Source organism: Methylibium sp., assembly GCF_965279545.1.
Lineage (GTDB): Bacteria > Pseudomonadota > Gammaproteobacteria > Burkholderiales > Burkholderiaceae_C > Methylibium.
The window spans coordinates 1,857,376-2,082,455 of the sequence record NZ_OZ257250.1 but is presented as its reverse complement, the minus strand read 5'-3'; the positions used below and the strand labels follow the sequence as shown (position 1 = coordinate 2,082,455).

At 68.8% G+C, this 225,080-nt stretch carries 200 protein-coding genes, 4 tRNA genes, 2 other RNA genes, 1 pseudogene and 1 riboswitch (2 of these 208 only partly in view); of the genes and pseudogenes, 129 read left to right on the top strand and 78 right to left on the bottom strand.

Annotated features, from left to right (window positions below; translation table 11 throughout):
- Together rho and trxA are read right to left on the bottom strand one after the other, a co-directional pair.
- Nucleotides 1-1,084 carry the 5' portion of a transcription termination factor Rho gene (gene rho, locus ACQY9S_RS09660; protein ID WP_428425215.1) on the bottom strand. It extends 179 nt beyond the left edge of the window, so only the first 1,084 of its 1,263 coding nucleotides appear in the window; its start codon is at nt 1,082-1,084; its stop codon lies beyond the left edge, outside the window.
- Nucleotides 1,085-1,325: 241 nt separating this feature from the next.
- Nucleotides 1,326-1,655 carry a thioredoxin TrxA gene (gene trxA / locus ACQY9S_RS09655; protein ID WP_428425213.1) on the bottom strand — a complete coding sequence of 110 codons (330 nt, stop codon included), beginning with the start codon at nt 1,653-1,655 and terminating at the stop codon, nt 1,326-1,328.
- Nucleotides 1,656-1,851: 196 nt separating this feature from the next.
- Here trxA and ACQY9S_RS09650 point away from each other — a divergent pair, with 196 nt between their 5' ends.
- Nucleotides 1,852-4,440 (top strand): PD-(D/E)XK nuclease family protein, encoded by a 2,589-nt coding sequence (locus ACQY9S_RS09650; protein WP_428425211.1) that lies wholly within the window; start codon nt 1,852-1,854, stop codon nt 4,438-4,440.
- Entirely contained in the window at nt 4,437-7,697 is a 3,261-nt protein-coding gene (locus ACQY9S_RS09645) for a UvrD-helicase domain-containing protein (RefSeq protein WP_428425209.1), read from the top strand. Before ACQY9S_RS09650 ends, ACQY9S_RS09645 begins: the two co-directional genes overlap by 4 nt.
- Here the strand turns inward: ACQY9S_RS09645 and hpnE are convergent.
- The 3 genes from hpnE to hpnC form a co-directional block, all read right to left on the bottom strand.
- Nucleotides 7,694-9,025 (bottom strand): hydroxysqualene dehydroxylase HpnE, encoded by a 1,332-nt coding sequence (gene hpnE / locus ACQY9S_RS09640; RefSeq protein WP_428425207.1) that lies wholly within the window; start codon nt 9,023-9,025, stop codon nt 7,694-7,696. The genes ACQY9S_RS09645 and hpnE overlap by 4 nt on opposite strands.
- The gene (hpnD, locus tag ACQY9S_RS09635) at nt 9,015-9,878 is read right to left on the bottom strand and encodes a presqualene diphosphate synthase HpnD (RefSeq protein WP_428425205.1); all 864 of its coding nucleotides are present in this window, start codon (nt 9,876-9,878) and stop codon (nt 9,015-9,017) included. The genes hpnE and hpnD overlap by 11 nt, the downstream gene beginning before the upstream one ends.
- A 192-nt stretch (nt 9,879-10,070) precedes the next feature.
- Complete coding sequence (hpnC, locus tag ACQY9S_RS09630; RefSeq protein ID WP_428425203.1) at nt 10,071-10,901, bottom strand: squalene synthase HpnC; 831 nt, start codon at nt 10,899-10,901, stop codon at nt 10,071-10,073.
- Nucleotides 10,902-11,121: 220 nt separating this feature from the next.
- Between hpnC and ACQY9S_RS09625 the strand changes: the two genes are divergently transcribed.
- The 9 genes from ACQY9S_RS09625 (at nt 11,122) to ACQY9S_RS09585 (ending at nt 22,039) form a co-directional block, all read left to right on the top strand.
- Complete coding sequence (locus ACQY9S_RS09625; protein WP_428425201.1) at nt 11,122-12,252, top strand: efflux RND transporter periplasmic adaptor subunit; 1,131 nt, start codon at nt 11,122-11,124, stop codon at nt 12,250-12,252.
- A gap of 15 nt (nt 12,253-12,267) precedes the next feature.
- Nucleotides 12,268-15,420, top strand: coding sequence for an efflux RND transporter permease subunit (locus tag ACQY9S_RS09620; protein WP_428425199.1), 3,153 nt, complete (start codon nt 12,268-12,270; stop codon nt 15,418-15,420).
- Nucleotides 15,421-15,553: 133 nt separating this feature from the next.
- Nucleotides 15,554-15,640: transfer RNA gene (locus ACQY9S_RS09615), tRNA-Leu, on the top strand.
- Between the two features lie 35 nt (nt 15,641-15,675).
- Nucleotides 15,676-16,980, top strand: coding sequence for a trigger factor (tig, locus tag ACQY9S_RS09610; RefSeq protein ID WP_428425197.1), 1,305 nt, complete (start codon nt 15,676-15,678; stop codon nt 16,978-16,980).
- Between the two features lie 219 nt (nt 16,981-17,199).
- Nucleotides 17,200-17,808 (top strand): ATP-dependent Clp endopeptidase proteolytic subunit ClpP, encoded by a 609-nt coding sequence (clpP, locus tag ACQY9S_RS09605; RefSeq protein ID WP_428425195.1) that lies wholly within the window; start codon nt 17,200-17,202, stop codon nt 17,806-17,808.
- A 99-nt stretch (nt 17,809-17,907) separates the two neighbouring features.
- The gene (clpX, locus tag ACQY9S_RS09600; RefSeq protein WP_428425193.1) at nt 17,908-19,179 is read left to right on the top strand and encodes an ATP-dependent Clp protease ATP-binding subunit ClpX; all 1,272 of its coding nucleotides are present in this window, start codon (nt 17,908-17,910) and stop codon (nt 19,177-19,179) included.
- Nucleotides 19,180-19,302: 123 nt separating this feature from the next.
- Nucleotides 19,303-21,720 carry an endopeptidase La gene (lon, locus tag ACQY9S_RS09595; protein ID WP_428425191.1) on the top strand — a complete coding sequence of 806 codons (2,418 nt, stop codon included), beginning with the start codon at nt 19,303-19,305 and terminating at the stop codon, nt 21,718-21,720.
- Nucleotides 21,721-21,819: 99 nt separating this feature from the next.
- A tRNA-Gly gene (locus ACQY9S_RS09590) sits at nt 21,820-21,895 on the top strand.
- 70 nt (nt 21,896-21,965) lie between these two features.
- Nucleotides 21,966-22,039 (top strand) — tRNA-Cys (locus tag ACQY9S_RS09585).
- 528 nt (nt 22,040-22,567) lie between these two features.
- Here ACQY9S_RS09585 and murI read toward each other — a convergent pair.
- Nucleotides 22,568-23,389, bottom strand: coding sequence for a glutamate racemase (murI, locus tag ACQY9S_RS09580; protein ID WP_428425189.1), 822 nt, complete (start codon nt 23,387-23,389; stop codon nt 22,568-22,570).
- Nucleotides 23,390-23,595: 206 nt separating this feature from the next.
- On the opposite strand from murI, the gene ACQY9S_RS09575 reads away from it, so the two are divergent.
- From ACQY9S_RS09575 to ACQY9S_RS09565, 3 genes are all read left to right on the top strand, one after another.
- The gene (locus ACQY9S_RS09575; RefSeq protein WP_428425187.1) at nt 23,596-24,357 is read left to right on the top strand and encodes an electron transfer flavoprotein subunit beta/FixA family protein; all 762 of its coding nucleotides are present in this window, start codon (nt 23,596-23,598) and stop codon (nt 24,355-24,357) included.
- Between the two features lie 11 nt (nt 24,358-24,368).
- Nucleotides 24,369-25,313: an electron transfer flavoprotein subunit alpha/FixB family protein gene (locus tag ACQY9S_RS09570; RefSeq protein WP_428425185.1), complete on the top strand. Its 945-nt coding sequence runs from the start codon at nt 24,369-24,371 to the stop codon at nt 25,311-25,313.
- 96 nt (nt 25,314-25,409) lie between these two features.
- Nucleotides 25,410-27,200: an acyl-CoA dehydrogenase gene (locus ACQY9S_RS09565; protein WP_428425183.1), complete on the top strand. Its 1,791-nt coding sequence runs from the start codon at nt 25,410-25,412 to the stop codon at nt 27,198-27,200.
- A 118-nt stretch (nt 27,201-27,318) separates the two neighbouring features.
- On the opposite strand, the gene ACQY9S_RS09560 is transcribed toward ACQY9S_RS09565, so the two are convergent.
- The 5 genes from ACQY9S_RS09560 to ACQY9S_RS09540 are packed head-to-tail and all read right to left on the bottom strand — an operon-like array spanning nt 27,319 to nt 33,619.
- Nucleotides 27,319-28,425 carry a mechanosensitive ion channel family protein gene (locus tag ACQY9S_RS09560; RefSeq protein WP_428425181.1) on the bottom strand — a complete coding sequence of 369 codons (1,107 nt, stop codon included), beginning with the start codon at nt 28,423-28,425 and terminating at the stop codon, nt 27,319-27,321.
- A gap of 46 nt (nt 28,426-28,471) precedes the next feature.
- Entirely contained in the window at nt 28,472-29,566 is a 1,095-nt protein-coding gene (gene mltB / locus ACQY9S_RS09555; RefSeq protein ID WP_428425179.1) for a lytic murein transglycosylase B, read from the bottom strand.
- Nucleotides 29,563-31,674: a transglutaminaseTgpA domain-containing protein gene (locus ACQY9S_RS09550; protein WP_428425177.1), complete on the bottom strand. Its 2,112-nt coding sequence runs from the start codon at nt 31,672-31,674 to the stop codon at nt 29,563-29,565. Before ACQY9S_RS09550 ends, mltB begins: the two co-directional genes overlap by 4 nt.
- Nucleotides 31,671-32,681, bottom strand: a complete 1,011-nt coding sequence (locus ACQY9S_RS09545) for a DUF58 domain-containing protein (protein WP_428425175.1) — start codon at nt 32,679-32,681, stop codon at nt 31,671-31,673. The genes ACQY9S_RS09550 and ACQY9S_RS09545 overlap by 4 nt, the downstream gene beginning before the upstream one ends.
- A 17-nt stretch (nt 32,682-32,698) precedes the next feature.
- A complete protein-coding gene (locus tag ACQY9S_RS09540) occupies nt 32,699-33,619 on the bottom strand; it encodes an AAA family ATPase (RefSeq protein WP_428425173.1) in 921 nt (306 codons plus the stop codon).
- A gap of 55 nt (nt 33,620-33,674) precedes the next feature.
- Between ACQY9S_RS09540 and ACQY9S_RS09535 the strand changes: the two genes are divergently transcribed.
- Nucleotides 33,675-34,616 carry a histone deacetylase family protein gene (locus tag ACQY9S_RS09535; protein ID WP_428425171.1) on the top strand — a complete coding sequence of 314 codons (942 nt, stop codon included), beginning with the start codon at nt 33,675-33,677 and terminating at the stop codon, nt 34,614-34,616.
- Between the two features lie 34 nt (nt 34,617-34,650).
- Entirely contained in the window at nt 34,651-35,955 is a 1,305-nt protein-coding gene (locus ACQY9S_RS09530; protein WP_428425169.1) for a mechanosensitive ion channel family protein, read from the top strand.
- Nucleotides 35,956-36,086: 131 nt separating this feature from the next.
- On the opposite strand, the gene ACQY9S_RS09525 is transcribed toward ACQY9S_RS09530, so the two are convergent.
- From ACQY9S_RS09525 to phnD, 3 genes are read right to left on the bottom strand one after another with little or no spacing between them, the layout of a single operon-like run.
- Nucleotides 36,087-38,393, bottom strand: coding sequence for a sensor histidine kinase (locus ACQY9S_RS09525; RefSeq protein ID WP_428425167.1), 2,307 nt, complete (start codon nt 38,391-38,393; stop codon nt 36,087-36,089).
- A gap of 35 nt (nt 38,394-38,428) precedes the next feature.
- Nucleotides 38,429-39,166: a LuxR C-terminal-related transcriptional regulator gene (locus ACQY9S_RS09520; protein ID WP_428425165.1), complete on the bottom strand. Its 738-nt coding sequence runs from the start codon at nt 39,164-39,166 to the stop codon at nt 38,429-38,431.
- A 45-nt stretch (nt 39,167-39,211) separates the two neighbouring features.
- The gene (gene phnD, locus ACQY9S_RS09515; RefSeq protein ID WP_428425164.1) at nt 39,212-40,201 is read right to left on the bottom strand and encodes a phosphate/phosphite/phosphonate ABC transporter substrate-binding protein; all 990 of its coding nucleotides are present in this window, start codon (nt 40,199-40,201) and stop codon (nt 39,212-39,214) included.
- A gap of 292 nt (nt 40,202-40,493) precedes the next feature.
- Between phnD and surE the strand changes: the two genes are divergently transcribed.
- From surE to ypfJ, 7 genes are all read left to right on the top strand, one after another.
- Nucleotides 40,494-41,258, top strand: coding sequence for a 5'/3'-nucleotidase SurE (gene surE, locus ACQY9S_RS09510; RefSeq protein WP_428425163.1), 765 nt, complete (start codon nt 40,494-40,496; stop codon nt 41,256-41,258).
- Complete coding sequence (locus tag ACQY9S_RS09505; RefSeq protein WP_428425161.1) at nt 41,255-42,067, top strand: protein-L-isoaspartate(D-aspartate) O-methyltransferase; 813 nt, start codon at nt 41,255-41,257, stop codon at nt 42,065-42,067. The genes surE and ACQY9S_RS09505 overlap by 4 nt, the downstream gene beginning before the upstream one ends.
- Nucleotides 42,068-42,086: 19 nt before the next feature.
- Nucleotides 42,087-43,010, top strand: a complete 924-nt coding sequence (locus tag ACQY9S_RS09500) for a peptidoglycan DD-metalloendopeptidase family protein (RefSeq protein WP_428425159.1) — start codon at nt 42,087-42,089, stop codon at nt 43,008-43,010.
- A 15-nt stretch (nt 43,011-43,025) separates the two neighbouring features.
- Nucleotides 43,026-44,057, top strand: a complete 1,032-nt coding sequence (rpoS, locus tag ACQY9S_RS09495; protein ID WP_428425157.1) for an RNA polymerase sigma factor RpoS — start codon at nt 43,026-43,028, stop codon at nt 44,055-44,057.
- Nucleotides 44,058-44,128: 71 nt separating this feature from the next.
- The gene (gene dcd / locus ACQY9S_RS09490; protein WP_428425155.1) at nt 44,129-44,698 is read left to right on the top strand and encodes a dCTP deaminase; all 570 of its coding nucleotides are present in this window, start codon (nt 44,129-44,131) and stop codon (nt 44,696-44,698) included.
- A gap of 368 nt (nt 44,699-45,066) precedes the next feature.
- Nucleotides 45,067-45,417, top strand: coding sequence for a hypothetical protein (locus ACQY9S_RS09485; RefSeq protein WP_428425153.1), 351 nt, complete (start codon nt 45,067-45,069; stop codon nt 45,415-45,417).
- A gap of 105 nt (nt 45,418-45,522) precedes the next feature.
- On the top strand, nt 45,523-46,401 hold the full coding sequence (gene ypfJ, locus ACQY9S_RS09480; protein WP_428425151.1) for a KPN_02809 family neutral zinc metallopeptidase: 879 nt from the start codon (nt 45,523-45,525) through the stop codon (nt 46,399-46,401).
- A gap of 48 nt (nt 46,402-46,449) precedes the next feature.
- Here the strand turns inward: ypfJ and ACQY9S_RS09475 are convergent, their stop codons facing one another.
- From ACQY9S_RS09475 to ccmA, 9 genes are read right to left on the bottom strand one after another with little or no spacing between them, the layout of a single operon-like run.
- A complete protein-coding gene (locus tag ACQY9S_RS09475) occupies nt 46,450-47,577 on the bottom strand; it encodes a tetratricopeptide repeat protein (protein WP_428425149.1) in 1,128 nt (375 codons plus the stop codon).
- Nucleotides 47,574-48,023, bottom strand: a complete 450-nt coding sequence (locus tag ACQY9S_RS09470; RefSeq protein ID WP_428425147.1) for a cytochrome c-type biogenesis protein — start codon at nt 48,021-48,023, stop codon at nt 47,574-47,576. Before ACQY9S_RS09470 ends, ACQY9S_RS09475 begins: the two co-directional genes overlap by 4 nt.
- Nucleotides 48,016-48,549, bottom strand: coding sequence for a DsbE family thiol:disulfide interchange protein (locus tag ACQY9S_RS09465; RefSeq protein ID WP_428425145.1), 534 nt, complete (start codon nt 48,547-48,549; stop codon nt 48,016-48,018). Before ACQY9S_RS09465 ends, ACQY9S_RS09470 begins: the two co-directional genes overlap by 8 nt.
- Complete coding sequence (locus ACQY9S_RS09460; protein WP_428425143.1) at nt 48,546-50,522, bottom strand: heme lyase CcmF/NrfE family subunit; 1,977 nt, start codon at nt 50,520-50,522, stop codon at nt 48,546-48,548. The genes ACQY9S_RS09465 and ACQY9S_RS09460 overlap by 4 nt, the downstream gene beginning before the upstream one ends.
- Nucleotides 50,519-50,983, bottom strand: coding sequence for a cytochrome c maturation protein CcmE (ccmE, locus tag ACQY9S_RS09455; RefSeq protein WP_428425141.1), 465 nt, complete (start codon nt 50,981-50,983; stop codon nt 50,519-50,521). Before ccmE ends, ACQY9S_RS09460 begins: the two co-directional genes overlap by 4 nt.
- Nucleotides 50,980-51,156 carry a heme exporter protein CcmD gene (gene ccmD, locus ACQY9S_RS09450; protein WP_428425139.1) on the bottom strand — a complete coding sequence of 59 codons (177 nt, stop codon included), beginning with the start codon at nt 51,154-51,156 and terminating at the stop codon, nt 50,980-50,982. Before ccmD ends, ccmE begins: the two co-directional genes overlap by 4 nt.
- 2 nt (nt 51,157-51,158) lie before the next feature.
- Nucleotides 51,159-51,920: a heme ABC transporter permease CcmC gene (ccmC, locus tag ACQY9S_RS09445; RefSeq protein WP_428425137.1), complete on the bottom strand. Its 762-nt coding sequence runs from the start codon at nt 51,918-51,920 to the stop codon at nt 51,159-51,161.
- Nucleotides 51,921-51,926: 6 nt separating this feature from the next.
- Nucleotides 51,927-52,595 carry a heme exporter protein CcmB gene (gene ccmB, locus ACQY9S_RS09440; RefSeq protein WP_428425135.1) on the bottom strand — a complete coding sequence of 223 codons (669 nt, stop codon included), beginning with the start codon at nt 52,593-52,595 and terminating at the stop codon, nt 51,927-51,929.
- A gap of 1 nt (nt 52,596) precedes the next feature.
- Nucleotides 52,597-53,397, bottom strand: coding sequence for a cytochrome c biogenesis heme-transporting ATPase CcmA (gene ccmA, locus ACQY9S_RS09435; protein WP_428425133.1), 801 nt, complete (start codon nt 53,395-53,397; stop codon nt 52,597-52,599).
- 223 nt (nt 53,398-53,620) lie between these two features.
- On the opposite strand from ccmA, the gene ACQY9S_RS09430 reads away from it, so the two are divergent.
- The 17 genes from ACQY9S_RS09430 to ACQY9S_RS09350 are packed head-to-tail and all read left to right on the top strand — an operon-like array spanning nt 53,621 to nt 70,738.
- A complete protein-coding gene (locus ACQY9S_RS09430) occupies nt 53,621-54,631 on the top strand; it encodes an FAD:protein FMN transferase (protein WP_428425131.1) in 1,011 nt (336 codons plus the stop codon).
- A 54-nt stretch (nt 54,632-54,685) separates the two neighbouring features.
- Nucleotides 54,686-57,673, top strand: a complete 2,988-nt coding sequence (locus ACQY9S_RS09425) for a hypothetical protein (RefSeq protein ID WP_428425129.1) — start codon at nt 54,686-54,688, stop codon at nt 57,671-57,673.
- The gene (locus ACQY9S_RS09420) at nt 57,670-58,308 is read left to right on the top strand and encodes a hypothetical protein (protein WP_428425127.1); all 639 of its coding nucleotides are present in this window, start codon (nt 57,670-57,672) and stop codon (nt 58,306-58,308) included. The genes ACQY9S_RS09425 and ACQY9S_RS09420 overlap by 4 nt, the downstream gene beginning before the upstream one ends.
- Nucleotides 58,305-59,120, top strand: a complete 816-nt coding sequence (locus ACQY9S_RS09415; protein ID WP_428425125.1) for an SH3 domain-containing protein — start codon at nt 58,305-58,307, stop codon at nt 59,118-59,120. The genes ACQY9S_RS09420 and ACQY9S_RS09415 overlap by 4 nt, the downstream gene beginning before the upstream one ends.
- A gap of 10 nt (nt 59,121-59,130) precedes the next feature.
- Nucleotides 59,131-59,799 (top strand): outer membrane beta-barrel domain-containing protein, encoded by a 669-nt coding sequence (locus tag ACQY9S_RS09410; protein WP_428425123.1) that lies wholly within the window; start codon nt 59,131-59,133, stop codon nt 59,797-59,799.
- Between the two features lie 9 nt (nt 59,800-59,808).
- The gene (locus tag ACQY9S_RS09405) at nt 59,809-60,330 is read left to right on the top strand and encodes a peroxiredoxin family protein (RefSeq protein ID WP_428425121.1); all 522 of its coding nucleotides are present in this window, start codon (nt 59,809-59,811) and stop codon (nt 60,328-60,330) included.
- Nucleotides 60,327-60,569: a DUF4266 domain-containing protein gene (locus ACQY9S_RS09400; protein ID WP_428425119.1), complete on the top strand. Its 243-nt coding sequence runs from the start codon at nt 60,327-60,329 to the stop codon at nt 60,567-60,569. The genes ACQY9S_RS09405 and ACQY9S_RS09400 overlap by 4 nt, the downstream gene beginning before the upstream one ends.
- Nucleotides 60,556-61,671: a DUF3570 domain-containing protein gene (locus ACQY9S_RS09395; RefSeq protein WP_428425117.1), complete on the top strand. Its 1,116-nt coding sequence runs from the start codon at nt 60,556-60,558 to the stop codon at nt 61,669-61,671. Before ACQY9S_RS09400 ends, ACQY9S_RS09395 begins: the two co-directional genes overlap by 14 nt.
- A 13-nt stretch (nt 61,672-61,684) precedes the next feature.
- A complete protein-coding gene (locus ACQY9S_RS09390) occupies nt 61,685-62,245 on the top strand; it encodes an AraC family transcriptional regulator (protein WP_428425115.1) in 561 nt (186 codons plus the stop codon).
- Between the two features lie 5 nt (nt 62,246-62,250).
- The gene (locus tag ACQY9S_RS09385; protein ID WP_428425113.1) at nt 62,251-64,155 is read left to right on the top strand and encodes a tetratricopeptide repeat protein; all 1,905 of its coding nucleotides are present in this window, start codon (nt 62,251-62,253) and stop codon (nt 64,153-64,155) included.
- Nucleotides 64,139-66,955 (top strand): tetratricopeptide repeat protein, encoded by a 2,817-nt coding sequence (locus tag ACQY9S_RS09380; protein WP_428425111.1) that lies wholly within the window; start codon nt 64,139-64,141, stop codon nt 66,953-66,955. The genes ACQY9S_RS09385 and ACQY9S_RS09380 overlap by 17 nt, the downstream gene beginning before the upstream one ends.
- Nucleotides 66,942-67,655, top strand: coding sequence for a tetratricopeptide repeat protein (locus tag ACQY9S_RS09375; RefSeq protein WP_428425109.1), 714 nt, complete (start codon nt 66,942-66,944; stop codon nt 67,653-67,655). Before ACQY9S_RS09380 ends, ACQY9S_RS09375 begins: the two co-directional genes overlap by 14 nt.
- Nucleotides 67,652-67,948: a hypothetical protein gene (locus ACQY9S_RS09370; protein ID WP_428425107.1), complete on the top strand. Its 297-nt coding sequence runs from the start codon at nt 67,652-67,654 to the stop codon at nt 67,946-67,948. The genes ACQY9S_RS09375 and ACQY9S_RS09370 overlap by 4 nt, the downstream gene beginning before the upstream one ends.
- A gap of 38 nt (nt 67,949-67,986) precedes the next feature.
- Complete coding sequence (locus ACQY9S_RS09365; RefSeq protein WP_428425105.1) at nt 67,987-68,640, top strand: MotA/TolQ/ExbB proton channel family protein; 654 nt, start codon at nt 67,987-67,989, stop codon at nt 68,638-68,640.
- 6 nt (nt 68,641-68,646) lie between these two features.
- Nucleotides 68,647-69,156 carry a biopolymer transporter ExbD gene (locus ACQY9S_RS09360; RefSeq protein WP_428425103.1) on the top strand — a complete coding sequence of 170 codons (510 nt, stop codon included), beginning with the start codon at nt 68,647-68,649 and terminating at the stop codon, nt 69,154-69,156.
- On the top strand, nt 69,156-69,650 hold the full coding sequence (locus ACQY9S_RS09355; RefSeq protein WP_428425101.1) for an ExbD/TolR family protein: 495 nt from the start codon (nt 69,156-69,158) through the stop codon (nt 69,648-69,650). Before ACQY9S_RS09360 ends, ACQY9S_RS09355 begins: the two co-directional genes overlap by 1 nt.
- Nucleotides 69,647-70,738: an AgmX/PglI C-terminal domain-containing protein gene (locus ACQY9S_RS09350; protein ID WP_428425099.1), complete on the top strand. Its 1,092-nt coding sequence runs from the start codon at nt 69,647-69,649 to the stop codon at nt 70,736-70,738. The genes ACQY9S_RS09355 and ACQY9S_RS09350 overlap by 4 nt, the downstream gene beginning before the upstream one ends.
- A 57-nt stretch (nt 70,739-70,795) precedes the next feature.
- On the opposite strand, the gene dinB is transcribed toward ACQY9S_RS09350, so the two are convergent.
- The 11 genes from dinB to nirB all read right to left on the bottom strand — a co-directional run bounded on the left by dinB (nt 70,796) and on the right by nirB (nt 83,187).
- Entirely contained in the window at nt 70,796-71,986 is a 1,191-nt protein-coding gene (gene dinB, locus ACQY9S_RS09345) for a DNA polymerase IV (RefSeq protein ID WP_428425097.1), read from the bottom strand.
- Between the two features lie 44 nt (nt 71,987-72,030).
- Nucleotides 72,031-72,378 (bottom strand): TIGR01244 family sulfur transferase, encoded by a 348-nt coding sequence (locus tag ACQY9S_RS09340; RefSeq protein WP_428425095.1) that lies wholly within the window; start codon nt 72,376-72,378, stop codon nt 72,031-72,033.
- 32 nt (nt 72,379-72,410) lie between these two features.
- Complete coding sequence (locus ACQY9S_RS09335) at nt 72,411-72,857, bottom strand: GatB/YqeY domain-containing protein (protein WP_428425093.1); 447 nt, start codon at nt 72,855-72,857, stop codon at nt 72,411-72,413.
- Nucleotides 72,858-72,939: 82 nt separating this feature from the next.
- A complete protein-coding gene (gene rpsU / locus ACQY9S_RS09330; protein ID WP_428425091.1) occupies nt 72,940-73,152 on the bottom strand; it encodes a 30S ribosomal protein S21 in 213 nt (70 codons plus the stop codon).
- A gap of 135 nt (nt 73,153-73,287) precedes the next feature.
- Nucleotides 73,288-74,550: an NAD(P)/FAD-dependent oxidoreductase gene (locus ACQY9S_RS09325; protein WP_428425089.1), complete on the bottom strand. Its 1,263-nt coding sequence runs from the start codon at nt 74,548-74,550 to the stop codon at nt 73,288-73,290.
- Nucleotides 74,551-74,895: 345 nt separating this feature from the next.
- Nucleotides 74,896-75,675 (bottom strand): uroporphyrinogen-III C-methyltransferase, encoded by a 780-nt coding sequence (gene cobA, locus ACQY9S_RS09320; protein ID WP_428425087.1) that lies wholly within the window; start codon nt 75,673-75,675, stop codon nt 74,896-74,898.
- Nucleotides 75,659-76,615, bottom strand: coding sequence for a DNA-binding protein YbiB (ybiB, locus tag ACQY9S_RS09315; RefSeq protein ID WP_428425085.1), 957 nt, complete (start codon nt 76,613-76,615; stop codon nt 75,659-75,661). The genes cobA and ybiB overlap by 17 nt, the downstream gene beginning before the upstream one ends.
- A gap of 117 nt (nt 76,616-76,732) precedes the next feature.
- Entirely contained in the window at nt 76,733-79,522 is a 2,790-nt protein-coding gene (locus tag ACQY9S_RS09310) for a molybdopterin-dependent oxidoreductase (RefSeq protein ID WP_428425083.1), read from the bottom strand.
- A gap of 25 nt (nt 79,523-79,547) precedes the next feature.
- The gene (gene nirD, locus ACQY9S_RS09305; RefSeq protein ID WP_428425081.1) at nt 79,548-79,928 is read right to left on the bottom strand and encodes a nitrite reductase small subunit NirD; all 381 of its coding nucleotides are present in this window, start codon (nt 79,926-79,928) and stop codon (nt 79,548-79,550) included.
- Nucleotides 79,929-79,933: 5 nt separating this feature from the next.
- Nucleotides 79,934-80,728, bottom strand: a complete 795-nt coding sequence (locus tag ACQY9S_RS09300) for a type IV pili methyl-accepting chemotaxis transducer N-terminal domain-containing protein (protein WP_428425079.1) — start codon at nt 80,726-80,728, stop codon at nt 79,934-79,936.
- On the bottom strand, nt 80,725-83,187 hold the full coding sequence (gene nirB, locus ACQY9S_RS09295; RefSeq protein ID WP_428425077.1) for a nitrite reductase large subunit NirB: 2,463 nt from the start codon (nt 83,185-83,187) through the stop codon (nt 80,725-80,727). The genes ACQY9S_RS09300 and nirB overlap by 4 nt, the downstream gene beginning before the upstream one ends.
- A gap of 140 nt (nt 83,188-83,327) precedes the next feature.
- On the opposite strand from nirB, the gene ACQY9S_RS09290 reads away from it, so the two are divergent.
- Nucleotides 83,328-85,037 carry a protein kinase domain-containing protein gene (locus tag ACQY9S_RS09290; protein ID WP_428425075.1) on the top strand — a complete coding sequence of 570 codons (1,710 nt, stop codon included), beginning with the start codon at nt 83,328-83,330 and terminating at the stop codon, nt 85,035-85,037.
- 55 nt (nt 85,038-85,092) lie between these two features.
- On the opposite strand, the gene ACQY9S_RS09285 is transcribed toward ACQY9S_RS09290, so the two are convergent.
- Entirely contained in the window at nt 85,093-86,364 is a 1,272-nt protein-coding gene (locus ACQY9S_RS09285) for an MFS transporter (RefSeq protein ID WP_428425073.1), read from the bottom strand.
- 332 nt (nt 86,365-86,696) lie between these two features.
- Between ACQY9S_RS09285 and ACQY9S_RS09280 the strand changes: the two genes are divergently transcribed.
- Together ACQY9S_RS09280 and ACQY9S_RS09275 are read left to right on the top strand one after the other, a co-directional pair.
- Nucleotides 86,697-87,977, top strand: coding sequence for a type IV pili methyl-accepting chemotaxis transducer N-terminal domain-containing protein (locus tag ACQY9S_RS09280; protein WP_428425071.1), 1,281 nt, complete (start codon nt 86,697-86,699; stop codon nt 87,975-87,977).
- A 96-nt stretch (nt 87,978-88,073) separates the two neighbouring features.
- Nucleotides 88,074-89,045 carry a GGDEF domain-containing protein gene (locus ACQY9S_RS09275; protein ID WP_428425069.1) on the top strand — a complete coding sequence of 324 codons (972 nt, stop codon included), beginning with the start codon at nt 88,074-88,076 and terminating at the stop codon, nt 89,043-89,045.
- Nucleotides 89,046-89,059: 14 nt separating this feature from the next.
- Here ACQY9S_RS09275 and ACQY9S_RS09270 read toward each other — a convergent pair whose 3' ends face one another.
- The 5 genes from ACQY9S_RS09270 to ACQY9S_RS09250 form a co-directional block, all read right to left on the bottom strand.
- The gene (locus ACQY9S_RS09270) at nt 89,060-89,869 is read right to left on the bottom strand and encodes a sulfite exporter TauE/SafE family protein (protein WP_428425067.1); all 810 of its coding nucleotides are present in this window, start codon (nt 89,867-89,869) and stop codon (nt 89,060-89,062) included.
- Nucleotides 89,869-90,333, bottom strand: coding sequence for an EVE domain-containing protein (locus ACQY9S_RS09265; protein WP_428425065.1), 465 nt, complete (start codon nt 90,331-90,333; stop codon nt 89,869-89,871). Before ACQY9S_RS09265 ends, ACQY9S_RS09270 begins: the two co-directional genes overlap by 1 nt.
- An 18-nt stretch (nt 90,334-90,351) precedes the next feature.
- A non-coding RNA gene (gene ssrS, locus ACQY9S_RS09260) (6S RNA) lies at nt 90,352-90,536 on the bottom strand.
- A gap of 35 nt (nt 90,537-90,571) precedes the next feature.
- A complete protein-coding gene (locus tag ACQY9S_RS09255; RefSeq protein ID WP_428425063.1) occupies nt 90,572-90,880 on the bottom strand; it encodes a cell division protein ZapA in 309 nt (102 codons plus the stop codon).
- The gene (locus tag ACQY9S_RS09250) at nt 90,877-91,125 is read right to left on the bottom strand and encodes a DUF904 domain-containing protein (RefSeq protein WP_428425061.1); all 249 of its coding nucleotides are present in this window, start codon (nt 91,123-91,125) and stop codon (nt 90,877-90,879) included. The genes ACQY9S_RS09255 and ACQY9S_RS09250 overlap by 4 nt, the downstream gene beginning before the upstream one ends.
- A gap of 48 nt (nt 91,126-91,173) precedes the next feature.
- A riboswitch (cobalamin riboswitch) is annotated at nt 91,174-91,418 on the top strand.
- 147 nt (nt 91,419-91,565) lie between these two features.
- Here ACQY9S_RS09250 and ACQY9S_RS09245 point away from each other — a divergent pair.
- The 10 genes and pseudogenes from ACQY9S_RS09245 (at nt 91,566) to ACQY9S_RS09200 (ending at nt 101,850) form a co-directional block, all read left to right on the top strand.
- Nucleotides 91,566-93,491 (top strand): TonB-dependent receptor, encoded by a 1,926-nt coding sequence (locus ACQY9S_RS09245; protein WP_428425059.1) that lies wholly within the window; start codon nt 91,566-91,568, stop codon nt 93,489-93,491.
- 13 nt (nt 93,492-93,504) lie between these two features.
- Nucleotides 93,505-94,098, top strand: coding sequence for a bifunctional adenosylcobinamide kinase/adenosylcobinamide-phosphate guanylyltransferase (locus ACQY9S_RS09240; RefSeq protein WP_428425057.1), 594 nt, complete (start codon nt 93,505-93,507; stop codon nt 94,096-94,098).
- A gap of 14 nt (nt 94,099-94,112) precedes the next feature.
- Nucleotides 94,113-95,009: an ABC transporter substrate-binding protein gene (locus ACQY9S_RS09235; RefSeq protein WP_428425055.1), complete on the top strand. Its 897-nt coding sequence runs from the start codon at nt 94,113-94,115 to the stop codon at nt 95,007-95,009.
- Entirely contained in the window at nt 95,009-96,019 is a 1,011-nt protein-coding gene (locus ACQY9S_RS09230; protein WP_428425054.1) for a FecCD family ABC transporter permease, read from the top strand. Before ACQY9S_RS09235 ends, ACQY9S_RS09230 begins: the two co-directional genes overlap by 1 nt.
- Before the next feature lie 119 nt (nt 96,020-96,138).
- Nucleotides 96,139-96,864: pseudogene (locus ACQY9S_RS09225) on the top strand (ABC transporter ATP-binding protein); the annotation flags it as partial.
- Nucleotide 96,865: 1 nt separating this feature from the next.
- Nucleotides 96,866-98,398, top strand: a complete 1,533-nt coding sequence (locus ACQY9S_RS09220; protein ID WP_428425052.1) for a cobyric acid synthase — start codon at nt 96,866-96,868, stop codon at nt 98,396-98,398.
- A 1-nt stretch (nt 98,399) separates the two neighbouring features.
- Nucleotides 98,400-99,506: a nicotinate-nucleotide--dimethylbenzimidazole phosphoribosyltransferase gene (gene cobT / locus ACQY9S_RS09215; protein ID WP_428425050.1), complete on the top strand. Its 1,107-nt coding sequence runs from the start codon at nt 98,400-98,402 to the stop codon at nt 99,504-99,506.
- A gap of 40 nt (nt 99,507-99,546) precedes the next feature.
- Nucleotides 99,547-100,368 (top strand): adenosylcobinamide-GDP ribazoletransferase, encoded by an 822-nt coding sequence (cobS, locus tag ACQY9S_RS09210; protein ID WP_428425048.1) that lies wholly within the window; start codon nt 99,547-99,549, stop codon nt 100,366-100,368.
- Nucleotides 100,365-100,955: a histidine phosphatase family protein gene (locus tag ACQY9S_RS09205; protein WP_428425046.1), complete on the top strand. Its 591-nt coding sequence runs from the start codon at nt 100,365-100,367 to the stop codon at nt 100,953-100,955. Before cobS ends, ACQY9S_RS09205 begins: the two co-directional genes overlap by 4 nt.
- An 88-nt stretch (nt 100,956-101,043) precedes the next feature.
- A complete protein-coding gene (locus tag ACQY9S_RS09200) occupies nt 101,044-101,850 on the top strand; it encodes a class I SAM-dependent methyltransferase (protein WP_428425044.1) in 807 nt (268 codons plus the stop codon).
- 161 nt (nt 101,851-102,011) lie between these two features.
- Here the strand turns inward: ACQY9S_RS09200 and ACQY9S_RS09195 are convergent, their stop codons facing one another.
- The 5 genes from ACQY9S_RS09195 to ACQY9S_RS09175 form a co-directional block, all read right to left on the bottom strand.
- Complete coding sequence (locus ACQY9S_RS09195; RefSeq protein ID WP_428425670.1) at nt 102,012-102,917, bottom strand: DUF2145 domain-containing protein; 906 nt, start codon at nt 102,915-102,917, stop codon at nt 102,012-102,014.
- The gene (locus ACQY9S_RS09190) at nt 102,914-103,378 is read right to left on the bottom strand and encodes a hypothetical protein (RefSeq protein ID WP_428425042.1); all 465 of its coding nucleotides are present in this window, start codon (nt 103,376-103,378) and stop codon (nt 102,914-102,916) included. The genes ACQY9S_RS09195 and ACQY9S_RS09190 overlap by 4 nt, the downstream gene beginning before the upstream one ends.
- Before the next feature lie 236 nt (nt 103,379-103,614).
- Nucleotides 103,615-104,511 carry a transglutaminase family protein gene (locus tag ACQY9S_RS09185; protein WP_428425040.1) on the bottom strand — a complete coding sequence of 299 codons (897 nt, stop codon included), beginning with the start codon at nt 104,509-104,511 and terminating at the stop codon, nt 103,615-103,617.
- A 697-nt stretch (nt 104,512-105,208) separates the two neighbouring features.
- Nucleotides 105,209-105,847, bottom strand: coding sequence for an endonuclease III (nth, locus tag ACQY9S_RS09180; protein WP_428425038.1), 639 nt, complete (start codon nt 105,845-105,847; stop codon nt 105,209-105,211).
- 136 nt (nt 105,848-105,983) lie between these two features.
- Nucleotides 105,984-107,714: a sigma 54-interacting transcriptional regulator gene (locus ACQY9S_RS09175; protein ID WP_428425036.1), complete on the bottom strand. Its 1,731-nt coding sequence runs from the start codon at nt 107,712-107,714 to the stop codon at nt 105,984-105,986.
- Nucleotides 107,715-108,013: 299 nt separating this feature from the next.
- Here ACQY9S_RS09175 and ACQY9S_RS09170 point away from each other — a divergent pair, with 299 nt between their 5' ends.
- Nucleotides 108,014-109,078: a Rieske 2Fe-2S domain-containing protein gene (locus tag ACQY9S_RS09170; RefSeq protein WP_428425034.1), complete on the top strand. Its 1,065-nt coding sequence runs from the start codon at nt 108,014-108,016 to the stop codon at nt 109,076-109,078.
- Nucleotides 109,079-109,156: 78 nt separating this feature from the next.
- Here ACQY9S_RS09170 and rsxB read toward each other — a convergent pair whose 3' ends face one another.
- The 4 genes from rsxB to ACQY9S_RS09150 form a co-directional block, all read right to left on the bottom strand.
- On the bottom strand, nt 109,157-109,843 hold the full coding sequence (rsxB, locus tag ACQY9S_RS09165) for an electron transport complex subunit RsxB (RefSeq protein WP_428425032.1): 687 nt from the start codon (nt 109,841-109,843) through the stop codon (nt 109,157-109,159).
- Nucleotides 109,840-111,081, bottom strand: a complete 1,242-nt coding sequence (locus ACQY9S_RS09160; protein ID WP_428425030.1) for a polyhydroxyalkanoate depolymerase — start codon at nt 111,079-111,081, stop codon at nt 109,840-109,842. Before ACQY9S_RS09160 ends, rsxB begins: the two co-directional genes overlap by 4 nt.
- A gap of 266 nt (nt 111,082-111,347) precedes the next feature.
- Nucleotides 111,348-113,522 carry a DUF6600 domain-containing protein gene (locus ACQY9S_RS09155; protein WP_428425028.1) on the bottom strand — a complete coding sequence of 725 codons (2,175 nt, stop codon included), beginning with the start codon at nt 113,520-113,522 and terminating at the stop codon, nt 111,348-111,350.
- Between the two features lie 211 nt (nt 113,523-113,733).
- The gene (locus ACQY9S_RS09150; protein WP_428425026.1) at nt 113,734-114,924 is read right to left on the bottom strand and encodes an aromatic amino acid transaminase; all 1,191 of its coding nucleotides are present in this window, start codon (nt 114,922-114,924) and stop codon (nt 113,734-113,736) included.
- Nucleotides 114,925-115,127: 203 nt separating this feature from the next.
- On the opposite strand from ACQY9S_RS09150, the gene uvrB reads away from it, so the two are divergent.
- The 8 genes from uvrB to ACQY9S_RS09110 all read left to right on the top strand — a co-directional run bounded on the left by uvrB (nt 115,128) and on the right by ACQY9S_RS09110 (nt 124,205).
- Nucleotides 115,128-117,251 carry an excinuclease ABC subunit UvrB gene (uvrB, locus tag ACQY9S_RS09145; protein WP_428425024.1) on the top strand — a complete coding sequence of 708 codons (2,124 nt, stop codon included), beginning with the start codon at nt 115,128-115,130 and terminating at the stop codon, nt 117,249-117,251.
- 97 nt (nt 117,252-117,348) lie between these two features.
- Nucleotides 117,349-119,001 (top strand): sigma 54-interacting transcriptional regulator, encoded by a 1,653-nt coding sequence (locus ACQY9S_RS09140; RefSeq protein ID WP_428425022.1) that lies wholly within the window; start codon nt 117,349-117,351, stop codon nt 118,999-119,001.
- 401 nt (nt 119,002-119,402) lie between these two features.
- Nucleotides 119,403-119,690 (top strand): phenol hydroxylase subunit, encoded by a 288-nt coding sequence (locus tag ACQY9S_RS09135; protein ID WP_428425020.1) that lies wholly within the window; start codon nt 119,403-119,405, stop codon nt 119,688-119,690.
- Nucleotides 119,691-119,720: 30 nt separating this feature from the next.
- Complete coding sequence (locus tag ACQY9S_RS09130; RefSeq protein WP_428425018.1) at nt 119,721-120,719, top strand: aromatic/alkene monooxygenase hydroxylase subunit beta; 999 nt, start codon at nt 119,721-119,723, stop codon at nt 120,717-120,719.
- A 20-nt stretch (nt 120,720-120,739) separates the two neighbouring features.
- Nucleotides 120,740-121,045, top strand: a complete 306-nt coding sequence (locus tag ACQY9S_RS09125) for an MmoB/DmpM family protein (protein ID WP_428425016.1) — start codon at nt 120,740-120,742, stop codon at nt 121,043-121,045.
- A gap of 51 nt (nt 121,046-121,096) precedes the next feature.
- Complete coding sequence (locus ACQY9S_RS09120; protein ID WP_428425014.1) at nt 121,097-122,674, top strand: aromatic/alkene/methane monooxygenase hydroxylase/oxygenase subunit alpha; 1,578 nt, start codon at nt 121,097-121,099, stop codon at nt 122,672-122,674.
- Nucleotides 122,675-122,758: 84 nt separating this feature from the next.
- A complete protein-coding gene (locus ACQY9S_RS09115; protein WP_428425012.1) occupies nt 122,759-123,121 on the top strand; it encodes a phenol hydroxylase subunit P4 in 363 nt (120 codons plus the stop codon).
- A gap of 25 nt (nt 123,122-123,146) precedes the next feature.
- Nucleotides 123,147-124,205 (top strand): NADH:ubiquinone reductase (Na(+)-transporting) subunit F, encoded by a 1,059-nt coding sequence (locus tag ACQY9S_RS09110; RefSeq protein ID WP_428425010.1) that lies wholly within the window; start codon nt 123,147-123,149, stop codon nt 124,203-124,205.
- 19 nt (nt 124,206-124,224) lie between these two features.
- Here ACQY9S_RS09110 and ACQY9S_RS09105 read toward each other — a convergent pair whose 3' ends face one another.
- A complete protein-coding gene (locus ACQY9S_RS09105) occupies nt 124,225-125,124 on the bottom strand; it encodes a LysR substrate-binding domain-containing protein (protein ID WP_428425008.1) in 900 nt (299 codons plus the stop codon).
- A gap of 203 nt (nt 125,125-125,327) precedes the next feature.
- Here ACQY9S_RS09105 and ACQY9S_RS09100 point away from each other — a divergent pair, with 203 nt between their 5' ends.
- From ACQY9S_RS09100 to ACQY9S_RS09035, 14 genes are all read left to right on the top strand, one after another.
- Nucleotides 125,328-125,687 carry a 2Fe-2S iron-sulfur cluster-binding protein gene (locus ACQY9S_RS09100; protein WP_428425006.1) on the top strand — a complete coding sequence of 120 codons (360 nt, stop codon included), beginning with the start codon at nt 125,328-125,330 and terminating at the stop codon, nt 125,685-125,687.
- Between the two features lie 34 nt (nt 125,688-125,721).
- A complete protein-coding gene (locus ACQY9S_RS09095) occupies nt 125,722-126,654 on the top strand; it encodes a catechol 2,3-dioxygenase (protein WP_428425004.1) in 933 nt (310 codons plus the stop codon).
- Nucleotides 126,655-126,802: 148 nt separating this feature from the next.
- On the top strand, nt 126,803-127,243 hold the full coding sequence (locus ACQY9S_RS09090; protein ID WP_428425002.1) for a GlcG/HbpS family heme-binding protein: 441 nt from the start codon (nt 126,803-126,805) through the stop codon (nt 127,241-127,243).
- Nucleotides 127,244-127,267: 24 nt separating this feature from the next.
- A complete protein-coding gene (locus ACQY9S_RS09085; protein ID WP_428425000.1) occupies nt 127,268-128,722 on the top strand; it encodes a 2-hydroxymuconic semialdehyde dehydrogenase in 1,455 nt (484 codons plus the stop codon).
- 10 nt (nt 128,723-128,732) lie between these two features.
- Nucleotides 128,733-129,599 (top strand): alpha/beta fold hydrolase, encoded by an 867-nt coding sequence (locus tag ACQY9S_RS09080; protein WP_428424999.1) that lies wholly within the window; start codon nt 128,733-128,735, stop codon nt 129,597-129,599.
- Between the two features lie 24 nt (nt 129,600-129,623).
- On the top strand, nt 129,624-130,409 hold the full coding sequence (dmpE, locus tag ACQY9S_RS09075) for a 2-oxopent-4-enoate hydratase (RefSeq protein ID WP_428424997.1): 786 nt from the start codon (nt 129,624-129,626) through the stop codon (nt 130,407-130,409).
- Between the two features lie 14 nt (nt 130,410-130,423).
- A complete protein-coding gene (dmpH, locus tag ACQY9S_RS09070; RefSeq protein ID WP_428424995.1) occupies nt 130,424-131,212 on the top strand; it encodes a 2-oxo-3-hexenedioate decarboxylase in 789 nt (262 codons plus the stop codon).
- Nucleotides 131,213-131,239: 27 nt separating this feature from the next.
- A complete protein-coding gene (locus ACQY9S_RS09065) occupies nt 131,240-132,286 on the top strand; it encodes a YCF48-related protein (protein ID WP_428424993.1) in 1,047 nt (348 codons plus the stop codon).
- 14 nt (nt 132,287-132,300) lie between these two features.
- Entirely contained in the window at nt 132,301-134,688 is a 2,388-nt protein-coding gene (locus ACQY9S_RS09060) for an efflux RND transporter permease subunit (RefSeq protein WP_428424991.1), read from the top strand.
- Between the two features lie 127 nt (nt 134,689-134,815).
- Nucleotides 134,816-136,843 (top strand): DUF1302 family protein, encoded by a 2,028-nt coding sequence (locus tag ACQY9S_RS09055; RefSeq protein ID WP_428424989.1) that lies wholly within the window; start codon nt 134,816-134,818, stop codon nt 136,841-136,843.
- A 26-nt stretch (nt 136,844-136,869) separates the two neighbouring features.
- Nucleotides 136,870-138,180, top strand: coding sequence for a DUF1329 domain-containing protein (locus ACQY9S_RS09050; protein WP_428424987.1), 1,311 nt, complete (start codon nt 136,870-136,872; stop codon nt 138,178-138,180).
- 62 nt (nt 138,181-138,242) lie between these two features.
- A complete protein-coding gene (locus ACQY9S_RS09045) occupies nt 138,243-139,154 on the top strand; it encodes an acetaldehyde dehydrogenase (acetylating) (protein ID WP_428424985.1) in 912 nt (303 codons plus the stop codon).
- A gap of 34 nt (nt 139,155-139,188) precedes the next feature.
- Nucleotides 139,189-140,235, top strand: coding sequence for a 4-hydroxy-2-oxovalerate aldolase (dmpG, locus tag ACQY9S_RS09040; RefSeq protein ID WP_428425668.1), 1,047 nt, complete (start codon nt 139,189-139,191; stop codon nt 140,233-140,235).
- A 30-nt stretch (nt 140,236-140,265) separates the two neighbouring features.
- Entirely contained in the window at nt 140,266-140,457 is a 192-nt protein-coding gene (locus tag ACQY9S_RS09035; protein WP_428424983.1) for a 2-hydroxymuconate tautomerase, read from the top strand.
- Nucleotides 140,458-140,718: 261 nt separating this feature from the next.
- Here the strand turns inward: ACQY9S_RS09035 and ACQY9S_RS09030 are convergent, their stop codons facing one another.
- From ACQY9S_RS09030 to ACQY9S_RS09020, 3 genes are all read right to left on the bottom strand, one after another.
- Nucleotides 140,719-142,035 (bottom strand): DUF1329 domain-containing protein, encoded by a 1,317-nt coding sequence (locus ACQY9S_RS09030; protein ID WP_428424981.1) that lies wholly within the window; start codon nt 142,033-142,035, stop codon nt 140,719-140,721.
- 366 nt (nt 142,036-142,401) lie between these two features.
- On the bottom strand, nt 142,402-145,170 hold the full coding sequence (locus ACQY9S_RS09025) for a LuxR C-terminal-related transcriptional regulator (RefSeq protein ID WP_428424979.1): 2,769 nt from the start codon (nt 145,168-145,170) through the stop codon (nt 142,402-142,404).
- 155 nt (nt 145,171-145,325) lie between these two features.
- On the bottom strand, nt 145,326-146,339 hold the full coding sequence (locus ACQY9S_RS09020; protein ID WP_428424977.1) for an FAD-binding oxidoreductase: 1,014 nt from the start codon (nt 146,337-146,339) through the stop codon (nt 145,326-145,328).
- 266 nt (nt 146,340-146,605) lie between these two features.
- Between ACQY9S_RS09020 and ACQY9S_RS09015 the strand changes: the two genes are divergently transcribed.
- From ACQY9S_RS09015 to ACQY9S_RS08950, 14 genes are all read left to right on the top strand, one after another.
- Nucleotides 146,606-147,679 (top strand): Rieske 2Fe-2S domain-containing protein, encoded by a 1,074-nt coding sequence (locus tag ACQY9S_RS09015; RefSeq protein WP_428424975.1) that lies wholly within the window; start codon nt 146,606-146,608, stop codon nt 147,677-147,679.
- A 15-nt stretch (nt 147,680-147,694) separates the two neighbouring features.
- A complete protein-coding gene (locus tag ACQY9S_RS09010) occupies nt 147,695-148,666 on the top strand; it encodes a PDR/VanB family oxidoreductase (RefSeq protein ID WP_428424973.1) in 972 nt (323 codons plus the stop codon).
- 169 nt (nt 148,667-148,835) lie between these two features.
- A complete protein-coding gene (locus tag ACQY9S_RS09005) occupies nt 148,836-149,306 on the top strand; it encodes a low molecular weight protein-tyrosine-phosphatase (RefSeq protein WP_428425666.1) in 471 nt (156 codons plus the stop codon).
- A gap of 142 nt (nt 149,307-149,448) precedes the next feature.
- A complete protein-coding gene (gene iscR, locus ACQY9S_RS09000) occupies nt 149,449-149,982 on the top strand; it encodes a Fe-S cluster assembly transcriptional regulator IscR (protein ID WP_428424971.1) in 534 nt (177 codons plus the stop codon).
- A gap of 48 nt (nt 149,983-150,030) precedes the next feature.
- Nucleotides 150,031-151,251 carry an IscS subfamily cysteine desulfurase gene (locus tag ACQY9S_RS08995; RefSeq protein WP_428424969.1) on the top strand — a complete coding sequence of 407 codons (1,221 nt, stop codon included), beginning with the start codon at nt 150,031-150,033 and terminating at the stop codon, nt 151,249-151,251.
- 50 nt (nt 151,252-151,301) lie between these two features.
- The gene (iscU, locus tag ACQY9S_RS08990; RefSeq protein ID WP_428424967.1) at nt 151,302-151,709 is read left to right on the top strand and encodes a Fe-S cluster assembly scaffold IscU; all 408 of its coding nucleotides are present in this window, start codon (nt 151,302-151,304) and stop codon (nt 151,707-151,709) included.
- 5 nt (nt 151,710-151,714) lie between these two features.
- Nucleotides 151,715-152,038 carry an iron-sulfur cluster assembly protein IscA gene (gene iscA / locus ACQY9S_RS08985; protein ID WP_428424965.1) on the top strand — a complete coding sequence of 108 codons (324 nt, stop codon included), beginning with the start codon at nt 151,715-151,717 and terminating at the stop codon, nt 152,036-152,038.
- A gap of 58 nt (nt 152,039-152,096) precedes the next feature.
- On the top strand, nt 152,097-152,615 hold the full coding sequence (hscB, locus tag ACQY9S_RS08980) for a Fe-S protein assembly co-chaperone HscB (protein ID WP_428424963.1): 519 nt from the start codon (nt 152,097-152,099) through the stop codon (nt 152,613-152,615).
- Between the two features lie 4 nt (nt 152,616-152,619).
- Nucleotides 152,620-154,476 carry a Fe-S protein assembly chaperone HscA gene (gene hscA, locus ACQY9S_RS08975; RefSeq protein ID WP_428424961.1) on the top strand — a complete coding sequence of 619 codons (1,857 nt, stop codon included), beginning with the start codon at nt 152,620-152,622 and terminating at the stop codon, nt 154,474-154,476.
- A 20-nt stretch (nt 154,477-154,496) separates the two neighbouring features.
- Nucleotides 154,497-154,835, top strand: coding sequence for an ISC system 2Fe-2S type ferredoxin (gene fdx, locus ACQY9S_RS08970; RefSeq protein WP_428424960.1), 339 nt, complete (start codon nt 154,497-154,499; stop codon nt 154,833-154,835).
- 28 nt (nt 154,836-154,863) lie between these two features.
- Nucleotides 154,864-155,568, top strand: coding sequence for a DNA polymerase III subunit epsilon (gene dnaQ / locus ACQY9S_RS08965; RefSeq protein WP_428424958.1), 705 nt, complete (start codon nt 154,864-154,866; stop codon nt 155,566-155,568).
- A gap of 38 nt (nt 155,569-155,606) precedes the next feature.
- A tRNA-Val gene (locus ACQY9S_RS08960) sits at nt 155,607-155,681 on the top strand.
- A gap of 97 nt (nt 155,682-155,778) precedes the next feature.
- Nucleotides 155,779-156,633 carry a class I SAM-dependent methyltransferase gene (locus ACQY9S_RS08955; RefSeq protein ID WP_428424956.1) on the top strand — a complete coding sequence of 285 codons (855 nt, stop codon included), beginning with the start codon at nt 155,779-155,781 and terminating at the stop codon, nt 156,631-156,633.
- 178 nt (nt 156,634-156,811) lie between these two features.
- On the top strand, nt 156,812-157,231 hold the full coding sequence (locus ACQY9S_RS08950) for an HU family DNA-binding protein (protein ID WP_428424954.1): 420 nt from the start codon (nt 156,812-156,814) through the stop codon (nt 157,229-157,231).
- A gap of 144 nt (nt 157,232-157,375) precedes the next feature.
- Here the strand turns inward: ACQY9S_RS08950 and ACQY9S_RS08945 are convergent, their stop codons facing one another.
- Nucleotides 157,376-157,699 carry a DUF190 domain-containing protein gene (locus ACQY9S_RS08945; RefSeq protein ID WP_428424952.1) on the bottom strand — a complete coding sequence of 108 codons (324 nt, stop codon included), beginning with the start codon at nt 157,697-157,699 and terminating at the stop codon, nt 157,376-157,378.
- A 222-nt stretch (nt 157,700-157,921) separates the two neighbouring features.
- Here ACQY9S_RS08945 and ACQY9S_RS08940 point away from each other — a divergent pair, with 222 nt between their 5' ends.
- From ACQY9S_RS08940 to ACQY9S_RS08920, 5 genes are all read left to right on the top strand, one after another.
- Nucleotides 157,922-158,380 carry a hypothetical protein gene (locus ACQY9S_RS08940; protein WP_428424950.1) on the top strand — a complete coding sequence of 153 codons (459 nt, stop codon included), beginning with the start codon at nt 157,922-157,924 and terminating at the stop codon, nt 158,378-158,380.
- A 238-nt stretch (nt 158,381-158,618) separates the two neighbouring features.
- Nucleotides 158,619-162,146, top strand: a complete 3,528-nt coding sequence (dnaE, locus tag ACQY9S_RS08935; RefSeq protein WP_428424948.1) for a DNA polymerase III subunit alpha — start codon at nt 158,619-158,621, stop codon at nt 162,144-162,146.
- A gap of 131 nt (nt 162,147-162,277) precedes the next feature.
- Complete coding sequence (locus ACQY9S_RS08930) at nt 162,278-162,751, top strand: hypothetical protein (RefSeq protein WP_428424946.1); 474 nt, start codon at nt 162,278-162,280, stop codon at nt 162,749-162,751.
- Between the two features lie 82 nt (nt 162,752-162,833).
- On the top strand, nt 162,834-164,015 hold the full coding sequence (locus ACQY9S_RS08925; RefSeq protein WP_428424944.1) for a patatin-like phospholipase family protein: 1,182 nt from the start codon (nt 162,834-162,836) through the stop codon (nt 164,013-164,015).
- A 187-nt stretch (nt 164,016-164,202) separates the two neighbouring features.
- Nucleotides 164,203-165,070 (top strand): IS5 family transposase gene (locus ACQY9S_RS08920; RefSeq protein ID WP_428424942.1). Its coding sequence is split into 2 segments (ribosomal slippage): nt 164,203-164,624 and nt 164,623-165,070, totalling 870 coding nucleotides; the frame shifts between segments, so codons are not numbered across the junction.
- Between the two features lie 54 nt (nt 165,071-165,124).
- Here ACQY9S_RS08920 and ACQY9S_RS08915 read toward each other — a convergent pair.
- The 13 genes from ACQY9S_RS08915 to gyrA form a co-directional block, all read right to left on the bottom strand.
- Nucleotides 165,125-165,469: a ComEA family DNA-binding protein gene (locus tag ACQY9S_RS08915; RefSeq protein ID WP_428424940.1), complete on the bottom strand. Its 345-nt coding sequence runs from the start codon at nt 165,467-165,469 to the stop codon at nt 165,125-165,127.
- A gap of 118 nt (nt 165,470-165,587) precedes the next feature.
- The gene (gene rfaD / locus ACQY9S_RS08910) at nt 165,588-166,580 is read right to left on the bottom strand and encodes an ADP-glyceromanno-heptose 6-epimerase (RefSeq protein ID WP_428424938.1); all 993 of its coding nucleotides are present in this window, start codon (nt 166,578-166,580) and stop codon (nt 165,588-165,590) included.
- A complete protein-coding gene (gene rfaE1 / locus ACQY9S_RS08905; RefSeq protein ID WP_428425664.1) occupies nt 166,577-167,449 on the bottom strand; it encodes a D-glycero-beta-D-manno-heptose-7-phosphate kinase in 873 nt (290 codons plus the stop codon). Before rfaE1 ends, rfaD begins: the two co-directional genes overlap by 4 nt.
- 59 nt (nt 167,450-167,508) lie before the next feature.
- Nucleotides 167,509-168,678, bottom strand: coding sequence for a lipopolysaccharide assembly protein LapB (gene lapB, locus ACQY9S_RS08900; RefSeq protein WP_428424936.1), 1,170 nt, complete (start codon nt 168,676-168,678; stop codon nt 167,509-167,511).
- Complete coding sequence (locus ACQY9S_RS08895; protein ID WP_428424934.1) at nt 168,668-168,988, bottom strand: lipopolysaccharide assembly protein LapA domain-containing protein; 321 nt, start codon at nt 168,986-168,988, stop codon at nt 168,668-168,670. The genes lapB and ACQY9S_RS08895 overlap by 11 nt, the downstream gene beginning before the upstream one ends.
- Before the next feature lie 50 nt (nt 168,989-169,038).
- Nucleotides 169,039-169,371: an integration host factor subunit beta gene (locus ACQY9S_RS08890; protein ID WP_428424932.1), complete on the bottom strand. Its 333-nt coding sequence runs from the start codon at nt 169,369-169,371 to the stop codon at nt 169,039-169,041.
- A gap of 121 nt (nt 169,372-169,492) precedes the next feature.
- Nucleotides 169,493-171,208 (bottom strand): 30S ribosomal protein S1, encoded by a 1,716-nt coding sequence (gene rpsA, locus ACQY9S_RS08885; protein ID WP_428424930.1) that lies wholly within the window; start codon nt 171,206-171,208, stop codon nt 169,493-169,495.
- Between the two features lie 118 nt (nt 171,209-171,326).
- Nucleotides 171,327-173,351 (bottom strand): bifunctional 3-phosphoshikimate 1-carboxyvinyltransferase/cytidylate kinase, encoded by a 2,025-nt coding sequence (locus tag ACQY9S_RS08880; protein WP_428424928.1) that lies wholly within the window; start codon nt 173,349-173,351, stop codon nt 171,327-171,329.
- 2 nt (nt 173,352-173,353) lie between these two features.
- The gene (locus tag ACQY9S_RS08875) at nt 173,354-174,238 is read right to left on the bottom strand and encodes a prephenate dehydrogenase (RefSeq protein WP_428424926.1); all 885 of its coding nucleotides are present in this window, start codon (nt 174,236-174,238) and stop codon (nt 173,354-173,356) included.
- 14 nt (nt 174,239-174,252) lie between these two features.
- Nucleotides 174,253-175,365, bottom strand: a complete 1,113-nt coding sequence (gene pheA, locus ACQY9S_RS08870) for a prephenate dehydratase (RefSeq protein ID WP_428424924.1) — start codon at nt 175,363-175,365, stop codon at nt 174,253-174,255.
- Nucleotides 175,358-176,458, bottom strand: coding sequence for a 3-phosphoserine/phosphohydroxythreonine transaminase (gene serC / locus ACQY9S_RS08865; RefSeq protein ID WP_428424922.1), 1,101 nt, complete (start codon nt 176,456-176,458; stop codon nt 175,358-175,360). The genes pheA and serC overlap by 8 nt, the downstream gene beginning before the upstream one ends.
- Before the next feature lie 6 nt (nt 176,459-176,464).
- Nucleotides 176,465-176,995 carry a DUF2059 domain-containing protein gene (locus tag ACQY9S_RS08860; RefSeq protein ID WP_428424920.1) on the bottom strand — a complete coding sequence of 177 codons (531 nt, stop codon included), beginning with the start codon at nt 176,993-176,995 and terminating at the stop codon, nt 176,465-176,467.
- Nucleotides 176,996-177,141: 146 nt separating this feature from the next.
- Entirely contained in the window at nt 177,142-179,763 is a 2,622-nt protein-coding gene (gene gyrA / locus ACQY9S_RS08855; protein ID WP_428424918.1) for a DNA gyrase subunit A, read from the bottom strand.
- A 294-nt stretch (nt 179,764-180,057) separates the two neighbouring features.
- Here gyrA and ompA point away from each other — a divergent pair, with 294 nt between their 5' ends.
- The 5 genes from ompA (at nt 180,058) to ssrA (ending at nt 186,470) form a co-directional block, all read left to right on the top strand.
- Nucleotides 180,058-180,714 carry an outer membrane protein OmpA gene (gene ompA / locus ACQY9S_RS08850; protein ID WP_428424916.1) on the top strand — a complete coding sequence of 219 codons (657 nt, stop codon included), beginning with the start codon at nt 180,058-180,060 and terminating at the stop codon, nt 180,712-180,714.
- A 77-nt stretch (nt 180,715-180,791) separates the two neighbouring features.
- Nucleotides 180,792-181,514 carry a bifunctional 2-polyprenyl-6-hydroxyphenol methylase/3-demethylubiquinol 3-O-methyltransferase UbiG gene (ubiG, locus tag ACQY9S_RS08845; protein WP_428424914.1) on the top strand — a complete coding sequence of 241 codons (723 nt, stop codon included), beginning with the start codon at nt 180,792-180,794 and terminating at the stop codon, nt 181,512-181,514.
- Nucleotides 181,511-182,182, top strand: a complete 672-nt coding sequence (gph, locus tag ACQY9S_RS08840; RefSeq protein WP_428424912.1) for a phosphoglycolate phosphatase — start codon at nt 181,511-181,513, stop codon at nt 182,180-182,182. Before ubiG ends, gph begins: the two co-directional genes overlap by 4 nt.
- A gap of 118 nt (nt 182,183-182,300) precedes the next feature.
- Nucleotides 182,301-186,032 carry a DUF748 domain-containing protein gene (locus ACQY9S_RS08835; protein ID WP_428424910.1) on the top strand — a complete coding sequence of 1,244 codons (3,732 nt, stop codon included), beginning with the start codon at nt 182,301-182,303 and terminating at the stop codon, nt 186,030-186,032.
- A gap of 66 nt (nt 186,033-186,098) precedes the next feature.
- Nucleotides 186,099-186,470, top strand: a transfer-messenger RNA (tmRNA) gene (ssrA, locus tag ACQY9S_RS08830).
- 239 nt (nt 186,471-186,709) lie between these two features.
- Here ssrA and ACQY9S_RS08825 read toward each other — a convergent pair.
- The 5 genes from ACQY9S_RS08825 to ACQY9S_RS08805 all read right to left on the bottom strand — a co-directional run bounded on the left by ACQY9S_RS08825 (nt 186,710) and on the right by ACQY9S_RS08805 (nt 191,244).
- Nucleotides 186,710-187,501, bottom strand: coding sequence for a pentapeptide repeat-containing protein (locus ACQY9S_RS08825; protein ID WP_428424908.1), 792 nt, complete (start codon nt 187,499-187,501; stop codon nt 186,710-186,712).
- 30 nt (nt 187,502-187,531) lie between these two features.
- On the bottom strand, nt 187,532-188,353 hold the full coding sequence (locus tag ACQY9S_RS08820) for a sulfite exporter TauE/SafE family protein (protein WP_428424906.1): 822 nt from the start codon (nt 188,351-188,353) through the stop codon (nt 187,532-187,534).
- 13 nt (nt 188,354-188,366) lie between these two features.
- The gene (locus ACQY9S_RS08815; protein ID WP_428424904.1) at nt 188,367-190,034 is read right to left on the bottom strand and encodes a TIGR01244 family sulfur transferase; all 1,668 of its coding nucleotides are present in this window, start codon (nt 190,032-190,034) and stop codon (nt 188,367-188,369) included.
- Between the two features lie 65 nt (nt 190,035-190,099).
- Entirely contained in the window at nt 190,100-190,996 is an 897-nt protein-coding gene (locus ACQY9S_RS08810; protein ID WP_428424902.1) for an MBL fold metallo-hydrolase, read from the bottom strand.
- Nucleotides 190,997-191,049: 53 nt separating this feature from the next.
- Nucleotides 191,050-191,244 carry a YgaP family membrane protein gene (locus ACQY9S_RS08805; protein WP_428424900.1) on the bottom strand — a complete coding sequence of 65 codons (195 nt, stop codon included), beginning with the start codon at nt 191,242-191,244 and terminating at the stop codon, nt 191,050-191,052.
- Nucleotides 191,245-191,632: 388 nt separating this feature from the next.
- On the opposite strand from ACQY9S_RS08805, the gene ACQY9S_RS08800 reads away from it, so the two are divergent.
- Nucleotides 191,633-192,895, top strand: coding sequence for a sigma-54 interaction domain-containing protein (locus ACQY9S_RS08800; protein ID WP_428425662.1), 1,263 nt, complete (start codon nt 191,633-191,635; stop codon nt 192,893-192,895).
- Between the two features lie 324 nt (nt 192,896-193,219).
- Complete coding sequence (gene petA, locus ACQY9S_RS08795; RefSeq protein ID WP_428425660.1) at nt 193,220-193,837, top strand: ubiquinol-cytochrome c reductase iron-sulfur subunit; 618 nt, start codon at nt 193,220-193,222, stop codon at nt 193,835-193,837.
- Nucleotides 193,838-193,859: 22 nt separating this feature from the next.
- Here the strand turns inward: petA and ACQY9S_RS08790 are convergent, their stop codons facing one another.
- Both ACQY9S_RS08790 and ACQY9S_RS08785 read right to left on the bottom strand, forming a co-directional pair.
- Nucleotides 193,860-194,012 (bottom strand): DUF3149 domain-containing protein, encoded by a 153-nt coding sequence (locus ACQY9S_RS08790; protein WP_428424898.1) that lies wholly within the window; start codon nt 194,010-194,012, stop codon nt 193,860-193,862.
- Nucleotides 194,013-194,147: 135 nt separating this feature from the next.
- Nucleotides 194,148-195,269, bottom strand: a complete 1,122-nt coding sequence (locus ACQY9S_RS08785; RefSeq protein ID WP_428424896.1) for a YeeE/YedE family protein — start codon at nt 195,267-195,269, stop codon at nt 194,148-194,150.
- Nucleotides 195,270-195,522: 253 nt separating this feature from the next.
- On the opposite strand from ACQY9S_RS08785, the gene soxC reads away from it, so the two are divergent.
- The 15 genes from soxC to ACQY9S_RS08710 all read left to right on the top strand — a co-directional run bounded on the left by soxC (nt 195,523) and on the right by ACQY9S_RS08710 (nt 209,452).
- Nucleotides 195,523-196,899, top strand: a complete 1,377-nt coding sequence (gene soxC, locus ACQY9S_RS08780) for a sulfite dehydrogenase (RefSeq protein ID WP_428424894.1) — start codon at nt 195,523-195,525, stop codon at nt 196,897-196,899.
- Nucleotides 196,883-198,064 carry a c-type cytochrome gene (locus tag ACQY9S_RS08775; RefSeq protein ID WP_428424892.1) on the top strand — a complete coding sequence of 394 codons (1,182 nt, stop codon included), beginning with the start codon at nt 196,883-196,885 and terminating at the stop codon, nt 198,062-198,064. The genes soxC and ACQY9S_RS08775 overlap by 17 nt, the downstream gene beginning before the upstream one ends.
- Nucleotides 198,065-198,147: 83 nt before the next feature.
- Entirely contained in the window at nt 198,148-198,615 is a 468-nt protein-coding gene (gene soxY, locus ACQY9S_RS08770; RefSeq protein ID WP_428424890.1) for a thiosulfate oxidation carrier protein SoxY, read from the top strand.
- A gap of 45 nt (nt 198,616-198,660) precedes the next feature.
- Nucleotides 198,661-198,972, top strand: coding sequence for a thiosulfate oxidation carrier complex protein SoxZ (gene soxZ / locus ACQY9S_RS08765; protein ID WP_428424888.1), 312 nt, complete (start codon nt 198,661-198,663; stop codon nt 198,970-198,972).
- Nucleotides 198,973-199,006: 34 nt separating this feature from the next.
- Nucleotides 199,007-199,804, top strand: coding sequence for a sulfur oxidation c-type cytochrome SoxA (gene soxA / locus ACQY9S_RS08760; protein WP_428424886.1), 798 nt, complete (start codon nt 199,007-199,009; stop codon nt 199,802-199,804).
- 11 nt (nt 199,805-199,815) lie between these two features.
- Nucleotides 199,816-200,472 (top strand): sulfur oxidation c-type cytochrome SoxX, encoded by a 657-nt coding sequence (soxX, locus tag ACQY9S_RS08755; RefSeq protein ID WP_428424884.1) that lies wholly within the window; start codon nt 199,816-199,818, stop codon nt 200,470-200,472.
- Between the two features lie 3 nt (nt 200,473-200,475).
- Nucleotides 200,476-202,218 carry a thiosulfohydrolase SoxB gene (soxB, locus tag ACQY9S_RS08750; protein WP_428424883.1) on the top strand — a complete coding sequence of 581 codons (1,743 nt, stop codon included), beginning with the start codon at nt 200,476-200,478 and terminating at the stop codon, nt 202,216-202,218.
- A 6-nt stretch (nt 202,219-202,224) separates the two neighbouring features.
- Entirely contained in the window at nt 202,225-202,734 is a 510-nt protein-coding gene (locus ACQY9S_RS08745) for a GlcG/HbpS family heme-binding protein (RefSeq protein ID WP_428424881.1), read from the top strand.
- Nucleotides 202,735-202,812: 78 nt separating this feature from the next.
- Nucleotides 202,813-203,226 carry a DsrE family protein gene (locus ACQY9S_RS08740; protein ID WP_428424879.1) on the top strand — a complete coding sequence of 138 codons (414 nt, stop codon included), beginning with the start codon at nt 202,813-202,815 and terminating at the stop codon, nt 203,224-203,226.
- 84 nt (nt 203,227-203,310) lie between these two features.
- Nucleotides 203,311-204,426, top strand: coding sequence for a YeeE/YedE family protein (locus ACQY9S_RS08735; RefSeq protein ID WP_428424877.1), 1,116 nt, complete (start codon nt 203,311-203,313; stop codon nt 204,424-204,426).
- Nucleotides 204,427-204,478: 52 nt separating this feature from the next.
- Nucleotides 204,479-205,099: a class I SAM-dependent methyltransferase gene (locus tag ACQY9S_RS08730; protein WP_428424875.1), complete on the top strand. Its 621-nt coding sequence runs from the start codon at nt 204,479-204,481 to the stop codon at nt 205,097-205,099.
- A 49-nt stretch (nt 205,100-205,148) separates the two neighbouring features.
- Nucleotides 205,149-206,078 (top strand): MBL fold metallo-hydrolase, encoded by a 930-nt coding sequence (locus ACQY9S_RS08725; RefSeq protein ID WP_428425658.1) that lies wholly within the window; start codon nt 205,149-205,151, stop codon nt 206,076-206,078.
- Between the two features lie 75 nt (nt 206,079-206,153).
- Nucleotides 206,154-206,510: an ArsR/SmtB family transcription factor gene (locus tag ACQY9S_RS08720; RefSeq protein WP_428424873.1), complete on the top strand. Its 357-nt coding sequence runs from the start codon at nt 206,154-206,156 to the stop codon at nt 206,508-206,510.
- Between the two features lie 117 nt (nt 206,511-206,627).
- On the top strand, nt 206,628-207,716 hold the full coding sequence (locus tag ACQY9S_RS08715) for a rhodanese-like domain-containing protein (protein ID WP_428424871.1): 1,089 nt from the start codon (nt 206,628-206,630) through the stop codon (nt 207,714-207,716).
- 200 nt (nt 207,717-207,916) lie between these two features.
- A complete protein-coding gene (locus ACQY9S_RS08710; protein WP_428424869.1) occupies nt 207,917-209,452 on the top strand; it encodes a serine/threonine protein kinase in 1,536 nt (511 codons plus the stop codon).
- Nucleotides 209,453-209,567: 115 nt separating this feature from the next.
- Here the strand turns inward: ACQY9S_RS08710 and ACQY9S_RS08705 are convergent, their stop codons facing one another.
- Complete coding sequence (locus tag ACQY9S_RS08705; RefSeq protein WP_428424867.1) at nt 209,568-210,005, bottom strand: DUF995 domain-containing protein; 438 nt, start codon at nt 210,003-210,005, stop codon at nt 209,568-209,570.
- Nucleotides 210,006-210,408: 403 nt separating this feature from the next.
- Between ACQY9S_RS08705 and ACQY9S_RS08700 the strand changes: the two genes are divergently transcribed.
- The 7 genes from ACQY9S_RS08700 to ACQY9S_RS08670 all read left to right on the top strand — a co-directional run bounded on the left by ACQY9S_RS08700 (nt 210,409) and on the right by ACQY9S_RS08670 (nt 218,295).
- Nucleotides 210,409-210,870 carry a tetratricopeptide repeat protein gene (locus ACQY9S_RS08700; protein ID WP_428424865.1) on the top strand — a complete coding sequence of 154 codons (462 nt, stop codon included), beginning with the start codon at nt 210,409-210,411 and terminating at the stop codon, nt 210,868-210,870.
- 417 nt (nt 210,871-211,287) lie between these two features.
- Nucleotides 211,288-212,811 carry an acyl--CoA ligase gene (locus tag ACQY9S_RS08695; RefSeq protein WP_428424863.1) on the top strand — a complete coding sequence of 508 codons (1,524 nt, stop codon included), beginning with the start codon at nt 211,288-211,290 and terminating at the stop codon, nt 212,809-212,811.
- Between the two features lie 146 nt (nt 212,812-212,957).
- On the top strand, nt 212,958-213,932 hold the full coding sequence (locus tag ACQY9S_RS08690) for a Bug family tripartite tricarboxylate transporter substrate binding protein (protein ID WP_428425656.1): 975 nt from the start codon (nt 212,958-212,960) through the stop codon (nt 213,930-213,932).
- Between the two features lie 133 nt (nt 213,933-214,065).
- Nucleotides 214,066-214,569 (top strand): tripartite tricarboxylate transporter TctB family protein, encoded by a 504-nt coding sequence (locus tag ACQY9S_RS08685; protein ID WP_428424861.1) that lies wholly within the window; start codon nt 214,066-214,068, stop codon nt 214,567-214,569.
- A gap of 33 nt (nt 214,570-214,602) precedes the next feature.
- Complete coding sequence (locus tag ACQY9S_RS08680; RefSeq protein ID WP_428424859.1) at nt 214,603-216,117, top strand: tripartite tricarboxylate transporter permease; 1,515 nt, start codon at nt 214,603-214,605, stop codon at nt 216,115-216,117.
- Nucleotides 216,114-217,124 (top strand): 2-dehydropantoate 2-reductase, encoded by a 1,011-nt coding sequence (locus ACQY9S_RS08675; RefSeq protein ID WP_428424857.1) that lies wholly within the window; start codon nt 216,114-216,116, stop codon nt 217,122-217,124. The genes ACQY9S_RS08680 and ACQY9S_RS08675 overlap by 4 nt, the downstream gene beginning before the upstream one ends.
- A 607-nt stretch (nt 217,125-217,731) precedes the next feature.
- The gene (locus tag ACQY9S_RS08670) at nt 217,732-218,295 is read left to right on the top strand and encodes a hypothetical protein (RefSeq protein WP_428424855.1); all 564 of its coding nucleotides are present in this window, start codon (nt 217,732-217,734) and stop codon (nt 218,293-218,295) included.
- Nucleotides 218,296-218,343: 48 nt separating this feature from the next.
- Here the strand turns inward: ACQY9S_RS08670 and ACQY9S_RS08665 are convergent, their stop codons facing one another.
- Nucleotides 218,344-219,108 (bottom strand): fumarylacetoacetate hydrolase family protein, encoded by a 765-nt coding sequence (locus ACQY9S_RS08665; protein ID WP_428424853.1) that lies wholly within the window; start codon nt 219,106-219,108, stop codon nt 218,344-218,346.
- A gap of 46 nt (nt 219,109-219,154) precedes the next feature.
- Nucleotides 219,155-220,279, bottom strand: coding sequence for a substrate-binding domain-containing protein (locus ACQY9S_RS08660; RefSeq protein ID WP_428424851.1), 1,125 nt, complete (start codon nt 220,277-220,279; stop codon nt 219,155-219,157).
- Nucleotides 220,280-220,374: 95 nt separating this feature from the next.
- Here ACQY9S_RS08660 and ACQY9S_RS08655 point away from each other — a divergent pair, with 95 nt between their 5' ends.
- Genes ACQY9S_RS08655 through ACQY9S_RS08640 form a run of 4 tightly spaced genes read left to right on the top strand, consistent with a single transcriptional unit; the run spans nt 220,375 to nt 223,502 of the window.
- Nucleotides 220,375-221,133: an ABC transporter permease gene (locus tag ACQY9S_RS08655; RefSeq protein ID WP_428424849.1), complete on the top strand. Its 759-nt coding sequence runs from the start codon at nt 220,375-220,377 to the stop codon at nt 221,131-221,133.
- Nucleotides 221,126-221,839 carry a phosphate ABC transporter ATP-binding protein gene (locus tag ACQY9S_RS08650; protein WP_428424847.1) on the top strand — a complete coding sequence of 238 codons (714 nt, stop codon included), beginning with the start codon at nt 221,126-221,128 and terminating at the stop codon, nt 221,837-221,839. Before ACQY9S_RS08655 ends, ACQY9S_RS08650 begins: the two co-directional genes overlap by 8 nt.
- A gap of 41 nt (nt 221,840-221,880) precedes the next feature.
- Entirely contained in the window at nt 221,881-222,681 is an 801-nt protein-coding gene (locus ACQY9S_RS08645) for an extracellular solute-binding protein (RefSeq protein WP_428425654.1), read from the top strand.
- A gap of 53 nt (nt 222,682-222,734) precedes the next feature.
- The gene (locus ACQY9S_RS08640; RefSeq protein WP_428424845.1) at nt 222,735-223,502 is read left to right on the top strand and encodes a molybdate ABC transporter substrate-binding protein; all 768 of its coding nucleotides are present in this window, start codon (nt 222,735-222,737) and stop codon (nt 223,500-223,502) included.
- A 22-nt stretch (nt 223,503-223,524) separates the two neighbouring features.
- Here ACQY9S_RS08640 and ACQY9S_RS08635 read toward each other — a convergent pair whose 3' ends face one another.
- Nucleotides 223,525-224,757, bottom strand: a complete 1,233-nt coding sequence (locus ACQY9S_RS08635; protein ID WP_428424843.1) for a GGDEF domain-containing protein — start codon at nt 224,755-224,757, stop codon at nt 223,525-223,527.
- Nucleotides 224,758-224,947: 190 nt separating this feature from the next.
- Between ACQY9S_RS08635 and ACQY9S_RS08630 the strand changes: the two genes are divergently transcribed.
- Nucleotides 224,948-225,080, top strand: partial view of a TIGR00266 family protein gene (locus tag ACQY9S_RS08630; RefSeq protein ID WP_428424841.1) — the 5' portion only. The gene runs 680 nt beyond the window's last position; the window shows 133 of its 813 coding nt (coding positions 1-133); it begins with the start codon at nt 224,948-224,950; the stop codon falls past the right edge of the window.

Here is a 225,080-nt window from a genome sequence, read left to right as displayed (position 1 = left end):
TGTTCAGCAGGATCGACGGGTAGACACGCTTCTCGGCCATGCGGCGATCCAGGTGGATCTCGCAGTTGCCGGTGCCCTTGAATTCCTCGTAGATCACCTCGTCCATGCGGCTGCCGGTGTCCACGAGCGCGGTGCCGATGATCGTCAGCGAGCCGCCTTCCTCGATGTTGCGCGCGGCGCCGAAGAAGCGCTTCGGGCGCTGCAGCGCATTGGCATCGACGCCGCCGGTCAGCACCTTGCCCGACGAGGGCAGCACGTTGTTGTAGGCGCGCGCCAGCCGGGTGATCGAGTCGAGCAGGATCACCACGTCCTTCTTCAGTTCGACCAGGCGTTTGGCGCGCTCGATCACCATCTCGGCGACCTGCACGTGGCGCGCAGCAGGCTCGTCGAAGGTCGAACTGATGACCTCGCCGCGGATCGTGCGCTGCATCTCGGTCACTTCTTCGGGCCGCTCGTCGACCAGCAGCACGATCAGGTGCACGTCGGGGTAGTTGGCGGTGAGCGCATGCGCCAGGTTCTGCATCATCACCGTCTTGCCGCTCTTCGGCGCCGAGACCAGCAGCGCGCGCTGGCCTTTGCCGAGCGGCGCGATCAGGTCGATGATGCGGCTGGTGATGTTCTCCTCGGCCTTGATGTCGCGTTCGAGTTTGAACTGCTCCTTGGGGAACAAGGGCGTCAGGTTCTCGAACATGATCTTCTGCTTGTTCTCCTCGGGCGTGATGCCATTCACGATGTCGACCTTGACCAGCGCGAAGTAGCGCTCGCCGTCCTTCGGCACGCGCACCTCGCCTTCGATCATGTCGCCGGTGTGCAGGTTGAAGCGGCGGATCTGGCTCGGGCTGAGGTAGATGTCGTCCGTGCTGGCCAGGTAGCTTGCCTCGGGCGAGCGAAGGAAGCCGAAGCCGTCGGGCAGCACTTCGAGCACGCCATCGCCGAAGACCTGCTCGCCCTGCTTGGCGCGCTTCTTCATGATCGCGAACATCAACTCCTGCTTGCGCATGCGGGCGCTGTTCTCGATCTCCAGCGTTTCGGCCGCTTTGATCAGTTCGGAGATGTGCTGGGCTTTGAGTTCGGATAGATGCATGGCGCGCACCTCGGGTGCAAGCGTGACCACCCGGACAACGGGTGCCACTGGAGTGGAGAGGACGCGGGCACTTCGGCAGGGCCCGGACCGCTCGCGGCCGGTGTCGGTCGCTTTCGCGATCGACGGGAAGAAACGTGTTCTGGGAGGGGGTGCCGGCTCCACGCGCCGGGATGCAGCGTGGCGGCAATCTCACTGGTGCTCGGAGCAGGCGGGTGGCCTCGCTCCGGCACGGTTGAGACGATTATAGGTTGCCGTCGAGGAACGCGGTCAACTGCGATTTGTTCAAGGCACCGACCTTGGTGGCGGCCAGTTGCCCGTTCTTGAACAGCATCAGTGTCGGAATGCCGCGGATGCCGAACTTGGCCGGCACGTCGCGGTTCTCGTCGACGTTCATCTTCGCGATCTGCAGCTTGCTGCCGTAGTCCTTGGCCACCTCGTCGAGGATGGGCGCAATCATCTTGCACGGACCGCACCACTCGGCCCAATAGTCGACCAGCACCGGGGTGCCGGACTTGAGCACGTCGTCGTCGAACGACGCGTCGGAGACGTGTTTGATCAGTTCGCTGGCCATCATGGGTCCTTCGGCTGGGGCCTGTCGTGCGCAGTCCGCACGAACTCCAAGGCACAATGATTTTGACACAAGGCCCCCTGGTGCGCGCCGCGGCGCAAGCCCTGTCCGCTATGGGGGCGATAGAAGGACACCGCCCCTGAATCCGACATCCGCCCCCGACGCCACAGCTCCAACGCTCGAGGCCGGCCTGGATGTCATGGGGTGCTGGCTGCGCCTCGTGCGCGAGATCGCGGCATTCGCACAGCGCGAGGCGCTCGCGTCGCGCGACCTGATCGTGCTGCTGCCCTTTGCCCAACACCTGCCACTGGCACGTGCGGCCTGGCTCGCTCTGGACCCGGCGCCCTGGATGCCGCGTTTCGAGACGACGCAGACGCTGGCGCGCTCGCTCGGGCCGCCGCCGGCACCGGCGCCGGGTGAGGTCGCGTTCGATCCGGTGGCCGACCCGCTGCAGGCGGCGCAGTTGCTGCGGGAGCGCGCGCCCGACTGGCCGCGGCGCGATCCGCGCGGCTTCGCGCTGGCCGTTGCCCGCGTCGATGAAACAGCACAGGCGCTGGCCCGTGTGCGACTCGCACTGCCGCCTTCGCAGCGCGCGGCCTGGCTGGACCGGGCCCGTGCCGCGCTGGCCGTGCCGGCCGGCCCCGGTATCCAGGAGCGCGCGCTGGCGCGGCTCGCACTCGAATGGTCGAACACGGCCGGCACGGCGTCGGCCGACGCGATGCATGCGCTGGCACCGGCCGGATGGGTGGCCTTGCGCGCCGGATCGGCCGATCCCGTCGTCGAGTCCTTGCTGGCCCAGGCTGCCGCGCCGCTGCCGGTGCCCGTGTTGTGGCTGGATGCGGACCTGCCGCTGTCCGCCGCCGTCGTGTCGTCCGCCGCCGTGCAGGTGGCCGAATGCGCCGATCTCGAGGACGAGGCGCAGCGCACGGCGGCCCAGGTGCTCACCCACCTGGCGCGGGGCGAACAGCCGGTGGCGTTGATTGCACTCGACCGCGTGCTGTTGCGTCGCGTGCGCGCCTTGCTGGAGCGCCAGCAGGTGCCGCTGAGCGACGAGACCGGCTGGAAGCTCTCGACCACCCGCGCGGGCGCTGGCGTGGTGGGCCTGCTGCGCGCCGTGCATGCGCGCGCCGCGACCGACGAGCTGCTCGACTGGCTGGCCTCGACGCCGCGCCACTGGGATGGCCGCGCCGCGCTCGATACCGCATGGCGCCGCGACGGCGTCACCGTGCTGCGCCAGGTCGATCCGGCACGGCTGGGTGCCGATGCGCTCGCGCTGTGGCAGCAGTGGCTCACGCTCAGCGAACCCTTGCGCGTCGGTCGTCGGCTGGCCCTGGGCGAATGGCTGCAGCGCCTGCGTGAAGCCCTGGCGCGCGCGCAGTTGTGGGATGCGCTGCTGCTCGACGCCGCCGGTGCGCAGGTGGTCGATGCCCTGCGCTGCCGCAACGAGCCGGGGGCCGGCAGCGCCTGGGCGCAGCAGTCGGCCCGCGCGCTGTTCGATGCGGGCGATTTTCGCGACTGGGTCGATGGCGTGCTGGAGGCGGTGTCGTTCGAGCCGCCGCTCGCTCGTGCCGAGGGCGCCGCGCCGGTGGTGATCACGCCGTTGGCGCGCGCGATGCTGCGGCCGTTCGCCGCAGTCGTCTGCCCCGGCGCCGACGCGGCCCACCTCGGCGCGCAGCCCGCGCCGCAGCCCCTGCTCGGCGAAGCGCTGGCCGGCGAGTTCGGGCTGCCGTCCAGCGCACAGCGTCGCGAAGGCGAGCGCCGTGCGTTCACGCAGCTGCTGCGTGCACCCAGGCTCACGCTGCTGCATCGCCAGCGCGATGGTGCCGAGCCGCTGCAGGCCAGTCCGCTGCTGCTGCAATTGCAGTTCATCGGCGGGCACGCGGTGGCCGCGGCGCCCGAGCCGCGCGTGCCGCAGCCGGTCGAGGCGCGCCCGCTGGCGCGGCCGTTGCCGGTGGCCCCGCAATTGTTGCCCGATTCGCTCAATGCCACCGCCTACGAGGCGCTGCGCGCCTGTCCCTACCGCTACTTCGCGCAGCGGCTGCTGGGCCTGGCCGAGGCCGAGGAACTCGACGACGCGCTCGACAAGCGCGATTACGGCACCTGGCTGCACGCGGTGCTGCAGGACTTCCACCGCCAGCGCCGGCCCGACACGCCGGCGGCGGACGCAGCACTGCTGCTCAGCGCCGCTCGGCAGCGGCAAGCGCTGCTGGCGCGCGACGATGCCGACTTCCTGCCGTTCGCTGCCTGGTTCGAGCACCTGGTGCCGCGCTATCTCGCCTGGCTGCATGCCGAAGAAGCGCAGGGCCTGAGCGTGATCGACACCGAGCTGGAACTGCGCGCGCAACCGCAGGCGCTCGTCGCGACCGGCCTGCGCCTGCGCGGCACGCTCGACCGCGTCGACGCGCTGCCGGGCGAGGGCGGCCGCAGCGCGCAGCGCATCGTCGACTACAAGACCACCGGCGTCGGTCTGCTGCGCGAACGCCTGCGCCAGCCGTCCGAGGACACCCAGCTGCCTTTCTATGCCGCGCTGCTGGGCGCGGTGCGCGGCGCTCCGCCGGGCGGTGTGCAGGCGGCCTACCTGTCGCTCGACGGGCGCGAGGGCGTGAGCCTGCTGCCGCATGCGAACGTGGCCGACAGCGCCGTGACGCTGCTCGAAGGCATCGCCGCCGACTTCACGCGCCTGCGCGCCGGTGCTCCGCTGCCCGCGCTCGGCGAGGGCAGCGCCTGCGAGTACTGCAGCGCACGCGGCCTGTGCCGGCGCGACCATTGGGGCGAGGGCAGGCGGTGAGCGCCGCAGCGCTCGCCTACCGCATCGACGGCGCGCTGGTCGCGCCGTCGGTCTTCTACCGCGTCGCCTGCGACCCGCGCCGCAGCGTCGTGGTCGAGGCCTGCGCCGGTGCCGGCAAGACGTGGATGCTCGTGTCGCGCATCCTGCGTGCCTTGCTCGATGGCGCCGAGCCGCAGGAAATCCTCGCGATCACCTTCACCCGCAAGGCGGCCGGCGAGATGCGCGAGCGCCTGCAGGACTGGCTGCATGAATTTGCGCGGGCCGACGCGATCGCCCGTGAGCGCGCGCTCGTCGAGCGCGGCTGCACGCTGCAGGAAGCGGCCCTGCTCGCGCCCCGGTTGGCCACCCTCTACGAACGGCTGCTGGACGGCGGCCGCGCGGTCGAGATCCGCACCTTCCACGGCTGGTTCAGCCAGCTGCTGCGTGCCGCACCGCTGGCACTGCTGGAGCCGCTGGGCCTGCAGTCCGAGGTCGACCTGCTCGAGGAGCGCAGCGACCTGCAGCCGCAGTACTGGCGGCGTTTCCTGTCGGCAGTGGCGGCCGATGCCGCCTTGCGCGAGGATTTCACCGCCCTGGTGAGCGAACGCGGCCGCCACACGGCGCAGCAGTGGCTCGAAGCCGCGCTCGATCAGCGCGTCGAGATCGAGCGCGCCGATGCGGCGGGGGTGCTCGACGAAAGCGTTGCGTCGGCCGCGGCGCTGTGGCCGCAGTTCCACGGCCTGGCCCGGCCGGCGCACTGGCTCGCCCAGCCGGCGCTGCGCGCGGATCTCGTCTCGCTGGCGGGGGCGCTCGGCGCTGCCGGCGGGAAGAAGGCGCGCGATGCCGGTGCCGCGCTCGAACAGGCGCTGGTGCAACTCGATGCCGACCCGCAGGCCGGTTTCGACGCCGCCTGGCAGGCGCTCTTCACGAAATCCGGCGAGCTGCGCAAGCAGATCGATGCGCCGGGTTTGAACGAAGCGGCCGATGTCCTGCAGCGCATCGCCGAAGCCGGCGCGCAACAGGACGCGCATGAAACGCACGCGCGCCTGGTGCGACTGGCGCGCGTGCTGCTCGCCTGCTACCGCGAGCTCAAGCGCGAACGCGGGCTGGCCGACATGGCCGATCTGGAAGCCTGTGCCGAGCACCTGCTGGCCGATGCCGAGCTGGCCGGCTGGGTGCAGCAGCGGCTCGACGCCCGCGTGCGCCACCTGCTGATCGACGAGTTCCAGGACACCAGCCCGCTGCAGTGGCGCACGCTCGATGCCTGGCTCAGCGGCTATGCCGGCGCCGGCGGCGGCGCCAGCGGCCGGCAGCCGCTGTCGGTCTTCATCGTCGGCGATCCGAAGCAGAGCATCTACCGCTTTCGCCGTGCCGACCCGCGCGTGTTCGCGCAGGCGCGCGACTTCGTGGCCGAAGCGCTGGGGGGCGTTCACCTCGCCTGCGACCACACGCGCCGCAACGCGCCGCAGGTGCTGGCCGTGCTCAATGCCGTGTTCGAGCGCGCGCAGGCCGACGGCGAGTTCACCGACTTCCGGGCCCACACCACCGACGTGGGCGAACCGCGCGGCGAGGTGGCGCTGCTGCCGGTGCTGCCGCGGCCGGCGAAAGGCGGCCAGGACGCCGCAGCGGGCTGGCGCGACAGCCTCGCCACGCCGCGCATCGAACCCGAGGAGGCCTTGCGGCTCGTCGAGGCGCGCCAGGTCGCGGCGCAGATCGCGCAGCTGCTGCAGCATCAGGGCTTTGCGCCTGGCGACATCCAGGTGCTGTGCCGCAAGCGCGCGCCGCTGGCCCTGGTGGCGCAGGCCTTGCGCGAGCACGGCCTTCCCCATGCCACGCCCGAACAGCGCGAGCTGGTGAGTTCGCCCGAGGTGCGTGACCTGGTGGCGCTGCTCGACGCGCTCGCCTCGCCCTCGCACGACCTGTCGCTTGCCCAGGCCTTGAAGAGCCCGCTGTTCGGTGCAAGCGATGACGACCTGATCGCGCTGGCGCTGGCGGCGCGGGCGGTGAACAGCGCCTGGAGCGAGGCCCTGCTTCGGGGGGCGGGCGCCGGCAGCGCCGCCCTGGACCGGGCCCGCGCCTTGTGGCCGGGCTGGGCACAGGCCGCTGCGAGCCTGCCGCCGCACGACCTGCTCGACCGCATCGTCGCCGAGGGCGAGGTGCGCGAGCGCTACGCCGCGGTCGTGCCGCCGGCGGGGCGAGCGCTCGTGCTGGCGGCGATCGACGCCTTGCTGGCGCAGTCGCTGCTGCTCGATGGCGCGCGCCACGCCACGCCCTACAACTTCGTGCGCGCGCTCAAGCGCCGGCGCGTGCTGCTGCCGCCGCAGAGCGCGGCCGACGCCGTGCAGTTGCTGACGATCCACGGCGCCAAGGGCCTGGAGGCGCGCGCGGTGTTCGTGATCGACACGACCCCCGAACCGACCAGGTCGGAGACCGCGACGCTGCTGATCGACTGGCCGGCCGACGCCGCCCACCCGAGCTGCTGTGCCTTCGTCGCCAGCGAGTCGCGCTGCCCGCCCTCGCTGCGCGGGTTGATGGCGGCGGAGCAGGCCGGCCGCGCGCGCGAAGAACTCAATGCGCTCTACGTTGCGATGACGCGGGCACGCGAGCAGTTGGTCTTGAGCGCGACCGCGCCGTTTCGTGCACCGGGAGGGCGCAGCGCCTGGCAGCGTCTGGCCGACGCGGGCGCGGCCTCGCGGACTCCTGTTGTGGCAGCCGACGCCGATGCGGCCACCGGCGCCGCGTCGACCGGCACTGGCGTCACGCTGCTCGGCCTGCCGCGCGTGAGCGGGTGGGAGCCGATCACGGCAGACACCCCGGAGAACGACAGCAGCGAGGCCGCACGGCTCGGCCGCGCCGTGCACCGCGTGCTCGAGTGGCTGCCCGAGGCCGCCGCGCTCGATGCCGCCGCCGCGGCCGCGGCCCTGGAGTTCGCACTGCCTGCCGGTGCGGCGGCGCGCGTGGCAGCGCTCGCGGCGGTGGTGCTGGGCAGCCCGGCCTGCGCGCGCTTCTTCGACCGCAGCGCATTGCAGTGGTCGGGCAACGAAGTGGCGATCGCATGGCGCGGTGCCGCGCTGCGCATCGACCGCCTGGTGGCCTTGCGCACGCCCGGTGGCCCCGAGTGGTGGGTGCTGGACTACAAGCTGCAGCATGCGCCGCAGGCGATCGAGGCCTATCGCGAACAGCTCGCGGGCTACCGCGACGCCGTGCAGGCATTGCAGCCGGGCGAGGCCGTGCGCGCCGCCTTCATCACCGGCGCCGGGGCGGTGATCGAACTCTAGAGGGCTCGCGCGGCCGCCAGCCCGGAGCGCACCGCGCCCTCGAGCGTGGCCGGGTAGGGCCCGTCGATGTAGTCGCCCGCCGCGAGCAGCCCGGGCGCCGGTGCCCCCCCCGGACGTTGCAGGCCCGGCGTGCAGAGAAAGGTGGCGCGCTTCTCGCAAAGGACGCGCAGCAGCTGCGGCGCCTGCGGCAGCAGCGTGCCGAGCTGCGTGACGGCCTGCACGCGGACCGCCTCGGCCGTCGCGTCGAGCCCGCGTGCGATGCAGTCGGCTGCACCGCTGATCACGAAGGCCAGCGTGCCGGCGGCGGCGGGCTCGCGCACCGTGTCGCGCAGCTGGCCGAGGTCGAACACGTACTGCGCCGGCGTTGCATCGCTCGCGTCGAGGGCCAGCATCGGTGCCGGCAGGCGGATGCCGGGCGCGCGCAGCAGCACGGTGACGATGGGCTCGTAGCGCAGGTCGCCGGCGCATGCGGCCCACGCCGCGTTGTGCGGGCCGACCAGTCGTGTCGCTTCGATTGCGCTGCAGGCCAGCACCACGCGATCGACGGTCTCGCCGTCGACCCGCCAGGCGCCGCCGTCGCGCTCCAGCGCGCCCACGCGGCGTCCCGCATGCAGCCGAGCGCCGTGAGCGCGCAGCCAGGTTGCCGCGGCATCCGGCCACAGTGCACCGAGGTCCACGCGCGGCAGCAGCAGGTCCGACGCGCCCGGGCCGGCGAACAGCGCGTCGCGCAGCACGCGCAGGAAGACCCGTGCGCTCGCCTGGCTCGCCGGCGTGTTCAGCGCGGCCACGCACAGCGGCTCGATCAGCGCGCGGCGCACCGCGGCCGGCAGCGGGGCGGTGAGTGCGGCCACCGTCAGGCGCGGATCGCAACGGAAGCCGCGCAGCAACCAGCCGCTCGCCGCGCGCAGCAAGGCAAGGCGTTCGCGCAGCGACCAGCCGCGTGCCGCGAGCACGCCACGCACGAAGGCGGGCAAAGCGGGTCCGGGCGGCAGCGACAGGCCGCGGCCCGACACGTCGGTCAGCGACAGCGGCAGGCGCCGCAGCACCTGCCGTTCGTCGACGCCCACGGTTTTCAGCAGCGCCAGCGTGGCGCGGTACGCACCGATCAGGATGTGCTGGCCGTTGTCGAGGGCCAGGCCGTCCGCCTGGAGCGGCAGCCGCCTGGCTCGCCCGCCGAGCGTCGGTGCCATTTCCGTCAGCGTGACCTGGTGGCCGAGCGAGGCGGCCTCCACGGCCGCGCTCAGGCCGGCCCAGCCGCCGCCCACGACCGCCACGCGCAGCGGCCGGGTCGCTGGCGCGGCGAGCGGGCGCGCCGCGCTAGCGCTCACGCCAGTTCGTCTTCCACGCCAGCCACAGCTTGCGCAGCGGCGTCAGCGCCACGCGCTGGTGCAGCACCTGGAAGCCGTCGGCCTCGATCTCGCGCAGCAGCGTGCGGTAGATCTCGGCCATCATCAGCCCGGGCCGCTGCGCGCGGCGTTCGCCGGCCGGCAGCAGTGCGAAGGCCTCGTCGTAGAGCCGGTGAGCGCGCTCGGCCTGGAATTTCATCAGGGCCGTGAAGCGCTCGCTGTAGCCCCAGGGCGCCTCGCGCCGGAGCAGCTCGTGCGCCTTGACGTCGAAGCGCTGCAGCTCGCTGACCGGCAGGTAGATGCGTCCACGCCGGGCGTCGTCGCCGACGTCGCGGATGATGTTGGTGAGCTGGAAGGCCCGGCCCAGCGTGTGCGCGTAGCGGCGCGTGCCGTCGCCCAGCGGGCGGCCCGGCTCGCAGCCGAAGATGCTGGCCGCGACCTCGCCGACCACGCCAGCCACCAGGTGGCAGTAGCGCTGCAGCGCCACGTCGTCGAGGTAGCGCGTTTGCGTCAGGTCCATCTCGCAGCCGTCGATGACCGCGCCCAGGTGCTCGGCGCGGATGCCGTAGTCGGCCACGTGCGGCATCAGCGCCTTCAGAACCGGGTGGTGCGGCTGGCCCGCGAAGGCCTCGGCCACCTCCTTGCGCCACCACGCCAGCTTGGTCGCGGCGACGCCAGGGTCAGACACCTCGTCGACCACGTCGTCGACCTCGCGGCAGAACGCATAGAACGCCGTGATCGCGGCGCGGCGCGGTGGCGGCAGGAACAGGAAGGCGTAGTAGAAGCTCGAGCCGCTCGCGGCGGCCTTGTCCTGCACGTACTGTTGCGGCGTCATGGCTTGGTGGCGATCGTGCGGGGCAAGGCCGACGACCGCGTGGCCCTTGCGGCCTTGTCCTGCACGTACTGTTGCGGCGTCATGGCTCGGTGAGGGGTGTGCAGGGCAGGGCGGCGGTCCGCAAGATTGTCACATCGGGAACTCGGTCCGGCCGTGTCGCACCCGACCGAGTTGGCGCGGCGTCTCGAGAACTCACCGGCGCACCTGCATGCGACAGGCGCGCCAGACGATGGGCGCCATGTCGGCCACGCCGAGCCGCGGCCGCTGGCGCAGCGTGGCGAACTGCAGTGCGGCGATCTTGTCGAGGATGCGCAGCCCTCCCTGCACCACGCCGCGCAGTTCCCAGCCGGCGCGGCCGGGCACACGGTGCACCAGCGGTGCACCGCTCAGCATCAGCGCGCGCGCCCAATCGCACTGCGCCTGCACCAGCGCCCGGGTCGCGCCGCTGTCGTGCCGCGCGAACAGGGTCGTGTCGGCGAGACCGTGGGCCGCACACTGGTCGAGCGGGATGTAGAGCCGTCCGCGCGGCAGGTCGATGCTCAGGTCCTGCCAGAAGTTGATGAGCTGCAGCGCGGTGCAGATCGCGTCGGATTGCTGCAGGCTCTCGGCCTCCCGCACGCCGTACAGGTGCAGCAGCAGCCGGCCCACCGGATTGGCCGAGCGGCGGCAGTAGTCGAGCAGCTCGGCGCGGTGGGCGTAGCGCGTTTTCGTCACGTCCTGCTCGAAGGCGCTGAGCAGGTCCTCGAGGAGCTGCAGCGGCAGCTGGAAGCTGGCGATCGCGGCAGCCAGCGGCTCGAACACCGCGGCCCATCGCGGCGTCGGAGCACCGCCCTGCGCGACGCGGCGCAGCTCGGTGCGGTAGGCGCTCAGGTCGGCGAGCCGCTCGGTCGGGCCGGCGATGCCTTCATCGGCGATGTCGTCCGCGGTGCGCGCGTAGTGGTAGATCGCGGTCACGGCCGGGCGCAGCGCGCTCGGGCAGAGGAAGGACGCGACGGGGAAGTTCTCGTAGTGGTCGACGCTCATCGGCCGGAGGTACACGGGGCGGCAACGCGCTCTGCCAAGCTCCGGATTGTCCACGCTGGCGCCGTCCGTCTTCAGGGCGCCCCACCCGGTGTGCGATTGACAGCCTCCGAGGGGTCGCCTTACATTACTGACCAATCAGTCATTAATTAAGTCGAAGGCCTTTCCCGAGGCCCTTGCACTGGCTGCCCCGCCTTGCCCACCTGCCGTCCAAGGGTTCGACATGAGCTTGCCGTTGTCTCGCCCCGCGTTCGCTGCCGTTGTCTCGCTGTGCGCCTTGGCGCTGCTCGCCTGCGCCAGGCCGGAGCCGGCACCTGCGCCGGTGCGGGCGGTCCGCACGCTGACGGTCACCGGCGGCGTCGCTGGCAGCCGCCACGAGTTCGCCGCCGAAGTGAAGGCGCGGGTCGAGTCGCGGCTCGGCTTTCGCGTCGGGGGCAAGATCGTCAAACGCCCCGTCGATCTGGGCGACAGTGTCAAGGCCGGTCAGGTGCTGGCCCAGCTCGATCCGGGCGACCTCCGACTCGGGGAGGACAGCGCGCGGGCCGCCCTGTCCTCGGCGCAGGCCAGCTTCGAGCTGGCCGCGGCCGACTTCAAGCGCTACCAGGAGCTCTTGGCGCAGGGCTTCATCAGTGCTGCCGAGCTCGAGCGCCGGGACGCGACGCTCAAGGCGGCCCAGGCCACGCTCGATCAGGCCCGGGCGCAATCGGCGGTGCAGGGCAATCAGGCCGGGTATGCGTCGCTGCGGGCCGACGCAGGCGGCGTCATCACGGCGGTGGAGGCCGAGCCGGGGCAGGTCGTGGCCGCCGGCGCCTCGGTGGTGAGGCTGGCCCACGATGGCCCGCGCGACGCGGTGTTCTCGGTGCCCGAGGACAAGCTCGCACTGGTGCGGGCACTGGAGGGTCGGGCCGGCGCGGTGAAGGTGCAGCCCTGGGGTTCGAACGAGCTGTTGCCGGCGACGGTGCGCGAAATCGCTGCCGCCACCGATGTCGCCACGCGCACCTTTCTGGTCAAGGCCGATGTGGGCAGTGCGGCGGTCAAGCTCGGCCAGACGGCGGCGGTGATCGTCGAGACGCCCAAGCTCGGCAGCGTGATCAAGCTGCCGCTCGGTGCCCTGGTGGAACTGGGCGGGAAGACCTCGGTGTGGCTGCTCGATACGGCGACGATGACCGTCAAGGCCCAGTCGGTCGAGGCCAGTGGCGCCGAGGGCAACGTGGTGATCGTGACGGCCGGTCTGGTGCCGGGTCAGGAGGTGGTGACCGCCGGGGTGCATGTGCTGACGCCGGGGCAGAAGGTGAAGCGTTTCGTCGAGGCGGTGCCGCCCGTCCCGCCCGCCGCGTCGGCGGTGACGCACTGAGCGCACGGGGTCGGCATGGCTGCACAAGGGTCCGGTGACCGATTCAACGTCTCGCACTGGGCGATCGAGCATGCGGCGCTGACGCGCTACCTGATGGTGGTGCTGATGGTGCTCGGCTTCGTCGCGTACTTCCAGCTCGGTCAGGACGAGGATCCGCCCTTCACCTTTCGCGTCATGGTGGTGCAGGCGTTCTGGCCGGGGGCGACCGCGCAGCAGATGGCCGAGCAGGTGACGGACAAGATCGAGCGCACCCTGCAGGAGGTGCCCTATGCCGACAAGATCCGCAGCTACACCAAGCCGGGCGAATCGCTGACGATGCTGCAGATCCAGGACTCGTCGCCGGGCAAGGAAGTGCCCAACGTCTGGTACCAGGTGCGCAAGAAGATCGGCGACATGCGCGGCCAGTTGCCCGCCGGCGTGCAGGGGCCGTTCTTCAACGACGAGTTCGGCGACGTCTTCGGTTCGATCTACGCGCTGTCGGCCGACGGCTTCAGCGACGAGGAGCTGCGCCAGCACGCCGAGACGCTGCGCTCGCGGCTGCTGCGCGTGCCCGATGTCGCGAAGGTCGAGCTGTTCGGCGTGCAGGCCGAGAAGGTCTTCATCGAGATCCCGCAGAAGCGGCTGGTGCAGCTGGGCCTCGATCTGAATGCGGTGCTGGTGCAGCTGGGGGCGCAGAACGCGGTCGAGGGCGCGGGAGCGCTCAATGTCGTCGGGCAGACCGTGCAGGTGCGCATCGGCGGCCAGTTCAACTCGGTCGAGGAACTGCGGGCCTTCCCGATCCGTGCGGTCAATGCCGCCACCGGCGTGGCGAGCAGCCTGAGGCTGGGTGACATCGCGAACATCGAGCGGGCCTATGTCGACCCGCCGAGCGTCAAGGTGCGGCACCAGGGCCGGCCGGTCATTGCGCTGGGCATCTCGATGGCGCGCGGCGGCGACATCATCGCGCTCGGCAAGAACCTCCAGGCGGCGACGGCCGGCATCCAGGCGGACCTGCCGGTGGGCGTGGAGCTGGCGCAGATCCAGGACCAGCCGAAGGCGGTGTCGCGCTCGGTCGGCGAGTTCGTGAGGGTGCTGATCGAGGCGGTGGCCGTGGTGCTGGCGGTGAGCTTCGTCGCCCTCGGGCTGCACACGAAGCCCTTGCGCATCGACGTGCGGCCCGGCCTGGTGGTGGCGATCACGATCCCGCTGGTGCTGGCGATCACGTTCGTGACGATGTTCTACTGGGGTGTCGGCCTGCACAAGATCTCGCTCGGCGCGCTGATCATCGCGCTGGGGCTGCTGGTCGACGACGCGATCATTGCCGTCGAGATGATGGTGCGCAAGCTCGAGGAGGGCTACGACAAGGTCCGGGCCGCGACCTTCGCCTACGAGCTGACGGCGATGCCGATGCTGACCGGCACGCTGATCACCGCCGCCGGCTTCCTGCCGATCGGGCTGGCGAAGTCGGTCACGGGCGAGTACACCTTCGCGATCTTCGCGGTGACGACGGCCGCGCTGCTCGTCTCCTGGGCGGTGTCGGTGTACTTCGTGCCCTACCTCGGCATGCTGCTGCTCGAGGTCAGGCCGCATGCCGCGGGCGAGCCCGCACACGAACTGTTCGACACGCCGTTCTACACGCGCTTTCGCGCGCTGCTGAACTGGTGCGTGGCCCACCGCTGGCTGACCATCGGCGCGACGCTGCTGGTGTTTGCACTGGGCCTCGTCGGCATGGGGCGGGTGCAGCAGCAGTTCTTCCCGGATTCGAGCCGCCCAGAGATCCTGGTCGACCTGTGGCTGCCCGAGGGTTCGTCGTACGAGGCCAGCGAGGCGGTGGCCAAGCGCTTCGAGGCCCGGCTCATGCGCGAGCCGGGCGTCGAGACCATCACCACTTGGGTCGGCTCGGGCGTGCCGCGCTTCTACCTGCCACTGGACTTCGTGTTTGCGCAGCTCAACGTGTCGCAGTCGATCATCCTGCCCAAGGACCTGGCGGTGCGCGAGTCGCTGCGCCAGAAGCTGCCGGCGCTGCTGGCCGAAGAGTTCCCCGAGGTTCGCGGGCGCGTCAAGCTGCTGCCCAACGGTCCGCCGGTGCCTTACCCCGTGCAGTTCAGGGTGGTCGGCGTGGATGCGCGGGACGTGCGGCACTGGGCCGACGAAGCGAAGGCCATCTTGCGCGCCAACCCGAGCATGCGCGGCGTCAACGACAACTGGAACGAGTCGATCAAGGTGCTGCGGCTCGAGGTCGACCAGGACAAGGCGCGCGCGCTCGGCGTGACCAGCCAGGCTATCGCCCAGGCGTCGCGCACCGTGTTGTCGGGCAACACCATCGGCCAGTACCGCGAGGGCGATCGCCTGATCGATATCGTGCTGCGCCAGCCGGCCGAGGAGCGCCATGAGCTCACCGACCTGGGCAATGGCTACGTGCCCACGGCCAGCGGGCGCTCGATCCCGCTGACGCAGATCGCCCGGATCGGTTTCACCTGGGAGCCGGGCGTGCTGTGGCGCGAAGGGCGTCACTACGCCGTCACGGTGCAGGGCGACGTGGTCGAAGGCGTGCAGGGTGCCACCGTGACGGCCCAGGTGTGGCCGCAGTTGCAGCAGCTGAGCCGGCGCATGCCGGCCGGGTATTCGATCGAGGTCGCGGGCGCCGTCGAAGAAAGCAGCAAGGGGCAGGGTTCGATCGCCGCCGGTGCGCCGCTGATGCTGTTCATCATGTTCACGCTGCTGATGCTGCAGTTGCACAGCTTCAGCCGTGCCGTCCTCGTGTTCCTCACCGGACCGCTGGGAATCGCGGGCGTGGCGGCTGCCCTGCTCCTGCTGGGGCGGCCGTTCGGCTTCGTGGCCTTGCTGGGCGTGATTGCGCTCAGCGGCATGATCATGCGCAACTCGGTGATCCTGATCGACCAGATCGAGCAGGACCGCGCCCGCGGCGTGCCGGCGTGGACGGCCATCGTCGAATCGGCGGTGCGGCGCTTTCGGCCGATCGTGCTGACGGCCGCCGCCGCGGTGCTGGCGATGATCCCGCTGACGCGCAGCGTGTTCTGGGGGCCGATGGCGGTGGCGATCATGGGGGGCCTGATCGTCGCCACGGTGCTCACCCTGCTGGCTTTGCCGGCCATGTATGCCGCATGGTTTCGGGTGCGCAGGCCGGAGCAGGAAGGCACCGCCGCGACAGCCGGCCAAAGCGCTTGAGCTTCAGCGCAAGCCCATATCGCTTGGCGATGTGGGCTGAAGCTAAAATCGCCGGTCTACCGGGTCGGGCGCAGCGAGAAATCGCTGCACCGAAGTCGATCAAGGGAGCCGGCGGGCTCCCGCTCAATCTTCAGCGCGGGTGGCGAAATTGGTAGACGCACCAGGTTTAGGTCCTGACGCCCGCAAGGGTGTGCGGGTTCGAGTCCCGCCCCGCGCACCACACGCATCCTTCAGTTCAGCGAGAGAGTACAGATCATGGCTGTCACCGTCGAAACCCTCGAGAAGCTCGAGCGCCGCATCACCCTCACCCTGTCGGCCACTACGATCAAGAACGAGGTCGAATCGCGCCTGAAGCGCCTGGCCAAGACGGTCAAGGCCGACGGCTTCCGTCCCGGCAAGGTGCCGATGAGCGTGGTCACCCAGCGCTACGGCTACTCGGTGCAGTACGAGGTCATGAACGACAAGGTCGGCGAGGCCTTCAGCAAGGCTGCCAACGAAGCGCAGTTGCGCGTCGCCGGCGCACCGCGCATTGCCGAGAAGGATGGCGCGCCCGAGGGCGAGCTGGCTTTCGACGCGACCTTCGAGGTCTACCCCGAAGTGAGGATCGGTGACCTGTCGTCCACCGAGATCGACCGGGTGAGCACCGAAGTGACCGAGGCCGCGATCGACAAGACGCTGGAGATCCTGCGCAAGCAGCGCCGCACGTTCGCACAGCGCCCGGTGGGGGAAGCTGCCGTGGACGACGACCGCGTGACCATCGACTTCGAAGGCAAGATCGACGGCGTGCCGTTCGACGGCGGCGCGGCAGCGGGCTTCCAGTTCATCCTCGGTGAGGGCCGCATGCTCGAGGCCTTCGAGAAGGCGGTGCGTGGCATGAAGACCGGCGAATCGAAGACCTTCCCGCTGCAGTTCCCCGAGGACTACCAGGGCAAGGAAGTGGCCGGCAAGGAAGCCGACTTCCTGGTGACGCTGAAGAAGGTCGAGGCGCAGCACCTGCCGGAGGTCGACGAGGCCTTCGCCAAGTCGCTGGGCATCAAGGAGCCGACCCTCGAGGGTTTGCGTGCCGACATCAAGAAGAACCTCGAGCGCGAGGTCAGGTCGCGCGTCACGGCCCGCAACAAGTCCGCGGTGATGGACGCGCTGATCAAGGCGGCCGAGCTCGATCTGCCGAAGGCCCTGGTGCAGAACGAAACCGATCGCATGATCGGCGACGCCCGCGCCGACCTGAAGCAGCGCGGCATCAAGGACGCCGACAAGGCACCGATCCCGGCCGAGATCTTCCAGGAGCAGGCCGAGCGTCGCGTGCGCCTGGGTCTGGTGGTCGCGGAACTGGTTCGCTCGAACCAGTTGCAGGCCAAGGGCGAGCAGATCAGCGCGCACATCGAGGAGATGGCGCAAAGCTACGAGAAGCCCGAGGAGGTGCGGCGCTGGTACTTCGGCGACCGGCAGCGCCTGGCCGAGGTCGAAGCCGTCGTGGTCGAGAACAACGTGACCGAGTTCGTCCTGGGCAAGGCGAAGGTCAGCGACAAGCAGGTCGCGTTCGACGAACTGATGGTCTGATTGAGCGAGGCCCCGCCTGTGGTGGTGCGCCATAGTCGCCCTGCAGGCGTCGCGGCGGGCTTGGGCCGGCTCGGCCCTCGGCCCGGGGGCCGGCCTTCTTCTGGCCTCGGAGGCCGCCGTGTTGCGAGTCCGGCGCATTCTTGCACTCCCAGGCGGCCCTCTCTTGACGCGACATAATCCAGCCGCATCTAGCAAAGTCAGTCGAATTCAAGGAGTGCCATGAGCGCGCTGGAAACACAGGGTCTGGGCATGGTGCCCATCGTCATCGAACAGTCGGGTCGCGGCGAGCGTGCCTACGACATCTACAGCCGGCTGCTGCGTGAGCGCGTGATCTTCCTGGTCGGGCCGGTGAACGACCAGACGGCCAACCTGGTGGTGGCCCAGTTGCTGTTCCTGGAGAGCGAGAACCCCGACAAGGACATCTCGCTTTACATCAACTCGCCGGGCGGCTCGGTCAGCGCCGGCCTGTCGATCTTCGACACCATGCAGTTCATCAAGCCCGACGTGTCCACGCTGTGCATGGGCATCGCGGCGAGCATGGGCGCCTTCCTGCTGGCGGCGGGCGCCAAGGGCAAGCGCTTCGCGCTGCCGAATTCCCGCGTGATGATCCACCAGCCTTCGGGCGGCGCCCAGGGCCAGGCGACCGACATCGAGATCCAGGCGCGCGAGATCCTGAAGCTGCGCGAGAGCCTGAACGCCATCCTGGCCGAACGCACCGGCCAGCCGCTGGAGAAGATCCGCGCCGACTCGGAGCGGGACTACTTCATGTCGGCCGAAGAGGCCACGAACTACGGCCTGATCGACAAGGTGATCTCCAAGCGCGCCTGATTCAGCCGGTAACTGGGAGGACAACGGGGCCTTTTTCGACGCCAAGGCCCCGTTTTCTTTTCCCTTATCATCCTTGTCACTCCCCTGACGGCTCGTCCCATGCCAGAGAAAAAAGGCTCCTCCAGCGAAAAAGTGCTGTACTGCTCGTTCTGCGGGAAGAGTCAGCATGAGGTGAAGAAACTCATCGCCGGCCCGTCGGTGTTCATCTGCGACGAGTGCATCGAGCTGTGCAACGACATCATCCGTGATGAAGTGCCGGCCGACAGCGCCGAGGCCAAGGCGGCCAAGAGCGACCTGCCGGTGCCCGGCGAGATCAAGGCCAGCCTCGATCAGTACGTGATCGGCCAGGAGCCGGCCAAGCGCACGCTGGCGGTGGCCGTCTACAACCACTACAAGCGCCTCAAGCACATGCAGGGCGTGGGCAAGAAGGAGGAAGTCGAGCTCGCGAAGAGCAACATCCTGCTGATCGGCCCCACCGGTTCGGGCAAGACCCTGCTGGCGCAGACGCTGGCGCGGCTGCTCAACGTGCCGTTCGTGATCGCCGACGCCACCACGCTGACCGAGGCCGGCTACGTGGGCGAGGACGTCGAGAACATCATCCAGAAGCTGCTGCAGAACTGCAACTACGAGGTCGAGCGGGCGCAGCGCGGCATCGTCTACATCGACGAAATCGACAAGATCTCGCGCAAGGCCGACAACCCGTCGATCACGCGCGACGTGTCGGGCGAAGGCGTACAGCAGGCCTTGCTCAAGCTGGTCGAAGGCACGATGGCCAGCGTGCCGCCGCAGGGCGGGCGCAAGCACCCGAACCAGGACTTCCTGCAGATCGACACGACCAACATCCTGTTCATCTGCGGCGGCGCGTTCGACGGCCTCGAGAAGGTGATCCAGAACCGCTCCGAGAAATCGGGCATCGGCTTCGGTGCCAGCGTGAAGAGCAAGACCGAACGCAAGGTCAGTGACGTGTTTCGCGAGGTCGAGCCCGAAGACCTGATCAAGTTCGGCCTGATCCCGGAGCTGGTGGGCCGCCTGCCGGTGGTCGCCACGCTGGGCGAACTCACCGAAGACGCCATGGTGCAGATCCTCACCGAGCCCAAGAACGCACTGGTCAAGCAGTACCAGAAGCTGTTCGCGATGGACGGTGTCGAACTCGAGATCCGGCCGTCGGCGCTGACCGCCATCGCCCAGAAGGCGCTGGCCCGCAAGACCGGCGCCCGCGGCCTGCGCTCGATCATGGAGCAGTCGCTGATGGACACGATGTTCGAGCTGCCGACGATGGACGGCGTCCAGAAGGTCGTGCTTGACGAGCACACGATCGAAGAACACACCAAGCCGCTGCTGGTCTACCGCGAGCACAAGGCCAGCGCCTGAGGCCGCTTTTTGCGTCCGGTGCCGGCCCAACACTCAGCAGCCTGCCGCCACCGCAGCAGTCCAGGCCCCCTTCTTGCAATCTGCTGCTCGGGCTCCATTTGGGCCTGAGAAAGAGAGGTTTCCATGTCCGGACATCCCGTTCTTCCCGCCGACCCGATCACGCTGCCGCTGTTGCCGCTGCGCGATGTGGTCGTGTTCCCCCACATGGTGATCCCGCTGTTCGTCGGACGGCCCAAGTCGATCAAGGCGCTCGAGGCGGCGATGGAAGCCGGCCGCCAGATCATGCTGGTGGCCCAGAAGGCCGCCGGCAAGGACGAGCCCAAGGCCGACGACATGTTCGACATCGGCTGCGTTTCGAGCATCCTGCAGATGCTCAAGCTGCCCGACGGTACGGTCAAGGTGCTGGTCGAGGGCATGCAGCGCGCGAACACCGTGCGCATCGACGACAGCGGTGAGTACTTCACCGCCGAGGTGGTGCCGATGCCGCCCGAGGCGGGTGCCTCACCGGAGGTCGAGGCTCTGCGCCGCGCCGTGACGCAGCAGTTCGACCAGTACGTCAAGCTCAACAAGAAGATCCCCCCCGAGATCCTGACCTCGATCGCCGGCATCGACGACGCCGGTCGGCTGGCCGACACGATCGCCGCGCACCTGCCGCTCAAGCTCGAGAACAAGCAGGCCATCCTCGACCTGGACTCGGTCAATGCGCGGCTCGAGAACCTGCTCGAGCAGCTCGAGCACGAAGTCGACATCCTGCAGGTCGAGAAGCGCATCCGCGGGCGCGTGAAGCGCCAGATGGAGAAGAGCCAGCGCGAGTACTACCTGAACGAGCAGGTCAAGGCGATCCAGAAGGAGCTCGGCGAGGGCGAAGAGGGCGCCGACCTCGAGGAGCTCGAGAAGAAGATCATCGCCGCCAAGATGCCCAAGGAGGCGCGCAAGAAGGCCGATGCCGAGCTCAAGAAGCTCAAGCTCATGTCGCCAATGTCGGCCGAGGCGACGGTGGTGCGCAACTACATCGACACCCTGGTCAACCTGCCCTGGGCGAAGAAGACCAAGATCAAGCATGACCTCGTCAATGCCGAGGACGTGTTGAACGAGGACCACTATGGCCTCGACAAGGTCAAGGACCGTATCCTCGAGTACCTCGCGGTGCAGGCGCGCGTGGACAAGGTCAAGGCGCCGATCCTGTGCCTGGTGGGCCCTCCGGGGGTCGGCAAGACCTCGCTCGGCCAGAGCGTGGCGCGCGCGACCGGCCGCAAGTTCGTGCGCATGGCGCTCGGCGGCGTGCGGGACGAGGCCGAGATCCGCGGCCACCGCCGCACCTACATCGGCTCGATGCCTGGCAAGGTGCTGCAGAGCCTGGCGAAGGTGGGCACGCGCAATCCGCTGTTCCTGCTCGACGAGATCGACAAGCTCGGTATGGACTTCCGCGGCGACCCGTCGTCGGCCTTGCTGGAAGTGCTCGACCCCGAGCAGAACCACACCTTCAGCGACCACTACATCGAACTCGACTTCGACCTCAGCGATGTGATGTTCATCGCCACCTCGAACTCGATGAACATCCCGCCGGCGCTGCTGGACCGGATGGAAGTGATCCGCCTGTCGGGCTACACCGAGGACGAGAAGCTCAACATCGCGCAGAAGTACCTGCTGCCCAAGCAGTGCAAGAACAACGGTGTCAAGGACGAAGAGCTCGACATCACCGAGAGCGCGCTGCGCGGCATCATCCGCTACTACACGCGCGAGGCCGGCGTGCGCTCGCTCGAACGCGAGATCAGCAAGATCTGCCGCAAGGTGGTGAAGGGCCTGTCGCTGAAGAAGTACGAGGGTCAGGTCGTCGTCACCGACGAGAACCTGAACGATTTCCTCGGTGTGCGCAAGTACGACTACGGCCGCGCCGAGAAGCAAGACCAGGTCGGTCAGGTTGTCGGTCTCGCGTGGACGGAGGTCGGCGGCGATCTGCTGACGATCGAGGCGGCGGTGATGCCCGGCAAGGGCAACATCATCCGCACCGGCTTGCTCGGCGACGTGATGAAGGAGTCGGTCGAGGCGGCCCGCTCGGTGGTGCGCGCGCGCGCGCGTCGCCTGGGCATCAAGGACGAGATGTTCGAGAAGCGCGACATCCACATCCACGTGCCCGACGGCGCGACGCCGAAGGACGGCCCGAGCGCGGGCGCCGCGATGACGACCGCCTTCGTGTCGGCGCTGACCGGGATTCCGGTGCGTTCCGATGTGGCGATGACCGGCGAGATCACGCTGCGTGGCGAGGTCACGGCGATTGGCGGCCTGAAGGAAAAGCTGCTGGCTGCCCATCGCGGCGGCATCAAGACCGTGATGATCCCGGAAGAGAACGTCAAGGACTTGCAGGACATTCCGGAGAACGTCAAGAACCACCTCGAGATCGTGCCGGTCCGGTGGATCGACAAGGTGCTGGAGGTGGCGCTGACGTCCATGCCGCAGCCGCTTGCCGACGACGAGCCCAAGGCCGACGCGCCCAAACCGGAGGCCCCGCCGGCCGCCGGCGGGGAAGTGATCAAGCATTGAATGGCGCGCGGGTGACTTGCGAGACCCTGGTGGATTCGGCTATAGTCCAGGGCTCGCAACAAGGCGACTTGTTGCGAGCGGTCAGTCCGTGAAAAGTGTGCGGGAATAGCTCAGTTGGTAGAGCGCAACCTTGCCAAGGTTGAGGTCGCGAGTTCGAGTCTCGTTTCCCGCTCCAGACTTGCGAAAGGGAAGCTCATGCTTCCCTTTTTTGTCAGAATCGTCGACGGTCTCGCGAGGGGCTCCAGGGCGCGGTAGCAAAGCGGTTATGCAGCGGATTGCAAATCCGTCCAGGCCAGTTCGACTCTGGCCCGCGCCTCCACTCTCCGATCGATGTCGAACGTTCCAACGCCTCGCTCCGCGAGGCGTTCTTGTTTGTGCAGGGTGGTTTGGGCAGGGTGGCGTGGCGCTACCATGCGAGCGGGCCTCGATGGCGAAATTGGCAGACGCAGCGGACTTGAAAGCAATTTGAGCGCTCGCGCGGAAACGCGCGGGATGAATCCCGTCAAATTCGGAGAACCCCCTGCGGCGCATGCGCCGCGAGGCAACGCCGAGCCAAGCCGCTGCCGACCCCGGGGCGGAAGGTGTAGAGAGCGGACGGCGGGCACCTAAGGCGCAAGCGATGGTGAAGGCGCGCTCCAGACCCCGAACGCGCGCAGCGAAGGTAGCGTGCGGCGGCGAAAGCCGTAGTGGGTAAGAAAATCCGCCGGACCCTCATCGGTCCATCCCGGTTCGATCCCGGGTCGAGGCACCACCGACAGGATCAGTACGCCGTTGCCAATGGGCATTGGCGCGACCATCGACGGCAGCAGAGTTCCCCATCGGAGCGAACCCGCGGCCACGAGTTTCGTCAGTTCGCTGGCAGCGCGAGGGTCTCGGTCTCGAAATCCAGCCACTTGCGCGCGACCAGTTGCAGCGTCGACAGCGCGCCGGTCGTCCACAGCCGCGCTGGCTCGAATACGGCGTCGCCGGCGGGCTGCAAGGTCGCGGCGATCTGCTGCGCGCGCCGCGCCACCGCATCGGCCGTATCGACCAGTCGGACTTCGGCTCCCAGGGCGGCCTGGATGTGTTGCGCGACGAAGGGGTAGTGCGTGCAGCCGAGCACCACGGTGTCGACGTGCGCCGCACGCAGCGGCGCGGTGTGCTGCGCGACCAGCCTGCGCACCTCGGCGCTGTCGGCGTCTCCCGCCTCGATCGCGTGAGCGAGGCCGGCGCAGGCCTGCAGGTGGAGCTGCGCGCCCTGCGCGTGCGAGGCGACCAGTTGGCGGAACTTGTCGCTGGCCAGCGTGCCGCGCGTGGCCATCACGCCGATGCGGCCGTTGCGCGTCAGCGCGATCGCCGGTTTGATGCCCGGCTCGACGCCGACGAAATGCACGTCCGGATGTTCGTCGCGCAGGGCGCGGACGGCGGCCGCGGTCGCTGTGTTGCAGGCCACCACGATGAGCTGCGCGCCCTCGCGCAGCAGGTGGGCGGTCAGCACGCGCGAGCGTTCGACGACATAGGCCTCGTCGCGCTCTCCGTAAGGCGCGTGACCCGAATCCGCGACATACAGCAGCCGTGAGCGCGGCAGATGGCGGTGCAGGGCCCGCAGCACCGACAGACCGCCGACACCAGAATCGAACACACCGATGCAGGCGGTGGGGTTCGGCTCCGAAGGTGCAGGGGCATTCATGGGCGCGCGAGTCTAGCAAGTGGCCGGATCGCGCGCAGGATGCCCTGTCGGTGACGCAATCGGACATGTCCGGCAGGTCTGCCCGCAGGTATCATTCCCGGGAATCGAACGATCGTGCTTTTCTGTGTTGACCCTATCGGGAATCCGCACGGGGGCTCCATAGAATCGCAGTGCAGGTTTTGCATCAATCTCCCGGAGAAGATCGAATGAAAGCTCTCATCGCCGTCAAGCGCGTGGTGGACTACAACGTGAAGGTGCGGGTCAAGAGCGACGGCAGCGGCGTGGACATCGCCAACGTCAAGATGAGCATGAACCCGTTCGACGAGATTGCCGTCGAAGAGGCCGTGAGGCTCAAGGAAAAGGGCCTCCTCACCGAAGTGATCGCCGTCTCCTGCGGGCCGACCCAGTGCCAGGAGACCCTGCGCACCGCGATGGCCATCGGTGCCGACCGCGCCATCCTGGTCGAGACCACCGACGAACTCCAGCCGCTGGCCGTTGCCAAGCTTCTGAAGGCCCTGCTCGACAAGGAGCAGCCCCAGCTCGTCATCCTCGGCAAGCAGGCCATCGACGACGACTGCAACCAGACCGGCCAGATGCTCGCCGCGCTCGCCGGCTGGCCGCAGGCCACCTTCGCCAGCAAGGTCGAGATCGTCGATGACAACGGACAAAAGCGCGCCCAGGTCACCCGCGAAGTCGACGGTGGCCTCGAGACCGTCTCCATCACCCTGCCGGCCGTCATCACCACCGACCTGCGCCTGAACGAGCCGCGCTACGTCACGCTGCCCAACATCATGAAGGCCAAGAAGAAGACCCTCGAGGTCTTCAAGCCGGCCGACCTGGGCGTCGACACCACCCCGCGCATCAAGACCCTCAAGGTCAGCGAGCCGCCCAAGCGCTCCGCCGGCGTCATGGTGCCCGACGTTGCCACGCTGGTGGCCAAGCTCAAGAACGAAGCCAAGGTGATCTGAGGACCCCCACCATGACCGCCATCCTTGTCATCGCCGAACACGAACACGCCCAGCTCAAGGGCGCCACCCTCAACACCGTCAGCGCCGCCGCCGCCATCGCCAGGTTCACCGGCGGTGAAGTCCACCTGCTGGTGGCCGGCCACCAGGCCGGCGACGCCGCGAAGCACGCCGCGCAGATCCGGGGCGTCACCAAGGTCCTGCATGCCGACGCCCCGCAGCTCGAGGAGCAACTGGCCGAGAACGTCGCCGCCCAGGTGCTCGCCATCGCCGCCGGCTACGGCCACATCCTGTTCCCCGCCACCGCGCACGGCAAGAACGTTGCGCCGCGCGTGGCCGCGCTGCTCGACGTCGCCCAGCTCTCCGACGTCACCCAGATCGACGGCGCCGACACCTTCGAGCGCCCGATCTACGCCGGCAACGCCATCGCCATCCAGCAGAGCCTGGACAAGGTCAAGGTGCTCACCGTGCGCACCACCGGCTTCGATGCGGCCCCCCAGGGCGGCAGCGCCGCCATCGAGCTCCTGAGCGCGGTGGCCGACAGCGGCCAGAGCCGCTTCGTCGGCCGCGAGGTCACCAAGAGCGACCGGCCCGAGCTCACCGCGGCCAAGATCATCGTCAGCGGCGGCCGGGCGCTGGGCAGCAGCGACAAGTTCAACGAGGTGCTCACGCCGCTGGCCGACAAGCTCGGCGCGGCGCTGGGCGCCAGCCGCGCGGCGGTGGACGCCGGCTACGCGCCCAACGACTGGCAGGTCGGGCAGACCGGCAAGATCGTGGCACCCAGCCTGTACATCGCCGCGGGCATCTCCGGGGCCATCCAGCACCTCGCGGGCATGAAGGATTCCAAGGTGATCGTGGCGATCAACAAGGACCCCGAGGCGCCGATCTTCAGCGTCGCCGACTACGGCCTCGAGGCCGATCTGTTCGAGGCCGTGCCGGAGCTGGTCAAGCAGCTCTGAGCGTCCTCCTCGTCCCATCACAGGCGCCTCGACGTTCTCGCGTCCGAGCGCTTTTTTCGAGCCGACCGACGCTCGATCCCTCAGGAGAGACAGCCCATGAGTTACCAGGCCCCCGTCAAGGACATGCTGTTCTGCATGCAGGAGCTCGCCGCGCTCGAGGACGTGGCCAAACTGCCCGGCTTCGAGGATGCCGGCATCGACACTGCGCAGGCCGTGCTCGAGGAATGCGCCAGGTTCAACGAAGGTGTGGTCGCGCCGCTGAACCGGGCGGGTGACCAGCACCCCTCGTCGTGGAAGGACGGCCGCGTGACCACGACGCCCGGCTTCAAGGAGGCCTTCCGGCAGTTTGTCGACGGCGGCTGGCAGGGCCTGCAACACGCCGCCGACTTCGGCGGCCAGGGCCTGCCCAAGACCATCGGCGCGGCCTGCGGCGAGATGCTCAACAGTGCCAACCTCAGCTTCGCGCTGTGTCCGCTGCTGACCGACGGTTGCATCGAGGCCCTGCTGACCGCCGGTACGCCCGAGCAGCAGCAGATCTACATCCCGAAGTTGATCTCCGGCGAGTGGACCGGCACGATGAACCTGACCGAGCCGCAGGCCGGCTCCGACCTGGCGATGGTGCGCACCCGCGCCGAGCCGCAGCCCGACGGCAGCTACAAGCTCTTCGGTACCAAGATCTTCATCACCTACGGTGAGCACGACATGGCCGAGAACATCGTCCATCTGGTGCTGGCCCGCGTCAGCGGCGCGCCCGAGGGCGTGAAGGGCATCTCGCTGTTCATCGTGCCCAAGTTCGTCGTGAAGCCCGACGGCTCGTTCGGCGAGCGCAACGACGTGCACTGCGTCAGCATCGAGCACAAGCTCGGCATCAAGGCCAGCCCGACCGCCGTGCTGCAGTACGGCGATCATGGAGGGGCCGTGGGCCACCTCATCGGCCAGGAGAACCGTGGCCTCGAGTACATGTTCATCATGATGAACGCGGCCCGCTACGCGGTCGGCGTGCAGGGCATCGCGATCGCCGAGCGCGCCTACCAGAAAGCCGTGGCCTATGCGAAGGACCGGGTGCAGAGCCGCCCGGTCGACGGCTCGGTGCGGGGCAGCGCCGCCATCATCCACCACCCCGACGTGCGGCGCATGCTGATGACGATGCGCGCCCACACCGAGGGCTGCCGTGCGATGGCAATCGTGGCCGCCGCGGCCTACGACGCCGCCCACGCCCACCCCGACGCGCAGGTGTGCGCGCAGAACCAGGCCTTCTACGAGTTCATGGTGCCGCTGATCAAGGGCTACAGCACCGAGATGAGCGTGGAGGTCGCGAGCCTGGGGGTGCAGGTGCACGGCGGCATGGGCTACATCGAGGAGACCGGCGCGGCCCAGTACTACCGCGACGCCAGGATCCTCACCATCTACGAAGGCACGACGGCGATCCAGGCCAACGACCTGGTGGGCCGCAAGACGGTGCGCGACGGTGGCATGACGGCGAAGGCGATCGCCGGCCAGATCGCGCGGACGGAAGCAGCGCTGGTTGCGCGCGACAGCGTGGCGGCGCACGCCGTGCTGCTGCGCCTGAAGGCCGCGCGCGTCGCCTTCGAGCAGGTGGTGGATTTCGTGGCCGGACACAGCAAGGCCAGCCCGAACGCGGTGTTCGCCGGCAGCGTGCCGTATCTGATGCTCGCGGGCAGCCTGATGGCTGGCTGGCAACTCGCGCGGGCGCTGCTCGTGGCCGAAGCGCGCGCCGCCGCAGGCGACGACGTGAACTTCATGAACGCCAAGGTCGCGACGGCGCGCTTCTACGCCGAGCACCTGCTGAACAAGCTGCCGGGTCTGCGCGACAGCATCATCGAGGGCGGCGACTCGGTCACCGCGTTGGCACTCGACGCGTTCTGAACGCCGGACACGCCACGCCTTGGCCTGCCGTCCTGCAGTAACTGCCGCTCAAGGCACCGAAGACCGCAACGAGCCGAAGGTCGCCGGTTGACCCGATACGGGTGAGCGCGACCCGGTCTCAGCTCGCGGCGGGCGGCGTTCCGCCCACCACGCCGTCGGTGGGCGGCGGGTCGGCCAGCCGCGTGTCCGCGCGCAGCCGCGGCAGGTACTGCGGGTACTCGCGCTGGATGAAGTCGACCAGGCACTCGCGCACATGGCAGCGCAGGTCCCAGCCGGCCGGCGCCGACGCCGACGTCACCAGGCAACGCAACTGCATCGCCTGTTCACCGGCCTCGGTCACCTGCAGCAGCGCGAAGCGGCCGTCCCAGTGCTCGGTCGACTCGCAGGCGCGCTGCAGCGCCGCGCGCAGCGGTGCCAGCGGCATGCGGTAGTCGACCCACAGGAACACGGTGCCGATCAGCTCGGAGGTCGTGCGCGTCCAGTTCTGGAACGGCTTCTCGATCCAGTACTGCAGCGGCACCACCAGGCGCCGCTGGTCCCAGATGCGCACGACGACATAGGTGCCGGTGATCTCCTCGATCACGCCCCATTCGCCTTCGACGATCACCACGTCGTCGATGCGGATCGGCTGGCTCAGGCCGATCTGCAGCCCGGCGATCAGGTTGCCGAGCACCGGCCGGGCCGCGAAGCCGGCAACGATGCCGACCACGCCGGCCGAAGCCAGCAGGCTGGTGCCGATCTGGCGCACCTCGGGAAACGTCATCAGCATCATCGAGACGCCGATCAGCACGATCATCCCGGCCACGGTCCGCGACAGCACCCGTGTCTGCGTGTGGATGCGACGGGCCTGCAGGTTGTCGGCCACCGTCACCGGATGCGCGGCGATGACGGCCTTCGCGAGGCCGTTGATCGCGCGCACCAGCAGCCACGTCAGCGCCGCGATCAGCAGCAGGCCCGTGAGGCGCTGCACCGAGGCGAGGCCGCGAAGCTCGTCCGGCGCTTCGTGCCACACCAGGTTCAGCGCCAGCAGCGGGAGTGCCCAGCGCGTCGGGCTGCGCACCGCCTGCGCCACCGCCGAAGCCAGCGGCGTGCTGCGCGTGGCGCGCAGCACCACGCGCTCGCCGACGTGGAAGATCAGCTCGGCGAGCCCCATCGCGGCGGCGGCGATGCCGAGCGCGGGCAGCCACGCTGCAAGGACCGCAGGGAGCCAGTTCGGCAGGTTCATCTTTTACCTGGGCGTGGCAGGGTGCGCGGGTTCCGGCCTGTGCGCTTCACCGCGTGGCCTCGATCACCGTCGCGACCGCCCGGCCCAGCTCGACCACGGCCAGCGCGTAGTAGCTCGACCAGTTGTAGCGCGTGATCGCATAGAAGTTCTGCGTACCGGCCACGTAGCTCGGCGCCGCGTTGCCATTCTGCAGCTCGACCAGCGCCAGCGGACCTTCGTGCTCGCGGCCCGCGGCCTCCAGCGCCGCGCCGTGCTCGGCGAACTGCGCCGCGCTGAAGCTCGGCAGGACGTCGGGTGCCAGCAGCAGCGCGCGCTCGGCCGCATCGACCGGCACGGCCACCGCGTAGTGCGTCGGCTGCCCGCGCTGCCAGCCGAACTCGGCGAGGTAGTGCGCGACCGAGCCGATCACGTCGGCGGCACTCGCATGCAGGTCGATGCGGCCGTCGCCGTCGAAGTCGACCGCGTACTTCAGCCACGAACTCGGCATGAACTGCGGCATGCCGATCGCGCCGGCATAGCTGCCCTTCAGCATGAGCGGATCGTCGCCTTGCTGCCGGCACAGCAGGAGATAGCTCTCCAACTCGTCGCGGAAGAAGGCGCTGCGGTCGCGCCGCGCGTCGCGGGGGAAATCGAAGCTCAGCGTCGCCAGCGCGTCGAGCACGCGGAAGTTGCCCATCTGCTGCGCGTAGATCGTCTCGACGCCGACGATGCCGACGACGATCGCCGCCGGCACGCCGTAGCGTGCCTCGGCCTCGCGCAGCCAGCGTTCGTTGTCGTGCCAGAACGCGACGCCGGCGCGGATGCGCAGCGGCTCGACGAAGCGGGCCCGGTAGGCGGCCCAGTTCTTGGCCGTGCCGGCCGGCGGTGGCTGGATCAAGCGCACCACGCCCGGAATGAAGCGCGCCTGCGCCAGCGTGTCCTCGACCCAGGCGCGGTCGAGCCCGCGCCGCTCGGCGATGCCGGCGGCCAGCGCGACCACGTCGTCTCGGCGGCCGTAGGTCACGGCCTCGGGCGCGTTGTCGTCCTGCACGGCGACCGGCTTCTTCTTCGCGCGGCCGGCTTCGGCATCGGGGGCGGGCAATGCGGCGGCCAGCAGCAGCAGCGCGGCGGTCAGGGTGTGGGGGAGGGAGCGGTTCATCATCGGGGGGCAGAGGCCACCGCGGGGAGCGGCGAAGCAGGGCGTTTCAAGGGGCGCAGCGCGGCCACCGCCGCCGCTGCGAGCCGGCGGGCCTGCGCGGCGGTGCGGCGAGCCGACAGCGGCGTGTCGTGGCGCGCGTAGCGCAGGCGGTCGAGCGCCTGCAGCGCCCGCAGTGTGGGTTCGGCCGCGGCGCCGTGGCGTGCGCGCAATGCCGCGGCCAGCGTGCGCGGCGGCACGCCGTCGTGCGCGTCCAGGCCCAGGGCCGCTGTGGCCCGGCGCACGCGCGCATAGGCGCGCAGCCAGGGGTCGGTGCGCCGGTGTTCCCACCAGGCCCAGCCGGCCGCGGCGAGGCTCAGGCTGGTGGCGACACCGATCAGCAGCAGCGCCAGGTCTTCCCAGTCCGGCGACCGGTAGCCGAGGTGCTGCAGCAGGTCGAACTGCGTGCCGCGCGAGTAGTTCAGCACCCACTGGTTCCAGGCGTTGTCGGTGGCCTCCCACAGCGCGCGCAACTGCAGCAGCGCGCCGGGCGCGACGCCGCCGAACGCCGTGGCGACGAAGCCGGGTGCCGGCGCGAGCGGTCGGCTGCGGTCGATGCGCTCCGGCGCGACGGCGCCCGTCGGGTCGGCGCGCACCCAGCCCTGGCCCGCCTGCCAGTACTCGGCCCAGGCGTGCGCGAAGCTCTGGCGGACCACCAGCGTGCCGTCGACCGGGTTGCGCTCGGCGCCCTGGTAGCCGGTGACCACGCGCGCCGGCACGTCGAGCACGCGCATGATCACGACGAAGGCGGTTGCGAAGTGCTCGCAGAAGCCGGCCTTGCGGTCGAACCAGAACTCGTCGATGGCGGTGCCGCGGCGCTCCTCGTCGTAGAGCCCCGGCGCCAGCGTGTAGCTGTAGCCCTCGGTGCGGATGCGCTGCATCAGCAGCGTGGCCAGTGTGGTGGCGTCGGCCTGCGCGTAGCGCGGCTCGCGCCGCAGCGCCGCGGCCCATTCGAGGGTGCGCGGATTGAAGCCGGCGGGCAGGTCGAGGTCGTCCTGCAACCCGACGCTCGGCTCGGTCGGCCCCTGCGTGAAGCGGGGCCAGGCCCGCGCGGTGTAGCGCACGCGCTCGGTCAGCGGCCGGTTGGCCGTCCAGTGCAGGTCGTCGCGCAGCCGGGTGCGGATGCCGTCGATCGGCGGCAGCTCGGGCGTGGCCTCCAGGGCCGGGATCGTGGCGAGCCGCGAGGGCTCCAGCGTGACCTCCAGCTCCACCGCCTCGCCGAAGGTCCGCAGGTTCTGCGCGGGCGGCGCGGACGACGACGGGAAGCCCGAGCGGCCGATGTGCCAGGTCTCGCCGTCGAAGCGGCTCAGCACCGGGCCGCGGAAATAGAGGGCTTGCGGCGCAGGCGGCGTGCCCGAGAGCACACGCACGCGCATCGCGACGCTGTCGTCCGCCGCCAGCTCGGCGATCATGCCCATGCGCAGTTCGCCCGACAGGCCGGTCTTGGCGCCGGCGTCGTTCGGCACGCCCCACAGCGGGCCGATGCGCGGAAACAGCAGGAACAGCAGCAGCATCACCGGCGCGCCCAGCAGCGCGAAGCGGCCCGCCAGCCCGCCGGCCTGGCGCAGGCTGGGCTGGCCGACCGGCATGTGGGCCAGCACCAGGGCCGTCAGCAACCCCCACACCGAGACCAGCATCGCCGCGGCGATGGCCATCGACTGCGAGTGCAGGAAGTGCGTCAGCACCAGGAAGAAGCCGAGAAAGAACACCGCGAAGGCATCGCGCCGCGCGCGCAGCTCCAGCGTCTTCAGCGCCACCAGCACCACCAGCAGCGTGATGCCCGACTCCTTGCCGAGCAGCGTGCGATGCGTCATGAAGGTCAGGGCCAGCGCCAGCAGCAGCACGCCGGCCAGCACCCAGCGGTTCGGCAGCGCCGCGCTGCGCACCGCCAGCGCGCCGCGCCACAGCAGCACCGCAGCGCTCAGCAGCGTGCACCACGGCGGCAGCTGGCCGACGTGCGGCAGCACCGTCCAGGCGATCACCGCGAGCAGGAACAGCGTGTCGCGCGCTTCGCGCGGCAGGTGGCTCCAGCCCGGCCAATGCCAGCGATTCGAGGCCGCGGTGGAGGGGCTCATGACCACAGCGCCAGCGCCTCCAGTGCGGCGCGCCGCTGGGCTTCGCCGATCGCCGGGGGCAGCCCGTGGCCCGGCAGGCGCAGGCCCCAGGCGGCGCCACTGCGTTCGCCGGCGAGCACCCAGGCGGCCAGGCGCGACAGCCGGGCTTCGGGGGCCAGCCCTGCGGTCGCGGCCCAGTCCAGCCAGAGCTCGTGGTGGGCCGAGCTGCTGGTGTCGCGGCTGACCAGCTCGCCGCCGGTGTCGAGGGCGCGGGCGGCCTTCTTCCAGACCACCAGTTTCAGCGGATCACCGCGCCGGTAGCCGCGCACGCCTTCGAGCTCGCCGCCGTCGCTGCTGCGTGTGGTGGTTGCGTCGCCAGCCGCCGCGCGCGGCAGTGGCAGCGGCGGTGCCGGCTGCTCCGGCTTCGGATAGGCGAGCACGGTCGACAAGGGGCGCCATTCGCTCCAGGCGTGGAACAGTCCGAGCGGGAAGCGCGTCTCCAGCACGACGTCGGGCAGCGGCAGGCGTCCACGCTGCGGTGCGACGAAGCTCAGCCGCACCGCGGACTGGGCGCCGCCCGGCACGTCGGTCCAACTCCAGCGCGGCGGGCGCTCCAGGCCGGCCAGGCGCAGGCCGATGCCGTGGCGGGTGCGGGGCGCCTCGGAGGCCAGCACGCACTCGACCACCGCCGCGTCGCCGGCAAACACCGGCTGGGGTGGGCGCAGGTGCAGGCTCAGGCCGCGCAGCGTGGCGTGCGTGACGTGCATCGACACCACGCCGCTGCCGGCCAGCAGGAAGGTCAGCAGGTAACCCAGGCTCAGCTGGTAGTTGATCGAGGCGACCAGCAGCACCCCCAGCGTCAGCGCGAACACCCAGCCCGCCCGCGTCGGCAGGATGTAGACATTGCGCTGCGTGAGCAGCAGCGCGTCGGTGCGCGGATGGCGGGCATTCCACCAGGTGCGCCAGCGCGCGCGCAGCGGCGCGAGCAGGCCGCTGCCACGCGCCGGGGGGTCGAGCACTGCGCTCACGAGGGGCTCCGCAGCGTTCAGGGCAGCGCGATCGCGTCGACCATCGCCCGCACCTGTTCGCGCCGTCCGCGGCCGGCACCGGCGACCGGCAGCAGCCGGTGCGCCACCGTCTGGGGCAGCACGGCCTGCAGGTCGTCGGGGGCGACGTAGTCGCGCGCGTCGAGCAGGGCGTGGGCCTTGGCGGCGCGCAGCAGCGAGATGCCGGCGCGCGGCGACAAGCCCTCGACGAACCAGCGGCCGTCGCGCGTGGCGGCGATCAGCGCCTGCAGGTAGTCGAGCAAGGGTTCGCTGGCGTGTACCGCCAGCACCGCCTGCTGCGCGGCCTGCAGGTCGGTGGGCTGCATGACCGGGCGCAGCTCGTGGATCGCCTCGCGGCGGTCTCGCCCGGCCAGCAGCGCGCGCTCGCTGGCGCGGTCCGGGTAGCCGAGCGTGATGCACATCAGGAAGCGGTCGAGCTGGCTCTCCGGCAGCGGATAGGTGCCGAGCTGGTCGCTCGGGTTCTGCGTGGCGATCACGAAGAAGGGCGCGGGCAGGGCGCGGGTCTCGCCCTCGACGCTGACCTGGTGCTCCTCCATCGCTTCGAGCAGCGCGCTCTGGGTCTTGGGGCCGGCGCGGTTGATCTCGTCGGCCAGCAGCACCTGCGCGAACACCGGCCCGGGGTGGAACACGAAGCTCTCCTTGCCGCGCTCGTAGACGCTGACGCCCACCAGATCGGAGGGCATCAGGTCGGCGGTGAACTGCACGCGCGAGAAGCGCAGCCCGAGCGACACGGCCAGCGCATGCGCCAGCGTGGTCTTGCCGACGCCGGGCACGTCCTCGATCAGCAAATGCCCGCCAGCCAGCAGGCAGGCCAGGCTGTCTTCGATCTGTGGTCGCTTGCCGACGATAATGGTCGAGATCTGATCCACGAGCTGGTGAAGCCGGGTGTGCAAGGTCATGGCGCACACCTTAGCCGAAAGCCGCCGCGCCCGAGACCCTGCACCGCAAAGACGGATGGCCACCGCTTACTACACCCACCCCGCGTGCCGTGCCCATGACATGGGCGCCGGCCATCCCGAGTGCCCGCAGCGGCTCGACGCCATTGCCGACCACCTCATCGCCACCGGCCTGGACATCGCGCTCGAACATCGTGAAGCCCCGCAGGCCGCCGAGAGCGACCTGGCGCTGGCCCATGAGTCGCTGTACGTGGCGAACCTGCGCGGCTTCATGCAGCAGGTCGAGGAGACGGGCCAGCGGCGCGCGCTCGATCCGGACACCGTTGCCGGTCCGGGCACCTGGACCGCGGCGCTGCATGCGGCCGGCGCCGCGGTGGCGGCCACCGACGCGGTGCTGGGCGGCGAGGTGGAGAACGCCTTCTGCGCCATCCGCCCGCCGGGGCACCACGCGACGCGACGCGAGGCCATGGGCTTCTGTTTCTTCAACAACGTCGCGGTGGCGGCGCGCCACGCGCTCGACGTGCGCGGCCTGGAGCGCGTGGCGATCGTCGACTTCGACGTTCATCACGGCAACGGCACGGAGGACATCATCGCGGGCGATGACCGGGTGCTGATGGTGAGCTTCTTCCAGCATCCGCTGTATCCCAATTCGGGCACCCAGCCGCTGGGCGACAACATGGTCAACCTGCCGGTGCCGCCGTACACCAAGGGCGCGGAGATCCGCGATCTGATCGAGCAGCACTGGCTGCCGCGGCTCGAAGCCTTCCGGCCGCAGATGGTCTTCATCTCGGCCGGTTTCGATGCTCACCGCGAAGACGATCTCGGACAGCTCGGTCTGGTCGAGGCCGACTACGCGTGGATCACGCGGCGCGTCAAGGAGGTCGCGCAGCGGCATGCCGACGGACGCATCGTCTCCTGCCTCGAGGGCGGCTACGCACTGAGCGCCCTGGCGCGCAGCGTGGCCAGCCATTTGCGGGTGCTGGCCGGCGTGGCCGGCTGAGCACCCATTCTTCTGCTGCGGACCAGGACGCCCGATGGCCCGACCGATGACCCCCGAAGAGCTGAGCGCGCTGGGTCGCTCGCTGCTGAGCACCAACGCCGTGCTCGAACTGGCCGTGCTCGCGGCCTGCCTGGCGCTGGCCTGGGCCGTGACGCGTGCGCTGCGCGGGCGCACGCATGACGCCAATTCGGTGCTGTTCGGCCGGCGGCTCATAGACGGCGCGCTGTTTCCGCTGCTGTCGCTGGGCTTGGCACTGCTGGCTCAGCACGTGCTGCTGGCCGCGCTGCAGCTGCCGCCGGCGGTGCTGCGCATCGCGGTGGCCTTGCTGTTCTCGCTGGCCGTCATCCGGGTGTTCGTGCGGGTGCTGCGCGCGGCCTTCCCGGATTCGGAGCTGGTGCGCATCGTCGAGCGCTGGCTGTCATGGGCCGTCTGGATCGGCATGATCCTGTGGGTCACCGGCGTGCTGCCGATGCTGCTCGAAGAAATGGACGCGATCACCTGGAAGCTCGGCAGCAGCCACGTCTCGCTGCGCGCGCTGCTCGAAGGCGCGTTCAACGCGGTGGTGGTGCTGGTGCTCGCCTTGTGGCTCAGCGCGGCGATCGAGGCGCGGCTGCTGAAAGGCCACCTGACCGACCTGTCGGTTCGCAAGATCGCCGCCAACGCCACCCGGGCCCTGCTGCTGTTCGTCGGCCTGCTGGTGGCGCTGTCGGCCGCCGGCATCGACCTCACGGCGCTCAGCGTGTTCGGCGGCGCCATCGGCGTCGGCCTGGGCCTCGGTCTGCAGAAGCTCGCCTCCAACTACGTCAGCGGCTTCGTGGTGCTGGCCGAGCGCTCGCTGCGCATCGGCGACCTGGTGAAGGTCGACAACTTCGAGGGGCGCATCACCGACATCAACACGCGCGCGACGATCATCCGCGCCGCCAACGGCCGCGAGTCGATCGTGCCCAACGAACTGCTGATCACGCAGCGCGTCGAGAACGCCTCGCTGACCGAGACCTGCGTCATGACCTCGACGGTGGTCCAGGTCGCCTACGGCACCGATGTCCTGAAGCTGCGTTCCAAGCTGCTCGCGGCGCTGGGCAACATCGAGCGCGTGATGAAGGATGCCGATCACTCGGCGGCGGTTCACTTGACCAACTTCGCGGCCGACGGCCTGGAGCTGACCATCTGGTACTGGGTGCCCGATCCGCTCAATGGCCAGTCCAACCTGCGCTCGGAGGTGAACCTCGCGATCCTCGCGGTGCTCGATGCCGAGGGCATCGAGATCCCGTTCCCGCAGCGCGTGCTGCGGCGCGCGCCGGCGTCCGCCAAGCCGCTGCCGGCCGCGCCGGGACCCTGATACGGCGTCGCATTCAGACGCATCCGACGGCAGCTTGGGTCGGGGCTCGTTGCGGTGTCCGGTGTCCTTGTCCGGAACGCTTGGCGAGGACGCCGGGTGATTCGACAGGTTCGGATGCGGGTCGGCAGGGGTCAGGCCGACGCGCTCTGCGACCAGCGCGCGAAGCGGACGCGGCACTCGATGCCGGCCGGCGACAGTTCGCGCCACTCGACCTCGCCGCCGAGCTGCTTGACGCGCTTGCGGATGCCGCCGAGACCCAGGCCGTGGGCCCAGGCCTGCGGATTGCGGCCGCGCCCGTCGTCGTGCACGCTGAGTTCGAGCCTGTCGTCGGCCAGCTGCAGCGAGATCGCGACCCGCGTCGCATGCGAGTGGGCGATGGTGTTGCTGACCAGCTCGCGCAGCACCCGCGTCAGTGCCGACCACTGCACCACGTTCAGCTCCGCATCGCGGTCGAAGTGGGTGTGCCAGTCGAGCGTGACGTGGGCGATCTGCAGGCGTTGCTGCACGTCGGCCTTCCATTCGGCCGCGGCATGCGTCAGGCGATGGCTGTTCACCGCGAGTCCGCGGGTGAGCGTCTTCAGGTCCTGCAGCGTGTGGCGGATGTAGTCCTCCTGCTCCGGGCTGTGGGCCTGGTACATCAGCGTCAGCAGTCGCGCGCCGATGTCGTCGTGCAGGTCCTGGGCCAGGCGGCTGCGCTCCTCGCTGCGGCCGCGTTCGACGGCCTGGTCGAAGGCGACCGCCCGCTTGAGCTGCTCGACGATGCGGTCGGCCAGGCGCGCGTCCTCCGTCGTGAACAGGCGACGACCGCTCTGCGAGAACCGCAGCACGAGCGTTTCGTCGGCGCGGCCGCTGGCGCGGCTCAGGTCGGGCACCGGCACGGTGAGCGCCGAGCCGTCGCCGCTGGCGTGCGCGTGCGTGGTCGACTTCGGTGCGATCGCCGCCTCCAGCGGCTCGAACAGTTCGCGCAGCAGGCTCAGCAGAGAGGCCGACGCCCGCTCCGGGTGGGCCTCGACCTCGCGTGCCATGCGGTACAGGCGCTCGAACAGGCGCTCCATCGTGACCATGCCGGTGCCGCGCAGGTGGTTCAGGACCCACTGTCTCACGCTCACGTAGAGACCGATCGACAGGAAGACCGACAGCGTGATCGACGTGAACTGGCCGAAGGAGAAGGCCGTGACGAACAGCAGGTCGAGCGAGGTGGCCACCGTGCTGATGCCGGCCAGCAGCGAGAACTCGCGCAGCATCTGCTGCGACTTGGCGAGGAACGGCACCAGCAGCATCAGCGAGGCGAGGAAGACCACCCAGATCATCGAGCCGACCATCGCGATGCCCTGTTGCGCGCCCGGTGTCTGGCTGACTGCCGCGATCGCCGCCGTCAGCAGGATCCAGGTTCCGGCCGTCACGATGCCGAAGCGACGCTGCACGAGCGCATAGGGATGCGGTTCGATGTGGTACGACCAGCTCAGCAGGCCGACCGCCGAAAGGCCGAGCACGGCGCCGGCGGCCTGTGTCCACCACCAGGCTTGCGTCAGTGCGGACTGCGTATCGAGCAGCAGCAGCGTGCCGACGGTCGTCCATGCCAGCGCGGCGATCAGCTGGCCGTAGGGCAGGCGGCGCGGGTGCAGGCAGGCGGCGTGGACGATGGCGGCCGCGGTGACCAGATCGAAGGCCATGCGCGCGTGCATCTCGAGGTGCGTGTAGCCACCAGGCAGCGTCAGCTCCGACACCGTCGCCGCGGCGATGAACAGCAGGTTGCCGCATTGGCTCAGCGCCATCAATGCAAACAGGGCGTTGGCGAGCATCGGTCGCACCAGCAGCACGACCATCGCGATCAGGTAGAGCACCAGCGCCAGGCCACCCAGCAGCCAGTACAGCGTGCCAAGGCGCAGGCTGCCGCGCGGCGGGAGCTCGAGCTCGGCCGTGCCGCCATCGGCGAAGTACAGCCGGACATGGCCCTGCGCCAGCGCACGGGCCAGCTGTTCGTGCATTTCGTGGTGGTGGGCGCGCTCGGCATCGCCGGGCAGCCAGCGGGGTGAGCGCTGCAGTGCCAGCGCATCGAGGACGGCCACCTGGCTGTCGCCCCCGATCACCCCGAGCAGCGCGCGCCCGACGAAGGGCGCGAGCGCCGGCTCGCCGCTGGCAAGCAGCTCCAACTGGCCTTGCTCGTTGCCGCGCCAGTTGGCGTCGAGCCGCGGTTGATGGGCCAGGCTGCGCGTCAGCAGGAACAGCGCCACGCAACCCAGCAACGCCAGCACGACCAGGGCGCGCAGCCGCCAGCCGAGCCAGCGCGAGTTGCGCAGCCGGGGCGGCAGCCATTGCTCGAGGATCGTGGTGTCGATGCCCGAGTCGGTGTCGTCCAGCCTCGAGTTGGGCGGGCCGGAGGCCCGGGTTTCTCGCCCCGGGAGCCGCGGCGGGTGGCGCTCGGCCGCTGTGCGCATCACGCAGCCGCGAGTTCAGCAGGCGACGCTCGGGCTCATACCAAGCCTTGCTTGCTGGCCAGCACGGCCGCCTCGGCGCGGCTGGAGACGTTGAGTTTGCGGTAGATCGCCTTGATGTGGTCGTTGACGGTGAACCACTTGATGCCCATCAGGCCGGCGATCTCCTTGATCGTGAAGCCCTTGCTGAGGTAGGTCAGGACCTCGGTCTCGCGCGGCGTCAGGCGTTCGTGGTCGGGCTCGGCATAGACCGGCGGCGGGGACGGCCGTGCGGTCTGGAAGTCGCCCGGCGCGTGCGCGCTGTCCAGCGCCATCGAGCCCGAGTCGCCGAGCCGGAAATGCGACAGCAGCCGCCGCGCGATCGCCGGCGACAGCGGCGGCTGGCCGCGTACGATCTTCTGCAGCTCCTCGACCAGCACCTCGAAGCGGTCTTCCTTCAGCAGGTAGCCATCGGCGCCGCACTGCAGCGCGGGGAAGAGGTGGTCGTCGTCGGAGTACAGCGTGGTGACGATCTTCGTGGCGCCGTGCCCGGCGAGTTCGGTCAGCAGTTCGAGGCCGTTGCCGTCGGGCAGCTCCAGGTCGACCAGCACCAGCTTGAACGGCTCGCTGCCCGACGCCACCGGCGGCGCGCCCCCGACGCCGAGCTGGCGCCGTGCGGACTCGAGGTCACCGGCCTCGGCAATGCCCGTCACGTCGGAAAAACTCTCGCGCACCACGCGCGCCAGGAAGTGGCGTGCCACTGGGTTGTCTTCGACGATCAGCACCTTGACGGCCATCGGATTCTCCTGAAAGGGGGGCAGCGGCGTGGACGTTGCGCGGCGTCATCGCGGCATGTCGGCGTCGGCCTGGACGGCGCGCGACAGGCGCGCATAGCGTTCGCGCAGATCGGCGAGGCGTTCATTCTTGAGGGCTTCGCCCAGTTTCGCGTCGAGCAGCACTTCGGAGCGTTGCTTGAAGTCGTCGATGTCGAGCACGAACTTGAGCTGCTGATTGCTGGAGCGCTTGAAACCGGCGAGGTCGAACATGCGCTTGAGCATCAGCTTCTCATCGAGGGTCTTGCCGACGCCGAAGATGTAGTCCGCGATGCGTTTGCGCACCGACAGCGGCAGGTCACGACGCCACAGCAGCGGGTCCTTGGGGATCAGCGCCGACTCCCACAGGATCCTGAGCTGCTGCGCCTGCGACGGCGCGTGCTCGCGCAGGCGCAGCAGCTCCTCGGTGTTGTAGGCGCCGGCATGCACCTGGCCTCCCAGCACCGCTGCCAGCGTCTGGGCGTGGGTGCCGCGCCGCAGCGAAAGAAAGTGTTCCTCGGGCTTGATGCTGCGCGGCACGAACAGCGCGTACTGCAGCATCACGGAACCCGAGGTCGAACTCGGTTCGCCCATCGCGAAGCGCCAGGTGCGCGGGCGATTGAGCAACTGGTCGATCGACGTGAGCCCGGAGTCGCGGCGCGTGACGATGATCGAGCGGTAGCCCGGCGAGCCGGCTGAATCCACCAGCTGCGCGAACACCTCGACGTTGGTGCGCTCGATGCAGTCGAGCGCGGCCTTGTTCGAAACCCACGCGAGCTGTACCAGGTTGCTCACGACCGCGTCGACCGCTTCCTCGTAGGTCGCGTGGTAGACGCCTCGCACATCGAGCCCGGTGCTCTGGCGCATGGCGGCGAAGAAAGGCTCCCAGGCGGCTTGCGTCTCGGCAACCGTGGTCGTCGTGATCACGCCGAAGGCCAGCGAAGCTGCCTCGGCCGTGGCCACCTTGCCGGCGAGGCCGGCAAGGGCGAGTAAAGGCAGCTTCAGTAGCGAGCGTCGCACGGTGGGATTGTCGCGGTGGGAGGGCAGCGCGAATTTAGCACCGGGGCCGCATGTGCCCGTGACGATCAAGAGGGCCCCCCGACGGGGGACCGAAGAACGCGCGCGAGTGCGAGCCGGGCGGTGGTCGTCAGCCCGTGGTCAGCGCCAGCTTGCCGCGCACCTCCCGTGCAGCCATCAACCACGAGCTAGCGCCCGCGCCAGGCCCGTGCCCGGTCGCCGCGGTTCATGATAGGCAGCGGCATGCAGGGTTTGCGTCTCCGAAGTGACGCGTGCGCTCCCTACAATCGCTTCGATGCGCATCCTGGTTGCCAATGACGATGGTTATCTCGCCCCCGGCCTGGCGGCGCTCGTCGAGGCCTGCCATGGACTGGGCGAGATCGACGTGGTCGCCCCCGAGCAGAACTCGAGCGGGACGTCGAATGCACTGACGCTGCAGCGCCCGCTCTCGGTCTGGACGGCGGCCAACGGCTACCGCTACTTGAACGGCACGCCGTCGGACTGCGTGCACGTGGCACTCACCGGTTTGCTGCCGCAACGCCCCGACCTCGTGGTCTCGGGCATCAACAACGGCGCCAACATGGGCGACGACACGCTGTATTCGGGCACGGTCGCCGCCGCGATGGAGGGTTACCTGTTCGGCGTCCCGGCGATCGCATTCTCGCTGGCCGAGAAGGGCTGGAAACACCTCGACAGCGCGGCGCGCGTGGCGCGTCGGCTGATCGAGCAGGTGATCGAGCTGCCGCCGCTGCCCGGAGCCTGGCTGCTCAATGTGAACATCCCGGCCCGACCTTTCGACGAATTGCGCGGCCTGTGCACCACGCGGCTCGGCCGGCGCCATGCGAGCGAGCCGGTGATTTGCCAGAGCAACCCGCGCGGCGAGCCGATCTACTGGATCGGCGCGGCCGGCGACGCCCGCGAGGCCGGCGAGGGCACCGACTTCCACGCCGTGGCGCAAGGCCACGTGTCGGTCACGCCCTTGCAGGTGGACCTGACCGACCACGCCTGCCTGCCGGCCTGGGGCGCCTGGCTGGGTCGCGCCGCCGAGGGGCCGCGATGAGCGCCGGCCCACGGGCGGCGCCGAAGTTCCCGCTGCGGCTCGATCAGGTCAAGCCGGCGGCGCGTGCCGAAGCGACGCCGCTGCTGCGTCCGCAGCGCCCGCTGCAGCAGGCCGCGGTCGAACAGCGCGGCCGGGCTGCGACACCAGCGGGCCTGGGGCTCGATTCGCACCACGTGCGCGAGCGCATGCTGGCGCGCCTGCAGGCCGAAGGCGTGCGCGACGCGCGCGTGCTCGCAGCGATGCGCGCGGTGCCGCGCCACGCGTTCGTCGACACCGCACTCGCGAACCAGGCCTACGAAGACACGAGCCTGCCGATCGGCCTCGGCCAGACCATCTCGAAGCCCTCGGTGGTCGCGCGCATGGTCGAGCTGATGCTGGCCGCGCAGCCCGTCGGTGCGCGGCCGAGCTTGCTCGAGATCGGCAGCGGTTGCGGCTACCAGGCGGCCGTGCTGGCGCAGCTGGCGCGCCAAGTGATATCGATCGAGCGGCTCAGGCCGCTGTACGACAAGGCGCGCTCGAACCTCGCCGCGCTGCATGTGACGAACCTGCGGCTGGTTTATGGCGATGGCCGCATCGGCCACGCGCCGAACGCGCCTTACGACGGCATCATCGCGGCCGCCGGCGGCGAGGACATCCCGGCGCCCTGGCTCGATCAGCTCGCCCCGGGCGGCCGGCTGGTCGCACCGATGCTCGATGCGCGCAGTGGCGGCCAGGTGCTCGTCGTGATCGACCGCCACGCGGACGGCAGCCTGCAGCGTTCGCTGCACGAGGCGGTCCGCTTCGTCCCCCTAAAATCCGGCATCGACTGAACGAATGCGACGCACTTTCATGTTTTTTCCTGCTCACGGCGGTTCACTGTCGCGCGGTCTGACGATCGCATTGCTGGTGTCGCTGCTGACGGCGTGCGCGCAGGGCCCGCGCCGCGCGCCGCCGGTCGAGGACCGCAGCACGCGCAGCCCTGCCGCGGCGGCAAATGCAGCGGCCGGCGCCCCTGGTGCGGCGTCGGCCAGCGCGCCCGAGGCGCCGAAGCCGCTGCCCGGCGCCGAGAACGCCGGCAAGCCGGGCTACTACACCGTCAAGCCCGGTGACACGATGATCCGCATCGGGCTCGAGAGCGGTCAGAACTGGCGCGACATCGCGCGCTGGAACGACATGGAGAACGTCAACATCATCGAAGTGGGCCAGGTGCTGCGCGTGGTGCCACCGGCGGTCGATCCGACGGTCGTCGCTGCCAAGCCGGTGGCCAGCACGCGGGTCGAGGCACGGCCTCTCGATGCGAAGCCCGGGACCGCCGCATCGGCGCCGGCGGCCGGCGCCTCGGGCAGTGCCGCGGCCGCGCCCGCCAGCGCAACTCCTGCGCCGGCAGCCGCCGGCAAGGACGACGACGAACTGAACTGGGCCTGGCCGGCGGGCGGCCCGGTGCTCGCGAACTACGACGAGGCGCGCAACAAGGGCGTCGCGATCGGCGGCAAGGCCGGCGACCCGGTGATGGCGGCGGCCGACGGCCGTGTCGTGTACGCTGGCTCGGGACTGCGGGGTTATGGCAACCTCGTGATCGTGAAGCACAACGCCACCTACCTGACCGCCTATGCGCACAACCAGACCCTGCTGGTCAAGGAAGAGCAGCCCGTGAAGCGCGGCCAGAAGATCGCCGAGATGGGTGCGACCGACGCAGAGCGGGTGCAACTGCACTTCGAGATCCGCAAGCTGGGCAAGCCGGTCGATCCGGTGAAGCTGTTGCCTCCCCGTTAGCGACCCCTGCCGAACATGAGCACCAGGAAGCCTCCCTTGCCCAGCAACGGACACGCGCTTCCTGATGCGGGGCGCGCGCCCGCCGGCGATTGGCGGGAGCCGCCTGCCTTGGGTGCCGCAGACCTGCCGAACGGCCTCGACGAGGCCCAGGAACCGGTGCCGGACAGCCTGCCGCTGGTTGCCGGCGAGGGCGAGGTCGGCAACACGCTGCAGACCTACCTGAGAGAGATCCGCCGCGCGCCGCTGTTCACGCCGGGTGAGGAGTTCGCGATGGCCACCCGCGCGCGCGCGGGTGATTTCGCGGCGCGCCAGCAGATGATCGAACGCAATCTGCGTCTCGTCGTCAGCATCGCGAAGAGCTACCTCAGCCGCGGCCTGCCGATGACCGATCTGATCGAGGAAGGCAACCTCGGCCTGATGCACGCGATCGGCAAGTTCGAGCCGGAGCGGGGCTTTCGTTTCTCGACCTACGCGTCGTGGTGGATTCGCCAGAGCATCGAGCGCGCGATCATGCACCAGGCCCGGCTGGTTCGGCTGCCGGTGCACGTGGTGCGCGAACTCAACCAGGTGCTGAGGGCGCGGCGGGCGCTCGAAGGCGAGGCGGCGGCCGGCGCCGACGGCCGTGCGGTGCGCGTCGACGAGATCGCCGCGGCACTGGGCCGCCCGGTGGCCGAGGTGGCCGAACTGCTTCGTTTTGCCGAGCAGCCCACCTCGCTGGATGCACCGCTCGAGCGCCAGGCGGGCAACGGTGCCGAGACGCTGGGCGACATGGTGGCCGATGACCAGGCCACCGACCCGCTCGGCCACACCCTGAGCCACGAGCTCGACGTGTTGCTGCAGCACGGACTCGGCGAGCTCAGCGAGCGCGAGCGCGAGGTGCTGGCCGGCCGCTACGGCCTGCACGATCGCGAACCCGAGACGCTGGAAGTGCTGGCCGAGCGCCTGGGTCTCACGCGTGAGCGCATCCGCCAGATCCAGCAGGAGGCCTTGCTCAAGCTCAAGCGCCGGATGGCCCGCGACGGCGTGAACCGCGATTCGATCTTCTGAACGGCCGCAGCGGCCGAACCGGGGACGGGCGGGCCCAGAACCTAGAATCCGGGCAGATTCCAGGAAGCCCGATGAGCATCAAGAGCGACAAGTGGATCCGGCGCATGGCCGAGCAGCACGGCATGATCGAGCCCTTCGAGCCGGGCCAGGTGCGCAACGCCCCCGACGGCCACAAGATCGTCAGCTACGGCACCAGCAGCTACGGCTACGACATCCGCTGTGCGCCCGAATTCAAGGTCTTCACGAACATCTACAGCACGGTGGTCGATCCGAAGAACTTCGACGAGCGCAGCTTCGTCGACATCGAGGCCGACGTGTGCGTGATCCCGCCGAACAGCTTCGCACTGGCGCGCACTGTCGAGTACTTCCGCATCCCGCGCAACGTGCTGACCATCTGCCTGGGCAAGAGCACCTACGCGCGCTGCGGCATCATCGTCAACGTCACGCCCTTCGAGCCCGAGTGGGAAGGCTATGTGACGCTGGAGTTCAGCAACACCACGCCGCTGCCGGCCAAGATCTACGCGGGCGAGGGCTGCGCCCAGGTGTTGTTCTTCGAGAGCGACGAGGTCTGCGAGACCTCGTACAAGGACCGCGGTGGCAAGTACCAGGGGCAGCGGGGCGTGACCTTGCCCAAGACCTAGCGTTGGTGGCGCCGCTGCGTTGTGGCGGTGTGGAGCGGGCGCCGCGCCGGTCCGCTGTGTTGCGTTCATGTCCCCCGAGCCCGCCCTCCGGCCGGGCTCTCCTCCTCTACTTCACTTCACATAGCGGCCCGTCACGGCGCTTCGATGCATCGCGGTGTGCTGGGGTTTGAAGACCTTCGCACGTCACGATGGTGCGCCCTGGTCAGCAGCGCTCCGCCTGTAGGAAGTTGCCTGACACCGCACTTCCGCTCCACGCAGCAAGCGCTCAACTGCCGAGGCTTCGGCGGTGTTTTCGGTGCATCGCGGTCCGGTGACTTTCCTAAGCTGGCGATATCGAAATGCCATGTTCCGTGGCATTGGAGCCGACCATGAACCCGCGCGACCTGCCTGCCGATTACCACGACCTGCCGACGATGCCGGCCGAACTGCTGACCGAGTTCGACGACACCGGCTTCGCATCGATCGACGATGTCGCCTGCACCCGCCTGGGCGTGAAGGCTTCGCAGACACCGCTGTCGGTCGACGTGTGGAGCCTGTCTCGCTTTCGGGCCCTGATGGCGCAGGAGGGCTGGCCCGTGCACACGGGCCGCATGCTGTTCGACCGCGTCTATGCGCACGAGCGCCTGGCCTTCGCCCACAGCAGTGCGAACGAAACGCTGCGCGGGCTGGCGCTGGACCTGTTCCGCCGCATGCACGCCGAAGACGGCCTGTCGCACTGACGCCCGCCGCGCCGCGGCCCCCCAAAAGCCCTCAGACGCCGCACCGCGAAGGTGGTGCGGCCGGCAGTACCATGCGCCGCATCGAAGCGGGCTTCGGAGGGCGGCATGAAATGGGACGGCCAGGAACAGAGCGACAACGTCGAGGACCGCCGCGACTCGGGCGGCCGGGGCGGGTTGCCGATCGGCGGGCGCGGCATCGGGGTCGGCACGATCGTCGTCGCGCTGGTGGCCGGCTGGATCTTCGGCATCAACCCGCTGACCGTCCTCGGCATCCTGAGTGGCGGGGGCGGGGCGCCGTCGGCACAGGTGGCCGACGGGCCGCCACAGGCGCCGCCGGCCAATGACGAACAGGCGCGCTTCGTCTCGGTGGTGCTGCGCAGCACCGAGCAGGTCTGGACCGAGGTGTTCCAGAGCGGGCAGGCCAGCTACGTCCGGCCGAAACTGGTGCTGTTCCGCGGCGCTACGGCCACGGCCTGCGGCACCGGTCAGAGCGCGATGGGGCCGTTCTACTGCCCCGGCGACCAGCAGGTCTACCTCGACCTCGGGTTCTTCGACACCCTGAAACAGCGCCTCGGCGCGCCGGGCGATTTCGCGCAGGCCTATGTGATCGCGCACGAGGTCGGCCACCACGTGCAGCAATTGCTCGGCATCAGTGAAAAGGTCGAGGCCGCGCGGCGCGGCGGCAGCGAAGCCCAGGCCAATGCGATGAGCGTGCGCCTGGAACTGCAGGCCGACTGCTTCGCGGGCGTGTGGGCCAACCGCTCGCAGCAGGCCAAGCAGTGGCTGGAGCAGGGCGATGTCGAAGAGGCGCTGAACGCGGCGTCGCAGATCGGCGACGACACGCTGCAAAAGCGCAGCCAGGGCCAGATCGTGCCGGAGAGCTTCACCCACGGCAGCAGCGCGCAGCGCGTGAGCTGGTTCAAGCGCGGCATGCAGACGGGCCGCATCGCCGACTGCAACACCTTCGAGGCCGGCCGAGTCTGAACCCGGCACCGCGGCGCGCTCGCCGCATCGGACGGTCAGGTGAGGGCGCTATTTCGAGACGGGCTCGCCGATCTCGACCTGCAATCCGCTCGCGCCCACCGTGACCGGTGCCGAGAGCCCTTGCAGGTCGCCGGCCTGAGGCAGGGCATTGCCGCTGCGCGACAGCCGCGCGCCGACGATGACGCGCGTCGCGCCCGACAGTTTCGCGGCCGGCGACATCGACAGGCTGTCGTCGAGCGTGAACTGCAGCGGCAGATCCTTGGCGCGCTTGCGCAGGATGGCCAGCGGCATGCGCGGACCGTCGACCGCGCGTGCGAACACGAACAGCGTGTCATCGGGCGCGACACGGTCCTTCAGCGACGGTGCGAGCCGGACGGTGCCGCTCACCCGGGCTCCCGTCGCACCGGAAGCCGCAGCGTCGACGGCAGGCGCCGTCGCTGCAGCAGGCGGCAGGCCGGCAAGCTGGCGCGCCTGCGCGATGCTGGCCTGGATCTGCGCGGCGAACGGGCTGTCGGCCGGCTCGACGCGGGCCAGCGCTTCCCAGTACCGGGCCGCCGCGGCGTACTCCTTGCGATCGAAGGCCAGCATGCCGGCGAAGGCCAGCGCCTTCGGATTTGCGGCGTCGAGCTCGAGGGCCCGCTTCACGAGTTGCGCCGGCTCGCCCTGGATCGCCTGCCGGTCTGTCGCGACCAGCGAGGCCGCGAAGTCGACGAGCAGCGCGGCATCGTCGGGCTGCAGCGGCACCGCCTTCCTGAACGCCCCGACCGCTTCGGCATGGCGGCCCAGCGCCGCGTAGGAGCGCGCGAGCATCTGCCAGCCGGTCGCGTCGTCGGGCCGCGACTTCATGCGCTCGGCCAACTGGTCGACCATCGCGGCCACCTGTGCCAGGGCCTGTTCGTTCGGCGTGCCGCTCGCGCCGTCTTGCGCCGGGGCGGCGGCCGACCTCGCGCCGGGGCCTTCGGTCGCACGCTCGGGCGCGCCGAGCCAGCCATAGCCGGGGCCGACGATGACGAGCACGAACACCGCCAGCGCCGCGGCGAGGCCGAACGATCGCCGCGGCGGTGCACTCGCCGCCTTGTCGTCGGTCGTCGCGGCGGCCCGCCACAGCGGCCGGGTCAGCCAGATGATCGCGGCGGCGCTCAGCGCGGCCGTCAGCAGCAGGAATGCAGGGGTCATGGGGACACGCCGTCCTCGGCGGCATCGGCTTCGTCGGGCTCGAACTGGTCGTCGCTCAGGCGCGCGCGCCGGCGCAGCACCAGCACCAGCGCCGCGAAGCCGCTCACCAGCAGCACCGCTGGGCCGAACCACAGCAGCCAGGTGATCGCCTTGACGGGCGGGCGGTAGAGCACGAAGTCACCGTAGCGGTCGGTCATGTACTGCAGGATCTGGGCGTCGCTGCGGCCTTCGCGCAGCATCACGCGCACCTGCTGCCGCAGGTCGACCGCGAGATCGGCGTTGGAATCGGCGATGGTCTGGTTCTGGCACACGAGGCAGCGCAACTCCGCCGCGATGCGCAGCATCCGCGCTTCGGTTGCGGGATCGGCGGCGGCCGGGGCCGCATCCTTCGCGACGGCGGCCCACGAACCCAGGCACAGCAAGAGGGCGACGACCCACCTAACCATTGAGTTCCTTCAACAGCGGCTGGATCCGGGTCTGGATGACCTCGGGTGTCAGCGGCCCGATGTGCTTGAGGCGCACCAGGCCCTGCTTGTCGATCACGAAGGTCTCGGGCACGCCGTAGACGCCGAAGTCGATGCCGACGCGCCCCTCGGCGTCGAAGGCCGACGCTTCGTACGGATTGCCGAAGCGGCCCAGCCAGTCCAGGCCCGCGGGCCGGGTGTCCTTGTAGTTCAGGCCGATCACCGGCACGAGCCTGGCTTGCGAGAACGCCATCAGGGTGGGGTGCTCCTCGCGACAGGCGACGCACCACGAGGCCCACACATTGAGCATCCATACCCGGCCCAGCATGTCGTCGCGGCGGATCGTCTGGTTCGCGTCGTCCAGCCGCGCGAGTGCGAAGCCCGGTGCCGGCTTGCCGATCAGCGGCGAGGGCAGCTCGTGTGGCGCCAGGCCGAGCCCGCGCCACAGGAAGAAGACGAGCACGGCGAAGAGTCCCAGCGGGACGATGAAGCGCAGGCTCTTCATCATGCCAAGGCGCTGCCGGGCTGCAGCTGGGCCTGCCGCTGTTTCGCGCGGTAGCGTCGGTCGCTCGCGGCCAGCGCGCCGCCGAGCGCCATCAGCAGGCAGCCGCCCCAGATCCAGTTGACGAAGGGCTTGAAGTAGACGCGCACGATCCAGCTGCCCCCGGCGACCGGCTCGCCCAGCGACACGTAGAGATCGCGCGTGAAGCCGCGGTCGATCGCGGCTTCGGTCATCGGATTGCGCTGCACGCGGTAGATCCGTTTTTCCGGCTGCATCAGGGCCACCGGGCGGCCGCCGCGCGTCACCTCGATCAGGCCCTGCACGCCGTCGTAGTTGGGTCCCTGCACCTGCTTCAGGCCGCGAAAGGCGAACACGTAGCCGGCCGCCTCGGTGGTGTCGCCGACGGCCATCTTCACGTCGCGTTCGAGCTGGTAGGTCGTGACCATGCTGACCCCGAACGCGAACACGGCCACACCGAGGTGCGCCAGCATCATGCCCAGCGTCGCGCGCGGTAGCAGGCGCGCGCGCGCGAGCAGCTTCATCGGCAGGCCACCGGCCGGCCGCAGGCGCTCCCACAGGTCGATGGCAATGGCGCCGACGATCCAGAAGCTCATCAGGAAACCGAGCGTCGCGCCCAGCGCGATGCGGCCGGCGAGCCAGCCGGTGGCCAGCGCCGCGACGACCGCGACGGCGGCGGCCCAGCGCAGCCGGCGGGCCAACCCGGGCAGTTCGGCCTGCTTCCAGCGCGCCAGCGGCCCCACACCGAGCAGGAAGGCCACCGGCGCCATCAGCGGCACGAAGACCGTGTCGAAGTAGGGCGGTCCGACCGAGATCTTGCCCAGGCCCAGCGCATCGAGCAGCAAGGGATAGAGCGTGCCCAGCAGCACCGACAGCATGGCCACCACGAACAGCACGTTGTTGGCGAGCAGCATCGATTCCCGCGAGACCGGGCCGAAGCGCGCCCCGAGCCCGACCTTGGGCGCGCGCCAAGCGTACAGCGCGAGCGAGCCGCCGATCACGACGACGAGGAAGACGAGGATGAACAGGCCGCGCTGCGGGTCGGTGGCGAAGGCATGGACCGAGGACAGCACACCCGAGCGCACGAGGAAGGTGCCGAGCAGCGACAGCGAGAAGGCAACGATCGCGAGCAGCACCGTCCACGACTTGAAGGCGCCGCGCTTCTCCGTGACCGCCAGCGAATGGATCAGCGCCGTGCCGGCCAGCCAGGGCATGAAGGAGGCGTTCTCCACCGGGTCCCAGAACCACCAGCCGCCCCAGCCGAGCACGTAATAGGCCCAGGTGCTGCCGAGCATGATGCCGACCGTCAGGAAGGCCCAGGCGGCCGTCGTCCACGGCCTCGTCCAGCGCGCCCAGGTGGCATCGAGCGTGCCGCCCAGCAGCGCCGCCACGGCGAACGAGAAGGCCACCGAGAAGCCCACGTAGCCCATGTAGAGCATCGGCGGGTGGATGATCATGCCGGGGTCCTGCAGCAGCGGGTTCAGGTCGTTGCCGTCGGGCGGCACCGGGAACAGGCGCTCGAAGGGGTTGGACGTGACGAGCATGAACAGCAGGAAGCCCGCGCTGATCAGCCCCATCACCGCGAGGAGGCGCGCCACCACCGGCGTGGGCAGGTGGCGGCTGCGCTGCGCCACGGCGAGCATCCAGGTGCACAGCATCAGCAGCCACAGCAGCAGCGAGCCTTCATGGCCGCCCCAGGTGGCTGCGACGCGGTAGAACAGCGGCAGCGCGCTGTTGGAATTGCTCGCCACGTAGAGCACCGAGAAGTCGTTGCGCACGAACGCGCTCACCAGGCACGCGAAGGCCAGCGCGACGAGCATGAACTGCGTCTGCGCCGCCGGCCGCGCCAGCGCCATCCAGTCGGCACGGCCGCGCGCCGCACCGGCCAGCGGCAGCGTGCCCTGGATCAGCGCCACCGCCAGCGCCAGCAGCAGTGCGACCTGGCCGAGTTCGGGAATCATCGCGATGTCTCCTTGACGACCGTTGCGCTGATCTTCTCGTTGCGTGCGCCGGCCTGCTTCAGCGCGGCGGCGGCCTCGGGCGGCATGTAGTTCTCGTCGTGCTTGGCGAGCACTTCGCGCGCCACGAACACGCCGTCCGCACCCAGCTGGCCCTGGGCGACGACGCCCTTGCCTTCCTTGAACAGGTCCGGGAGGATGCCCTGGTAGCGCACCGGGATGCTCTGCACGGTGTCGGTCACGACGAAGCGCACCACCAGGCCGTCGCGCTGCACGCTGCCGCTGTCGACCAGGCCGCCCAGGCGGAAGGTGCGGCCCAGCGGCGCTTCCTTCGCCGCCACCTGGGCCGGCGAGTAGAAGAACACTAGATTGCTCTGGAAGGCGTCGAGCACCAGCGCCGCCGCCACGCCGACGGCCGCGACGATGCCGACGATGAGGGCGAGGCGCTTGTGGCGGGGCTTCATGCTGGCAGGTCCGAGTCCGGCGCTTCGCAGGCCCGCTCCAGCGCTTGGCGCTGTCGCCGTGCGGCCAGCCAGGGCTCCGCCGCCATCAGCAGCGCGGTGACGGCATACGAGCCCCACACGTAGAGGCCGTAGCCGCCCATGTCGAAGAACGCCGATGCGCTGTGCCATTCCATGCCTACTGCTCCCCCGCTGCTCTCTCGGCCGTCGCCAGCGCGCGCACCCAGTCCGCATGCGCTTCGCGTTCCAGCACGATGGCACGGGCGCGCATGAACACCACCGCAAAAGCGTACGCCCAGAACGCGAAAGTCATCAACAGCATTGCCGTCAGCATGGTGGCTGCCATCTTGGGCGCGGCGGTCATCGTGACCGTGGCGCCCTGGTGGAGCGTATTCCACCAGCGCACCGAGAAGTAGATGATGGGGACATTCACCGCGCCGACGATCGCCAGCAGGGCGCCGGCACGGTTGCCGCGTCGCACGTCGTCGATCGCTTCGACCAGCGCGATGTAGCCGAGGTAGAGGAACAGCAGGATCAACTCCGAGGTCAGGCGTGCGTCCCACACCCACCATGCGCCCCAGGCCGGCTTGCCCCAGAAGGCCCCGGTCCACAGCGCGATGAAGGTGAACAGGGCGCCGGTCGGTGCGAGCGCATGCGCCAGCATGAAGGCCATGCGGGCATTGAACATCCAGCCGACGGCGGCCCAGAACGCCATCGCGAGGTAGATCACCATCGACATCCAGGCCGCCGGCACGTGGATGAAGATGATGCGGTAGGACTCGCCCTGCTGCGCATCGGTGGGCGCGACGAAGAAGCCGACGTAGAGCCCGGCCACGGCCAGCGGCACGGCCGCGGCCCACAGCCAGGGCACGAGCCGGCCGGCCAGCGCGTGAAAACGCGACGGCGCGGCGAAGGTGAACCAGCGGATGCGCTCTGCCACGCCTGGTTACTCCAATGAAATGCGCAAGGCCGCGGCGGCGGCGGGCGGCGCCGTCAGCGCCGTGAGGATCAGCAACGCTGCGAGGATGGAGAAGTGTCCGCCGGGCGACTGGCCGGCGTCGACCGCGGCGACCGCCCCGGTGCCGAAGATCAAGGCCGGAATGGTGAGCGGCAGCACCAGCAGCAGCAGCAGCACGCCGGCGCTGCGCAGTCCCAGCGTCAGCGCCGCGCCGACCGAGCCCAGCAGGCTCAGCACCGGCGTGCCCAGCAGCAGCGAGACGACCAGCGTGCCGAGCGCGGCCCGGCTCATGTCGAACAGCAGGCCCAGCAGCGGCGCCGCGGCGATCAGCGGCAGGCCGCTCAAGGTCCAGTGCGCGGCCGACTTGGCCGCGGCGATCACGACCGCGCTGTGGCCCGACAGCAGCATCTGCTCGAGCGAGCCGTCGGCGAAATCGCCGGCATACAGCTGAGAGACCGACAGCATCGCCGCCAGCAGCGCGCAGACCCAGGCGAGCGCGGGGGCCAGCAGGCGCAGGGTCTGCGGCTCCGGTCCCACCCCCAGGGGGAAGAGGCTGGCCGTGACGACGAAGAACGCGACCGGCATCAGCGTCTCGACGCGCCGGCGCATGGCGAGGCGCAGGTCGCGCATGTACAGCGCCATGAACAGGTCCCGCATGTCAGGCAAAGCCGTCCAGGTCGACTTCGCGGGGCCGCAGCCTGGCCGTGTCCAGGGGCAGGTGGCTGGTCAGCAGCACGCCGCCGCCGCGCTTCACGTGCGCGACCAGCAGGTCGTTCAGGCGCTCCACGCCATCGACGTCGAGCGCATCGAACGGTTCGTCGAGCAGCCACAACGGCGCTTCGTCCTGGTCCTCGACCGCGAGTCGTGCCAGCGCGACACGCCGCCGCTGACCTTGTGACAAGGTGCGAACCATCGCGTGGCGACGACCGTGCAGCCCCATGTGCTCGAGCGCAGCGTGCACCGCCTGCGGCCCGCAGGCGCGGCCGTGCAGGCGCAGCAGGAACTGTAGGGACTCGCCGACCGTCAGGTCGTCCTTCAGCGCGTTCGCGTGGCCGATGAACACGAAGCGCCGGCCGGGTTGCGACGCGGGCAGGCCGTCCCGCAGGATCGAGCCCTCTTCAGGCGTGGCAAGCCCGGTGGCCAGGCGCAGCAGGCTGGTCTTGCCGCGCCCGTTGCGTCCGCGCAGCCAGACGATCTCTCCATTCGACACCTCGAAAGCGAGCCCCTTGAACAGCAGTCGGCTGCCTCGCCGGCAGGCCAGGCCCGTGGCGGACAGGCGCGGTGCATCGGCAGACGGCGAGGCTGGTTGCGGCAACACGGAATGCTGGAGGTCGCGAGGGGTCGGTGGATGGCGCGGCGCCCGGGGCGGCGCGCGAAGCGTGCCGACTGTACTGCGGCGGCGGTCCGGCGAAGACGGTGTCGCCGCCGGATTGCAGGCGATCCGGTTGCTCTTGCTCACATCTGAATCGTCTCCACGCAGACAAGCACAAATACGCCGGCAAATCATCTGCGACAGCGTGTAAGCGCCAGACGAAATGCCAACTATTGACGCGTTTTGGAGCGCTCGACGCGAGAGTATTCGTCCGCCCTGAACAGCAGGCGGTCGCTGCGGCGGGGAATCGATAAATGGGCCCACGAGGAGTCGGTGGGCGTCAACAGAAAAGACCAGGGGAGAGCGCGTCATGTCCATGTTCGGCTTGTCGAAGGTCGGCCACCGTGCCGCGGGTTGCGTCCGCGTTCCGGCCGGCCTCCCGGCCCATGGCGGCTGGATGCGGCGCGAGGAGGCCATCATGGGCACCGCGGTGAGCGTCGATCTGTGGGGCGACGATCGCGCCGCCGCCGAAGCCGCGATCGACGCGGTGATGGGCGAGATGCACCGCATCGACCGCTGCATGAGTCCGTTCAAGCCGGACTCCGAGCTGTCGCGCATCAACCGCGAGGCGGCGGCGCATCCGGTGCCGGTCGGCGAGGAGATGTTCGGCCTGCTGGCCCGGTCCCTCGAGTTCTCGCGCTGCTCCGATGGGGCATTCGACATCACCTACGCCGGCGCCGGCCACCTGTACGACTACCGCCAGCGCGTGCGTCCGACCGACGAGGCGCTGGTGCAGGCCTGCGCGGCCGTCGGCTACCGGCATCTGGAACTCGATGCCGGAGCGCGCACGGTGCGCTTCGCTCGCGAAGGCCTGCGCATTGACCTGGGCGGCTTCGCGAAGGGGCATGCCGTCGACAACGCGGCGGCGATCCTTGCACGCCGCGGCATCCGCCATGCCTTCGTCAGCGCGGGCGGCGACAGCCGCGTCATCGGCGATCGGCGCGGGCGCCCCTGGACGATCGGCGTGCGCGATCCGCGGCGGCCGGGCGAGATCGTGGCACTGCTGCCGCTCGAGGACGTGGCGGTCTCCACCTCGGGGGACTACGAGCGCTATTTCGATGCGGCCGACGGCGTGCGCTGCCACCACATCCTCGACCCGAAGACCGGCAAGTCGCCGGACGGCGTGCGCAGCGTGACCATCATCGCTCCGGACGGACTCACCAGCGAAGGCCTGTCGAAGTGCCTGTTCGTGATGGGCGTCGAGCGGGGCATGCGGCTCGTCGATTCGCATGCCGGCGTCGACGCGGTGGTGGTCGACGCGGCCGGTGCGCTGCACTACTCGTGCGGGCTGCTCGCCGATGGCGCGCAGCCGCGGCAGTGAGACAAGAACTTGAAATACCTCTCGCTCGTTGATTGCATCGATCAGGAGACCAGGATGAACAAGCCGGGAAGAGAACAAGCGCTGGCCTGTGCCGCCGTCACGCTGGGCGTGCTGCTCGCCGCCTGCGGCAGCGGCGGCGGCAGCGATTCGGCGACCGTCACGGTCCAGGGCGACGTGCCGATCGCCTACGTGATGCGGGCCAACACGATGCGCATGAACCCGACCAACGGCGCGCCGACCGCACCGGGGGGCGACCTGATGATCCGCGAGAAGTCCTCGCCCAGCGCACCGGAGCACAACATCACCGCGCAGTTCACGCAGGGGCAGGGCGACGCGTCCGACCCCGAGGTCTCGTACGACGGCAAGAAGATCGTGTTCGCGATGCGCTGCCCGACGACGAACACCGCGACGATCGGCGGCCAGCCGGCCTGCACCGGCCGCTGGAACATCTGGGAATACGACATGACCACCGGGGGCTACACCGGCGGCAGCTTCAAGCGCCTGACGAGCTCGACGCAGGACGACGACGTCGACCCCGCCTACCTGCCGGCCGGCCGCGGCTTCGTGTTCTCGTCGAACCGCCAGACCAAGTCGAAGACGACGCAGGCGCTGGGGCAGACCTACTACGCGCTCGACGAGTACGAGCGCGAGCGCGTCTTCAACCTGCACACGATGACCGCCAACGGCGTGAACATCCAGCAGATCTCGTTCAACCAGAGCCACGACCGCAACCCGGTGGTGCGCCCGAACGGCGACATCCTGTTCTCGCGCTGGGAGCACGTGGGTGACCGCAACCGCTTCGCGATCTTCCGCACCAAGCCGGACGGCACCGACATGTTCGTGCTCTACGGCGCGCACAGCCCGGGCAACAGCTTCCTGCACCCGCGCGACATGGACCCGGCCGGTCCCTACAAGGGCTTCCTGACCTCGTCGCTGATGTCGCTGTCGGGCACCAACGAAGGCGGCGCGCTGATGCTGGTCGATGCCGCGAACTATTCCGAACAGGACACGCCGGCGAACCGGACCGTGCAGCCCCAGGGCGGCCAGGCGCAAATCACCGCGCAGGCGCTCAATGACGGGCGCGGCCTGTCGCGCTACGGCCGCGTCACCACGCCCTTCCCGTTGTGGGACGGCACGAACCGCGTCCTGGTGGGCTACCGGCCCTGCGAAGTGACCCGCAACGGCAACGTGGTGTCCTGCGCGACGCTGACGACGGCCGAGCTGGCCCGGCTCGACGACGAGAACCGCACCGAGGCGCAGATTGCCGCCGATCCGGTGCAGGACAACGTGCCGCCGTCCTATGCGGTCTACATGTACGACCCGGCGAAGCAGACCTGGCTGAACGTCGCCGCGCCACCGGCGGGATTCATGTACACCGACCCGGTCGCGCTGCAGCAGCGTGCCGAGCCGAACGCCGCCGACCCGACCAACGTCGACGCGACGCTCGCGGCGCAGAACATGGCCTTGATCGAGGTGCGCAGCGTCTATGACACCGACGGCCTCGACCGCATGGGCACCTCGATGCTGGCCGCCGCCGACCTGCCGGCCGGCTGCACCACCGCGATCGCCAAGACCGCGCCGACCGACACGCTGGACACGCGTGCCCAGGTGGCCGACCTGCTGCGCATCAAGGACCCGGCCGACCCGGCCTACGGCTGCGCGCCGGCGCGCTTCGTGCGCGCGGTGCGCGCGGTGGCGCCGCAGTCCAACATGATGGGCATGCGCGAAGCGATCGGCGAGACCGATTTCGAGCCGCAGCAGATCCTCGGCTACGCGCCGGTCGAGCCTGACGGCTCCTTCAAGCTGAAGGTGCCGGCCGACACGCCGCTGGCGCTGGCGATCGTCGACGCCAAGGGCCGTGGCATCCAGACCCACCTGAACTGGATCCAGGTCCGCCCCGGCGAACGCCGCACCTGCGACGGCTGCCACAGCCCGCGGCGCGGCGCGGCGCTGAACGCCAACGCCATCGTCAACACGCTGGCGAGCGCGCTGCTGCCGTCGATGTCCAGTGCCCACCAGTCCGGCGAGACCATGGCCTCGCTGCGCACGCGGCTCGACCCGACCGCGCTGAGCCTGGGCGCCGACATGGTCTACACCGACATCTGGGCCGACACCGGTCACGGTGGCGTCGCTCGGGCCCCGATCACGGTGCGCTACACCGGCAACGCCAATCCGGCGGACGACCTGCAGACGCCGGCGCCGGTCAACGGCATCATCAACTACGCCGAGCACATCCAGCCGCTGTGGGCACGCAACCGCGGTGCGGCCACCTGCACGGGCTGCCACAGCGACCCGGCCAAGCTCTCGCTGCAGGGCACGACCAGCGGCACCGGGCGCCTGCTCTCCTACGACGAGCTGCTGATCGGCGACCCGGTGATCGACACCGCCACCGGCTTGCCGGTGACCCGCATCGAGGACGGCGTGCCGGTGATCGTGCGCGGCGCCGCGGTGGTCGAGACCATGACCGGCAACGCCGGCGGCCTGGCGCGCAAGAGCCGGCTGACCGAGATCCTGTTCGGCGAGGAGCTGATGGCCGGCGCCGCGGCGCGCACCGCGCATCCCAGCCCGCCGGGCACGGCGCCCAACCACGCGACGCTGCTCAACGCCGCCGAGAAGCGCCTCGTGACGGAGTGGATGGACCTCGGGGGCCAGTACTACAACGACCTGACCAGCAGCCCGAGCGTCGTCAACGTCGCCGCCGCGCTGAATCAGGCTTCGTTCGAGGCCCAGGTGCAGCCGGTGCTGCGCGCGAGCTGCTCGGCCGGCTGCCACCAGCCGGGCGGCAATGCCGGTGCGGCGCAGACCACGCCGTCCTATGCGCGCAACCGCTTCATCCTCACCGGCGATCCGGCAGGCGACTTCAACGTCACGCTGACGATGATCTCCGACACCTGCAACGCGGCCTCGAACTACCTGCTGAGCCGGCCGTCGACCGTGCCGCATCCGGCCGGCGCGGCCGGGCAGAGCGCCGCGGTGCTGCCGGTCGGCAGCGCCGGCTACACGGCGATCGCGAACTGGATCTCAAGCGGATGCACACCATGACGAGAACGATGCCCGGGCCGCGGCATGTCGGGCGGCGCCCGGCGCGCCGCGCCATCGTGCCGCTGGCCGCCCTGCTGCTGGCCGGCTGCGGTGGCGGCGGCAACCCGCTCGGCAATCCGCCGGACGTGAACAACAGCGGTGGCGTGACCGGCCAGAAGCTGTCGTTCATCTACTTCCAGAAGTGCATCAACCCGATCTTCCAGGCGCAGCTGCAGATCAACATCAACGGCGTGATCTCGACCAACAGCTGCGCCGGCTCGGGCTGCCACGACAACGCCAACGGCACCGGCGGCGCGTTCCGCGTGCTGCCCTCGGCCACGCAGGTCGACCTCGCGAATGCCGCCAACACGCCCGACGTGGTCCGGGCCAGCGACATGTACAAGAACTTCTACTCGGCGCAGGGCGAGGTCATCCCCGGCTCGCCCGCCACCAGCCGGCTGGTGAACAAGCCGCAGGTGCTGGGCGTGCTGCACGGCGGCGGCCTGATCTTCGCGAACGACCAGGACCCGAACGTCAAGCTGCTGCAGTACTGGATCAGCCACCCGTCGCCGCAGGGGCAGGACGAGTTCAGCGTCGCCGGCAACAGCATGTTCACGCCGGCCGATCCGGCCACCGGCAGTTGCAACACCCAATGAATCGTCAGAACCCACCCCTTTGCGGCTGGCGCAGCGCGTTCGCACGCACCGGCCTGGCGCTGTTCCTGGTCGCCGCCGCGGCGGCCCACTCGCCGGCGGTTCGCGCCGCCGACGCGAACGCCGACACCGACGCGGACGCCGACGTCGAGCGCGTGCAGGTGGCCGACCCCTACATCGAGCTGCACACCGGCCCCGGCCGCGGCTACCCGGTCCACTTCGTCGCTGCGCGCGAGGAGTGGATCGCGATCACGCTGCGCCATACCGACTGGTACAAGGTGCGCACCGCCGGCGGCAAGGTCGGCTGGGTGCACCGCCGGCAGCTCGAGACCACGCTGACCGAGGCGGGCGGCAAGAAGACCTTCCGCGACATCGCGATCGACGACTACCTCGGCCGTCGCGTCCAGCTCGGCGCGGCCTGGGGACGCTTCAAGTCGGAGCCGATGCTCAAGTTCTGGGCCAGCTACAAGCTGTCGGAGACGCTGAGCGTCGAGGGCACGCTGGGCCAGGTGCAGGGCCTCTACTCCGGCACCGACTTCTGGCACGTGAACGTGCTCGCCGAGCCCTGGTCGGACCAGCGGCTGTCGCCGTTCTTCGGCATCGGCCTGGGCAAGTTCAAGAACTTCCCGAACCAGAGCCTGGTCGGCGCGTCGGTCACCGACGCCAAGCTCGGGAATGCCGGCATCGGTGCGCTCTACCACGTGTCCGAGCGCCTCGTGCTGCGCGTCGATTACACGATCTACACCGCCTTCATCGCCGACACCCGCACCGGTGAATACCGCGCGGTCACCGCCGGCCTTTCCTTCTTCTTCTAACGAGAACACCATGACCGGAAGAACCCACGCCCTGCCGCTGCTGACGACGGCGTTCGCTGCCGCCCTGACGAGCCTGCTCGCCGCAGCGCCCGCGACGGTGGCGGCCCAGAGCCAGCCAGCGAACAACGAGCAGGTCATCGTGCCCGAGGTCGACCGGCGCGAGGTCAAGCTGCCGCGCTTCCCGTCGAACGACTTCGAACTCGGTGTGTTCACCGGCACCTACGCGACCGAGAACTTCGGCTCCAGCATCGTCGGTGGCGTGCGCCTCGGGTACCACATCACCGAGGACTTCTTCGTCCAGGGCGTCTACGCGCAGACCAAGGTCAGCGACGAGGCGTTCCGGCAGGTGCTGCCCGGCGGCGTGTTCACCGACGAGGAGGAGAAGCTCAGCTACTACAACCTGTCGGTCGGCTACAACGTGCTGCCCGGCGAGGTCTTCCTTGGCAGGAAGCGGGCCAAGGCCACCGCCGTCTACGTGATCGGCGGCATCGGCAGCACCAAGTTCAACGACCAGCGGCGCCAGACCTTCAACTTCGGCCTCGGCATGCGCCTGATGCTCGCCGACTGGGCCGCGGTGCAGGTCGACATGCGCGACCACCTCTTCTCGCTCGACATCCTGGGCAAGCGGCAGAGCACGCAGAACCTCGAGCTGACCGCCGGCCTCAGCTTCTTCTTCTGAAAGCGGCCCATGACCACGATCTTGCCCCCCGGACTGCAGCGCATCGCACGGCTGCTCGTCGGTGCGACGCTGGCCGCCTATGCCGGCCTGTGCGCTCCGGCGATCGCGCCGGCCTCGACGGCGCCCGACTTCACGCTGCGCAGCATGAACGGCCCGAACCTGCGCCTGCAGGAGCAGCGCGGCCGGGTCGTGATGGTGAACTTCTGGGCCACCTGGTGCGGACCGTGCCGCCAGGAGATGCCCCACCTCAACCGCCTGTACGAGAAGTACCGCGCCTCGGGCTTCGTGCTGATCGGCGTCAATGTCGACGACGACGCGCGCAAGGCCGCAGACGTGGCCGCCAAGCTGGGCGTGAGCTTTCCGGTGCTGCTGGACACCGACAAGAAGGTGAGCCGCCAGTACGACCTGAGCACGATGCCGTCGACCGTGTTGATCGACCGCGACGGGCGCGTGAAGTACGTCCATCTTGGCTACAAGACCGGCTACGAGGACACCTACGACAAGCAGGTCCGGGAGTTGCTCAAACAATGAAGCCGCTTCGAGTTCTTTCGACCGCGGCCGTGGTCGCCACGCTGCTGGGCGCATCGCTGCTCTCGGGCTGCTCGATCCAGCCGTGGGTCAAGCCGTACGAGCGCGAGCGGCTGGCCGATCCGATCATGCAGTTCTCGCAGGACCCGCTGGTGGACAAGCACCGCGAGCACGTGCGCAGCGTGCGCGAGGGCGCGCGCGGCGCCACCGGCGTGCAGGGGGGTGGCTGTGGCTGCAACTAGTCTGCGGCGTTTGCGCAAGCGGCACTGGTCGCGGCTGGCCGGCCTGCTCGGCAGCGTGCTGGCTGCCGGCGCGGCGCGCGGCGTCGACCTGCCCGAAGACCAGGCGGAGGCGATGGCCCACGTCTACAACGGCGGCGGTGTGACCGCCAGCGGCCCGGCCCTGCTGGTGCGCAAGAGCCTGGCCGACAAGGTGTCGCTGTCGGCGTCCTACTACGTCGATGCGGTGAGCAACGCGTCGATCGACGTCGTCACCACCGCGAGTCCCTACCGCGAGACCCGCACCGAGTACGGCTTCGGTGCCGACTACGTCTATCGCGACGCCAAGCTCACGCTGGCCTTCACGGGCAGCAAGGAGCCCGACTACACGGCCGACACCGCGAGCCTCGACGTGAGCCAGGAAGTCTTCGGCGGCATGACGACCGTGAACCTGGGCTTCACGCGCGGCTCCGACAAGGTCGGCAAGAAGGGCTCGCCCGAGTTCTCCGACCTCGCCAAGCACTGGCAGTACCGCCTGGGCGCGACGCAGATCCTGACCCCGCGCTGGCTGATGAGTGCGAACCTCGAGGTGCTGTCGGACGATGGCTTCCTCGGCAGCCCCTACCGCGTCGCGCGCGTGTTCGGTGCCGCCGTGCCCGAGCGCAACCCGCGCACGCGCTCGGCGCGGGCCGTGAAGTTCCGCGTGGTCGGCGATCTCGGTTCGCGTGACGCGATCCGTGCCGAGTACCGCTATTTCTGGGACACCTGGGCCATCAAGGCGCACACGGTGGAGGTCGGCTACAGCCGCTACTTCGGCGAGCTGTGGCTGGGCGACGCCTTCGTGCGGGCGCACACCCAGGACCACGCGCTGTTCTACAGCGACAACGCGACCGTCGAGACGACCTACATCTCGCGCAACCGCCAGCTGAGCAGCTTCAACGACATCAGCCTGGGCGCCAAGCTGTCCTACACCGTCAAGCAGGTCCCGGGGCAGTACGAGCTCAAGGCCGGCGGCGCCTACGAACTGGTGCGCTACAAGTTCCGCGACTTCACCGACATCCGCAGCGGCGGCCTGTACGGCTTCACCGCCAGCGTCCTGCAGCTCTATGTGTCTGCCACCTTTTGAGAGAGTCCGGCGTATGTTGAGTCGATGCTGCGGCGTGCTCGCCGCGTGGTTCGTGATCGGCGTGGCCGCGGTGCCCTCCGCCTGGGGCGCCGATGCGCCGCCGCCCGCCCCGAGCGCGAGCGAGCCGGCCGGCGGGCTGGACAGCCGCATCCAGGACGTCAAGGGCGACGTGATCCGCCTCAACCGCGACCTGCTGGTGCTGGAGGAGGAACTGCTGTTCCCGGCCGGCACCCAGGTGGCCTTGTTCGTGTCGATGGACGTGGGCAGGCTGTTCGAGCTCGACTCGGTGCAGGTCAAGCTCGACGACAAGGTGGTGGCCAACTACCTCTACACGCCGCTCGAGGTGCAGGCACTGCACCGCGGCGGTGTGCAGCGCGTCTACCTCGGCAACCTGCGCACCGGCGAGCACGAGCTGGTGGCCTTCTTCACCGGCAAGGGCCCGCACGAGCGCGACTACAAGCGCGGCGCGACCGTGAAGTTCGAGAAGGGCACGGACCCGAAGTACATCGAGCTGCGCATCAACGACTCCCCCGGCAAGCTGCAGCCGGAGTTCGACGTCAAAGTCTGGCAGTGAGCCGCATGCGTTCGAAGGCCTTCCTGATCCGTGCGACGCGGCGGCTCGTTGCCGCGGCCGCGCTGGCGGCGCTGCTGCCGGCCAGCGGCGCGCTGGCGGCCGAGCCGGTGCTGCAGCACGTGGTGAAGGACCCGCACTACGGCGACACGCTGTTCCACTTCTACCAGGACCACTACTTCACGTCGATCACGACGCTGATGACCTCGCAGCATTTCGACCGGGTCTCCCACCATGCGGACGAGGCCGAGGTGCTGCGCGGCGGGCTGCTGCTGTCCTACGGCCTGCACCGCGAGGCCGGCGAGATCTTCGCGCAGCTGATCGAGAAGGGCGCGTCGCCGAAGGTGCGCGACCGCGCGTGGTACTACCTGGCCAAGATCCGCTACCAGCGCGGCTTCCTCGCCGATGCGGAGCAGGCCATCGACCGGGTCGAGAACCACCTGCCGCCGGAGCTCGAGGACGACCGCGGCCTGCTCAAGGCCAACCTGCTGATGGCGCGCGGCGACTACGCCGGCGCAGCCGCGCTGCTGAACGGCATGACCCAGCGCGTCGGCGCCGGCCAGTACGCGCGCTTCAATCTGGGCGTGGCCCTGGTGCGCAGCGGCGACGCCGCCGCGGGCAGCGCGCTGCTCGACGAGATCGGCCGCGCGCCCGCGGCCGACGAGGAGTTCCGGACCCTGCGCGACAAGGCCAACGTGGCGCTCGGCTTCGCCGCGCTGCAGGACGACCGGGCCGAAGCGGCGCGCGGCTACCTCGAGCGCGTGCGCCTGGACAGCCTGCATGCGAACAAGGCGCTGCTCGGCTTCGGCTGGGCGGCCGCGGCGCTCAAGCAGCCGGCCAAGGCCTTGGTGCCGTGGACCGAGCTGGCGCAGCGCGACGACAGCGACTCGGCGGTGCTCGAAGGCCGCATCGCCTTGCCCTATGCCTATGCCGAACTGGGCGCCCTGGGCCAGTCGCTGGAGCGCTACAACGAGGCGATCGCCGCCTACGACCGCGAGGGCGTGCACCTGAACGAGTCCATCGCGGCCATCCGTGCCGGCAAGCTGGTCGACGGCCTGATCGAGCGCAACCCCGGCGACGAGATGGGCTGGTTCTGGACCCTGCGCGAGCTCCCCGAGCTGCCGCATGCCGGGCATCTGGCGCAGGTGCTGGCGCAGCACGAGTTCCAGGAGGCGTTCAAGAACTACCGCGACCTGCGCTTCCTCTCCAGCAACCTGCAGCAATGGGCCGACAGCCTGGGCGTGTTCGGCGACATGCTGGCCAACCGGCGCCAGGCGTTCGCGCAGCGGCTGCCGGAGGTGCGGGCGGGCGCGAAGGCCAACGAAAGCGGCCTCGACGCGGTGCAGCGGCGTCGCGACGCCCTCGCGGGCGATCTGGAGCGTGCCGAGGCACAGGCCGACGGCGTGGCCTTTGCCGATGCGCGGCAGCGCGAGCTGCTGGCCCGCATCGACGGCGTGCGCGCCGCACTGAAGAACCAGGGCAGCGATCCGCAGTTCGCCGCGGCGCCCGATCGGGTGCGGCTCGCCACCGGCGCGTTGAGCTGGCAGCTGGCTCAGGATTACCCGGCGCGCGTCTGGGAGGCGAAGAAGGCGCTGCAGACGATCGATGCCGAGCTGGCCGAGGCGCGCCGCCGCGACACCGCGCTGGCCCAGGCGCAGCGCGACGAGCCGGCGCGGTTCGGGGCCTTCGACGGCCGCATTGCCGAACTCGACCGGCGCATCCGGGCGCTGATCCCGCGCGTCGCCGCACTGAGCCGCGAGCAGCAGCAGGTGGTGCAGGACATCGCGGTCGCGGCGCTGACGCGCCAGCAGGAGCGCCTGGCGGTCTACGTGACCCAGGCCCGCTTCGCGGTCGCGCAACTGCACGACCGCGCCAGCGTCGCGAAGGAGGCCGATCGTGCGCCCGCGCAGTAGCCTGCTGTTGCTGCTGATCGCCTGCGGGCTCGGCGCCTGCGCCGGCAAGCGCAGCGACACGCCCGACGACGAGCCGACGCTGAGGAGCCTGGCCGGCCGCGAGATCAGCGTGCAGAAGGACGCCGGCATCGCGGCCAGCGAGGAGCAGGCGATCGCCGCCTACCGCAAGTTCCTCGAGGTCGCGCCGCGCGCGCCGCAGCGCGCCGAAGCGATGCGCCGCCTCGGCGACCTGGAGATGGAGAGCGCCGACAAGCGCAGCGTCGAGGGCGCGGCCGCCAACGGGCCGGACTACCGGGCCGCGATCGCCAGCTACCAGGGCTTCCTGAAGAACTACCCCCAGGACCCCGGCAACGACCGCGTGCTCTACCAGCTCGCGCGGGCCTACGAGCAGGGCGGTGAGCTGGAGACCGCGCTGAAGACGCTCGACCGGCTGGTGATCGAGTACCCGCAGACCGCCTACCGCGACGAAGCCCATTTCCGCCGCGGCGAGCTGCTGTTCACGGTGCGCGACTATGCCAAGGCGGAGAAGGCCTACGGCACCGTCCTGGAGGGCGCCGCGGACAACCCTTACCAGGGGCGGGCGCTGTACATGCAGGGCTGGTCGCGCTTCAAGCAGGGGCGGCTCGAGGAGGCACTGAGCCCGTTCTTCGGCGTGCTAGACCTGACGCTGGGCCCGCTCGAGGGCGAGGAAGACCTGGACAGCCTGGCCGAGCTGAGCCGCGCGGACCGCGAACTCGTCGAGGACACCTTCCGCGTCGCCAGCCTGTGCCTGCAGAACCTGCAGGGCGCGGAGTCGATCCCGGCCTACATCACCACCGACACGCGACGCGGCTACGAATTCCGCGTCTACCAGCAGCTCGGCGAGCTCTACATCAAGCAGGAGCGCACCAAGGACGCCGCCGACACCTTCAGCGCCTTCGCGCGACGCCAGCCGCTGCACGCCCAGGCACCGGTGCTGCAGGCCCGCGTGATCGAGATCTACCAGCAGGCTGGTTTTGCCAACCTGGCGCTGGACGCGAAGAAGGAATACGTCGCGCGCTACGGAACGGCCAGCGAGTTCCGCCGCGCCAACCCGCAGGGTTGGGAGCGTGCGCAACCGCTGGTCAAGACCCATCTGGCCGAGCTGGCGCGCCACTATCACGCCAGCGCACAGAAGAGCAAGAGCACGGCCGACTACCAGGAGGCGGTGCACTGGTACCGCAGTTGGCTCGAGTCCTTCCCGGCGGATGCCGACGCGGCGCCGAACAATTTCCTGCTGGCCGAGCTGTTGTACGAGGACACTCGCTACACCGAAGCCATCACCGAATACGAGAAGACCGCCTACCAGTACCCGCGCCACGCGAAGAGCGCCGATGCCGGCTATGCGGCCCTGCTGGCCCATGCGCAGCTCGACAAGCGCGCTGCGACCGCGGAGCGGCCGGCACTGCAACGGGCCGCCGTCGCCAGTGCCCTGCAGTTCGCGAAGGAGTTCGATGGCGATCCGCGCGTCGGGCCGGTGCTGAGCAATGCGGCCGAAAAGCTCTACGCGCTGGGCGATGCCGAACAGGCGGCCACGGTCGCGCAGCAGGTGCTGGACCTGAAGCCGCCGACTGCCGCCGAGCAGCGCCGCGTCGCCTGGACCGTGCTTGCGCACACCGCCTTCGAGCGCGGTGCCTTCGACCGCGCCGAGCGCGGCTACGGCGAAGTGATCGCGCTGACGCCGGAGAAGGACACCGGCCGCGGGGATCTGGTCGAGCGCCAGGCGGCATCGATCTACAAGCAGGGCGAGCAGGCCCGTGCCGCCGGGCAGTCGCGCGAGGCGGTGGGGCACTTCACGCGCGTGGCCACGGTCGCGCCGCAGTCGACGGTGCGCGCGACCGCGCAGTACGACGCAGCGGCCGCGCTGATCGAACTGAAGGACTGGGACGGCGCGTCGCGCGCGCTCGAAGACTTCCGCCAGCGCTTTCCCAGGCATCCGCTGCAGGACGAGGTGAGCGGCAAGCTGGCTGTCGTCTACGTCGAGCAGGGCCGCTGGGCGCAGGCGGCCGGCGAGTACGAGCGCCTGGCGGTCTCGGCCAAGTCGCCGGCCCTGGCGCGTGCCGCGCAGTGGCAGGCCGCCGAGCTGCACGAGAAGGCGGCCGAGAAGGGCGGCTCGCGCGCGGCGGCCGCGAAGGCCTACGAGGCCTACCTGAAGCAGCATCCCGAGCCGCTGGAGCCGGCGATGGAGGCGCGCTTTCGCCTGGCCCGCCTTGCCAAGGCGGACGGCAACGCGACGCGCGAGCTCGCGCTGATGCAGGAGAACCTGCAGGCCGACCAGCGCGGCGGCACGGCGCGCACCGACCGCACCCGCTACCTCGGCGCGACCGCGGCGCTGGCACTGGCCGAGCCGAGCCTGGACGCCTACCGCAAGGTCGCGCTGGTCGAGCCTCTGGCCAAGCAGCTCAAGCTGAAGAAGACGAAGATGGAAGAAGTGCTGAAGGCCTACGGCGTGGCCGCCAACTACGGCGTGGCCGACGTCACGACGGCGGCGACCTACCACACCGCTGCGCTCTACCAGGACTTCGGCAAGGCCCTGCTCGCGTCGCAGCGCCCGAAGAAGCTGTCGAAGGCCGAACTCGAGCAATACAACGTGATGCTGGAGGAGCAGGCCTTCCCGTTCGAGGAGAAATCGGTCGAGCTGCACGAGGTGAACGCGCGCCGCGCGGCCGCCGGGTTGTACGACCCCTGGGTCCAGCGCAGCTTCGCGGCACTGCGCGAGCTGCAGCCGGTGCGCTACGGCAAGGCCGAGCGCAGCGAGGGGGTGATCGATGCGATCCGCTGACGCGCGCAGCCTGCCCGCCGGCCTGGCCGGACTCGCCGTGCTGATCGGCGTGGTGCTGAGCGGTTGCGCCGCGCTGCAGCAGCCCTTGAAGGCGCTGCAGCAGGTGGTTGCGCCGGCGGCATCCGAACCAGCGGCCTCCGTCGTCCCCGCTGCGCCAGTGGCCGCGGCGGTGCATGCCGAAGCCGAGATGCCGGTGAGCCCTGGCGCGCAGCGCGCCTACGACGATGCCCGCAAGGCGCTGCGTGCCGGACGCACGGCGGACGCCGAACGCGGTTTTCGCGCGATCGTGAAATCGAACCCCGAGCTCGGCGGGCCGCACGCCAACCTGGGGCTGCTGCTGCGCCAGGCCGGCAAGCTGCCCGAGGCGGTGGCCGAACTCGAGGCGGCGGTGCAGGCCAACCCGCAGCAGCCGGTCTACCTCAACCAGCTCGGCATCGCTTACCGGCAACAGGGCCAGTTCGCGAAGGCACGCGAGGCCTACGAGAAGGCGATCGATCTCGATCCCGCCTACGCCTCGCCAGTGTTGAACCTGGGCATCCTGCACGACCTCTACTTCGGTGATGCCAAGCGCGCGCTGGAACTCTACGACCGCTACCTGGCCTTGTCGCCGGGTGGCGATGCACAGGTCGCCAAGTGGGTCGCCGACCTGAAGAACCGCAAGCCGCCGCCCGTCGCGGTGAGCCGCAAGGAGCAGCCATGAGACCGTCCGTTCGCGGCACGCTCGCCGTTGCCGCCCTGGTCGCCGCACCGGCGTTCGCGCAGGATCGCGCCGACATCGACCGCACGCAGATCATCGGCAACCGCGAGCTGCCGAAGGTGCTGTACATCGTGCCGTGGAAGAAGCCGCTGCCCGGCGACCTGTCGGGGCGGCCCGCGGTGAGCGTGCTCGACGAGGCGCTGGCGCCGGTCGATCGCGACGTGTTCCGCCGCCAGCTCCAGTACGACGCGCAGTTGCAGCCCCGGAGTGCCGGGACCGCGCCCGCCCGTCCCTGAACCAAAAGCCATTACCCAGTTCGTCACAGGAGAAGCCCATGAGCGTCCTCGAGTTTGCCGTCAAGTTCTTTCAGGACAGCGGCGTTGCCATCTACTTCAGCATCGCGATCATGGCCGTCGGCCTGTCGATCGCGATCGAGCGCTACATCTTCCTGAACCGCGCACGCACCCAGAACCGCAAGCTGTGGGCGCAGGTGCTGCCGCTGCTGCAGAGCGGCAAGTTCAAGGAAGTGCACAGCGTCACCGAGAAGTCCGACGCCGCGATCGGCAAGATCGTCGCCAACGGCCTGCAGCGCATGCAGAGCCCGGGCCGCCGCGAGGACATCGATGCGGCGATGGAGGAGGGCATGATGGAGATCGTGCCGCGGCTGGAGAAGCGCACGCACTACATCGCGACCTTCGCCAACGTGATCACGCTGGTGGGCCTGCTGGGCACCATCATCGGCCTGATCAAGGGCTTCACCGCGGTGGCCGCGGTCAACCCGGCGGAGAAGGCCGAGCTGCTGTCGGCTTCCATCTCGATCGCGATGAACAACACCGCGTTCGCACTGGCGGTGGCCATTCCCTTCCTGCTGATCCATGCCTTCCTGCAGGCCCGCACCAGCGAGATCGTCGACGGCCTCGAAGCCGCCAAGATCAGCTTCCTGAACCTGGTGCAGCGTATCAAGGCCGAATCGGCCCCGGCGAGGTAATCCACCATGCGTGTCCGACGCCTGCGCAAGAACGTGGCCCAGTTGGAAGTCACGGCGTTCATCAACCTGGTGGTCGTGCTGGTGCCCTTCCTGCTGTCGACGGCAGTCTTCACGCGCCTGTCGGTGCTCGAGCTCACGCTGCCGGCACAGAACTCCGGCGTCGAGCAGCTCAAGGTCGACGACCTGAAGCTCGAGATCGTGCTGCGCCCCGACGCCATCGAGGTCGGCGACCGCATCGGCGGGCTGATCCAGCGCATCGGCAACAACGACAAGGGCTACGACCTGGCCACGCTGTCCGCGCTGATGCAGCAGATCAAGGCCAGGTTCCCCGACACCAAGGGTGCCACGGTGCTGGCGCAACCCGACACGTCCTACGAAGCGCTGGTGCAGGTGATGGACGCCGTGCGTGAAGCAACGAGCCCGGCCGCCGCCGGTGCGAAGGCGGCCCACGTCGACCTGTTCCCCGACATCTCGATCGGCGACGCGCCGGTCAGCGTTGCCAAGAAGGGGGGATGATGGCTGCTCTGACTCCGCTGCAAAAACGCGCCGAACGCAAGGCGCGCAACCACACGGGTCTGGACATGAACCTCGTGTCCCTGATCGACATCTTCACGATCCTGATCTTCTTCCTGATGTCCAGCACCGGCGTGGAGGTGCTGAGCACCGCCCGCGCCGTCAAGCTGCCCGAGTCCACGTCCGACAAGACCCCGCACGAGACCGTCATCGTGACGGTCAGCGGCGCCGACATCCTGGTCGGAGGCCGCAAGGTCGCGACGGTGGCCGAGGCGCTGGGCGTCGAGGGCGATCTGATCGCGCCGCTGAAGGCCGAGCTCGACCTGCAGGCGGGCAAGGAGGTGCTTCGCAAGGAGAACGAGGCGCAGAGCAAGACCGTCACGATCATGGGCGACAAGGACATCCCCTACCGCCTGCTGCGCAAGGTGATGTACACCGCGGCGCGTGCGAACTTCAGCGACGTGTCGTTCGCGGTGACGCAAAAGGTGAAAGCGTGAGCGCCGCGGCGATCTCCTTTCGCGCGCCTATCTTGCCGTGGGCGCTGTCGCCCGAGGACGAGGCGCGCTTTCGCCGCATCCTGCGCGTCGTGCTGGTCGCCTGCGTGGTGGCGTGCGTGGTGTTGCTGCTGATGCCCCGGCCGGTCGAGGACCGTGCGGCCCCGCCGGAGCTGCCGCCGCGGCTGGCGAAGCTGCTGATCGAGAAGGACGCCCCGCCGCTCCCGACGCCAGTGGTCAGGCAGGAGCGTGCGAAAGACCACAAGCCGGAGCCGAACACCAACAAGCCCGACCCGGCCCGCCCCGAGCCGCCGAAGGCGGCCGTGGCACCCGAGGCTCGCCGGCCCCAGCTCAACAAGCCGCCCGGCGAGGTGACGGCCGACAACGCGCGCCGCAAGGCGGCCGGTGTGGGCCTGCTGGCGATGAAGGAGCAACTGGCCGAACTGCGCGGCGCACCGGTGGCGGTGCAGATGCAGCCGGACATCAAGCAAGGGCCCGGCGTCGGCACGGGCGCCGGCGTGGGCGTCGGTGCTGGCACCGATCCGGGCGTGCCGACACGGGCGCTGATCACGTCCAATGCCACCGGCGGCAGCGGCGGCATCAACACGGCGGGCTACAGCCGCAACACCGGGGGCGGCGGCCTCGCCGGCCGCGCGACCACGCTGGTCGAAGGCGTGGCCGGTGGCGGTGGGGGTGGTGGCGCCGGCGGTGGCGGCGTGCGCGGTGGCAAGGGCGACGGCAATGGGACCGGCGGCGGTGGCGGACCCGGTGGCGCGGTCCAGCGCGGCGGCAGCGGCAAGGCGGCCCGTTCGCTGGAGGACATCAAGCTGGTGTTCGAGCGCAACAAGGGCGCGATCTATGCGATCTACAACCGGGCGCTGCGCGAGGAGCCGTCGCTGCAGGGCAAGGTCGTGGTCGAGCTGAAGATCGCACCGTCCGGCGGTGTGGTGGACTGCCGGGTGGTGTCGAGCGAACTGCACGCCTCCGAACTGGAAGGCAAGCTGCTCGCCCGGATCCGCCAGTTCGACTTCGGCGCGAAGGACGTGGACCAGATGATCGTGACCTGGCCGGTGGACTTCCTGCCGTCCTGACGCTGCGTGCCCTTGCAGGCAGGCACCATTGCCGCCGGCTGACTTGGATCAGTCGTATCAGTCGTCGAACAGGCTGCCGGTGGAGGGCGGCTTGCTCGGGCCTGGCGTCGCCGGCGTGACCACGTCCGCAGTGCGCGACAGCGAGCCGACCCGCACGCCCAGCAGGCGCAGGCGTCGCTCCAGCGGTACGCGCTTGAGGCACTCGCCGGCCGCGCGCCGGATCGACGCGATGTCGTCGACTGCCAACGGAAGCGTGAGGTCGCGCGTCACGGTCTTGAAGTCGTCGTAGCGCAGCTTCAGCCCGATGGTCTTGCCGACGTAGCCCTTGCGCTGCAGGTCGCCCGCCACCTGCTCGCACAGCTGCGTGAAGATGGCCGACAGTGCAGCCCGGTCGCCGCGCGGGTGCAGGTCGCGGTCGAAGGTGGTCTCCCGGCTCAGGCTGACCGGTTCGCTGTGCGTCACCACGGGCCGCTCGTCGCGACCGTGGGCCGCGGCATGCAGCCAGGCGCCGTAGCGTCGGCCGAACTGTTCAAGCAGCCAGGCCGGATCGGCGGCGGCCAGCTCGCCGATCGTGCGGATGCCCAGGGCTTCGAGCCGCGCGGAGGATTTCGGCCCGATGCCGTTGATGCGCCGCGCCGGCAACGGCCAGATGCGGGTTTCGATGTCGGCTTCGCGCAGCAGGGTCAGTCCATCGGGCTTGTCGAGCTCGGAGGCGAGCTTGCTGAGCAGCTTGTTCGGCGTCACGCCGATCGAGCAGCTGAGGCCGGTGCGCTCGAACACGCGAGCCTTGATCGCGCGGGCCAGCGCCGCGCCGCGGTCCGCTTCGACCTGCGGTTGAGACGAGAGGTCGATGTAGATCTCGTCGATGCCGCGGTCCTCGATCACCGGCGGCGTGTCCCCGACGACCTCCGCCACGGCTGCCTTGAACAGCTTCGAGTAGCGCCGGTATTCGTCGAAATCGACCGGCAGCAGCACCGTGTCGGGCGCCAGTGCGGCCGCCTTCATCAGGCCCATGCCGGAGTGCACGCCGTAGGCGCGTGCCGCGTAGGTGGCGGTCGTCACGACGCCGCGGCCGGCGTAGTGGCGCAGCGTCGCGAAGCGGTGGCTGCCATCGGCCAGCGGCTCGGGCTGGTGCCGCCGGCCGCCGCCGATGACCACCGGCCGGCCTTTCAGCTCGGGGTAGCGCAGCAACTCGACCGACGCATAGAACGCGTCCATGTCGAGGTGGGCGATGTAGCGGTGAGGCATGCGCCGGGCCGCCTGCGAGAGCGGCGCTGGCTCTTGGGGCGCGGTCAGCGCCTGTGTTCGAGCGACAACGCGTACAGCCGGCCGCTGCGGGTGCCGCTGCGGCAGAACGCGAGCACGGGTTTGGGCAGTCGCTCCATCAGCCCGGCCATCGCCTGCGCCTGCTCGGGCGTCTGGAAGTTGCCGGCCACCGGCAGGTGCACGTACTCGAGGCCGGCGGCGCGCGCGGCCGCCTCGATCGAGGCGCTGGTCGGCTGCTCGGGTCCGGCCTCGAAGTCGGGGCGGTTGTTGATCACGCTGCGAAAGCCCGCGGCCGCGGCTGCGGCCATGGCGTCGGGTGTCAGCTGGGGCGCCGTCGAGATTTCGGCGTTCAGGCGGGTGGTGGGCAGATCCATGGACGACTCCTCGACGGTACGACAGACCGAGCTTACTTCGCCAGCGCCTGTTTCACGGCGGCCGACACCAGCCCCATGTCGGCCACGCCGGCCAGCCGGGTCTTGACCGCGCCCATCACCTTGCCCATGTCCCCGGGGCCGGTGGCGCCGAGTTCGGCGACGATCTTCGCCACCTCGGCAGCGATCTGCTCGGCGCTCAGTCGCGCGGGCAGGTAGGCCTCTAGCACGGCGAGCTCGGCGGTTTCCTTGTCGGCCAGGTCGGTGCGGCCGGCGGCGCTGAACTGGCTGATCGAGTCCTTGCGCTGTTTGATCAGCTTGTCGACGATCGCGATCACCATCGCGTCATCGAGGACGATGCGCTCGTCGACTTCCTTCTGCTTCAACGCGGCCAGCAGCAGGCGGATCGTGCCCAGGCGGGCCGCGTCCCTGGCACGCATCGCGGCCTTCATGTCTTCGGTGATGCGGTCTTTCAGGCTCATGAGAATCTCCGGTCTCCAGAAACGATCAAGCCCGCTTGGGCGTCCCCGCGCGGGCTTGATCGGGAGCTGACTGATGGGGCGATCAGTACATCTTCTTGGGCAACTGCATGCTGCGAACGCGCTTGAAGTGGCGCTTCACGGCCGCGGCCTTCTTGCGCTTGCGCTCGGCGGTGGGCTTTTCGTAGAACTCGCGGGCCCGCAGGTCCGTCAACAGGCCGATCTTTTCGATCGTGCGCTTGAAACGACGCAGAGCCACATCGAAGGGCTCGTTTTCTTTGACGCGAACGGTGGTCATGAAACGGTGGATCCTTGAATTTGCGCGCCGGATTCCGGGGAAGTCTTTCCGGATGACTCGCTCCGGTTTCGGCACGCGGTTTGCCAGCAAAGAAGTCGATTATAGACCGCCGACAGAGGCAGGCGCAATGCGCCGTCACAGGGCCTGCGGGTGCGCTGCCGGCACCACGGCCACGTCCGGCATCGTCGCGGCCTTGGCGCAGGCCTGCGCGCAAGCGTGGGCGCTGGCCCAGGCCCACTGGAAGTTGTAGCCGCCGAGCCAGCCGGTCACGTCGACCACCTCGCCGATGAAGTGCAGCCCGGGTACGCGCCGGCTCTCCATCGTCTGCGAGCTCAGTTCGCGCGTGTCGACGCCGCCGGCGGTGACCTCGGCCTTGCGGAAGCCTTCGGTACCGGCCGGCTCCAGCGTCCAGTGTTGCAACGAGGCGGCGAGGGTGGTCAGGTCCTTGTCCCTGACCTCCGGCATGGCCCGCGTGGTCAGGTCACCGAGCGGTGCGCACCAGGCCTCGGCCAGGCGGGCCGGCAGCCGGGTCGCCAGTTCATTGCCGAGCTGGCGCCTGGAGTGCATCTTGGCCTCGAGCAGGCTTGCCGCCAGGTTCTGGCCGGGTGCCAGGTCCAGCTCGATCGGCGTGCCCGCTTGCCAATAGCTCGAGATCTGCAGCACCGCCGGGCCGCTCAGGCCCCGGTGCGTGAACAGCAAGTCCTCGACGAAGCGGCCGGCGCCCTTGCCGCGGCCCGTGCTCACCGTCACTTCGAGCGACAGGCCGGCGAGCGCCGCGAACGGTGCCCAGGCCGCCGCGTCGAAGCTCAGCGGCACCAGCGCAGGGCGCGGTTCGACCACGCGGTGACCGAACTGTCGTGCCAGCCGGTAGCCGAAATCGCTGGCGCCGATCTTCGGGATCGACAGCCCGCCGGTGGCGACCACCACGCGGCCCGCGCGGACCGCGCCGCGATCGGTGTCGAGCTCGAAGCCGCGGCCGGCCTGTTGCACCGCTTCGACGCGGCAGGGCTGCCAGCGCGTCACCGCGCCCGCTTCGCACTCGCGCAGCAGCAGCGCGATGATGTCCTCGCTGGACTCGTCGCAGAACAGCTGGCCCTTGTGCTTCTCGTGCCATGCGATGCGGTGGTGCTGCACCAGCGCGATGAAGTCGCGCGGCGTGTAGCGTGCCAGCGCCGAGCGGCAGAACGCGGGGTTCTCGGAGAGGAAATGGGCCGGCCCGGTCTCGCGGTTGGTGAAGTTGCAGCGCCCGCCGCCGGAGATGCGGATCTTCTCGGCGACCTTCTCCGCATGGTCGATCAGCAGCACGCGCAGGCCGCGCTGGCCAGCGATGCCGGCGCAGAAGAGGCCGGCCGCGCCCGCGCCGATCACCACGACATCGAAGGAGGAGGCGCTCTGCATCCGCGCGATTATCGTGGTGCCCGCCAGGCGTCCATGCGCCGCCGCAGCAGCTCGGCGAGCGCTCGACCCTCATCATCTGGAGCTTCAATCCGCTTGACAGACAACGGTGTCTCCACTTCACTTCACACAGCGGCCCGTCACGGCGCTTCGATGCACCGCGGTGTGCTGGGGTTTGAAGACCTTCGCACGTCACGATGGTGCGTGCTGACCCGGGCGCCGGGTGAATGGCGAAGTGAGGTAGAGGAGGAGGGGTCGGCCGAGAGGCCGACGCCGGGGGACACGAACGGAGCCGTTCACCCGACGCCCTGCTCAGCGGCGCGCGGTACGCGAACAAGCCGCGTGTGCTCAGGCCGCCTGCGCGACCACCGGCGAAGCGATCTGCTCCAACCCGCGCAGCACATCGCCGACGATCAGCACGGCCGGGCTGCCGAGCTCCTCGCGCGCCAGCGTGTCCAGCAGGCCGCCCAGCGTGGTGAGTGCGCTGCGCTGTCGTGCGGTGCTCGCGTGCTGCACGATGGCGAGCGGCGTATCGGCCGGCAGGGCTTCGAGCAGGCCCGACTGCAACCGGGCTGCCTGGCTCACGCCCATGTAGATCACCAGCGTGAGGCCCTGCGCGGCTGCGGCACCGAGCACGCGCCAGTCGAGCGTGGCGGCCTCGTCCTTGGCATGGCCGGTGACGAGCATCACGCCGTGGGCGTGGTCGCGGTGCGTCAGTGGCGCACCGAGTGAGGTCGCCGCGGCGAGGCCGGCGGTGATGCCGTTGACGACCTCGACCCGCAGGCCGTGGGCGCGCAGCGAGGCCGCTTCCTCGCCGCCGCGGCCGAAGATGAACGGATCGCCGCCCTTGAGCCGCACCACGCGTTCGCCGGCCAGCGCCTCGCGCAGCATCAGCTGCTCGATGAAGGCCTGCGGCGTGCTGCGGCAGCCACCGCGCTTGCCGACGTGGACGATGCGCGCCGAGCGGCGCGCGTAGCGCAGCACCGCGTCGCCGACCAGGTCGTCGACCAGCAGCACGCTGGCGGCGCGGATCGCACGCACCGCCTTCACGGTCAGCAGCTCCGGGTCGCCGGGGCCGGCGCCGACGAGCCAGACCGTCGGCACGGGAAGTTCAGGCCGAGCGCTCATGGTTTCTTTCCTCGTGTTGTCGCATCGCCGCGTGCGAGCGGACCAGCACCTCGACCTGCTCGACGATGGGGCCCGGGACCGGCTTCTCGCCGCTGACGACTGCCTGGATGTAGACCGCGGTGGTCGCTGCGTCGCTGGTGCGCGGCAGCAGCGGCAGCTCGGCCAGCACGCCCTCGACTGCGGCGCGACCGAGTTCTGGCCGTGGCGTGCCGGCGATGAAGACGTCGAGCTTCGGCAAGCGGCGCGCGTCGGCCACCGGTTCGCCCTCCGTGCCGCGCATCAGCAAGGCATGCGCACCGGTGTGCTGCAGGAAGCGCGTGTGCGCGGCCGCGTACTCGGGGTGGGTGTAGTTGACGATGCGCAGACAGGAGTTGCCGCGCGGCGTCAGCAGCTTGGCCATGGTGTGTGCCGGGTTGCGCAGCCCGAGCACCCAGCGCAGTTCGAGCAGCGGCACCAGCGCCGGGCACAGCACCGCGGTGGGCACGAACACCGGCTCATGGCGCGCCCAGGCATCATGCACTCCGGCGGCGTCACGGGCGATCGGCAGGCCCAGGGTCTCGAACAGCTCGTAGGTCGTGACGCGCGCCGGATCGCGCAGCGGCCCGTGCACCATGACCGGCACCCCCTCCTGCGCCAGCAGCAGCGCGAGCAGCGGGGTGAGGTTGGGCAGCTTGCGCGCACCGTTGTACGAAGGCAGCAGCACCGGCGCCGCACCGGGCTCGAGCACGAGGCTGCGTTCGGCGGCAGCGGCCATGAAGCCGGCCAGCTCCTCGGTGCTCTCGCCCTTGATGCGCATCGCGATCGCGAACGCGCCGCGCTCGGCCTCGCTGACCTCGCGGTCGAGCACCTGGTTCATCAGGTCGTAGGCCTGGGCCTCGGTCAGCGAACGTGCGCCTTCCTTGCCGCGGCCGATTTCTTTGAGGTAGTGCGCAATGCCCATCGTGATCCATGTTCCGCAAGACTCAGGCCAAGCCGGCCGTCCGTGCCGTCGCAGGTGCAACGGTATGCAAACGAAGGCTAGTCCACGCTCGTCGAATGCGCACTCCCCTGGAGTGCTTCAGGCCGCCTGCACCGAACTGCGAACCAGGGTCCGCAAGGCCGGGATGCAGGAGCCGCAGTTCGTGCCGCACTTCAGCGTGCCTTGCAGTTGATCGAGCCGTGCCTCCGGGGTTCCGCTGCAGTGCGTCAGGGCGTCCAGGATCTCGGGCTCGGTGACGTTGAAGCACGAGCACACCTGCTTGCCGCGCGCCACCACCGCCACCGGCGGCTGGGCGCCCGGCCGCAACAGCGCGCGGCCGTAGGCCTGCGCCGGCAGTTCGTCGGTCAGCAGCGCCTTGACCCAGGCCTCGGCGCGGATGTCGCCGCCGAGCACGAAGGCGTCGAGCCGCGCGTTGCCGCCGTCGCCGGCCACCAGCCGCATCGCGCGGCGCTGGCCGCGCTTGGGGTCGGCATAGCGCAGCGCTTGCGGGCCGGCCACGCCGAGCAGGCTTTCTATCTGCGTCATCAGCTCGTCAGTCGCCGGCTCCTCGGCCGCGGCGCGGAACAGCACGCCGACCACGCCGCGCGCATGCGGCTCGCGCCCGAAGGGCACGCAGTGCGCGTAGGCGAACGAGGGCATCAGTTCGCGCAGCCGCTGCTGCGCCAGCAGGGCCTGGTCCTCGGGCAGCCAGGCGGCGGCCAGCAGTTGCCAGGGCATCTCGGCCTTCAGCAGCTTGACCGCCGCGTGCTTGAGTTCGGGTTGCTTCGACTGCGGGCAGTAGGCGCTGGGCATCAGCGTGTTGATGCCGGCCAGCCGCACGCCGGAGGCCGACAGGCCGGAGACGAATTCCTCGCCCCAGTGCATCGCCACGAAGGCCTGCGCCGGTGCGACCGATTCGCTGGCGCGCACCGGCAGCATCATCGAGCCGCGACGCGAGGTCACGTGCACCAGCGCGCCTTCTTCCCAGCCGCGGCGCGCCAGCTCCTGTGGGTGGATCTCGACGCCGGGTTCCGCGACATGGCCGAACAGCCGGCCCAGCGTGCCGGTGCGGCTCATGCCGTGCCAGTGGTCGCGCAGCCGGCCGGTGGTCAGCGAGACCGGGTAGCGTGCGTCGCGCGGCTCGGCCACCGGGCGGTAGGCCATCGCGGCGAAGCGCGCGCGGCCGTCGTCGGTGGCGAACACGCCGTCCTCGTAGAGCCGGGCGCGGCCTTCGGCCTGGCCTTGCGGGCAGGGCCACAGCTGCGGGCCCTGGTCGAGGCGGGCGTAGCTCAGGCCGGTGATGTCGAGGTCGCGTCCGCGCGTGCTCTCGCGGTGCTCGTTCCACACCGACTCGGGGCTCGCATATGGGAACAGCGTGCCGCCGTTCGCCGAGCGACGCGGCAGCTTCGTTTCGAGCCGGCGCGCGAAGTCGACCGCCGCAGCCCAGTCGTGGCGCGTCTCGCCGGGCGCCGCGACGGCCGGGCGCACGCGGCTGATGCGGCGTTCGCTGTTGGTGACGGTGCCGTCCTTCTCGCCCCAGGTCGTGGCCGGCAGCAGCAGGTCGGCATAGGCCGCGGTGGCGGTGGTGGCGAAGGCCTCCTGCAGCACGACGAACTCGCAGCGTTCGAGGGCGCGGCGCACCGTCGTCTGGTCGGGCATCGACTGCGCGGGGTTGGTGCAGCTGATCCACAGCGCCTTGATCTCGCCGTCGGCGGCGGCCTGGAACATCTCCACCGCGCTCTTGCCCGGCACGGCGGGCACGTCCGGCACGCCCCACAGCGCGGCGACCTCGGCGCGGTGCTGCGGATTGGCGAGGTCGCGGTGCGCCGACAGCAGGTTCGCCAGGCCGCCGACCTCGCGGCCGCCCATCGCATTGGGCTGGCCGGTCAGCGAGAACGGGCCCGCGCCGGGCTTGCCGATCTGTCCGGTGGCGAGGTGCAGGTTGATCAGCGCGGCGTTCTTGTCGGTGCCGCTGCTGCTTTGGTTGAGGCCCTGGCAGTACAGACTCAGCGTGGGCGTGTTCTGGCCGAACCAGCGTGCCGCCTGCACGATGGCCGCCTCGTCGAGCCCGCAGACCTGCGCCACGTGCTTGGGCGTGAACTCGCGCACCCGGTCGCGCAGCGCCTCGAAGCCGCTGGTGTGGGCGGCGATGTAGGCGGTGTCGGTCAGGCCCTCCCACATCAGCAGGTGCAGCAGGCCGTGGAACAGCGCCACGTCGGTGCCGGGCAGCAGCGGCAGGTGCAGGTCGGCGACCTCGGCGGTCTCAGTGCGGCGCGGGTCGGCGACGATCACCTTCATCGAAGGGTTGGCGGCGCGCGCGTCCTCGAGCCGGCGGAACAGGATGGGGTGGGCCCAGGCAGTGTTGCTGCCAGCGATGAAGATCGTGTTCGCGTGCGCGAGGTCGTCGTAGCAGGCCGGTGGTGCGTCGGCCCCCAGCGTGGTCTTGTAGCCGGCCACCGCGCTGCTCATGCACAGGCGCGAATTGGTGTCGACGTTGTTGGTGCCGATCAGGCCCTTGGCGATCTTGTTGAAGACGTAGTAGTCCTCGGTCAGCAACTGGCCCGACAGGTAGAAGCCCACCGCGTGCGGCCCGTGCTGCGCGATCACCGCCGCGATGCGCTCGGCGGCCTCGTCGAGCGCCGCCTCCCAGCCTACCGGCTGGGCGGTCTGGCCACGCGCCGCGCGCCGCAGCGGCTGCAGCAGCCGCGTCTGCCGCGTGATCGCCGCCGACGCGGTGAGGTGCAAGGTGCTGCCCTTGGTGCACAGGCGACCGAAGTTCGCCGGGTGCTCCGGATCGCCGCGCACGCCGGTGATCTGCGCGCCCTGCGACTCGATGATCACGCCGCAGCCGACACCACAGTAAGGGCAGGTGGAGCGGGTTTCGCGCATGGGTCAGGCCTGCCGTCTTCCGTCTTCAGGCCGCGGCCTTGGCGCACGGCCCCGCCACCGGCGCGACGGCGTCGAGCGCCTTGCTCGCCAGTTCGGCGGCATCGAGGAACACCTGCCCACCTTCGACCTTGCAGGTGAAGGGGGTCGTGCAGCCCTCGTCGGGCGCCTTCGCGCAGCCGTCGGCGAGACCGATCGTCCAGTTGTGCAGCGGGCAGGCGACGTTCTCGCCGAACACGATGCCCTGGCTCAACGGGCCGCCCTTGTGCGGGCAGCGGTCGAGCAGCGCGAAGACCTTGTCCTCGGCATTGCGGAACACCGCCACGGCGATGGCGTTGGGCCGCAGCACGCGGCGTGCGCCCAGCACCGGGATGTCTTCGACTTTGCAGATTTCTTTCCAGTTGCTCATGGCGTTCAGCTCAGTTTGGAGTACATGCCGGTCACGCCGTCCATCACCTGCAGGATGCGTTCGCTGGTGGTGAAGACGTTCGTCATCTGGCCCGTGTCGGGGGCGCCCGGGCGCAGCGTGCGCAAGGCGTCGTCGAAGAAGCTGAACTGAATCTCGGCGAGCTCGAGTTCGGCCTTGATCGCCGGCGTGGCTTCGGGCGCCTTCTTCAGCACATCATGCGCGGCGACGAACTCGTCGCGTGCCTTTTTCATCTCGGTGGTCGAGGTTGCCGCCTGAACGCCCCAGCTGGTGCTGAGGTAGAACGCGGCCATGCGTTGGCTCAGCATGCGCTGGCGGCCCGAGACGTTGACGAGGTGACCGACGGGTTTGCCCGATACCTTCTCGAGCTGAACCGTGCCCTGGTGGGCGAGCGCGAGCACCTTGCCCGCCAGCTCGAGCACGGTCTCGGCCTGCGCCTTGGCGGGCTTGCTTCCGACCAGCGCGGCCTTGTAGTCGCTCCACACACCCTCGAGCTTGCCGTAGGTCGACTTGATCTCGGGCAGCGGGGCGAACACCTTGAGTTCGACCAGTTGCCGATCGAACAGCGCCATCGAGCCGGCCAGCGTGCGCTGGGCCAGTTCGGGCGCCACGCCTTCGCCTTCGGCAAGGTAGCTCTTGGCCATGCGCTGGCTGAGCATGCGCTGGCGGCCCGCCTTGTTGATGGCGTCGTTGAGATCGGTGACCTGCGCCTGCGATGCGGCGGGCAGCAGCGCCGCGGCGCTGCCCAGCGCCGCGATCGCGGTGAAGTGGCGTCGCTTCATGCTGCGGCGACGGGGCTGAACTGGCGCGTGTCGACCTCGGCCTTCTCGAACTCGAACCACGGGTCGGGTTCGCCGTCGAGCGCGAACTGCAGCCGCTCCCACAGCGCCTTGCGGCCCTCGGCGTCGTCGAGGATCTTCTTCTTCACGTGGTCGAGCCCCACGCGGCTCACGTAGTGCACCGTGCGCTCGAGGTACCAGCCTTCCTCGCGGTAGAGCTGGCAGAAGGCGCCGGTGTACTCCAGCACCTCCTCGGGCGTCTTGAGCTTGACGAAGAAGTGCGCCACCTCGGTTTTGATGCCGCCGTTGCCGGCCACGTACATCTCCCAGCCGGAGTCGACGCCGATGATGCCGACGTCCTTGATGCCGGCCTCGGCGCAGTTGCGGGGGCAGCCCGACACCGCGAACTTCACCTTGTGCGGCGCGTACATGCGCCACATCGCACGCTCCAGGTCCTTGCCCATCTGCGTGCTGTCCTGGGTGCCGAAGCGGCACCACTCGCTGCCCACGCAGGTCTTCACCGTGCGCAGCGCCTTCGCGTAGGCATGGCCGCTGGGCATGCCGATGTCCTTCCACACCGCGGGCAGGTCTTCCTTCTTCACGCCCAGCAGGTCGATGCGCTGGCCGCCGGTGACCTTGACGGTCGGGATCTTGTACTTGTCCACGGCATCCGCGAGGCGGCGCAGCTCGGAGGCCGTGGTCTCGCCGCCCCACATGCGCGGGATCACCGAGTAGGTGCCGTCCTTCTGGATGTTGGCGTGGCTGCGCTCGTTGATGAAGCGCGACTGCGGATCGTCCTTGGCCTCCTTCGGCCAGGTGCTGATCAGGTAGTAGTTGACGGCCGGGCGGCAGCTCGAGCAGCCGTTCGGGGTGCGCCAGTTCAAGGCGCGGTAGACGCCGTCGACCGTCAGCAGCTTGCTGCCGTCGGACGGCACGGTGCGGATGGTCTCGCGCACTTCGGCGTGGCTGTAGTCGGTGCAGCCGCACATCGCCTTCTTGGTAGGGGCGGCCGAATAGTCACCGCCGGCGGTGAACATCAGCAACTGCTCGACCAGGCCGGTGCAGGAACCGCAGCTCGCGCTGGCTTTGGTGTGCTTGCGCACCTCGTCCAGCGTGAACAGGCCCTTCTCCTTGATGGCCTTGCAGATCGTGCCCTTGTTGACGCCGTTGCAACCGCAGACCTCGTCGCTGTCGGCCATCGCGGCGGCCTTGCTGTGGCCCTCGTGGCCGGTGTCGCCGATGTTGGACTCGCCGAACATCAGCTTGTCGCGGATGTCGGCGACGCTGCGGCCCTCGCGCAGCAGCTTGAAGTACCAGGAGCCGTCGACGGTGTCGCCGTACAGGCAGGCGCCGACCAGCTTGTCGTCCTTGATGACGAGCTTCTTGTAGACGCCGCCGAAGGGGTCGCTCATCACGATCTCCTCGGTGTCGGTGCCGCCCATGAACTCGCCGGCCGAGAACAGGTCGATGCCGGTGACCTTGAGCTTGGTGCTGGTCAGGCTGCCGGTGTAGCGGCCGATGCCGAACTGCGCCAGGTGCGTCGCGCACACCTTGCCCTGCTCGAACAGCGGCGCCACCAGGCCGTAGGCGATGCCGCGGTGCGCGGCGCATTCACCGACCGAGTAGATGCGCGGGTCGGTCACCGTCTGCATGGTGTCGGTGACGACGATGCCGCCCCTGCCGTCATTGAAGCAGTGGAGGCCGCTCTTCAGGGCCAGTTCGGTGTTCGGGCGGATGCCGGCGGCCATGACCACGAGGTCGGCGGGGATCTCCTTGCCGTCCTTGAAGCGGACCGCCATCACCCGGCCGTCCTTGTCGCTGATCAGTTGCTCGGTCTGCGCGCCGATCAGGAATTTCAGGCCACGGTCCTCCAGCGACTTCTGCAGCAGCTTGCCCGCCACGTCGTCGAGCTGGCGCTCCATCAGCCACGGCATGATGTGCACCACGGTGACCTGCATGCCGCGCAGCATCAGGCCGTTGGCGGCCTCCAGGCCCAGCAGGCCGCCGCCGATCACGACGGCGTGCCGGTACTTGGTGGCCGTCTCGATCATCGTGTTGGTGTCGGCGATGTCGCGGTAGGCGATCACGCCCTGCAGGTCCTTGCCCGGCACCGGCAGGATGAAGGGGTTGGACCCGGTCGCGACCAGCAGGCGGTCGTACTCGGCCTCGGTGCCGTCGGAGGCACGCACGACGCGCTTCACGCGGTCGATCTCGGTGACCTTCTTGCCAAGGTGCAGCGTGATGCCGTGCTCGGCGTACCAGTCGAGCGGATTGAGAATGATCTCGTCGACCGTCTGCTCGCCCGCCAGCACCGGGCTCAGCAGGATGCGGTTGTAGTTCGGGTGCGGCTCGGCGCCGAACACGGTGATGTCGTAGAGATCGGGCGCGATCTTCAGCAGCTCTTCCAGGGTGCGGACGCCGGCCATGCCGTTGCCCACCATCACGAGTTTCATCTTCTTCATGCGCGGATCTCCTTCGAGCACAGCTGAGGTTTAGCAATCGGGGTGCCAGCGGCGTGGCGCACGCGGCGTTCGGCGGCAGAATCGGCGCGCCCCGGCCGCAGCGGACCGCAGCGCGGCGGGAATCCGGAACCCTGCCCTCCATGAGCTTCGACGTCGACATCGGCCACGCCAGCCACAAGGGGCCGCGCCCCCAGAACGAGGACTTCGCGGCGGCGCTGCGGCCTGCAGCCCACGAGGCCGGTCGTGGCCTGATCGCCGCGATCGCCGACGGTGTGTCGGCTGGCGGGCATGGCCGCGTTGCAGCGCAGACCGCGGTGATGTCGCTGGTCAACGACTTCCATGCGGTGCCGGCGACCTGGGAGACCACCGTCGCGCTCGACCGCCTGATCGGGGCCCACAACGCCTGGCTGGTCGACCACAACCGCCGTCGCAGCGGCGATGCGTCCGGGCTGAGCACGCTGACCGCGCTGGCGCTGCGCGGCCACACCTGGACCGTGGCGCACGTCGGCGACACGCGGGCCTGGCTGCTGCGCGGCGGCGAGTGCACCCAGCTCACCCATGACCATGCCTTCGACCACCCCGATCTGCGCAGCCAGCTCACGCGCGCGATCGGTCTCGACGACAGCCTGCGCATCGACTTCCACCAGGGCGAGCTGCAGGTCGGCGACACGCTGCTGCTGAGCAGCGACGGCGTGCACCAGGTGCTCAAGCGTGCCGCGATGCGCGAGGTGCTCGCCGGCAGTGCGACGGCCCAGGAAGCGAGCGAGCGCCTGGTCGAGGCCGCGCTCGCGGCCGGCGGCCACGACAACGCCACCGCGCTGGTCATCCGCGTGCGCGGCCTCGACGCCGGCAGCCTGGACGACGCTCTGCTGCAAGGCCGCCAGCTGCCGATGCCGCCGCGCCTGAAGGTGGGCGACACGCTCGATGGCTACGTCGTCACCGCGCTGGTGGCCAACACCGGTGTGCACCGGCTGGTGCAGGCACGCGACAGCGCGACCCGCGCGCTGGTGGCGATCAAGATGCTGCACGAGTCGCGCGCCGGCGACCCCGAGGAGCGCGCGATGCTCGCGCACGAAGCGTGGCTGGGACGCACCGTGACCGAGCGTGACGGCCAGGGTTTCGTGCGCGTGCGCGAGCCGCGCGACCCCAGCGCCTTCTATGCGGTGTTCGACTGGCACGGTGGCAGCACGCTCGAACAGTTGCTTGCCGCCGGCCAGCGCTTCACGGTCGACGAGGTGGTGCAGGGCACGCTCGCCGCGGCGCGCGCGCTCGGCCGCCTGCACCGCCAGCGCGTGGTGCACCGCGACGTCAAGCCGGCCAACCTGCACTTCGGCGACGATGGCCAGTGGCGTCTGCTCGACCTCGGCGTCGCCGTGTCCGGCCGCGAGCCGGCCTCGGTGCGCAGCCTGCATGCGGGAACGCCCAGCTACATGAACCCCGAGCAGTGGGAAGAAGGCCACGGCGGCGCCGATGCGGCGAGCGATCTGTACGCGCTCGGCGTCACGCTCTACCGCTGGCTCACCGGCCGGCTGCCCTATGGCGAGATCGAGCCGTTCCAGATCGCGCGCTACCGTCGCGACCCGGTCGCGCCGTCGCGCCTGCGCCCCGAACTGCCGATCTGGCTGGACCACGTCGTGCTGAAGGCCGTGGCACGCGGCCGCCAGCAGCGCTTCGAGACGGCCGAGGAGTTCGTGCTCGCGCTGGAGCGCGGTGCCTCCCGTCCGCTCGGCGCGCCGCCCGCGACGCCGTTGGTGACACGCGACCCGAGCGCGCTGTGGAAGATCGCCTGCGCGATCTCGCTGCTGTTCAACGTGCTGCTGGTGATCTGGCTGCTGTTCCTGCCAAGGTGAGGCGAGGGGCTCGGCGAGAGGACTGCTGTGTGAGTTCACGGTGCCGCCTTCCGGTCTACGGCCGTCCGCTGCGCGGGCTCAACTTCGCCGGTGCGAAGTCGGCCCCCGACGACGGGGAGGACACGCGGGCGCGTCCTCCCTTTTCCGCCCAGGTGCGCGTCCAGCGGATCTGCACCCGGCGCAGCATCACGAGCATCAGCAATGCCAGCACCGCGAAGGCGACGAAGCCCCACAGGTAGGTGCCGGCCAGTTGCTTGGACTGCCCCATCGCATTGGGAATGAAGCCGCCGCCCAGCGCGCCGATCTCGCCGATCATCGAGCCGGCGACCGCAGTGGTCAGCGGCCAGCGCAGCGGCACCAGCTGGAACAGCGCGCCATTGCCGGCCCCCAGCGCCGCGAAGCACAGCATGAAGAGCAGGGTCGTGACCGCCACCGAACTGCCGGCGAAGCCGCACAGCAGCAGCGTGGCGATCACCAGGATCAGCACGCCGCTGAGCGTGTTGATGCCGCCGACGCGGTCGGAGATGTAGCCGCCGAGCACGCGCACGGCCGAGCCCATCAGCGTGGCGAGCATCGTCAGCTGGCCGGCCTCGATCTTGGTGACGTGGAACTGGTCGTAGAAGTAGGTCGGCAGGAAGCTCGCCAGGCCGATGAAGCCGCCGAATGTGATCACGTAGATCAGGCTGAAGGCCCAGCCGTCCTTCTCGAACAGGCAGGCGACGTGTTCCCGCAGGGTCTGGTGCTCGCGGTCTGGCGGCTCTTTCGCAGCCAGCCACATCACCGCCAAAGGCAGCAACATCGTGCAGGCGGCCAGGCCATACACCGTCGACCAACCGTAGGCGGTGGCCAGCGGCGGCGCAAACAGCACTGCGAGCACCGTGCCCGAGTTGCCGGCACCGGCGATGCCCATCGCCAGCCCCTTGTGCTGCGGCGGGAACCAGCCCGAGCCCAGCGACAGCGCGACCCCGAAGCTCGCGCCCGCGATGCCCAGCAGCACACCCATTGCCAGCACGCCGTCATAGCTGTCGACGTAGCCATAGCCAAAGGCGAGCGCGGCGACGATGAGCCCCATCTCCACCATGGCCGCGTTCTTGCGGCCGATGTACTGCGACAGCACGCCCAGCGGAAAGCGCATCAGCGCGCCGGCCAGGATCGGCACCGACACCATGAAGCCCTTCTGGGCCGCGGTGAGCTGGAAGCTCTCGCTGATGAACGGCGCCATCGCGCCGTTGAGGACCCAGATGGCGAAGCAGAAATCGAAGTAGAGAAAGGAGGCGAGCAGCGTGGGCCAGTGGCCCGAACGCATGAAGGTTTTGAAGTCGGCCATGGCGGGACTCGGCGGCGCTCAGGCGCGTCGGCAGATCGGGTGGGGGGTGCATGCCGCAAAGGCGGCACACGGCGACAGCGAGCTCATGGTGTTTCTCCTGGGAGAACAATCGCTCGACCTCGAAAGGCGAGCAATGAAGGCGCATGGCTGGGCACGTCGCTGTGCACAGGACCGGGCTTGCGGGCCACCGATCCGGGCGCGTCGCTGCGCCCGCGTTGTGCAGAGCAGCAATCGTGCCAGGTCGGGTCGACGGACGGCACGCGGGCTGCTCCATACTCTCGTCCCTGCAGGTCGCAAAGCGCGTCCTCTCCTCTGAAAACTCTCTGCGCCGCGTGATCTCCGCCCTCGTTGTTCTCGATCCCGATCGCAGCGCGCCGGCGCTGGAAGCCGACCTCGCGGCGGCCGGCATTCACGTGCTTGGTGCCTGCGCGTGCGACAAGCTGGTGCAGGAGGCACTGCGGCAGGGACCGGACGTGCTGGTCTGCTGGGTCTCTCATCCGGGCGAATCGCTGTTTCGGGCGCTGGACACCTTGCGCACGACGCAGGCCATGCCGGTGCTCGTGTTCAGCGGCGATGCCGGCGTCGAAGCCATGGAGCGAGCGCTGAGATGCGGCGTGCATGCCTGGGTGGTGCAGGGCTACGCCCCCACGCGCCTGCGGCCCTTGCTGCAGTTGGCCCAGGCGCGTTTCCACCATGACCAGGGGCTGCGCGATGCGCTCGAAGACCTCGGCCACCGCTACGAGGAGCGCAAGCTGGTCGATCGTGCCAAGGGCATCCTGATGCTGGCGCGCCAGGTACCGGAGGACGAGGCCTTCCGGCTGTTGCGCCAAAGCGCGATGCAGCAGCAGCTGCGCGTCGGCCAGGCGGCCCAGCAACTGATCGATGCGGCGCAGGATGCCGCTGGCGTCAATCGCTCCGGCCAGTTGCGCATGCTGTCGCAGCGGCTCGTCAAACTCTACGCGCTGCAGGTGGGCAGCGGCGAGGCCGATGCCGGCGCCGCGCGGGCCTTGCAGTCGCAGTCGGCCGAGCGCTTGCAGTCCAACCTCGAGCAGCTGGGCCGTCTGCTGTCGAAACCGACCTTCGGCGACCTGCTCGATGGCGTGCTGGCGGCCTGGAAGCCGCTGGCCGCGATGCTCGCGGAGCCGCCGCAGGGTGCGCGCCTGCTGAAGCTCGACGCCCAGGCCGAGGCGCTGCTGCGCGCCGCGGAGACGCTCACCTGCGCGCTCGAACAGGCGAGCGGCATGCCGCGCCTGCACGTGATCAACCTCGCCGGCCGCCAGCGCATGCTCAGCCAGCGGCTCGCGAAGGAAGCGCTGCTGGCCACGCTGCTGCCCGGACCGACCGCCGCGCTGGCGCGCGAAGCCGCCGTGCGGACCGCGCAGGAGGCCGAGCAGGCGCTGGCTGCGCTGCAGGCCGCACCCTTGTCGACGCCCGACATCCGCGCGACGCTGGCCGCCGCCGCCAACGATTGGCCGCGGATGCGTGCCGGCGCCGATGCGGCCGGCACGCCGGTCGGCCGGCGCCAACTGGCCGAGGCCAGCGAAGCGCTGCTCGAACGTTTCGAGCAGCTGACGGACCAGATCGAACGCAGCATGCAGACGCTGATCGGTTGAGCCGGGGCCGCCGCTGCATGGGGTGCCTAGGGGGGCGAACACCCTCAAGCTGGGGGGGCGTGGCGGTGGTGCGGGGCTATCATCAATTCGAGCACCATGAGCGATTCATTCGAGCATCCCGTCACCGTATCGGCACTGACCGACGCGCTCGAAAGGCTCGGTCTGCCGGTTTACACCAAGGCCGCTTCCGGGCGCTACACGCAGCTCAACGTGGCTGCCATGGCGGCGCTCGGCCTGACGCGGGAGGCCTGCGGTCACACCGATGCCGAGTTGATGACGGCCCCGACCGCCGGTGCGCTGCGGGCTGCCGACCAGGCTGCACTGGCGCGCCCCGGTGCCACCCTCAGCGAGCACAGTCTCGACGTCGGCGGTGAACGCCGCGAGTTCGTCAGCGCGCGCGTGCCGCTCGAAGGCGGTGCGCTGCTGGGCGTGTGGATCGAGCGCAGCGAGCACACGCGCCTCGCGACCCAACTGCAGCTGGCGCTCAACCAGCTCGAAGAGCAGCAGCGCGCCAACGAAACCCTGCGCAGCGACGTCGAGAACCGCGACGCCAGCGAGGAGCCGGTGCGCGTCATCGGCCGGCGTGAACAGTTCGACGATCAATTGCGCCGCGAGATCGATCTCTCGCTGCGCGAGCACCGCGAGTTCGCGGTGGTCTATATCCACGTCGATGCGCCGCCTGCCGGCAGTCCGCCGCACGACGAGGCCGGCCGCGAACGCGTCTTCGAGGCGCTGGGCCGGCTCCTGCGCAGCAACACCCGCGCGATGGACGCGCCATGCCGGCTCGAAGGCGAACGCTTCGCGCTGTTGCTGTCGGGCATGGGTCTGGCCACCGCGCATGCCCGCATGGAAGGCCTGCGCCGCCAGTGCGCGACGCAGCTCGTCCCCAAGGGCGGCGCTGCGCTGCGCTTCACGGTCTCGATGGGGCTCGCCAGCTTTCCTCACACCGCGCAGACCCAGGCGGGGTTGCTGCAGGCTGCGGACACCGCGCTCGCGCAGGCGCGGCAGCGTGGCGGCAACCATGTGGCCCTTGCGAGCATCGCCTTCGGCGGGACCGGCTCGGTCTGATAGGTGACTTGGTATCAGGCCTGGACCGCGCGCCAGAACATGTAGCCGGCAATCGCGTAGAGCATCAGCGCGAAGACACGTCGCAGTTGCCGTACGTCAAGCGCATGTGCAGCGCGCGCGCCCAGCGGTGCCGTCAGCACGCTGGTGGTCGACACCACCAGCAGCGCCGGCAGGTAGATGAAGCCGAACGTGCCGGGCGGCAGGTCTTGCAGGCTCCAGCCGGCAATGACGTAACCCAGCGTGCCAGCCAGTGCGATCGGCACGCCGATCGCGGCCGAGGTGGCCACCGCGGTGTGGATCGGCACGTTGCATGAACTCATGAACGGCACTGACATGAATGCGCCCCCGGCGCCCACCAGCGACGACACCGTGCCGATCGCGCTGCCGACACCGAGCATGCCCGGCGCGCCCGGCAGCTGCCGCGAGGGCCGGGGCTTGCGCCCACGCAGCATCTGCGTCGCCGAGAAACTGACGAAGGCCGCGAACAGCCCGGCCAGCAGCGCGGCGGGCAGGGCCTTCGCGACCTGTGCGCCCAGCAGCGAGCCCACCACGATGCCCGGGGCGAGCATGCGCACGATGTCCCAGCGCACGGCGCCGCGCGCCTGGTGGGCGCGTACCGACGAGATCGACGTGAAGCAGATCGTCGCCAGCGACGTGGCCACCGCAATCTTGACGACCAGCGCTGACGGAAAGCCCTTGGACGTGAGCAGCAGCGTGATGAAGGGCACCAGCAGCATGCCGCCGCCGACGCCGAGCAGCCCCGCGAGGAAACCGGTACAGCTGCCGAGCAGCAGCAGTTCGAGAACCAGGTGCCAGGCGAGCATCAGGCCGGCGCCAGCAGCGCCAGCACCGCGCTCCACTCGGCCGCCGAGACCGGCGTGATCGACAGGCGATTGCCCCGCTGCAGCACCTTCATCGTGGCCAGCGCGGGCGCCGCACGCATCTCGGCCAGTGGCAGCAACTGCGTCTTGCGCACCAGCTTCACGTCGACGCCGAGCCAGCGCGGTGCGTCCGGTTTCGAGGCCGGGTCGTAATAGGGGCTGGTGGGGTCGAACTGCGTCGCGTCGGTCAACGCAGGCGAGGCCACCTCGGCCACTCCGGCGATGCCCGGCTGAGGGCAGGAGGAGTGATAGAACAGCACGCCGTCGCCGGGCGCGAAGCGATCGCGCATGAAGTTGCGCGCCTGGTAGTTGCGCACGCCGGTCCACGGCAAGGTCTGGCGCGGAGCCTGCGCCAGATCGTCGATCGAGCACTCGTTCGGCTCGGACTTCATCAGCCAGTACGCCATGGCGACAGAAAAGGGTGAAAGGTGTCCGCCGCGAGCCGAGAGTCGCATTCCTGAACCCAGGGAGTTCAGGTGGGCAAGGTCAACGGAGCTTCGGGTTCATCTGACGCGAGACGATCACGCCCGCTTCGCAATGTTCCAAGCCCTGGCTCGTAAGAGCATCGGTTCAAGGAAATATAAAACTCCCGCGAACGCGACGGACGAATCCAGTGTACGCCGCAGTCCCTGACGGTTCGGCGAATCAGAGCAATTGGCCGTCGCGTCCGAGGGTTTCGTCGATGCGCGCGATCAGTGCTCCGACATCGACCTCTTGCAAGCTGCTGCCCGCGCTGGCGGGGGCCGGCGCGAGCGGCCGCTCGGCCAGTTCGTAGGCGAGGTTCAGGGCTGCCAGCACTGCGATGCGTTCGCGTGCCCGCACCTTGCCGGCATCGCGGATCGCGCACATCTCCTGGTCGACATTGCCCACCGCTTCGAGCAGTGCGCGTTCGCCGCCGTCGGGGCAGCCGAGGATGTAGCTCTGGCCCATGATGGTGACTTCGAGCTGCTTCATTTCGCGGTCTTCTCCGTATCGCTGCCAGCCGCGGGCTCACGTTCCGGGACGGCTTCGTTCGCAGGCAGGCGGTCGAGCAGCGCTTCGACGCGCTGACGCGCGGCGGCCAGGCGCGAGCGCAGCGAATCGCGCTCGGCATTGACCCCGGCGAGTTGCTCCAGTGTCAGCGCATGCGTGCGCTGCAGTTCCTGGTGCCGCAGCAGCAGCCGCTCCACGCGCTCGGCCAGTTCTTCGATCGTCGCCATGCCTCTCCTCACTGCTCGCGACGATTGTAGGGGGCGTCCCTGCCCGCGCTTACACTGCGACCTGTTGGTGCTCGTGCCGGCGTTCACGCCGGTGCAGTTAAACGGGAAGCAGAGGAGGGTCGCCCACCGGGCGCACTTTCAGCCTGCGCTGCCCCCGCAACGGTCAGCGGACGAAGCCAGAACCCAGTGTTCACGCTTCCGTTCTTGCGCACATGCCACTGGGGCTTCGTCTCTGGGAAGGTCGCAAGGGTCGTTCCGCCAGCCCGGATACCGGCCAACGGGCGGCGCGCTGCGTGAGCGGTGCGCCATATGGTGGGCGCCCGCGGGGAAGCTGGCGCACACGACTTTCATCCGTCCGTCATTCCATGATCGCCACTTCCTTCGGGGCCTCTTCGCCCCGCGCCCCTGGTCGCACCAGGTCGCTGCCGCATGCCCCGCTGATGATGCTGTCCCTGCTGGGCTTCGCCTGCGGCATCGTCCGTGCGCAGTCCTCGCCCGCCGTGGAGGCCGGCAAGCTGCCGCCGGTGCTGGTCACGGCCAGCCGCTTCGCCGAGGACTCCGCCACGCTGCCGTTCGGCGTCAGCGTGCTGACCGCCAAGGACATCGCCGAGTCCGGGGTGTCCACGGTGAACGAGGCCGTGATGAAGCTGCTCGGCGTCCCCGGTCGGCTCGACCTCTACGGCGGCGGCGACTATGCGCTCGACCTGCGCGGCTTCGGCGTCACCTCCGACAACAACCAGGTCGTGATCCTCGACGGCATCCGCATCAACGAGGCCGACCTCGGCGGCACGCGGCTGGCCGGCATCCCGATCAACGCTGTCGAGCGCATCGAGGTGCTACGCGGCAGCGGCACGGTGCTGTACGGCGAGGGCGCCACCGGCGGGGTCATCGTCATCACGACCAAGGCCGGCCACGGCTCCAGCCGCAGCAACCAGGCCAGCGTGTACGCCGCCGCCGGCAGCGACCGGCTGCGCGACCTGCGCGCCGACGCCACGCTCGAGGCCGGCGGTTTCTCGCTCGACGCGGCGGCCAACCGCCGCACGACGGACAACCACCGCGACAACTTCCGCTCCGAGGTCGAAGGCGCGTCGCTCACCGGCCAGTGGCGCAACGACTGGCTGCGCGTCGGCGTGCGGCATGCCCACGACGACCTCGACACCGGCCTGCCGGGCGCGCTGACCGCGGCCCAGTACGCCGCCGACCCGAGCCAGACGAACACGCCGAACGACCATGCGACCATCCGCAACACGCGCACCGGCGTGTTCGCCGAGGCCGACCTCGGCGGCGACTGGCAGCTCGGCCTCGATGCCGGCTGGCGCGACAAGGAGCTGCGCAGCAGCTCCTTCGGCTCGAGCTATGACTACGACGTCGACGCAAAGAGCTATTCGCTGCGGGTGCGCCACCGCACGCAGTTCGCGTCGGTCGTCAACGCCGTTGTGTTCGGCGTCGACCGCGGCGAGTGGGAACGCACCGTGCTGGGCGCCTTCGGCACGGTGGGCGAACAGTCCTCGACGGGCTTCTATGTGAAGGACGACCTCACGCTGGGCGGCGGCACGCGGTTCAGCGCCGGCGTGCGCACCGAGCGCATCGAGAAGGATCTCAGCACCTCGGCCGACCGCATCGGCGACCGCCAGCGCGCCTGGGAGCTCGGTGTGCTGCAGCCGCTGTCGGAGAACGCCTCGGTCTACGGCCGCGTCGGCCGCAGCTTCCGCCTCGCCAACGTCGACGAGTTCAGCTTCACCAACCCGGCCGTGCCGCTGCAGCCGCAGACCTCGCACGACACCGAGCTCGGCGTGCGCTGGCGCGCTGCCGGCAGCAGCGCCGAGCTGCGCGCCTACCGCAGCTCGCTGAAGAACGAGATCGGTTTCGACCCCAACGGCGTCGGGCCGTTCGGACCCTTCGGCGCCAACGTCAACTTCGACCCGACGCGCCGCCAGGGCCTCGAGCTCGAACTGGCCCAGGCGCTGACCGGGGCGCTGAACCTGCGCGTCAACGGCGTGCTGCGCCAGGCGCGCTTCACCGAGGGGCCGTACGACGGCAAGGACGTGCCGCTGACCGCGAAGCGCACGCTGTCGCTGCGTGCCGACTGGGCTCCCGCGCCGGCCCACAAGCTCGATGCGATCATCGGCTACGTGTCGTCACAGAGCCCCGACTTCGCCAACGTCTGTAGCATCCCCGGCCGCACCACCGCGGACCTGCGCTATGCCTACCGCTGGACGCAGGCGGAATTCGCGCTCGGCGTGGTCAACTTGACCGACCGCAAGTACTACACCCAGGCCTTCGGTTGCACGGCCGGCGGCGAGACGACCTCGATCTACCCCGAGGCAGGGCGCGCCGTCGTGGCCTCGGTCAGGGTCAGCTTCTGAAGGGAGGGGAGGGATGCGCGAAGGCAGCAGCCATCCGGCCGACAGCGGGACCAGCGAGCTGATCCTCGGCGGCCAGCGCAGCGGCAAGTCGCGCTGCGCCGAGTCGCGCGCGGCCGGCTGGCTGGCGCTGCCCGGCCGCTCGGCCGTGCTGCTGGCCACCGCGCTGGCCGGTGACGAGGAGATGCGCTCGCGCATCGCGCGCCACCGGCACGACCGCGCCGCGCGCGTGCCGGGCCTCGCGACCGACGAGGTGCCGCAAGAGCTGGCCGCCGCCGTGCAGCGCCACAGCGAGCCGGGTCGGATGGTGCTGGTCGACTGCCTGAGTCTGTGGCTCACCAACCTGCGCATGCCGCTGCACGGTGCTGCCGTCGCCGATGCCGAACTCGAACGCCAGGTCAGCGGCCTGTGCGAAGCGCTGCAGTCGGCGCGCGGCCCGGTGGTGCTGGTGTCCAACGAGATCGGCCTCGGCCTGTCGCCGCTCGGGGCCGAGGCGCGCCGCTTCGTCGACGACCTCGGCCGCCTGCACCAGGCGGTGGCGGCGCAGTGCGCATGGGTCACGCTGATGGTCGCCGGCATCGAAGTGCCGGTGAAGCGGGCGGCGCGATGATGAGGATCGCGACGATGCGGAGCGGCGGTCTCGTGCTGCTGTTCGCGCTCGGGCTGCACGCCGCTGCCGTTGCGCAGATCGTGCTGCGCGACGACCGTGGCGTCACGCTGACGCTGGCCGTGCCGCCGCAGCGCATCGTCACCTTGCTGCCCTCGCTGACCGAGAGCGTGTGCGCGCTCGGCGGTTGCGCGCGGCTGGTCGGCACCGACCGGTTCTCCAACTGGCCCGCGGGCGTGGCGGCGCTGCCCAAGCTGGGCGGTCTGGAGGACGCGCAGCTCGAAACCATCGTCGCGCTCAAGCCCGACATCGTGCTGCTCACGCCGTCCGACCGGGTGATCGAACGGCTCGAGTCCCTGGGCGTGCGGCTGGCAGTGCTGGAGGCGCGCGACCATGCCGGCGTGCAGCGCACGCTGCAGACCCTGGCGCGGCTGCTCGGCACGCCGGACGCGGACGCTCCGGTGTGGTCTCGCATCGAGCGGCAGCTGGCCGACGCGGCGACGCGGGTGCCGGTGGCGCTGCGCGGGCGCAGGGTGTACTTCGAGGTGGATGCCACGCCGTACGCCGCGGGCAGCGGCTCCTTCATCGGCGAGACGCTGCTGCGGCTCGGGCTCGGCAACATCGTGCCGCCGGCGCTGGGGCCGTTTCCGCGCCTCAATCCGGAGTACGTGCTGCGCGCGCAGCCCGACATCGTGATGGCGCTGCAGCGCAATCTGGCCGAGATGCCGGGGCGTCCGGGCTGGGCCTCGCTGCAGGCGCTGCAACGGCACCAGACCTGCGGCTTCGCGAGCGCGCCCTACGACGTGCTGGTGCGTCCCGGCCCGCGCATGGGTGAGGCTGCACTGCTGCTGGCCGACTGTCTGGCCGCGTTGCCGGCGTCGGCCGCGAGCGCGAAGCCGGGCGCGGGACGCTGATGAGCCACGCCGAACTCGTCTCGCGTCGCCGCCGCCTCGCGCTCGGGCTGGCGCTGCTGAGCGCGCTGCTGTTCGTCGCCGGCCTGATGGCCGGCAGCGAGGGCTGGTCCGTCGCGTCGCTGTGGGGCCCGGATGCCGGGCTGATCGTCGGCGAGATCCGCGCGCCGCGCACGCTCGGTGCCTGGCTGGTCGGCGCGCTGCTCGGCCTGGCCGGCGCGGTGGCGCAAGGCCTGTTCCGCAATCCGCTGGCCGACCCGTACCTGCTCGGCTCGGCCTCCGGCGCCTCGCTGTGCGTGGTGCTGGTGCTGGCCGGCAGCGCGCTCGCCGGCCACGGCGTCAGCCTCGCGGCGGCCAACCTGCTGGCGCGCGCCGGCCTCGTGCTGGCCGCGTTCGCCGGCGCGCTGGGCGGGGTGCTGCTGACCCTGCTGCTGTCGCGCGGCGCGCAACACACGGTGCGGCTGCTGCTGGCCGGCGTGGTGGTGGGCGTGGTGCTCGGTGCGTTCGGCGACCTGGCCACGATGGTGGCGCCCGACGCCCTGCGCGGCAAGCAGGCCTTCATGCTCGGCAGCACCGGCTTCCTCGGCTGGGCCAGCGTCGGCCTGCTGGCCGTCGGCCTGGCGCTGACGCTGCCGTTGGCGTGGCGGCTGGCGCGTGTGCTGGACGCGCTGACGCTCGGCACCGACAGTGCCGTGAGCCTGGGCCTCGCGCTGCCGACGCTGCGCATGGTGCTGGTGACGGTGCTGGCGCTGGCGACCGGGCTCGCGGTGTCGCAGGCCGGGCTGGTGGCCTTCGTCGGCCTGGTGTCGCCGCACCTGGTGCGGCGTTTCGTGCCGGCGACGCAGAGCTTCATACTGGTCGCCAGCGCCGCCGCCGGCGGCAGCCTGCTGCTCGCGGCCGACGTGCTGGCGCGCAGCCTGATCGCGCCACAGGAGCTGCCGGTCGGCGTGCTGACCGCGGTGCTCGGCGGTGGCTACCTGCTGTGGCTGCTGCACCGCCGGGGTGTTGCATGAACATAGGCGTCGCGTACGCGGCGGGCGAGGTCGCGCACGGAGGCCACGAGCTGGGCATGGTCCTGCGCACCGATGGCCTGAACGTCGCGCTGGGATCTCACCCGGTGCTGCACGACCTGTCGCTGCGCCTGGCCCCGGGCTGGACCGCCATCGTCGGCCCCAACGGCGCCGGCAAGTCCACGCTGCTGCGCACGCTGGCCGGGCTGTTGACGCCCACCAGCGGCAGCGTGTGGCTGCAGGGTCGGCGCATCAAGGAGTGGCCGGCGCGCGAGCGCGCGCGGCGCATCGCCTGGCTGGCGCAGCAGGGCGACACCAGCGGCGACCTCACGGTGCGCGAGACGGTGCAGCTCGGCCGCCTGCCGCAGCTCGGCCTGTTCGCGCTGCCGGGCCCGGCCGACGAGGCGATCGTCGACGAGGCCATGGCCGCCACCGAATGCAGTGCCCGGCAGCACAGTCGCCTGCACGAGCTGTCGGGTGGCGAGCGCCAGCGGGCGCTGCTGGCGCGGGCGCTGGCCGTGCGCGCGCCCGTGTTGCTGCTCGACGAGCCGACCACCCACCTCGACCCGCCGCACCAGGTGGCGCTGGTGCAGCTGTTCCGGCGCCTGGCGCGCAGCCACACCGTGGTGAGCGTGCTGCACGACCTGCCGCTGGCGCTGCAGGCCGACCGCCTGGTGGTGCTGCAGGCCGGCCGGCTGCGGGCCGAGGGCGCGCACGACGATCCGGCGCTGCATGCCGCGCTGGTCGATGTGTTCGACGGCGCGCTGCGCATCGAGCCGCTGCCGGGGCCGGGCGGCAGCCTGCGCTACATCACCGTGCCCCACTTGCCGGTCGACGCGGAGCCCTGAGATGACCGAACCCACACGACCGACCGCTCGGGCTGTCATGGTGCTCGGTACCACCAGCGGCGCCGGCAAGAGCTGGCTCGCGACCGCGCTGTGCCGCTGGTATGCACGCCAGGGCCTGAAGGTCGCGCCCTTCAAGGCGCAGAACATGAGCAACAACGCGCGCGTCGTGCCGGGTCCGGGTGGCCGCCTGGGCGAGATCGGCAGTGCGCAGTATTTCCAGGCCCTGGCCGCGAAGGCACTGCCCGACGTGCGCATGAATCCGGTGCTGCTCAAGCCCGAGAACGACACCGCCAGCCAGGTCGTCGTGCTGGGCGAGGTGAGCCCCGACCTGGCGGCCGTGCCCTGGCGCGAACGCAGCGAACGCTTGTGGCCTTTGGCGCAGGACGCGCTGCAGTCATTGATGGCGGAGAACGACGTGGTGGTGATCGAAGGCGCCGGCTCGCCGGCCGAGATCAACCTGCACGCCAGCGACTACGTCAACATGCGCACCGCGCAGGCGGCGAACGCTGCCTGCCTGCTGGTCAGCGACATCGACCGCGGCGGCGCCTTCGCCCACCTCTATGGCACGCACCAGCTGCTGCAGCCGGCCGAGCGCGCACTGCTGCGCGGCTTCGTGCTGAACCGCTTTCGCGGCGACGTGCGGCTGCTCGAGCCGGGGCCGGCGCAGCTGATGGCGATGACCGGCGTGCCGACGCTCGCGGTGCTGCCGATGTGGCGCGGCCACGGGCTGCCCGAAGAGGACGGCCTGCACGACGAAGGCGCGTGGCAGCGCAGCGACGGCGATGCAGCGGCGAGCTTGCGCATCGCCGTCGTCGCCTACCCGCGCCTCAGCAATCTCGACGAGTTCCAGCCGCTGCGCCGGCTGCGCGGTGTGCAGCTGCGCTGGGCACGCAGCGCGGCCGAGCTGTCGGGTAGCGACTGGATCGTGCTGCCCGGCTCCAAGCACACCAGCGGCGATCTGGCCTGGCTGCGGGAGCAGGGCATGGACGCCGTGCTGTCGCGTCATGCTGCCGCGAGCCGGCCGGTGCTCGGCCTGTGCGGCGGCCTGCAGATGCTCGGCGAGGCGCTGGTCGACCCGCATGGCGTGGAAGGCGAGAACGGCGAAGGCAACGCCCCCGGCCTCGGCCTGCTGCCCTTGGTCACCGCCTTCGAGCCCGACAAGCTGCTGCGTCACACCGACGCACGCTTCGACACCGTCGCCCACGAGTGGTCCATGTTGTCGGGCGTGCGCTTCGCCGGCTACGAGATCCGCCACGGCCGCAGCGTGCAGCACCCGGCGCTGCCGCCGGCCGCGGTGGCGCTGCGCAATGCCGAGGGCGAGCCGATCGGCTGGCAGCGGGGCAGCGTGCTGGGTCTCTATGCCCACGGCCTGTTCGAGTCGACCGAGGTGCTGCGCGCGCTGTTCGGTGCACGCGTGCGCAGCCTCGAAGCCGTGTTCGACGGTCTCGCCGATTTCATCGACCGGCATTTCGAACCGGGCGCGCTGATGCAACTGCTGGCCGATGCGCCACCCGATACCGGGAAGAAGGACTGACATGGAATGGACCCCGCCTGCGATCGCACCGCTGGCCGATGCCGAACTCGCCGCGCGGCTGCAGCGGCGCATCGACCACCTGACCAAGCCGCTCGGCGCGCTGGGCCAGCTGGAAGCGCTGATGCGGCAGATCGGCCTGCTGCAGCGGCGCGTCGACCCGCGGCTGGAGGCGCCGCAAGCGCTGGTGTTCGCCGCCGACCACGGACTGGCGGCGCACGGCGTGTCGGCCTACCCGAGCGAAGTGACGGCGCAGATGGTCGAGAACTTCCTTGCCGGCGGCGCCGCGATCAGCGTGCTCGCGCGCCTGCACGGCCTGATGCTGACGGTCGTCGATGCCGGCGTGCGCGGCGCGCGCCCGGCGCGGACCGAGGTGGTCGGGCCGCCGGCGCAGCAAACGCCCGGGCTCATCACGCGGCCGGATCAGGCAACGCCCGCGCTCATCGCGCGGCCGGTGGGGCCTGGCACGGCCGATGCCTGCGAAGGTCCGGCGATGAGCGCGGCGCAGTGCGTGCAGGCGCTGGAGCTCGGTCGCGAGGTCGTGCGTACCGTGCCCGGCAACGCGCTGCTGTTCGGCGAAATGGGCATCGGCAACACCTCGGCCGCGGCGTTGCTGACCGCGCGGCTCACCGGTGCGCCGCTGGCCGCCTGCGTGGGCCGCGGCACCGGGCTCGACGATGCTGGCCTGGCGCGCAAGCTCGCGGTGCTGGAGCAGGTGGCGCAGCGCCATGCCGGTGCGACGGTACCGCTGGAGGCACTGACCGCCTTCGGCGGCTTCGAGATCGCCGCGCTGGCTGGCGCAATGTTGCAGGCCGCGCACGAGCGCCGGCTGATCGTCGTCGACGGCTTCATCGTCACGGCGGCGCTGCTGGTGGCGCATGCATTGCAGCCGGCGGTGCTGGACGCCTGCGTGTTCGCGCACCGCTCCGACGAGGCCGGCCATGCGCGCGCGCTCGCCCACCTGGGTGCGCGGCCGCTGCTGGCGCTGGACCTGCGGCTCGGCGAAGGCTCGGGCGCCGCGCTGGCGTGGCCGCTGATCGCGAGCGCCGTGGCCTTGCTCAACGACATGGCCTCGTTCGACAGCGCGGGCGTCAGCGGGCGCGAGGCTTGAGCGTGGGCGGGGCAGGCCGTCCTGATGCCGCCGCGATCGCATGAAGATCCGCCCCGCCCACGAACTGCGCCTGCTGCTGCTCGCGCTGCAGTTCTTCACCCGCGTGCCCGTCGCCGGCCGGCTCGCCGCCTGGCTGGGCTGGGACCCGGCGTGGCTGAACCAGAGTGCGCGCTACTTCCCGCTGGTCGGCGCCTTCGTCGGTGGGGTGGCGGCGCTGGTGCTCGGGGCGGCGGCGATGCTGTGGCCGATGCCGGTGGCCGTGGGCCTGTCGATGGCGGCGACGATCCTGCTGACCGGTGCCTTCCACGAAGACGGCTTCGCCGACACCTGCGACGGCCTGGGCGGCAGCGCCGAGAGAGCGCGCGCGCTGGAGATCATGAAGGACTCGCGCATCGGCGCCTACGGCGCCATCGGCATCGTCGCGATGCTCGGCCTGAAGGCGCTGGCGCTGAGTGCGCTGCCGCTGGGCTGGGCGGCGGCGGCGCTGTGCGTGGCGCACTCGCTGTCGCGTGCGGTGGCGGTGAGCCTGAACCGCTGGCTGCCCTATGCCGGCGACCCGGCACACGCCAAGGCCAAGCCGCTGGCGCGGCAGGTGTCGGTGGGCAGCTGGGTGGTCGCGTGTGCGTGGCCGCTGGGGCTGATCATCGCCTTCGCGTGGGCGCGCCACGGCAGCGACAACTTCGCGCTGCCGTCGCCGCAGGCCTGGGCCGCGGCGCTGGCGGCGGCAGGGGTCACCGGCCTGGTCTGCGCACGCTGGTTCCACCGGCGCCTGGGCGGCGTGACCGGCGACACGCTGGGCGCCGCGCAGCAGCTCAGCGAGCTGGCCGTCTACCTGGCCGTGCTGGCGCTGCTCGGGCGATGAGCACGGCGGCGCACCCGGCGGGGCTGTTCTGCGCCTGGCGCCACCCGACGCCAAAGGGCGCCGCGGGCCGCTGCATCGGCGCGCGCACCGACCTGCCGGTCGATCGCCGCAAGGCCAAGCGGCTGGCGCACCACATCCGCGCCGTCGCACGCCGCAAGGCATTGCCGCGCGTGGTGGCCACCTCGCCGCTGGCGCGCTGCCGCGACGTGGGACGTTGGCTGCGGCGTTTCGGCTTCCGGCATGTCGTCGATGCGCGGTTGGCCGAGTTGGACTTCGGCGCCTGGGAAGGGCGGCTCTGGTGCGCGATCGAGCAGCTCGAAGTCGATGCCTGGGCGCGTGACCTGGCCGGTCAGGCGCCGGGTGGCGGCGAGCGCGTGCAAGCGCTGCTGGCGCGTGTGGCCGCGGTGCACCGGCAGCCGTCGGCGGCGCTGCTGGTCACGCATGGCGGGTGGTTGTCGGCAGCCGCGTGGCTGATGCGCGGCGAGCCGAAAGCGCCGACGGCGGGCGAGTGGCCGAGGGCGCCGGGCTACGGACGGTGCGTGCGGTTCGCGGACCTCTCATCCACCGACGACCGCGTGGCCGCCTGACATCTGCACGAGCCGGGTTGCTTCCTGCGCTTGCGGGACTACAGTTGATCAGCTTGCGAAAGGCAGCGCGCAACACGGAGGAGACGGCATGAGTCAGGATCCGTTCGCAGAGTTGAAGACGCGACAGCGCGAGATGTGGGCATCGTTCGGGCCGACGGCCCTGTTCACCACGCCGGTGGCTGCTCACCTCGTGAAGTTTGCGGAGATCGGTGCCGGCGAGTCCGTGCTCGACGTGGGCACGGGCACCGGTGTCGTGGCCATCACGGCGGCCCGGGCGGGAGCGCGGGTCACGGCACTCGATCTCACGCCCGACCTGCTCGAGCAGGCGCGCGAGAACGCTCGCATCGTTCAGCGCGAGGACATCGTGTGGACCGAGGGCGACGCGGAGCAATTGCCCTATGCCGACGCGTCGTTCGACGTCGTGCTGAGCCAGTTCGGACACATGTTCGCGCCGCGCCCCGACATGGCGGTCGCGGAAATGCGTCGCGTGCTCAAGCCGAACGGACGGATCGCCTTCGCCACCTGGCCTCCGGAGCACCTGGTCGGCCGCATGTTTGCCTTGGTGGGACGGCATTCGCCGCCACCGCCACCCGGGGCCTCACCGCCGCCGCAGTGGGGCATTCCCGCCACCATCACCGAGCGCCTGGGCGCCCGCTTCGACGCCGCCTTCTTCGAGCGCGGCACGATGACCGTCCCCGCCCTCAGCGTTGCGCATTACCGCCTGTTCATGGAGCGTTCGGTCGGACCCATGCAGAAGCTCGTCGAAAGCCTCGCCCGCGAGACGCGCCGACTGGAGGCCGTTCGGGCCGAGTTCGATGCCTTGGTCGCGCCCTACTACTTCGACAATGTCGTGCACCAGAGCTACCTCCTGACGCGAGCGCAGGCACGCAGCTGATACGGCATTCAAACGCATGGTCCACACAACGACCCGCCCCAGCGCTGCCACCACCGCGGCCGGCCGGCAGACACTTTGAACGCCGGCAAGCCACGTGCACGAACAGCTGCAAGGAGCCGAAGGTCGCCGATTGACTTGATGCGGGTGAGCGCAACCGGTTATCAGTCGAACACGACCACGCGGTCGCCGGCGCCCGGCCGGCAGGCTCCGGTCATCGGCTCCCAGCCGTGGCGGATGACCACCTGCTGCTCGTCGTGACACAGCTCGACGCGTTCGGCGCCCGGCACCCGCTGGTGCACGAAGGCCTCCATGGAGGCCGGCATGCTGATGCGAAATTGCAGCGCGTAGCGATCCTCTTCCGGATGGTCGTCGACGTGGACCCAGGGGATGAAGTTCGCGGCGAACATCAGCAGCTGCGAGCCGACCTGCACCGGGGCGGGCGCGTAGCCCTGCTCGATCAGCCAGCCTTGCGCGCGCACGCGCAGACCGTCGGTGTCGTCGAGCGCGCCCCAGGCGGCGGCCAGCAGCTCCATCACCCACTGGTTGCAGTTCTGGTAGCGCGGGCTGAAGGGATAGGCGTTGGCGCTGTAGGTCGCGGCCAGCAGGTGCAGCGCAAGCGCCTTGTCGAGTGCCGCGCGCTCCAGCGCGGCCGCTTCGGCGCGGGGCAGCAGCACGATGGAGACGTAGCCGATCGCCGGGTCGTCGGCGCCGAACAGGAAGCCGGCCACGCCCTGGTCGTACAGCCGTGGCCGGGCTTCATCGCAGGCGTAGTAGAGCTGGCGCACCGACCAGGGCCCGTTGCCGCTCGCCTTCAGGCTCACGCCGGCATGCGAGTAGCGCACGCCGAAGCGGCTCAGGTCCAGGCCCGAGCGGGCGATCAGTGCCACCGCCTGATCGGAGTCGTCGAGTTCCTGCTTGACGACCGCGGCGAAGCGCAGCAAGTGGTCCTGCTGACGCACGGTCAGCGGCGACGCGCGGTCGCAGAAACGCGAGGCGCCGGACGAGGCGTGGCTGGTGGCCGCGACCGCGCAGAGGCTGACGGCCAGCAGCAGCGCGCGCACGGTCAGAGTGCCACGGCGTGCGGGTCGAACTCGCGCTGCCAATCGTCGCGCAGCACCAGGAAGAAAGCTTCGCGCGTTTGCGCGCGCGCGAACTCCAGGCCGTAGGGGCGGTGACGCGCGCTGACGATGTTGCCGGGCGCCAGGCCGTGTTGTGCCAACGTCTGGCGCGGCAGGTCGAGGAAGAATTCGCTGGCGCCGGGGCCGGGCGCGGTGGCCTGCATCTTCAGTCGCAGCACCGCGGGGCGCTCGGCCACTTCGGTGACCTCGATGATGCGGTAGTCGCCCTCGGCAACATCCTTGTCGCGCGACGAGCTGTTGCTCGAACCATGGATCGAGTCGGACACGCTGCCCGACGAGGCAGAGCCGGCGCTCGATGCGGACGAGGCGAAGCTTTCCGCCCTGCAGGGCGTGGCCGTGGCGATGCACAGCAGCGTGATGCAGGCGAGGCGCGTCGGGGTGAGGGTCATCGGAGGCTCCGGACGATATGAGGGCGAAGTTGCGCGAGCGAGGATAGCGCGGGCGCCGCCTGCACCGGCCCGCCTCGTCAGGTGGGCGCACCAGACGCAGCGTCGCGCGGACCTCGATGGCCTGATGGGCCTTGTCGGCAGGGGCCTTCACGACGACGGCTTCCAGGCCCACCAGTCCGGCTTCCGGCGTGCAGTGGATGTCGTCGGCATTCGCCTTGGCCGGGCTGTCCGAATGCTCACTTGATGCGACGCACCTGCACCACTGCCGTCATGTCGAGGTAGGCGTCGGGCTCGCCATACCAGACACCGGTGACCGGGGCTGCCTGCCGCGGGTCGCGCGCCACGCCCACGCGTATGTGCTGGCTGCCGCCGAGCAGGTTGTTGGTGGGATCGAAGGGCACCCAGCCGGCGCCCGGGAGGTAGGCCTGCAGCCAGGCGTGCGTCGTTCCCGCGCCGACGGTCGGACCGGCGGCCGGATCGCTGCCGACCCGGTCGAGGGCGGGGTCGTAGAGGTAGCCGGAAACGAAGCGCGTGGCGATGCCCAGGCGTCGCACCGCCTCCATCATCAGCAAGGCGAAGTCGCGACAGCTGCCGCCGCGCAGCTTGAGGGTTTCCACCGGCGGCTGTATCCCTTCCTCGTCGCGCGCCACATAGGTGAATCCGTCGCGGATCTGCTGGTTCATCCGCACCAGCAGGTCGCGGGTGCCGGTCGGTCCATCGGTGCGAAGGAACTGGCGGGCCCAGTGCGTCAGTTCGCCTGCCGGATCGTCGTAGAGAGGGCGCATGTAGTGCTCGAGGTCGAACCGCTCCTCCACGCTGTAGGCGAACGGGTAGACCGTCGCACTCGGGGCGAGTGGAAGCTCCAGGTTGTGGGTCTGCGCGTGCTCGATGGCGAATGCACACACGATCTGCAGTTCCGTGGCCGGCTCGATGGGCTGCACCAGTGCCACCGAGTTGGAGTGAGGGTCCTGGATCATCCGCACCACGGCCTGCGGACTGACTTGCAGATCGGTCGTCAGCACGCGCAGGTCATGGCTGTCGCGCGGCCGGAACATGACGCGGTGCTCCCCGAAGGTCACCGGCGACTTGTAGCGGTAGCGGGTGGTGTGCGTGATCCGGTAGCGAATGAACATGGCGCATCGACCGGTCGTGAAGGCGCAGCGCCATGAGCGGTGCACTTCAACCGGCTTGCCTGGCAGCTGGTGAGGCTCGAGTATGGCGGTCCTGCGCGACGCAGGGCGTGCGATGCGGCAGACCTCATGCCGACTCGCCTTCGAGCTTGTCAAATCAGCCGGTGTCCTCCGGCTCATTGCAGCCATTCGCGTGCGTGTGAGGTTGCCGACGTTCGAAGCGTTGACTGGCTAGGCCGCCTGCAGGTACCGCGCGCTGCTGGCGAGGCCGCCGGGCGAGCGGCTCCGCTCATGCCCAGCCGCTTGTATCGCGGCCGGGCGTTCAGCAGCCGAGAGGCGCCTTCCGGCGCCTCTCGCGCGGCTTCACTCCCCCGGGTCGGCCCGGGGGCCGACCCCTCCTCCTCTACTTCGCTGCGCCGCTCACCCGGCGCCCTCGCCAGCACTCACCGTTGCCGCCTGCGCAGGCCGTCAAACCCAGGCAGGCAGCGGTGGTGGCAGCGCTGGGACGGGTTGCTGTGTGGAGTGAAGTAAAGGAGGAGGGCCGGGCGCCAGCCCGGCCCGGGGGACATGAACGCAACACAGCGACCCGGCGCAGCGCCCGCGCTGACACTGGACAGGCAGCGTTCCGGACAAAGACACCGAACACCGCAACGAACCCTGGCCCAGGCTTCAATCTGATGCGCTTGAATACGATGCCGTATTACGGCATCGTCGTCTTCGGCCTGAAGTCGCACACTGCCGCCACCGCACACTCCCAGCAGCGCGGCTTGCGCGCCTGGCAGACGTAGCGGCCATGCAGGATCAGCCAGTGGTGCGCATCTTCCAGGTAGGCGGCGGGCACGCGTTCGAGCAGCTTGAGCTCCACCTCCAGCGGCGTCTTGCCCGGTGCCAGGCCGGTGCGGTTGCCGACGCGGAAGATGTGGGTATCGACCGCCAGCGTCGGCTCGCCGAAGGCAACGTTCAGCACCACGTTGGCGGTCTTGCGGCCGACGCCGGGCAGGGCCTCCAGCGCCTCGCGCGAGCGCGGCACCTGGCCGCCGTGGCGCTCGATCAGCAGCCGGCAGGTCTCCAGCAAATGTTTGGCCTTGCTGCGGAACAGGCCGATGGTCTTGATGTGCTCGATGAGCCCGTCGAGCCCCAGTGCCAGCATCTTCTGCGGCGATGGCGCCACCGCGAACAACCGGCGCGTCGCCTTGTTCACGCTCACGTCGGTGGCCTGGGCCGACAGCAGCACCGCGGCCAGCAGTTCGAACACCGAGCTGTAGACCAGTTCGCTCGCCGGCTGCGGGTTGGCGGCCTTCAGGGTCGCGAAGAAGGTTTCGATGTCGGCGGGCTTCATGGGCGCGGATTCTGGCAGGGCAAGGTGGTCGCGGGGCACGCGGCCGGGGGCTGCACGACTCGGCCGAGCGCCGGGCCGCCCCAAGCCGGCCGAGACCCCCGCGGGGGGTGGCTGCGGTACGCCGCAGCCGGGGGCTTCATGCTTCGCGCTTCTTGAGCCGGTACTCGACCTGTCCGCGCCGCAGGCGCAGCAGCCGCGCCGCGGCCGAGACGTTGCCGTCGCTGCGTTCCATCGCGCGCTCGAACAGCAGGGTCTCGATCTGCTCGAACGAGGGCAGCCGGGCCAGCAGGTCATCGGCGAGCCGCTTGCACTGTTCGCTCGTTTCGGCGCCGCCACCGACCGCCGCACGCTGCACCAACTCGCCGTGCGCGCCGACGCTCAGCGAACGCAGCTTGAGCTGCTCGCCGCCGGAGAACAGGTGCTGCACGTCGATCGTGCCGTCATCGTCGGCCAGGATCACCGCGCGCTCGACCATGTTCTCCAGCTCGCGCACGTTGCCGGGCCAGTGGTAGTCCCATAGCGCGTCGTAGGCGCGCGTCGTCAGGCCGCCCACGCGCTTGCCGCAGCGCCGGTTGCAGCGCTCCAGGAACAGCGCGACCAGCAGCGGAATGTCCTCGAGGCGCTCGCGCAGCGGCGGGATCAGGATCGGGAACACGTTGAGCCGGTAGAACAGGTCTTCGCGGAAGCGGCCGGCCTCCACCTCGCCGCGCAGATCGCGGTTGGAGGCGGCGACCAGCCGCACGTCGACCTTGCGCACGCGCACGTCGCCCACGCGCTCGATCTCGCGCTCCTGCAGCACGCGCAGCAGCTTGCCCTGCGCGGGCAGCGGCAGGCTGCTGATCTCGTCGAGGAACAGCGTGCCGCCGTGGGCACGCTCGAAGCGACCGGGCCGCGAATGGTCGGCGCCGGTGAAAGCGCCTTTCTCGACGCCGAACAGCTCGGCCTCCACCAGGTCGGGCGGAATGGCGGCGCAGTTGACCGACACCATCGGCTGCTCGCGGCGCCGGCTGACCGAATGCAGCGCGCGCGCGAAGCGCTCCTTGCCGACGCCGCTCTCGCCGCGGAACAGCACGGTCGAGTCGGTCACGCCGACGCGGCGGACCAGGTTCGCCACCGCGTTGAAGCCGGCCGAGGTGCCGACGAAGTCGTCGAACTCCGACGCGGTCTGCGCCGACGCCGCAGGGGTGCCCGCGCTGCCGCGCCGCGGCTTCGACGGGGTGCGCACGAAGGCTTCGATCTTGAGGAAGTTGGTCTCGTGCTCGGTCAGGTCGTCCCAGCTCGACAGCGGTCGGCCGACGACGCGGCAGCGCTCGTGGCCCATCGCCACGCATTCGATCTCGCGCCACAGGATGGGGACGCCGAGCACCGCGGTGCAGTAGCCGCTGGCGTAGCCCACCATCATCCAGCAGGCCGGCTCGCCGAACACGCCGCAATGCTTGAGGTGGGCCTCGGCTTCCCATGAAGCGGTCCAGTAGTAGTCGCCCCAGAACTCGCCGTGCTCGCCGTCGAAGTGCATCGCGTCGATCGGCTGATTGCGCACGAAGCCCTCGATCTCGCGCAGGCGCGGACCCAGCGCCAGCATCTCGTCGCGGTCGGTGCGGCCCAGCGTGCGCACGCGCTGGCCGTCCTCGAAGCCCTGCTGGTAGCCCAGCCGGGTGAATAGCTCGCGTGCCTTGCCGGTGCCCAGCTGCTCGATCAACTCGCGACGCAATTCGGCGAACGACGACGCATGCATCAGCAGCATGCGCTGGTCGAACAGCACGATGTGGCCCGCGTCGGGTGAGAAGCGCAGGTGCTCGGTGAGCGCGCGGTCGTTCGATCCTTCGGCGACCGTCCGGGACGGGGCCGCGCGGGTCGGCTGGGGCATGGGGTCTCCTCGGTCCGGTCGGTGGCCGGCTTGTTTTTGAAAAGCCGAAATAGGCCTTTGCGAGCTTCTTCAAATGATGAATCTACGAGGGTCGCAGAACACCCCGGGTTTTCACTCTGTTTTTGAAAAATAGCAATCGAATCAATCGCTTGCGATCACGCGCTCGCATGGCACCGCGCTTGCAATTCCGTGCTCCGTGAACCGGCCGCAAGTGCCGGGCCGACCACTGAGACAAGCGCAGCGATGAGCCGCGCTTCCTTTTTTCCCCTCAGGGTTCCCAATGACACAAGGAAAGAGACATGGAACAGAAGATTGAACTGAAGAAGCGGCGGTACCTGATGAACGCGTGGTACGTGGCGGCGCTGTCGACCGAGGTGGGCCCCGAGGCGCTGTTCCACCGCAGGATCCTCGACACCTCGGTGCTGATCTACCGCAAGCAGGACGGCACGCCGGTGGCGCTGCACGACCGCTGCCCGCACCGCTTCGCGCCGCTGCACCTGGGCCGGCGCATCGGCGACGAGGTGTCCTGCCTGTACCACGCGCTGCGCTTCGACTGCGAGGGCCGGTGCACCCACAACCCGCACGGCAACGGCCAGATCCCCAGGGCCGCCCGGGTGCACGGCTACCCGCTCGAGGAGCGCCATGGCTTCCTCTGGATATGGATGGGCGAGGAGGCCGCGGATCCGGAGCGCTTGCCCAACTTCGACGTGCTCGACAACGGACATCCGAACGCGGTGGCGTACACCTACATGCACATGAAGGCGCACTACGAGCTCATCATCGACAACGTGATGGACCTGAGCCACATCGACCACGTGCACGGCGAGATCATCACCACGCGCGGCAAGCTCTCGCCGCTGGTGCCGCAGATGCGCGAAGGCCTCGACACCCTGTCGGCGCGCTGGGAGTGGCAGCAGACGCCGGCGATGCTGATCTTCGCGAACTTCCTGCCCGAGCCGGCGGCCGAGGCGCGCCACTTCTTCGACATCACCTGGACGCCGCCGGCGAACATCCAGCTGTCGGTGGGGGCCACGCAGAACGGCCATGCACTGGACCTCGAAGGCTGCGTGGGCCAGTACGACCTGCACACCTGCACGCCCGAGACGGCGAACACCACGCACTACTACTTCGCGACGCGGCGCAACCACGTCGTCGAGGACGCCAACTACAACGCGATGAAGATCCAGGCGATGCACGCGGCCTTCGAGACCGAGGACGGCCCGATCATCGAGGCGGTGCACGACGAGATGGGCACCACCGACTTCTTCAGCCTCGACCCGGTGCTGATGAGCAACGACGCCGCGCCGGTGAAGGTGCGGCGCATGCTCAAGCGGCTGATCGAGCAGGAAGGCAAGCCCGCCTGAGCGACGCAGCACGCGAGTGCTGCGGCCGGGGCCTCGCAGCGGTCCTGGCGACGCGCCGGGTTGCTGTCGTCCTTGCGCTCAGCGCCGACTTCGCGCTCTGGCCATCGCCGCCTCGATGACCGCCCGCTTGCGCGCCATCTCTTCGGCGTCGCCGGGCCGGGTCTCGGCCTCGAGATGGGCGAGCTTGTGCGTCGCCTTGGCGGCCAGGCGCTCGTCGTGTTCGCGCTGGGCGCGGGCACGGCGCAGGCCGCGCGCGGCGTAGCGCTCGCGGGCCGCAGCCGCCTCGGCCGGAGACCACGCTGCCCAGCCGGTGGTCTGCGTGGCGTCCTCGAGCGAGATGCAGTCGACCGGGCACACCGGGATGCACAGCTCGCAGCCGGTGCACTGCGACTCGATCACGGTGTGCATCTGCTTGGCCGCGCCGACGATGCAGTCGACCGGGCAGGCCTTGATGCACAGCGTGCAGCCGATGCACCAGGCCTCGTCGATCACGGCCAGCCGGCGCGGGCCTTCAGGGCCATTCACGGGGTTCAGCGGCAACACGGGATGGCCGGTCAGCGCCGCGAGTCGGGTGATGCCCTCGGCGCCGCCGGGCGGGCACTGGTTGATCTCGGCGCGGCCGGCGGCAATCGCCTCGGCATAGTGCCGGCAATCGGGCTCGCCGCAGCGGGTGCACTGCGTCTGCGGCAGCGCGGCGTCGATCGCATCGGCCAGCGCCACCTGCCGCGCGTCGGGCGCGTTGGCGGGGCGCTGGAGCGAGGTCACTTGTGGTGCTTCGCGATGAAGTCGCGGATCTCGGGGTAGGCAAACTCGCGCCAGCGGCGGCCGGCGAAGATGCCGTAGTGGCCGGCGCCCTTGAGCTCGTAGTGGCGCTTGCGCGACTTGGGGATGCCGGTGCACAGGTCCACCGCGGCGGCGGTCTGGCCGGAGCCGGAGATGTCGTCGAGCTCGCCTTCCACCGTGAGCAGCGCAGTGGTCTTGATGTCCTGCGGCTTCACGAGCTCGCCCGAGACGTGCCACGTTCCATTCACCAGCGCGAACTCCTGGAACACGGTGCGGATGGTGTCGAGGTAGTAGTCGGCCGGCATGTCGAGCACGGCGTTGTACTCGTCGTAGAACTCGCGGTGGGCATCGGCGCCGTCATCGTCGCCGCGCACCAGGTCGAGGAAGTAGTCGTAGTGGGCCGTCAGGTGGCGGTCCGGATTCATCGCAACGAAGCCGCTGTGCTGCAGGAAGCCCGGGTAGACCAGGCGCCCGGCGCCCGGATAGTTGGGCGGCACGCGGTAGATCACGTTGTGCTCGAACCACTCGATGCTCTTGTTCATCGCCAGGTTGTTCACCGCGGTCGGCGATTTGCGCGCGTCGATCGGTCCGCCCATCATGACCATCGTGCGCGGCGTCTTCTCGCCGGCACTGGCCAGCAGCGAGACGGCGGCGAGCACCGGCACCGTCGGCTGGCACACCGAGATGACGTTGACGTTCGGGCCGATGTGGCGGATGAACTCCTGCACGTAGTGCACGTAGTCGTCGAGGTGGAACGGTCCGGCCTCGGTCGGCACCATGCGCGCGTCGACCCAGTCGGTGATGTAGACCTTGTGGTCCGACAGCAGCGTGCGCACGGTGTCGCGCAGCAGCGTGGAGTGGTGGCCCGACAGCGGCGCGACGACCAGCACGCTGGGCTGGTCGCGCATGCGGGTCAGCAGCTTCGCGTCGTCGGTGTAGCGCTTGAAGCGCAGCAGCTTGCAGAACGGCTTGTCGATCGCCACGTTCTGCTGCACGACCACGTCGATGTCGTCGACCTTGATGCTCGTGATGCCGAACTGGGGCTTCTCGTACTCCTTCGTCAGCCGGTGGATCAGGTCGAAGCCGGCCGACAGGCGTTGCGCGCCGGGCCCCTGCGCGAACGGCGACAGCGGGTGGGTGTAGAGCTTGGACGAGGCGCTGGCGAACTCGGAGAACGGGCTGAGCAGCGAGCGTTGGGCTTCATAGAGCTGGTAAAGCATGCAATTCCCCGAAGGCGGATCGATCAGCCCGCGGGTGCCACCGAGCAGTCGCCGTCTGGCGGGCCGCGAACGTGCACCGTTGGTGCGCTGCAACAGTGTAGGGGAGAAGCGCCTGATAGGTGCATGCAGGGAGACCCGCGGCCCAGTGGGCTCCGGTGCACCAAAGCGTGACAGAACCGGGTTTCATTTGGTGCACGAGCAGCGTTCGCGGCGGTTGAACCCCCCTCGGGGGTCGCCGCACGCCTGTGGAGGGGCGCATGGGTCCTTCAGCGCTCTCGCTGACCCCCGCCGCGCTGCGGGCCGTCGCCCTGGTCCGCGCGCCGGTCGCCGTTGCCCCCGCGCTCGCCACCCGGTTCGCGCCCGCGCGGCTGCTGCACCCGGGGTGGCGGGTTCGGGACCGCCACTGGGCGCGGCATGACCTGCGGCGAAGGCATGACCTGCGGCACCGGCACCGGCCGCGGTATCACCTGCGGGGATGGCGCGGCCTGCGGCAGGGCGAACTGCGGCGCGGGCGCGGGCGCTGGTGCGGCAGGCGCTGCGCGCACCGGCTGCTCGGGCGGCAGGGACCGCGAACCGCGCTGGTTGCGGCCCGCGTCGCCGGGCTCGGTGTGCGGCTGGCGGTCGCCCGGTTCGGGGCGCACCGCGTCCGGCGGGCCAGGCTCGCGCTGGATCTGGCGTGGCCGTTCGGCGCGGCGCGGCTCGGGCGTGGTCGGCGCCACCGGCACGACACCGCGCTCGGCCGGGACGATCGTCGGACGTGGCTGCGGGGCGACCGGAGCGACCGGGACGCCCGGTGACCGGCCGGCGTTCGCTGCCGGGCCCGCGGGCGGTGCCGCCTCGCGGGGCGATCCCGGCACGGCGGGTGCAATCGGCTCGCGGCCGCCATCGCGACGGTCGCGCTCTGACGCCGGGCGTCGCTCGCCCGTGGACGGTGCATTGGCCAGCGGCGGGCCGCCGCCGCGCGTGCTGTCGGCCGGCGACCGCGCCGCATCCTGTGGACGCAGGCCGCGGCTTGGCGTCGGCAGCAGGGCCGCCGGCAGACCGTTCGGTACCGTGCCCGGCCGCGTGGTTGCCCCAGGGGCCGTGCCGCCGGCCCGGGCTGCCGGTGCGATGCTCGCCGCGACCGGCTGCAGCTGGGCCGCTTGTTGCGGCGTCAGGTCCATGTGCTCACGGCCGATCGGTCGCGCGTTGCGGAAGTGATCTTCGCTGACCATCGTGACCGCGTCCGGGCGCTGCGCGTAGCGGTACGAAGGCCGCTCGACGGGCTCGGGGCGCGTCGCGCGGCGGTCGTAGTTCGGGTGCGGCGGCGGGTTGACGACATGGGTCACGTTGATGACGTTGATCTGCTGCACATAGCGCGGCGAATAGCGGTAGGGCGGGTAGTACCGCTCGCGCGGCCCGAGCGGGAACCAGCCGACCGGAGCGCCGCTGCCGAAGCCGATGCTGACGCTCACGTTGCCCGAGCGCGCACCGACGTAGCCGACCAGTGCCGGCGCGTACACCGGGCGCAGCACGATCGGTCCGGGCACCCAGCCCCAGGCGCCACCGATCAGCGCCCAGCGGCCGTAGTGGAAGGGTGCGAAACCCCAGGGCGCGTCGTCGATCCAGGTCCAGCCCCAGGGGCGCACGTAGCCCCAGTGGCCATAGCGGTAGGGCGCCCAGCCGTAGGGCACGCCGCGCGGGTACCAGACCGCGCCATAGTCCGGCGCGTTGGTCCAGTAGCCGTGCTCGTCGAGCGCCTCGATCCCGGTGGTCTCCGGTGAGACATAGCGGGCCGAGGCCAGGCGGTCCTGGTCGCGGTCGCGCGCCTCGGCCCAGGCATCGAAGTCGTCGCGCTGACCCATCGCGCGCAGCTGCAGTTCGCTGCCGCCGTTCTCGACCAGGCTTTCCTGTCCGGCCTCGAGGTTGAAGCTGTTGCTCGGCGTCACGACGCGCAGCCGGCCGGCGAGCGCGCGCACGGTGTAGGCGCGGTGGTCGGGGTCGTAGCTGACGCGGTAGTCGCCGGGGGCCTGGGCTTCGGCGCGCACGCCGTCGGCCGACAGGCTGAAGCTGTCGCCGGTGGGCAGGCTGCGCACCCGGACGCGCACGGTGCCTTGGGCCACGTCGAGCGCGATGCCGTGGTCGTCGACCTGAGAGAACACCGCCTGCGTGTTGCCGTCGAGGCGCACCGAGGTGCTGCCGATGCGCACCTCGGCCTGGCTGCCGGGCGGGGCCCACAGCGAGGTCTGGCTGGTGACCGGCTGGTTGAGCTTGGCCGCCTCCCATGCCGCGCCCGATTCCGGCGAGCTGTCGACCGACCCGCGCAGCGCGCTGACGCTGCCCACGCGCGCGGGCGGATCGGCCGGCTCCGGTTCGGCGCGGGCGGCAGCTCCGAACAACAGGCTCACGCACAGGGCCACGAGTGCGCTGCGGCTGGCGGTGACTAGGGACTTCATGGGCATCGGTGACCTCGGACCGCGGAGCGGCATCTGGACCTATAACGCGTGAGACCGCCGATCGGTGCATCGGTTGCGCGCACCGTCTTGAAAAGAATTGCAAATGAGCTTGCGGGGTGCATGCCGGCTACCGCGGCCTGCGGGAGACCTTGCACAGACGCCGCACATGAAAAAGCCGCGGCAGGCCGCGGCTTTCGGGGCCGAGATGCCGAAAGCGTCAGATCACGGCGGCGATCGCCTTGGCCACCGCTTCGAGATTGTGGTGATTCAGTGCCGCGACGCAGATGCGACCCGAATCGATGCCGTAGATGCCGAACTCGCTGCGCAGCCGCTGCATCTGCGCCGCGTTCAGGCCCGAGTAGCTGAACATGCCCTGCTGCGTGGTGATGTAGCTCAGGTCGCCCTTGACGCCGGCGGCCTGCAGCTTGTCGACCAGCGCGACGCGCATCGCCTTGATGCGCTGGCGCATGCCGGCGAGCTCTTCTTCCCACAGGGTGCGCAGCGCGGGGGTGGTGAGCACCGTGGCCACGACCGAGGCGCCGTGCGTCGGAGGGTTGGAGTAGTTGGTGCGGATCACGATCTTCAGCTGGCTCAGCACGCGCGAGGCTTCCTCCTTGCTCGCGCACACCACGCTCAGCGCGCCGACGCGCTCGCCGTACAGCGAGAAGCTCTTGCTGAAGCTGGTGGCGACGAAGAAGTCCAGGCCCGAGGCCAGGAACTGCTGCACCACCGCGCCGTCTTCGGCCAGCCCCGAGCCGAAGCCCTGGTAGGCCATGTCGAGGAAGGGCACCAGGCCACGAGCCTTCACCGCGGCGATCACCTGCTCCCACTGCGCGGGGGCGAGGTCGTAGCCGGTCGGGTTGTGGCAGCAGGCATGCAGCACGACGATCGTGCCGGCGGCGGCGCCGTTCAGCGCGCCGAGCAGTCCGTCGATGGCGATGCCGCGCTTCGCCGCGTCGTAATACGGGTAGCTGCCGACCGTGAAGCCGGCGTTGGCGAACAGCGCCCGGTGGTTCTCCCAGCTCGGGTCGCTGATCAGCACCTGCGCGTTCGGGTTCAGGCGCTTCAGGAAATCGGCACCGACCTTCAGGCCGCCGGTGCCGCCCAGGCCCTGCACCGTGGCGATGCGGCCGCTGGCCGCGGCGGCGTCACCGAACACCAGGCCCTGCACGGCCTTGTCGTAGGCGGCGATGCCGTCGATCGGCAGGTAGCCGCGCGCCTTCGGCGCCTCGAGCATCTGGTGCTCGGCCGCGGCGACGCATTTCAGCAGCGGCAGCTTGCCGTTCTCGTCGGTGTAGACGCCGACACCGAGGTTGACCTTGGCCGGGTTCGGGTCGGCATTGAACTGCTCGTTCAGGCCGAGGATCGGATCGCGCGGAGCGAGCTCGACGGATGCAAACAAAGACATGGGAGTTCCAGCGGAGAGTGGGAAGACACGGGCCCGACGCCAGGGACGGGGGTGGAGCCAGCCGCGATTTTAGGCGCCCGGCGCGCACGCCGCCCGACCGGCCTCGCGCCATCGCGTCTTGCGGTAGGCTGGCGGATTGCCCCGGTCACGAGCCGGGCGAACCGCCGCTCCCGCAATACCGCCATCCGATCAAGAGGCCCACGATGCCTGACCTCGCCGAAGCCGCGCCCGACGCGACCGCCACCCTGCCCGCGGGCGAGTTCGTTTCCTTCCCGGACTCGCCCTTCCAGCTGTTCCAGCCCTATCCACCGGCCGGCGACCAGCCGAGCGCGATCGCGCAGCTGGTCGAGGGCATCAACGACGGCGAGGTGTTCCAGACCCTGCTCGGCGTCACCGGCTCGGGCAAGACCTTCACGATGGCCAACGTGATCGCGCGGCTCGGCCGCCCGGCGATCGTGTTCGCGCCGAACAAGACGCTGGCGGCGCAGCTCTACAGCGAGTTCCGCGACTTCTTCCCGAAGAACGCGGTCGAGTACTTCGTCAGCTACTACGACTACTACCAGCCCGAGGCCTACGTGCCGCAGCGCGACCTGTTCATCGAGAAGGACAGCGCGATCAACGAGCACATCGAGCAGATGCGCCTGTCGGCCACCAAGAGCCTGCTGGAGCGGCGCGACGTGGTGATCGTGGCCTCGGTGTCGGCGATCTACGGCATCGGCAAGCCCGAGGACTACACGCAGATGCGGCTGATCGTGCGCGTTGGCGGCAAGCTCGGCCAGCGCGACCTGATCGCGCAGCTGATCCGCATGCAGTACAAGCGCAACGAGACCGACTTCGCGCGCGGCAGCTTCCGCGTGCGCGGCGACACGGTCGACATCTTCCCGGCCGAGCACTCGGAGCTGGCGATCCGCATCGAGCTGTTCGACGACGAGATCGAGGCGCTGTCGCTGTTCGATCCGCTCACCGGCCAGATCCGCCAGAAGGTGCCACGCTTCGTGGTCTACCCGTCGAGCCACTACGTGACGCCGCGCGAGCAGGTGCTGAGCGCGATCGAAGGCATCAAGGAAGAGCTGCGCAACCGGCTCGCCGAGTTCGTGGCCGCGGGCAAGCTGGTGGAGGCGCAGCGCATCGAGCAGCGCACCCGCTTCGACCTCGAGATGCTGCAGGAGATCGGCCACTGCAAGGGCATCGAGAACTACACGCGCCACCTGTCGGGCGCGGCGCCGGGCGATCCGCCGTCGACGCTGGTGGACTACCTGGCGAAGGACGCGCTGATGTTCCTGGACGAGTCGCATGTGCTGATCGGCCAGTTCGGCGGCATGTACAACGGCGACCGCGCGCGCAAGACCACGCTGGTCGAGTACGGCTTTCGCCTGCCGAGCGCGCTGGACAACCGGCCGCTGAAGTTCGAGGAGTTCGAGACCAAGATGCGCCAGGTGGTGTTCGTCTCGGCCACGCCGGCCGCCTACGAGCAGGAGCACGCCGGCAAGGTGGTCGAGCAGCTGGTGCGGCCCACCGGCCTGGTCGACCCGCAGGTCGAGGTGAGGCCGGCCACCAGCCAGGTCGACGACGTGCTGCAGGAGATCCGCAACCGCGTCGACGTGAACGAGCGGGTGCTGATCACCACGCTGACCAAGCGCATGGCCGAGCAACTGACCGACTACCTCGCGGACAACGGCGTGAAGGTGCGCTACCTGCACTCCGACGTCGACACCGTCGAGCGCGTCGAGATCCTGCGCGACCTGCGGCTGGGCAGCTTCGATGTGCTGGTCGGCATCAACCTGCTGCGCGAGGGGCTGGACATCCCGGAGGTGTCGCTGGTGGCCATCCTCGACGCCGACAAGGAGGGCTTCCTGCGCTCCGAGCGCTCGCTGATCCAGACGATCGGCCGCGCGGCCCGCCACCTCAACGGCAAGGCGATCCTCTACGCCGACCGGATCACCGACTCGATGCGGCGCGCCATCGGCGAGACCGAGCGCCGCCGCGCGCGGCAGATCGCCTTCAACGCCGAGCACGGCATCACGGCGCGCAGCATCAAGAAGGAGATCCGCGACCTCATCGACGGCGTGTACTCCGAGAAGAGCCGCGGCGACGACCTGAAGGCGGCGCAGGCCGCCGCCGAGGTCGAGGCGATGAGCGAGAAGGATCTCGGCAAGCGCATCAAGCTCCTCGAGAAGCAGATGCTTGAGCACGCGCGCAACCTCGAGTTCGAGAAGGCGGCCCGGGTGCGAGACCAGCTCGCCCTGCTGCGCGAGCAGGCCTTCGGCGGCGCCGGCCACGACAACGTGCTGCCGCTGGTGGCGGGCCAGGGCGGGTCTCCCCGCTGACGCGGGGCCGGGTGGCTCTTTCATAATCGGCTGCAAGGACGGGGACGCACGAACCCCGCCGGCACGGCTGGGCCGTGCCATTCGCAGGAGACACGTTGTGGGCGATCCTCTGTCGCTGCTGAGGTTCAGCGCGGCGTCCGGGCACATCTGGCTGGACGAGCAGCGCATGCTGCTGCTGCACGCCCGGGCCGTGGCGGCGCTGCGCAAGGAGTTGTTCGACTCGCTCGGTGTCGAGCGCGCGCGCGGCCTGCTGGTGCGCATGGGCTTCGCGTCCGGGCGCCACGACGGCGAGCTCGCCGTCAAGCAGCGCCGCGCCGGCACCAGCACCGAGGAGGCCTTCCTGCTCGGGCCGCAGCTGCACGCCATGGAAGGCGCGGTCAGCGTCGAGAAGGTCGAGCTCGAGATCAACCTCGCCACCGGCCACTTCTTCGGCGACTTTCTGTGGACCAACTCCTGGGAGGACGAAGCCAACATCGCCGACTTCGGCTTCGGCGAGGAGCCGGCCTGCTGGACGCAGATCGGCTACGCCTCGGGCTACACCAGCGCCTTCATGGGCCGGCTGGTGGTGTTCAAGGAGATGGAGTGCCGCAGCCAGGGCGACAGCCGTTGCCGCATCATCGGCCAGCCGGCCGAAGCCTGGCACGACGAGCAGTACGTCGGCTACTTCCGCCCGCAGGTGATCGGCCAGCAGCTGATCGACTACAGCATCGGCCTGGAGCAGCTGCGCGCGGTGCAGGCGCGGCGCCAGTACGACCGCAAGCTGATCGGCGTCTCGCCGGGCTTTCGCGCCGCTTTCGAGCTGCTGCGCAGCGCGGCCGACAGCGCGATCACCGTGCTGCTGCTGGGCGAGACCGGCGTGGGCAAGGAGATGTTCGCGCGCTGGCTGCACGAGAACGGCCCGCGCGCCGGCGGCCCGTTCATCGCGGTGAACTGCGCGGCGATCCCGCACGAGCTGATCGAGTCCGAGCTGTTCGGCGTCGAGAAGGGCGCCTACACCGGCGCGCAGCTGGCGCGTGCCGGGCGCTTCGAGCGCGCCAGCGGCGGCACGCTGTTCCTCGACGAGGTGGGCGACCTGCCGCTGGCGGCCCAGGTGAAGCTGCTGCGCGCGCTGCAGACCGCCGAGGTCGAGCGGCTCGGCTCCGAGCACGCCACCAGGATCGACGTGCGCATCGTCGCGGCCACCAACGTCAACCTGCAGCAGGCCATGCAGGCCAGCAAGTTCCGCAGCGACCTGTTCTACCGGCTCAACACCTTCCCGGTCACCATCCCGCCGCTGCGCGAGCGCACCACCGACATCCCGGCGCTGATCGAGCGCTTCCTCGAGAAGTACGGCGAGCTCTACAACAAGAAGCTGCGCGGCCTGACCGACAAGGCGATGCGCCAGGTGCTGAGCCATCCCTGGCCCGGCAACATCCGCGAGTTGGAGAACGTGATCGAGCGCGCCGTGCTGCTGGCGCCGTGCAACGGCTCGATCGAGGCCTGCCACCTGTTCGGCGAACCGGCGCTGCGGGTGGGCGAGGGGGCCGTCGACTCGAAGGGCCGCGTGACCGAGATGAACCCCGACGCGCTCGGTCGCTTGTGCGACGAGGCCTTCGAGCACCACATCGACCTCGAATCGCTGGAGCGCCGCATGATGCAGACCGCAATGCAGCGCGCCAAGGGCAACCTGTCGCAGGCCGCGCGCCTGCTCGGCATCACGCGGCCGCAGCTGGCCTACCGGCTCAAGAAGGAAGGCCTGCCGGCGGACTGAGCGGCCGCTTGCCTGCGCGGCACGGGCCCGAAGGGTGATCCCAGGAAACGGGCGCCCTCCGCGTTGCCCCTGCTCGCCGGGGGGCGACCCCGGCTGCGCTGGGCGCCTTGATGGCGCCCGTTTCCTGGGTCACGCGAGCCCCCCGGTAGCGTTAACAGGCCCTAGTCGCTCTCCGGCGATCCGGCGGCTTTTCTTTTTTGCGGGGCCCGGCGCGAGCACTTCACCAAATGATCAAGCTGCGCCGCAGCAACTGATCAGACAGGCATCCGGAGCAACCCTTGCTTTGCCGCCGCTGCGGCCGTGATGCCATACGAATCAAGCACTTGGCGCGCTTGGCACAGGCGTTGCCCTTATCAGTCCACCAAAGCACTTCGCCTTGGCCGAAGTGGTGGATTGAACAAATGAAGCTTGCCAACCCCAGTGCCCCACGCGCCATGCCCGGCTCGGCCACCCGGCTGACCGGTCAGCCCTGCTTCGTGCGCGTGACCGGCACGCTGGAAGACCGCTTCGTCGAGTTCGAGTTCGCGATCGGGGATCCGGAGTTGTCGGTCGAGCTGGTGATGCAGTTCGAGCAGTTCCGCGAGTTCTGCGCCACCCACGAGGTCACGCACCTCGGCGCCGAAGCCTGCGCCCGGCTGGATTACGAACGCATGAAGTGGCGCTACGGCGCGCCCGGCATCGCCGATTGAACGTTTGAGAGCCTCACAGGAGACAACGCAGTGCACGTCGAGATCAAGACCTCGGACATCCGGCCGATCCGGCAGACCTTCTCGCATGTGGCGCGGCGGCTGGGGGCCGACAAGCCAGCGTCGCGCTACCAGGAAGCGACGCTGGACATGCAGCCGACGACGAACTTCCACTACCGCCCGCTGTGGCAGCCGGAGTTCGCGCTCTATGACCAGCGCCGCACCGCGATCGTGATGGCCGACTGGTACCGCTTCAAGGACCCGCGCCACTTCTACTACGGCACCTACACGATCACGCGCGCCAAGCAGCAGGAGGGCACCGACAAGCAGTTCGAGTTTGTCGAGAAGCGCAACCTGCTGAGCACGCTCGACGAGTCGATGCTCGATTCGCTGCAGAACGTGCTGGTGCCGCTGCGCCACTACGAGTGGGGCGCGAACATGAACAACGTCTACTGCTGTGCCTACGGCTATGGCACCGCGGTGACGCAGGCCTGCGAGTTCGCCGCGATGGACCGGCTCGGCGTCGCGCAGTACCTCTCTCGTCTGGGCCTGCTGCTCGACGGCAACCAGGGCGCGGCGCTCGGTGCCGGCAAGCAGGCGTGGCTGACCGATCCGGCCTGGCAAGGGGTGCGGCGCCTGATGGAGAACCTGTTTGTCACGAAGGACTGGTTCGAGCTCTTCGTCGCGCAGAACCTGGTCTTCGACGGCCTGCTGTACCCGCTGATCTACCGCGACTACGTTGGCGCGGTGAGCCCCCGCAGCGGCAACGCCGTGGGCATGCTGACCGAGTTCATGAGCGACTGGTTCGAAGAGACCGGGCGCTGGGTGGACGGCACGGTGAAGACGGCCGTGGAGGAGTCGCCGGCCAATGCCGAGCGGGTCGGCCAGTGGTACCGCACCTGGCGCGACGAGATGGTGCGCGCCCTGGAGCCCCTGGCCGCGCGGGCACTCGGTGCCGACGGCGCGGCTGCGCTCGGCGCGGTGTGCAGCGGCCTGGACGCGCGAGCCGCCCGTCTCGGCATCCAGTCCTGATTCGCTTCACGGAGAACCCCATGTCCATCCCCGCCGCCATCGATACCTCCCGCACGCCGGTGTTCATCGCGCTGCAGAACACCGACACCGCGCGCAGCATCGTCGCCGCGATCGTCGCCGACAACCCCGAAGCCTCGGTGGTCGAGTACCCCGCGATGGTGAAGATCGACGCCCCCGGGCGGCTCGTCATCCGACGCGCATCGGTCGAGGAGCAGCTGGGCCGGCGCTGGGACACCCAGGAGCTGCAGCTCGACCTGATCTCTCTGTCCGGCGGCATCGACGAGACCGACGACGAGTTCTCGCTGCAGTGGGGCGCGCGCCCCTGAGCCTGTCCACGAGAAGAAACCGCCATGCCCGCCGACACCGGAGACAAACCCATGAGCAGCAGCACCACGACCCCGACCCGTCCCGCCAAGCGACTCGGCCTGAAGGAGAAGTACGGCCTGATGACGCGCGACCTCGGCTGGGACACCACCTACCAGGCGATGGACGACGTGTTCCCCTACGACCAGTTCGAGGGCATCAAGATCCACGACTGGGACAAGTGGGAAGACCCGTTTCGCCTGACGATGGACGCCTACTGGAAGTTCCAGGGCGAGAAGGAGAAGAAGCTCTACGCGATCATCGACGCGTTCCAGCAGAACAACGGCCAGTTCAACATCGTCGACCCGCGCTACCTCAACACCATCAAGCTGTTCCTGACCGGCGTGACGCCGCTGGAATACGCCGCGCACCGCGGCTACGCGATGGCCGGGCGCAACTTCCGCGGCGTGAGTGCGCGCATCGCCTGCCAGATGCAGTCGATCGACGAGCTGCGCCACGCGCAGACCCAGTTCCACACCATCAGCCACTACAACAAGTACTTCAGCGGCCTGCACGACTCGGCCCACATGTTCGACCGCGTCTGGTACCTGTCGGTGCCGAAGTCCTACTTCGAGGACGCGATGAGCGCCGGGCCGTTCGAGTTCCTCACCGCGATCTCGTTCTCCTTCGAGTACGTGCTGACCAACCTGCTGTTCATGCCGTTCATGAGCGGCGCCGCCTACAACGGCGACATGGCCACCGTGACCTTCGGCTTCTCGGCGCAGAGCGACGAATCGCGCCACATGACGCTGGGCCTCGAGATCGTGAAGTTCATGCTCGAGCAGGACCCGGGCAACGTGCCGATCGTGCAGAAGTGGATCGACAAGTGGTTCTGGCGCGGCTACCGGCTGCTGACGCTGGTGTCGATGATGATGGACTACATGCTGCCCAAGCGCGTGATGAGCTGGGCCGAGGCCTGGGAGATGTACTTCGAGCAGAACGGCGGCGCGCTGTTCGAGGACCTGGCGCGCTACGGCATCCGCCTGCCCAAGTACCACGAGGTGGCGAGCAAGGAGAAGGACCGCCTCTCCCACGAGGCCTGGGCCACCTTCAACAACTACGGTCATGCCGCGGCCTTCAACGTCTGGGTGCCCAAGCCCGACGAGATGGCCTGGCTGTCGGAGAAGTACCCCAAGACCTTCGACAAGCTCTACCGCCCGCGCTTCGAGTGGATGGCCGAGCAGGAGAAGCAGGGCAAACGCTGGTTCAACAACACGCTGCCGATGCTGTGCCAGACCTGCCAGGTGCCGATGTTCTTCACCGAGCCGGACGACCCGACCAAGATCTGCTACCGCGAGACGACCTACCACGGCATGAAGCACCACTTCTGCTCCGACGGCTGCAAGGACATCTTCGAGAACGAGCCCGAGAAGTACGTGCAGGCCTGGATGCCGGTGCACCAGATCTACCAGGGCAATTGCTTCCCCGAAGGCGCCGACCCGACGGCGCCGGGGTTCGATCCGCTGCAGGAGGTGCTGAAGTACTACCACTTCCAGCCAGGCGCCGACGGCGGGGAGTTCAACACCTCGTCGGACAAGGCGAACTGGGAACGCTGGACCGGCCAGAGCCTGTCCGAGCCCAAGGCTGCCTGAGCCCGAGTCCGCACTGAAACCCCGAAGCCCGCAGCGCGCCCGACCGGGTGCGCCGGCGGAGCCGAGTCTGAAGGAGACACAAGAATGTCCGTCGTTGCACTGAAACCCGGCTACAGCGGCCCGGTCGCCGACAGCGAAGACCGCTTCCACGGCAAGCGCCTGCTCTACATCGGCTGGGACGACCATCTGCTGTTCTGCTCGCCGGTGTGCCTGCCGCTGCCGCCCGACATGCCGTTCGGCGCGCTGCCGGGCGAGGTGCTGCCGGGCGTCTACGGCAGCCATCCCGATTTCGCGAAGATCGACTGGAGCCGGGTCGAGTGGCAGGACTCGGGCCGGCCATTCAAGCCGGACGCGGCGAAGTCGCTGGCCGACAACGGCCTCGTTCACAAGTCGGTGATCCGCTTTCGCACGCCGGGCCTCACCGGCATCGGCGGATCGCATTCCTGAACACGCCGGCCCCGGGGATTTGTCGATGAGCTTCCAGATCACGATCGAGCCGCTCGGCCATGCCGTCGAGGTGCGTGACGGGCAGACGGTGCTCGACGCCTGCCTGCGCGCCGGTGTGTGGCTGCCGCACGCTTGCGGCCACGGTGTGTGCGGCACCTGCAAGGTCCAGGTGCTGGAGGGCGAGTGCGAGCACAACGACTCGTCGAACTTCGCGCTGATGGACTTCGAGCGCGACGAAGGCAAGATCCTCGCCTGCTGCGCCACCGCCACCACCGACGTCGTCATCGAAGCGGACATCGACGAGGACCCGGATGCGCAGTTCCTGCCGCTCGAGGACTACACCGCCAGGCTGGTCGAGGCGCGCATGCTCACGCCCACCATCCGCGGGCTGTGGCTCGAGCCCGACCGCCCGGTGCCGCTCCAGGCCGGGCAGTACCTGATGATGAAGGTGCCGGGCGTGGACGGCGAGCGCGCCTTCTCGATCGCCAACGCGCCGGGCGACAAGCTGGTGGAGCTGCACATCCGGCGCGTGCCCGAGGGCCGCGCCACCGGCTGGCTCCACGACGGCCTGCAGGTCGGACAGAGCCTGCATTTCACGGCGCCCAGCGGCCGCTTCTTCGTGCGCAAGTCGGCCAAGCGGCCGCTGATCTTCGTGGCGGGCGGCTCGGGACTGTCGAGCCCGAAGTCGATGATCCTCGACCTGCTGGCCGAAGGCTGCACCCTGCCGATCACGCTGGTGCAAGGTGCACGCGACCTGGGCGAGCTGTACTTCCGCGAGCTGTTCGAGCAGCTTGCCGACCGGCACCCCAACTTCAGCTACGTGCCGGCGCTGTCCAACCTGCCGGCCGACACGCCGTGGGACGGTGCGCGTGGCCATGCGCACGAGGCGCTGAAGGCACGCTTCGCCGGCGACTTCCGCGGCCACCAGGCCTACCTGTGCGGCCCGCCGCCGATGATCGAGGCCTGCATCGCCACCTTCATGCAGGGCCGGCTGTTCGAGCGCGACATCTACACCGAGAAGTTCTTCACCGCAGCCGACGCGGCGAACTCGGCGCCGCGCAGCCCGCTGTTCAAGAAGCTCTGACCGGCACACCGCGATGCACTCACCGGCCCTGCCACTCCTTCGAGAAGGCCCGCACCACGTCGACGAACGTCGCGAGGATGGGCGAGAGGTCGTCGCGCCGGTGGATGCAGGCCAGCTCGATGTCCTTCAGGTAGCGGCAATTCAGCGGCCGGTACACCACGCCGGGCAGCTGCAGGCTCGCCGTGGACTCGGTCGCCACGCACAGCCCGAAGCCGCCGGCCACCAGCGCCACGCAGGTCAGCACGTCCTCGACCGACTGCGCCACGTTCATGCGCGCGCCTTCGCGCTGGAAGGCCGAGGCCACCTGTTGGGCCAGGCCGGGCAGCGGCGAATTGGGGTAGAGGATCAGCGGCTCGCTGTCCATGTCGCGCACGGTGATCTCACGCTGCTTGCACAGCCGGTGGCCCTTGTAGAGGCCGACGACCAGCCGCTCGCGCAGCACGGTCTCGATCACCAGGTCGGGCTCGCGCGGGAACAGGCGGTTGAAGCCGACCGTGATGCGGCGTTCGCGCAGCGCCTCGATCTGCTGGGCCTTGCTGAGGTGGTGCAGCTCGATCTCGATCTTCGGCCGCTCGGCATGGAAACGCGCCAGCAGCCGCGGGATCACGTCGAGCACGCCCGAGCCGAAGATGCCCACGTCGATGCGGCCGATCATGCCCTTGCCGGCGAGCTGGGTGCGCTCCTTGGCGCGGTTCGCCAGCGACAGCAGGTTGGGCACCTCGTCGAGCAGCACCTGGCCGGCCTCGGTGAGATCGACGCCCTTGGGCGTGCGCACGAACAGCGGCGTCCCCAGTTCCTCCTCCAGCGCACGGATCTGCCGCGTCAGCGGCGGCTGTGCCATGTGCAGCCGCTCGGCCGCGCGGCGGAAGTTGCGCTCCTCGGCCAGGGCCAGGAATTCGCGCATCTGTCGCAGTTCCATCGGGGCGCTCCTTCGTCGGCATATCAATACCGGATTGGTATCGATTTTGCAAAAAGCAGTATTGGACAGTATCGGGTGCGATCCCTATCGTTCACTGACAACGCGTCCCGGCGCATCGCCTGCGAAGACAGGCGGCACCGCAAGACCGGTCAGGAGACACACATGAGCAGCGCCCCCCCGCGGTGGCTGGCCTGAGGCAGGTCATGCCGCACTACGAGGTTCACATTGCGAACACCGGCGAAGCCTACGGCTGCGCCGACACGCGCACGCTGCTCGAGGGCATGGAGGCGCTGGCACGGCGCGGCATCCCGGTGGGCTGCCGCGGCGGCGGCTGCGGCGTGTGCAAGGTGCGCATCGAGACCGGCGCGGTGCGCACCGAGAAGATGAGCCGCAGCCACGTCAGCGCCGATGAAGAGGCCGCCGGTTACGTGCTGGCCTGCCGCGCCTACCCGCGCAGCGACCTGCGCCTGTGCGCCGTCGAGAAGCTGGCGCGCTGCATCGAGCGCGGCCACGCCCTCTCTTTCCTCGACGCTGCGCGCGCCGCGCAGCGATCGACTTCCTGACCGATTCACCGACCCCACCAAGAGGAGACACACCATGGCGATCACTGGCGTATTGAGACCCGGGCACGTGCAACTGCGCGTGCTCGACCTGAAGGCCGCAGTCCAGCACTACGCGGAAGTGCTGGGCCTGTGGGAGACCGGGCGCGACGCGCAGGGCCGCGTCTACCTCAAGGCCTGGGACGAGCACGACCACCACAGCGTGGTGCTGCGCGAGGCCGACGAGGCCGGCATGGACTTCATGGGCTTTCGCGTCGATTCACCGGCCACGCTGAAGAAGCTGGCCGCCGACGTGAAGGCCAGCGGCCTGGCCACCAACCTGCAGTGGGTCGAGGCCGGCGAGATGCTCAAGACCGGCGAGCGTTTTCGCTTCACGGTCGCGACCGGCCATGCGATCGAGCTGTTCGCCGAGAAGGAGCAGGTCGGCAACGGCATGCCGCTCGTCAATCCCGAGGTCTACCCCGACGGGCTCAAGGGCATGTCGCCGTCGCGCTTCGACCACTGCCTGCTGTACGGCGACGACCTCGACGGCACCGTCAAGCTGTTCACCGAGGTGCTGGGCTTCGGCCTGGCCGAGCAGGTGGTGGCCGGGCCGGACAAGCTGCAGATCGCGGCCTTCCTGACCTGCTCGAACAAGCCGCACGACGTGGCCTTCATCCGCCACCCGGCGAAGAACAAGTTCCACCACGCGTCCTTCATCCTGGACAACTGGGGCGAGGTGCTCAAGGCGGCCGACATCATCACCAGGAAGCGCGTCTCGCTCGACATCGGCCCGACGCGCCACGGCATCACGCGCGGCGAGACGATCTATTTCTTCGACCCGAGCGGCAACCGCAACGAGGTGTTCTCCGGCGGCTACATCTCCTACCCGGACCGCCCCACGCTGACCTGGACCGACGACGAGCTCGGGCGCGCAATCTTCTATCACGACCGCAAGCTCAACGAGGCCTTCCTCAGCGTCGTGACTTGACCACCCCCGTTGCGGCTGCGCCGCTCCCCCTCGAGGGGGGCGACGCTGGCGGACCGGCGCAGCCGGATCCGCGGCGTCTGCTGACGTGGGCCGTGGCGAATTGAACATCGCTGTGCGACCTGACCGACCGATTGATCGATTGACCGAGATGAAATCTTCCACCGTCCCGCTACGCAAGCTCTCGTCCGAAGCGGCGCACGCCGCCGTCGCGGCGGCGGTCGCGCATGCGCGCGGCCTCGGCATCCGCGTCAACGCGGCGGCGGTCGATGTGAGCGGCGTGCTGCTGGCCTTCCTGCGCATGGACGGCGCCTTCCTGCATTCGATCGACATCGCCATCGACAAGGCCTACACGGCGGCGAGCTTCGGCTTCCCGACCGAGGGCTGGGGGCCGCTGCTCGAGAGCGACGCCTCGCTGAAGGCCGGCCTGCCGACGGTGCCGCGGCTGGTGGTGTTCGGCGGCGGCGTTCCCGCCTACGAGGGCGCGCAGCGCGTCGGCGCGCTCGGCGTGTCGGGCGGCTCGGCCGACGAAGACGCGGCCTGCGCCCGCGCGGGCCTGGCCGCCATCGGGCTGGCCGAGCAGCCGCAGTGATTTCGCAGTGACCCACGAGAGACCATGAAACAGTTCCTGAACTTCATCGACGGCGAGTTCGTCGCCACCGGCAAGACCTTCGAGAACCGCGCGCCGGTCGACAACCGCGTGCTGGGCCTGGTGCACGAGGCCGGCCGCACGGAGGTCGATGCCGCGGTGGCCGCGGCGCGTGCGGCGCTGAAGGGCGAATGGGGCCGCATGCCGGTGGTCAAGCGCGTCGAGCTGCTCTACGCGGTGGCCGACGAGATCAACCGCCGCTTCGACGACTTCCTGGCCGCCGAGATCGCCGACACCGGCAAGCCGCTGTCGCTGGCCTCGCACATCGACATCCCGCGCGGCGCGGCCAACTTCAAGGTGTTCGCCGACATCGTCAAGAACGTGCCGGCCGAGACCTTCGAGATGGCCACGCCCGATGGCGGCCAGGCGCTGAACTACGCGCTGCGCACGCCGGTCGGCGTGGTCGGCGTGGTGTGCCCGTGGAATTTGCCGCTGCTGCTGATGACCTGGAAGGTCGGCCCGGCGCTGGCCTGCGGCAACACCGTGGTCGTCAAGCCCTCCGAGGAAACGCCGGCCACCGCCACCTTGCTCGGCGAGGTGATGCAGAAGGTCGGCATGCCCAAAGGCGTCTACAACGTCGTGCACGGCTTCGGGCCGGACTCGGCCGGCGCCTTCCTGACGCAGCACCCGGACGTCGACGCGATCACCTTCACCGGCGAGACGCGCACCGGCGAGGCCATCATGGCCGCGGCCGCGAAGGGCGTGCGGCCGGTGAGCTTCGAGCTCGGCGGCAAGAACGCCGGCATCGTGTTCGCCGATGCCGACTTCGACAAGGCCCTGGCCGGCATCACCCGCAGCGCGTTCGAGAACTGCGGCCAGGTCTGCCTGGGCACCGAGCGCGTCTACGTGCAGCGACCGATCTTCGACAAGTTCGTGCAGGCGCTCAAAGTCAAGGCCGAGGCGCTGACGATCGGCCCCTCGGAAGAACCCGGCGTCGGCCTGGGCCCGCTGATCTCGGCCGAGCACCGCGACAAGGTGCTGGGCTACTACCGCAAGGCGGTGGAGGAGGGCGCCACCGTCGTCACCGGCGGCGGCGTGCCGAAGATGAGCGGCGTGCTGGCCGAAGGCCATTGGGTGCAGCCGACGATCTGGACCGGCCTGCCGGAGTCGGCCGCGGTGATCCGTGAGGAGATCTTCGGCCCGTGCTGCCACATCGCGCCGTTCGACACCGAGGAGGAGGCGATCGCGCTGGCCAATGCCACCGACTACGGACTCGCCACCACGGTGTGGACCCAGAACCTCGGCACCGCGCACCGCGTGGCCCGGCAGGTCGAGGTCGGCATCTGCTGGATCAACAGCTGGTTCCTGCGCGACCTGCGCACCGCCTTCGGCGGCGCCAAGGCCTCGGGCATCGGCCGCGAAGGCGGCGTGCATTCGCTCGAGTTCTACACCGAGCTGCGCAACGTGTGCGTGAAGCTGTGAGGGCCGGACGATGAGCACCGCGAATCCCGAGATCGGCAAGAAGGTCCGCACCGGCGCCTTCGACAGCAACGTGCACGACCAAGGCACGTCGGCGCCCGGGCAGCCGCCGGTGCTGTTCGTCCACGGCTCCGGCCCCGGTGTCAGCGCCTGGGCCAACTGGCGGCTCGTGCTGCCGCGGCTGGCGACGCAGCGCCGCGTGGTCGCGCCCGACATGCTGGGCTTCGGCTACACCGACCGGCCGCAGCCGCCCGACCAGGCGGGCGTCTACACGATGGACGCCTGGGTGCAGCAGGCGGTCGACCTGCTCGACACGCTCGACATCGCGCAGGCCGACCTGGTGGGCAACTCCTTCGGCGGGGCGCTGGCGCTCGCGCTGGCGATCCGCCATCCGCAGCGCGTGCGCCGCCTGGTGCTGATGGGCAGCGTCGGCGTGCGCTTCCCGATCACGCCGGGGCTCGACGCGGTGTGGGGCTACACCCCGTCGTTCGAGAACATGCGCCGAATCATGGACGTGTTCGCGCACGACCGCCGGCTCGTCAACGACGAGCTCGCGAAGCTGCGCTACGAGGCCAGCATCCGCCCCGGCTTCCAGGAGTCGTTCGGGGCCATGTTCCCGGCGCCGCGCCAGCGCTGGGTCGACGCACTCGCCAGCCCCGAGGCTGCGATCCGCGCGCTGCCGCATCCCACGCTGGTGGTCCACGGCCGCGAGGACCAAGTGATCCCAATGAGCACCTCGCTGACGCTGGCGCAGTGGATCCCGAATGCCCAGCTTCACCTGTTCGGTCAGTGTGGCCACTGGACACAGATCGAGCACACCGACCGTTTTGTCCGGCAGGTCAGCGACTTCCTCGCGGAAGCCGACGCTGCCGCCGCCTGAATTGCCACTCCCCGACCCGAGACCATGGACCCCCAACGCATACAAGGCTACGGCGACGAGCTCTACCAGGCGCTGCTGAACCGCACGCCGGTGGCGCCGCTGACCGAGCGCGAACCCGAGATCACGATAGCCGACGCCTACCAGATCCAGCTGCGCATGATCCAGCGCCGGCTGGACGCCGGCGAGACCGTGATCGGCAAGAAGATCGGCGTGACGAGCAAGGTCGTGATGGACATGCTCAAGGTCAACCAGCCCGACTTCGGCCACCTGCTCTCGGGCATGGCCTTCAACGAGGGCGAGCCGATCCGTATGGGCACGCTGATCGCACCGAAAGCCGAGGCCGAGGTGGCCTTCGTGCTCAAGCGCGACCTGATCGGCCCCGGCGTCACCGCGGCCGACGTGCTGCGCGCCACCGACTGCGTGATGCCGTGCTTCGAGATCGTCGACTCGCGCATCAAGGACTGGAAGATCAAGATCCAGGACACCGTGGCCGACAACGCCTCCTGCGGCGTGCTGGTGCTCGGCGGCGTGCGCAAGGACCCGCGCCGCCTCGACCTGGCACTGGCCGGCATGGTGCTCGAGAAGAACGGCGAGATCGTCAGCACCTCCACCGGCGCCTCGGTGCAGGGCTCGCCGGTCAATGCCGTTGCCTGGCTCGCCAACACGCTGGGCCGCCTCGGCATCACGCTTTCGGCCGGCGACGTGATCCTGTCGGGCTCGCAATCGCCGCTCGTGCCGGTGGTGGCCGGCGACAGCCTGTACTGCAGCGTCGGGGGCCTCGGCGGCACCTCGGTGCGCTTCGTCGAATGAGCGGAAAGAGACCCATGAACCTCGATGCCAAGACCATCGCCCAGCTCGCCGAGCACCTGGAAACGGCCGAACTGCAGGCGCGCGACGTCACCAAGATCACCGACGACTTCCCCGGCATGGACTGGGACGACGCCTACGCGATCCAGGACGAGATCCGCCGCCGCAAGGAGTCGCGCGGCCACAAGACCGTCGGCCTCAAGGCCGGCCTGACCTCGTTCGCGAAGATGAAGCAGATGGGCGTGACCAGCCCGGTGTTCGGCTTCGTCAGCGACTACATGAGCCGGCCCGACGGCGGCGAGATCCAGACCTCCGAGCTGATCCACCCGAAGGTGGAGGCCGAGATCTGCATCGTCACCAAGGCGCCGCTCAAAGGCCCGGGCTGCCACGTCGGCGCCGTGCTCGCGGCGGTGGACTTCGTGGTGCCCGCGGTCGAGGTGATCGACTCACGCTTTCGCGACTTCAAGTTCGACCTCAAGAGCGTGGTCGCCGACAACACCTCGGCGTCGCGCTTCGTCGTCGGCGGGCGCATGCGCGACCTGGCCGAGCTCGACCTGCGCACGCTCGGCGTGGTGCTCGAGAAGAACGGCCAGATCGTCGCGATGGCGGCCGGCGCGGCCGTGCTCGGCAATCCGGCGGCGGCCGTGGCGATGCTGGCCAACCACCTCGGCGCACGCGGCCAGGAGATCCCGGCCGGCACTTTCATCATGACCGGCGGCGTCACCGAGGCGATCGCGGTCGAGGCCGGCGATGCGATCAACGTGCGCTTCCAGGATCTCGGCAGCGTCTCGATGCGCTTCGTCTGAGAACCGAAAACCAGAGAGAGACACCCCATGAACATTTCCCACCGGGCGAGCCCAACGCCCCCCGGTCGAGCCGCTGCATGCGCTGGCGTCGGGCTCGAGCGTCAAGCGCGGCGGCTGCTCCGCACGGCGCTGCTCAGTGCCGGCGTCACGCTGCTGGGCTGCATGCAGGCGCCCGACCTCGGTGCGGTGCAGGCCGAACGCCAGAAGGCGGTGCTGCACACCGACAGCTTCCAGTCGGCCGCGAGCAACGGCGCGGTGCTGGCCGCCGGCACGGCCGGCGGCGCGCTCGTCACCTCGTCGGACGGCGGCAAGACCTGGGCGCGCCGCCTGTTCGCATCGCCCGCATCCGTGATCGCGCTGAGCACCTGCCCCGACGGCAGCTTCGTCGGCATCGACTTCTACCGCAAGGTGTGGATCGGCGACAGCGCCGCCAAGAACTGGGTGGCGCACCCGACCGACCCTGCCGTCAACCCGCTCGCGGTGACCTGCGACGCCGCCCAGCGGATCTGGGTCGCGGGCAGCAACACCACGCTGCTGTCGAGCGCCGACCACGGCAAGACATGGAAGACGACCAAGCTCGGCGGCGACGCGATGCTCACGACGATCCAGTTCATCGACGAGCGCCACGGCGTGAGCACCGGCGAGTTCGGCATCGTGATGACGACCGATGACGGCGGCGCGACCTGGACCAGGCAGACGCCCATCCCCGAAGACTTCTACCCCTACTCGACCGTCTTCACCGACGCACGGCACGGCTGGACCAGCGGCCTGGGCGGCGTGATCCAGCACACCACCGACGGCGGCAAGAGCTGGACGCCGCAGGAGAACCACTCGGGCGCACCGATGTACACGCTGCTCCACCAGGGCGGCGAGGTCTACGGCCTGGGCGGCGGCGGCGCGATGGTGGTGCTGCGCGGCGACGAATGGGTGCGCTTCGACCACGGGCTGCAGTTGCCGGCCTACCTGGCCGCCGGTGCCGTGCTCAACCCGCAGTCGCTGCTCGTCGCCGGTGCGGCGGGCGCACTGCACGTCGTGGCGGCGCCGGGTCGGCTGTCCGTCGCGGCGCATCAATGAACGGGATGGCCGAGATGAAACTGCGCCAAAGAATCGTGGCCGTGCTGATGCGCGGCGAAGAGTGGCTGTTCGCCAACCCGAAGTACGTGCTGGGCATGATCCTGGCGGTGACGCTGGGCTTCGCCACCCAGCTGCCGTCGCTGAAGGTCTACACCGACTTCAGCGACCTGCTGCCGCAGAAGCACCGCTACATCCAGACCTACAACCGCATCAAGGAGAACTTCGGCGGCGCCAACATGATCGTGATGGCGATCGAGGTCGACGACGGCACGATCTTCAACGACGAGACCCTGGCCCTGATCTTCGAGGCCACGCAGGGCATCGACAACCTGCCCAGCGTGAACCACAACCTGGTGTCGAGCCTGACCCACCGCACCTCGCGCAAGGTCTACCTCACCTCGGACGGCAACTTCGCCTCCGAGTCCTACTACGACCCGGCCAAGACCGCACGCAGCGCCGAAGAGCTCGAGCAGCTGCGCAAGGACGTGATCGCGAACCCGCGCATCTACGGCCTGCTGGTCTCGCCCGACCTGAAGGCCGCGCTCATCAAGGCCCAGCTCAACGAGAGCGAGCTCGACTACGCCAAGACCTTCGCCGCGCTGCAGCAGGTGCGCGAGCAGGTCTCCACGCCGGGCCACCACGTCTACATCACCGGCAACCCGGTGCTCACCGGCTACGTCTACACCTACCTCGAGCAGATCATCGCGATCATGTTCTCCACGCTGGCCCTGCTGGCGCTGCTGCTGATCGTCTACTTCCGCCGCTTCTACGGCGTCGCGCTGCCGCTGCTGGGCATCGCGCTGTCCTCGATCTGGGGCCTGGGCTTCATGGCGCTGCTCGGCTACAACCTCGAGCCGCTGTCGATGCCCATCCCCTTCCTGATCGCGGCACGGGCCACCTCGCACGGCGTGCAGCTGGTGGCGCGCTACTACGAAGAACTGGCGATCACGAAAAGCGGCAAACAGGCCGCGCGCAACGCGCTCGACGCGCTGTTCCGGCCCGGCTCGCTGGCCATCGTGGTGGACGCGCTCGGCCTCGCGGTGCTCATGCTCGGGGCGGCGCCCTTCAACTGGAAGCTCGGCATCTCGGCCGGCTTCTGGGGCCTGGCGGTGATCTTCACGGTGCACTTCATGGTGCCGCTGGCGCTCACCGTGCTGCCGCAGCCGAAGAAGACCGAGAACAAGAACCAGGGCATGCGCAGCTTCCTGGCCGCGCTGATGGCCCGCACCGGTGGCACGCAGGCCGGGGCCACGGCGATCCTCGTCATCGCCGGCGTGCTGATGGCCGGTGGCGCGGTGTTCGCGTCGCGCGTGCAGATCGGCGAGTCCGAGCCCGGCTCGCCCATCTTGAAGCGCGACCACGACTTCAACCTTTCCACCAAGGCCATCAACGAGCGCTTCCCCGGCTCCGAGGAGCTGCACATCGTCGCGCGCACCGCCGAGAAGGGCGGCATCAAGCGCCCCGAGGTGCTGCAGGCGATGGAGGCCTTCCAGGCGCACATGCAGTACGACCCCGCGCTCGGCGGCGTGAAGGCGCTTCCCGCGGTGGTGCGCGTGGTCAACCGCCTGACCCACAGCGACGACCCGCGCTGGATGCAGCTGCCCGACAACGCCGCCGAGGTCGGCGGCCTGATGTTCGCCTACATGGCCTCCAGCCCGATCCCCGGGGCCCTCAAGGAGTTCGTCAACGCCGACGAGGACGAGGCCAACATGGTCTTCTTCTACAAGGACCACCGGGCCGAGACCATCAACCGCGCGATCGCGCTGGCCCAGGAAGGCGCTGCCCAGGTGATGGCCCGAGTGCCCGGCCTGACGATCGAGATCGGCGGCGGCCTGATCGGCGTCACCGCGGCGGCGAACGAGGCGCTGCACGCCGACCACATGGTCATCATCCCGCTGGTCATGGCGGTCGCCTTCGTGCTGGTGATGCTGTACTACCAGTCGCTGCACGCGGGCTGGCTGATGGTGCTGCCGATGCTGTTCTCCACCGTCATGACCTATGCCTACATGGGCATCCAGGGCATCGGCATCAGCGTCAACACCGTCCCCGTGATCGCCGTCGGCGTGGGCGTGGGCATCGACTACGCGGTGTACTTCATGGACCGCATCCGCGAGGAGTTCGCCCACACGCGCGACATCCGCCAGGCCGCCATCAACGCCTTCAGCACCACCGGCTATGCGGTGAGCTTCACCGCGCTGACGCTGATCGCCGGCGTCGTGATGTGGATCTTCCTGTCCGACCTGCGCTTCCAGTCGGACGCCGCGGTGCTGCTGTCTTTCATGCTGATCGTCAACGCCGTCGCCGCGATGCTGATCGTGCCGGCCTGGTGCGTGGTGTTCAAGCCGCGCTTCGTGACGGGTGAGGCGGACGCGGCGGGCGAGGGCGCCTTGCAGCCGGCGTGAGGGCGGGCGTGAGGGCGGCGCGAGCCATCGAGAGTCCAGGAGCAACGCGCGGGCAGGGGACTGCCCGCCTTTCGAGCAGGTGTGCATTCGATTCCATCCAAGGAACCCACGGAGTGAGGAGACAACGATGAAGAACAGACAGGACAAGCACGGAGCACGGCTCCACAAGCAGGGCAACCCGCGCCGCCTCGGCGGCGCCGCACTGGCATCGGCGCTGACGGTGTGCGGCGCGGTCCACGCACAGGACGCCACCGCACCCGTCGACCCGTGGAAGGTCGACATCTACTACGAGAACGACACCCGCTTCAGGGGCAAGGACGCCACTGGCGAGACGGTGGGCCTGTCCAAGTTCCGCAACACCCTGCAGGTCGAAGCCGACAAGAAGCTCGAAGGCGGCTGGAAATTCCGCAGCATTCTGCGCGGCAGCTTCGACGGCGTGTACCGCCTGAACGACGACCAGTACGGCCGCAAGGCCGGCGGCGGCGTGCTGCTCGAGTCCCAGGGCGGGCCGCCCCCGCTGCCGCACGGCAGCGGGGCGGTCAACAAGACGGTCGTCGACGGCCTCGGCTTGGTGAACAACACCTTCGGCTTCAACTCCACCAACCCCGGCGCGCCCAACTACAACCCCAACGAGGGCCTGCGCCTGCTGGGCGACCGCTGGCACGACTCGCTCAACGGCGGCGTGGAGTTCGCCACGCCGGTGCGCCCCTGCGACACCGACCGCCGCGGCTGTGCCGACTTCGGCGGCTACGGCGACAAGAAGCGCAGCGAGCTGGAGATGCCCGAGTTCAACGAACGCTGGGACGTGATCCGCGAGGCCTTCGTCACCAACACCGTTGGCCTGGCCGACGGCAAGCAGCTCTTCCTCAAGCTGGGCAAGCAGCAGGTCGTCTGGGGCCGCACCGACCTGTTCCGCGTGCTCGACGTCATCAACCCGGTCGACTACTCGCGCAACAACATCTACGACGAGCTGCAGGACATCCGCATCCCGATGTGGATCGCCCAGGCCGAGTACCGCATGGGCGCCAGCGAGACCATGCAGGACCGCAACCTGCAGGTGGTGTGGAACTTCGACAAGTTCCGCCCCAACAACCTCGGCCAGTGCGGCACCGCCAACGTCATCCTCGACGCCGGCTGCTTCTTCCGCGGCATGAAGAACCTGTGGGACAACGGCGGCACGGTGTCGAACTTCGCCAATGTCCAGCCGGGCGTGCTGCTCGCCACCGACTTCGGCCCGGGCCAGATCGGCCTGCGCAACGTCGACCTGCCGAACTGGAGCCTGAAGAACACCCAGCTCGGGCTGAAGTACGAGGGCATCACGCAAGGCGGGCTGTCGTTCTCGCTGAACGCGCTGACCTACCGCTCGCAGCTGCCCTCGCTGCACGGCGGCAAGGGCGCGCAGAACGCCTTCACCGGCCAGCCCTGCGCGGATGCGAACGGCAACTGCCCCTACCTGATCGCCTTCGACATGCACTTCCCTCGCGTGAACCTGCTCGGCGGCTCGGTCGACCTGCAGTGGGAGGCGGCCAAGGCGGCGGTGCGCGTGGAGGCGGCGGTCACCAGCGGCGAGGAGTTCGCCAACACACTGCGCCCCGAGCTGTACTCGAAGAACCGGGTATTCCGCTCGGTGGTGGGCATCGACCGGCCGACCTTCGTGCCCTTCATCAACCCGAACCGCACCACGCTGTTCTCGGCGCAGCTGTTCTACCAGCACATCTTCGACCACGAGCTGCAGCAAGGCCAGTTCGGCCCGGTGGGCATGCCGGACTGGAAGGACAACGTGATCGGCACGCTGCTGATCAAGGCCTTCCTGGCCGGCGACCGCGTCAGCCCGCAGCTGATCACGGCCTACGACGTGAAGGCGCGCGCGCTGGTCACGTCGCCGCAGATCGACTGGCTGGTGACGAACAAGCTCAAGCTCAGCTTCGGCGGCAACTTCAAGCTGCGCAACGGCGACGAGCGCTGGAAGTTCGACGACTGCCGCGGCTGCAACCCGTGGGGACCGTTCACCGCGCCCGTCGGCGACACCGACCCGATGACCGCCTACTCGCGTGGCCTCGGTGGCCTCGAGCCGCTGGGGCGCTTTCGCGCCGGCCCCATCGGCGCAGCTTGGAAGGAGAACGAGGTGTTTTTCACCGCGCGCTATCAGTTCTAAGACAAAGAGACAAAGGAGTGCCGTTCATGAATACAAAAATTACCAAGCTCAGTTTCGCCCTGCTCGTCGCAGGCTTCGCCGGTGCCGCAGTGGCCGTCACCGAAGCCGACGTCGAGCAGTCCTTCAATCCTTACAAGGCCGGTTTTCCCAGCTTTCCCGGACTGAGTGCCGGCACCGTCGTCAACAAGGCCAATGTCGAGCAGTTCAAGGACGCGCTCGACCCGGGCCTGTACATGGTCGTGAAGAACGGCTGGACCGAGCTGAAAGTCGGTCCGACGACGCAGTTCGAACTCGACAAGTTCTACGTCGAGGCGACCAAGAAGAACGTCAACAAGGCCAAGCTCGGCGCGAAGAACGGCGAGATCACCGGCTTCGTGGCCGGGCGCCCGTTTCCGGAGGAGCCGCAGGAGGCCGATGCCCGGGCCGGCGAGAAGATCGCCTGGAACTTCAAGTACGGCATCAACTGGGGCGACAACGCGGCGATCTACCCGTTCTACTGGAAGTACCGCAACATGCAGTCGGCCCAGGTGGAGCGGACGATCAAGTTCAACTTCCACTTCCTGAACTTCAAGCACCGTGTCCAGCATGCACCGGTGCCGGAGGTCACACCGAACCCGTCGGAGCTGTTCCGCGGCATCTACATGACGGTGCTCGAGCCGCAGGACCTGAAGAACACGCAGTTGCTGATCCAGCGCTACGAGGACGACCTGAAGTTCGACGACGCCTACCTCTACCTCGGCTTCCAGCGCCGCGTGCGCCGGCTCGCCACCGGGCAGACGACGGATGCCTTCCTCGGCTCCGACCTGATGATCGAGGACTTCGAAGGCTACAACGGCCGTGTCTCGGACATGAAGTGGACCTACAAGGGCAGCAAGAACATCCTGATGCCCTATTACAACCACAACGAGCTGAAGCTGGCGGACGAGTTCAAGGAGCCCGACGGCTACAAGTTCGTCGACTTCAGCGGGCAGGGTGGCTGTTTCCCGAACATCACCTGGCAGTTGCGCAAGGTCTACGTGGTCGAGGCCACGCCGGTGAACCCGTCGCACCCGGTGAGCAAGCGCGTGTTCCACATCGATGCGCAGGTCTACAACATCAACCGCACGCTGATCTACGACCGCAAGGGCGAGCTGTGGAAGACCTGGACGATCGGCAAGTCGCACCCCGATCACCACTTGCCGGTCAACAAGGGCACCGGTATCGCGATCGATGACTCGTTCTCGATGGTGGACGTGCAATCCAAGCACTGCACGACCGGCCAGTTCAAGGGGCAGGTCGATCCCAAGCTGAACCCGCCGAGCCTGTTCCAGGTGCAGAACATGCGCGGCGGAGATTGACGACCCCGCGGCCGGCGGCGCGGGTCGCCGGCCCCAGATTTTGTCCACTCCCGGAGTTTTCCATGAAGAAGATCAAGTGCGCCCTGATCGGGCCCGGCAACATCGGCACGGACCTGCTGGCCAAGCTGCAGCGCAGTGCGGTGCTGGAGCCCGTGTGGATGGTGGGCATCGACCCCGCCTCCGATGGCCTTAAGCGCGCGCGCGAGATGGGCATCAAGACCACCGCCGAGGGGGTGGACGGTCTGCTGCCGCATGTGCTGGCCGACGGCGTGCAGATCGCCTTCGACGCCACCAGCGCCTACGTGCACGCCGAGAACTCGCGCAAGCTCAATGCGCTGGGCGTGATGATGATCGACCTGACACCCGCGGCCATCGGCCCGTTCTGCGTGCCGCCGGTCAACCTCAAGCAGCACGTCGGGCGGCGCGAGATGAACGTCAACATGGTGACCTGCGGCGGGCAAGCCACCATTCCGATGGTGGCCGCCGTCTCGCAGGTGCAGGCGGTGGCCTACGGCGAGATCGTCGCCACCGTCTCCAGCCGCTCGGTCGGCCCCGGCACGCGCAAGAACATCGACGAGTTCACCCGCACCACGGCCGGCGCGGTCGAGCAGGTCGGTGGTGCGAAGAAGGGCAAGGCCATCATCATCATCAACCCGGCCGAGCCGCCGCTGATCATGCGCGACACCGTGCACTGCCTGACCGAGGACGAGCCCGACCGCGACAAGATCACCGCGTCGATCCACCAGATGATCAAGGAAGTGCAGAAGTACGTGCCCGGCTACAAGCTGGTCAACGGCCCGGTGTTCGACGGCAAACGCGTCTCGGTCTTCATGGAGGTCGAGGGCCTGGGCGACTACCTGCCCAAGTACGCCGGCAACCTCGACATCATGACCGCCGCTGCTGCGCGCACCGCCGAGATGTTCGCCGAGGAAATGATCGCCGGCACGCTGAAGCTCGAAGCCGTGCCGGCCTGACCCGATGCGCGACGCGACGAAGGAGAACTCCATGATGAACCTGCAAGGCAAGAAGATCACCGTCCACGACATGACGCTGCGTGACGGCATGCACCCCAAGCGCCACCTGATGACGCTCGAGCAGATGAAGAGCATCGCCAGCGGCCTGGACGCCGCCGGCGTGCCGCTGATCGAGGTGACCCACGGCGACGGCCTCGGCGGCTCGTCGGTCAACTACGGCTTCCCGGCCCACACCGACGAGGAGTACCTCGGCGCGGTGATCCCGCTGATGAAGCAGGCCAAGGTGTCGGCGTTGCTGCTGCCGGGCATCGGCACCGTCGACCACCTGCTGATGGCCAAGGAGCTGGGCGTGCACACCGTGCGCGTGGCCACCCACTGCACCGAGGCCGACGTGTCCGAGCAGCACATCTCGAAGGCGCGCGCGCTCGACATGGACACCGTGGGCTTCCTGATGATGGCCCACATGGCCAGCCCCGAGAAGCTGGTGAGCCAGGCGTTGCTGATGGAAGGCTATGGCGCCAACTGCATCTACGTCACCGACTCGGCCGGCCACATGCTGCCCGACGACGTGACGGTGCGGCTGCGCGCGGTGCGCGACGCGCTCGAGCCCGAGACCGAGCTGGGCTTCCACGGCCACCACAACCTGGCGATGGGCGTGGCCAATTCGATCGCCGCGGTCGACGCCGGTGCGAACCGCATCGACGCAGCCGCCGCCGGACTCGGCGCGGGCGCGGGCAACACGCCGATGGAGGTGTTCATCGCGGTGTGCGACCGCATGGGCATCGCGACCGGTGTGGACGTGTTCAAGATCCAGGACGTGGCCGAGGACCTGGTGGTGCCGATCATGGACCACATCATCCGCATCGACCGCGACTCGCTGACGCTGGGCTATGCCGGCGTGTACTCGTCCTTCCTGCTGTTCGCCAAGCGCGCCGAGAAGAAGTACGGCGTGCCGGCGCGCGAGATCCTGGTCGAGCTGGGCCGCCGCGGCATGGTGGGCGGCCAGGAGGACATGATCGAGGACACCGCGATGACGCTGGCGCGCGAGCGCACGGGCACGCTGCACAACGCGGCGGCCTGAGCGGCCGCCCACAGGACACAGGAGAACCCCATGCCGTTTGCACAGATCTACCTCATCGAAGGCCGCACCGAGGATCAAAAGCGCGCCGTGATCGAGAAAGTCACCCAGGCCATGATGGACGCCGTCGGCGCACCCAGGGAAACCGTGCGCGTGTGGATCCACGAGGTGCCCAAGGAGAACTGGGGCATCGGCGGCGTCTCGGCGAAGGCGCTGGGACGCTGACGGACCGCGAGGTCACGCGACGACGAACCGCCGGGTGGTGAACACGGCCGGCGGCATGCGCCGGAGGGTGGGTTGGCGGTCGCGTGGTCCTTGCGCAGGTCGTTGATGACGCTGCGCAGGGATTCAGCGCGGTCTTGAGCTGGCCGAGTGCCCGCAAGACCACAAAAAAAGCGGACTCAGAGAGTCCGCGAAGGTACTGCCGTTCAACCGGTGCGGCCTGCTAAAAAAAGCAGGTCTTCGTCAACAGATATCGGCGGTGGTTCAGTCCCCGCCGCGCATGTTCTGAACGCTGAAGATCCCGTCCGGAACCAGCTTGGCGTCGACTCTGCCGCGGAAAGATCCCGTCGTGCAGTGCCGAGACTGCACGTCGATCATCGAAAAGCTGTCGCCGATGTCGGCGCCTTTGCCCTGATTGATCGGGTGGGCCCCCCGGTCCGCGTGCGTCCAACCGATCACGAACTGTTTCCACAGCTCTCCTTTGCGATCGTAGATCTCGACGATCGGGAATTCCGCTGTCTGGGCGTCCACGTAAAAGATGCGCTTGCCGACCGGATGACCGGCTTCCTTGGGTTTCGCTTCGAGCACGTAGACGGTCCGCAATTGAAACGGCGCATCTTGGTGGCACTGCGCTTTTCCGCCGTAGCCGGTGTATTCCCACGTCGAACCGTCTTCCTGAGCGGTCTTGTGCTGCCTGCCCTTGCTCTTGACGGTTGCGCGGTCCCAGAACGGCAGCAGCATCGTCTTGCTGCCCTTGTAGGTCCAGGTCATGTCGGAGATGCGGCCGTTGTAGCCCTCGAAGTCCTCGATCATCAGATCGGAGCCGAGGAAGGCGTCGGTGGTCTGCCCGGTGGCGAGCCGGCGCACGCGGCGCTGAAAGCCCAGGTAGAGGTAGGCATCGCTGAGCTTCGTATCGTCTTTGAACTTCTGGATCAGCAGTTGCGTTCCCTTGATGTCCTGGGGCTCACCCACGCGCACGTAGATGCCCCGGTACAACTCGCTCGGATTGGGGACGAAGTCCGGTGTAGGTTCGTCGACCGTGCGGAACGCATATCGCTTGAAGCAGAATTTGTCGAAGACGATCGAACGCTCGACCTTGGCGGTCTCGTAGTTGCGGAAATCCCAGATGAAAGGCTCGATGCAACCCAGGTCACCCCATACGCGGCCGTACTGGAAATTCCAGGCCAGCTTCAGGCCCGCCTGGGGATCTTTCGGGTCGGGCTCTTGCGGAAAGGGACGCCCGGAAACGTAGTTCTTGAGCGTACCGTTGGCTTCGATCGTGACATTGCCCGCGCTCTTGCGGGTCGCCTCGATGTACTTCGGATGAAGGGTGAAGTCGAAGGTCTCACCGACCTGCATCTCGTACTCGCCCTTCTTGATGAAGTCGTGCATCGCGGGGTTGAGATACTCTTTCGCGGCCTCTACGTTGTTCTTGTTGATGAGCATGCCCGGCGCGATGCCGTCGACTTTGGGGGCGCCGCTCTTGTAGGTGTAGAAGGCCTTGTTCAGGACCGCATCCGACACCTCGCCGGCGGCGCACGGAACACAGGCGCAAGCCAGTAGCGTTGCGCCGAGCCGCATCGCGACTTCACGCGGAGGTCTGGCGAGGCTTCGGGGGGGTATTGCGCGCAAGCGCAATGGAGCTGTCATGGGCACGTTTGTCTCCTGGTGTGCGAGGCTGTTGCTCGTCTGCCGACAGTCTTTCACGTCGATCGGTTGAGCTCACCCGTCGAAAAGAACGGCGGCGTTGGCCGGACCGTCGATGCAGGTTCGTGCCGAACCTTGCGCGAAGGCGGGTGGGCCGACGCGTTGCCGGTCGCACGCACAGACGCACAGGGCTGCGCGGCATGGGTGCGGGCCTGGCCGCGTGCGCGGCTGCTCGAACAAGGAGAGGGGAGCGGGCGCGCAGCCGCAAAGGCGGCTCGCTGTGCACCGCGCGAGCACGCGTCAATGGGTCGTCAAGCCCATTCGCCTGGCATGTTGTATGGCCTGCGAGCGTCTGTGCACGCCGAGCTTGGAGAAGATCCGCTGCCAGTACCACTTGACGGTGCTTTCGGCCAGACCGAGCGAGGCACCGATCTCACTGTTGAGCATGCTGGAGCATGCCAGCTGAAGAATCTCGATCTCGCGGTGCGACAGTGCCTCTGAAGTCACCGGGGAAGGCATGGGTCTGGCGGCGCGGGCAGCCGCTTCGTCCGCGGGTGCGAGAGCCTGACCGCTTGCCGCCGCAAGGATCTTCCGGGCGGCTTGTTGTGCCGGCGTCGACGTGGACGGACAGGCGGCTTGCAGTTGTTCGAGAAGCTCGATGACGACGTTGCCTTCGTCCAGGAAGCTGCGAACGAACCCGGCGGTCGCTCCGGCGTCCAGGGCCTCGATCAGGTAGCGTTGGGCGGCCGCACGATTGCCGGTGCGCACCGCCAGCTTGGACAGCAACACCGCAAGCCGAACCACCGAGCGCATGCAGCGCCGGTTCTTGGCGAAGCTGAACCAGCTCTTGATCAGCGTCAGGGCCATCATCTCCTTGCCGGTCTCGCAGCACACGCGTGCATGGGCGATGGCGAACAGTTCGTGCTTGCTGGACGAGCCGCCGGCCGGGACGAGCCGGTCAAAGCCGGCGGGGTACTTCGCGTCCGAGACCAGGCGCGCGGCTTCCCGTGTCTCCCCTTGCGCGAGCAGCTGGCGAACGCGTTCGCACAGGATATGGGCTCGCAGGCGCTCGAAGTCGTAGCGATCCGCGAAGTGCGTCGCGTCGTCGAGGATGCTGCGGGCCAGCCCGTGATCCTGGTCGAGGAAAGCCACGCGTGCGCAGGTGATGAAGCCGGCGATCAGGTTGTCGACGAAGCCGAGCTCGCGCGACATGGAGAAGTTCTCGCCGAGCAGTTGCCTCGCCTCCGGGATGCGGTTCCTCTCATAGTGCAACTCGGCCAGCAGCATCGAAGGCATGGCGACGAGTGCCGATCGTTCGCCGTGCAGTCGCGTCGCCCAGGTCCGGGCGCGGTGGTAGACCTCCTCCGCCCGTTTCAGGTCGCCGGCCATGTACAAGGTGGATCCCGCGATGCTGTTGTGGAAGGCGGTCCCGTAGATGGCACCGCTTTTCACGAACACCTCGTGGGCCATCTCGGCCGCCGCCCCGGCGCCTTCCACGTTGTACGTCTCGCGGTGGCACAGCATCAGGGCCGTCTCGGTGGAGGCCCGCATGAAGGGGTCGGGCGCCGCGGTCGTGGCGAGCCACCGGCGGCAGCCTTCGTGCGTTGCGGCGACGTCGTCGCTCAGCAGCGAAAGCATCATTTCGCGATGAGCGAGCTTGGACATCAGGAAGTCCAGGCGCTGGGTTCTTGCCGGGTCCGCTTCGGCGGTCCAGCGCTCGAGCGTCGCGCGGGCGTTCCCGAGCGCCTGTCGGGCTTCCGCAAACTGCCATCGCAGCTCACAGTCCCACGCTAGGTCCAGCTGGAGCTGCGGACATTTCTCTGCGATGGACGCAGGCAGCCTGGCTGCATAGGCCCGGATCGTCGCGATTTGCCCGCTGGCGAAGAGTTGCTGACTGGTGGCGTCCAGCAGGTCCGCGGCAAGGCGCTCGTCCGATGCCACGAAGGCGTGCTCGATGGCGTCCACTGCGAAGCCGTTCGTCGCCAGCCAGCGGCATGCCCGGCGGTGGTACTCGACAAACAGATCCGGGCGGCGTTCGTGCAGGCGCCGCTGCAGGAACTCGGAGAACAGGTGGTGGTAGCGGTACCACTGCCGTTCGTTGTCGAGCGAGAAAATGAAGAGGTTGCCTGTCTCCAGCTTGTCGAGCCGGTCGCGGCCGTCCGAACGATCCGTCACGGCATTGCACAGGGCCGTGTCGAAGCGCTTCAGGATGCAGGTCGCGAGCAGGAACTCCTGGGTGTCCTCAGGCTGGCGACGCAGGACTTCTTCGGCGAGGAAGTCGCCGACATTGCGGTGCTGGCCCGAGAACCGGGCGAGGAACTGGTGGGAGTCGCTGCTGTCCCGCAGGGCGATCGCGGCGAACTGCAAGCCGGCGACCCAGCCCTCGGTGCGCTGAAGCAGCAGGCCGACGAGATCCGATGAGATCGCGGCACCGTTCTGGCGGGCGAAGAATTCGCCGATCTCGATCTCGGAGAACTTGAGTTCGCGCACGCCGACTTCGAGCAGTTCGTCGCGCACCCGCAACTGCGCCAGCGGCAATCCGTGCGCATCCCGCGCTGCAACCAGCAAGTGAAAGCGATCGAGCGGCGCCAGCAGCACGGCATTGACGATGGCGATCACGGAGCGATCGGAGATCAGATGGAAATCGTCGACGAAGAGGTGAACATCCTTTTCAAGGGCGGCCAGCTCGTTCAGCAGCGTGGCTTTCAGGACCGCTGCGGGCAGGCTCACGCCGGATCTGAGCAGTGCCAGCGTCGCTTGGCCGACCAGCCCACCTCCGAACCGGATGGCCTCGACGAAGTGCAGCAGAAAGCGGCCCAGGTCGTTGTCTTCTTCGTCGATGCTGAGCCAGCCGGTCTCGAGGCCGCGATCGGAGAACCGACGGCGCACCTGGGCCAGCGCGCTGGTCTTGCCGTACCCGGCGGGCGCCAAGACCACGACCAGTCGCCGATCGGCTTTCTGCGCGACGTCCTCACACAGCTGAAAGCGCTCGACGAGCAGACCGGCATGTTTGCTCGGGGGGGCTAGCTTGGTCGTGTTGACTGAGGCGACTCGCTTTTCAACTCGCATCACAGGGGTCGGGCGGAGATGCCAGTGCAGAGGTCGGCAAGACCTTCTGAACCTGAACGGCATTCGAACAAAGCCGTGCCGGGCAAACCATCGGGACTCACCCGATGGGGGGATCGGCGGAGAAGCCTTGGTGTGGGCCGGATGAAGAGAGAGCCTCAGAAGAAGCGGTCGTAGTGAATCTGTTCCACGGGCACCCGGTGCTTGAGGACGGCCGTTTCCAGCATTGCGCGCAGCATGGGCGGCGGGCCCGCCATGTAGATCTCGAATGCGGAGAGTTCGGGGCCTTGCTGGTGGTCCACGACCTCATGGATGAATCCGACCGCGCCGGGCCAGCCCGAAGCGCCGACTGGTGGCCGTGAGACGGCATCGACGTGCCGGATTCGGCTCCGGAATCCCGGTATGGATGCCAGGCAGGCTTCGGCACACATGTCTTGCGGCGTGCGCCCTCCGAAGTAGAACCACAGCCGACCGTCGGTTCGTGCGCTGGCGGCCCGCGCGACGGACAGCATCGGTGCGAGTCCCGAGCCGCCTGCGACGCAGATGATGTCCCGCGACGACTGCTCGCGATAGTGGGCTAGGCCGTAGGGGGCGTCGATCTCGATGGAGTGGCCGATTTTCAGGGAGTCGAACAGTACGGCGGTGCCTTCGCCGCCCGGTACCCGCCTGACGATGAATTGCCAGCAGCCACTCAGGTTGGGCAGGTTGCTCATCGAATAGGCGCGCACGCTGTCCACGCCCGGGAGTTGCAGCAAGGCGTACTGTCCAGGAAGGAAGTCGGCCGGTCCGTCGGTGCGGAACGTGAACTCTCGCATGCCTGGGCTGAGTTCGCGCTGCGCTGCCAACCGGGCGAGATGGACAGTGGGGCGCATCAGGGAGGCGCTCGGCGGGCCGAGTCGCAGGCGGATGCGGCAATCGCTCAGTGGGTAGGATTGGCATCCCAGCTTCAGCCCTTTGCGGCGATCGCGCGGCACCAGCCCTGGTGCTTCACCCCAGGCGGTGGCGATCTCTCCTTCGACGAGTTGGAACCGGCAGTTCCCGCAGCCACCGACGTTGCACTCGTACGGAAAACCGACGCCCGCCCGCAGCCCGGAGCGCAGCAGGGTGTCGCCGTTGGCGCAGTCGTAGGCGATGGCTCTGCCATCGATGTTCTCGATATGGATCTTGTGCACGGGGGCGTCCTGTCGTTTCGCCGACGATTGCTCGACGCTGTGACCCGGTGATCTTCGCACCGCGGTCCACGAGATCACCCTCCGAAAAGGTGAGTCCGCTCCGCTTCGCTGCCGCGTTCTCCCCGGCGCTCCCCCTTCTTCGCAGTCGGTGATTCGGCGGTTCGTTGTTTCTAGGATCGGACGGTGCTCCCTGAAAACGGGGCATCGTTCACCAGATTGAATTCATCGAGCCGAAGCCGCACTTCGCAACCCATGAGGAGACCGTGATGTTTTTGAAGAATGCTTGGTACTGCGCGGGCTGGGACCACGAAATCCACCAGGGCAGGACGGCGATCATTCCGCGCAGGATCGCCGGCGAGCGAGTGGTGCTGTACCGCAAGCCGGACGGCAAGGTGGTTGCCTTTGAAGACCGATGCCCACATCGCCAGGCCGCACTGTCGCTCGGCCGCAAGGAGGGCGGCTCGCTGCGCTGCATGTACCACGGCATGAAGTTCAACAGCGACGGAATGTGCGAGGAGATCCCTGGCCAGACGACGATCCCCGAACGCGCCTGCGTGCGCAGCTATCCGGTCGTCGAGAAGAACAACTGGGTCTGGGTCTGGATGGGCGAGCCGGCAAAGGCCGACCCGAATCTGATCTGCTTCTCGGTGGGACCCAGCGATCCCGACTGGCACCTCAAGACGTCCAAGATGCACGTGGAGACCAACTACCGGTGGGAGATCGAGAACCTCGCCGACCTCAGCCACCTGACCTGGGTGCACGAGAAGACCGTCGGCGGCGATCCCGCCTATGGCTGGATCAAGCCTGTGCACACCATCACGCCGCGCGGCATCGACACGCTGTTCTGGGTCCGCTCGGTGGCACCCACCGGGGCTGTCGCACACATCTTCCCGGAAGGCACCAAGCTCGATATCTGCTTCGACATCCAGCACACCGTGCCGTGCAACTGGGTGATGCGTTTTCGCGCCTTCAGTGCCGGCACCAACACCGAGGGCGAGTCCAACGGCAAGCTCCTCGTGGACACCTGGACCTGCCAGGCGGTGACGCCCTGCGACGAGGATTCGGTGGACTACTACTACTCCTGGGGCGCAAGCAAGGAGACCGAGTTTCCCGGCCTGAGCAACCTGCTCGGCGGCACGCTGGACGAGGCGTTCACCGAGGACCGGCACATGCTGGAAGCCCAGCACATCCGCCGCAAGGAAAAGCCGGACTTGAAGATGATCAACATTGCCCACGACGCTGGCCCCGGCAAGATGCTGTGGGTGCTGGACAAGCTGATCCGGGAGGAGCGCCAAGCCCGGCTGGAGGACCAGACTCAATCCGTCCCTGTCTCCGTCTGACAAACGACTGATTCCATGACGACCAATCCGCCGAAAAATACCTTGCAGCTCGAAGTTTCCAACTTCCGAAGCGAGGCCAAGGACATTGTCGTTCTGGAGTTGCGCGATCGCTCCCGGAACTCTCTGCCATCTTTCACTCCCGGGTCGCATTTGGAGGTTTATCTGCCCGACGGCTTGGTCAGGCACTATTCAATTTATAACGATCCGACTGAGCGAGATCGTTATTGTCTCGGCATCGGTTTGTCGCAAAACAGCCGCGGCGGATCGCGCTACATACATGAGTCGATCCGTCAGGGTGATACTCTCGTTGTCAGTGAGCCCCGAAATAACTTTCCTTTGGTGGCGGAGGCGGAGGAATATTGTTTCATTGCCGGCGGGATCGGAATTACCCCGATTCTCTCCATGATCAAATGGTGCATCGGGGAAGGCAAATCCTGGTGCCTGTACTACTGCGTTCGTTCCCGTCAACGAGCTGCGTTTTACGAGGAAATCCGGTCATTGGGGACGCCGGCCAGTGTGCATTTCCACTTCGATGAGGAACAGGGGGGGCGGTTTTTTGAACCGTGCAGAGCGCTTCAGGATCTTTCCGCTGCCGTGCACATTTATTGCTGCGGTCCTGCGCCTTTGATGAATGCGGTGCAGAGCGCGACGCAGGAGCGGCCGGAGGATCATGTTCACTTCGAGTGGTTTTCTCCGAAGTCACAAATCCAAGTCGATCACCGCGCATTCACGCTGGTGATCCGCAGTTCCGGACGGCGCCTGGCAGTTCCGCCGGAACAAAGTATTCTCGATGTACTGGACGATCATGGCATTTCGGTTCCGTACTCCTGCCGCGAAGGACTGTGCGCGACTTGTCAAACGACGGTCATCTCCGGAATTCCAGATCACCGAGATAGCGTGCTGTCTATGGAACAACGCGCCTCGAACCGGACCATGCTGGTCTGCGTATCCAGATCAAGGTCGGACACTCTCGAACTGGACCTCTAGCAGCTCGCCGATGTTGGCCTGCTGATCCGGTTGTTCCCGCAGTCGGCCGGAGATCGGAACGAAGAGGGCTGCTCCGGAAAGCGCTCCGGGGCGATCGCGGAGAATCGCGGATGTTTTCGCTCCGCAGGGGTGACGCTCCGTGCCTGACACGCAAAAGACCAGCATCCTCATGATCTGCATGGGCAACATCTGCCGCAGCCCGACAGCCGAGGGTGTGCTCAGGGCGCGGCTGGCTGCTGCCGGGCTCGCAGACCGCGTGCGGGTCGATTCGGCCGGCACCCACGCCTATCACGTGGGCGAACCGCCGGACGAGCGCAGCCAGGCGCATGCCGCCCGGCGCGGCTACGACCTGTCTGCACAGCGTGCCCGCGCGGTGGACGACGACGACTTCGAGCGCTTCGACCTGCTGCTGGCGATGGACTGGGACAATCTGGCCCTGCTGCAGGAGCGTTGCCCGCCGGCGTATCAACGCAAGCTGAAGCGACTGATGGAGTTCGGCCGCGGCGCGGGCTGCGAAGTCGTGCCTGACCCGTATTACGGCGACGCGGCCGGATTCGACCGGGTGCTCGACTTGGTGGAGGCGGCCTGCGACGGCCTGATCGACGAGCTGTCCTCGTCGGGAACGCCGAGACGCGAGTAGGGGAACTTACGGGGCGGTGCCCGACCAAATAAGTCGGCTTCACCTATAATTGAGCTATTCAGTCGGGATTAAGCCCGGCCTGGCCCAGGTGAAGCGATCCCGGACAACCGGTCCGCAAGCCCCGTGCCTCAAGGAGTTCAGCATGCGTCTCACCACCAAAGGCCGTTTTGCCGTCACCGCCATGATCGATCTGGCGCTGCGTGAGCACAGCGGCCCGGTCGCGCTGGCCGCGATCAGCTCGCGTCAGCAGATTTCGCTTTCCTACCTGGAGCAGCTGTTCGGCAAGCTGCGCCGCCATGAACTGGTCGAGTCGACCCGTGGCCCGGGCGGCGGGTATTCGCTGGGCCGCAAGGCCGAGGAGATCACCGTCGCCGACATCATTGTCGCGGTCGACGAACCGATCGACGCCACCGGCTGCGGCGGCAAGGAAAACTGCATGGGCGAGGACACGGGTCGCTGCATGACGCACGACCTGTGGGCCAGCCTGAACACCAAGATGATCGAGTTCCTCGATTCGATCTCGCTGCGCAAGCTGGTCGACGACCAGCTCGCCAAGGGCGTGTCGATCGAGGAGGCGCCCGTCAAGCGCGCGATCTCGTCGCAGCCGGTCGTCAAGCCGATCAAGATCACCGCGCCGAACTCGGTGTTCGCGCTCGGCAGTTCCTTCGTCAAGTAACCCCTCCCACCGCCCGCCCAGCCCCTGTCGTTCAGGGACCCGCCCGCCATGGACATGACCCCCCACTTCCCGATCTACATGGACTACGGTGCCACCAGCCCGGTGGATCCGCGCGTCGTCGACGCGATGATTCCCTGGCTGCGTGAGCACTTCGGCAACCCGGCGTCGCGCAGTCATGCCTGGGGATGGGAGGCCGAAGAGGTGGTCGAGAAGTCGCGCGCCAATGTGGCTGAACTGATCAACGCCGACCCGCGCGAGATCGTCTGGACGTCGGGCGCCACCGAATCGAACAACCTCGCGATCAAGGGCGCAGCGCAGTTCTACAAGACGCGTGGCAAGCACCTGATCACGGTGAAGACGGAGCACAAGGCCGTGCTCGACACGATGCGCGAACTCGAGCGCCAGGGCTTCGAGGTCACTTACCTCGATGTGCAGGAAGACGGCCTGCTCGATCTGAACAAGCTCGAGGACGCGATGCGTCCCGACACGATCCTGGTGTCGGTGATGTTCGTCAACAACGAGATCGGCGTGATCCAGGATGTGGCGGCCATCGGCACCCTGTGCCGGAAGCGGGGCATCGTTTTCCACGTCGATGCGGCCCAGGCCAGTGGCAAGGTCGCGATCGACATGAACTCGCTGCCGATCGACCTGATGAGCCTGGCCTCGCACAAGACCTATGGCCCGAAGGGCATCGGCGCGCTGTACGTGCGGCGCAAGCCGCGCGTGCGGCTCGAGGCGCAGATGCACGGCGGTGGTCACGAACGCGGCATGCGCTCCGGCACGCTGCCCACGCACCAGATCGTCGGCATGGGAGAGGCGTTCCGGATTGCGCGCGAGGAGATGGCGGTGGAATTGCCTGCGATCCGCAGCCTGCAGCAGCGCCTGCTGCGCGGCCTGTCGGACATCGAGCAAACCTTCCTGAACGGCCATGCCGAGAAGCGCGTGCCGCACAACGTGAACATGAGCTTCAATTACGTCGAAGGCGAGTCGCTGATCATGGGCATCAAGGGGCTGGCGGTGTCGTCCGGCTCAGCGTGCACCTCGGCCAGCCTGGAGCCCAGCTATGTGCTGCGCGCGCTGGGCCGCAGCGACGAGTTGGCGCATTCGAGCCTGCGCATCACGATCGGTCGCTTCAGCACCGAAGAGGAGATCGACTTCGCCATCGGCACGATCCGCCACAACGTGGCCAAGCTGCGCGAGCTCTCTCCGCTGTGGGAGATGTTCCAGGACGGCGTGGACATCAGCGCCATTCAATGGGCGGCGCACTGACGCCGCTGCCTGGTTTTCGCAGCGCATTGCATCTTTGAGGAGTAGTCATCATGGCCTACAGCGAAAAAGTCGTCGAGCATTACGAGAATCCGCGCAACGTCGGTTCCTTCGAGAAGGGCGATGAAACGGTCGGCACCGGCATGGTCGGCGCGCCGGCTTGCGGCGACGTGATGAAGCTGCAGATCAAAGTCAACCCGCAGACCGGACTGATCGAGGACGCCAAGTTCAAGACCTACGGCTGTGGTTCGGCGATCGCGTCGAGTTCGCTCGTCACCGAATGGGTCAAGGGCAAGTCGCTCGACGAGGCGCTGACGATCAAGAACACCCACATCGCCGAGGAACTGGCATTGCCGCCGGTGAAGATCCACTGCTCCATCCTGGCTGAAGACGCGATCAAGGCCGCGGTGAGCGATTACAAGGCCAAGCACGGCGCCCCGCAGACCACAGCGACGCACTGACCACGATGGCAGTCACCCTGACCCCCGCTGCGGCACGCCACGTGACGCGCTACCTGGGCAAGCGCGGCAAGGGCGTCGGCGTTCGCCTGGGCGTCAAGACCACCGGCTGCTCGGGCCTGGCCTACAAGCTCGAGTACGCCGACGAGGTGGCGCCCGAGGACGTGATCTTCGAAGACCAGGGTGTGAAGGTGCTTGTCGACCCGAAGAGCCTGCCCTATATCGAGGGCACGCAGCTCGACTTCGTGCGCGAAGGCCTGAACGAAGGCTTCAAGTTCAACAACCCGAACGAACGCGACCGTTGCGGTTGCGGTGAATCGTTCCGGATCTGAGGCCGGGAATGCATGAAGGGGCGCGGCACGGCCGCGCCCTTTTTTTGACCACACGACGATGAAGCTCGACAGCGACGACTTCGAACTTTTCGGCCTGCCGCGGCGCTGTGCGCAGGACCGCGCGCAGATCGATGCGCGCTGGAAGGCGCTGCAGGCCGAGGTGCACCCCGACCGCTTCGCCGCGCAGGGCTCCGCCGCACAGCGTGTGGCGATGCAGTGGGCCGTGCGTGTCAACGAGGCCCATGCAAGGCTCAAGGACCCGCTCAAACGCGCGGCTTATCTGTGCGAGCTGCAGGGCGCGAAGGTCGACGCCGAGAACAACACCGCGATGCCGGCAAGCTTCCTGATGCACCAGATGGCCTGGCGCGAGGCGCTCGACGACGCGACCGGCGCCGCTGCCGTGGCCGCGCTCAACGACGAGGTGCTGGCGTTCCGCCGCGAGGCGCTGGCCGAGCTGGAAGCCACGCTGGATGCGCGCCACGATTGGGCCGCGGCAGCGCAACAGGTCAGAGCCCTTATGTTCGTCGAGCGCTTTGTGCAGGACCTCGATCGGCGCCTGGAAGCGCTGGGACAATAAACGCATGGCTCTGCTGCAAATCTCCGAACCCGGCCAGTCGCCGGACCCGCACCAGCGACGCATCGCGGTCGGCATCGACCTCGGTACCACGCATTCGCTGGTCGCTGTGGTGCGCTCCGGCGTCGCCGAATGCCTGCCCGACGGCGAAGGCCGGGTGATCCTGCCCTCGGCGGTGCGCTACCTCGAGGGTGGGCGCCGCGCGATCGGCTTCGAGGCGCTGGCCGCCCAGGCCGAGGACCCCGAGAACACCATCGTCTCGGTCAAGCGCTTCATGGGCCGCGCACTGGCCGACATCGGCGGGCGCGAGAAGCTGCCTTACCGTTTCGTCGACCAGCCGGGCATGGTGAGCGTGGCCACACGCGATGGCGTGAAGACGCCGGTGGAGGTGTCGGCCGAGATCCTGGCGACGCTGCGCTTTCGCGCCGAGGACAGCTTCGACGACGAGCTGTTCGGTGCAGTGATCACGGTGCCGGCCTACTTCGACGACGCGCAGCGTCAGGCGACCAAGGACGCCGCGCAGCTGGCCGGCCTGAACGTGCTGCGCCTGATCAACGAGCCGACCGCCGCGGCGATCGCCTACGGCCTCGAGAACGGCAGCGAGGGCCTGTACGCGGTCTACGACCTGGGCGGCGGCACCTTCGACATCTCGCTGCTGCGCCTGAGCCAGGGCGTGTTCGAGGTGGTCGCGACCGGCGGCGACTCGGCGCTCGGGGGTGACGACTACGATCATCTGCTCGCCGATTGGGCCTTGGCGCAGGGCCAGCTCGGCACCGAGACGGCTCAGGACAAGCGCGCGGTGCTGGTCGCGGCGCGTACCGCCAAGGAGGCGTTGTCCACGGCCACGGCGGCGAGCGTGCAGGCCGTGCTGAGCACCGGCACGCTGCATGTCGCGGTCACGCGCGGGCAGTTCGACGCGCTCACCAAGCCGCTGACGGAGCGCACCTTGGCCGCGGTGCGCAAGGTGCTGCGCGACGCGAAGGTGTCCAAGGACGAGGTGAAGGGCGTGGTGCTGGTGGGCGGCTCGACCCGCATGCCGCAGATCCGCGAGGCCGTCACTTTTTACCTCGGTCGCTCGCCGCTGACCGACCTGAACCCCGACGAGGTGGTGGCGCTGGGTGCCGCGATCCAGGCACACCAGCTGGCGGGCAACGCGTCCGACAACGACCTGCTGCTGCTCGATGTGACGCCGCTGTCGCTGGGTCTGGAAACCATGGGCGGCCTGGTGGAGCGCATCATCCCGCGCAACAGCAGCATCCCGACCGCGCGGGCCCAGGATTTCACGACCTTCAAGGACGGCCAGACCGCGATGGCCATCCACGTGCTGCAGGGCGAACGCGAGCAGGTCGAGCACTGCCGTTCGCTGGCGCGCTTCGAGTTGCGCGGGATCCCGCCGATGGTGGCGGGTGCCGCGCGCATCCGCGTGAGCTTCCAGGTCGATGCCGACGGGCTGCTGAGCGTCACGGCGCGCGAACAGGGCTCCGGCGTCGAGGCGGCGGTGACCGTCAAGCCGAGCTACGGCCTGGCCGACGAGCAGATCGCGCGCATGCTGCAGGAGGGCTTCAGCACCGCCGAGGGCGACATGCGCGACCGCGCGCTGCGCGAGGCACGGGTCGAGACCGAGCGCATGGTGCTGGCCACGCGGGCTGCGCTCGCGGCCGATGGCGATCTGCTGAGCGAGGCCGAGCGAGCCGAGATCGAGGCGCTGATGCGATCGGCCGAACAGCAGGCGCTCGCCGATGACGCCGCCACCATCGATGCCGCCGTCAAGGCGCTGGCCGACGGCACCGAGGCCTTCGCCGCCGAGCGCATGAACCGCGGCATCCGGCAGGCGCTGGCCGGTCGGCGTGTGGAAGAAGTCTGAGACCTTCGTTCGAGATCGCCATGCCCACCATCAAGATCCTCCCGCATCCCGAGTACTGCCCCGAGGGAGCGAGCATCCAGGCCGCGCCCGGAACCTCGATCTGCGAGGCGCTGCTGGAGCACGACATCGAGGTCGAGCATGCCTGCGAGATGAGCTGCGCCTGCACCACCTGCCACGTGGTCGTGCGCGAAGGCTTCGCCTCGCTCAACGAGATGGACGAAAACGAAGAAGACCTGCTCGACCGTGCCTGGGGCTTGGAGCCGAACTCCCGGCTCAGCTGCCAGGCCATCGTGGCGCAGCAGGACCTGGTGGTCGAGATTCCGCGGTACTCGATCAACCATGCCAAGGAAAATCACTGAGCGCCAACGGCCCGACCGGGATGACTCCATGACCCGCCAGATCTTCCTCGACACCGAAACCACGGGCCTGAGTCCCGAGAACGGCGACCGCATCATCGAGATCGGTTGCGTGGAAATGCTCAACCGCCGCCTGACCGGCGGCAACAAGCACTTCTACTTGAATCCCGAACGGCGCAGCCACGAAGACGCCGTCAAGATTCACGGCCTGACCGACGAGTTCCTGGCGGACAAGCCCAAGTTCGAGGTGATCGCCGAAGAACTGATGAACTACCTGGCCGGGGCCGAGGTCATCATCCACAACGCTGCCTTCGACATCGGTTTTCTCGATGCCGAGCTCAAGCGCCTGGAGCGCCCGAGGTTCACCGAGCAGGTCGGCGGCGTGACCGACAGCCTGACGATGGCGCGCGAGATGTTCCCCGGCAAGTCGAACTCGCTCGATGCGCTGTGCAGGCGCCTCGAGGTCGACAACGCCAGCCGCACGCTGCACGGCGCGCTGCTCGACGCGGGCCTGCTGGCCGAGGTTTACATCCGCATGACGCGCGGCCAGAACGCCCTGGTCATCGACGCAGGGGCGTCGTCGGGGGGCACGATCGCCATCGCCGACATCGACCTCGGCCAGTTCGCGCTGCCGGTCGTCGAGCCGAACGAGACCGAGCTGCAGGCTCACGAAGCCGTGCTTGCCGAGCTCGACAAGGCCTCGGGTGGCAAGACGCTGTGGCGCACCATGGCATAATCCCGGCTTCTCGCGATACCCCGCGAACCCGATTTATCGGGCGGTTAGCTCAGCGGTAGAGCACTGCCTTCACACGGCAGGGGTCGCAGGTTCGAACCCTGCACCGCCCACCAAAGAAGTCAAGCACTTGGCAGCGATGCCCGGTGCTTTTTTCTTGGCGGGACAGGCACCCACCGGGAGTGCCACTTTGCATCGGCACAGCCATCCGGATTGCGGGCGACATCGGTCGGGCAAGGGCAGCTGCCGGCGTGCGTGGAGCAGCGATTTCGCCGGTGCTACAGTGACGGAACGATGCAGACAAGGCTTGCGCAGACGCACGGCGAGCGCGAGCTTATCGACCAGAATCGCCGCTTCTACGACTTGCTCTGGTCCGGTGCTCGTCTGGTCGAGCCTCAGCGCTTCAATACGTGGCCCCTCGTGCAATCCCTGTTGCCCGAGGCCGGGCGACGGCTCGAGGTGGCGCCCGGCCTGAGGCCGCGGCTGCCGATCGAGGGCACGCAATTCGTGGACATCAGCACGCCGGCGCTCGCGAAGCTTCGTGGGCGCGGCGCGCAGGTCGCGCTGAGCCTGGTGACGGCCCTGCCATTCGCCGACGCTGCATTCGATCTGGTGTGCGCTCTCGATATCGTCGAGCACGTCGACGACGAGGACGGCGCACTGTCGGAGCTGTCCCGCGTCGCGAAGTCAGGTGCGGCCGTGCTGATCTCGACGCCGCTGCACCCCTCGCGCTGGACTTCGTTCGACGACTTCGTGGGCCACAAACGGCGCTACGAGCCGCCGCGCCTGCTCGCAAAGCTGGCGCAGCACCATCTCGTGGTGGAGCGCAGCGCCGTGTTCGGCATGCAGCCGGCCTCGTCGCGTCTGGTCGACATCGGCATGTGGTGGCTCTCGCACCATCGTGAGCGGGCCATGTGGTGGTACAACCGGGCCTTCATGCCGCTCGGGTTGCGGTTCCAGAAGGAGCTGCAACTCGCCCCCGGAATGATCCCGACGGCCGGTGTCGACGAAATCCTGCTCGTGTGCCGAAGGGTGGCGCGGTCCGGCTCGTTCACCGAACCCAGGTGAGCGCGGTACCGACCGGCTTGCACGGATCGAAAGCCCCAACCGACAGCTCGGTATCCGACAGTGCGCCGGGGGCCGACCGGATCAGCGGCAGATCTCCGGTGGGCATGACGAGGCGGAACATAGAATCCGCCGGGCCCGCAGACGCGGACCACCTCTCAACTTTCCGATACAAGACCCAATGGCAACTGCAAAGAAGACTGCGACCAAGGCGCTGACCAAGAAGGCTGCTCCCGCAAAGAAGGCCACGAAGGCCGCGGCGCCGGCCAAGGTGGCTGCCACCGTCAAGCCGATCAAGACCGCCTTCAACAAGACCAGCCTGATCACTCACCTGGCCGAAGTGGCCGCGGTTGAAATCAAGGCGGTGAAGGCCGTGATCGCTACGCTCGAAGCCACGATCCTGGCCTCGGTGCACAAGAAGGGTCTCGGCTCCTTCACGCTGCCGGGTCTGCTGAAGGTCAACGTCATCAACGTGCCGGCCAAGAAGAAGCGCACCGGCATCGATCCGTTCACGAAGCAGGAACGTGTCTTCGCGGCGAAGCCCGCGACGGTCAAGATCAAGACGCGCGCGCTGAAGAAGCTCAAGGACGCAGCGCTCTGATCTGACGATCAGAGCGAGTCGACACCGCCGTCAGGTGTCGGGCCGGCTGTGGCACTGGGTGCTGCGGCCGGCTTCTTTGTTTGAGCGACTCTTTCCCGCGCCGGCGCGCGGCGGGAGTCGTGCCGGGTCCCTGTTCCTTTGGTCTCAGCCCTGCGCTCCACCGACCGTTCCAAACTCCACCACGGACTTGACGTAGAAGAGGTTCGCCTTCTCCCGCTCGAGCACCTCGAACAGTGCCTGCGCTTGTCCCTCGTCCATCGCGATCGTGACTTCGATCGGCTGGTCGGCAAGCTCGAAGAAGTGCATGGAGTGCCGCTTGCCGCTGTGCCCGTAGCCCTCGGCCGCCATCACGGCCGTGCTGCCGCGGATGCCGAGCGACTTGGCCGTCTGCATCAGCCACTCGTGCATCTGCTGTCGACCGTGGCGCCGGTCCTGCTGCAGGAAGAAGGTGACTTGGTAGCCTTTCATTTCAGCCTCCAGACGCAGGCAGGGCCCACGGCGTCATCATGACACCGCTGATCACATGCGTTGCGGGCATGGCCTTGCGGCGAACGGTCTTGATGGCGCTGCGCGGCGGCCTCGCCGGTGCCGCCGACCCTGGGTCGGTCACGGGCGCACGCATGTCTTGACCGCAAGGGGCTCGTGGAGATATAAACAATACATACTGTTTATATCGTTCAAGGAGCTGAGATGGTCACGAAATCCAAAACCGCTGCCGCTGCGTCCGCCTCGGCGAAGCCGCGGCCTGCCGTGAAGCGGCCGGTCAAGACAGCGCCGCTGAAGCCCGCGGCCGGCAAGCGCGTCGAGCCTGTCGCAGCCAAGGCGCGGGTTGAAGCGCCGAAGAAGCGCGAGAAGCTGATCCGCGATGGCTTCACCATCCCCAAGGGCGAGTACGCCGCGCTGGCCGATCTGAAGCAGCGCGCGGCGAAGCTGGGCCACACGGCGAAGAAGAGCGAGTTGCTGCGGGCCGGCATCAAGCTGCTGGCCGGTCTGGCCGACGCGCGCTTCGTCGCGGCCCTGGCGGCGGTGCCGACCATCAAGACCGGCCGTCCGCGTGCGAGCGAACCTGCGGCAACGCCGTCCGCCGCCGAGCCGAAGGCGATGGCGAAGAAGCCCGCAGCGAAAAAGGCCGTAGCGAAGAAGGCATGAACCCGCTGGCCGGCCGATCTTCGGTGCAGGCTGCACGATCCAGGGCAGCGGACGCGGAGCCCGCAGGGGCGGCGCGGCGCGGCCGATCGCCACGGCTTTTCCACAGGCTTGTGCACTGCCGCGGTGGACAAGTCCTGGAAGGGATATCGGCCAGGCAATCGCTGCCGTGTGGTGGTCCTTCGCACGGGCCTGACGATGACCGGGCCTCCGCTGCGAGACGCTTCCCTAGAATCCCCGCATGAGCCTGCAGTCGCCGTGTTTCGTCCACCTTCGCACCCACACCGAGTACTCCGTCGTCGACGGCATGCTCAGGGTGAGCGACATGGTGGCCGCTGCGGCCACCGACCGGCAGCCCGCGCTGGCGATCACGGATCTGTCCAACCTGTTCGGCGCGATCAAGTTCTACGGCGCGGCCCGCGGCAAGGGCCTGCAGCCGCTCATCGGCGCGGACCTGTGGCTCGAAGCCGAGGGTGACGACAAGCAGGCGAGCCGCCTGCTGCTGCTGGTGCAGAACCGCGTCGGCTACCTGAACCTGTGCGAGCTGATCTCGCATGCCTGGACCGAGAACCTGCAGCGCCACCAGGCGTGCGTCTCCTGGCAGCGGCTGGCCACGCACAGCGAGGGTTTGATCGCACTGTCCGGCGCCGATCTGGGGGCTGTGGGGCAAGCCTTGCTGGCCGGTGACCCGGCGCGCGCCGAAGCGCAGGCTCGGCGGCTCGGCGCGCTGTTTGCGGGGCGCTTCTACGTCGAGCTGCAGCGTGCCGGGCAGGCGACGAACGAGGCCCAGGTGCGCGCCGCGGTGCCGCTGGCGGCGAAGCTGGGTCTGCCGGTGGTGGCCACGCACCCGGTCCAGTTCCTGACGGCCGACGACTACGAGGCGCACGAGGCGCGCGTGTGCATCGCCGAGGGCGAGACGCTGACGAACCCGCGCCGCGTCAAGCGTTTCACGCGCGAACAGTACTTCAAGACCGCCGAGCAGATGGCCGTGTTGTTCGCCGATGTCCCGTCGGCGCTGGCCAACACGCTGGCGATCGCGCGGCGCTGCAACCTGTCGCTGACGCTCGGCAAGCCGCAGTTGCCGGAGTTCCCGACGCCCATGGTCGACGGCCAGCGGATGGCACCGGAGGCCTATTTCCGCCACGCCTCGCACGAGGGGTTGAACGAGCGGCTCGCCCAGCTCTATCCGAACGAGGCCGAGCGCGAGCTGCAGCGCGGGCGTTACGTGGAGCGGCTCGACTTCGAGATCGAGACGATCCTGAAGATGGGCTTCCCGGGCTACTTCCTGATCGTGGCCGACTTCATCAACTGGGCCAAGAACAACGGCTGTCCGGTCGGCCCGGGGCGGGGGTCGGGGGCCGGCTCGCTGGTCGCCTACGCGCTGAAGATCACCGACCTTGACCCGCTCGCCTACAACCTGCTGTTCGAACGCTTCCTGAATCCGGACCGGGTGTCGATGCCCGACTTCGACATCGACTTCTGCCAGGGCAACCGCGACCGCGTGATCGACTACGTGAAGCAGAAGTACGGCCGTGACGCGGTGAGCCAGATCGCCACCTTCGGCACGATGGCGGCCAAGGCCGCGCTGCGCGACGTGGGCCGCGTGCTGGGCATGGGCTATGGCCATGTCGACAGCATCGCCAAGCTGGTGCCCGCGCCGCCCGGCAAGACGGTCACGCTCAAGCGCCCAGGCGACAAGCCCGACCCCGGGCTGATCTACGCGCGCAAGGAGGCGCCCGAGATCGAGCAGCGCGAGCAGAAGGAGGAAGAGGTGGCCGAGCTGCTGGCGCTGGCCGAACGCGTCGAGGGCACGGTGCGCAACATCGGCATGCACGCCGGCGGCGTGCTGATCGCACCGGGCAAGATCACTGACTTCTGCCCGCTGTACCAGCAGCCCGGCAGCGACTCGGCGGTGAGCCAGTTCGACAAGGACGACGTCGAGGCGATCGGCCTGGTGAAGTTCGACTTCCTGGGCCTGGCGACGCTGACGATCCTGGAGCTGGCGAAGGACTTCATCCGCGCCCGCCATGCCGACCGCGCCGACTTCGCCTTCGAGAACGTCACGCTCGACGATCGCAAGACCTACCAGCTGCTGAGCGAAGGCAAGACGGTCGCGGTGTTCCAGCTGGAAAGCCGTGGCATGCAGGGCATGTTGCGCGAGGCCAAACCCAGCGTGTTCGAGGACATCATCGCGCTGGTCGCGCTCTACCGGCCAGGCCCGATGGACCTGATTCCGAGCTTCTGCGCACGCAAGCACGGCAAGGAAGAGGTGGATTACCCGCACCCGCTGATGCGCGAGGTGCTGGAAGAAACCTACGGCATCATGGTCTACCAGGAGCAGGTGATGCAGGTCGCCCAGCGGCTGGGCGGCTACTCGCTCGGTGGCGCCGACCTGCTGCGGCGCGCGATGGGCAAGAAGAAGGCCGAGGAGATGGCCACGCACCGCGCGATCTTCGCCCAGGGCGCGGCGAAGAACGGCATCAGCGCGGGGCTCGCGAACGAGATCTTCGACCTGATGGAGAAGTTCGCCGGCTACGGCTTCAACAAGTCGCACGCCGCGGCCTATGCGCTGCTGGCCTATCACACGGCCTGGGCCAAGGTGCACTACCTGGCCGAGTTCACCGCGGCCAACATGAGCGTCGCGCTCGACGACACCGACAAGCTCAAGATCTTCCACGACGACGCGGTCGCGCTGGGCGTCGTGTTCGAGCCGCCCGACGTCAACACGGGCGGGCACCGTTTCGAGCCGGTGGCGCCGCAGGGCAAGGAGCGCGGCCGGGTGCGCTACGGGCTGGGCGCCATCAAGGGCACCGGGCAAGGGGCGATCGAGGCCATCGTCGACGCGCGTCGCGAAGGCGGACCGTTCAAGAGCCTGTTCGACTTCGCTGCGCGGGTGGACCGCAGCCGCGTCAACAAGCGGGTGGTCGAGGCGCTGATCAAGGGCGGGGCCTTCGACGCACTCGAGGCGGACCGTGCCGTATTGATGGCCAGCGTGCCGCTCGCCTTCGACTATGGCGACACCCAGGCGGCCAATGCCGACCAGGGGGGGCTGTTCGATTTCGGCGACTCCCATGCGGCCTCCACCAACGAGCCCGAGCTCGTGGCGGCCGAACCCTGGAGCATCAAGGAGCGGCTCACGCAGGAGAAGGCCGCGCTGGGCTTCTACCTGTCGGGCCATCTGTTCGACGAGTGCGAGGCCGAGGTGCGCCAGTTCGCCCGGCGCCGGATCGCCGACCTGCTCGACAGCCGCGAGCCGCAGCTGCTGGCCGGTATCGTCAGCGAGCTGCGCATCGTCAACGGCCAGCGCGGGCGGGTGGCGATCTTCAAGCTGGACGACAAGAGCGACACGATCGAAGCGGTTGCCAACGAGGACCTGATCAACGCCCACCGCGAACTGCTGGTGGAGGACGAATTCATCGTTGTGCAGGGCAAGGTGCAGCCCGACCGCTTCTCGGGCGGCGTGCGGCTCAACGTGCAGCAGGTCTGGGACCTGGCGGCGGCGCGCTGCCGCTTCGGCCGCTACCTGCGCGTGGCGGTGAACGGCGTTGCGCCGCCGGTCGGTGATCTGCTGCGCGAGTTCCCGCCGCGCACCCTGCGCACCGAGCAGGGCGAAGTGGTGCAAGGCCTGGCGGTGCGCCTGGTGCTGCAGCGCGAGGCCGTGCAGGGCGAGATCGATCTGGGCGACGACGGCCGCTTCTTCCCGACCGACGCCGCGCTGGCGCGCTGGAAGACCAGCACGCACGGCCGGGCGGCCGTGGTGTACGACTGACGACGCGTTTCTTTACATCATCGCGCTGCTGCCGCCGAGAACCGGCCGCGTACCGCGGCACACTGAGGATCGTGTCGGCGAGCTGCCCGACGCAGGTGTTAGACAGGCTTCAAGTATTCGAGGATCGTTGTATGAAACGCATTGTTCTTGCGGCCGCGCTTGCGGTCTGTGCGGTGACCCCGGCGCTGGCTGCCGACGTGGGCGTGTCGGTCAGCATCGGTCAGCCGGGCTTCTATGGCCGGATCGACATCGGCAACTACCCGCAGCCGCAGCTGATCTATCCGCAACCGGTGGTCATTGCTCCCGCTCCCTATGCGGCGGTGCAGCGGCCCATCTACCTGCGCGTGCCTCCGGGCCATGCGAAGGACTGGCACAGATACTGCGGCCGCTACGGCGCTTGCGGTCAGCCGGTCTATTTCGTGCAGGACGGCTGGTACCGGGACGTCTACGCACCGCACTACCGCGAGGAGCATCGCGGCCCCGATCGACGCGACGAACGCGGCGGCCGTGATGACCGGGGTGATCGTGGCGATCGTGGTGACCACCGTGGGCCGGGCAATGGCAAGGGCCACGGTCACGGTCACGACAAGCACGGCCGCGACTGAGTCTGCACGCGATCGATAACGACGGCCTCTCGCCGTCAATTCCGCCCTTCGTGGCACCCCGACCCGCGGCTATGCTTGCCGCGTGAGCAAGACCACAGGCTTGGTTCTGACCGGGGGCGGCGCGCGCGCCGCTTACCAGGTCGGGGTGCTGTCGGCCCTGAGCCGCTTGCGTCGCGATGCCGGCGTACGCGATCACAACCCGTTTCCGGTCATTGCCGGCACCTCGGCCGGTGCGATCAACGCCGCGGCACTGGCGTGCGGCGCCGACGACTTCGACCGCGCCGTGCGCCTGCTGATCCGGGTGTGGCGCAACTTCGAGGCGGGCCAGGTCTACCGTGCCGACGCGTTCGGCGTGATCCGGACCGGCGCGCGCTGGCTCACCCTGTTCACCGCGGGCTGGGCGTTGGCGCGCTGGCGCCGCGCGCGGCCGCGATCGCTGCTCGACAACGCACCGCTCGAAGACCTGCTGCGGCAGTTGCTGCCGCTGGAACGCGTGCCGGAACTGATCGATGCCGGCCACTTGCGTGCGCTCGCGATCAGCGCCTCGAGCTACACCGCGGGAGAGCACGTCACCTTCTATGACGCGCCGCAGGATCTGCCGGCCTGGACGCGTTCGCAGCGCGTCGCGGCACGCGCCGCGCTCGGCGTTCCGCACCTGATGGCCTCGTCGGCCATTCCCTTCATTTTTCCGGCGGTGTCGCTGGAGCGGGAGGGACGCCCGGAGTATTTTGGAGACGGCTCGATGCGCCAGGCGGCGCCGATCTCGCCGGCAGTGCACCTCGGGGCCGAGCGGATCCTCGTGGTCGGCGCCGGGCGCTTGCACGAACCCGGCGGCGAGCGGCCGCCCGCCAACGGCTACCCGAGTCTCGCGCAGATCGCCGGGCACGCGCTGTCGAACATCTTCCTCGATGCGCTGGCCGTGGACATCGAGCGACTGCAACGCATCAACCACACCTTGTCGCTGCTGGGTCCGGAGGCCCTCGCGCAGACGCCGCTGAAGCCGATCGAACTGCTGGTGATCGCGCCGAGTCAGCGGCTCGACGACATCGCGGCCCGACACCTGCACGCGCTGCCGGCACCAGTGCGGGCGATGCTGCGCGCCATCGGGGTCAGCGATGTGGCGCCGGACAGTGCGCGAGGGGCCGCGCTGGCGAGCTACCTGTTGTTCGAGGCACCGTACACGCGCGAACTGATCGCGCTGGGCGAGGCCGATACGCTGGCGCGTCGCGAGGACGTGTTGCGCTTCTTCGGCTGGGCGGCGTAGAAGAGGTGCGGGGGGCCACCGGGCCGCGGTGGCACCGCCGCAGCCTCTCCTCTCCCATGGGGTTCTCTCGGACCCACTCGCGTTCAAGTCTGTTTGATCCCGCTGGGGTCGACAAAGGCTTAGAATCTATCCGTAAATAGTAAACTATCGTCCCGAGCCGCACGTCGCGCGGCCATGGGGCGAATGCATGGCTACACGCAAGCGAGTTGACTCGTGGGTGGTGACTGACGATTTCTGGCAGCGCGTCGAACCGCTGATCCCGTTGCGCGAACGGGCCGCAGACAAGGAGTACCTGCGCAAGCCCGGAGCCGGGCGACCCGCCAAGCCGGCGCGCCAGGTCTTCGAGGCGGTTGTGTATGTGCTGCGCACGGGCTGCCAATGGAAGGCCCTGCCCAAAGAGCGATTCGGCAGCGCCAGTGCGGTACACAAGCGGTTCCTGGAGTGGGAGGCCGCGGGCGTGTTCGAGGCGATCTGGCAAGCCGGTCTTGCCGAGTACGACCAGATGGAGGGCATCGCGTGGCGATGGCAAAGCATCGACGGGGCCATGTTCAAAGCGCCCTTGGCGCAAGAGGCGGTCGGGCGCAACCCGACCGATCGGGGGGAAAAAGGGCAGCAAGCGACACCTGCTGGTGGACGGCCGTGGCGTCCCGTTGTCGCTCGTCGTGACCGGGGCCAATGAGCATGACGTCACGCAACTCGATCAAGTACTGCAGGCCATCATGGTCAAGCGCAAGACCCCAGGCACGCGGCGCAGCAAGCACCTGTGTGCCGACGCTGGATATCGAGGCCGGCCTGCACTGCAGATCATCGAATCGCACGGCTACACCCCTCATGTCGTCGCTCGCCACGCGGAGGCTGATGCCAAGCGGCGCAATCCAGCCAGGAAGGCGCGGCGCTGGGTGGTCGAGGCTTGCCACAGCTGGTTCAACCGCTTCCGCAAGCTGCTCGTGCGATACGAGAAGCTCGAGCGAAGCTTCGTTGCGCTCAACCACATCGCCGCCGCGATCATCGCGTTCCGCAAGGTCAAGTTGACCGTCAACATTATTTACGGATAGGTTCTTAGTCTCAAAAGGCTGGGGCGGCCGCACGGCCGAGACCGCCCCGGCGATTCACTTGCCGGCGCTGGATGCCTTGGCAGCAGGTTTGTCGGCGACCGCGGCGACCGGCTTCTGCGGCTTCGCAGTCGCACCGTAGCCGATGCCGTTGACCGTGAGCCCTGCTTCGGAAAAGCGCTGTGCGTTGCCTTCTCCGACGCCCTTGACGCGACCGATCAGGTCGTCCCAATCCTTGTACGCGCTCTTCTTTCGCTCGTCCAGCAGCCGTGTCGACAGCGCCGGACCGATGCCCTTGACGCTCTCCAGCGCCGCCTGATCGGCCTTGTTGACATCGACGGCGGCAAACGCGACCCCGGCGCAGAGCGCGAGCAGCAAGCTCATCAGCAAACGTTTCAGCATGGCGAATCTCCTGCAGAGTGGTTGTGTGGTTGCAAGGCCCGATCGAGCCCTGCGGCGCCACTCTAGGAGCCGCATTGCGTACTGACCATCCTTCCCAGGAGGGCCACACGAAAGAGGGTTACACGGTCGGTGTCAACCAGCGGACGTAGCGCTCGATGCCGGTGGCCACGTCGCAGAACGCCACGTCGCAGCCACTCGCACGCAAGGCCGTGAGATCGGCCTGGGTGTGGCATTGGTACTTGCCGACGAGCGCTTCGGGGAAGTCGATGTATTGCACGAATCCCTGTGCCACCTGGTCGGCCAGCGACAGCGGCGCAAGGCCGCTCAGCGCCCGGCTGGCATTGATGGTGGCGTGCGCGACATCGTTGAAGGGCTGTGCGCGGCCGCTGCCGAGGTTGAAGACGCCACGGGCCTGTGGATGTTGCAGGAACCACAGGTTGACTGCCACCACGTCGTCGACCGACACGAAGTCGCGCTGCTGCTGGCCCGGCCCGTAGCCGCCGTACTCGCCGAACAATTTCACTGCGCCGCTTTCGCGGAATTGGTGGAAATGGTGGAAGGCGACCGAGGCCATGCGCCCCTTGTGCTGCTCGCGTGGGCCGTAGACATTGAAGTAGCGAAAGCCCGCGATCTGCGTTGCGGCGTTCGGCAGGTGGCGGCGCACGACCTGGTCGAACAGCAGCTTGGAGTAGCCGTAGATGTTGAGCGGCCGCTCGTTGACCGGCTCTTCGCGGAACCCGTTGCTGCCGCCGTAGGTGGCGGCCGACGAGGCATAGAGCAGCCGCGTGCCCTGCGCGAGGCAGGCATCGAGCAGGTCTTTGGAGTTGCGGTAGTTGGTGTCGAGCATGTAGCGCCCGTTGTGCTCCATCGTGTCGGAGCACGCCCCTTCGTGGAATACCGTGTCGACCTTGCCGAACTCGCCGCGGGCGAAGCGCGCATAGAACTCGGTCTTGTCGAAGTAATCGCTGAGCCGGGAGCCGAGCAGGTTCTTGAACTTCGGTCCATCGGTCAGGTCGTCGACGGCGATCACGTCGTCGATGCCGAGCCGGTTGAGCCCCAGCACGATGTTGGAGCCGATGAAGCCCGCTGCTCCGGTGACGACCACCTTCATTCGAACAACTCCTCGTAGCTGACGCTCGCCGTGCCGAACTTGCCGACCACGATGCTGCCGGCCCGGTTGGCGAACGGCATCGCCTCGCGCGGGTCCAGCCCACAGGCCAGCAGCGCGGCCATCGTTGCGATCACGGTGTCGCCGGCGCCGGTCACGTCGAACACTTCACGCGCCTGGGCGGGCACGCTGGCGTCGCCTTGGGCGTCGAACAGCGTCATGCCTTCTTCGCTGCGTGTCAACAGCAGCGCCTGCAGGCCGAGCTCGGTGCGCAGGGCCTGGGCCCGTTCGCGCAGCTGCGCCTCGCTGTTCCAACTGCCGACCACCTGCGCGAGCTCGGCACGGTTCGGCGTGATCACGCTCGCACCGGCATAGCGGCGGTAGTCACTGCCCTTGGGATCGACCAGCACGGGTTTGCCCGCCTGACGCGCCAGCTCGATCATCCGCGGGATGTGTTCGAGCCCGCCCTTGCCGTAGTCGGAGAACAGCACCGCGTCGTGGCTGACGAGGGCGCGTTCGTAGTCGGTGAGCATCTCCGCCAGCACCTCGTGGTCGGGCTGGTTCTCGAAGTCGATGCGGATCAGCTGCTGTGAGCGGCCGATGACGCGCAGCTTGACGATGGTGTAGAGCTGCGGATCGCTGCCGAGCAAGGTTGCCACGCCGTCGCGTTCGAGCAGGCGCTTGAGCGTGCGCGCCGGCTCGTCGTCGCCGACGACGGTCAGCAGTGTCGCCTGGGCGCCGAGCGACTTGACGTTGAGCGCCACGTTGGCGGCACCGCCCAGGCGCTCTTCCTCGCGGTTCACGCGCACGATGGGCACCGGTGCCTCGGGCGAGATGCGCTCGACGGCGCCGAACCAGTAGCGGTCGAGCATTGCGTCGCCGACCACCAGCACGCGACACTGGCCGAGGCGCGCTTTCGTGAGCGTCGTGTTCACTGATCCTCCAGCCGCGTCGGCGGGTAGCTGTCCCAGCTGTGGCAGCCCGGGCACTGCCAGAAGTAATGCTGGGCCTCGAAGCCGCAGGCTGCGCAGCGGTAGCGTTGGTTTGGTTTCGCGGCGGTCGCGGTGACCTGCAGCAGGTGTTCTGCGTCGGTTGCCGACGGCGCCAGGCCCTGCGCGCTCTGCTCCTTGAGCAGCGCCGTCGCCGCGGACAAGGTCGGATGGGCCTGCAGGTGCCGACGCAGCCGGGCATGCCGCGCCGCCGGGTCGGTCTCGATCCGCAGCAGGGCATTCACGAGGTCGAGACTCGGCACCCGTTCGTACGCAGCCTCCAGGTGCAGTCGCGCATCGGCCGCCTCGTCACAGGCGAGGGCACTGCTTGCGTAGTCCGAAGCGACGAGCGTGAAGGCACCTGGCTGCGCGGTGAGCAGCTCGCCCCATGCAGCGAGGGCTTCACGGTGCTGGCCGGCGCGCGCGTGGCGCTGGCCCGCGATGACGCGTGGCCGCGCAGCCTGTGGTGCCACCTCGCGGGCCTTGCGCAATGCCGCATCAGCCTCCTCGGGCCGGCGGCGCGCGTCGGCTTCCAGCGCGATCTCGCAGCTGTAGTGCGCCATGCGGTTGGCGAACGAGCCCGCACCCGCGGCCTCGAGCTTGCGTGCCGTCTCGATGGCGGCATGCCAGTCGCGCGAGCGCTCGTGCAGCGTCAGCAGCTCGAGTCGCGCGTCGGTCGCGAAGGCGGTGCCTTCGAGGGCGCGGAACGCCGCCTCGGCACGGTCGAACAAGCCGGCCTTCACGTAGTCCTGCGCCAGGGCATGCTGCGCGCGTTCGCGCTCGGTGGCGGGCAGGTCGCCGCGGCCGAGCAGGTGTTGATGCACCCGCACCGCGCGCTCATACTCGCCGCGGCGGCGGAACAGGTTGCCCAGCGCGAAGTGCAGGTCCGAGGTGCCGGGGTCATGCTGCACGGCCTCGATGAAGGCGTCGATCGCCTTGTCCTGCTGTTCGTTGAGCAACAGGTTCAGCCCCTTGTAGTAGGCCTTCGGCGACTCCTGCTGCTCGCGCTTCCACTGGCGCACGTCGAAGCGCGAAGCCAGCCAGCCGAGCGCGAAGGTCACCATCAGGCCGAGCAGGGCCAGTGGCAGCGTGGTCAGCGGGTCAAAGTCCATCGCGGGGAGGGTGCTCGGGGAAGGCGGGTTCGGTGCCGCGAGCGGCGTCGGCGTCGAGCATCGTGGTTGCCGTCTCGCTCCGCGGCCCCTGCTGCTGGGCGACGCGCCGGTGCTGCCACCAACTCGGCAGCATCGCGAAGATGCCAAGAGCGCAACCCAGGCCGAAGGCACCAAGCACGATGAATACCATCGGGGCGCGCCATTCGCGGCCGAAGAACCACTTGAGCGCCGCGTCGTGCTGGTTGTTCAGCGCGAACGCGAACAGCGCGAAGAAGATGGCGGCTCGCAGGAGCCAGATGAGAGCACGCATCGTCGACGATTCTAGCGACGGCGCCACCGCCAGGCCGTGCGCGCCAGGGCTCAGGCCGAAGGTTCGTCGCGTGCCTGCTGCGCCTCGGCCTCGAGCGCTGCCGTGCGTGCGTCGACGGCCTCGCGCAGGGCCTTGCCGGGCTTGAAATGCGGAACGAGCTTCTCGGGGATCACGACCTGTTCGCCGGAGCGCGGGTTGCGGCCCATGCGCGGCGGGCGGCGGTTGATCGAGAAGCTGCCGAAGCCGCGGATCTCGATGCGGTGTCCGCGCGCGAGTGCATCGCTCATCGCGTCAAGGATGGTCTTGACGGCGAATTCGGTGTCGCGGTGGGTCAGCTGGCTGAAGCGCTCACCCAACAGGGCCACGAGATCGGAACGGGTCATGGAGTGGGGCGGTTGCGTTCGTTGCCATCATCGAAACGGTACGGCCTGTGCGCATGCCCTCCCGGATGAAGGGCATGCGCACAGGCTGGAAACCCCGCAGGGTCTCCAGCCTTCGCGGGACTCAGGAGTTGTTCTGGTCCAGCTTGGCCTTCAGCAGGGCGCCGAGGCTCGTGGTGCCGGCGTTCTCGCGCTCGGACGACTGGGCCAGGCGCTGCATCGCTTCCTGGTTGTCGACGTTGTCCTTGGCCTTGATCGACAACTGGATCGAGCGCGTCTTGCGGTCGACGTTGATGATCAGGGTGGTGACTTCGTCGCCTTCCTTCAGCACGTTGCGTGCGTCTTCCACGCGGTCGCGGGAGATCTCGCTGGCGCGCAGGTAGCCGGTCACGTCGTCGGTCAGCTGGATCTCGGCGCCGCGCGCGTCGACCGTCTTGACCTTGCCCGTCACCGTCATGCCGCGGTCGTTGACCGAGGTGTAGGTGGCGAACGGGTCGCCGTCGAGCTGCTTGATGCCCAGCGAGATGCGCTCGCGCTCGACGTCGATCGCCAGCACGAGAGCCTCGACTTCCTGGCCCTTCTTGTAGTTGCGCACCGCGGCCTCACCCGGCTCGTGCCAGGACAGGTCGGACAGGTGCACCAGGCCGTCGATGCCGGCCGCCAGGCCGACGAACACGCCGAAGTCGGTGATCGACTTGACCGGGCCCTTGAGCTTGTCGCCGCGCTTGTGGTTCTGCGCGAACTCGTCCCAGGGGTTGGCCTTGCACTGCTTCATGCCCAGGCTGATGCGGCGCTTGTCCTCGTCGATCTCGAGCACCATGACCTCAACCTCTTCGCCCAGCGTGACGAGCTTGGACGGGGCGATGTTCTTGTTGGTCCAGTCCATCTCCGAGACGTGGACCAGGCCTTCGATGCCCGGCTCGATCTCGACGAAGGCGCCGTAGTCGGCGATGTTGGTGATCTTGCCGAACAGGCGGGTGCCGGTCGGGTAGCGGCGCGAGACGCCGACCCAGGGGTCGTCGCCCATCTGCTTGAGGCCCAGCGAGACGCGGTTCTTCTCGGCGTCGAACTTCAGCACCTTGGCGGTCAGCTCCTGGCCGACCGTGACCACCTCGCTCGGGTGGCGCACGCGGCGCCAGGCCATGTCGGTGATGTGCAGCAGGCCGTCGATGCCGCCGAGGTCGACGAACGCGCCGTACTCGGTGATGTTCTTGACCACGCCGTTGACGAAGGCGCCTTCGCGCAGCGTGCCGAGCAACTTGGCGCGCTCTTCGCCCATCGAGGCCTCGACCACGGCACGGCGCGACAGCACGACGTTGTTGCGCTTGCGGTCGAGCTTGATGACCTTGAATTCCATCGTCTTGCCTTCGAACGGCGTCATGTCCTTGACCGGACGCGTGTCGAGCAGGGAGCCGGGGAGGAAGGCGCGGATGCCGTTGACCAGCACGGTCAGGCCGCCCTTGACCTTGCCGTTGACGGTGCCGGTGACGAAGTCGCCGGACTCGAGCGAGGTCTCGAGCGACATCCACGATGCGAGGCGCTTGGCCTTGTCGCGCGACAGGATGGTGTCGCCGTAGCCGTTCTCGATCGCGTCGATCGCGACGGAGACGAAGTCGCCGACCTGGACTTCGAGCTCGCCCGTGTCGTTCTTGAATTCCTCGATCGCCACATAGGCTTCGCTCTTGAGGCCGGCATTGACGACCACGAAGCTGTGCTCGATGCGGACCACCTCGGCGGTGATCACTTCGCCGGCGCGCATGTCGGAGCGCTTCAGCGACTCCTCGAACAGGGCGGCGAACGATTCCATGCCTTGCGACGAGGCAGTTGCGGTTTGACTCATTGGGGTTTCCTGAGGCCGGCGTTCCGGCGATTTGCCACTCGCGTGGCGGGTTAGGTTGAAAGAACCGCCGCTTCAGCGCACCTTGCAGTGCTGAGGGGAAGCAGCGGGCCTGGGGCCTTCAGTCTTCGTGCGGAGCGCGAGAACCGAAGGGCTGCACGGCATCCCACCAATCCAGCACCTGATCCACCGAGGTTTCGACGGACAGGGCCGAGTTGTCGAGCAACCGGGCATCCTGGGCCGGCTTCAAGGGCGCCACGCTGCGATTCTGGTCGCGGGCGTCGCGCGCCTCCAAGTCGGCTCGGAGGTTTTCGATATTAGACGAAATCCCCTTTGAAATCAACTGCTTATGCCGTCGCCCCGCGCGCTGCTCGCTGCTCGCGGTGAGAAAGACCTTGAGCGCCGCGCCGGGGAAGATGACCGTGCCCATGTCGCGCCCGTCCGCCACCAGGCCGGGCAGGCGGCGGAACGAGAGTTGCAACTCGACCAGGGCCTGGCGTACCGCGGGCAGGGCGGCGATCTGCGAGGCCAGGCTGCCGACCGCTTCGTGGCGCAGTTCATCGCTGACATCCTCGCCGGCCAGCAGTGCCTGCTGGCTCTCGAAGCGCAGTGGCAGCGCGCGCGCGATGGCCGCGACGCCGGCTTCGTCGCCGGCCGGCACGCCCTGGCGCAGCGCGGCCAGGGCCGTGGCCCGGTAGAGCGCGCCGGAGTCGAGATGGTGGTAGCCCAGCCGCTCGGCGAGTGCACTGCCGAGCGTGCCCTTGCCGGAGGCGGTCGGCCCGTCGACGGTCAGCACCGGGATGCGATCGTGTCCGGAGGCGGCCACGCCGAACAGGGCGTCGAAGTAGCCGGGGAAGGTCTTGTTGACGCAGCGCGGGTCGAGAATACGCACCGGCACGTCGCCGCCCGCCAGCGGATTGAAGGCCGCCAGCGAGGCGCACATCGCCATGCGGTGGTCGTCGTAGGTGTGGATCGCCGCGGCCCGCCAGCGGGCAGGCGGTGTGACCTCGATGAAGTCGGCGCCTTCGAGCACCGTCGCGCCGAACTTGCGCAGTTCGATGGCCATTGCGGCGATGCGATCGGTCTCCTTGACGCGCCAGCTCGCGATGTTGGTCAGGCGCGTGGTGCCGGCGGCATACAGCGCCATCACCGCCAGCGTCATCGCGGCGTCCGGGATGTGGTTGCAGTCGAGCGTGATCGACCTCAACGGCCACGCGCCGCGGCGCACCACCAGCGCGTTCGGCTCCTCGGCGATGTCGGCGCCCATGGCCCGGGCGGCATCGACGAAGCGGATGTCGCCCTGGATCGACGCCGAGCCGACGCCCTCGATGCGCAGCGGCGCAGCGGCGGCGGCCATGGCCCCGGCGGCGATGAAATACGACGCCGACGAGGCGTCACCCTCGACCGCGATCTCGCCCGGTGAGCGGTAGGCGCTGCCCTGCGGGATGACGAAGCGTTGCCAGCCTTCACGCTGCACCGTGATGCCGAAGCGCGCCAGCAGCGCCAGCGTGATCTCGATGTAGGGCTTGGAGATCAGTTCGCCGTCGACCTCGATCGTGATCGACCGCTGCGCGGCCACCAGCGGCAGCGCCATCAGCAGCGCCGTCAGGAACTGGCTGGAGACGTCGCCGCGCACGCGGATCGGCGCGTCCAGCTTCAGCGTGCCGCGTTCCAGCCGCAGCGGCGGATAGCCTTCGCTGCCCAGGCAGGTGATCGTGCAGCCCAGCGGGCGCAGTGCATCGACCAGGTCGCCGATCGGCCGCTCGTGCATGCGCGGCACGCCGCTGAGTTCGAAACGGCCGCCCTGGTCGGCGGCCAGCAGCGCCAGCGCGGCGGCCAGCGGCCGCATCGCGGTGCCGGCATTGCCGAGGAACAGGCTGGCCTCGCGCACCGCCAGCCGGCCGCCGAGGCCGGTGACGGCGAGCGCCGCGCCGTCGGCTTCGATCCGGCAGCCCAAGGTGCGCAGCGCGTCCAGCATCACGCGCGTGTCGTCGGAGTCGAGCAGATCGAGCACCCGGGTGCGGCCGGCGCACAGGCCGGCCAGCAGCAGCACCCGGTTGGAGATGCTCTTGGAGCCGGGCAGCCGCACCGTGCCGCCCGCGGCCTGGAGCGGGGGGATGTCGAGGAAGGCCCGGGGCGTCGCCACGCTCAGCGGCTGCCGCCCGGCTTCGGGCTGCTCATCTGCCAGCCGGCGCGCATCTCCGAAGCGTTGCGGATCAGGTCCTCGAGCGCCTCGCTGTTGCCGAGCTTCATCACGTGCTCGAGCGCGTCCAGCGTGTGGCGAAAGCGCTGCGACTGCTTCAGGATCTCTTCGCGGTTGCTCATCAGCACGTCGCGCCACATCACCGGGTCGCTGGCGGCGATGCGGGTGAAGTCGCGAAAGCCCGGGCCGGCCAGCGAGAGAAAGTCGCGTCCGGCCGGCTGCTTGGCGACCGACGCGAAGTACGCGAAGGCCAGCAGGTGCGGCAGGTGGCTGACGGCCGCGAACGCGGCGTCGTGGTTCTCCGGGCTCATCTTGAGCACCTGGCAGCCGATCGCGGCCCAGACGTCGGTGGCCTTCTGCACCAGCGCGGCGTCGGTCTGCACCAGCGGCGTCAGGATCACCTGGCGGTTGGCATAGAGGTGGGCGTCGGCGTTCTCGATGCCGGAGACCTCCTTGCCGGTGACGGGGTGCGCCGGCACGAAGCAGCCGACCTTGTCCTTCAGCACACGGCGGGCCGCGTCGACCACGTCGCGCTTGGTGCTGCCGACGTCCATCAGCATCACGCCGGGCTCGACCAGATGGCGGATCGCCTTGAGCGTCGCCTCGGTCGCCGCCACCGGTACGGCCAGCAGCACCAGGTCGGAGCCCGAGACCGCCTGCAGCGCCGACTCTGCGGCGGTGTCGATCACGCCGAGCTTCCTGGCCTTCTCGGTGGTCGAGGGCGACTTGCTGTAGCCGACCACCCGCTTGACGAGGCCGGCCCGTTTGAGCGCGAGCGCGAACGAGCCGCCCATCAGGCCGCATCCGATCACGCCGAGTTGATTGAACATGAAGGCGCAGGCGCTCAGTGAACGTCGAGCGGGTAGGTGCCCAACAGCTTGAAGAAGGAGCAGGCCGCGCGCAGCTCGGCCAGTGCCGCGGCGACGGCCGGCTCGTCGGGGTGGCCTTGCAGGTCGATGTAGAAGTAGTACTCCCATTGATCGGCGCTGCGTGCGGGGCGCGACTCGAAGCGCGTCATCGACACGCCATGCTGCTTCAGTGGCACCAGCATGTCGTGCACCGCGCCGGGCCGGTTGTTGACCGAGACGACGAGGCTCGTGCAGTCGTGGCCGGAGGCCTTGGGCTGCGGATGCCGATCGGGGTGCGTGACGATCACGAAGCGCGTGCGGTTGTGCGGGTCGTCCTGGATGGCCGGCGCCACCACGTGCAGGCCGAACTCGCTGCCGGCGCGTTCGCTCGCCACGGCGGCCAGCGTCGGGTCCAGCGAGGCGAGCCGTGCGCCTTCGGCATTGCTCGCCACCGGGCGGCGCTCGACGTCGGGCAGGTGGTAGCTGAGCCAGCCGTGGCATTGCGCCAGCGCCTGCGGGTGGGCGCAGACCGCCTTGATGCCGGCCAGCGAGTTCGCCTGGCGCAGCAGGTTGTGGCGCACGAACAGGCTGGTCTCGCCGATCAGGAACAGCGGTGTCGTGAGCAGCAGGTCCAGCGAGCGTGCCACCACGCCTTCCGTCGAGTTCTCGACCGGGACGACGCCGAAGTCGGCCGCGGCCGCCGTGGTGGTGCGGAACACCTCGTCGATGCTGGCGCAGGGCACCCGCACGATCGAACTGCCGAAGTAGCCCAGCGCGGCCAGTTCGCTGAAGGTGCCGGCCGGGCCGAGGTAGGCGACGCGGGTCGGGGTTTCGAGCGCCCGGCAGGCCGACATGATCTCGCGCCAGATCGGCGCCACGCTGTCGGTCTGCAGCGGACCGGGGTTCGCCGCCTTCAGGCCATCGATCACCTGCGCCTCGCGTTCCGGCCGGAACACCACCGAGCCCTCGCGCTTCTTGATGCCGCCGACCTCCTGTGCCAGCGCGGCGCGGCGATTGAGCAGCACCAGCAACTCGCGGTCGACGGCATCGATTTGCTGGCGCAGGCTCAGCAACGCGGGGTCGAGGGCGGAGGCGGCGGAATCAGCCATGGCGTTGCGCAAATTCTCGCATGTAGGCCACCAGCGCCTGCACGCCGGCCAGCGGCATGGCGTTGTAGATCGACGCCCGCAGGCCGCCCACGCTCTTGTGGCCCTTCAGTTGCAGCAGGCCGCGGTCGTGCGCGCCGGCCAGGAAGGGCGCATCGAGCGCATCGTCGGGCAGGAAGAAGGGCACGTTCATGCGCGATCGCCCCTCGCGGGCGACGCGGTTGAGGTAGAAGCCCGAACCGTCGATCGCCGCGTACAGCAGAGCGGCCTTCTCGATGTTGCGCTGCTCGATGGTGGCCACGCCGCCTTGCGCCGCCATCCACTCGAACACCAGGCCGGCGATGTAGATCGCGTAGGTCGGCGGTGTGTTGTACATCGAGCCATTGGCGGCGACGACCGAATAGTCGAAGGCGCTCGGGCAGATCGGCAGCGCATGGCCGAGCAGGCCCTCGCGCACGAACACGAGCGTCAGGCCAGAAGGGCCGATGTTCTTTTGCGCCCCGGCATAGGCCAGGCCGACACGCGACCAGTCGATGGGCCGTGAGCCGATGTGCGACGAGCAGTCCACCACCAGCGGCGCGTCGCAGCCGAGCGCACGCAGGTCGGGCAGTTCGTGCATCTCGACACCGTTGATCGTCTCGTTGCTGCACACGTGCACGTAGCTCGCGTTCGCGCTGAGCCGCCAGCCGGCCGGCGCAGGCAAGGTGGTGTGGTTGGCCGCGCCGGCGGCTTCGTTGCTCGCCACGATGCGCGCCTCGCCGTAGCGCAGCGCTTCCTGGTGCGTCTTGATCGACCACAGGCCGGTGATCACGTGGTCGGTCACGCCACCACGCGACAGGTTCAGGGGCACGATCGCGTTCTCGGCGATCGCGCCGCCCTGCATGAACAGGATCTTGAACTCGTCGGGCACCGCGAGGAGTTCGCGCAGCCGCGATTCGGTGCGCGCGAAGATCTCGCCGAACTCCCGGCCCCGGTGGCTCATTTCCATCACGCCCATGCCGCTGCCGTGCCAGTCGAGCATCTCGGCCGCGGCCTGAGCGAGCACCGGTTCCGGCAATGTCGCCGGGCCGGCGGAGAAGTTGTAGGCGCGCGCCACGGCGGCTCAGGGCTTGGTGGCCGACGGTCCGCCCAGCTTCATGGCGCCCTGAGGTTGCAGACCGTTGCCTGCGGGGCCGCTGGCGCCACCTGGAGGTGTGGGTGTAGGCGCGGCGCTGAGGATCTTGGCCATTGTTGCGTGCAGCGTCTTGACCTTGGCCTCGACCGTCGGCTGAACGTCGGCCACCAGCTTTCGTCCGAGCGTCTGCTCAATCGGCGACTGAATCTGTTGCATTTTCTTGTACACGGGAGACTCGTAGAAGGCGAGAAGCTGACGCAGATCGTCTTCCGTGTACTTTTCTTCGACCGCTGGCAGCATCTGGGACTGAGCCAGCTCCTGGGCGCGCTTGCGGACGACAGGATTCAACTCGTCGGCGTACTTGCGCGCTTCGCTCTCCAGCTGCTTGGCCACAGCAGCGCGCTTTTCGGCCGGCACCTGGTTGCGCAGCACGGGTTCGGCTGCGCTGAGAAACTGCAAGGCCGGACCTTCGACCATGCTGCGCGCCGCGCTGTCCAGCGAGGCCTGCTGCAGCGCCACCCAGCGCTTCGCGAGATCGCGCTTCGCCGGACTGCTGACGGGGGCCGATGCCGCGGAGGCCGGCGTGGCGGAGGCCTGGGCCAGCGCAGCGCCGGCGCAGACGGCGAATGACAGCGCGAAGGCCGTCGCAAAGGGACGCAGGGTCATCATGAGGTCGGTTGTTCTTCGGTGTCGGCGGCATCGCTGCCGGCGTCGTTCTCGACGATGCGCTGCAGCCCGCTGAGCTGCGTTCCGTCGTCGAGGGCAATCAGCGTCACGCCCTGGGTCGCGCGGCCGAGCTCGCGGATCTCGCTGACGCGCGTGCGCACCAGCACGCCCCGGTCGGTGATCAGCATGATCTCGTCCTCGGGGCGCACCAGCGTGGCTGCCACGACGCGGCCGTTGCGCTCGGTCTGCTGGATCGCGATCATGCCCTTGGTGCCGCGGCCGTGGCGCGTGTACTCGGCAATCGAGGTGCGCTTGCCGTAGCCGTTCTCGGTGGCGGTGAGCACGCTCTGCGTCTCGTCTTCGGCAACCAGCATCGCGATCACGTTCTGGCCCGGCTCCAGCGCCATGCCGCGCACGCCGCGGGCGTTGCGCCCCATCGGCCGCACGTCGTCCTCGTCGAAGCGCACCGCCTTGCCGCCGTCGGAGAACAGCATCACGTCGTGCTTGCCGTCGGTCAGCGCCGCGCCGATCAGGTAGTCGCCCTCGTCGAGATCGACGGCGATGATGCCGGCCTTGCGCGGGTTGCTGAATTCGTCGAGCGTGGTCTTCTTGACCGTGCCCAGTGCGGTGGACATGAAGATGTAGTGGTCCGACGGGAAGCTGCGGAACTCGCCCGTCAGCGGCAGCACAACGGTGATCTTCTCGTTGGGCTGCAGCGGGAACATGTTGACGATCGGCTTGCCGCGCGCGGCGCGTCCCCCCTGCGGCACCTCCCAGACCTTGAGCCAGTAGACGCGGCCGCGGTTGCTGAAGCACAGCATCCAGTCGTGGGTGTTGGCGATGAAGAGCTGCTCGATCCAGTCGTCTTCCTTCGTCTGCGTGGCCTGCTTGCCACGGCCGCCGCGCCGCTGGGCACGGTATTCGGCCAGCGGCTGGCTCTTCACGTAGCCGGTGTGGCTGAGCGTGACCACCATGTCGGTGGGCGTGATCAGGTCCTCGGTGCCGAGTTCCTGCACGTTGTGCTCGATCACGCTGCGGCGCGCGCCCAGCTTGGTCTGGCCGAACTCCTGCTTCACCGCCAGCAACTCATCGCCGATGATGGTCGTGACGCGCTCAGGCTTGGACAGGATGTCGAGCAGGTCGGCGATGTGCGCCATCACCTCCTTGTACTCGCCGATGATCTTGTCCTGCTCCAGTCCCGTCAGGCGCTGCAGGCGCATCTGCAGGATTTCCTGGGCCTGGTCGTCCGACAGGCGGTACAGCCCGTCGGTCTGCATGCCGTAGTGCGTCGGCAGGCCTTCGGGGCGGAAGGCATCGCGGCCGCCGGGGGTGTCGGCTGCGGCGCGCACCAGCATTTCGCGCACCAGCGAGGAGTCCCAGCTCTTGTCCATCAGCCCCTGCTTGGCCAGCGGCGGGGTGGGCGAGTTCTTGATGATCTCGATGAACTCGTCGATGTTCGCCAGCGCCACCGCCAGGCCTTCGAGCACGTGGCCGCGCTCGCGCGCCTTGCGCAACTCGAACACCGTGCGCCGCGTGACCACCTCGCGCCGGTGCTCGAGAAAGACCGCGACCAGCTCGCGCAGGTTGCACAGCTTGGGCTGGCCATCGATCAGCGCCACCATGTTGATGCCGAAGCTGTCCTGCAGCTGGGTCTGCTTGTACAGGTTGTTCAGCACCACCTCGGGCACTTCGCCGCGCTTCAACTCGATGACGACGCGCATGCCCGACTTGTCGGACTCGTCCTGGATGTGGCTGATGCCTTCCAGCTTCTTCTCGTGGACGAGCTCGGCCATGCGCTCGAGCAGCGTCTTCTTGTTCACCTGGTAGGGAATCTCGTCGACGATGATCGACTGGCGCGCGCCCTTGTCGATGTCCTCGAAATGGCACTTCGCGCGCATCACCACCTTGCCGCGCCCGGTGCGGTAGCCCTCGCGCACGCCGTTCAGGCCATAGATGATCCCGGCGGTCGGGAAGTCCGGCGCCGGGATGATCTCCATCAGCTCGTCGATCGAGGCCTCCGGGTTCTTCAGCAGGTGCAGGCAGGCATCGACCGTCTCGTTCAGGTTGTGCGGCGGGATGTTCGTCGCCATGCCCACCGCGATGCCGGCCGAACCGTTGACCAGCAGGTTGGGCAGCCGCGTCGGCAGCACCAGCGGCTCCTTCTCGGAGCCGTCGTAGTTGGGACCGAAGTCGACCGTGCCCTTGTCCAGGTCGGCCAGCATCTCGTGGGCGATCTTGGACAACCGGATCTCGGTGTAGCGCATCGCCGCGGCGTTGTCGCCGTCGACCGAACCGAAGTTGCCCTGGCCATCGACCAGCATGTGGCGCAGCGAGAAATCCTGCGCCATGCGCACGATGGTGTCGTACACCGCGGTGTCGCCGTGCGGGTGGTATTTACCGATCACGTCGCCGACGATGCGGGCCGATTTCTTGTACGGCCGGTTCCAGTCGTTGTTCAGCTCGTGCATCGCGAACAGCACGCGCCGGTGCACCGGTTTCAGGCCGTCGCGCGCATCCGGCAGGGCTCGGCCGACGATCACGCTCATCGCGTAGTCGAGATAGGAGCGCCGCATCTCCTCTTCGAGGCTGATCGGCAGGGTTTCCTTGGCGAACTGGGTCATGCGAAGTCGGGAGGTGGTCCGCGGTGAGGGGGCCGCGGGGCATGTTGCAGGCGCCGGGCTTGCAGCATTGGCTGGCGGTAAACAGTCGATTCTAGTGGCCGCTCGCTGTCGCAGCAGCGCAACAGCGGTCGCAGGTGCGCCATCCGCGCCGGCCTAAGTCTTGTCGCTGCAAAGCCATATGGCACAATGATTTGTCGGTCCTGAAGCACTCTTTTCATAGAGCGCTTGATAGTTTCGCTCGATATATCCGCATGGACGTCTGCCGTTATCACGGCCTACCGAGAGAGGAAAATCATGAATAAATTGAACAAGGTGGCAATGCTCTTCGCGACTGCCGCGATCGCCACCTCCGCTTCCACCGCGTTTGCCCAGACGGTCGACAACTGGAAGAACGTCGATGGCAATGTCTGGAAGAACGGCACCAACGAACTGTGCTGGCGCGACAACTTCTGGACCCCGGCCACCGCTGACGAGCGCTGCGACGGCGCGCCGCCGAAGGCTCCGCCGCCCGCGCCGGTGGCCGCCCCCGCGCCGGCTCCGGTCGCCCCGCCGGCTCCGGCACCCGCCCCGGTTGTCGTGCCGGTGCCGGTCAGCGAGAAGGTGACCTATGCCGCCGATGCGTTCTTCGACTTCGACAAGGCCACGCTGAAGCCCGAAGCCAAGGCCAAGCTCGACGACCTGGCCGCCAAGATCGCCGGCCTGAACCTGGAAGTCGTGATCGCCGTCGGTCACACCGACTCGGTCGGCAGCGATGCCTACAACCAGAAGCTGTCGCTGCGTCGTTCCGAAGCCGTCAAGGCCTACCTCGAGTCCAAGGGCATCGAGAAGAACCGCATCTACACCGAAGGCAAGGGCGAGAAGCAGCCTGTGGCCGACAACAAGACCGCCGAAGGCCGCGCGAAGAACCGTCGCACGGAAATCGAAGTGGTCGGTACCCGCGCCAAGAAGTAAGTAGGCTTGGCCCGCTTCGCAACCCCGCTTCGGCGGGGTTTTTTGTTTCTCCCCTCGACTGCCTCTACCATCGGCTCATGACGACGAACGACGCTGCGGCGATGAACGCCGACCCTCAGGAACTCGCGAAGTTCGGTGACCTGGCTCATCGCTGGTGGGATCCGGACAGCGAGTTCCGGCCACTGCACCAGATCAATCCGCTGCGCCTCGAGTGGCTCGCGAAGCTGGCGGGCGGCCTGAAGGGCAAGCGCGTGCTCGATGTCGGCTGCGGTGGCGGCATCCTGTCGGACGCGATGGCCCGCCAGGGCGCCGAGGTGCTGGGGATCGACCTGTCGAGCAAGGCGTTGAAGGTCGCGCAACTGCACGCCCTCGAGGCGGCGACGCCCTCGGTGCAGTACCGCGAGATCGCCGCCGAGGCGCTCGCAGACGAGCAGCCGGGCCGCTACGACGTCGTCACCTGCATGGAGATGCTCGAGCATGTGCCCGACCCGTCGTCGATCGTGCGGGCCTGCGCCGCGCTGGTGCGGCCGGGTGGCCAGGTCTTCTTCTCGACCTTGAACCGCAACCCCAAGTCCTTCCTGTTCGCGATCGTCGGTGCCGAGTACCTGCTGAAGCTGCTGCCGCGCGGCACGCACGAGTACGCTCGCTTCATCCGGCCGAGCGAGCTGGCGCACTGGTGCCGCGATGCGGGGCTCGACGTGAATGCCACCCGCGGCATGGAATACAACCCGCTCACGCGCCGCTACTGGCTGAGCGCCGACACCAGCGTGAACTACCTGTTCGGTTGCAGCAAGGCATGAGCGCGCGCTTCGGCGTGCGCGCCGTGCTGTTCGACCTCGACGGCACGCTGGCCGACACCGCGCCCGATCTCGGCGGCGCGCTCAACCGCCTGCGTCAGCGGCGCGGTCTGGCGGCGATGCCCATCGCGCTGCTGCGCCCGGTGGCGTCGGCCGGTGCGCGCGGCATGCTCGGCGTCGGGCTGTCGATGGCACCCGGCGACGAAGGCTACGAAGCCGTGCGCGACGAGTTCCTCGCCGAGTACGAGGCGGCGCTGGACCGCGACACGACGCTGTTCGACGGCGTGGCCGAGTGCCTCGCGGCGCTGGCGCAGCGAGGCCTGCGCTGGGGCGTCGTGACCAACAAGGCGACGCGCTTCACGGTGCCGGTCGTGGCCGGCCTGGGCCTGGATCGCCTGGCCTCGGTGGTGATCTCCGGCGACACGACGCCGCACGCCAAGCCGCACCCGGCGCCGCTGCTGGAGGCCTGTGCCCGGCTCGGCATCGCGCCGCACCAGGCGGTCTACGTGGGCGACGACCTGCGAGACATCGAAGCGGCCCGTGCCGCCGGCATGCCGGCCATCGCCGCGGCCTATGGCTACCTCGGCGCGTCGCCCGATCTCGACGCCTGGCAAGCCGACGCGGTGATCGCGACCCCGCTCGACCTGCTGCCTCTGCTCACCGTGCTCTGAGTGAAAGTAGGGCGTTGACCCGCAAGGGCACGCGCGAGCACACTGCCGCGGGCCTCTGCGTCCGCCGCCAGCGATGAAACCAAACGCCCGACTCCCTTTCCGTTCGCAATGCGGCGCCGTGCCACGCGCCTTGTTGTGGGTCATCGGCGCACTGGCGGCACTGGCCCTCGTGTGGACGCTGCTCATCGGCTGGTGGCTGCCGGGTTTCCTGAAGCCGCGCATCGAGGCGGCGGCCAGCGAAGCGCTCGGCGCGCCGCTGACCGTGGAGCACATCGAGCTGGCGCCCTGGCGGCTGGAGGCCGTCGTGTCCGGCCTGAAGCTCGGGCCCGCCGAGGCCCCGTGGCTGCGCGTCGCCGAGTTGAGGGCCGACGTGTCCAGCGAGTCGCTGTGGCGCCTGGCGCCGGTGCTCGAGCGCGCTCTGGTGCGCGAGCCGCAGGTCGAACTGGAGCGCCTGACGCCCGGTCGCTACAACATCACGCCGATGCTCGAAGCGCTGGCGAAGCTGCCGCCGTCGCCACCCGACGCCAAGCCGACGCGTTTCGCGCTGCACAACATCCGCCTCGAAGGCGGTCGCATCCACATCGTCGATCGCGTTTCGCGCAGTGAGCACCGCATCGAGTCGTTGCAGATCGGCGTTCCCTTTCTCTCCAACCTGCCGTCGCAGGTGGCGATCGACGTCGAACCGCTGCTCGACGCCCGGGTCAACGGCAGCCACCTGCGGGTGCAGGGCAAGACCCTGCCTTTCGCCGAGGGCCGACGCTCGCATGTCGACGTGAGCTGGCAGCAGCTCGACGTGCCGCGCTGGGTCGAGGCCTTCGCGCCGCTGTTGCCGCAGGCGCTGCCGGTCGACGTTTCGCGCGGGCAGCTCGACCTGCAGCTCGCGATCGGCTTCGAGCAACGCCCCGCACCGGCCGCACCGCTGCTGCGCATTGCCGGGGGCGCGACGCTGTCGCAACTGCAGGCCGTCGTGCCGGCGCAGGGCACGCGGTTCGCGGTGGAGCGGCTCACGGTCGAAGGGCTGGACCTGCAGCCGTTGGAACGCAAGGCGGTGGTGGGCTCGGTCCGGTTGCAGGCGCCGCAGGTCGAGCTCGACCTGCCTCGCCTGACCGCCGCCGCGCCGGCCCCGGCCGGCAAGGACCGCCTGGTGCTGGCCGATGCCGCCCCGGCCCGCCCCGCGGCCGCATCGGCCGCCAGCGCCGCGGGCAGCGCGGCCTCGGCGCCGGCCACGGCCGGCGAAGCCGGCGGCTGGCAATGGCGCGTGGACAAGCTCGAGCTGGCCGAAGGCCGCGTGCTGCTCACCGAACCGGCCTGGCCGCAGGGCCAGGCGCTGGCGCCGATCACGCTCAGCGTCAGCGGGCTCGACGCCGGCGCCGCCGCGCCGCCGGCCACGCTGGCCCTGTCGCTCGCCGACGCGCAGGGCGCCAAGGTCCAGGTCGACGGCACGCTGGCGGTCGCCGCGCGCAGCGCCAGGCTCAAGGCCAGCGTGGCCGGCCTGAAGCCGGTGCCCTGGCTCGCCCCGTGGCAGGCGCTGCTGCCGGTGCGCGTGCTGGCGGCCGATGTGGCGCTGCAGGCGCAGGCCGAGGCCGGGCCCGAGGGCTGGTCCGTCAGCGAGGGAGCCTTGCAGCTCGCGGGGCTGGAGCTGCAGCCGCTCGGCGCTGCGGCGCCGGTCGCACGCAAGGCCGCGGCCGCCGACCGGCTGCGCTTGTCCCGGCTCGAGGTGAGCGGGCTGCAGCTGAACGCGCGCGCCGCCGAGCCGATCGCGGCCCGCATCGCCGCGGTGAAGCTCGACGGCCTGGACCTCGAGGCCTCCCGCAGCGAGCGGGGCGTGATCGCGTGGCAGCCCCCGCCCGCCGAAAAGGGCACGGCACCCGCCGCGGCGGCGCCCGCGCCCTCCGGCCCGCCGCCGCGCTGGCAGCTCGGCGAGCTGAGCTGCAACGGCTGCGCGGTGACCCTCAGCGACCGCAGTGTCAAGCCGGCCGCGACCTTCGGCGTGACGCGCACCGACCTCAAGCTGCGCCAGCTCGACAGCGACCCGGCGCAGTCGCTGTCCTTCGAACTCGCCACCCAGCTGCGCCACGGGGGCAAGCTGCGCGCCAGCGGCACCGCACGTCCGCAGCCGCTGGCGCTGCGCAGCAAGATCGACCTCGACGCGCTCGACCTGCGCGCGCTGCAGCCCTACATCGAGGCCAGCCTGAACCTCGCGCTCGTGTCGGCCAAGGCCAGCGCGCGCGGTGAGCTGCAGGTCGACGGTACGGCGCAGGAGGCGGTCTCGCTGGCGCGCTGGCGCGGCCGCGTGGCGTTGAACGAGCTGCGCGCGCTCGACCAGATCAACCAGGCCGAGTTCGTGCGCTTCAAGGGGCTGCAGCTCGATGGTGCCGACGCCAGCTGGCGACCCGCGGCCATCGAGGCCGACCTCGGCACCGTCACGCTCGACAGCTTCTACGGCCGCGTGATCATCAACCCCGACGGCCGCATCAACCTGTCCGAGATCGTCAAGCGCCCGGGCGACGCCGCGCCGCGCTCGCTGACCACCGCGAATGCGGCCGACGCGGCCACGGCAGCACCGCGCGCCGCATCGGCCGCATCCGCCGCAGCGGCTGCACCGGCCGCTGCGGCCTCCGGTCCGGTTGCCGCGGCATCTGCCCCTGGCGCCGCCGGCCCGGCAGCGGCTCCGCCGCAACTGCGCTGGCGCGTGATCCGCCTCGCCGGTGGCACCGTGGACTTCACCGACAACTTCATCCGCCCCAACTACTCGGCCAAGCTCACCGACATCGGCGGCGAGGTGTCGGCGCTGGCCTGGAACGACCCGCAGCCGGCCACGGTGCGGATCTCCGGCAAGGTCGATGGCAGCGCGCCGCTCGAGATCGGCGGCACCGTGCATCCGCTGGGGCCGCGGCTGGCGACCGACATCACCGCCAGCGCGCGCGGCATCGACATCACCCGCCTCACCGCGTACTCGGGCCGCTACGCCGGCTACGGCATCGAGAAAGGCACGCTGTCGGTCAAGGTGCACTACAAGATCGAGAACGGCAAGCTCGAGGCCGAGAACAACGTCTACCTCGACCAGCTCACCTTCGGCGCCAAGGTCGACAGCCCCGACGCGCTGAAGCTGCCGGTGCTGCTGGCCGTGTCGCTGCTGAAGGACCGCAACGGCGTGATCGACATCGACCTGCCGATCAGCGGCAGCCTCGACGACCCGCAGTTCTCGGTCGGCCGCATCATCGTGCGCGTGATCGTCAACCTGATCACCAAGGCCATCACCGCACCGTTCTCGCTGCTGGCCAGCGCCTTTGGCGGAGGCGGGCAGGAGCTGGGCTACGTGGAGTTCGCGCCCGGCTCGGCCGAGCTCAGCGACGCCAGCCGCCAGCGCCTCGACACCCTGGCCAAGGCGCTGACCGACCGGCCCGCGCTCAAGCTCGAAGCCACCGGCCGTGCCGACCCGGCCGTCGACGACCCGGCGCTGCGCGCCCAGCACCTGGACCGCCTGATGCGCGCGGCCAAGGCCAAGTCCACCGGCGACCTGGCCGACAGCGTGAAGATCGAGCCTGCCGAACGCGCGCGCTGGCTGGAGGCCGCCTACAAGGCCGCCGACCTGAAGACCAAGCCGCGCAACCTGGTCGGCCTGGCCAAGAGCCTGCCGCCGGCCGAGATGGAGGCGCTGCTGCTCGACAGCGCCCCGGCCGGCGAGCCGGCCCTGCATGCGCTGGCCGACCAGCGCGGCGACCGCGTCAAGGCCTACCTGACCGAGAAGGTGCCGCCCGAGCGCGTGCTGCTCACCGCGTCGAAGCTCGGCACCGAGGGCATCGACGACAAGGGGCGGACCCCCCGCGTCGCCTTCGCCCTCAAATGACGCCGGCAGGGTGGGCGCCGCGCTCTTGAATTGCGCCCGGGACCCACCACCTACAATGCACGCACAGGGGCCGACCTGGTTTCGACGTGGGTGCGGAATTGGAGTGGTGCATGCCGAGCATCAGTGAGCTCGTAAATCCAGCTGAAACAAACCAACTGCGAACGACGAACGTTTCGCCCTCGCCGCTTAAAAACCGGTGAGCGTCTCAACGGCAGGCCGATGGGCCGGGTCCAAGCCGCAAGGTGGAAGGCTGAGACGTCATGCACATCGGCTGGTCGCTCGCTGTGTCACACAGCGTTCGACGAGATTCAGTGACTGGCGTTGTCCGTAGCGTGCTCCTGCGCGACGGCGACGTGAGACCCAAATCAGACAGCTAAGCATGTAGATCTACCTGAGGATGGCTTGCGGACGGGGGTTCGATTCCCCCCGGCTCCACCATTAAAGACAACGCCACACAGTGAAAAATCACTGTGTGGCGTTTGCCTTTGTGGGTTCGGCTTGACGTTTGCCGTCGTTCGTATCACACGTGAATCACACCGAATTTACGCGCGATTCGCACGTGCGGATCAGTCGCTGCCGGCCATCTGCGGTGCCCGGGTCTTCGGGCGCTTGCATTCCTGCGGAATGAACTTGCCGACGCGGTCTTGGACCGACGGGAGCGAGTACCCGGCGCCGGCTCACCGCACGATTTTCTTCAGGTTCTCGGCGCGGTCCAGGCCTTTCGCTTCGGCGTAGCCCTTCACGTCGCGAAAGATCGTGCCTTCGAGGTCGGCCTCGGTGAAGTCTGCTCCGGAAACATCGGCTCCTGTCAGGTCGGCGCCGCCGAGCTTGACGCGAAAGAAGTTCGCACCGCGCAGATCGCTGCCCCTGAGGTTGCTGAATGTCATCAGGGACCGATTGAAATCGGCATTCGCGAGCGTGGCGCCGGCCAGGTTGGCGTTGGACAGGTCGGTCCGCATTTGCCCCATGCCCTGGTTCTTGATGTTGACGCCGACCATGGCGTTGCGGAAGTCTGCCCCGGAGAGGTCGGCACCGGGCAGGTCGGCGATGAGCTTGACGCCGCTCAGGTTCGCGCCCTTGAAGATGGGCATCTTCCTGACCGCGCCGCCCAAGATCACCACCGACAGCAGGCTCGCGCGAGTCAGGTTCGCGCCCGTGAAGTCCGTGCCCATCAGCCAGGAGCCGTTGAGGTTGGCGCCTTCCATCTGCGCGCCGCGGAAGTCGGACTGCACGAGTTTGCTGCCGAAGAAGCTGACGCCCTGAAGCTTCGCATGGCGGAAGTCGAGCCCGCTCAGGTCGAGGTCCGACAGATCCTTGCCGGCAAAGTCTGCCGGCGCCGACGGCGACGCATGCTTCAGCATCGCTCCGACCTGATCTGCCGAGAGTTCGGCAGCCAGCACATTCACGGCACCGATGCCTGCCAGCAGCAACGACAGGGCGAGGGCCGCGACCCGCAGGATTGCCTTCATCTCGTCTCCTCGGCTTCGCGCCTTGGCATGCTACGCGGCAATCCAGCCGAGCCCGCGAGCCAGAAGCAGAATCGAAACAGCAGCACTGGTCGCCGCGAACGCCTGCTGCAGCCGGGCGCCGGCCAGGCGGGCGGCGACCAGGCGTCCCGCGAGCAGGGCGACCACGGCACCGATGGCGAAGGGGAGTGCAATGTTCCAGGCGATCGAGCCCTGCACGGCCGCGGCCGCAACGCCACCGATCGACACCAGCGCGATCACGGCCAGTGAGGTGGCGAGGATGCTGCGCGTGGCCAGATTGGTGAAACGGGTCAGCGACGGAACGATGACGAAGCCGCCGCCGACGCCGAGCAGGCCGCTGAGCACGCCGGAGACGGCGCCAGTGCCCGCCAGGGCCCAGGCGCAGGGCCTGGTCCACCTCAACCGTCCCTCGCTGGGGTCGAGCACGCAGGGCAGTCGGGACGTCGGTGTCGCGGCCCCCGCTGCGGTGCTGCGGCGTGCTTGGTTGAACATGCGCAAAGCCACGTAGGCCAACACGATCGCGAAGGTGACCATCAGTGGCCCGTTCGGTATCAGTCGCGCCAGGTGCACGCCCAGAGGTGCCAGCGCCATGCCCACGAGCCCGATCACGGCGGCGGCCCGGTATCGAACCAGGCCGTCGCGCAGGCCGAGCGCGGCGCCGAGCGCGGAAGACGCGCCGACCGCGATCAGCCCGACCGGCGCAGCCTGCATGATCGACAGGTGCAGCCCGAAGACCAGCAGCGGCACCGCCAGGATGCCGCCGCCGGCGCCCGCGAGCGCCAGGATCAATCCGACCACCGCGCCGAGGCCGAGGCCGATCGCGCTCACTTCCATCAAAGGGGCCCGCTCACGTCGTCATCTCGGGCTGCACCAGCCACTCGCGGCCCTTGAGCATGGCCTGCCAGTACAGCGGCGGCAGGATGCGTTCCTTCAGGTACCAGGCCGCGCGGGAAGGCCGGGTGCCGTCGATGAACCACTTCGGGAAACTCGGAGCGACCTTGCCGCCGTACAGAAACTCGGCCAGCACGATCTTGCCGCGCTCCACCGTCAGCGGGCAGGAGCCATAGCCGTCGTACTGCGCTTCGCCCTTGGTCTGGCCTCTGGTGCTGAGCACGTTGTGGGCCACCACGGGCGCCTGCTTGCGTGCCGCGGCGGCAGTCTTGGCGTTCGGCGTGTTGCCGACATCGCCGAGCGCGAAGACATTGGCAAACTGCTTGTGGCGCATCGTGGCCGGGTCGATGTCGACCCAGCCCGCCGCATCGGCCAGCGGGCTCACGCGGATGAAATCGGGCGCTTTTTGCGGTGGTACGACGTGGATCATGTCGAACTCCCGGGTGACGAACTCCTTCGTGCCGTCCGCGTTGGCCTTGCTGAACGTCGCCTTCCTGGCGGGGCCATCGACGGCCACCAGCGTCTGGCCGAAGTTCAGGCCGATGCCATAGGCCTCGACGTATTCCATCAGCGCCGGCACGTAGTCCGCCACGCCGAAGAGCACGGCGCCGGCGTTGCAGAACTGGATGTCGACGGCCTCGAGCACACCGCTGCGACGCCAGTGGTCGGCCGAGAGGTACATCGCCTTTTGCGGTGCGCCGGCGCACTTGATCGGCATCGGCGGCTGTGTGAACAGCGCCTGGCCGCGATGCAACTGCTGAACCAACTGCCAGGTGTAGGGCGCGAGGTCGTAGCGGTAGTTGGAAGTGACGCCGTTGCGCCCGAGCGTCTCCGACAGACCTTCGATGCCGTGCCAGTCGAGCTTGAGACCGGGGCACACCACCAACTGCTTGTACTTGACCACGCGGCAGCCATCGAGGATGACCGCGTTGCGCTCGGGCTCGAAGGCAGCCACTGCCGACTTGATCCAGTGCACGCCGCGCGGCAACACCGAGGCCATCGTGCGGGCCGTGGTGCCGGCATCGAACACGCCTGCGCCCACCATCGTCCAGCCCGGCTGGTAGTAGTGGATGTCGGCCGGGTCGATGATGGCGATGTCGAGCTTCGGGCTGCGCGACAGCAGGCTCGCCGCCACCGAGATGCCTGCGGCACCGCCGCCGATGATCACCACCTCGTGCGTTGCGTCGGCCACCTCGACCGGTGTCTTGCCGCCGTTGACGATGCGTCGCACCACGCCCTTGAGGTCGAAGCCTGCCTTGGACGACAGCTCGATGATCTGTGGCAGCGACATCCTTCCGGCTTGCGACAGCGCCCACATGGTGGTCGAGCGCATGCCGGTGCGGCAGAACGCCAGCACCGGTTTCGGCAGCTCGGCCATCAGCGCGCCGAAGGCCGCACCTTGCTCGTCGGTGACCTTGCCCGATTCGGCCGGCAGGTAGCGCACCTGCAGGCCCTGGTCGGTGGCCGAGCGCTCGATCTCGCCGTACACCGGCTGATCGGATCCTTCGCCATCGGGGCGGTTGCAGATCACCGACCGAAAGCCCGCTTCTGCGATCGCCCGCATGTCGGCGGCGGCAAGCTGGGGCGCGACCGACAGTTCGCCGGTGAGGGGGCGGATGTCCATGGGCTTTGTCTCCTGGTGGACCGTGAGGCGTGGCCCCTTTTCCGGGGCTCTGCGTGGAACTGCGGTCAGACCGCGTTCAATGGAATCTTGATGTAGCGGGTGCCGTTGGCTTCCGGCTCGGGCAGCTGACCGGCGCGCATGTTCACCTGCACCGACGGCAGGATCAGCGTGGGCATGCCCAGCGTCACGTCGCGTGCGTGGCGCATCGCGACGAACTCTTCTTCGCTGATGCCGTTGCGCACATGGATGTTCTTCTCGCGTTCTTCGGCGACAGTGCTGACGAAGAGCACCTCACGGCCCCCCGGCTGGTAGTCGTGGCACATGTAGAGCCGCGTCTCGGGCGGCAGGCTCAGCAGCTTGTTGATCGAGCGGTACAGGGTGCGCGCATCGCCGCCGGGGAAGTCGCAGCGTGCGGTGCCGTAGTCCGGCATGAAGAGCGTGTCGCCGACGAAAGCGGCGCTGACCGTGTCGACACCGGCGCCGTCGCTCACCACGTAGGTCATGCAGGCCGGCGTGTGGCCAGGTGTGTGCATGGCACGGGCCTGCAGGCTGCCGATCGCAAAGGCCTCGTCGTCGGCGAACAGATGATCGAACTGGCGACCGTCGCGTGCAAACTCGCTGCCGGCGTTGAACAGTTGGCCGAACACGCTTTGCACGGTCGTGATGTGCTGGCCGATGCCGAGCTGGCCACCGAGCTGCTGCTTCAGATAGGGGGCGGCGGACAGGTGATCGGCGTGCACGTGGGTTTCCAGGATCCACTGCACGTTCGCGCCGAGTTCCCGAACGCGGGCGATCAACTTGTCGGCACTGGTGTTGGACGTGCGGCCCGACTTCGGGTCGTAGTCGAGCACGCTGTCGACCAGCGCACACTGCTTCGTCTTCTTGTCGAAGACGATGTAGCTGACGGTCCAGGTGCCGGGGTCGAAGAATCCTTCGACCTGCATGTTGCTGCGGTGGTCCATCGATGTCTCCACGCGATTGGGAATGGGGCGCACGCGGCGCCCGGCCGGGCGCCTCAGCGGCGCTTGACCGGGCAGGTGTCGATGCCCAGCATCGAGTACAGCGGGCACATGCCGAGCGCACCCGTGAGCAGCGGCACGATGCCGATGTAACCCCAGGGACCGATGACCTTCGCGAGGGCTAGGCCGATCAGAAGCAGGCCGGCGCCAATGCGCAGCGCGCGGTCCAGGCTGCCTTCGTTCTTTTGCATGGTGAGTCTCCTTGGATGTCCTGAACGCGGTGGCGGTGAAAATCGCGCCGTCACGCAGGCCTATAGATCAAGAGCCGTGCCACCCCGGTTCGATTCGGCGCCGGCAATCCAAGTCATTGATCTGTAAAGAGTTTTTCTGGAAGACCGGTCAAGCGGCCACGACCGGGCCCCGTCCTGGCAGCTCGGGATGGCAGTCCAGACTGCCGCGTTGGCAGATGTGGCAGTGGGGCGCACAATCGCCCCCAACCCAGGCGACGCCCCCATGCCGAACTCACCGAAGCCCCCTCGTCACGAACCGTCGGGCAGCCTTGTGGCCGAGCCACCGGTGCTGCGTTCGCCGCCGCAGGTCCAGGCTCTGATCTCGTTCCTCGAGCACGAGACGCAGCCGATGATCGTGCTCGATCCCGACTACAACATCCTGGCCGCCAACACCGCTTACCAGCGGCAGTTCGGCACGGTCGACAAGCCCTACATCGGCCACAAGTGCTTCCGCGTTTCGCACCACTACGACCTGCCGTGCGACCAGGCCGGCGAGCACTGCCCGATGAAGAAGGCCTTCGAACTCAAGGGACCCGACCGCGTACTGCACATTCACCACACGCCGCGCGGGCCGGAGCATGTCGACGTGGAACTGCGGCCCATCCTGGATGCCGGCCGCGAGGTGGTGGCCTATGTCGAGCGACTGGTGACCGTGCGCAACGCCTCGGCGCGGCCCAGTGCCGACGGCCTGGTGGGCCGCGCGCCTGCTTTCAACGCGGCGCTTTCGGCGGTGCAGCGCGTCGCGCCCTCGATGCTCCCCGTGTTGTTGCTCGGCGAGTCGGGCACCGGCAAGGAGTTGTTCGCCCGCGCCGTGCACGAGGCGAGCGAGCGCGCCGGCGGTCCGTTCGTGGTGGTCGACTGTTCGGGCCTCACGGAAACGCTGTTCGAGAGCGAATTGTTCGGCTACGAGAAGGGCGCCTTCACCGGCGCCAACGCGCGCAAGAAGGGGCTGGTCGAAACGGCCGAAGGCGGCACGCTGTTCCTCGACGAGATGGGCGACGTGCCGCTGGCCATGCAGGTGAAGCTGCTGCGCCTGATCGAGTCGGGCAGCTTTCGCCGCGTGGGCAGCATCGAAACCCAGCAGGCCAACTTCAGGCTGGTCGCGGCCACGCACAAGCCCTTGCAGCAGATGGTGGCCGACGGGCGATTTCGCCAAGACCTCTACTACCGCATCAGCGCCTTTCCGATCCACCTGGCGCCGCTGCGCGAGCGAGCGGCCGACATCCCGCTGCTGGTCGATTCGTTTCTGCAGCGCGGCGGCAGTTCCAAGCACCGCGTGTCGGTGCAGCCCGAGGCGATGGCCCGGCTGCAGGCGCACGATTGGCCGGGCAACATCCGCGAGCTGCGCAACGTGCTCGACCGGGCGAGGCTGTTCGCCGATGACGGCGTCGTGCGTGCCGAGCACCTGCCGGAGACGTTCGACCGCGGCCTGGCGCGTCCTGCGGTCACGGCGCCTGCCGCCGGCCCGGCGTTGTCCCGCGCCGAGGCCGACGACGCCGAACTGAAACGGCTGGTGGCCACCGCGACCTGCACACGGCGCGAACTGGCTCGGCAACTGGGCTTGAGCGAACGCACGCTCTATCGCCGGCTCAAGGCGGCGGGCCTGGCCTGATCGGGGCCGTTGCCAGCGGCCCCGGCGGTGCGATGCGCAGCCTCGGCGCTGCAAACGCGGCAAGCGGGAAGCTCCCTGTTGGCTGCCACTTGACAGGACGCGACTGCCACGTTGGCAGCAACGGCCGACCTCGGCATGAGTCCATTCGCCCGCGTCGCGCAGTGCCGCTTCCCTGTGGAATCGGCGAGGTTTGCGCGCGTGGCTCGCGGTATCCGTTCATTGGCACGGAACTTGGGGTGACGAGGGACACGACCCACGATGAGCGCCGCCTGTTGCGCCGGCTCGTCGCTGATCGAATCGATACCCAACGGCAAGGAGCCGACGATGGACCAGAGCCTTCCCCTTCCCACGCCCGGCGCCACGCCAGGTGACCTCGAACGCCGCTACTGGCTGCTGGCCACCGGTGCGGCAGGTTGCGCGGCCGCAGCGGCCACGGCCGTTCCGTTCGTCTCGACCTTCGCGCCCAGCGAACGCGCCAAGGCGGCGGGTGGGCCGGTCGAGGTGGACCTCTCCGACATCCCGCCCGGCGGCACCAAGACCGTGGAGTGGCGCGGCAAACCCGTCTGGATCGTCCGGCGCACGTCGGAGATGCTGGCCGCATTGCAGGGCCATGACGCGCAACTCGTCGACCCGCAATCGGTCAGGGAACAGCAGCCGGCCTATGCCAGGAACGCGGCACGGGCCGTCAGGCCCGAAGTGTTTGTCGCCGTCGGCATCTGCACCCACCTGGGCTGCTCGCCCGGCGCGGTGCCGGCCGGTACCGCCAACCCGAGCCTGCCGGCCGACTGGCCGGGCGGCTTCTTCTGCCAGTGCCACGGCTCGACCTTCGATGGGGCAGGGCGTGTGTTCAAGAACAAGCCGGCACCGACCAACCTCGAGATCCCGCCGTACCGCTACGCGAGCGACACGCGCATCCTGATCGGCGACGACAGCGCGGCCTGAAGGACGAACGACCAGCGGTCGTTCAGGACTTCAAGCGGGCAGCGGCTTCACTGTCTTCACGGATGTGCTTCAGGAAGTAGCGAATGAAGAAGACACCCATGCCGAGCATGAAAGTGATGCCCGCCAAGCTCATCAGTCCGACGTCCGACGTGAAAAGGTCTTTGAGGGCATGCATCGAGATCTCCTTGTCACCAAACACCGATCTGATTGAGCGCTCGAATCAGCGGTGATACCTTGTCATGCGTCAACAGGTATCGACGACGGCCCCATCGACACACTCGCGCAACAAGGCGGTGGCGGCAAGGCCGGTTCAGGCGGCGTTGCGGTCGAGCCGCCAGGTCTGGACGCGCAGGGCCAGCCAGGCGCCGCTCACGATCCCCGCCACCGCGAGACAAGAACCCGCCGACAGCAGCGAAAGGCCGCTGATGCCCTGGCCGATGGAGCAGCCCATCGCGGTCACGCCGCCGAAGCCCATCAGCAGGCCGCCGAGAAGATGGTTGCCCATGTCTTCGGCGTTGCGGAACGACTCGATGTGAAACTCCTTGCGGATCACGGCGGAGGCGGCGCTGCCCAGCAGCACGCCCAGGGTGACCGTCACGCCGAAGCTTGCCGCGTTGTTGCGGTCCGACCAGAGCGTCAGCAGGTCCAGGCTGTGAGCGATCGGCGCGGCGAAGGTCAGCGCTTCGGGACGGTGGGAGTAGGTTCCCAGCCAGGCAGCCTCGAGCGTGTCGGGGTGTTCGGGGATGAAGCCGAGATGTCCGGTGAGTGCCCAGGCCACCGGCACCAGCAGTCCGACCAGCACGCCGCCGATCCAGTGGCTGCGCTCCATGCCCGCACGGGCGCGCCACAGAAGCACCACGGCCGACGCCAGCACGAGCGCGAGCACCGCCCAGCGCAAGGCGGCCGGCGGCGCACCGATGAGCGGCGACAACATCGACCCGAGGTCTTGTGGATGCGCGAGCTGGATGCCTGCGGCATCCAGGACGCGAACTCGGGGCTCGGCCAGCACGCCGCGCAGCGTCATCTGCGCCGCGATCGCGGCCACGATCAGGGTCACCCACGACTTCAGGCTGCCGGCCCCCGCCTTCACCAGGCTGCGCTGCGGGCAACCGGAGGTGAGGACCATGCCGTAGCCGAACAACGCGCCCCCGGCCAGGTAGGAAAGCCAAAGGAAGCGGTCGCTCCAGGCCACCGTGCGGGTCGCATCCAGCCACTCCATGCCGATCAGGCTCAGGGTGCAGGTCGCGGCGACGGCCACCGCCAGGATCCACATCATCAGCCGCGCCGTGCCGCCGTAGGTGAACCAGTCGGCCAGCGCGCCCATGGTGCAAAAGCGCGTGGCCTGCGCCACGGCACCCAGTGCCACGCCGACCATGAGGCCGCCCCAGAGGACCGTTTGCGCGGCGGCATAGGGGCTCAGGGGAAGGGCCATGACATGTCTTCGGGTTCGGTGGAGAACGGCTGGCAACGTGGGCCGGATCGGCTGACGATGATGCCCCAGGTCGACGGGGCCGCGTACGCGAGGCCAAGACGTTCGCTCCGCATTGCGGGTTTGTCCGTAGCTTCTATGCATCGCAGAATGCTTATATTTGTCTAGCCGCATAAATAGATTCAATGCCGTTCGGCGCTGCGACACCCCGAACCGGGCGTGCGACAGCGCCACGGCAGTTCGACAGGAGACCCTCTTGGATTCCGAGCCCCGATATTCCGGCCGATTGCTCAAGGCGCCGGAGAACTTTCTCGACGCCCCCGGCGTTCGGCAGGTGTTCGCCGAGGCCAAGTCCGGGCGGCGCGATTTCATCCGCAAGGCATTCGCCGCCGCGGGTGCGGCGGTGGCCGCGCCGCTGGTGGCGGCTCAGTCCAATCCCGTCGCGGCCGATGGCGGGGACCCCGACATCCTCGAGTTGCCGGCACATTCGCGCGGCCTCGGCCAGGCAGTGGTGACCGACGGCTACGGCAAGCCGTCCAAATTCGAGACCAACGTTCAGCGCCGGCCGAGTCCGGGGCTGACGCAGACCACGCAGGCGTCGGTCTCGTTCGCGCCGCTGCAGTCGCTGTTCGGTATCGTGACGCCGAGCGGCCTGCACTTCGAGCGCCATCACCAGGGCTGGTGGGACATCGACCCGTCCAAACACCGGCTGATGGTCAACGGCTCGGACGACAAGATCCTGAAGAAGCCCATGGTCTTCACCATGGACGAACTGATGCGCCTGCCGACCGTGAGCCGCTTTCACTTCATCGAGTGCGGCGCCAACACCGGCATGGAGTGGGGCAACGTGGCCGTGCCCACCTGCCAGTACACGCACGGCATGCTCAGTTGCAGCGAGTTCACGGGCGTGCCGCTGAAGATCCTGCTCGACATGGCCGGCGTGGACTACAGGCGCGGGCGCTACGTGCTGGCCGAAGGGGCGGACGGCTCGTCGATGACGCGCACCGTGCCGATGGAGCTCATCGAAAGCGGTGAGGTCATCGTCGCCTACGGCCAGAACGGCGAGATGCTGCGCCCCGAAAACGGCTACCCGCTGCGGCTGGTCGTGCCGGGCGTGCAAGGCGTCAGCTGGGTCAAGTACCTGCGCCGCATCGAGGTGGGCGACCAGCCCTACGGCACCAAGGACGAGGTGATCCACTACGTCGACCTGATGCCGGGCGGCCTGCACCGCCAGTATTCGAGCACGCAGGAATGCAAGAGCGTGGTCACCACGCCGTCCGGCGGGCAGGTGCTGCTGGACAAGGGCTTCTACAACATCAGCGGCCTGGCCTGGTCGGGGCGCGGCAAGGTGAGGCGGGTGGACGTGTCGGTCGACGGGGGCCGCAACTGGCGCAGCGCACGCCTCGAGACGCCGGTGCTGAGCAAGTGCCTGACGCGCTTCAACCTCGACTGGGTATGGGACGGCAAGCCGGCGCTGATCCAGAGCCGCGCGATGGACGACACCGGCTACGTGCAGCCCACCGGCAAGCAACTGCGTGCGGTACGGGGCACGCGGTCGATCTATCACAACAACTCCGTGCAGAGCTGGCTGGTGCAGGAAAGCGGCGAGGTGAAGAATGTCCAGTTGTCGTGAGTCGACGCGCCGGGCCGCCTCAAGCCCGACTCGCTCCTGCGGGCGGCGAGCGACGGCGGGCGTTGCGGGGACCGTTCGGACCGCGCTGGCCGCCGCTGCGCTGCTCACCCTGGGTGGCCTGGGCCTGGCGCACGCCCAGGCAACTTTTCCCGGCATCGGCCGTGACGCGACCTTGAAGGAGGTGGCCGCCTGGGACATCGACGTGCGCCCCGACTTCAAGGGCCTTCCGCCAGGCTCCGGTTCGGTTGCCCAGGGCATGGACGTGTGGGAGAGCAAGTGCGCTTCCTGCCACGGCGTGTTCGGCGAAAGCAACCAGACCTTCTCGCCGCTGGTGGGCGGCACGACGGCCCAGGACATCCGGACCGGTCGCGTGGCCCGGCTGACGGACTCCGCCTTCCCGGGTCGCACCACGCTGATGAAGGTATCGACGCTGTCGACGCTGTGGGACTACATCAACCGGGCCATGCCCTGGACGGCACCCAAGTCGCTGAAGCCCGACGAGGTGTATGCGGTCACGGCTTACCTGTTGAACCTGGGCGGGATCGTGCCCGACGACCTCACCCTGTCGGACCGCAACATCGCCGACGTGCAGAAACTGCTGCCCAATCGCAACGGCCTCACGACCGATCATGGGCTGTGGCCGGGCAAGGGCATGGGCAATGGCGGCAAACCCGACGTGAAGGTTGCCGCCTGCATGAAGGACTGTGCGGCGGAGCCGAAGGTGGCATCGTTCCTGCCCGACTTCGCTCGCAACGCACACGGCAACCTGGCCGAGCAGAATCGCAGCGTCGGCGCCCAGCACGGCGCCGACACCACGCGGCCGCCGGCTGCAACCCCCGCGCAGGCCAGGCTGACCGTGGCCGCTGCGACGACTGCCGCTCCGGCCCCGGCTCCGGCCGACAGCGGCGCGGCAGCGGCCATGGCGCTGACGCGGAAGCACACCTGCGTGGCCTGCCATGGCGTCGAGAACAAGATCGTCGGCCCCAGCTTCCACGATGTCGCGAAGAAGTACGGCGACCGCGCCGACGCCGTGTCCTACCTGGCGGGCAAGATCCGCTCGGGCGGATCGGGCCTGTGGGGCTCGATTCCCATGCCCGCGCAAACGCTGAGCGAGGCCGATGCCCGGACGATCGCACAGTGGCTCGCCGCAGGTGCGGCCAAGTGAATGCCGGCGGTACTCGCACCAGGGATGGCCCCCATCGTCGAAGCAATACGCTTCATTGGTATTTACAGATAAAGGAGACCTTCATGCAAACCCGTCGAGAGATGCTTTCCCGATCCGCCCAGCTTGCCGGGATGCTGGCGGCGCTCGGGATGCTCCCGGGCGTGGCAATGGCTCAGGCCGCGGGCTACAACACCGCCGCCTTCGACGCCAAGACCATGGCCGACCTGATGAAGTCGTTGGGCGCGGGTGCTCCGGTGCAAAGCAACGACGTGACGATCACCGGCCCCGACATCGCCGAGAACGGCGCCGTCGTGCCGGTGGGGGCGTCGACGGCACTGCCCGGCGTCAGGCGCGTGCTGCTGCTGGTCGAGAAGAACCCGTCGATGCTTTCGGCGATGTTCGATGTGAGCGACGCAGTGGAGGCCAACTTCTCGACGCGCGTGAAGATGGGCCAATCCTCGAACGTGTTCGCCGTCGCGATGATGGCCGACGGCAAGGTCCTGTATGCCGCCAAGGAAGTGAAAGTCACGCTGGGCGGCTGCGGCGGCTGAGCGCCGCACCGCCGCCCACCCACCAACCGTTCGAGGAGAGACACCATGGCAGATCCGATGCGCATCCGCGCCCAAGCCGCCGGCGACAAGACCACCGTCCGCGTCCTGATGGCCCACGAAATGGAGACCGGCCAGCGCAAGGACGCGGCCGGCAAGACCATCCCCGCCTGGTTCATCCAGGAGGTGAGCGCGCAGCTCAACGGCAAGACGGTGATGACGGCCCAATGGGGTCCTTCGGTCGCAAAGAACCCGTTCCTGCAGTTCAACGTCAAGGGTGCGAAGGCCGGCGACAAGATCGGCATCGAGTGGGTGGACAACAAGGGCGACAAGCGCACTGACGAAGCCACCGTTTCCTGATCGCGCGAGCCCACGACAAGAGGACGAGGAGACCATGCGAAACACCCTAGTGATCAGCGCGCTGCTCGCAGCGAGTTGCGCCGCCGTGGCGCAGCAGAAGTCCGCGGCCGACGGCATCGCCGAGTACCGCGCCATGTTGGCCGACGGCAACCCCGCGGAGCTGTTCGAGGCCAAGGGCGAGGAGCTCTGGAAGAAGAAACGGGGCCCGAAGAACACGTCCCTGGAGCAGTGCGATCTCGGCAAGGGCCCGGGTGTCGTGAAGGGCGCCTTCGTCGAACTGCCGCGCTACTTTGCCGACACCGCCCGGGTGCAGGACCTCGAATCGCGCCTGTTGACGTGCATGGAACGGCTGCAGGGCTTCGATGCGGCAGCGATCGCCAAGACGCCTTTCGGCAAGGGTGAGCAGGTCAGCCTCGAAAGCCTGACCGCCTGGATCTCGGCGGAATCCCGCGGGCAGAAGTTCAACCTGCCGCAAGCCCACGCCGACGAGCGCAAGACCTACGAACTCGGCAAGCGCGCGTTCTTCTATCGCGGTGGGCCGTACGACTTCTCCTGCGCCTCGTGCCACGGACAGCCCGACAGGCGCATCCGCCTGCAGGACCTTCCCGAGCTGACCAAGAACCCGGGCGATGGCGTCGGTTTCGCGGCCTGGCCGGCTTACCGGGTCAGCAGCGGCGAGTTGTGGAGCATGCAGCGGCGCCTGAACGACTGCTTCCGCCAGCAGCGTTTCCCGTACCCCGGTTATGCCTCGGACGTGACCATCGCGCTCGGCGTCTACATGGGCGTGAACGCCAAGGGCGCCGAGTCGATCGCGCCGGCCCTCAAGCGCTGAAGGAGCACCCCATGAAGAACAAGAGAACGACCCTCCTCGCGGCAGCAGCGTTGGCCGCGGCGCTCGTCGCGGGCTGCACTTCGATGGCGCCCACGCCCGACTACGACGCGCTGGTGGCGCAGATGATGACCGGCTCGTTCCGCGACGAAGGCATCGCCAAGGTCGACCGGCTGCAGCAGGATGCCGCCAACGCCGCGTGCTCCAAGGCGCAGGGCGGCAGCCCGCCCGAAGACGTGGCCAACGCCATTCGACAAGCCGCGCTGACGAGCGTGCGCATGCCCGCCGACGGAAAGTTCCTCGGTGACTGGCGCGAAGGCGAGAAGCTCGCCCAGAACGGCCGTGGCATGACCTGGACCGACAAGTCGGCGGCGCCCGCCGCCAACGGCGGCAACTGCTACAACTGCCACCAGATCACCAAGGCGGAAATCTCCTTCGGCACCATCGGCCCCAGCCTGTACAACTACGGCAAGCAGCGCGGTGTCGTCGACCCGGACAGCGCGGCGTCGCGGCCGATCGTCGAATACACCTGGACGAAGATGTGGAACGCCAAGGCCTACAACGCCTGCTCGGGCATGCCGCGCTTCGGCCATGCTGGCCTGCTCGATGAGACCCAACTCAAGCACCTGATGGCGCTGATCCTGGACCCGAAGTCGCCGGTGAATCAGTAGGCCATGAATCTCTCCAAACGCGAGTTCCTCCAGGTGCTGGGGGCGGCTTCTGCCGCCGGTCTGAACCTTGGCCGCTACGCCAACGCCGATGCGGCGACTGCGCAGCAAGGGCTGTACGACCTGCCGACCTTCGGCAACGTGTCGCTGCTGCACATGACCGACTGCCATGCGCAGCTGCTGCCCATCCACTTTCGCGAGCCCAGCGTCAACATGGGCGTGGGCGCGATGCAGGGCCAACTGCCGCACCTGGTGGGCGAGTCGCTACTCAAGGCAGCGGGCTTGCGGCCCGGCAGCGAGCAGGCGTTTGCCTACACCTACCTCGACTTCGACCAGGCGGCGCGCCGCTACGGCAAGGTTGGCGGCTTTGCGCATCTGACCACCCTCGTCAAGCAATTGAAGACCAGCCGGCCCGGCGCGCTGCTGCTCGATGGCGGCGACACCTGGCAGGGTTCGGCCACGTCGCTGTGGACCAATGCGCAGGACATGGTCGACGCCTGCAAGCTGCTCGGCGTGGACGTGATGACCGGCCATTGGGAGTTCACGTACGGCATGGACCGGGTGAAAGAGATCGTCGAGAAGGATTTCAAGGGGCAGATCGAGTTCGTCGCGCAGAACGTCAAGACCAACGACTTCGGCGACCCGGTCTTCAAGCCGTACGTGCTGCGGGAGATCAACGGCATCCAGGTCGCCATCATCGGCCAGGCTTTCCCGTACACGCCGATCGCCAACCCGCGCTACATGGTCGCCGACTGGAGCTTCGGCATCCAGGACGAGAACATGCAGAAGGTGGTCGACGAAGCGCGGGCCAAGGGTGCGAAGGTCGTCGTGCTGTTGTCGCACAACGGCATGGACGTGGACCTGAAGATGGCCTCGCGCGTGCGCGGCATCGATGCGATCTTCGGCGGCCACACCCACGACGGCGTGCCGGTGGCGATACCGGTGGCCAACGCAGGAGGCAAGACGCTCGTCACGAACGCCGGCAGCAACGGCAAGTTCCTCGGCGTGATGGACTTCGACGTCAAAGGCGGCAAGGTGGCGGACTTCCGCTACCGCTTGCTGCCGGTCTTCGCCAACCAGTTGAAGGCCGATCCGGCCATGGCGGCCCTGATCACCAAGGTGCGCCAGCCGTATGAAGCGAAGCTGGCCGAGAAGCTCGCGATCACCGACGGCCTGTTGTACCGCCGCGGCAACTTCAACGGCAGCTGGGACCAGCTCGTCTGCGATGCGCTGATGGACGTGCAGGGGGCAGAGATCGCCTTCTCGCCCGGCTTCCGCTGGGGTACCACGCTGTTGCCGGGCGACGTGATCACGCGCGAGCTGATGATGGACCAGCTGGCCATCACCTACCCCTACGCCACGGTCAACGAGATGACCGGTGAGACGATCAAGACCGTCCTCGAAGACGTGGCCGACAACCTGTTCAACCCCGACCCGTACTACCAGCAGGGTGGTGACATGGTGCGCGTGGGTGGGCTGGCCTACACCTGCAGCCCGGCCGAGAAGATGGGCCAGCGCATCACCGACATGCGCCTGGCCGGCAAGCCGATCGAAGCCGGCCGCAAGTACAAGGTGGCCGGCTGGGCGCCGGTGGCCGAAGAGGCGCGGGCGGCACCGGGCAGCAAGCCGGTCTGGGACGTCGTAGAAGGCTGGCTGAAGTCGCAGCCCGGAGGTCACGTGAAGGCCCGCACCATCAACACGCCGACCTTGCTGGGCGTGCAGGGCAACCCCGGTATCGCCAAGGGCTGACATCTCATGAGCATCGCGCATCGCATCGTCCTGCCCTCGGCTGTGCTCGCTCTGGCAGTGTTCGCTCTGCCAGCCACCGCACAGCAGGCCACGTACACCGTCAAGCTGTTGACGCCGGAGGTGGCGCTCACCGCAGCGCAGGCGGCGATGGCCCAGTGTCGCAAGGCCGGGCACCAGGTTGCCGTGGCCGTGGTCGACCGTTCCGGCGTTTTGCAGGTTCTCCTGCGTGACCGCTTTGCCGGTGCGCACACGGTGGACGCAGCGACGCAGAAGGCCTGGACGGCGGCAAGTTTCCGGATACCGACGGCCAACCTGGCGACTGAGACGCAGGCGGGCAAGCCCATGAGCGGCATCCGCATGCTGCCCCACGTGATGGCCATCGGTGGCGGCCAGGTTATCGAGGCCGGCGGCAGCACGTTTGCCGGCATCGGCGTTTCCGGTGCGCCGGGCGGCGATGCGGACGACGCCTGCGCCGTGGCCGGCCTGAAGGCAATCGCCGACGCCATCGAGTTCTGAATCCTCGGCCCCGTCGCAGCCACCTTTGCCCTGCTGCACGACCCCGACCTGTTGCTCGCCCACCCCAAGGAGACCTCGATGAACTTCCGCCAACTGTTCGCCTGTGCAGCACTGATGCTTGCCACCGGCTTGACCTGGGCGCAGGACAAGGTCGTCTACCACGTCAGCGATACCGAATCGCAGGCGCTCGGCGCCTTGCGCAACGTGCGCAACCACCTGGACACCGACCCGACCGCCAGGATCATCGTGGTCACTCACGCCCAGGGTGTGGACTTCCTGATGGAAGGCGCCAAGGACAAGAACGGCAGCCCCTACGCCGGCCCGGTATCGGCGCTGAAGAGCCGCGGTGTCACCTTCGAGGTTTGCGAGATCACGCTGAAGACGCGCGGACTGAAGAAGGACCAGTTCCTGCAGGAGGCCGACTTCACCCCGTCGGGCGTGGTGCGACTGGCCAAGTTGCAGGGGCAGGGCTACGCATACATCCGACCGTGAATCCGGGGCTGCAGCGGCCACGCGAGCGCTTCGGCGTGACCGGCATCAAGGCGCACGGACGGTTCAGCGCCTATGGTGGCGATGATGGCCATTCCCCTGCTTGAATCATTCGTCGAGCCCACCGTCACGCGCCTGGGGGAGAGCACGTCGCTGGCGCTGACCGGTCTGCTCGTGGGCGTGGCCTTCGGCTTCCTGGCGCAGCGCTCGCGCTTCTGCCTGCGTTCGGCCGTGCTCGAGTTCGCGCGCAACCTCACCGGCGGCAAGCTCACGGTCTGGTTGTTCGCGTTTGCCACCGCGGTGCTTGCGACGCAGGCGCTGGCGTGGGCAGGCTGGTTCGACGCACGCGATGCGCGCCAGATCGCGGCAGGCGGCAGTCTCTCGGGTGCAGCGATCGGTGGCGCCCTGTTCGGCATCGGCATGATCCTGGCCCGCGGCTGCTCCAGCCGGCTGCTCGTGCTGGCGGCCCAGGGCAACCTGCGGTCGCTCATGTCGGGGCTGGTATTCGCAGTGGCGGCGCAGGCCGCATGGACCGGCATCCTGGCCCCCGTGCGCGAGATCATCTCGGCGTGGTGGACGGTTGACGGGGGCACCGCCCGCGACCTGATCGCGCGCATCGGCATCGGCCACGGCGGAGCCTTGCTGTTCGGTGCCGTCTGGCTCGCCGCTGCCATCGTGTGGGCACGCCGTCAGCGGGTCGAGACCTGGGCCTGGGCCGGCGCGGTGGGTGTCGGGCTGACCATCGCCGCGGCCTGGTGGATGACCTACGCCATCTCGAAGGTGTCGTTCGACCTGCACCCCGTGCAGTCGCTCAGCTTCACGGGGCCCTCGGCCGACGTGCTGTCGCGTGTGCTCTTTGCGAGTGACAAACCCGCTACCTTCGACCTCGGCCTGGTGCCGGGTGTCTTCCTCGGTGCTTTCCTGGCCGCCGCGCTGTTTGGTGAACTCAAGCTCGAAGGCTTCCAGGGCGGCGCCAGCATGCGCCGCTACATCGCCGGCGCGATGTGCATGGGCTTCGGCGGCATGCTCGCAGGCGGCTGCGCGGTCGGCGCCGGGCTGTCTGGAACAGCGGTGTTCACCATCACGGCCTACGTCACCTTGACGGCAATGTGGGTCGCGGCGGCCGTCACCGACCGGGTGCTCGATCAGCACCCGACCGGCGTGCTCGACCAGCCTATGCCGGGTGGTGTCCGCCCGGCCTGAAGCGCACGCCACCGCCGACCCTGCATACGCACACCCATTCGAAGGATCACTCATGCAATCAAAAGAGCATTGGGACCGCGTGTACGCCACCAAGCCGGCGGAGTCGGTGAGCTGGTTTCAGGTGCATGCCGAGCAGTCCCTGCGCCTGATACACGGCACCGATGTACCTCGATCGGGTTCGATCATCGACGTGGGTGGTGGTGCGTCGACCTTGGTGGACGACCTGTTGACCGACGGCTATTCGGACGTCACGGTGCTTGACCTGTCTGCATCGGCATTGAGCGCCGCGAAGCAACGCCTCGGCTCGCTGGCCGCTCGAGTTGAATGGATCGAAGCCAGCATCACCGAGGCCGATTTGCCAGTTCATGCCTATGACGTGTGGCACGACCGCGCCGTCTTCCACTTTCTCACGGACGCTGCCGCCCGTCAGGCCTACGTTGCCGCCGTGCTGCGCTCGGTCAAGCCCGGTGGACACGTCATCGTCGCCACGTTCGACGAAGATGGACCAACGCAATGCAGCGGTCTGCCGGTGATGCGCTACAGCGCCGACGAGTTGCATGCCGAGTTCGGTGCGCCGTTCACCTTGCTGGCGCACGAAAAGGAAGAGCACCACACGCCGTTCGGCACCGTGCAGAAGTTCGTCTACTGCTATTGCCGGAAGTCATCGTCATGACAGTCCACACTGAACGCAGCGACGGGATGATGCTGTGACTTCGCTTCGGGTGTTTCTGGCGGTCCTGGTCCTGTGCTCGCTCGGCGTCGCGCGTGGGGCAGAGCCTGTGTTGCGCGCCGAGCAGGTCGCAGATCGGGTCTGGTTCGCGCAGGGTGTGGCGGCGCTGGGCTCGCCGGCCAATCACAACTTCATCTCCAACGCCGGCTTCGTCGTCACCGACGATGGCGTGGTCGTGGTCGATGCCCTGGGCTCGCCCGCGCTCGCAGAGGAACTGTTGGTTGAAATCCGGCGCGTGACTTCACAGCCGGTCCGCTATGTCATCGTGACCCACTACCACGCGGACCACATCTATGGCTTGCAAGCCTTCAAGGCGGCAGGCGCCACGATCCTGGCGCACGGTGCCGGGCGCGAATACCTGAACTCGGACACCGCACAGAAGCGCCTGGAGGCCAGCCGCCTCGAACTCGGCCCTTGGGTCGATGACAAGACGCGCCTCGTGCCCGCAGATCGCTGGCTGGACCAGGACGAGACGCGCCTGCGGGTCGGCTCGTACGACATCCTGATCCGCCATGTCGGCCCGGCGCACACGCCTGAGGACGTGGTGGTGTTCGTGCCGAAGCTGGGCGTCCTGTTCTCGGGAGACCTGTTCTTCCGCGGGCGCATTCCGTTTGTCGGTCAGGCCGACAGCCGCTTGTGGATTGCCTCGCTCGAACGCCTGATCGACTACAAGCCGCGCGTCGTGGTTCCCGGGCATGGACCGGCGTCAACGGACCCGATGGCCGACCTGGTGATGACGCGTGACTACCTCGTGTACCTGCGCCAGACGATGGGCGGGGCCGCTCGCAATCTCGAGCCGTTCGAGGACGCCTACGCCAAGGCGGACTGGTCGCGCTACGAAAGGATGCCGCTGTTCCGTGCCGCCAATCGCATCAACGCCTACAACACCTACCTGCTGATGGAACAGCAGGACGGCAAGTGACGATCGTGCCCGTGCATTCATCGCTACCTGCGAATAAAATGCAGGATGAATGGGCCGACCTCATGGAGCCGCGTCATGGATGAACTGAGCAGTCAAGACCGCGTGTTCGAATCCGCTGCCGAGCTTTTCGCCGTGCTGGCGACACCGGTGCGCCTGAAGATCATCAGCGCCGTGTGCCAGCAGGAGAAGAACGTTTCGGAGCTGCTGGCACTGATCGACACCACGCAGCCGAACATGTCGCAGCACCTCGCGACGCTCTATCGCAGCGGTGTGCTGGCCAAGCGGCGCGAGGGCACGCAGATCTACTACCGGCTGCAGAGCGAGCGTGTCGCCCTGCTGTGCCGCGCCGTGTGCACCCAGGTGGCGATCGAGCTCGACAGTGGGGCCGAAGTGGATTCTTCGGATCGACTGGTGCCGCTGGCCCATCGCTGAGCGGCTGCTTTCGGGCCTGGCGTCTCTCGGATCGGCGAGCGTTCAAGTCGCGTCGAATCCACGACCGCGTGATCAAGTCGCGCCGAAGCGCGTTTCCGTCTTCCGGAGTCCCTCGTCATGCTCGTCTTCCGCCAACTGTTCGACCCGCCGTCTTCGACCTACACCTATCTGCTGGGCGATTCCGATGCCGGCGATGCGGTGATCATCGATCCCGTGTTCGAGAACGTGCATCGCGACACGGCCCTGCTCCGTGAACTCGGCCTGCGGCTGGTGGCGACCCTGGACACCCATGTCCACGCCGACCACGTCACCGGCGCGTGGCTGCTCAAGCAGCGCTGCGGCAGCCAGATCCTGCTGTCCGAGGCCTCGGCGGCTGCCAACGCGGACCGGCTGCTCAAGCATGGCGACCGCATTCCGTTCGGCACCCGCCACCTCGAAGTGAGGGCCACGCCGGGCCACACCAGCGGCTGCCTGACCTACGTGCTGGACGATCACGGCATGGCCTTCACGGGCGACAGCCTGCTGATCCGCGGCTGTGGGCGCACCGATTTCCAGCAGGGCAGCCCGGGCTTGCTCTACCGATCGGTGCAGGACCAGATCCTCTCGCTGCCCCCCGAATGCCTGCTGTACCCCGCGCACGACTACCGAGGCCTCACGGTCACCAGCGTGGCGGAGGAAAAGCGCTTCAACCCGCGCCTGGGCGGCGCTGTCGACGCCGCGGACTTCGCGGGCTACATGAACAACCTGGGCCTGCCGCACCCGAAGCTGATGGACATCGCGGTGCCTGCCAACCTGCGCTGTGGCCGGCCCGACGGCAGCGCGACGGTGCCGCAGGAGCCGGCCTGGGCCCCGCTGACTTGCACCTTCAGCGGCGTCTGGGAGATCCAGCCGACGACGCTGGAAGAGCGCATCGCCGGCAGCCACGCCGACGACATCCAGGTCATCGACGTGCGCGAGCCGCAGGAATTCACCGATGCGCTCGGGCACATCCGCGGCGCTCGCCTGCTGCCCCTGTCCCAGCTGGCCGGGCGCGCGAACGAGATCGAACGCGGTCGTCCGGTCGTGACCGTCTGCCGCTCCGGCGCACGGTCCGCGCAGGCCACCGTGCTGCTGCAGAAGTCCGGGTTCAAGGAAGTGGCCAACCTGGCGGGCGGCATGCTGCGCTGGCGGGCCGAGTCGTTGCCGGTCGAGGACGGCGGCAACTGACGAACCGCCGGCCATGACGGCGGGCTTTCGACCCGAATGGGTAGTGTCCTACACCGCCGCATCGCGTTCGCCGACAGTGCAGGACGCTCGACCCCCCGATACTTTGCTCCTGCCGCAAGAGAAACAGCATGAGGCCGTTGCGCATCGTCTTCCCGTTCGGTCGCGATCGCATCCCGTATCAAGGTTACGGACACTGACCAATGGACCGCTCGGCGTTGCCGCCAGGTACCCGGCTCGGCGAAATGGAGATCCTCCGTGTCGTGGCGATCGGTGGTTTTGGCATCGTGTACCTGGCCCGCGATCACTCTCTCGACCGCGATGTGGCGGTCAAGGAATTCATGCCGTCGCAGCTGGTCGGCCGCAGCCAGGGCCAGCGCGTGACGGTGCGTTCGACCTCGAAAGCCGAAACATTTGCGCTGGGCCTGCAGTCCTTCGTCAACGAAGCGAAGCTGCTTGCCAAGTTCTCGCACCCGGCGATGGTCAAGGTCTACCGCTTCTGGGAGGCGAACGGCACCGCCTACATGGCCATGCCGTACCTGCGCGGACCGACATTGACGGACGTGCGGTGCTCGATGTCCGAGCCGCCGACGGAGGTCTGGCTGCGCTCGGTCATCGATCCTTTGCTCGATGCCTTGGCGATGCTGCATTCCGAAGGCTTCTATCACCGCGACATCGCGCCCGACAACGTGCTCGTGTCCGGTGCAGGAATGCCGGTGCTGCTCGACTTCGGCGCTTCACGTCGTCTGACAGGCGACCGAACCCAGTCGCCCACCGCCGTGCTGAAGCCGCACTACGCGCCGATCGAGCAGTACGCAGAGTCCACGCAATTGCGTCAGGGGCCGTGGACCGACCTGTACGCACTGGCGGCGCTGGTCACGTACCTGCTGGACGGAAAGCCGCCCCCGGCCTCGACGGCGCGGTCCATCCACGACGAGAGGGAGGTGCTCGCCGAGCGCCGCATTCCCGGCGTGTCACGCACTTTCTTGTCGGCCATCGATTGGGCGCTCGAAGTCAGACCGCAGGACCGCCCGCAGAACGTGGCGGAACTGCGCGACGCACTGAATGGCCGGCCGGTCGTGCCGTCGCCGGGTCGGCTGCGCCAGCCGGCGGAGCCGGGCGAGGCGGGCGCGGCGCTGGCCGCCAGGAGCGCCGTGCCTTTCCCGGCGACGATACGGTGGAGTCGGCCCGCAACGCCCGGCAGGCGCTTTGCCCTGCGGCTGCCGGTGGCGACCGCCGGCGTGCTGGTCGCTGCGGCGATGGCCTGGCCTCTTGCACTGCATGCGCCGGCCGGTACGGCACCGGAGCACCTGGAGCTTGCCGAGAAACCGGCTTCCGCACGACCCTTCGAGGCACCGGGTGCCGTCGCTTCAGGGGATGCCGTCGACAGCCTGTTCACCCCCGCATCGCGCGCGGGAGCGGCGTCGGCTGACATGGGCGCGGCAGAAGCTTTTGCCAAGCCGCCAGCGCAGTGGCCACCGATCCAGCAGTCACTGGCAAGCGGCTCCAAGCTGCGCGAGCCCGGTGTGAAAGCGCAAATGTCCTCGGCCCGGAAGGCCGCTCAGGGGCACAAGCTTGCCGGGGCCCGCACCGTGCCGGCCGGGCCGCACGAACTGTGCGCCGGCCGCAACTTCTTCCTGCGGCCTTTCTGCATCCACAGCCGATGCGAAGAGCCACGCTTCAGGGCGCGCCCGGAATGCGTGCAGGTTCGACAGGCACAGGCCGTTCGCCGCGACTGAGCTGCGGGCCGGGCCTGGTGGCTGTGGGGCAGGCGATCCGCTGCTTGCTGAACCGGGGCTTCTTCACCGAGTCTCCTAGCGCCTCTGCGGCGCTGCCGGAAAGCGGACGGTGCCGCTATCTCTTGATCGAGAGCTTGTAGACCTTTTCCGTGCCGAGCTTGTCCGATTTCGTTGCGTAGTAGGTCTCGCCTGCCCGCACGATATAGCGACACCATTCTTCCGTGTCGACCGTCTTCCATTCGATCAGGACGCAGTAGCGGCCGTCGTCGGAGATGTTCCATTTGCCGTGTGCGGTCGAGGCGTTTCCTCCCCGGTCCTTGTTGTCGGACGAGATGACGAAGCTGCCGCCCGCGTCGTTCTTCCAGGAGTGCGTGTTGCCTTTCGCCGTGAGGCGGCCCATGTTGGCGCCCGGCAGCAGCTGGCTGAGTTCGTCCTTGGTCAGGGTGACCCTGCCGCTGGCGTCGAGGTCACGCACGAACGCGGCCTCTTGTCCGAGCGCGAGTGTGCAGACAAGGGTGGAAAGCCAGAGTGCGTGGCGGACAGGTTCGTGCATGGCGGCTCCTGGGTGTGGATGTGCAGGTGGACTGGATGGGAACGCTGCCGACCGTAGCCGTGCGGTTTGCCAAACGCAAGCCCCGGGGGAGTGGCAGGACTGACACGAAGCCCCACGACGGCTCGCCGGATCCCTACACTGCGGCTTTGCCCGCCAAGCCGGTGGAGACCCTGCCGCTTCGCGCGCAGCTTGCGCTCGGGCGTGTCGGACCGGGCGGTGTTCACGGGCGTCACGGTGCTCGGCCCGCGGCTGTTCTAGAAAGACCCTGAAGCGCTCGGCCATGACGAGCATTTCGCGGGGGGCTTGATACGCTACCGGCTTGCGCCGCTGTCATGCCGTGAATCCGTTCGCCGGCCGTGCGGCGGCACCGATGGGTCCTCCTCGCTATCGAAGGAGTCTGGTCATGCAAACCAAGCTGCACCGAGTTCTTTGTGCCGCTGCACTGGCGCTGGCCATCGGCCCGGCCATCGGCGACGACAACGCCCCTCGCGCCAAGGCGACCGACAGCCTGGCCACCGCCAGAACGCTGGTCGCCGACAAGAAATGGGCCGCTGCGATCGACGAGTTGAAGCGCCTGAACGAGACGGGCCGCGCCGACTGGAACAACCTGATGGGCTACAGCCTGCGCAAAGGCAACACGCCGGACCTGGACGCCGCCGAGAAGTTCTACGACGAAGCGCTGCGCATCGAACCGAAGCACCGCGGGGCGCTCGAATACTCGGGCGAGCTCTACCTGATGAAGGGCGATCTGGCGAAAGCCGAACAACGCCTCGCCGCACTGGACAAGGCCTGCTTCCTGCCTTGCGGGGAATACACCGACCTGAAAAAGGCCGTGCAGCAATTCAAGGCGAACGGCAACCGGTAGCGCACCGCGCCGCAGCGTCGCGGCCGAGCTCCTGCGCCATGAGCGAGCCGCAAGCGTTCGGCGCCTAGCGCCTTTGGGCGGCTCATTTGTGTTGCGACGTGCTCAATCCGTTGTGACCATCTGCTTCCTCGATTGGCCGAATGGGCAGGCTGTTGTATAACTTGTTCCAACCCGGAGAACAGGACACTGCGGCTCATGTTCTTTGTGGCAGATGGCCCGGGCATCCCTCGGTGCCGGTTCTGCCGGAGTCAAGTGCGTCGTGATCTGCGACGCAGGCGATGTGCCCCACGCGAGGTCTGCGCCGGGCTGGCCCCACCCCGCGGGGGCGCACCCGGATGCATGGGTGCTCGCCGACCGTACTTTGTCTCCTGTTCCGACGCAACGCGGTGCCGATGCCGCTTCAACCTTTCGAGACCGATGCAAACCTCGCTGAAAGACCTGCTCGCCCTGGGCGCCGATGGTGCTCCCGCGATCGCCGCCCCCGGTCGCGTGCCGCTGTCCTACCGTGAACTGCGTGCGCTGGTCGGTGCGACGCTGGCGAGCCTGAACGCGCTCGGGGTGGGGCGCAACGACCGCGTCGCGATCGTGCTGAACAACGGCCCCGAGATGGCCACCTGCTACATGGCCTGCGCGTCGGGCACGACGAGCGCGCCGCTGAACCCGGGCTACCGGGCCGACGAGTTCGAGTTCTACCTGTCGGACCTCAACGCGAAGCTGCTGATCGTCGAGCAGGGCAGCAGTTCGCCGGCGATCGCGGTGGCGCACAAGCTCGGCGTGCGGGTCGCGGACCTCGTGGTCGAGGCAGGTGCCCCGGCGGGCAGCTTCACGCTGGTCGCGCGCGATGGCGGCGGTGCGCAGGCCGCGGCTCGGGGCGGTTACGCCGAGTCCGGTGATGTCGGCATGGTGCTGCACACTTCGGGCACCACCTCGCGGCCGAAGATCGTGCCGCTGTCGGTCGGCAACCTGTGTGCCTCGGCTGCCAACATCCGCAACACGCTGCAGTTCACGCCGCAGGACATCGGCCTGAACATCATGCCGCTGTTCCACATCCACGGGCTGATCGCCGGCGTGCTGGCGCCGCTGTCGGCAGGCTCGCAGGTGTTCTGCACGCCGGGCTTCAACGCGCTGAAGTTCTTCGCCTGGATGGACGAGGCCAAGCCCAGCTGGTACACCGCCGTGCCGACGATGCACCAGGCGATCGTGCAGCGTGCCAAGGGCAATGCCGACGTGATCGCGCGCAACCCGCTGCGCTTCCTGCGCTCGTCGTCGTCGTCGATGCCGCCGCAGGTGATCAAGGAGCTCGAGGAGATCTTCAAGGCGCCGCTGATCGAGGCCTACGGCATGACCGAGGCCACGCACCAGATGGCATCGAACCCGCTGCCGCCGCTGGCGCGCAAGCCCGGCGCCGTGGGCCTGCCGGCCGGCCCGGAGGTCGCGATCATGGGCGAGGACGGCAGCCTGCTCGATGCGGGGCAGATCGGCGAGATCGTGATCCGCGGCCCGAATGTCACCGCCGGCTACGAGAACAACCCGAAGGCCAATGCCGAGGGCTTCCTGAACGGCTGGTTCCGCACCGGCGACCAGGGCAGCAAGGACGCCGACGGCTACCTCAGCCTGACCGGCCGGCTGAAGGAGATCATCAACCGCGGTGGCGAGAAGGTCAGTCCGCGCGAGGTCGACGAGATCCTGATGGATCACCCGGCGGTGGCCCAGGTGGTGTGCTTCGGCATGCCGCACCCCAAGCTGGGCGAGGAAGTCGCCGCCGTGGTGGTGCTGAAGGAAGGCGCCAGCGCGACCGAGCGCGAGATCCAGGATTTCGTCGCCAAGCGCGCGGCCGACTACAAGGTGCCGAAGAAGATCCTGTTCATGGACGAGATCCCGAAGGGCGCGACCGGCAAGCTGCAGCGCATCGGCCTGGCACAGAAGCTGGGCCTGGGCTGAGCCGTAGCGGCAAGCCTCACCACAAGGTCGCGCGACCGCGACCCGACAATGATCCGGAACCGGCGAGCCGCCGGCCAACCACCAGAAGCTACTGAGGAGACACCGTGGCAGCGCATCAATTCAAGGCCAAGCTCAACTTCGCCATCATGGCGCTGACCGCCACGATGGGCACGCTGCTCGCGCAGCCCGCGGCCGCGTGGGAGCCGAGCAAGCCTGTCGAGTTCGTCGTGCCTGCGGGCACCGGCGGCGGCGCCGACCAGATGGCGCGCTTCATCCAGGGCGTGGTGGCGAAGAACAACCTGATGAAGCAGCCGATCATCGTCGTCAACAAGTCCGGCGGCGCCGGGGCCGAGGGTTTCCTCGACGTCAAGGGCGACAAGGGCAACGCGAACAAGATCGTCATCACGCTGTCCAACCTGTTCACCACGCCGCTGGCCACCGGCGTGCCGTTCAACTGGCGCGACCTGACGCCGGTGCAGATGCTGGCGCTCGATCAGTTCGTGCTGTGGGTCAACGAGGAGTCGCCGCAGAAGACCGCCAAGGCCTACTTCGAGGCCGTCAAGGCACAACCGCCCAACACCTTCAAGATGGGCGGCACCGGCTCCAAGCAGGAAGACCAGATCATCACCGTGCTGCTCGAGAAGGCGGCGGGCAAGAAGATCACCTATATCCCCTTCAAGGGCGGTGGTGATGTGGCGGTGCAACTGGTGGGCAAGCACATCGATTCGACCGTGAACAACCCGATCGAGGCCGAATCGCACTGGCGTGCCGGCAAGCTGCGCGCCCTGTGCGTGATGGACAAGCAGCCGATGCCCTACAAGGCCAAGCTGACGGCGACGCAGTCCTGGGCCGACATCCCGACCTGCACCTCGGCCGGCATTCCGGTCGACTACGTGATGCTGCGCGGCATCTTCATGCCGCCGGGCGTGACGCCGGAGCAGGTGGCGTTCTACCTGGATCTGTTCAAGAAAGTCCGTGCGCTGCCCGAGTGGAAGGAGTTCATGGACAAGGGGGCGTTCAACCAGACTGCGCTCTCCGGTCCCGAGTTCGTCGAATGGCTCGGCAAGAACGAGCAGATGCACCGTGTGCTGATGAAGGAAGCCGGCTTCATCGCGAATTGACGCCCCCCCGTTGCGGCTGCGCCGCTCCCCCGAGGGGCGCCGCTGGCGGACCGGTGGAGCCGGATCCGCGGCGGCGGCTCGGCGAACTCCTGTGATGTCCATCCTCGCGTTCGGCGCGAGAAAGGTGAATTCGATGAGTGATTCCGACGCCTCCGGCGAGACCGTGGGCACGCGCTGGCCCGAACTGATCGTCGCATTGCTGCTGATGGCGCTGGCCGTGCTGGTCATCGCCGACAGCCTGCGGGTGGGCATCGGCTGGGCCGACGACGGCCCGCGCTCCGGCTACTTTCCCTTCTACATCGGCCTGTTGCTGCTGGTGTCGAGCGGCACCGTCCTGGTCGGCCAGTTGCTGCGCTGGCGGCGCGCCGACCCGGAGTTCGCCGAACGCTCGCAGCTGGTGCTGGTGATCTCGGTGTTCGTGCCGATGCTGGTCTACGTCGGCTTGATCGCACTGCTCGGCATCTACGGTGCCTCGGCGCTGCTGATCGGCTACTTCATGCGGCGCCATGGCCGCTACGGCTGGGTCGCGACCGTGGCCGTCTCGGTCGGCGTGCCGCTGGTGTTCTTCCTCGTGTTCGAGCGCTGGTTCCTCGTGCCCCTGCCCAAGGGGCCGGTCGAACACCTGCTCGGCTTCTGAGCCGCATCGCGCACCCACCCCCACGAGAAGATCATGGAAGAAATCGGCAACCTGATGCATGGCTTCGGCGTGGCGCTCACGCTGCAGAACATGGGCTTCATGCTGATCGGCATCACGCTCGGCGTGCTGATCGGGGTGCTGCCCGGCCTGGGTGGCGCCAACGGCATCGCGATCCTGCTGCCGCTCACCTTCAGCATGAACCCCACCTCGGCGATCATCATGCTGAGCTGCATCTACTGGGGGGCGCTGTTCGGCGGCGCGATCACGTCGATCCTGTTCAACATTCCGGGTGAGCCCTGGTCGGTGGCCACCACCTTCGACGGCTATCCGATGGCCCAGCAGGGTCGCGCCGCACAGGCGCTCACCGCGGCGTTCACGTCCTCCTTCGTCGGGGCGCTGTTCGCGGTCGCGCTGATCACCTTCCTCGCGCCGCTGCTCGCGAAGTTCGCGCTGAAGTTCGGTCCGGCGGAATTCTTCGCGGTGCAGTTGCTGACCTTCTGCAGCTTCGTCGGCATGAGCAAGGAGCCGCCGGCCAAGGTGATCGCTTCGATGATGCTCGGCTTCGCACTCGCCGCCGTCGGCCTGGACAGCGTGACCGGCCAGCTGCGCATGACCTTCGGCGTCACCGACCTGCTCAAGGGCTTCGACTTCCTGATCGCGGTGATCGGGCTGTTCGGCATCGGCGAGATCCTGCTGACGATGGAGGAGGGGCTCGCCTTCAAGGGCAAGACCGCCAGGATCAACCCGAAGGTCGTGCTGCAGACCTGGGCCGGGCTGCCGCGCTACTGGGCCACCTTCTTGCGATCGACCGCGGTCGGCTGCTGGATGGGCATCACGCCGGGCGGTGCGACGCCGGCTTCGTTCATGAGCTACGGCATCGCGCGGCGCGCCTCGAAGGATCCGCAGAGCTTCGGCAAGGGGCAGATCGAGGGCGTGATCGCGCCCGAGACCGCTGCCCACGCCGCGGGCACCTCGGCGCTGCTGCCGATGCTCACGCTCGGCATCCCCGGCTCGCCGACCGCGGCGGTGCTGCTGGGCGGCCTGCTGATCTGGGGCCTGCAGCCGGGCCCGATGCTCTTCATCGAGCAGAAGGACTTCGTCTGGGGGCTGATCGCGTCGATGTACCTCGGCAACATCGTCGGCCTGGTGGTGGTGCTGACCACGGTGCCGTTCTGGGCTTCGATCCTGCGCATCCCGTTCTCGGTGATCGCACCCGTGATCATCGTGATCTGCGCGATCGGCGCCTACACGGTGCACAGCTCGATGTTCGACGTGTGGCTGATGCTGGTGTTCGGCGTGGTCGGCTACCTGTTCAAGAAGCTCAGGTACCCGCTGGCGCCGATGGTGCTCGCGCTGGTGCTGGGCGACATGGCGGAGGCCAGTTTCCGGCAGGCGATGCTGCTGTCGCAGGGCAGCCTGGGCATCTTCTGGTCCAACCCGCTGGTCGGCAGCATTGCCGGGCTGGCGATCGCGATGCTGCTGTGGCCGCTGTGGGGTTTCGCGAAGGAGCATTTCAAGACCCGTGAAACCACCGGAGGTGCACGATGAAGATCGCGGTCGTGGGCGCCGGTGCGATCGGTGGCTACCTGGGGGCCAGGCTCGCGATCGCCGGCGAAGAAGTCACTTTCATCGCGCGCAACAAGAACCTCGCCGCGATCAATGCGAACGGCTTCCGCCTGATCCTCGAGGACGGCAGCGAGCAGCATGCCCCCACCGCCAAGGCGGTGCAGCAGATGGCCGAGGCGGGCCCGCAGGACGCGGTGCTGTTGACCGTCAAGGCACACCAGGTGCGCGACCTACTGCCCGAGTTGCGCGCGCTGTTCGGCCCCGAGACCCTGGTCGTGACCATGATCAACGGCGTGCCGTGGTGGTACTTCCACAAGCTGGCCGGCCCCTTCGAGGGCCGCACGCTGCAGAGCGTCGACCCCGACGGCCTGCTGGCCCGGCACATCGAACCCGAGCGCGTGATCGGCAGCGTGGTCTACCCGGCCGCCGAGCTGGTGGCGCCGGGCGTCGTGAAGGTCATCGAGGGCAACCGCTTCACGCTCGGCGAACCCGACGGCTCGCGCAGCCCGCGCATCGAGGCGCTCTCCAAGGCGATGATCCGCGCGGGTTTCAAGAGCCCCGTGGCCAAGGACATCCGCGGCGAGATCTGGGTCAAGCTGTGGGGCAACCTGAGCTTCAATCCGATCAGCGCGCTGACGCATGCGACGCTCGAAGACATCTGCCGCTTTCCGCTGTCGCGCGAACTCGCGGCCCGCATGATGCGTGAGGCGCAGGCGGTCGGCGAGAAGCTCGGCGTCGAGTTCAAGATCTCGCTCGACCAGCGCATCGCCGGTGCCGAAGCGGTCGGGGCGCACAAGACCTCGATGCTGCAGGACGTCGAGCATGGCCGCGCGCTAGAGCTCGAGGCGCTGGTCGGCAGCGTGGTCGAATTGGGTCGCATCACCGAAACGCCCACGCCGACGATCGATGCGATCTACGCTGCCACCCGCCTGCTCGGCAAGACGCTGGGCGATGCGCACGGTCGGCTGCAGGTGCAGCCGCTGGCCTGACACCAGCTCGCATTCGAACCTATCAAGTCAGTCGGCGTCGTTCGGCTCGTTGCAGCCGTTCGTGTGCGTGGGGTGCTGGGGTTCGAAGCGTCCGCCGGCCGGCCGCCTGCAGGTACCGCGCGTTGCTGACGAGGCCGCCGGGCGAGCGGCTCCGCTCATGTCCCCCGGTGCCGGCCTGGGGGCCGACCCCTCCTCCTCTACTTCGCTGCGCCGCTCACCCGACGCCCTCGCCAGCACTCAGCATCGCCGCCTGCCACGGCAGTCGAACCCCGGCAGGCCGCGGTGGTGGCAGCACTGGGACGGGTCGCTGTGTGGAGTGAAGTAAAGGAGGAGGGCCGGGCGGTAGCCCGGACCGGGGGACATGAACGCAACACAGCGACCCGGCTCAGCGCACCCACTCATATTGGACAGGCAGCGTTCCTGACAAAGACACTGAACACCGCAACCAGCCCCGGCCCAAGCTTCAATCTGCTGCGTTTGAATTCAGTGCCGTATGAGCCGACACCGGCGACGCGCCTGCAACTCTTGGGGGAGGCGCTGCGTCGCAGGCCCGCTGGCTTGGCGCATCATCGCGACAACGAGGCGCAAGCGCGCCGGGGAGTCGTCGATGCCAATGCAAGCGCCTGTCCGTCTCAACTACTTCGATGGCCGGCTGCTCTCGGCCGCGGATTTTCGTGCGGAGCAGAACTACCACCTGGGCAAGCGACGCCTGATCAACCGCTGCCTGCACGGCAGCGGCATCGTCTGTGGCCTCGAGGTGACGGCAGACGCGTCGGGCGCTGCGGTGACCATCAGCCCCGGTTTCGCGCTCGACTGCCTGGGTCGGGAAGTGGTCTTGCCCGATGCGAGCTCGTTCGCCCTGCCGGTCGGCAGCGCCGGCGTCTGGCTGCTGCTTCGGTACCGCGAGACCGCTGCCGGCACCTCACCGACCACGGACGTCGGCACCGACGGCACGGCCAGCGCGGACATCGTCGAAGGCGGTGCGCTCGAGTGGAGCGCGGACGATCCGGCACGCGGGCACCGGCGGCGCAGGGGGCGCTGGCTCTGTTGCGGCCAGGACCACCCGCTGCCGCTGGCCAGGCTCGTGCGAACACAGGTCGGCTGGTCGGTGGACACCCGGTTCAGCGCCTTCCTCGACACCTCCCGGCGCGCGGCCTACTGCTCGGCTTGAACGGGGCGCTGCGCCCGATGCCGGCGGCGCGGGCTGGCAACCGTCGGGTCAGCCGTAGGGGTTCGCCAGCACGCCGATGCCGTCGATCTCGACCTCGACCAGGCTGCCGGGCTTCATCGGCATCACGCCGAGCGAGGTGCCGCACAGGATCACGTCGCCTGGCTCCAGCGTCATGTCGTGCGAGAGCTTCGAGACCAGTTCGGCCGGCGTGAAGCGCATGTCGGACAGCGGAAAGTTCTGCCGCTCGCGGCCGGCGACCCGGGTGCGCAGCGTGGCCTGCGCGAAGTCGAAGTCGGTTTCGATCACCGGACCGAACACGCCGAAGCCGTCGAAGCTCTTGGCGCGAGCCCACTGTGCGAACGACGGGTCGCGGCCGATCAGCTCCATCGCCGTCACGTCGTTGGCACAGGTGTAGCCGAAGATGTGTGCCGGCGCCTCGGCCGCCGACACCGCACGCGCGGTCCTGCCGATGACGATCGCCAGCTCGCCCTCGTAGGCGATGCGGCCCACGTCGCCGGCCGGCGGCACGATGGTCTGGCCATGCGCAGCGAAGCTGCTGGCGGCCTTCAGGAAGTACAGCGGCTCGGCCGGTCGGGTCCAGCCGTTCTTCTCGGCCAGCGCGTTGAAGTTGTTCCACAGGCCGATCATCTTGCCCGGCTGGCAGGGCGTGAGCCAGGCGATGTCGGCCAGCGGCAGGCGCTCGCCGGTGGCTTGCGGCGCTTCGAACATGTTGCCCCGGTGCACCTGCACCATGTCGCCATCGAGCACGCCGAAGCCGCGGCCGTCGCCTTGCCGGAATTGCAGCCACTTCATCGTCGTCTCCTTCGGTCCTGTGATTCGGTCTCGGCGGGCGTCGCGCTCAGCGCGCGCTGCGGTAGGTCCACCACGGCAGCACCTTGGTCAGTGCCAGCACGGCGCCGGGCTCCGTCGCCCGGTAGCCGGGCAGGCTGGCGAGCGTGCGCGCCCAGGCCGTCGAGCCGAGCAGCGTCACCAGGCGCTGCATGGCGGGCTGTTCCAGCGTGGTCTTCAGCGTGACGAGGAAATAGCGTTCGCGCGCCAGCGGCACGAAGCCGAGGCCGGCGGCGCGTGCCGCAGCCTCCAGCCCGAAGGCGGCATCGGCCGCGCCGCTGGCCACCGCCTGCGCGGCGGCGCCGTGCGAGGGCTCGATCAACGCGAAGGCCTCCGGCATGCGCAAGCCGGCCTGCTCGGTCAGTTCCTCCAGCAGTACTCGTGTGCCGGTGCCTTCGGGCCGCCCGACCCAGCGCAGGCCGGGGCGCGTCAGGTCGTGCAGCGAGCGGATCTGCAGCGGGTTGCCCGGCGCGGTCATCACGCCCTGGATGCGCTGTGCAAACCCGATCAGCTTGTGATGGCCCGGCTTCAGGCGCGCCCGGTAGGTGCGGGCGCTGACCGAGCTGCGCGCGACGCCGTCCAGCACGTGGAAGCCGGCGAGCAGGCATCCGCCGGAGTCGAGCGTGCGCAGCGCATCCAGGCTGCCGGCAAACTCGAGATCGAGGTACAGCTGCTCGGCCAGTGCCAGCTCGCGCAGCAGCGGCAGGGCCTGGTCGTGGCTGGCGCAGATGCTGAGCACATCGACCCGGTCGTCGAAAGCGTCGGCGAAGGCGCGCTCCAGCTCCATGCGCAGCGACTCGATCTGCGGCGCGAGCCGCGCCTGGGCGCGCCGCTCGGCCCACAACAGCTTGGCGCCGAACGGTGTCAGCGCGGCACGCTGGCCCTTGTTCCAGACGATCAGCGAGCGTCCCAGTTCGGCTTCCCAGCGCCGCAGTTCGCCCCACACATGGCGGTAGGAGAAACCCAGCGCGGAGGCGGCCGCCGAGATCGATCCGCCGCCGTGCAATGCGTCGAGCAGCGCGAACAGCGGGTGGTGGACCGGCCCGGCGGCGCCGTTGCTGCCGAGGGCATAGGTGAGCTGGACCCGCTGCGCGGGGCGCTGGGGCGTGGGGGCGTTGTCGGATTCGCTATGCATGCTCGTTCATATCGCGTCGGCTCGGGGCGGTCCCTAGCATCGGCGGCAAGCAGTGTGCCGCAAGGGCGTGCGCCATCTGGAACAGAAGTCGGGGAATGGATGCCTTTGTAGAGAGTGTGTGCACGGCCTTGGGTCTGATCGTGCACGCCGATGCGCAATTGCTGCGCGTGGTGAGCCTGTCGCTGGGGGTCAGCGGCACGGCCTGTCTGCTGGCCGCCGGCTTCGGTCTGGTCGGTGGTGCGGCCCTGGCGGTGCTGCGCTTCCCGGGGCGGCGCGCCACGCTGGTGGTGCTCAACACCTTGCTGGCGCTGCCCTCGGTGGTGGTGGGCCTGGTGGTCTACCTGCTGCTGTCGCGCTCCGGGCCGCTGGGCAGCTGGGGGCTGCTGTTCACGCCGGTGGCGATGGTGATCGCGCAGACGGTGCTGGTGGTGCCGGTGGTGGCGGCGCTGACCCGCGAGGCGATCGCCGACAGCTGGAAGCAGCATGGCGAGCAGTTGCGCTCGCTCGGTGCAGGCCGCTGGGTGGGTGGCGCGTTGCTGCTCTGGGATGAGCGCCTGGCGCTGCTGACGGTGATGCTGGCGGCCTTTGGCCGTGCGATCTCGGAGGTGGGGGCAGTGATGATCGTCGGCGGCAACATCGACGGCCACACCCGGGTGATGACCACCGCCATTGCGCTGGAAACCAGCAAGGGTGACCTGCCGCTGGCGCTGGCACTCGGCATGGTGTTGCTCGGCGTGGTGCTGATCCTCAATGTGCTGATCGCCGTGGTGCGCGCCTGGGGCGCCCGCGCGCAGGGCCACGCGCGCGGCGGCACGCCGGAAGTCCTGCCCGCAGCGAAAGCCCAGCATGGCTGAGCCACTGATCACCTTGGACGCCGTGGGCCTGCACTACGGCGCACACGAGGCGCTGCGGGCCGTGAACCTGCGCATCGTGCCTGGTGAGCGCGTGGCCTTCGTCGGGGCCAACGGTTCGGGCAAGAGCAGCTTGCTGCGCGTGCTGCACGGTCTGCTGCCGCCGACGAGCGGCGTGCGCCGGCAGGCGGCGGCGGTGCAGGGTCGTCCGCTGCGCCTCGCGATGCTGTTCCAGCGCCCCTTCCTGCTGCGCCTGTCGGCACAGGGCAATGTGAGGCTCGGCCTGTGGCTCGCGGGGGTGCGCGGCGCGGCGGTGCACGCGCGCTGTGCCGAAGCCCTGGAGCGCGTCGGCCTGTCCGCGGAGGCACAGCGCCCGGCGCGAGCGCTGTCGGGGGGGCAGCAGCAGCGGCTCGCCCTCGCCCGCGCCTGGGCCCTGCAGCCCGACGTGCTGCTGCTCGACGAGCCGACCGCCAGCCTGGACCCGAGCGCCAAGCGCGAGGTGGAGGCACTGCTCACCGACTTCGAAACCCAAGGCCTGACGCTGCTGATGGCATCGCACAACCTCGGTCAGGTCAAGCGCCTCGCGCAGCGCGTGGTGTATCTCGAGCATGGGCGCGTGCTGGCCGATGTGCCGGCCGCGCAGTTTTTCGACGGGGCGGTGCTGCCCCCGGAGGCCCAGTTGTTCCTCAAAGGAGAGTTGCCGTGGTGAATCAATCCAAGCGTGATGCCGCACGGGCGCTGTGGCGCCTCATGGGGGGGCTGGCGGTGGTCTCGTGCCTGTCGGGCGGGGCCTGGGCGCAGGACAAGAACATCGTGATGGCTTCGACCACCTCGACCGAGCAATCGGGCCTGTTCGCGCACCTGCTGCCGGCGTTCAGCAAGGCCAGCGGCATCGACGTGAAGGTGGTGGCGCTCGGTACCGGCCAGGCGCTGGACATGGGGCGCCGCGGCGATGCCGATGTGCTGTTCGTGCACGACCAGGCGGCCGAGGAGAAGTTCGTGGCCGAAGGCTATGGCCTCAAGCGCCAGCCGGTCATGTACAACGACTTCGTGCTGATCGGCCCCAAGGACGATCCGGCCGGCGTGAAGGGCAGCGACATCGTCGCGGCACTGGGCAAACTAGCGAAGAGCAGGTTGTCGTTCGTGTCGCGGGGCGACAAGAGCGGCACTCACGCAGCCGAGCTTCGCTATTGGAAGGCGGTGGGCGTGGAGGCACCGAAGGCGGCCTATGCCGGCTACCAGGAGTGCGGCTGTGGCATGGGCCCGGCGCTGAACATTGCGGCCTCCAGCGCTGCCTACGTGCTGGCCGATCGCGGCACCTGGCTGTCGTTCAAGAACCGGGCCGATCTGGCGGTGCTGGTCGAAGGCGACCAGCGCCTCTTCAACCAGTACGGCGTGATCGTCGTCAATCCGGCCAAGCACCCGCACACCAAGACGGCGCTGGCGCAGGCCTTTGCCGACTGGGTGGTCTCGGCCGAAGGCCAGGCCACGATCGCCAGCTACCAGATCGGCGGCCAGCAGCTGTTCTTCCCCAACGCGGGGACGAAGTGAGGCGCCGCCTCGTCGCCTGACGGGCCTTGCTCGCGATGGCATCGGGGGCGGACATGGCCGGTGCTGCCGGCGGGCCGGCACGGGAACTGGTCGTGTACGCCGCGGGCAGCCTGCGGGCGTCGCTGACGGAGATCGGCCGGCGGTTCGAGCAGGACACGCCCGGCGTGCATCTGCGCTTCGTGTTCGGCGCCGCAGGCCTGCTGAAGGACCGGTTGGCGGCGGGCGAGCCGGCCGACGTGTTCGCCTCCGCCAACATGGAGCATCCGCAGGCCATTGCAGCCGCCAGCGGGGCCGGTACGGTACGGCGCTTCACGCGCAATCGCCTGTGCGTGCTGGCGCGTCCCGAGGCCGGCGTGACGGCCGACAACGTGCTGGCCCGCCTGCTCGACCCGGCCTTGCGCGTGGGCACGTCGACCCCCGAGGCCGACCCTTGCGGCGACTACGCCTGGGAGCTGTTTCGCCGGATCGGGCAGCGCGGCGGAGCGTTCGCCGGTGCCTACGACATGCTCGACCGCAAGGCGCTGAAGCTGACCGGTGGCCCGGGTTCGCCGCGGCCGCCGGCCGGACGCAGCGTCTACGTGGCGCTGCTCGAAGCCGGGCAGGCCGATGTGTTCATCATCTACACCACCATCGCCTTGCAGGCGCAGCAGGAGAACGCTGCGCTGCATCGGGTTGACATTCCGGAGGACGTCAACGTCGCCGCGAACTACGGCGTGGTCCTGCTGGGTGGGGCCGGGCCGCAGGCGCAGCGCTTCGTGGAGGCGCTGCTCGCGCCGGCGGGGCAGGCGGTGCTGGCGCGGCGCGGCTTCGCGCCGCGCTAGTGGCGGCGAAGCGAGCCGCAGGCTACAGCGGATCGAGGCCGAGCGAGCGGCTTTCGCCGAACACCGTGTCGGTGCCGTCCTGGCGGGCCGGCACGGCACGGCGGCGGCCCTGTCGCTTGGCTTCGTAGAGCGCGAGGTCGGCGCGGTGCTGCGCTGCGTCGAGCGTCTCGCCGGTCTGGATCTGGACCAGGCCGAAGCTCAGGCTCAAGGGCAGCGAGAAATTCTTGCTCTCGAGGTCGAGGTGCCGCGTGATGCGGTCGGCCACATGCAGCGCGTCATCGACGCTGGCCCCCGGCAGCAGCAGCATGAACTCGTCGCCGCCGACGCGACCCATCACGTCGCGCGTGCGCAGGGTGTCGCGCGTGCAGCGCGCCACCAGGCGCAGGGCCGCGTCGCCGACGGCATGGCCATGGTTGTCGTTCACGTGCTTGAAGTGGTCGATGTCGAACAGCATCAGGACCGAGGGCGGCGCGGCTGCGTTGCCGACGATCGCGGCGGCCAGCTCTTCGAAGTGCCGGCGGTTCGGCACCTGCGTGAGCATGTCGATGTCGGCCAGCACGCGCAGCTGGCGCTGTGTCTCGCGCAGGTCGCGCACCGTGCGTTCGTGCGTCAGCACCAGGCAGAGGTAGACGGTGAACAGCATGCCGATCAACAGCGGCAGGACCACCCCCACGACCACCAGCGACTGCGTGGGGAGCGCGCCGCCGCCCTGGGCGAACATCGACGCCAGGCGCAGGACCGGCACCACCGCCTGCACCACCATCACCATGGCGAGCAGCTTCAGCGCCGGGCTGCGCTGGAAGTCGTCGAGCTTCAGGATGAAAAAGGCGGCGTACAGCAGCAAGACCAGCGAGCCTGCACCGTAGGCCAGCGAGCGGATCGCCTGCGGCGCGGAAGAGACCCAGCACCCCAGCCAGGTCAGATAGCCGACGGCGAACAGCGCCAGGTCGATCGTCGCCGTCGAGAACTGCCTGTCTCGCGAGAAGAAGCGCCGCAGCCCGGTGATGATCAACACCGGCCAGGCCATCACCAGCAGGCAGGCCGGCACCGCCGCAGCCGGCCATGCGCCGCGGACTCCATGCAGCGCCGCACCGAACGTCGCCAGCCACATCGCGCCAACCCACCACCAGTAGCCGCGGTAGACGCGCTGGCTCAGGCCGAACACCGTCATGATGGCCGCCGTCGATCCCATGACGACCACTGACAGCAGCATCAGTGTCGGCAGGTGAATCGTGAAATCGGCGTTCGCTTGCATCGTCACTCGGGTGGAATCGAAGATTCTCGGAGGCACTGACTCCCACCCGACCCCCCCAAAAGTGGGACATGTTTCGATCGCCCATGATGCACCGTGCGTCGCGGTTCGGAGAGGCCGGCAACAGTTCACGGTGCGTGGCTACCATCCGCTCTCACGCAAATGTGCGCAAACGCACCGATGGAGGTCTGGCATGGCAATGGATGTGATCGATTACGAGATCAAAGGCGCAGAAATGCAGTTCGTCGAGGTCGAACTCGATCCGGGCGAGGCGGCCATCGGCGAGGCCGGCAGCATGATGTTCATGGACATGGGCATCGCCATGG

Excerpts from the sequence above, each read along its gene's own strand:
- ACQY9S_RS09390 (WP_428425115.1), top strand. The coding sequence starts at position 61,685 with ATGTTGAGTCGATGCTGCGGCGTGCTCGCCGCGTGGTTCGTGATCGGC.
- fdx (WP_428424960.1), top strand. The coding sequence starts at position 154,497 with ATGCCCACCATCAAGATCCTCCCGCATCCCGAGTACTGCCCCGAGGGA.
- hpnC (WP_428425203.1), bottom strand. The coding sequence starts at position 10,901 with ATGAGCGTCGACCACTACGAGAACTTCCCCGTCGCGTCCTTCCTCTGC.
- ACQY9S_RS09355 (WP_428425101.1), top strand. The coding sequence starts at position 69,156 with ATGGCTGCTCTGACTCCGCTGCAAAAACGCGCCGAACGCAAGGCGCGC.
- ccmB (WP_428425135.1), bottom strand. The coding sequence starts at position 52,595 with ATGCGGGACCTGTTCATGGCGCTGTACATGCGCGACCTGCGCCTCGCC.
- ACQY9S_RS08655 (WP_428424849.1), top strand. The coding sequence starts at position 220,375 with ATGGATGCCTTTGTAGAGAGTGTGTGCACGGCCTTGGGTCTGATCGTG.
- ACQY9S_RS09485 (WP_428425153.1), top strand. The coding sequence starts at position 45,067 with ATGAACCCGCGCGACCTGCCTGCCGATTACCACGACCTGCCGACGATG.
- ACQY9S_RS09230 (WP_428425054.1), top strand. The coding sequence starts at position 95,009 with ATGAGCCACGCCGAACTCGTCTCGCGTCGCCGCCGCCTCGCGCTCGGG.
- ACQY9S_RS09620 (WP_428425199.1), top strand. The coding sequence starts at position 12,268 with ATGGCTGCACAAGGGTCCGGTGACCGATTCAACGTCTCGCACTGGGCG.
- ACQY9S_RS09565 (WP_428425183.1), top strand. The coding sequence starts at position 25,410 with ATGAGTTACCAGGCCCCCGTCAAGGACATGCTGTTCTGCATGCAGGAG.
- ACQY9S_RS09010 (WP_428424973.1), top strand. The coding sequence starts at position 147,695 with ATGACGACCAATCCGCCGAAAAATACCTTGCAGCTCGAAGTTTCCAAC.
- ACQY9S_RS09265 (WP_428425065.1), bottom strand. The coding sequence starts at position 90,333 with ATGGCGTACTGGCTGATGAAGTCCGAGCCGAACGAGTGCTCGATCGAC.
- ACQY9S_RS09335 (WP_428425093.1), bottom strand. The coding sequence starts at position 72,857 with ATGAGCCTGAAAGACCGCATCACCGAAGACATGAAGGCCGCGATGCGT.
- ACQY9S_RS08705 (WP_428424867.1), bottom strand. The coding sequence starts at position 210,005 with ATGCACGAACCTGTCCGCCACGCACTCTGGCTTTCCACCCTTGTCTGC.
- dmpG (WP_428425668.1), top strand. The coding sequence starts at position 139,189 with ATGAACCTGCAAGGCAAGAAGATCACCGTCCACGACATGACGCTGCGT.
- ACQY9S_RS08790 (WP_428424898.1), bottom strand. The coding sequence starts at position 194,012 with ATGCATGCCCTCAAAGACCTTTTCACGTCGGACGTCGGACTGATGAGC.
- ubiG (WP_428424914.1), top strand. The coding sequence starts at position 180,792 with ATGACGACGAACGACGCTGCGGCGATGAACGCCGACCCTCAGGAACTC.
- ACQY9S_RS08735 (WP_428424877.1), top strand. The coding sequence starts at position 203,311 with ATGGCCATTCCCCTGCTTGAATCATTCGTCGAGCCCACCGTCACGCGC.
- ACQY9S_RS09400 (WP_428425119.1), top strand. The coding sequence starts at position 60,327 with ATGAAGCCGCTTCGAGTTCTTTCGACCGCGGCCGTGGTCGCCACGCTG.
- ACQY9S_RS08890 (WP_428424932.1), bottom strand. The coding sequence starts at position 169,371 with ATGACCCGTTCCGATCTCGTGGCCCTGTTGGGTGAGCGCTTCAGCCAG.
- ACQY9S_RS08745 (WP_428424881.1), top strand. The coding sequence starts at position 202,225 with ATGAGCATCGCGCATCGCATCGTCCTGCCCTCGGCTGTGCTCGCTCTG.
- ybiB (WP_428425085.1), bottom strand. The coding sequence starts at position 76,615 with ATGGGCATTGCGCACTACCTCAAAGAAATCGGCCGCGGCAAGGAAGGC.
- ACQY9S_RS08785 (WP_428424896.1), bottom strand. The coding sequence starts at position 195,269 with ATGGCCCTTCCCCTGAGCCCCTATGCCGCCGCGCAAACGGTCCTCTGG.
- ACQY9S_RS09560 (WP_428425181.1), bottom strand. The coding sequence starts at position 28,425 with ATGAACCTGCCGAACTGGCTCCCTGCGGTCCTTGCAGCGTGGCTGCCC.
- pheA (WP_428424924.1), bottom strand. The coding sequence starts at position 175,365 with ATGGCTGATTCCGCCGCCTCCGCCCTCGACCCCGCGTTGCTGAGCCTG.
- ACQY9S_RS09025 (WP_428424979.1), bottom strand. The coding sequence starts at position 145,170 with ATGCGAGTTGAAAAGCGAGTCGCCTCAGTCAACACGACCAAGCTAGCC.
- surE (WP_428425163.1), top strand. The coding sequence starts at position 40,494 with ATGCGCATCCTGGTTGCCAATGACGATGGTTATCTCGCCCCCGGCCTG.
- ACQY9S_RS08695 (WP_428424863.1), top strand. The coding sequence starts at position 211,288 with ATGCAAACCTCGCTGAAAGACCTGCTCGCCCTGGGCGCCGATGGTGCT.
- ACQY9S_RS09035 (WP_428424983.1), top strand. The coding sequence starts at position 140,266 with ATGCCGTTTGCACAGATCTACCTCATCGAAGGCCGCACCGAGGATCAA.
- soxA (WP_428424886.1), top strand. The coding sequence starts at position 199,007 with ATGCGAAACACCCTAGTGATCAGCGCGCTGCTCGCAGCGAGTTGCGCC.
- ACQY9S_RS09310 (WP_428425083.1), bottom strand. The coding sequence starts at position 79,522 with ATGCGCGAAACCCGCTCCACCTGCCCTTACTGTGGTGTCGGCTGCGGC.
- ACQY9S_RS09095 (WP_428425004.1), top strand. The coding sequence starts at position 125,722 with ATGGCGATCACTGGCGTATTGAGACCCGGGCACGTGCAACTGCGCGTG.
- iscU (WP_428424967.1), top strand. The coding sequence starts at position 151,302 with ATGGCCTACAGCGAAAAAGTCGTCGAGCATTACGAGAATCCGCGCAAC.
- ACQY9S_RS08730 (WP_428424875.1), top strand. The coding sequence starts at position 204,479 with ATGCAATCAAAAGAGCATTGGGACCGCGTGTACGCCACCAAGCCGGCG.
- ACQY9S_RS09500 (WP_428425159.1), top strand. The coding sequence starts at position 42,087 with ATGTTTTTTCCTGCTCACGGCGGTTCACTGTCGCGCGGTCTGACGATC.
- hscB (WP_428424963.1), top strand. The coding sequence starts at position 152,097 with ATGAAGCTCGACAGCGACGACTTCGAACTTTTCGGCCTGCCGCGGCGC.
- ACQY9S_RS09540 (WP_428425173.1), bottom strand. The coding sequence starts at position 33,619 with ATGACCTTGCACACCCGGCTTCACCAGCTCGTGGATCAGATCTCGACC.
- ACQY9S_RS09185 (WP_428425040.1), bottom strand. The coding sequence starts at position 104,511 with ATGTTCATTCGCTACCGGATCACGCACACCACCCGCTACCGCTACAAG.
- iscA (WP_428424965.1), top strand. The coding sequence starts at position 151,715 with ATGGCAGTCACCCTGACCCCCGCTGCGGCACGCCACGTGACGCGCTAC.
- ACQY9S_RS08945 (WP_428424952.1), bottom strand. The coding sequence starts at position 157,699 with ATGAAAGGCTACCAAGTCACCTTCTTCCTGCAGCAGGACCGGCGCCAC.
- ccmD (WP_428425139.1), bottom strand. The coding sequence starts at position 51,156 with ATGGAATGGCACAGCGCATCGGCGTTCTTCGACATGGGCGGCTACGGC.
- ACQY9S_RS09245 (WP_428425059.1), top strand. The coding sequence starts at position 91,566 with ATGATGCTGTCCCTGCTGGGCTTCGCCTGCGGCATCGTCCGTGCGCAG.
- rpoS (WP_428425157.1), top strand. The coding sequence starts at position 43,026 with ATGAGCACCAGGAAGCCTCCCTTGCCCAGCAACGGACACGCGCTTCCT.
- ACQY9S_RS09100 (WP_428425006.1), top strand. The coding sequence starts at position 125,328 with ATGCCGCACTACGAGGTTCACATTGCGAACACCGGCGAAGCCTACGGC.
- ACQY9S_RS09405 (WP_428425121.1), top strand. The coding sequence starts at position 59,809 with ATGACCACGATCTTGCCCCCCGGACTGCAGCGCATCGCACGGCTGCTC.
- ACQY9S_RS08685 (WP_428424861.1), top strand. The coding sequence starts at position 214,066 with ATGAGTGATTCCGACGCCTCCGGCGAGACCGTGGGCACGCGCTGGCCC.
- ACQY9S_RS08670 (WP_428424855.1), top strand. The coding sequence starts at position 217,732 with ATGCCAATGCAAGCGCCTGTCCGTCTCAACTACTTCGATGGCCGGCTG.
- hpnD (WP_428425205.1), bottom strand. The coding sequence starts at position 9,878 with ATGACGCCGCAACAGTACGTGCAGGACAAGGCCGCCGCGAGCGGCTCG.
- ACQY9S_RS08875 (WP_428424926.1), bottom strand. The coding sequence starts at position 174,238 with ATGTTCAATCAACTCGGCGTGATCGGATGCGGCCTGATGGGCGGCTCG.
- ACQY9S_RS08665 (WP_428424853.1), bottom strand. The coding sequence starts at position 219,108 with ATGAAGTGGCTGCAATTCCGGCAAGGCGACGGCCGCGGCTTCGGCGTG.
- rfaE1 (WP_428425664.1), bottom strand. The coding sequence starts at position 167,449 with ATGCTCGACCGCTACTGGTTCGGCGCCGTCGAGCGCATCTCGCCCGAG.
- ACQY9S_RS09235 (WP_428425055.1), top strand. The coding sequence starts at position 94,113 with ATGCGGAGCGGCGGTCTCGTGCTGCTGTTCGCGCTCGGGCTGCACGCC.
- dinB (WP_428425097.1), bottom strand. The coding sequence starts at position 71,986 with ATGCCTCACCGCTACATCGCCCACCTCGACATGGACGCGTTCTATGCG.
- ACQY9S_RS09385 (WP_428425113.1), top strand. The coding sequence starts at position 62,251 with ATGCGTTCGAAGGCCTTCCTGATCCGTGCGACGCGGCGGCTCGTTGCC.
- ACQY9S_RS09550 (WP_428425177.1), bottom strand. The coding sequence starts at position 31,674 with ATGAGCCCCTCCACCGCGGCCTCGAATCGCTGGCATTGGCCGGGCTGG.
- ACQY9S_RS09360 (WP_428425103.1), top strand. The coding sequence starts at position 68,647 with ATGCGTGTCCGACGCCTGCGCAAGAACGTGGCCCAGTTGGAAGTCACG.
- uvrB (WP_428425024.1), top strand. The coding sequence starts at position 115,128 with ATGCCTGACCTCGCCGAAGCCGCGCCCGACGCGACCGCCACCCTGCCC.
- ACQY9S_RS08680 (WP_428424859.1), top strand. The coding sequence starts at position 214,603 with ATGGAAGAAATCGGCAACCTGATGCATGGCTTCGGCGTGGCGCTCACG.
- ACQY9S_RS08635 (WP_428424843.1), bottom strand. The coding sequence starts at position 224,757 with ATGCAAGCGAACGCCGATTTCACGATTCACCTGCCGACACTGATGCTG.
- ACQY9S_RS09365 (WP_428425105.1), top strand. The coding sequence starts at position 67,987 with ATGAGCGTCCTCGAGTTTGCCGTCAAGTTCTTTCAGGACAGCGGCGTT.
- ACQY9S_RS09205 (WP_428425046.1), top strand. The coding sequence starts at position 100,365 with ATGAGCACGGCGGCGCACCCGGCGGGGCTGTTCTGCGCCTGGCGCCAC.
- ACQY9S_RS09625 (WP_428425201.1), top strand. The coding sequence starts at position 11,122 with ATGAGCTTGCCGTTGTCTCGCCCCGCGTTCGCTGCCGTTGTCTCGCTG.
- ACQY9S_RS09470 (WP_428425147.1), bottom strand. The coding sequence starts at position 48,023 with ATGGTTAGGTGGGTCGTCGCCCTCTTGCTGTGCCTGGGTTCGTGGGCC.
- ACQY9S_RS09220 (WP_428425052.1), top strand. The coding sequence starts at position 96,866 with ATGACCGAACCCACACGACCGACCGCTCGGGCTGTCATGGTGCTCGGT.
- ACQY9S_RS08940 (WP_428424950.1), top strand. The coding sequence starts at position 157,922 with ATGGTCACGAAATCCAAAACCGCTGCCGCTGCGTCCGCCTCGGCGAAG.
- ACQY9S_RS09175 (WP_428425036.1), bottom strand. The coding sequence starts at position 107,714 with ATGCCCCAGCCGACCCGCGCGGCCCCGTCCCGGACGGTCGCCGAAGGA.
- ACQY9S_RS09375 (WP_428425109.1), top strand. The coding sequence starts at position 66,942 with ATGCGATCCGCTGACGCGCGCAGCCTGCCCGCCGGCCTGGCCGGACTC.
- ACQY9S_RS09150 (WP_428425026.1), bottom strand. The coding sequence starts at position 114,924 with ATGTCTTTGTTTGCATCCGTCGAGCTCGCTCCGCGCGATCCGATCCTC.
- ACQY9S_RS09155 (WP_428425028.1), bottom strand. The coding sequence starts at position 113,522 with ATGCCCATGAAGTCCCTAGTCACCGCCAGCCGCAGCGCACTCGTGGCC.
- ACQY9S_RS09250 (WP_428425061.1), bottom strand. The coding sequence starts at position 91,125 with ATGGCGACGATCGAAGAACTGGCCGAGCGCGTGGAGCGGCTGCTGCTG.
- ACQY9S_RS09110 (WP_428425010.1), top strand. The coding sequence starts at position 123,147 with ATGAGCTTCCAGATCACGATCGAGCCGCTCGGCCATGCCGTCGAGGTG.
- ACQY9S_RS08815 (WP_428424904.1), bottom strand. The coding sequence starts at position 190,034 with ATGGACATCCGCCCCCTCACCGGCGAACTGTCGGTCGCGCCCCAGCTT.
- ACQY9S_RS09240 (WP_428425057.1), top strand. The coding sequence starts at position 93,505 with ATGCGCGAAGGCAGCAGCCATCCGGCCGACAGCGGGACCAGCGAGCTG.
- ACQY9S_RS09060 (WP_428424991.1), top strand. The coding sequence starts at position 132,301 with ATGAAACTGCGCCAAAGAATCGTGGCCGTGCTGATGCGCGGCGAAGAG.
- ACQY9S_RS08810 (WP_428424902.1), bottom strand. The coding sequence starts at position 190,996 with ATGGACCACCGCAGCAACATGCAGGTCGAAGGATTCTTCGACCCCGGC.
- dmpH (WP_428424995.1), top strand. The coding sequence starts at position 130,424 with ATGAACCTCGATGCCAAGACCATCGCCCAGCTCGCCGAGCACCTGGAA.
- cobA (WP_428425087.1), bottom strand. The coding sequence starts at position 75,675 with ATGAGCGCTCGGCCTGAACTTCCCGTGCCGACGGTCTGGCTCGTCGGC.
- clpX (WP_428425193.1), top strand. The coding sequence starts at position 17,908 with ATGCCAGAGAAAAAAGGCTCCTCCAGCGAAAAAGTGCTGTACTGCTCG.
- cobS (WP_428425048.1), top strand. The coding sequence starts at position 99,547 with ATGAAGATCCGCCCCGCCCACGAACTGCGCCTGCTGCTGCTCGCGCTG.
- ACQY9S_RS09030 (WP_428424981.1), bottom strand. The coding sequence starts at position 142,035 with ATGCGGCTCGGCGCAACGCTACTGGCTTGCGCCTGTGTTCCGTGCGCC.
- ACQY9S_RS09325 (WP_428425089.1), bottom strand. The coding sequence starts at position 74,550 with ATGCAGAGCGCCTCCTCCTTCGATGTCGTGGTGATCGGCGCGGGCGCG.
- ACQY9S_RS09200 (WP_428425044.1), top strand. The coding sequence starts at position 101,044 with ATGAGTCAGGATCCGTTCGCAGAGTTGAAGACGCGACAGCGCGAGATG.
- ACQY9S_RS09275 (WP_428425069.1), top strand. The coding sequence starts at position 88,074 with ATGAGCGATTCATTCGAGCATCCCGTCACCGTATCGGCACTGACCGAC.
- ACQY9S_RS08895 (WP_428424934.1), bottom strand. The coding sequence starts at position 168,988 with ATGCGTGCTCTCATCTGGCTCCTGCGAGCCGCCATCTTCTTCGCGCTG.
- hscA (WP_428424961.1), top strand. The coding sequence starts at position 152,620 with ATGGCTCTGCTGCAAATCTCCGAACCCGGCCAGTCGCCGGACCCGCAC.
- ACQY9S_RS08650 (WP_428424847.1), top strand. The coding sequence starts at position 221,126 with ATGGCTGAGCCACTGATCACCTTGGACGCCGTGGGCCTGCACTACGGC.
- ACQY9S_RS09190 (WP_428425042.1), bottom strand. The coding sequence starts at position 103,378 with ATGACCCTCACCCCGACGCGCCTCGCCTGCATCACGCTGCTGTGCATC.
- ACQY9S_RS09460 (WP_428425143.1), bottom strand. The coding sequence starts at position 50,522 with ATGATTCCCGAACTCGGCCAGGTCGCACTGCTGCTGGCGCTGGCGGTG.
- dnaE (WP_428424948.1), top strand. The coding sequence starts at position 158,619 with ATGAGCCTGCAGTCGCCGTGTTTCGTCCACCTTCGCACCCACACCGAG.
- ACQY9S_RS09065 (WP_428424993.1), top strand. The coding sequence starts at position 131,240 with ATGAACATTTCCCACCGGGCGAGCCCAACGCCCCCCGGTCGAGCCGCT.
- ACQY9S_RS08800 (WP_428425662.1), top strand. The coding sequence starts at position 191,633 with ATGATCGTGCTCGATCCCGACTACAACATCCTGGCCGCCAACACCGCT.
- mltB (WP_428425179.1), bottom strand. The coding sequence starts at position 29,566 with ATGATGAACCGCTCCCTCCCCCACACCCTGACCGCCGCGCTGCTGCTG.
- soxZ (WP_428424888.1), top strand. The coding sequence starts at position 198,661 with ATGGCAGATCCGATGCGCATCCGCGCCCAAGCCGCCGGCGACAAGACC.
- gph (WP_428424912.1), top strand. The coding sequence starts at position 181,511 with ATGAGCGCGCGCTTCGGCGTGCGCGCCGTGCTGTTCGACCTCGACGGC.
- ACQY9S_RS09125 (WP_428425016.1), top strand. The coding sequence starts at position 120,740 with ATGTCCATCCCCGCCGCCATCGATACCTCCCGCACGCCGGTGTTCATC.
- trxA (WP_428425213.1), bottom strand. The coding sequence starts at position 1,655 with ATGGCCAGCGAACTGATCAAACACGTCTCCGACGCGTCGTTCGACGAC.
- ACQY9S_RS08740 (WP_428424879.1), top strand. The coding sequence starts at position 202,813 with ATGAACTTCCGCCAACTGTTCGCCTGTGCAGCACTGATGCTTGCCACC.
- ACQY9S_RS08640 (WP_428424845.1), top strand. The coding sequence starts at position 222,735 with ATGGCCGGTGCTGCCGGCGGGCCGGCACGGGAACTGGTCGTGTACGCC.
- ACQY9S_RS09090 (WP_428425002.1), top strand. The coding sequence starts at position 126,803 with ATGAAATCTTCCACCGTCCCGCTACGCAAGCTCTCGTCCGAAGCGGCG.
- soxY (WP_428424890.1), top strand. The coding sequence starts at position 198,148 with ATGCAAACCCGTCGAGAGATGCTTTCCCGATCCGCCCAGCTTGCCGGG.
- ACQY9S_RS08820 (WP_428424906.1), bottom strand. The coding sequence starts at position 188,353 with ATGGAAGTGAGCGCGATCGGCCTCGGCCTCGGCGCGGTGGTCGGATTG.
- ACQY9S_RS09410 (WP_428425123.1), top strand. The coding sequence starts at position 59,131 with ATGACCGGAAGAACCCACGCCCTGCCGCTGCTGACGACGGCGTTCGCT.
- ACQY9S_RS09505 (WP_428425161.1), top strand. The coding sequence starts at position 41,255 with ATGAGCGCCGGCCCACGGGCGGCGCCGAAGTTCCCGCTGCGGCTCGAT.
- ACQY9S_RS09045 (WP_428424985.1), top strand. The coding sequence starts at position 138,243 with ATGAAGAAGATCAAGTGCGCCCTGATCGGGCCCGGCAACATCGGCACG.
- ACQY9S_RS08720 (WP_428424873.1), top strand. The coding sequence starts at position 206,154 with ATGGATGAACTGAGCAGTCAAGACCGCGTGTTCGAATCCGCTGCCGAG.
- ACQY9S_RS09475 (WP_428425149.1), bottom strand. The coding sequence starts at position 47,577 with ATGACCCCTGCATTCCTGCTGCTGACGGCCGCGCTGAGCGCCGCCGCG.
- ACQY9S_RS09420 (WP_428425127.1), top strand. The coding sequence starts at position 57,670 with ATGACGAGAACGATGCCCGGGCCGCGGCATGTCGGGCGGCGCCCGGCG.
- ACQY9S_RS09160 (WP_428425030.1), bottom strand. The coding sequence starts at position 111,081 with ATGCTTTACCAGCTCTATGAAGCCCAACGCTCGCTGCTCAGCCCGTTC.
- ACQY9S_RS09530 (WP_428425169.1), top strand. The coding sequence starts at position 34,651 with ATGGCCCGACCGATGACCCCCGAAGAGCTGAGCGCGCTGGGTCGCTCG.
- ACQY9S_RS08710 (WP_428424869.1), top strand. The coding sequence starts at position 207,917 with ATGGACCGCTCGGCGTTGCCGCCAGGTACCCGGCTCGGCGAAATGGAG.
- ACQY9S_RS09115 (WP_428425012.1), top strand. The coding sequence starts at position 122,759 with ATGTCCGTCGTTGCACTGAAACCCGGCTACAGCGGCCCGGTCGCCGAC.
- ACQY9S_RS08950 (WP_428424954.1), top strand. The coding sequence starts at position 156,812 with ATGGCAACTGCAAAGAAGACTGCGACCAAGGCGCTGACCAAGAAGGCT.
- ACQY9S_RS09465 (WP_428425145.1), bottom strand. The coding sequence starts at position 48,549 with ATGATGAAGAGCCTGCGCTTCATCGTCCCGCTGGGACTCTTCGCCGTG.
- murI (WP_428425189.1), bottom strand. The coding sequence starts at position 23,389 with ATGAATGCCCCTGCACCTTCGGAGCCGAACCCCACCGCCTGCATCGGT.
- clpP (WP_428425195.1), top strand. The coding sequence starts at position 17,200 with ATGAGCGCGCTGGAAACACAGGGTCTGGGCATGGTGCCCATCGTCATC.
- nth (WP_428425038.1), bottom strand. The coding sequence starts at position 105,847 with ATGAAGCCCGCCGACATCGAAACCTTCTTCGCGACCCTGAAGGCCGCC.
- ACQY9S_RS09535 (WP_428425171.1), top strand. The coding sequence starts at position 33,675 with ATGGCCACCGCTTACTACACCCACCCCGCGTGCCGTGCCCATGACATG.
- petA (WP_428425660.1), top strand. The coding sequence starts at position 193,220 with ATGGACCAGAGCCTTCCCCTTCCCACGCCCGGCGCCACGCCAGGTGAC.
- ACQY9S_RS09015 (WP_428424975.1), top strand. The coding sequence starts at position 146,606 with ATGTTTTTGAAGAATGCTTGGTACTGCGCGGGCTGGGACCACGAAATC.
- ACQY9S_RS09105 (WP_428425008.1), bottom strand. The coding sequence starts at position 125,124 with ATGGAACTGCGACAGATGCGCGAATTCCTGGCCCTGGCCGAGGAGCGC.
- dnaQ (WP_428424958.1), top strand. The coding sequence starts at position 154,864 with ATGACCCGCCAGATCTTCCTCGACACCGAAACCACGGGCCTGAGTCCC.
- rpsA (WP_428424930.1), bottom strand. The coding sequence starts at position 171,208 with ATGAGTCAAACCGCAACTGCCTCGTCGCAAGGCATGGAATCGTTCGCC.
- ACQY9S_RS09575 (WP_428425187.1), top strand. The coding sequence starts at position 23,596 with ATGAAAGCTCTCATCGCCGTCAAGCGCGTGGTGGACTACAACGTGAAG.
- ACQY9S_RS08825 (WP_428424908.1), bottom strand. The coding sequence starts at position 187,501 with ATGAAGGCAATCCTGCGGGTCGCGGCCCTCGCCCTGTCGTTGCTGCTG.
- iscR (WP_428424971.1), top strand. The coding sequence starts at position 149,449 with ATGCGTCTCACCACCAAAGGCCGTTTTGCCGTCACCGCCATGATCGAT.
- ACQY9S_RS08690 (WP_428425656.1), top strand. The coding sequence starts at position 212,958 with ATGGCGCTGACCGCCACGATGGGCACGCTGCTCGCGCAGCCCGCGGCC.
- lon (WP_428425191.1), top strand. The coding sequence starts at position 19,303 with ATGTCCGGACATCCCGTTCTTCCCGCCGACCCGATCACGCTGCCGCTG.
- ACQY9S_RS09085 (WP_428425000.1), top strand. The coding sequence starts at position 127,268 with ATGAAACAGTTCCTGAACTTCATCGACGGCGAGTTCGTCGCCACCGGC.
- ACQY9S_RS09300 (WP_428425079.1), bottom strand. The coding sequence starts at position 80,728 with ATGAAGCGACGCCACTTCACCGCGATCGCGGCGCTGGGCAGCGCCGCG.
- ACQY9S_RS09650 (WP_428425211.1), top strand. The coding sequence starts at position 1,852 with ATGGGGTGCTGGCTGCGCCTCGTGCGCGAGATCGCGGCATTCGCACAG.
- ACQY9S_RS09425 (WP_428425129.1), top strand. The coding sequence starts at position 54,686 with ATGAACAAGCCGGGAAGAGAACAAGCGCTGGCCTGTGCCGCCGTCACG.
- ACQY9S_RS09255 (WP_428425063.1), bottom strand. The coding sequence starts at position 90,880 with ATGAAGCAGCTCGAAGTCACCATCATGGGCCAGAGCTACATCCTCGGC.
- ypfJ (WP_428425151.1), top strand. The coding sequence starts at position 45,523 with ATGAAATGGGACGGCCAGGAACAGAGCGACAACGTCGAGGACCGCCGC.
- ACQY9S_RS08645 (WP_428425654.1), top strand. The coding sequence starts at position 221,881 with ATGGGGGGGCTGGCGGTGGTCTCGTGCCTGTCGGGCGGGGCCTGGGCG.
- ACQY9S_RS08660 (WP_428424851.1), bottom strand. The coding sequence starts at position 220,279 with ATGCATAGCGAATCCGACAACGCCCCCACGCCCCAGCGCCCCGCGCAG.
- ACQY9S_RS09270 (WP_428425067.1), bottom strand. The coding sequence starts at position 89,869 with ATGCTCGCCTGGCACCTGGTTCTCGAACTGCTGCTGCTCGGCAGCTGT.
- tig (WP_428425197.1), top strand. The coding sequence starts at position 15,676 with ATGGCTGTCACCGTCGAAACCCTCGAGAAGCTCGAGCGCCGCATCACC.
- ACQY9S_RS08805 (WP_428424900.1), bottom strand. The coding sequence starts at position 191,244 with ATGCAAAAGAACGAAGGCAGCCTGGACCGCGCGCTGCGCATTGGCGCC.
- ACQY9S_RS09080 (WP_428424999.1), top strand. The coding sequence starts at position 128,733 with ATGAGCACCGCGAATCCCGAGATCGGCAAGAAGGTCCGCACCGGCGCC.
- ACQY9S_RS09340 (WP_428425095.1), bottom strand. The coding sequence starts at position 72,378 with ATGGATCTGCCCACCACCCGCCTGAACGCCGAAATCTCGACGGCGCCC.
- cobT (WP_428425050.1), top strand. The coding sequence starts at position 98,400 with ATGGAATGGACCCCGCCTGCGATCGCACCGCTGGCCGATGCCGAACTC.
- lapB (WP_428424936.1), bottom strand. The coding sequence starts at position 168,678 with ATGGACTTTGACCCGCTGACCACGCTGCCACTGGCCCTGCTCGGCCTG.
- nirD (WP_428425081.1), bottom strand. The coding sequence starts at position 79,928 with ATGAGCAACTGGAAAGAAATCTGCAAAGTCGAAGACATCCCGGTGCTG.
- soxX (WP_428424884.1), top strand. The coding sequence starts at position 199,816 with ATGAAGAACAAGAGAACGACCCTCCTCGCGGCAGCAGCGTTGGCCGCG.
- dcd (WP_428425155.1), top strand. The coding sequence starts at position 44,129 with ATGAGCATCAAGAGCGACAAGTGGATCCGGCGCATGGCCGAGCAGCAC.
- ACQY9S_RS09525 (WP_428425167.1), bottom strand. The coding sequence starts at position 38,393 with ATGCGCACAGCGGCCGAGCGCCACCCGCCGCGGCTCCCGGGGCGAGAA.
- ACQY9S_RS08995 (WP_428424969.1), top strand. The coding sequence starts at position 150,031 with ATGGACATGACCCCCCACTTCCCGATCTACATGGACTACGGTGCCACC.
- ACQY9S_RS09050 (WP_428424987.1), top strand. The coding sequence starts at position 136,870 with ATGAATACAAAAATTACCAAGCTCAGTTTCGCCCTGCTCGTCGCAGGC.
- ACQY9S_RS09415 (WP_428425125.1), top strand. The coding sequence starts at position 58,305 with ATGAATCGTCAGAACCCACCCCTTTGCGGCTGGCGCAGCGCGTTCGCA.
- ACQY9S_RS09170 (WP_428425034.1), top strand. The coding sequence starts at position 108,014 with ATGGAACAGAAGATTGAACTGAAGAAGCGGCGGTACCTGATGAACGCG.
- ACQY9S_RS09005 (WP_428425666.1), top strand. The coding sequence starts at position 148,836 with ATGATCTGCATGGGCAACATCTGCCGCAGCCCGACAGCCGAGGGTGTG.
- ACQY9S_RS09430 (WP_428425131.1), top strand. The coding sequence starts at position 53,621 with ATGTCCATGTTCGGCTTGTCGAAGGTCGGCCACCGTGCCGCGGGTTGC.
- gyrA (WP_428424918.1), bottom strand. The coding sequence starts at position 179,763 with ATGACCCAGTTCGCCAAGGAAACCCTGCCGATCAGCCTCGAAGAGGAG.
- ACQY9S_RS08915 (WP_428424940.1), bottom strand. The coding sequence starts at position 165,469 with ATGCTGAAACGTTTGCTGATGAGCTTGCTGCTCGCGCTCTGCGCCGGG.
- ACQY9S_RS08675 (WP_428424857.1), top strand. The coding sequence starts at position 216,114 with ATGAAGATCGCGGTCGTGGGCGCCGGTGCGATCGGTGGCTACCTGGGG.
- ACQY9S_RS09570 (WP_428425185.1), top strand. The coding sequence starts at position 24,369 with ATGACCGCCATCCTTGTCATCGCCGAACACGAACACGCCCAGCTCAAG.
- ACQY9S_RS08700 (WP_428424865.1), top strand. The coding sequence starts at position 210,409 with ATGCAAACCAAGCTGCACCGAGTTCTTTGTGCCGCTGCACTGGCGCTG.
- rfaD (WP_428424938.1), bottom strand. The coding sequence starts at position 166,580 with ATGAAGGTGGTCGTCACCGGAGCAGCGGGCTTCATCGGCTCCAACATC.
- nirB (WP_428425077.1), bottom strand. The coding sequence starts at position 83,187 with ATGAAGAAGATGAAACTCGTGATGGTGGGCAACGGCATGGCCGGCGTC.
- ompA (WP_428424916.1), top strand. The coding sequence starts at position 180,058 with ATGAATAAATTGAACAAGGTGGCAATGCTCTTCGCGACTGCCGCGATC.
- ACQY9S_RS09290 (WP_428425075.1), top strand. The coding sequence starts at position 83,328 with ATGAGCTTCGACGTCGACATCGGCCACGCCAGCCACAAGGGGCCGCGC.
- ACQY9S_RS09120 (WP_428425014.1), top strand. The coding sequence starts at position 121,097 with ATGAGCAGCAGCACCACGACCCCGACCCGTCCCGCCAAGCGACTCGGC.
- ACQY9S_RS09520 (WP_428425165.1), bottom strand. The coding sequence starts at position 39,166 with ATGGCCGTCAAGGTGCTGATCGTCGAAGACAACCCAGTGGCACGCCAC.
- ACQY9S_RS09370 (WP_428425107.1), top strand. The coding sequence starts at position 67,652 with ATGAGACCGTCCGTTCGCGGCACGCTCGCCGTTGCCGCCCTGGTCGCC.
- ACQY9S_RS09055 (WP_428424989.1), top strand. The coding sequence starts at position 134,816 with ATGAAGAACAGACAGGACAAGCACGGAGCACGGCTCCACAAGCAGGGC.
- soxB (WP_428424883.1), top strand. The coding sequence starts at position 200,476 with ATGAATCTCTCCAAACGCGAGTTCCTCCAGGTGCTGGGGGCGGCTTCT.
- ACQY9S_RS08775 (WP_428424892.1), top strand. The coding sequence starts at position 196,883 with ATGTCCAGTTGTCGTGAGTCGACGCGCCGGGCCGCCTCAAGCCCGACT.
- ACQY9S_RS08715 (WP_428424871.1), top strand. The coding sequence starts at position 206,628 with ATGCTCGTCTTCCGCCAACTGTTCGACCCGCCGTCTTCGACCTACACC.
- rpsU (WP_428425091.1), bottom strand. The coding sequence starts at position 73,152 with ATGACCACCGTTCGCGTCAAAGAAAACGAGCCCTTCGATGTGGCTCTG.
- ACQY9S_RS09135 (WP_428425020.1), top strand. The coding sequence starts at position 119,403 with ATGAAGCTTGCCAACCCCAGTGCCCCACGCGCCATGCCCGGCTCGGCC.
- ACQY9S_RS09285 (WP_428425073.1), bottom strand. The coding sequence starts at position 86,364 with ATGGCCGACTTCAAAACCTTCATGCGTTCGGGCCACTGGCCCACGCTG.
- ACQY9S_RS08930 (WP_428424946.1), top strand. The coding sequence starts at position 162,278 with ATGAAACGCATTGTTCTTGCGGCCGCGCTTGCGGTCTGTGCGGTGACC.
- ccmE (WP_428425141.1), bottom strand. The coding sequence starts at position 50,983 with ATGAAGCCCCGCCACAAGCGCCTCGCCCTCATCGTCGGCATCGTCGCG.
- dmpE (WP_428424997.1), top strand. The coding sequence starts at position 129,624 with ATGGACCCCCAACGCATACAAGGCTACGGCGACGAGCTCTACCAGGCG.